General features: G+C 65.7%; 196 protein-coding genes, 7 tRNA genes, 3 rRNA genes, 3 pseudogenes and 4 riboswitches (2 of these 213 running past the window's edge). Of the genes and pseudogenes, 125 read left to right on the forward strand and 84 right to left on the reverse strand.

Going from position 1 to position 227,760, the window contains the following annotated elements:
- Positions 1-148, reverse strand: the beginning of a protein-coding gene (locus tag ACSQ1X_RS03245) for a glycoside hydrolase family 76 protein (RefSeq protein WP_436056639.1). The gene continues 1,031 nt to the left of window position 1, outside the view; only the first 148 of its 1,179 coding nucleotides appear in the window; its start codon is at positions 146-148; its stop codon lies off the left edge, out of view.
- Positions 149-329: 181 nt separating this feature from the next.
- Between ACSQ1X_RS03245 and ACSQ1X_RS03250 the strand changes: the two genes are divergently transcribed.
- Together ACSQ1X_RS03250 and ACSQ1X_RS03255 are read left to right on the forward strand one after the other, a co-directional pair.
- Positions 330-1,166: an SDR family NAD(P)-dependent oxidoreductase gene (locus ACSQ1X_RS03250; protein ID WP_436056640.1), complete on the forward strand. Its 837-nt coding sequence runs from the start codon at positions 330-332 to the stop codon at positions 1,164-1,166.
- On the forward strand, positions 1,166-2,398 hold the full coding sequence (locus ACSQ1X_RS03255) for an acyl-CoA dehydrogenase family protein (RefSeq protein ID WP_436059247.1): 1,233 nt from the start codon (positions 1,166-1,168) through the stop codon (positions 2,396-2,398). Before ACSQ1X_RS03250 ends, ACSQ1X_RS03255 begins: the two co-directional genes overlap by 1 nt.
- Before the next feature lie 107 nt (positions 2,399-2,505).
- Here ACSQ1X_RS03255 and ACSQ1X_RS03260 read toward each other — a convergent pair whose 3' ends face one another.
- From ACSQ1X_RS03260 to ACSQ1X_RS03275, 4 genes are all read right to left on the reverse strand, one after another.
- Positions 2,506-3,330: a DUF1684 domain-containing protein gene (locus ACSQ1X_RS03260; RefSeq protein WP_436056641.1), complete on the reverse strand. Its 825-nt coding sequence runs from the start codon at positions 3,328-3,330 to the stop codon at positions 2,506-2,508.
- Positions 3,331-3,365: 35 nt separating this feature from the next.
- Entirely contained in the window at positions 3,366-3,977 is a 612-nt protein-coding gene (locus ACSQ1X_RS03265) for a TetR/AcrR family transcriptional regulator (protein WP_436056642.1), read from the reverse strand.
- 139 nt (positions 3,978-4,116) lie between these two features.
- The gene (locus tag ACSQ1X_RS03270) at positions 4,117-4,710 is read right to left on the reverse strand and encodes a TetR family transcriptional regulator (protein ID WP_436056643.1); all 594 of its coding nucleotides are present in this window, start codon (positions 4,708-4,710) and stop codon (positions 4,117-4,119) included.
- Positions 4,707-5,723: an aldo/keto reductase gene (locus ACSQ1X_RS03275; protein ID WP_436056644.1), complete on the reverse strand. Its 1,017-nt coding sequence runs from the start codon at positions 5,721-5,723 to the stop codon at positions 4,707-4,709. Before ACSQ1X_RS03275 ends, ACSQ1X_RS03270 begins: the two co-directional genes overlap by 4 nt.
- Before the next feature lie 171 nt (positions 5,724-5,894).
- On the opposite strand from ACSQ1X_RS03275, the gene ACSQ1X_RS03280 reads away from it, so the two are divergent.
- The 4 genes from ACSQ1X_RS03280 (at position 5,895) to ACSQ1X_RS03295 (ending at position 10,351) form a co-directional block, all read left to right on the forward strand.
- On the forward strand, positions 5,895-6,575 hold the full coding sequence (locus tag ACSQ1X_RS03280; protein WP_055800862.1) for an NADPH-dependent F420 reductase: 681 nt from the start codon (positions 5,895-5,897) through the stop codon (positions 6,573-6,575).
- Positions 6,576-6,588: 13 nt separating this feature from the next.
- A complete protein-coding gene (locus ACSQ1X_RS03285) occupies positions 6,589-6,954 on the forward strand; it encodes a hypothetical protein (protein WP_436056645.1) in 366 nt (121 codons plus the stop codon).
- Between the two features lie 115 nt (positions 6,955-7,069).
- Entirely contained in the window at positions 7,070-9,934 is a 2,865-nt protein-coding gene (gene ppc / locus ACSQ1X_RS03290; protein ID WP_436056646.1) for a phosphoenolpyruvate carboxylase, read from the forward strand.
- A 111-nt stretch (positions 9,935-10,045) separates the two neighbouring features.
- Positions 10,046-10,351, forward strand: a complete 306-nt coding sequence (locus ACSQ1X_RS03295; protein WP_055800854.1) for a hypothetical protein — start codon at positions 10,046-10,048, stop codon at positions 10,349-10,351.
- A gap of 13 nt (positions 10,352-10,364) precedes the next feature.
- Here the strand turns inward: ACSQ1X_RS03295 and ACSQ1X_RS03300 are convergent, their stop codons facing one another.
- Together ACSQ1X_RS03300 and ACSQ1X_RS03305 are read right to left on the reverse strand one after the other, a co-directional pair.
- A complete protein-coding gene (locus tag ACSQ1X_RS03300; protein ID WP_235505759.1) occupies positions 10,365-11,024 on the reverse strand; it encodes a DedA family protein in 660 nt (219 codons plus the stop codon).
- A 55-nt stretch (positions 11,025-11,079) separates the two neighbouring features.
- Positions 11,080-12,024, reverse strand: coding sequence for an RluA family pseudouridine synthase (locus tag ACSQ1X_RS03305; protein ID WP_436059248.1), 945 nt, complete (start codon positions 12,022-12,024; stop codon positions 11,080-11,082).
- 268 nt (positions 12,025-12,292) lie between these two features.
- On the opposite strand from ACSQ1X_RS03305, the gene ACSQ1X_RS03310 reads away from it, so the two are divergent.
- Positions 12,293-12,925 (forward strand): helix-turn-helix domain-containing protein, encoded by a 633-nt coding sequence (locus ACSQ1X_RS03310; RefSeq protein ID WP_436056647.1) that lies wholly within the window; start codon positions 12,293-12,295, stop codon positions 12,923-12,925.
- Positions 12,918-13,610, forward strand: coding sequence for an SRPBCC domain-containing protein (locus tag ACSQ1X_RS03315; RefSeq protein ID WP_436056648.1), 693 nt, complete (start codon positions 12,918-12,920; stop codon positions 13,608-13,610). Before ACSQ1X_RS03310 ends, ACSQ1X_RS03315 begins: the two co-directional genes overlap by 8 nt.
- Before the next feature lie 116 nt (positions 13,611-13,726).
- Here ACSQ1X_RS03315 and ACSQ1X_RS03320 read toward each other — a convergent pair whose 3' ends face one another.
- Positions 13,727-15,217, reverse strand: coding sequence for a PLP-dependent aminotransferase family protein (locus tag ACSQ1X_RS03320; RefSeq protein ID WP_436056649.1), 1,491 nt, complete (start codon positions 15,215-15,217; stop codon positions 13,727-13,729).
- Between the two features lie 61 nt (positions 15,218-15,278).
- On the opposite strand from ACSQ1X_RS03320, the gene ACSQ1X_RS03325 reads away from it, so the two are divergent.
- Positions 15,279-15,935 (forward strand): YczE/YyaS/YitT family protein, encoded by a 657-nt coding sequence (locus ACSQ1X_RS03325; protein WP_055802377.1) that lies wholly within the window; start codon positions 15,279-15,281, stop codon positions 15,933-15,935.
- On the opposite strand, the gene ACSQ1X_RS03330 is transcribed toward ACSQ1X_RS03325, so the two are convergent.
- From ACSQ1X_RS03330 to ACSQ1X_RS03340, 3 genes are all read right to left on the reverse strand, one after another.
- Positions 15,890-16,729: an Fpg/Nei family DNA glycosylase gene (locus ACSQ1X_RS03330; RefSeq protein ID WP_055800836.1), complete on the reverse strand. Its 840-nt coding sequence runs from the start codon at positions 16,727-16,729 to the stop codon at positions 15,890-15,892. The two genes, ACSQ1X_RS03325 and ACSQ1X_RS03330, sit on opposite strands and share 46 nt — an antisense overlap.
- Complete coding sequence (locus tag ACSQ1X_RS03335; RefSeq protein WP_436056650.1) at positions 16,722-21,782, reverse strand: DNA glycosylase AlkZ-like family protein; 5,061 nt, start codon at positions 21,780-21,782, stop codon at positions 16,722-16,724. The genes ACSQ1X_RS03330 and ACSQ1X_RS03335 overlap by 8 nt, the downstream gene beginning before the upstream one ends.
- 139 nt (positions 21,783-21,921) lie before the next feature.
- Complete coding sequence (locus ACSQ1X_RS03340) at positions 21,922-23,424, reverse strand: FAD-dependent oxidoreductase (protein WP_436056651.1); 1,503 nt, start codon at positions 23,422-23,424, stop codon at positions 21,922-21,924.
- A gap of 124 nt (positions 23,425-23,548) precedes the next feature.
- On the opposite strand from ACSQ1X_RS03340, the gene ACSQ1X_RS03345 reads away from it, so the two are divergent.
- A complete protein-coding gene (locus ACSQ1X_RS03345; RefSeq protein ID WP_436056652.1) occupies positions 23,549-24,019 on the forward strand; it encodes a DUF4383 domain-containing protein in 471 nt (156 codons plus the stop codon).
- Between the two features lie 22 nt (positions 24,020-24,041).
- Here ACSQ1X_RS03345 and ACSQ1X_RS03350 read toward each other — a convergent pair whose 3' ends face one another.
- From ACSQ1X_RS03350 to ACSQ1X_RS03360, 3 genes are all read right to left on the reverse strand, one after another.
- A complete protein-coding gene (locus ACSQ1X_RS03350) occupies positions 24,042-24,683 on the reverse strand; it encodes a DUF4232 domain-containing protein (protein ID WP_390251199.1) in 642 nt (213 codons plus the stop codon).
- Between the two features lie 100 nt (positions 24,684-24,783).
- Positions 24,784-25,560, reverse strand: a complete 777-nt coding sequence (locus tag ACSQ1X_RS03355) for a YcnI family copper-binding membrane protein (RefSeq protein WP_436059249.1) — start codon at positions 25,558-25,560, stop codon at positions 24,784-24,786.
- Between the two features lie 158 nt (positions 25,561-25,718).
- A complete protein-coding gene (locus ACSQ1X_RS03360) occupies positions 25,719-26,351 on the reverse strand; it encodes a hypothetical protein (RefSeq protein WP_436056653.1) in 633 nt (210 codons plus the stop codon).
- A 408-nt stretch (positions 26,352-26,759) separates the two neighbouring features.
- Here ACSQ1X_RS03360 and ACSQ1X_RS03365 point away from each other — a divergent pair, with 408 nt between their 5' ends.
- Complete coding sequence (locus tag ACSQ1X_RS03365; protein WP_055800810.1) at positions 26,760-27,098, forward strand: hypothetical protein; 339 nt, start codon at positions 26,760-26,762, stop codon at positions 27,096-27,098.
- 46 nt (positions 27,099-27,144) lie between these two features.
- Here the strand turns inward: ACSQ1X_RS03365 and ACSQ1X_RS03370 are convergent, their stop codons facing one another.
- Together ACSQ1X_RS03370 and ACSQ1X_RS03375 are read right to left on the reverse strand one after the other, a co-directional pair.
- Positions 27,145-27,756: an adenylate kinase gene (locus ACSQ1X_RS03370; protein WP_436056654.1), complete on the reverse strand. Its 612-nt coding sequence runs from the start codon at positions 27,754-27,756 to the stop codon at positions 27,145-27,147.
- A gap of 410 nt (positions 27,757-28,166) precedes the next feature.
- A tRNA-Ser gene (locus tag ACSQ1X_RS03375) sits at positions 28,167-28,256 on the reverse strand.
- Between the two features lie 106 nt (positions 28,257-28,362).
- Between ACSQ1X_RS03375 and ACSQ1X_RS03380 the strand changes: the two genes are divergently transcribed.
- Genes ACSQ1X_RS03380 through ACSQ1X_RS03395 form a run of 4 tightly spaced genes read left to right on the forward strand, consistent with a single transcriptional unit; the run spans position 28,363 to position 32,240 of the window.
- Complete coding sequence (locus tag ACSQ1X_RS03380) at positions 28,363-29,379, forward strand: dehydrogenase (protein ID WP_436056655.1); 1,017 nt, start codon at positions 28,363-28,365, stop codon at positions 29,377-29,379.
- A gap of 39 nt (positions 29,380-29,418) precedes the next feature.
- Positions 29,419-29,817 (forward strand): 6-pyruvoyl trahydropterin synthase family protein, encoded by a 399-nt coding sequence (locus ACSQ1X_RS03385; protein ID WP_436056656.1) that lies wholly within the window; start codon positions 29,419-29,421, stop codon positions 29,815-29,817.
- A gap of 6 nt (positions 29,818-29,823) precedes the next feature.
- Positions 29,824-30,951, forward strand: coding sequence for a glycosyltransferase family 4 protein (locus ACSQ1X_RS03390; protein WP_436056657.1), 1,128 nt, complete (start codon positions 29,824-29,826; stop codon positions 30,949-30,951).
- Between the two features lie 50 nt (positions 30,952-31,001).
- A complete protein-coding gene (locus ACSQ1X_RS03395) occupies positions 31,002-32,240 on the forward strand; it encodes a DNA glycosylase AlkZ-like family protein (RefSeq protein ID WP_436056658.1) in 1,239 nt (412 codons plus the stop codon).
- On the opposite strand, the gene tadA is transcribed toward ACSQ1X_RS03395, so the two are convergent.
- Positions 32,173-32,742, reverse strand: a complete 570-nt coding sequence (gene tadA, locus ACSQ1X_RS03400) for a tRNA adenosine(34) deaminase TadA (protein ID WP_436056659.1) — start codon at positions 32,740-32,742, stop codon at positions 32,173-32,175. The genes ACSQ1X_RS03395 and tadA overlap by 68 nt on opposite strands.
- Positions 32,743-32,878: 136 nt before the next feature.
- Here tadA and ACSQ1X_RS03405 point away from each other — a divergent pair, with 136 nt between their 5' ends.
- The 5 genes from ACSQ1X_RS03405 (at position 32,879) to ACSQ1X_RS03425 (ending at position 35,949) form a co-directional block, all read left to right on the forward strand.
- A complete protein-coding gene (locus ACSQ1X_RS03405; RefSeq protein ID WP_436059250.1) occupies positions 32,879-33,646 on the forward strand; it encodes a phosphatase PAP2 family protein in 768 nt (255 codons plus the stop codon).
- A 12-nt stretch (positions 33,647-33,658) separates the two neighbouring features.
- The gene (upp, locus tag ACSQ1X_RS03410) at positions 33,659-34,294 is read left to right on the forward strand and encodes a uracil phosphoribosyltransferase (protein WP_055800753.1); all 636 of its coding nucleotides are present in this window, start codon (positions 33,659-33,661) and stop codon (positions 34,292-34,294) included.
- Between the two features lie 95 nt (positions 34,295-34,389).
- Positions 34,390-34,767: a glyoxalase superfamily protein gene (locus tag ACSQ1X_RS03415; protein WP_055800750.1), complete on the forward strand. Its 378-nt coding sequence runs from the start codon at positions 34,390-34,392 to the stop codon at positions 34,765-34,767.
- Positions 34,768-34,810: 43 nt separating this feature from the next.
- Positions 34,811-35,515: an HAD-IA family hydrolase gene (locus tag ACSQ1X_RS03420; RefSeq protein WP_436056660.1), complete on the forward strand. Its 705-nt coding sequence runs from the start codon at positions 34,811-34,813 to the stop codon at positions 35,513-35,515.
- A 65-nt stretch (positions 35,516-35,580) separates the two neighbouring features.
- Positions 35,581-35,949 carry a DUF7793 family protein gene (locus tag ACSQ1X_RS03425; RefSeq protein ID WP_436056661.1) on the forward strand — a complete coding sequence of 123 codons (369 nt, stop codon included), beginning with the start codon at positions 35,581-35,583 and terminating at the stop codon, positions 35,947-35,949.
- On the opposite strand, the gene ACSQ1X_RS03430 is transcribed toward ACSQ1X_RS03425, so the two are convergent.
- The 5 genes from ACSQ1X_RS03430 to ACSQ1X_RS03450 all read right to left on the reverse strand — a co-directional run bounded on the left by ACSQ1X_RS03430 (position 35,936) and on the right by ACSQ1X_RS03450 (position 41,163).
- Positions 35,936-36,880 (reverse strand): dolichyl-phosphate beta-glucosyltransferase, encoded by a 945-nt coding sequence (locus tag ACSQ1X_RS03430; RefSeq protein WP_436056662.1) that lies wholly within the window; start codon positions 36,878-36,880, stop codon positions 35,936-35,938. The genes ACSQ1X_RS03425 and ACSQ1X_RS03430 overlap by 14 nt on opposite strands.
- 148 nt (positions 36,881-37,028) lie before the next feature.
- A complete protein-coding gene (locus ACSQ1X_RS03435; protein WP_436056663.1) occupies positions 37,029-37,544 on the reverse strand; it encodes a hypothetical protein in 516 nt (171 codons plus the stop codon).
- Between the two features lie 242 nt (positions 37,545-37,786).
- Positions 37,787-38,566, reverse strand: coding sequence for a hypothetical protein (locus ACSQ1X_RS03440; RefSeq protein WP_436056664.1), 780 nt, complete (start codon positions 38,564-38,566; stop codon positions 37,787-37,789).
- A riboswitch (cyclic di-AMP (ydaO/yuaA leader) is annotated at positions 38,566-38,740 on the reverse strand. It overlaps the preceding gene by 1 nt.
- A gap of 148 nt (positions 38,741-38,888) precedes the next feature.
- Positions 38,889-40,421, reverse strand: a complete 1,533-nt coding sequence (locus ACSQ1X_RS03445) for a HAMP domain-containing sensor histidine kinase (protein ID WP_436056665.1) — start codon at positions 40,419-40,421, stop codon at positions 38,889-38,891.
- A 1-nt stretch (position 40,422) separates the two neighbouring features.
- The gene (locus ACSQ1X_RS03450; protein WP_028271072.1) at positions 40,423-41,163 is read right to left on the reverse strand and encodes a response regulator transcription factor; all 741 of its coding nucleotides are present in this window, start codon (positions 41,161-41,163) and stop codon (positions 40,423-40,425) included.
- 249 nt (positions 41,164-41,412) lie between these two features.
- On the opposite strand from ACSQ1X_RS03450, the gene ACSQ1X_RS03455 reads away from it, so the two are divergent.
- The 6 genes from ACSQ1X_RS03455 (at position 41,413) to ACSQ1X_RS03480 (ending at position 46,467) form a co-directional block, all read left to right on the forward strand.
- Positions 41,413-42,249 (forward strand): hypothetical protein, encoded by an 837-nt coding sequence (locus ACSQ1X_RS03455; RefSeq protein ID WP_436056666.1) that lies wholly within the window; start codon positions 41,413-41,415, stop codon positions 42,247-42,249.
- 530 nt (positions 42,250-42,779) lie between these two features.
- Positions 42,780-43,652: a winged helix-turn-helix domain-containing protein gene (locus ACSQ1X_RS03460; protein ID WP_028271071.1), complete on the forward strand. Its 873-nt coding sequence runs from the start codon at positions 42,780-42,782 to the stop codon at positions 43,650-43,652.
- A gap of 222 nt (positions 43,653-43,874) precedes the next feature.
- Positions 43,875-44,078 carry a dodecin family protein gene (locus ACSQ1X_RS03465; protein WP_028271070.1) on the forward strand — a complete coding sequence of 68 codons (204 nt, stop codon included), beginning with the start codon at positions 43,875-43,877 and terminating at the stop codon, positions 44,076-44,078.
- A gap of 57 nt (positions 44,079-44,135) precedes the next feature.
- A complete protein-coding gene (locus tag ACSQ1X_RS03470) occupies positions 44,136-44,663 on the forward strand; it encodes a SixA phosphatase family protein (RefSeq protein ID WP_028271069.1) in 528 nt (175 codons plus the stop codon).
- 97 nt (positions 44,664-44,760) lie between these two features.
- Positions 44,761-45,402 carry a hypothetical protein gene (locus ACSQ1X_RS03475; RefSeq protein WP_436056667.1) on the forward strand — a complete coding sequence of 214 codons (642 nt, stop codon included), beginning with the start codon at positions 44,761-44,763 and terminating at the stop codon, positions 45,400-45,402.
- Between the two features lie 45 nt (positions 45,403-45,447).
- Positions 45,448-46,467 (forward strand): EamA family transporter, encoded by a 1,020-nt coding sequence (locus ACSQ1X_RS03480; protein WP_436056668.1) that lies wholly within the window; start codon positions 45,448-45,450, stop codon positions 46,465-46,467.
- Here the strand turns inward: ACSQ1X_RS03480 and ACSQ1X_RS03485 are convergent.
- The 5 genes from ACSQ1X_RS03485 to ACSQ1X_RS03505 all read right to left on the reverse strand — a co-directional run bounded on the left by ACSQ1X_RS03485 (position 46,350) and on the right by ACSQ1X_RS03505 (position 51,900).
- Positions 46,350-46,973 (reverse strand): hypothetical protein, encoded by a 624-nt coding sequence (locus ACSQ1X_RS03485; RefSeq protein ID WP_436056669.1) that lies wholly within the window; start codon positions 46,971-46,973, stop codon positions 46,350-46,352. The two genes, ACSQ1X_RS03480 and ACSQ1X_RS03485, sit on opposite strands and share 118 nt — an antisense overlap.
- A 24-nt stretch (positions 46,974-46,997) precedes the next feature.
- Positions 46,998-47,615 (reverse strand): TetR/AcrR family transcriptional regulator, encoded by a 618-nt coding sequence (locus ACSQ1X_RS03490; protein WP_055800713.1) that lies wholly within the window; start codon positions 47,613-47,615, stop codon positions 46,998-47,000.
- Positions 47,612-49,648 carry a YhgE/Pip family protein gene (locus ACSQ1X_RS03495; protein ID WP_436056670.1) on the reverse strand — a complete coding sequence of 679 codons (2,037 nt, stop codon included), beginning with the start codon at positions 49,646-49,648 and terminating at the stop codon, positions 47,612-47,614. The genes ACSQ1X_RS03490 and ACSQ1X_RS03495 overlap by 4 nt, the downstream gene beginning before the upstream one ends.
- Entirely contained in the window at positions 49,645-50,313 is a 669-nt protein-coding gene (locus ACSQ1X_RS03500) for an ABC transporter ATP-binding protein (protein ID WP_436056671.1), read from the reverse strand. Before ACSQ1X_RS03500 ends, ACSQ1X_RS03495 begins: the two co-directional genes overlap by 4 nt.
- Before the next feature lie 87 nt (positions 50,314-50,400).
- Entirely contained in the window at positions 50,401-51,900 is a 1,500-nt protein-coding gene (locus tag ACSQ1X_RS03505) for a dihydrolipoyl dehydrogenase family protein (protein WP_436056672.1), read from the reverse strand.
- Between the two features lie 171 nt (positions 51,901-52,071).
- Here ACSQ1X_RS03505 and ACSQ1X_RS03510 point away from each other — a divergent pair, with 171 nt between their 5' ends.
- Entirely contained in the window at positions 52,072-52,800 is a 729-nt protein-coding gene (locus ACSQ1X_RS03510; protein ID WP_055800704.1) for a FadR/GntR family transcriptional regulator, read from the forward strand.
- 127 nt (positions 52,801-52,927) lie between these two features.
- On the opposite strand, the gene ACSQ1X_RS03515 is transcribed toward ACSQ1X_RS03510, so the two are convergent.
- Positions 52,928-53,001 (reverse strand) — tRNA-Arg (locus ACSQ1X_RS03515).
- Between the two features lie 278 nt (positions 53,002-53,279).
- Here ACSQ1X_RS03515 and ACSQ1X_RS03520 point away from each other — a divergent pair.
- Positions 53,280-55,115: a phosphoenolpyruvate carboxykinase (GTP) gene (locus ACSQ1X_RS03520; protein WP_436056673.1), complete on the forward strand. Its 1,836-nt coding sequence runs from the start codon at positions 53,280-53,282 to the stop codon at positions 55,113-55,115.
- A gap of 143 nt (positions 55,116-55,258) precedes the next feature.
- Here ACSQ1X_RS03520 and ACSQ1X_RS03525 read toward each other — a convergent pair whose 3' ends face one another.
- From ACSQ1X_RS03525 to ACSQ1X_RS03540, 4 genes are all read right to left on the reverse strand, one after another.
- Positions 55,259-56,419, reverse strand: a complete 1,161-nt coding sequence (locus ACSQ1X_RS03525) for a globin domain-containing protein (RefSeq protein WP_436056674.1) — start codon at positions 56,417-56,419, stop codon at positions 55,259-55,261.
- A 122-nt stretch (positions 56,420-56,541) separates the two neighbouring features.
- Positions 56,542-56,991, reverse strand: coding sequence for an RrF2 family transcriptional regulator (locus tag ACSQ1X_RS03530; RefSeq protein WP_436056675.1), 450 nt, complete (start codon positions 56,989-56,991; stop codon positions 56,542-56,544).
- A gap of 20 nt (positions 56,992-57,011) precedes the next feature.
- Entirely contained in the window at positions 57,012-57,482 is a 471-nt protein-coding gene (locus tag ACSQ1X_RS03535) for a hypothetical protein (protein ID WP_055800694.1), read from the reverse strand.
- Between the two features lie 9 nt (positions 57,483-57,491).
- Positions 57,492-58,910 (reverse strand): phosphomannomutase/phosphoglucomutase, encoded by a 1,419-nt coding sequence (locus tag ACSQ1X_RS03540; protein WP_436056676.1) that lies wholly within the window; start codon positions 58,908-58,910, stop codon positions 57,492-57,494.
- Positions 58,911-59,034: 124 nt separating this feature from the next.
- On the opposite strand from ACSQ1X_RS03540, the gene ACSQ1X_RS03545 reads away from it, so the two are divergent.
- Positions 59,035-61,224: a RecQ family ATP-dependent DNA helicase gene (locus ACSQ1X_RS03545; protein ID WP_055800689.1), complete on the forward strand. Its 2,190-nt coding sequence runs from the start codon at positions 59,035-59,037 to the stop codon at positions 61,222-61,224.
- A gap of 93 nt (positions 61,225-61,317) precedes the next feature.
- Positions 61,318-62,763, forward strand: coding sequence for an MFS transporter (locus tag ACSQ1X_RS03550; RefSeq protein WP_436056677.1), 1,446 nt, complete (start codon positions 61,318-61,320; stop codon positions 62,761-62,763).
- On the opposite strand, the gene ACSQ1X_RS03555 is transcribed toward ACSQ1X_RS03550, so the two are convergent.
- The 3 genes from ACSQ1X_RS03555 to ACSQ1X_RS03565 form a co-directional block, all read right to left on the reverse strand.
- Positions 62,760-64,430: a phytoene desaturase family protein gene (locus tag ACSQ1X_RS03555; RefSeq protein WP_436056678.1), complete on the reverse strand. Its 1,671-nt coding sequence runs from the start codon at positions 64,428-64,430 to the stop codon at positions 62,760-62,762. The two genes, ACSQ1X_RS03550 and ACSQ1X_RS03555, sit on opposite strands and share 4 nt — an antisense overlap.
- 93 nt (positions 64,431-64,523) lie before the next feature.
- Positions 64,524-64,611 (reverse strand) — tRNA-Ser (locus tag ACSQ1X_RS03560).
- 59 nt (positions 64,612-64,670) lie between these two features.
- Positions 64,671-66,983: a prolyl oligopeptidase family serine peptidase gene (locus ACSQ1X_RS03565; RefSeq protein ID WP_436056679.1), complete on the reverse strand. Its 2,313-nt coding sequence runs from the start codon at positions 66,981-66,983 to the stop codon at positions 64,671-64,673.
- Positions 66,984-67,043: 60 nt separating this feature from the next.
- Here ACSQ1X_RS03565 and ACSQ1X_RS03570 point away from each other — a divergent pair, with 60 nt between their 5' ends.
- Complete coding sequence (locus ACSQ1X_RS03570) at positions 67,044-69,056, forward strand: FAD/NAD(P)-binding protein (RefSeq protein WP_436056680.1); 2,013 nt, start codon at positions 67,044-67,046, stop codon at positions 69,054-69,056.
- 290 nt (positions 69,057-69,346) lie between these two features.
- Here the strand turns inward: ACSQ1X_RS03570 and ACSQ1X_RS03575 are convergent, their stop codons facing one another.
- The 3 genes from ACSQ1X_RS03575 to ACSQ1X_RS03585 form a co-directional block, all read right to left on the reverse strand.
- Positions 69,347-73,939, reverse strand: a complete 4,593-nt coding sequence (locus tag ACSQ1X_RS03575; RefSeq protein ID WP_436056681.1) for an ExeM/NucH family extracellular endonuclease — start codon at positions 73,937-73,939, stop codon at positions 69,347-69,349.
- 375 nt (positions 73,940-74,314) lie between these two features.
- Positions 74,315-75,136 carry a VOC family protein gene (locus tag ACSQ1X_RS03580; RefSeq protein ID WP_436056682.1) on the reverse strand — a complete coding sequence of 274 codons (822 nt, stop codon included), beginning with the start codon at positions 75,134-75,136 and terminating at the stop codon, positions 74,315-74,317.
- A gap of 177 nt (positions 75,137-75,313) precedes the next feature.
- Positions 75,314-75,401 (reverse strand) — tRNA-Ser (locus ACSQ1X_RS03585).
- 123 nt (positions 75,402-75,524) lie between these two features.
- Between ACSQ1X_RS03585 and ACSQ1X_RS03590 the strand changes: the two genes are divergently transcribed.
- From ACSQ1X_RS03590 to ACSQ1X_RS03620, 7 genes are all read left to right on the forward strand, one after another.
- Entirely contained in the window at positions 75,525-76,508 is a 984-nt protein-coding gene (locus ACSQ1X_RS03590) for an NAD(P)H-quinone oxidoreductase (RefSeq protein WP_436056683.1), read from the forward strand.
- 135 nt (positions 76,509-76,643) lie between these two features.
- The gene (locus ACSQ1X_RS03595; RefSeq protein ID WP_436056684.1) at positions 76,644-77,180 is read left to right on the forward strand and encodes a PadR family transcriptional regulator; all 537 of its coding nucleotides are present in this window, start codon (positions 76,644-76,646) and stop codon (positions 77,178-77,180) included.
- Positions 77,181-77,323: 143 nt separating this feature from the next.
- A complete protein-coding gene (locus ACSQ1X_RS03600) occupies positions 77,324-79,624 on the forward strand; it encodes a carbon starvation CstA family protein (RefSeq protein ID WP_436056685.1) in 2,301 nt (766 codons plus the stop codon).
- 13 nt (positions 79,625-79,637) lie between these two features.
- Positions 79,638-79,829: a YbdD/YjiX family protein gene (locus ACSQ1X_RS03605; RefSeq protein WP_055800663.1), complete on the forward strand. Its 192-nt coding sequence runs from the start codon at positions 79,638-79,640 to the stop codon at positions 79,827-79,829.
- Positions 79,830-79,984: 155 nt separating this feature from the next.
- A complete protein-coding gene (locus tag ACSQ1X_RS03610; protein ID WP_055800660.1) occupies positions 79,985-80,608 on the forward strand; it encodes a bacterial proteasome activator family protein in 624 nt (207 codons plus the stop codon).
- Positions 80,609-80,615: 7 nt separating this feature from the next.
- Positions 80,616-81,071, forward strand: coding sequence for a hypothetical protein (locus tag ACSQ1X_RS03615; protein WP_055800657.1), 456 nt, complete (start codon positions 80,616-80,618; stop codon positions 81,069-81,071).
- Positions 81,072-81,147: 76 nt separating this feature from the next.
- Entirely contained in the window at positions 81,148-81,993 is an 846-nt protein-coding gene (locus ACSQ1X_RS03620) for an aldo/keto reductase (RefSeq protein WP_055800655.1), read from the forward strand.
- Positions 81,994-82,092: 99 nt separating this feature from the next.
- Here the strand turns inward: ACSQ1X_RS03620 and ACSQ1X_RS03625 are convergent, their stop codons facing one another.
- Positions 82,093-82,329, reverse strand: a complete 237-nt coding sequence (locus tag ACSQ1X_RS03625) for a hypothetical protein (protein ID WP_436056686.1) — start codon at positions 82,327-82,329, stop codon at positions 82,093-82,095.
- A gap of 39 nt (positions 82,330-82,368) precedes the next feature.
- Positions 82,369-83,373 carry a hypothetical protein gene (locus ACSQ1X_RS03630; RefSeq protein ID WP_436056687.1) on the reverse strand — a complete coding sequence of 335 codons (1,005 nt, stop codon included), beginning with the start codon at positions 83,371-83,373 and terminating at the stop codon, positions 82,369-82,371.
- Positions 83,374-83,459: 86 nt separating this feature from the next.
- Here ACSQ1X_RS03630 and ACSQ1X_RS03635 point away from each other — a divergent pair, with 86 nt between their 5' ends.
- Together ACSQ1X_RS03635 and ACSQ1X_RS03640 are read left to right on the forward strand one after the other, a co-directional pair.
- Complete coding sequence (locus tag ACSQ1X_RS03635; protein WP_436056688.1) at positions 83,460-83,936, forward strand: hypothetical protein; 477 nt, start codon at positions 83,460-83,462, stop codon at positions 83,934-83,936.
- An 81-nt stretch (positions 83,937-84,017) separates the two neighbouring features.
- Positions 84,018-86,897, forward strand: coding sequence for a cation-translocating P-type ATPase (locus tag ACSQ1X_RS03640; protein WP_436056689.1), 2,880 nt, complete (start codon positions 84,018-84,020; stop codon positions 86,895-86,897).
- On the opposite strand, the gene ACSQ1X_RS03645 is transcribed toward ACSQ1X_RS03640, so the two are convergent.
- Positions 86,811-88,136: an MFS transporter gene (locus ACSQ1X_RS03645; RefSeq protein WP_436056690.1), complete on the reverse strand. Its 1,326-nt coding sequence runs from the start codon at positions 88,134-88,136 to the stop codon at positions 86,811-86,813. The genes ACSQ1X_RS03640 and ACSQ1X_RS03645 overlap by 87 nt on opposite strands.
- Positions 88,137-88,228: 92 nt before the next feature.
- Here ACSQ1X_RS03645 and ACSQ1X_RS03650 point away from each other — a divergent pair, with 92 nt between their 5' ends.
- Both ACSQ1X_RS03650 and thyA read left to right on the forward strand, forming a co-directional pair.
- Complete coding sequence (locus ACSQ1X_RS03650) at positions 88,229-88,636, forward strand: hypothetical protein (RefSeq protein ID WP_156372362.1); 408 nt, start codon at positions 88,229-88,231, stop codon at positions 88,634-88,636.
- 95 nt (positions 88,637-88,731) lie between these two features.
- A pseudogene (thyA, locus tag ACSQ1X_RS03655) lies at positions 88,732-89,108 on the forward strand (thymidylate synthase); the annotation flags it as partial.
- Here the strand turns inward: thyA and ACSQ1X_RS03660 are convergent.
- A complete protein-coding gene (locus ACSQ1X_RS03660; RefSeq protein ID WP_436059383.1) occupies positions 89,069-89,656 on the reverse strand; it encodes a hypothetical protein in 588 nt (195 codons plus the stop codon). The pseudogene thyA and the gene ACSQ1X_RS03660 sit on opposite strands and share 40 nt — an antisense overlap.
- Before the next feature lie 361 nt (positions 89,657-90,017).
- Positions 90,018-90,476: a hypothetical protein gene (locus ACSQ1X_RS03665; RefSeq protein ID WP_436056691.1), complete on the reverse strand. Its 459-nt coding sequence runs from the start codon at positions 90,474-90,476 to the stop codon at positions 90,018-90,020.
- A 125-nt stretch (positions 90,477-90,601) separates the two neighbouring features.
- Here ACSQ1X_RS03665 and ACSQ1X_RS03670 point away from each other — a divergent pair.
- Positions 90,602-90,750 (forward strand): annotated as a pseudogene (locus tag ACSQ1X_RS03670) (GatB/YqeY domain-containing protein); the annotation flags it as partial.
- Between the two features lie 303 nt (positions 90,751-91,053).
- Here ACSQ1X_RS03670 and ACSQ1X_RS03675 read toward each other — a convergent pair.
- Positions 91,054-91,126, reverse strand: a tRNA-Thr gene (locus tag ACSQ1X_RS03675).
- A 236-nt stretch (positions 91,127-91,362) separates the two neighbouring features.
- Between ACSQ1X_RS03675 and ACSQ1X_RS03680 the strand changes: the two genes are divergently transcribed.
- Positions 91,363-92,118: an HAD family hydrolase gene (locus ACSQ1X_RS03680; protein ID WP_436056692.1), complete on the forward strand. Its 756-nt coding sequence runs from the start codon at positions 91,363-91,365 to the stop codon at positions 92,116-92,118.
- A 103-nt stretch (positions 92,119-92,221) separates the two neighbouring features.
- On the opposite strand, the gene ACSQ1X_RS03685 is transcribed toward ACSQ1X_RS03680, so the two are convergent.
- The 3 genes from ACSQ1X_RS03685 to tmk form a co-directional block, all read right to left on the reverse strand.
- On the reverse strand, positions 92,222-93,796 hold the full coding sequence (locus ACSQ1X_RS03685; RefSeq protein WP_436056693.1) for an alpha/beta hydrolase: 1,575 nt from the start codon (positions 93,794-93,796) through the stop codon (positions 92,222-92,224).
- A gap of 69 nt (positions 93,797-93,865) precedes the next feature.
- On the reverse strand, positions 93,866-95,008 hold the full coding sequence (locus ACSQ1X_RS03690; protein WP_436056694.1) for a DNA polymerase III subunit delta': 1,143 nt from the start codon (positions 95,006-95,008) through the stop codon (positions 93,866-93,868).
- The gene (gene tmk / locus ACSQ1X_RS03695; RefSeq protein ID WP_436056695.1) at positions 95,005-95,697 is read right to left on the reverse strand and encodes a dTMP kinase; all 693 of its coding nucleotides are present in this window, start codon (positions 95,695-95,697) and stop codon (positions 95,005-95,007) included. The genes ACSQ1X_RS03690 and tmk overlap by 4 nt, the downstream gene beginning before the upstream one ends.
- Before the next feature lie 89 nt (positions 95,698-95,786).
- Between tmk and ACSQ1X_RS03700 the strand changes: the two genes are divergently transcribed.
- Positions 95,787-96,971, forward strand: a complete 1,185-nt coding sequence (locus ACSQ1X_RS03700; RefSeq protein WP_436056696.1) for a trans-sulfuration enzyme family protein — start codon at positions 95,787-95,789, stop codon at positions 96,969-96,971.
- Between the two features lie 9 nt (positions 96,972-96,980).
- Positions 96,981-97,370, forward strand: a complete 390-nt coding sequence (locus ACSQ1X_RS03705; RefSeq protein WP_055800623.1) for a DUF2516 family protein — start codon at positions 96,981-96,983, stop codon at positions 97,368-97,370.
- A 51-nt stretch (positions 97,371-97,421) separates the two neighbouring features.
- Here the strand turns inward: ACSQ1X_RS03705 and ACSQ1X_RS03710 are convergent, their stop codons facing one another.
- The gene (locus ACSQ1X_RS03710) at positions 97,422-98,249 is read right to left on the reverse strand and encodes a class I SAM-dependent methyltransferase (RefSeq protein ID WP_436056697.1); all 828 of its coding nucleotides are present in this window, start codon (positions 98,247-98,249) and stop codon (positions 97,422-97,424) included.
- Positions 98,250-98,364: 115 nt separating this feature from the next.
- On the opposite strand from ACSQ1X_RS03710, the gene ACSQ1X_RS03715 reads away from it, so the two are divergent.
- Positions 98,365-99,111, forward strand: coding sequence for a phosphoglyceromutase (locus ACSQ1X_RS03715; protein ID WP_055800621.1), 747 nt, complete (start codon positions 98,365-98,367; stop codon positions 99,109-99,111).
- Between the two features lie 77 nt (positions 99,112-99,188).
- Here the strand turns inward: ACSQ1X_RS03715 and phoU are convergent, their stop codons facing one another.
- Positions 99,189-99,851, reverse strand: a complete 663-nt coding sequence (gene phoU, locus ACSQ1X_RS03720) for a phosphate signaling complex protein PhoU (RefSeq protein WP_055800618.1) — start codon at positions 99,849-99,851, stop codon at positions 99,189-99,191.
- Between the two features lie 203 nt (positions 99,852-100,054).
- On the opposite strand from phoU, the gene ACSQ1X_RS03725 reads away from it, so the two are divergent.
- Positions 100,055-101,275 (forward strand): sensor histidine kinase, encoded by a 1,221-nt coding sequence (locus ACSQ1X_RS03725; protein ID WP_055800616.1) that lies wholly within the window; start codon positions 100,055-100,057, stop codon positions 101,273-101,275.
- Positions 101,272-101,952 (forward strand): response regulator transcription factor, encoded by a 681-nt coding sequence (locus ACSQ1X_RS03730; protein WP_011690590.1) that lies wholly within the window; start codon positions 101,272-101,274, stop codon positions 101,950-101,952. Before ACSQ1X_RS03725 ends, ACSQ1X_RS03730 begins: the two co-directional genes overlap by 4 nt.
- Positions 101,953-102,072: 120 nt before the next feature.
- Here ACSQ1X_RS03730 and ACSQ1X_RS03735 read toward each other — a convergent pair whose 3' ends face one another.
- On the reverse strand, positions 102,073-102,615 hold the full coding sequence (locus ACSQ1X_RS03735; RefSeq protein WP_055800613.1) for a hypothetical protein: 543 nt from the start codon (positions 102,613-102,615) through the stop codon (positions 102,073-102,075).
- A gap of 351 nt (positions 102,616-102,966) precedes the next feature.
- Here ACSQ1X_RS03735 and ACSQ1X_RS03740 point away from each other — a divergent pair, with 351 nt between their 5' ends.
- From ACSQ1X_RS03740 to rlmB, 6 genes are all read left to right on the forward strand, one after another.
- Entirely contained in the window at positions 102,967-103,449 is a 483-nt protein-coding gene (locus ACSQ1X_RS03740; RefSeq protein WP_011690592.1) for a CarD family transcriptional regulator, read from the forward strand.
- Between the two features lie 112 nt (positions 103,450-103,561).
- The gene (gene ispD / locus ACSQ1X_RS03745) at positions 103,562-104,383 is read left to right on the forward strand and encodes a 2-C-methyl-D-erythritol 4-phosphate cytidylyltransferase (RefSeq protein WP_436056698.1); all 822 of its coding nucleotides are present in this window, start codon (positions 103,562-103,564) and stop codon (positions 104,381-104,383) included.
- A 2-nt stretch (positions 104,384-104,385) separates the two neighbouring features.
- The gene (ispF, locus tag ACSQ1X_RS03750) at positions 104,386-104,880 is read left to right on the forward strand and encodes a 2-C-methyl-D-erythritol 2,4-cyclodiphosphate synthase (RefSeq protein ID WP_436056699.1); all 495 of its coding nucleotides are present in this window, start codon (positions 104,386-104,388) and stop codon (positions 104,878-104,880) included.
- A gap of 68 nt (positions 104,881-104,948) precedes the next feature.
- Positions 104,949-105,275 carry a hypothetical protein gene (locus ACSQ1X_RS03755; protein ID WP_055800605.1) on the forward strand — a complete coding sequence of 109 codons (327 nt, stop codon included), beginning with the start codon at positions 104,949-104,951 and terminating at the stop codon, positions 105,273-105,275.
- A 44-nt stretch (positions 105,276-105,319) separates the two neighbouring features.
- Positions 105,320-106,789 carry a cysteine--tRNA ligase gene (cysS, locus tag ACSQ1X_RS03760; protein WP_436056700.1) on the forward strand — a complete coding sequence of 490 codons (1,470 nt, stop codon included), beginning with the start codon at positions 105,320-105,322 and terminating at the stop codon, positions 106,787-106,789.
- Between the two features lie 112 nt (positions 106,790-106,901).
- Positions 106,902-107,888: a 23S rRNA (guanosine(2251)-2'-O)-methyltransferase RlmB gene (rlmB, locus tag ACSQ1X_RS03765; RefSeq protein WP_055802360.1), complete on the forward strand. Its 987-nt coding sequence runs from the start codon at positions 106,902-106,904 to the stop codon at positions 107,886-107,888.
- Between the two features lie 167 nt (positions 107,889-108,055).
- Here rlmB and ACSQ1X_RS03770 read toward each other — a convergent pair whose 3' ends face one another.
- Positions 108,056-108,874: a carbon-nitrogen hydrolase family protein gene (locus ACSQ1X_RS03770; protein ID WP_436056701.1), complete on the reverse strand. Its 819-nt coding sequence runs from the start codon at positions 108,872-108,874 to the stop codon at positions 108,056-108,058.
- Between the two features lie 128 nt (positions 108,875-109,002).
- Here ACSQ1X_RS03770 and glgX point away from each other — a divergent pair, with 128 nt between their 5' ends.
- From glgX to ACSQ1X_RS03785, 3 genes are read left to right on the forward strand one after another with little or no spacing between them, the layout of a single operon-like run.
- A complete protein-coding gene (gene glgX, locus ACSQ1X_RS03775) occupies positions 109,003-111,117 on the forward strand; it encodes a glycogen debranching protein GlgX (protein ID WP_055800598.1) in 2,115 nt (704 codons plus the stop codon).
- A 21-nt stretch (positions 111,118-111,138) separates the two neighbouring features.
- A complete protein-coding gene (locus ACSQ1X_RS03780; protein WP_436056702.1) occupies positions 111,139-111,630 on the forward strand; it encodes a ribonuclease domain-containing protein in 492 nt (163 codons plus the stop codon).
- 7 nt (positions 111,631-111,637) lie between these two features.
- Positions 111,638-111,994 (forward strand): barstar family protein, encoded by a 357-nt coding sequence (locus tag ACSQ1X_RS03785; RefSeq protein ID WP_436056703.1) that lies wholly within the window; start codon positions 111,638-111,640, stop codon positions 111,992-111,994.
- A gap of 127 nt (positions 111,995-112,121) precedes the next feature.
- On the opposite strand, the gene glgP is transcribed toward ACSQ1X_RS03785, so the two are convergent.
- A complete protein-coding gene (glgP, locus tag ACSQ1X_RS03790; RefSeq protein ID WP_436056704.1) occupies positions 112,122-114,740 on the reverse strand; it encodes an alpha-glucan family phosphorylase in 2,619 nt (872 codons plus the stop codon).
- 131 nt (positions 114,741-114,871) lie between these two features.
- Between glgP and ACSQ1X_RS03795 the strand changes: the two genes are divergently transcribed.
- The 8 genes from ACSQ1X_RS03795 to ACSQ1X_RS03830 all read left to right on the forward strand — a co-directional run bounded on the left by ACSQ1X_RS03795 (position 114,872) and on the right by ACSQ1X_RS03830 (position 129,578).
- Positions 114,872-116,944 carry an alpha-1,4-glucan--maltose-1-phosphate maltosyltransferase gene (locus ACSQ1X_RS03795; RefSeq protein WP_436056705.1) on the forward strand — a complete coding sequence of 691 codons (2,073 nt, stop codon included), beginning with the start codon at positions 114,872-114,874 and terminating at the stop codon, positions 116,942-116,944.
- Between the two features lie 5 nt (positions 116,945-116,949).
- Complete coding sequence (gene treS, locus ACSQ1X_RS03800) at positions 116,950-118,746, forward strand: maltose alpha-D-glucosyltransferase (RefSeq protein ID WP_055800588.1); 1,797 nt, start codon at positions 116,950-116,952, stop codon at positions 118,744-118,746.
- A gap of 1 nt (position 118,747) precedes the next feature.
- Positions 118,748-122,419 carry a 1,4-alpha-glucan branching enzyme gene (locus tag ACSQ1X_RS03805; RefSeq protein WP_436056706.1) on the forward strand — a complete coding sequence of 1,224 codons (3,672 nt, stop codon included), beginning with the start codon at positions 118,748-118,750 and terminating at the stop codon, positions 122,417-122,419.
- Positions 122,420-122,876: 457 nt separating this feature from the next.
- Positions 122,877-124,402: ribosomal RNA gene (locus ACSQ1X_RS03810) — 16S ribosomal RNA — on the forward strand.
- A 537-nt stretch (positions 124,403-124,939) separates the two neighbouring features.
- Positions 124,940-128,065, forward strand: a 23S ribosomal RNA gene (locus ACSQ1X_RS03815).
- A 221-nt stretch (positions 128,066-128,286) separates the two neighbouring features.
- Positions 128,287-128,403 (forward strand): 5S ribosomal RNA (gene rrf / locus ACSQ1X_RS03820).
- Together the 16S, 23S and 5S rRNA genes form the textbook arrangement of a ribosomal RNA operon.
- A 172-nt stretch (positions 128,404-128,575) precedes the next feature.
- Entirely contained in the window at positions 128,576-129,067 is a 492-nt protein-coding gene (locus ACSQ1X_RS03825) for an SRPBCC domain-containing protein (protein ID WP_436056707.1), read from the forward strand.
- A 10-nt stretch (positions 129,068-129,077) separates the two neighbouring features.
- A complete protein-coding gene (locus tag ACSQ1X_RS03830; RefSeq protein ID WP_200939370.1) occupies positions 129,078-129,578 on the forward strand; it encodes a GNAT family N-acetyltransferase in 501 nt (166 codons plus the stop codon).
- 10 nt (positions 129,579-129,588) lie between these two features.
- Here the strand turns inward: ACSQ1X_RS03830 and ACSQ1X_RS03835 are convergent, their stop codons facing one another.
- The gene (locus tag ACSQ1X_RS03835) at positions 129,589-130,620 is read right to left on the reverse strand and encodes a LacI family DNA-binding transcriptional regulator (protein WP_055802913.1); all 1,032 of its coding nucleotides are present in this window, start codon (positions 130,618-130,620) and stop codon (positions 129,589-129,591) included.
- Positions 130,621-130,665: 45 nt separating this feature from the next.
- Positions 130,666-132,420 carry a glycoside hydrolase family 13 protein gene (locus ACSQ1X_RS03840; protein WP_436056708.1) on the reverse strand — a complete coding sequence of 585 codons (1,755 nt, stop codon included), beginning with the start codon at positions 132,418-132,420 and terminating at the stop codon, positions 130,666-130,668.
- 306 nt (positions 132,421-132,726) lie between these two features.
- Here ACSQ1X_RS03840 and ACSQ1X_RS03845 point away from each other — a divergent pair, with 306 nt between their 5' ends.
- From ACSQ1X_RS03845 to ACSQ1X_RS03865, 5 genes are all read left to right on the forward strand, one after another.
- Positions 132,727-134,025 (forward strand): sugar ABC transporter substrate-binding protein, encoded by a 1,299-nt coding sequence (locus ACSQ1X_RS03845; protein ID WP_436059251.1) that lies wholly within the window; start codon positions 132,727-132,729, stop codon positions 134,023-134,025.
- Positions 134,026-134,168: 143 nt separating this feature from the next.
- Positions 134,169-135,824 carry an ABC transporter permease subunit gene (locus ACSQ1X_RS03850; protein WP_436056709.1) on the forward strand — a complete coding sequence of 552 codons (1,656 nt, stop codon included), beginning with the start codon at positions 134,169-134,171 and terminating at the stop codon, positions 135,822-135,824.
- Positions 135,821-136,801: a sugar ABC transporter permease gene (locus tag ACSQ1X_RS03855; protein WP_436056710.1), complete on the forward strand. Its 981-nt coding sequence runs from the start codon at positions 135,821-135,823 to the stop codon at positions 136,799-136,801. The genes ACSQ1X_RS03850 and ACSQ1X_RS03855 overlap by 4 nt, the downstream gene beginning before the upstream one ends.
- Before the next feature lie 2 nt (positions 136,802-136,803).
- A complete protein-coding gene (locus tag ACSQ1X_RS03860) occupies positions 136,804-138,879 on the forward strand; it encodes a glycoside hydrolase family 13 protein (RefSeq protein WP_436056711.1) in 2,076 nt (691 codons plus the stop codon).
- 34 nt (positions 138,880-138,913) lie between these two features.
- Complete coding sequence (locus ACSQ1X_RS03865; protein WP_436056712.1) at positions 138,914-140,287, forward strand: FAD-binding oxidoreductase; 1,374 nt, start codon at positions 138,914-138,916, stop codon at positions 140,285-140,287.
- 12 nt (positions 140,288-140,299) lie between these two features.
- Here the strand turns inward: ACSQ1X_RS03865 and ACSQ1X_RS03870 are convergent, their stop codons facing one another.
- The 4 genes from ACSQ1X_RS03870 to ACSQ1X_RS03885 all read right to left on the reverse strand — a co-directional run bounded on the left by ACSQ1X_RS03870 (position 140,300) and on the right by ACSQ1X_RS03885 (position 145,483).
- On the reverse strand, positions 140,300-141,715 hold the full coding sequence (locus ACSQ1X_RS03870) for a DUF4032 domain-containing protein (RefSeq protein ID WP_055802922.1): 1,416 nt from the start codon (positions 141,713-141,715) through the stop codon (positions 140,300-140,302).
- 117 nt (positions 141,716-141,832) lie between these two features.
- Positions 141,833-142,915, reverse strand: a complete 1,083-nt coding sequence (locus ACSQ1X_RS03875) for an ABC transporter ATP-binding protein (protein WP_028271384.1) — start codon at positions 142,913-142,915, stop codon at positions 141,833-141,835.
- Positions 142,916-143,172: 257 nt separating this feature from the next.
- Positions 143,173-143,991, reverse strand: coding sequence for a trehalose-phosphatase (gene otsB, locus ACSQ1X_RS03880; protein WP_055802924.1), 819 nt, complete (start codon positions 143,989-143,991; stop codon positions 143,173-143,175).
- Positions 143,981-145,483, reverse strand: coding sequence for an alpha,alpha-trehalose-phosphate synthase (UDP-forming) (locus tag ACSQ1X_RS03885; protein WP_436056713.1), 1,503 nt, complete (start codon positions 145,481-145,483; stop codon positions 143,981-143,983). The genes otsB and ACSQ1X_RS03885 overlap by 11 nt, the downstream gene beginning before the upstream one ends.
- Before the next feature lie 180 nt (positions 145,484-145,663).
- Between ACSQ1X_RS03885 and ACSQ1X_RS03890 the strand changes: the two genes are divergently transcribed.
- Positions 145,664-146,554: a DsbA family protein gene (locus tag ACSQ1X_RS03890; protein ID WP_055802928.1), complete on the forward strand. Its 891-nt coding sequence runs from the start codon at positions 145,664-145,666 to the stop codon at positions 146,552-146,554.
- 157 nt (positions 146,555-146,711) lie between these two features.
- Positions 146,712-146,788, forward strand: a tRNA-Thr gene (locus ACSQ1X_RS03895).
- 214 nt (positions 146,789-147,002) lie between these two features.
- Here the strand turns inward: ACSQ1X_RS03895 and ACSQ1X_RS03900 are convergent.
- Positions 147,003-147,437: a hypothetical protein gene (locus ACSQ1X_RS03900; RefSeq protein ID WP_436056714.1), complete on the reverse strand. Its 435-nt coding sequence runs from the start codon at positions 147,435-147,437 to the stop codon at positions 147,003-147,005.
- A 155-nt stretch (positions 147,438-147,592) separates the two neighbouring features.
- Here ACSQ1X_RS03900 and ACSQ1X_RS03905 point away from each other — a divergent pair, with 155 nt between their 5' ends.
- From ACSQ1X_RS03905 to ACSQ1X_RS03925, 5 genes are all read left to right on the forward strand, one after another.
- On the forward strand, positions 147,593-148,285 hold the full coding sequence (locus ACSQ1X_RS03905; RefSeq protein WP_436056715.1) for an ArsR/SmtB family transcription factor: 693 nt from the start codon (positions 147,593-147,595) through the stop codon (positions 148,283-148,285).
- Positions 148,286-148,435: 150 nt separating this feature from the next.
- Positions 148,436-148,906 carry a GyrI-like domain-containing protein gene (locus ACSQ1X_RS03910; protein ID WP_436056716.1) on the forward strand — a complete coding sequence of 157 codons (471 nt, stop codon included), beginning with the start codon at positions 148,436-148,438 and terminating at the stop codon, positions 148,904-148,906.
- 116 nt (positions 148,907-149,022) lie between these two features.
- On the forward strand, positions 149,023-149,256 hold the full coding sequence (locus tag ACSQ1X_RS03915; RefSeq protein ID WP_436056717.1) for a hypothetical protein: 234 nt from the start codon (positions 149,023-149,025) through the stop codon (positions 149,254-149,256).
- 156 nt (positions 149,257-149,412) lie between these two features.
- Complete coding sequence (locus tag ACSQ1X_RS03920) at positions 149,413-149,715, forward strand: DUF4193 domain-containing protein (protein WP_011690622.1); 303 nt, start codon at positions 149,413-149,415, stop codon at positions 149,713-149,715.
- A 278-nt stretch (positions 149,716-149,993) separates the two neighbouring features.
- On the forward strand, positions 149,994-150,536 hold the full coding sequence (locus ACSQ1X_RS03925) for an AMIN-like domain-containing (lipo)protein (RefSeq protein WP_436056718.1): 543 nt from the start codon (positions 149,994-149,996) through the stop codon (positions 150,534-150,536).
- 50 nt (positions 150,537-150,586) lie between these two features.
- Here the strand turns inward: ACSQ1X_RS03925 and ACSQ1X_RS03930 are convergent, their stop codons facing one another.
- From ACSQ1X_RS03930 to ACSQ1X_RS03940, 3 genes are read right to left on the reverse strand one after another with little or no spacing between them, the layout of a single operon-like run.
- Complete coding sequence (locus ACSQ1X_RS03930; protein ID WP_436056719.1) at positions 150,587-152,176, reverse strand: APC family permease; 1,590 nt, start codon at positions 152,174-152,176, stop codon at positions 150,587-150,589.
- Between the two features lie 11 nt (positions 152,177-152,187).
- The gene (locus ACSQ1X_RS03935) at positions 152,188-153,231 is read right to left on the reverse strand and encodes an agmatine deiminase family protein (RefSeq protein ID WP_436056720.1); all 1,044 of its coding nucleotides are present in this window, start codon (positions 153,229-153,231) and stop codon (positions 152,188-152,190) included.
- The gene (locus ACSQ1X_RS03940) at positions 153,228-154,262 is read right to left on the reverse strand and encodes a nitrilase-related carbon-nitrogen hydrolase (protein ID WP_436056721.1); all 1,035 of its coding nucleotides are present in this window, start codon (positions 154,260-154,262) and stop codon (positions 153,228-153,230) included. The genes ACSQ1X_RS03935 and ACSQ1X_RS03940 overlap by 4 nt, the downstream gene beginning before the upstream one ends.
- Before the next feature lie 192 nt (positions 154,263-154,454).
- On the opposite strand from ACSQ1X_RS03940, the gene ACSQ1X_RS03945 reads away from it, so the two are divergent.
- Complete coding sequence (locus ACSQ1X_RS03945) at positions 154,455-154,934, forward strand: Dps family protein (RefSeq protein ID WP_436056722.1); 480 nt, start codon at positions 154,455-154,457, stop codon at positions 154,932-154,934.
- Between the two features lie 107 nt (positions 154,935-155,041).
- Here the strand turns inward: ACSQ1X_RS03945 and ACSQ1X_RS03950 are convergent, their stop codons facing one another.
- A complete protein-coding gene (locus ACSQ1X_RS03950) occupies positions 155,042-156,652 on the reverse strand; it encodes an MFS transporter (RefSeq protein WP_436056723.1) in 1,611 nt (536 codons plus the stop codon).
- Between the two features lie 69 nt (positions 156,653-156,721).
- Here ACSQ1X_RS03950 and ACSQ1X_RS03955 point away from each other — a divergent pair, with 69 nt between their 5' ends.
- The 6 genes from ACSQ1X_RS03955 to ACSQ1X_RS03980 all read left to right on the forward strand — a co-directional run bounded on the left by ACSQ1X_RS03955 (position 156,722) and on the right by ACSQ1X_RS03980 (position 165,310).
- On the forward strand, positions 156,722-157,261 hold the full coding sequence (locus ACSQ1X_RS03955) for a TetR/AcrR family transcriptional regulator (protein WP_055802942.1): 540 nt from the start codon (positions 156,722-156,724) through the stop codon (positions 157,259-157,261).
- Between the two features lie 148 nt (positions 157,262-157,409).
- Positions 157,410-157,508, forward strand: a riboswitch (glycine riboswitch).
- 203 nt (positions 157,509-157,711) lie between these two features.
- Positions 157,712-160,570 carry an aminomethyl-transferring glycine dehydrogenase gene (gcvP, locus tag ACSQ1X_RS03960; protein WP_436056724.1) on the forward strand — a complete coding sequence of 953 codons (2,859 nt, stop codon included), beginning with the start codon at positions 157,712-157,714 and terminating at the stop codon, positions 160,568-160,570.
- Positions 160,571-160,581: 11 nt separating this feature from the next.
- Positions 160,582-161,742, forward strand: a complete 1,161-nt coding sequence (gene gcvT, locus ACSQ1X_RS03965; RefSeq protein WP_436056725.1) for a glycine cleavage system aminomethyltransferase GcvT — start codon at positions 160,582-160,584, stop codon at positions 161,740-161,742.
- 284 nt (positions 161,743-162,026) lie between these two features.
- On the forward strand, positions 162,027-162,410 hold the full coding sequence (gene gcvH / locus ACSQ1X_RS03970; RefSeq protein WP_028271334.1) for a glycine cleavage system protein GcvH: 384 nt from the start codon (positions 162,027-162,029) through the stop codon (positions 162,408-162,410).
- Positions 162,407-163,738, forward strand: a complete 1,332-nt coding sequence (gene glyA, locus ACSQ1X_RS03975) for a serine hydroxymethyltransferase (protein ID WP_436056726.1) — start codon at positions 162,407-162,409, stop codon at positions 163,736-163,738. The genes gcvH and glyA overlap by 4 nt, the downstream gene beginning before the upstream one ends.
- 159 nt (positions 163,739-163,897) lie before the next feature.
- Positions 163,898-165,310 carry an L-serine ammonia-lyase gene (locus ACSQ1X_RS03980; protein ID WP_436056727.1) on the forward strand — a complete coding sequence of 471 codons (1,413 nt, stop codon included), beginning with the start codon at positions 163,898-163,900 and terminating at the stop codon, positions 165,308-165,310.
- 32 nt (positions 165,311-165,342) lie between these two features.
- Here ACSQ1X_RS03980 and ACSQ1X_RS03985 read toward each other — a convergent pair whose 3' ends face one another.
- Positions 165,343-165,900 (reverse strand): TspO/MBR family protein, encoded by a 558-nt coding sequence (locus ACSQ1X_RS03985; protein WP_436056728.1) that lies wholly within the window; start codon positions 165,898-165,900, stop codon positions 165,343-165,345.
- 77 nt (positions 165,901-165,977) lie between these two features.
- Between ACSQ1X_RS03985 and ACSQ1X_RS03990 the strand changes: the two genes are divergently transcribed.
- The 3 genes from ACSQ1X_RS03990 to ACSQ1X_RS04000 all read left to right on the forward strand — a co-directional run bounded on the left by ACSQ1X_RS03990 (position 165,978) and on the right by ACSQ1X_RS04000 (position 169,517).
- The gene (locus ACSQ1X_RS03990) at positions 165,978-166,799 is read left to right on the forward strand and encodes a DNA/RNA non-specific endonuclease (protein WP_055797571.1); all 822 of its coding nucleotides are present in this window, start codon (positions 165,978-165,980) and stop codon (positions 166,797-166,799) included.
- A gap of 119 nt (positions 166,800-166,918) precedes the next feature.
- Positions 166,919-167,992, forward strand: coding sequence for a lipid II:glycine glycyltransferase FemX (locus tag ACSQ1X_RS03995; protein WP_055797574.1), 1,074 nt, complete (start codon positions 166,919-166,921; stop codon positions 167,990-167,992).
- Positions 167,993-168,020: 28 nt separating this feature from the next.
- Positions 168,021-169,517 (forward strand): threonine/serine ThrE exporter family protein, encoded by a 1,497-nt coding sequence (locus ACSQ1X_RS04000; RefSeq protein ID WP_055797576.1) that lies wholly within the window; start codon positions 168,021-168,023, stop codon positions 169,515-169,517.
- Between the two features lie 15 nt (positions 169,518-169,532).
- Here ACSQ1X_RS04000 and ACSQ1X_RS04005 read toward each other — a convergent pair whose 3' ends face one another.
- Together ACSQ1X_RS04005 and ACSQ1X_RS04010 are read right to left on the reverse strand one after the other, a co-directional pair.
- A complete protein-coding gene (locus ACSQ1X_RS04005) occupies positions 169,533-170,372 on the reverse strand; it encodes a siderophore-interacting protein (RefSeq protein WP_055797580.1) in 840 nt (279 codons plus the stop codon).
- 15 nt (positions 170,373-170,387) lie between these two features.
- The gene (locus ACSQ1X_RS04010; protein WP_436056729.1) at positions 170,388-171,155 is read right to left on the reverse strand and encodes a uracil-DNA glycosylase; all 768 of its coding nucleotides are present in this window, start codon (positions 171,153-171,155) and stop codon (positions 170,388-170,390) included.
- 275 nt (positions 171,156-171,430) lie between these two features.
- Here ACSQ1X_RS04010 and ACSQ1X_RS04015 point away from each other — a divergent pair, with 275 nt between their 5' ends.
- From ACSQ1X_RS04015 to ACSQ1X_RS04040, 6 genes are all read left to right on the forward strand, one after another.
- A complete protein-coding gene (locus tag ACSQ1X_RS04015; protein ID WP_436059252.1) occupies positions 171,431-171,703 on the forward strand; it encodes a DUF3263 domain-containing protein in 273 nt (90 codons plus the stop codon).
- Between the two features lie 47 nt (positions 171,704-171,750).
- Entirely contained in the window at positions 171,751-172,401 is a 651-nt protein-coding gene (locus ACSQ1X_RS04020; RefSeq protein ID WP_436056730.1) for a LytR C-terminal domain-containing protein, read from the forward strand.
- Positions 172,402-172,566: 165 nt separating this feature from the next.
- Positions 172,567-172,770 (forward strand): cold-shock protein, encoded by a 204-nt coding sequence (locus tag ACSQ1X_RS04025; RefSeq protein WP_156037126.1) that lies wholly within the window; start codon positions 172,567-172,569, stop codon positions 172,768-172,770.
- Entirely contained in the window at positions 172,770-174,065 is a 1,296-nt protein-coding gene (locus ACSQ1X_RS04030) for an ABC transporter substrate-binding protein (RefSeq protein ID WP_436056731.1), read from the forward strand. The genes ACSQ1X_RS04025 and ACSQ1X_RS04030 overlap by 1 nt, the downstream gene beginning before the upstream one ends.
- A gap of 293 nt (positions 174,066-174,358) precedes the next feature.
- Positions 174,359-175,987, forward strand: a complete 1,629-nt coding sequence (gene groL / locus ACSQ1X_RS04035) for a chaperonin GroEL (RefSeq protein WP_028271321.1) — start codon at positions 174,359-174,361, stop codon at positions 175,985-175,987.
- A gap of 154 nt (positions 175,988-176,141) precedes the next feature.
- On the forward strand, positions 176,142-177,116 hold the full coding sequence (locus ACSQ1X_RS04040; protein ID WP_436056732.1) for an RNase H family protein: 975 nt from the start codon (positions 176,142-176,144) through the stop codon (positions 177,114-177,116).
- Between the two features lie 23 nt (positions 177,117-177,139).
- Here the strand turns inward: ACSQ1X_RS04040 and ACSQ1X_RS04045 are convergent, their stop codons facing one another.
- The 3 genes from ACSQ1X_RS04045 to ACSQ1X_RS04055 form a co-directional block, all read right to left on the reverse strand.
- Complete coding sequence (locus ACSQ1X_RS04045) at positions 177,140-177,427, reverse strand: WXG100 family type VII secretion target (RefSeq protein WP_436056733.1); 288 nt, start codon at positions 177,425-177,427, stop codon at positions 177,140-177,142.
- A 116-nt stretch (positions 177,428-177,543) separates the two neighbouring features.
- On the reverse strand, positions 177,544-179,034 hold the full coding sequence (locus ACSQ1X_RS04050) for a sensor histidine kinase (protein WP_436056734.1): 1,491 nt from the start codon (positions 179,032-179,034) through the stop codon (positions 177,544-177,546).
- A 2-nt stretch (positions 179,035-179,036) separates the two neighbouring features.
- Positions 179,037-179,747, reverse strand: coding sequence for a response regulator transcription factor (locus tag ACSQ1X_RS04055; RefSeq protein WP_028271318.1), 711 nt, complete (start codon positions 179,745-179,747; stop codon positions 179,037-179,039).
- 243 nt (positions 179,748-179,990) lie between these two features.
- Between ACSQ1X_RS04055 and ACSQ1X_RS04060 the strand changes: the two genes are divergently transcribed.
- Both ACSQ1X_RS04060 and ACSQ1X_RS04065 read left to right on the forward strand, forming a co-directional pair.
- Complete coding sequence (locus ACSQ1X_RS04060; protein WP_055797594.1) at positions 179,991-180,248, forward strand: hypothetical protein; 258 nt, start codon at positions 179,991-179,993, stop codon at positions 180,246-180,248.
- 7 nt (positions 180,249-180,255) lie between these two features.
- Positions 180,256-181,122, forward strand: a complete 867-nt coding sequence (locus tag ACSQ1X_RS04065) for an FHA domain-containing protein (protein WP_436056735.1) — start codon at positions 180,256-180,258, stop codon at positions 181,120-181,122.
- 75 nt (positions 181,123-181,197) lie between these two features.
- On the opposite strand, the gene ACSQ1X_RS04070 is transcribed toward ACSQ1X_RS04065, so the two are convergent.
- Genes ACSQ1X_RS04070 through ACSQ1X_RS04080 form a run of 3 tightly spaced genes read right to left on the reverse strand, consistent with a single transcriptional unit; the run spans position 181,198 to position 185,642 of the window.
- Positions 181,198-182,853 (reverse strand): DNA repair helicase XPB, encoded by a 1,656-nt coding sequence (locus tag ACSQ1X_RS04070; protein ID WP_436059253.1) that lies wholly within the window; start codon positions 182,851-182,853, stop codon positions 181,198-181,200.
- A 40-nt stretch (positions 182,854-182,893) separates the two neighbouring features.
- On the reverse strand, positions 182,894-185,398 hold the full coding sequence (locus tag ACSQ1X_RS04075) for a helicase-associated domain-containing protein (RefSeq protein WP_436056736.1): 2,505 nt from the start codon (positions 185,396-185,398) through the stop codon (positions 182,894-182,896).
- Between the two features lie 10 nt (positions 185,399-185,408).
- The gene (locus ACSQ1X_RS04080; protein ID WP_055797600.1) at positions 185,409-185,642 is read right to left on the reverse strand and encodes a hypothetical protein; all 234 of its coding nucleotides are present in this window, start codon (positions 185,640-185,642) and stop codon (positions 185,409-185,411) included.
- A 184-nt stretch (positions 185,643-185,826) separates the two neighbouring features.
- Between ACSQ1X_RS04080 and ACSQ1X_RS04085 the strand changes: the two genes are divergently transcribed.
- A complete protein-coding gene (locus ACSQ1X_RS04085) occupies positions 185,827-186,210 on the forward strand; it encodes a cold-shock protein (protein WP_055797603.1) in 384 nt (127 codons plus the stop codon).
- A gap of 8 nt (positions 186,211-186,218) precedes the next feature.
- A complete protein-coding gene (locus ACSQ1X_RS04090) occupies positions 186,219-186,782 on the forward strand; it encodes a DUF3027 domain-containing protein (RefSeq protein ID WP_436056737.1) in 564 nt (187 codons plus the stop codon).
- Positions 186,783-186,995: 213 nt separating this feature from the next.
- Here the strand turns inward: ACSQ1X_RS04090 and serC are convergent, their stop codons facing one another.
- A complete protein-coding gene (gene serC / locus ACSQ1X_RS04095) occupies positions 186,996-188,126 on the reverse strand; it encodes a phosphoserine transaminase (RefSeq protein WP_436056738.1) in 1,131 nt (376 codons plus the stop codon).
- Between the two features lie 365 nt (positions 188,127-188,491).
- Between serC and ACSQ1X_RS04100 the strand changes: the two genes are divergently transcribed.
- The 10 genes from ACSQ1X_RS04100 to ACSQ1X_RS04145 all read left to right on the forward strand — a co-directional run bounded on the left by ACSQ1X_RS04100 (position 188,492) and on the right by ACSQ1X_RS04145 (position 199,791).
- Positions 188,492-189,187 carry a metal-dependent transcriptional regulator gene (locus ACSQ1X_RS04100; protein ID WP_055797870.1) on the forward strand — a complete coding sequence of 232 codons (696 nt, stop codon included), beginning with the start codon at positions 188,492-188,494 and terminating at the stop codon, positions 189,185-189,187.
- A gap of 139 nt (positions 189,188-189,326) precedes the next feature.
- Positions 189,327-189,538: riboswitch (cyclic di-AMP (ydaO/yuaA leader) on the forward strand.
- A 3-nt stretch (positions 189,539-189,541) separates the two neighbouring features.
- Positions 189,542-190,366 carry a M23 family metallopeptidase gene (locus tag ACSQ1X_RS04105; RefSeq protein WP_436056739.1) on the forward strand — a complete coding sequence of 275 codons (825 nt, stop codon included), beginning with the start codon at positions 189,542-189,544 and terminating at the stop codon, positions 190,364-190,366.
- A 148-nt stretch (positions 190,367-190,514) separates the two neighbouring features.
- Positions 190,515-190,674: riboswitch (cyclic di-AMP (ydaO/yuaA leader) on the forward strand.
- Between the two features lie 70 nt (positions 190,675-190,744).
- Positions 190,745-191,419, forward strand: coding sequence for a C40 family peptidase (locus tag ACSQ1X_RS04110; RefSeq protein WP_436059254.1), 675 nt, complete (start codon positions 190,745-190,747; stop codon positions 191,417-191,419).
- A gap of 160 nt (positions 191,420-191,579) precedes the next feature.
- Complete coding sequence (locus tag ACSQ1X_RS04115; protein WP_055797615.1) at positions 191,580-192,341, forward strand: NlpC/P60 family protein; 762 nt, start codon at positions 191,580-191,582, stop codon at positions 192,339-192,341.
- Between the two features lie 222 nt (positions 192,342-192,563).
- Positions 192,564-193,064 (forward strand): HNH endonuclease, encoded by a 501-nt coding sequence (locus ACSQ1X_RS04120; RefSeq protein ID WP_028271305.1) that lies wholly within the window; start codon positions 192,564-192,566, stop codon positions 193,062-193,064.
- 63 nt (positions 193,065-193,127) lie between these two features.
- Positions 193,128-193,745 carry a molybdenum cofactor guanylyltransferase gene (gene mobA, locus ACSQ1X_RS04125; RefSeq protein WP_436056740.1) on the forward strand — a complete coding sequence of 206 codons (618 nt, stop codon included), beginning with the start codon at positions 193,128-193,130 and terminating at the stop codon, positions 193,743-193,745.
- A gap of 59 nt (positions 193,746-193,804) precedes the next feature.
- Entirely contained in the window at positions 193,805-194,143 is a 339-nt protein-coding gene (locus tag ACSQ1X_RS04130; protein WP_436056741.1) for a DUF6457 domain-containing protein, read from the forward strand.
- Positions 194,140-195,645 carry a molybdopterin molybdotransferase MoeA gene (locus tag ACSQ1X_RS04135; protein WP_436056742.1) on the forward strand — a complete coding sequence of 502 codons (1,506 nt, stop codon included), beginning with the start codon at positions 194,140-194,142 and terminating at the stop codon, positions 195,643-195,645. The genes ACSQ1X_RS04130 and ACSQ1X_RS04135 overlap by 4 nt, the downstream gene beginning before the upstream one ends.
- A 72-nt stretch (positions 195,646-195,717) precedes the next feature.
- Positions 195,718-196,590: a formate dehydrogenase accessory sulfurtransferase FdhD gene (gene fdhD, locus ACSQ1X_RS04140; protein WP_436056743.1), complete on the forward strand. Its 873-nt coding sequence runs from the start codon at positions 195,718-195,720 to the stop codon at positions 196,588-196,590.
- 174 nt (positions 196,591-196,764) lie between these two features.
- The gene (locus ACSQ1X_RS04145; protein WP_436056744.1) at positions 196,765-199,791 is read left to right on the forward strand and encodes an alpha-mannosidase; all 3,027 of its coding nucleotides are present in this window, start codon (positions 196,765-196,767) and stop codon (positions 199,789-199,791) included.
- Between the two features lie 233 nt (positions 199,792-200,024).
- Here ACSQ1X_RS04145 and ACSQ1X_RS04150 read toward each other — a convergent pair whose 3' ends face one another.
- Both ACSQ1X_RS04150 and ACSQ1X_RS04155 read right to left on the reverse strand, forming a co-directional pair.
- Positions 200,025-200,756 carry a hypothetical protein gene (locus tag ACSQ1X_RS04150; protein WP_436056745.1) on the reverse strand — a complete coding sequence of 244 codons (732 nt, stop codon included), beginning with the start codon at positions 200,754-200,756 and terminating at the stop codon, positions 200,025-200,027.
- A complete protein-coding gene (locus ACSQ1X_RS04155; RefSeq protein ID WP_436056746.1) occupies positions 200,753-201,499 on the reverse strand; it encodes a hypothetical protein in 747 nt (248 codons plus the stop codon). Before ACSQ1X_RS04155 ends, ACSQ1X_RS04150 begins: the two co-directional genes overlap by 4 nt.
- Before the next feature lie 182 nt (positions 201,500-201,681).
- Between ACSQ1X_RS04155 and ACSQ1X_RS04160 the strand changes: the two genes are divergently transcribed.
- Both ACSQ1X_RS04160 and ACSQ1X_RS04165 read left to right on the forward strand, forming a co-directional pair.
- On the forward strand, positions 201,682-203,391 hold the full coding sequence (locus ACSQ1X_RS04160; protein ID WP_436056747.1) for an ABC-F family ATP-binding cassette domain-containing protein: 1,710 nt from the start codon (positions 201,682-201,684) through the stop codon (positions 203,389-203,391).
- Positions 203,388-205,301: an ABC transporter ATP-binding protein gene (locus ACSQ1X_RS04165; protein WP_436056748.1), complete on the forward strand. Its 1,914-nt coding sequence runs from the start codon at positions 203,388-203,390 to the stop codon at positions 205,299-205,301. Before ACSQ1X_RS04160 ends, ACSQ1X_RS04165 begins: the two co-directional genes overlap by 4 nt.
- A 9-nt stretch (positions 205,302-205,310) precedes the next feature.
- On the opposite strand, the gene ACSQ1X_RS04170 is transcribed toward ACSQ1X_RS04165, so the two are convergent.
- From ACSQ1X_RS04170 to ACSQ1X_RS04180, 3 genes are all read right to left on the reverse strand, one after another.
- The gene (locus tag ACSQ1X_RS04170) at positions 205,311-205,715 is read right to left on the reverse strand and encodes an NUDIX hydrolase (protein ID WP_436056749.1); all 405 of its coding nucleotides are present in this window, start codon (positions 205,713-205,715) and stop codon (positions 205,311-205,313) included.
- 2 nt (positions 205,716-205,717) lie between these two features.
- Positions 205,718-206,188: a DUF6314 family protein gene (locus ACSQ1X_RS04175; RefSeq protein ID WP_436056750.1), complete on the reverse strand. Its 471-nt coding sequence runs from the start codon at positions 206,186-206,188 to the stop codon at positions 205,718-205,720.
- Between the two features lies 1 nt (position 206,189).
- Positions 206,190-206,262, reverse strand: a tRNA-Arg gene (locus tag ACSQ1X_RS04180).
- Between the two features lie 85 nt (positions 206,263-206,347).
- On the opposite strand from ACSQ1X_RS04180, the gene ACSQ1X_RS04185 reads away from it, so the two are divergent.
- Positions 206,348-207,148, forward strand: coding sequence for a DUF998 domain-containing protein (locus ACSQ1X_RS04185; RefSeq protein ID WP_436056751.1), 801 nt, complete (start codon positions 206,348-206,350; stop codon positions 207,146-207,148).
- Here the strand turns inward: ACSQ1X_RS04185 and ACSQ1X_RS04190 are convergent.
- Complete coding sequence (locus tag ACSQ1X_RS04190) at positions 207,123-207,743, reverse strand: hypothetical protein (protein WP_436056752.1); 621 nt, start codon at positions 207,741-207,743, stop codon at positions 207,123-207,125. The two genes, ACSQ1X_RS04185 and ACSQ1X_RS04190, sit on opposite strands and share 26 nt — an antisense overlap.
- 85 nt (positions 207,744-207,828) lie before the next feature.
- On the opposite strand from ACSQ1X_RS04190, the gene ACSQ1X_RS04195 reads away from it, so the two are divergent.
- Positions 207,829-208,677, forward strand: coding sequence for an inositol monophosphatase family protein (locus ACSQ1X_RS04195; RefSeq protein ID WP_055797656.1), 849 nt, complete (start codon positions 207,829-207,831; stop codon positions 208,675-208,677).
- Between the two features lie 56 nt (positions 208,678-208,733).
- Positions 208,734-211,226 carry a DNA helicase PcrA gene (gene pcrA, locus ACSQ1X_RS04200; protein WP_436056753.1) on the forward strand — a complete coding sequence of 831 codons (2,493 nt, stop codon included), beginning with the start codon at positions 208,734-208,736 and terminating at the stop codon, positions 211,224-211,226.
- 54 nt (positions 211,227-211,280) lie between these two features.
- On the opposite strand, the gene ACSQ1X_RS04205 is transcribed toward pcrA, so the two are convergent.
- Both ACSQ1X_RS04205 and ACSQ1X_RS04210 read right to left on the reverse strand, forming a co-directional pair.
- On the reverse strand, positions 211,281-211,883 hold the full coding sequence (locus tag ACSQ1X_RS04205) for an NUDIX hydrolase (RefSeq protein ID WP_436056754.1): 603 nt from the start codon (positions 211,881-211,883) through the stop codon (positions 211,281-211,283).
- Positions 211,880-213,397 carry a hypothetical protein gene (locus tag ACSQ1X_RS04210; RefSeq protein WP_436056755.1) on the reverse strand — a complete coding sequence of 506 codons (1,518 nt, stop codon included), beginning with the start codon at positions 213,395-213,397 and terminating at the stop codon, positions 211,880-211,882. Before ACSQ1X_RS04210 ends, ACSQ1X_RS04205 begins: the two co-directional genes overlap by 4 nt.
- A gap of 184 nt (positions 213,398-213,581) precedes the next feature.
- Between ACSQ1X_RS04210 and ACSQ1X_RS04215 the strand changes: the two genes are divergently transcribed.
- From ACSQ1X_RS04215 to sucD, 3 genes are all read left to right on the forward strand, one after another.
- A complete protein-coding gene (locus ACSQ1X_RS04215) occupies positions 213,582-214,289 on the forward strand; it encodes a hypothetical protein (protein WP_436059255.1) in 708 nt (235 codons plus the stop codon).
- 224 nt (positions 214,290-214,513) lie between these two features.
- A complete protein-coding gene (gene sucC, locus ACSQ1X_RS04220) occupies positions 214,514-215,683 on the forward strand; it encodes an ADP-forming succinate--CoA ligase subunit beta (RefSeq protein WP_011690680.1) in 1,170 nt (389 codons plus the stop codon).
- A gap of 11 nt (positions 215,684-215,694) precedes the next feature.
- Entirely contained in the window at positions 215,695-216,597 is a 903-nt protein-coding gene (gene sucD / locus ACSQ1X_RS04225; protein WP_055797669.1) for a succinate--CoA ligase subunit alpha, read from the forward strand.
- 173 nt (positions 216,598-216,770) lie between these two features.
- Here sucD and ACSQ1X_RS04230 read toward each other — a convergent pair whose 3' ends face one another.
- The 3 genes and pseudogenes from ACSQ1X_RS04230 to ACSQ1X_RS04240 all read right to left on the reverse strand — a co-directional run bounded on the left by ACSQ1X_RS04230 (position 216,771) and on the right by ACSQ1X_RS04240 (position 218,172).
- Positions 216,771-217,244: an SRPBCC family protein gene (locus ACSQ1X_RS04230; protein WP_436056756.1), complete on the reverse strand. Its 474-nt coding sequence runs from the start codon at positions 217,242-217,244 to the stop codon at positions 216,771-216,773.
- Positions 217,245-217,339: 95 nt separating this feature from the next.
- A pseudogene (locus ACSQ1X_RS04235) lies at positions 217,340-217,813 on the reverse strand (SRPBCC family protein); the annotation flags it as partial.
- Positions 217,813-218,172, reverse strand: a complete 360-nt coding sequence (locus ACSQ1X_RS04240; RefSeq protein ID WP_436056757.1) for an ArsR/SmtB family transcription factor — start codon at positions 218,170-218,172, stop codon at positions 217,813-217,815. The pseudogene ACSQ1X_RS04235 and the gene ACSQ1X_RS04240, both read right to left, overlap by 1 nt.
- 196 nt (positions 218,173-218,368) lie before the next feature.
- On the opposite strand from ACSQ1X_RS04240, the gene ACSQ1X_RS04245 reads away from it, so the two are divergent.
- The 9 genes from ACSQ1X_RS04245 to ACSQ1X_RS04285 all read left to right on the forward strand — a co-directional run.
- Complete coding sequence (locus ACSQ1X_RS04245) at positions 218,369-218,773, forward strand: tautomerase family protein (protein ID WP_436056758.1); 405 nt, start codon at positions 218,369-218,371, stop codon at positions 218,771-218,773.
- Between the two features lie 208 nt (positions 218,774-218,981).
- Positions 218,982-219,983 carry a 5-dehydro-2-deoxygluconokinase gene (iolC, locus tag ACSQ1X_RS04250; RefSeq protein WP_436056759.1) on the forward strand — a complete coding sequence of 334 codons (1,002 nt, stop codon included), beginning with the start codon at positions 218,982-218,984 and terminating at the stop codon, positions 219,981-219,983.
- The gene (locus tag ACSQ1X_RS04255; protein WP_055797682.1) at positions 219,980-220,930 is read left to right on the forward strand and encodes a Cgl0159 family (beta/alpha)8-fold protein; all 951 of its coding nucleotides are present in this window, start codon (positions 219,980-219,982) and stop codon (positions 220,928-220,930) included. The genes iolC and ACSQ1X_RS04255 overlap by 4 nt, the downstream gene beginning before the upstream one ends.
- A gap of 44 nt (positions 220,931-220,974) precedes the next feature.
- Positions 220,975-222,903, forward strand: a complete 1,929-nt coding sequence (gene iolD, locus ACSQ1X_RS04260; RefSeq protein WP_436059256.1) for a 3D-(3,5/4)-trihydroxycyclohexane-1,2-dione acylhydrolase (decyclizing) — start codon at positions 220,975-220,977, stop codon at positions 222,901-222,903.
- A 51-nt stretch (positions 222,904-222,954) separates the two neighbouring features.
- Positions 222,955-224,469 carry a CoA-acylating methylmalonate-semialdehyde dehydrogenase gene (locus ACSQ1X_RS04265; RefSeq protein WP_436056760.1) on the forward strand — a complete coding sequence of 505 codons (1,515 nt, stop codon included), beginning with the start codon at positions 222,955-222,957 and terminating at the stop codon, positions 224,467-224,469.
- A gap of 91 nt (positions 224,470-224,560) precedes the next feature.
- Positions 224,561-225,472: a sugar phosphate isomerase/epimerase family protein gene (locus ACSQ1X_RS04270; protein ID WP_055797692.1), complete on the forward strand. Its 912-nt coding sequence runs from the start codon at positions 224,561-224,563 to the stop codon at positions 225,470-225,472.
- 37 nt (positions 225,473-225,509) lie between these two features.
- Positions 225,510-226,523, forward strand: coding sequence for a Gfo/Idh/MocA family protein (locus ACSQ1X_RS04275; RefSeq protein ID WP_436056761.1), 1,014 nt, complete (start codon positions 225,510-225,512; stop codon positions 226,521-226,523).
- Positions 226,524-226,608: 85 nt separating this feature from the next.
- Entirely contained in the window at positions 226,609-227,481 is an 873-nt protein-coding gene (locus ACSQ1X_RS04280; RefSeq protein ID WP_436056762.1) for a sugar phosphate isomerase/epimerase family protein, read from the forward strand.
- A 106-nt stretch (positions 227,482-227,587) separates the two neighbouring features.
- Positions 227,588-227,760: the beginning of a sugar porter family MFS transporter gene (locus ACSQ1X_RS04285; protein ID WP_436056763.1), read on the forward strand. Its footprint extends 1,210 nt past the window's final position; 173 of the gene's 1,383 nt are visible here — the first part of the coding sequence; the start codon lies at positions 227,588-227,590; its stop codon lies beyond the right edge, outside the window.

Here is a 227,760-nt window from a genome sequence, read left to right on the forward strand (position 1 = left end):
TCAGCCTGCCGGACGGCCGTTCAATGGCCGCGATATGCGTTCCGGGGAGGAAGAACAGCCGTTGCCCGAACATCCTGGTGACGGACCGGGCGGCCTCGTCGGCGCGGACAGACCAGTCCGCGGGGGTGGCGGCGTCCGGGGAGATCATGGTGCCAGCCTAGCCCGGAGTCCGGACAGTGCGCAGCCGGGACGGCCGTACGGTGTGCGTCCGGGGTGGCGGGCGGGTGTGCGTCCGGGGTGCCGGGCGGGTGTGCGGTTTGCTCCTATTCCAGTTAACATTCATTAACTAGCGTTACGCCGGGGTTCCGGTTCCACATCAAGGAGGATGCATGGACATCAAAGGTACTGTCGCGCTCATTACGGGCGGGGCCTCCGGGCTGGGCGCCGCGACGGCACGGCGTCTGTTCGACGCAGGGGCCTCCGTAGTGCTGGTGGACCTGCCGTCCTCGCGGGGCGAGGAGTTCGCGGCCGAGTTGAACGGCCTCGGCGGCGCCGGAACCGATGCCGGTGCGTCGGGTGGTGCCGGGGCCGCTGCCGGCGGAACCGCTGTTTTTGTTCCTGCCGACGTAACCAGCGAGGACCAGGTGCAGGCCGCCGTCGACGCCGCCGTCGCCCTGGGGCCGCTGCGCATAGTGGTGAACTGCGCGGGCATCGCCACGCCGGGGAAGGTCCTGGGCCGCGATGGTGTGCTGCCGCTGGAGACCTTCAACCGCGTCATCCAGATCAACCTGGTGGGCACCTTCAACGTGATCCGCCTGGCTGCCGCTGCCATGGCCGCCACCGAGCCCGTCTCGACCGGACTCGGCGGCCCGGAGCGCGGCGTCATCATCAACACCGCCTCCGTGGCCGCGTTCGACGGCCAGATCGGCCAGCCCGCCTACGCCGCCTCCAAAGGGGCCGTGGCGGCAATGACCCTGCCGATCGCCCGCGAACTGGCCCGTTCCCTGATCCGCGTGGTCACCATCGCGCCGGGCATCTTCGAGACGCCCATGATGGCCGGACTGCCGCAGGACGCCCAGGATTCGCTGGGACAGCAGGTTCCGCACCCCTCACGGCTCGGCCGCCCCGCCGAATACGCCAGCCTGGCCGCGCACATCGTGGACAACGCCATGCTCAACGGCGAGACCATCCGCCTCGACGGCGCCATCCGGATGGGGCCGAAGTGATGCCGGCGGCAAATCCGGGGATACCGGACCCGGCTGCGAACGCTGTGGATTCTCTGCCTACTGCTGATTTCTTCGGGTTCGAATCGCTGCTCAGCGAACGCGAACGGCTAAAACTGCAGGAGCTGCGGGAATTCCTGGCGGCCGAGATCGCGCCGTTCGCCACGGAATGGTGGAACAACGCCGAATTCCCTGCCCATATCCTGCCCAAGCTGGCGGCCCTGGAACTGAGCGCACCGGCCCAGCGCGGCTACAGCCACCTGTTCGCGGGCCTGGTGATCGCCGAGATCACCCGGGTGGACACGTCCATCGCCACATTCTTCCTGGTGCACCATGACCTCTTCGTGGAGTCGCTGTACGGATTCGGCTCCGACGAGCAGAAGTCCCGCCTGCTCGACGACGCCGCCAACCTCCGCACCACCGGCGCCTTCGCACTGACCGAGCCGGAGCACGGCTCCGACGTGGCCGGCGGAATGGAAACACGGGCGCGCCGCGTGTCCGGCTCGACGGGAGCTGCCGACGGCGGCGACGTCTGGGTCCTCAACGGGGCCAAACGCTGGATCGGCAACGGGACGTTCTGCGACTACATGCTCGTCTGGGCGCGGGACGAGGCCGACGGCGCCATCCGGGGATTTATCGTGGACGCGACGCTGCCCGGGGTGGGCCGAAGCCGGATCGAGAACAAGATTGCCCTGCGTACGGTGCAGAACGCGGACATTGTCTTCCGGGATGTGCGGGTGCCGGAGGCAGACCGCTTCGCCGGCATCGGAAGCTTCGAGGACACCAACGAACTGCTCCGGGGGTCCCGGATCATGGTGGCGTGGCAGGCGGTGGGCCAGCAGCTGGCGGCGTTCGACGTTGCCCGGCAGCACGCCGTCGAACGCCAGCAGTTCGGGCGTCCGCTGGCCAAATTCCAGCTGATCCAGCAGCAGCTGGTGACCATGTTGGGCAATGCCGTGGCCAGCATGGGCATGATGGTCCGGATCGCGCAGCTGCAGCAGGAGGGCAAGGCGGACATGGCCCAGGTGGCGCTGGCGAAGTCGTACACGAGTGCCCGGATGCGCGAAACCGTGGCCATGGGGAGGTCCATCCTGGGCGGCAACGGGATTGTGTCGGACTTCCGGATGGCCAAGATCTTCGTCGACGCCGAGGCCATTTACACCTATGAGGGGTCGTTCGAGATCAACACGCTGATCGTGGGCCGCGCCGTAACCGGAGTATCCGCGATCGTCTGAGCCTGGAGCGCGAACGGACACTTGAGGCCCCTCACCCGAGTGTGAGCCTTGAGCGCGAACGGACACTTGAGGCCCCTCACCGTGGGGGCTTAAGTGTCCGTTCGCGCTCAGTCGGCGATCATCGGGTCCTTCTCGCCGGCTTCGATCCGGTAGTCCAGGCTGTTGTTCTTCACCGGCATGGGGCAGGTCCCGTAGGGCGTGAAGGCGCTCGGGTAGTTGATGGCGCGGTTGAAGTCGAGGACCACTGATCCGTCCGGCCTCGGCTTCGCAGTGGACACCTTGCGCCAGTCGTCCGTTGAATCGCCGTTGGTCTCATCGTGGAACGTGACGGTCAGTGCGCCGAGCTTCTCTTCTTCGGCCTGCAGGTGGAACTCGTGGTCCTTGCCGGGCAGCCGGAACACCAGTTCGCCCACGGTCCGGTGCACGCCGTCCACCAGCGGATTCGCTGTGCCGATCGGGACGTCCACGGGCTCCGGATAGGCGCGGAAACTTGCTTCGACCACCAGGTCGGGGCGGTACTCAAAGGTGGGCACGCCGTCGAACTCGGTAAACACCGGCGACTTCGAATCCCTGGTGCGGATGGCGTACTTGTCCGCCCGCATGGCCAGTTCCACCACCACCTGCTTGCCGTCGTCGCCGCCGAACTGAACCCACATCAGCGATTCCTCGTCCGCCAGTACGGCGGAAATGGTGCCGTCCACCGGCTGCCCGGAGTCCACCAGCGTCAGCCCGTCCGCCGCCCCCGCGGTGAGGAACGCCGTCGTGCCGTCCGTTGACCAGAGTCCCGGGGCGAGGTCGACGGCGGCGGGCTGGGTTTCCAGCCACTGGAACGACGTGAGCGTCAACCAGCCGTAGTCACCGGCCAATGCTTTGTTGCGGTTGGCGCGGAACCGGTTCCAGCGTTCCACGATGGCATCAGGGGCAGTGTTCATTGTTCCTCCAAGGTGGCGCGGCCGTCGCGGCAACCTTACTCCGCGGCGCCCAAGCTTGCAGCGATCAGCCGGGAGGCAGCATCCCTGGCTGTCTCGGCGGCCTCCGGGTCACCGTCGAGCACGCCGCTGGCCAGGCCGCCGTCGAGGATCAGCGACAGGCTCCGTGCGAGCCGGTCCGGACGCGCGGCGCCCGCCTCGGCAGCCAGCCCCTGCATCCACGCCAGCACAGCCCTCTTATGCGCAACCGTGCGTTCGTGGACGGGGGTTCCCGACGCCGACTCGGCCGCTGCGTTGATGAAAGCGCAGCCCCGGTAACCGTCACGGCGGCAGGCAGAGGTAAGGGCATCGAACAGCCCAACGAGCTGTGCCGCCGGGTCCGGTCCTGCGGCCTCCGCAGCAGCGTGGAGCTGGCCGGTCCAGATGGCGTCGACCCTGTCCAGGTAGGCCAGGATCAATTCGTCCTTCGCCGGAAAGTACTTGTAGAACGTGGCCTTGGAGATCCCGGACTCGGCGATGATGGTGTCAATGCCGGCGGCGCGCAGGCCGTGCGCGTAGAACAACCTGAAGGCGGTTGCCAGGATCTTCTCCCTGGCGGGGCCGGCGGAAGTTCGGACAGCCTGCGGTGCGGAGGCTGCTCGCGTCGTCATACGTCAATGGTACACAGACAAGTCTGTCTCAGGCGGGGCCCGCACTGCTGGTAGGCCAACCCGCCCGGGGTCTGGGGCGGGTGCCCGCGCAGGTCAGGCCTCCCCGCCCGCGTAGGTCAGGCCTCTTCGCCCGCGCAGGTCAGGGGCGGGCGTCCAGACCGTTCACCAGCAGCTTCCACACTTCCGTCAGATCGTCATGGATCGCCGGATCCGCCCACTCCGCGGCGTGCAGCGGGTGGTGAAACCGGGCAGTGGCATACAGGACGGTGCGGCCGGCAGTGACCGCCTCCGTCCGGGCGAACTCGCCGTTTTCGATGCCGTCCGCGATGATTTCGGTCAGCTGTGCGGCGAGGTGGTTCACATGGGCGGCCACCACTTCCCTGGCCTCAGCGGTCAGTTGGCTGAAGGTCCCGAACAGCTCGGGGTCTTCCAATGCCATGCCTTGTTTGATGGCCGCGAGCCGCTGAAGCCAGCGAAGGAGCCGCTCGGACGCGGGGCCGGCGGTGTCCAGCGACGGATCCAGGGGTTCGATGATCCGGTCAAGCCACCTCCTTGCCACCGCGTCCCGGAGCGCAACTTTCGTGGGGAAGTGCCGGTAGACGCTGCCGTGGCTCACGCGAAGGACCTTGGCAACGTCCACCACTGTGGCCTTTGCCAGGCCGAAGCGGCGAAGGACGTCTTCGGCGGCGTCCAGGATGCGCTCTTCCGTCAATACGACGGCGGCAGGGCTCACTTCCGCTCGCTGTCGAGCATGGCCATCTGGCCCGCGTCGTAGCGTGTACCGGCGGCGGCGTCAGCCGGAACGGCCGCTTCGATGTCGGCGAGATCCTGGCTGGAGAGGGCCAGCGAGGCGGCCCCGAGGGACTCGGCCAGCCGGTCGCGGCGGCGGGCGCCCACCAGGGGGACGATGTCCTCACCGCGCGACAGCACCCAGGCGATGGCCACCTGGGCCACGGTGGCGTCCTTATTGTCGGCAATGAGCCGCAGCCGCTCGACGAGCTCGAGGTTGCGCTGCAGGTTTTCGCCGGAGAACCGGGGGAGATGGGCGCGGAAGTCCCGGCGGTTGCCCTCGGTCTGGGCGGGCCAGTGACCGGAGACGAGGCCGCGGGACAGGACACCGTAGGCGGTGATTCCGACTCCCAGCTCACGGGCTGCGGGCAGGATCTCTTTTTCGAGGCCGCGGGAGATCAGCGAGTATTCGATCTGCAGGTCTGAGATCGGGTGCACGGCGTGCGCTCGGCGCAGCGTTTCAGCCCCCACCTCGGATAGCCCGATGTGGCGGATGAGGCCCTGTTTCACGAGCTCGGCCAGCGCGCCCATGGTTTCTTCGACGGGGACGGCGGGATCGAGGCGGGCCGGCCGGTAGATGTCGACGTAGTCGGTGCCGAGGCGGCGCAGGGAGTAGGCGAGGAAGTTCTTGATGGCTGCCGGCCGGGTGTCGACGCCGTTCCATCCCCCGCGCGCGTCCCGCAGGACGCCGAACTTGACGCTGATCTGCACGTCTTCGCGGCGCCGGCCGCGGATGGCGTCGCGCAGCAGGAGCTCGTTGTGCCCCATGCCGTAAAAGTCGCCCGTGTCCAGCAGGGTGACGCCGGCGTCGAGGGCAGCCTGAATTGTGGCGACGCTCTCCGCGTCGTCCGCGGGTCCATAGAGGTCGGACATGCCCATGAGGCCCAGCCCGATGGGCGCCGTGGCGGGTCCGGCGGAGCCGAGGGTGCGGCGGAAAGCTTGCATGGAAGTGGTCATAAAGCGAGCTTACAAGAATCAGCTGACAGATTTCAATAATTGTCAGTCGTTACCACTTTGCCTTCAGCCGATCCCTTGCGGTGCTCGGGTCGGCCTGATACCGTCAAGCCCACGGGTAGACGAACCTGTCTACCCCAAGAACCTAACCAACGCCCAGAGGATGAGAACGCCATGCAAATTGCTGTACTAGGAACCGGGACCGTTGGCCGGACCATGGCCGGAGCGCTGGCAAGTCTCGGCCATGAAATCGTCATCGGAACCCGCGACCCGAAGGCGACCCTTGCCCGCACGGAGCCGGACGCCATGGGTGCGGCTCCCTTCGGCACGTGGCTCCAGGAGCACCCTCACGTCCACCTGGCCGCGTACGCCGATGTGGCTGCAGGCGCGGAGCTGGTAATCAACGCAACTGAAGGTGCAAGCTCCGTCGCTGCGCTCTCTGCCGCGGGTGCGGAAAATCTTGCCGGCAAGATTCTCTTGGACATCTCGAATCCCCTTGATTTCTCCCATGGCATGCCGCCGACGCTCAACCCGGTCAACACGGACAGCCTGGGGGAGCAGATCCAGCGGAAGTTCCCCGAAGCCAAAGTGGTCAAGACCCTCAACACGATGAACGCAAGTCTGATGGTTGATCCCGGCCGCGCGGCGGGCGGCGACCACTCCGTGTTCGTCTCGGGCAACGATGCGGACGCCAAGCATGAAGTGGTCACGCTCCTCAAGAGCCTTGGGCACCAGGACGTGATTGACCTGGGCGACATCACCACGGCACGCGGCACCGAGATGCTCCTGCCAGTCTGGATCCGGCTCTGGGGCGCGCTGGGGACCGCAAACTTCAATTTCAAGATCGCACGCTGAGCCGGGGCGAGGCATGGACGCGCTGCTCACGGTGGTGGCCTGCCTCGCGCTGATTGCCGGGTTCACCGTGGCGGGGATGTCCGTCTTGAAGCGTCGCGGAAACGCCAAGGGGGCAACGGGATCGCTGGGAAGCGTCCTGGGCATCTTTGACGCCACGGGCGCCCCCACCCGCACGGAATCTGCTGCCGCCAGGGAAGAGCTGAAACAGCGGCGGCACGAGTCCACGCAGTCCGGGAAGGGCCCCGACCACAACGAGGCCTACACCGGGAAAATCACCATCAGGGCTGTACGGCCGCCCGCGGCGGCGCCTAATAAGCCCGCGGCGGCGCCTAATAAAGCAGGGGCCGCCGCGGACGTCAAGGGCACGAACACTATCTGAGACGAATTCCCACGCCGCAACAGTGCCGGGTAACATCCCATAGGAACACGTAACCCGGCTCACAGTATCCAGCGCAGTGTACGAGCCAAGTCCGAACCCTCGAAAGATAGTTTCCATGGCTGACACTGCAGTAAATCCAGGCTCCCATCTCGCAGCAGGCGCTGACCCGGCGGGCCCCGATGCCAGCAGCGATCTTGCGTCCGAACTCCGGGCGGACGTCCGTCGCGTCTCCACCCTGCTGGGCGAATCGCTGGTCCGCCAGCACGGGCCCGAGCTCCTCGACCTCGTGGAGCAGGTCCGCCTCCTGACCAAGGAATCCAAGGAAGCCGCCCGCGGCGGCGCGGATGCCACCGGCCCCTGGAGCTCGCACGACGTCGTCGCCCAGGTCCGCGAACTTCTCGGCTCCCTGCCGATTGACCAGGCCACCGACCTGGTCCGCGCTTTTGCGTTCTACTTCCACCTGGCCAACGCCGCCGAACAGGTCCACCGGGTCCGCGGACTGCGGACCCGGCAGGAAAAGGACGGCTGGCTGGCGAAGGCCGTGGAAGAGATTTCCGGCCAGGCCGGACCTGCAGTGCTCCAGGAAGTGGTCAACGAACTGGATGTCCGTCCCATCTTCACGGCCCACCCCACCGAGGCGTCCCGCCGCTCCGTGCTGGACAAGATCCGCCGGCTTTCCGACGTCCTGGCAGTTTCCACCGAGGAAGGCACTTCGGCCCGCCGCCGCCAGGACCGTCAGCTCGCCGAAGTGATCGACCAGATGTGGCAGACGGACGAGCTCCGCCAGGTCCGGCCCACCCCGGTGGATGAGGCCCGCAACGCCATCTACTACCTCAACAGCATCCTCACCGACGCCATGCCGGAGATGCTCTCGGACCTCTCCGAGCTGCTGGCCGAACACGGAGTCACGCTGCCGTCGCAGAAGGCGCCCCTCCGCTTCGGCTCCTGGATCGGCGGCGACCGCGACGGCAACCCCAACGTCACCGCCGCCGTCACCCGCGAGATCCTCCAGATCCAGAACCAGCACGCTGTCCGCATCAGCATCGCGATGATCGACGAGCTCATCGCCATCCTGTCCAACTCCACGGCACTGGCCGGGGCGGCCCAGGAACTGCTGGACTCGATCGACACTGACCTCAAAAACCTGCCGGGCCTGGACCGCCGGGTGCTGGAACTCAACGCCCAGGAGCCCTACCGGCTGAAGCTCACCTGCATCAAGGCCAAGCTGCTCAACACAGCCAAGCGCGTAGCGGCCGGCTCCTCGCACGAGCCGGGCCGAGATTACACCTCAACCGCGGGCGTCCTCGCCGAGCTTGGACTGCTGGAGGAATCACTCCGCAACCACCACGCCGGACTGGCTGCGGACGGTGCCCTCGCACGGGTGCGCCGCGCCATCGCTTCCTTCGGGCTGCACCTCGCCACCCTGGACATCCGCGAGCACGCCGACCACCACCATGACGCCGTCGGACAGCTCATGGACCGCCTCGGCGGCCCCGGTGTGCGGTATTCCGAACTCAGCCGCACCGAGCGCCTGGAAGTGCTGGGGGCGGAACTGGGATCCCGCCGTCCGCTGTCCGGCCACCCGATAAAGCTCGACGGCGTCGCTGACGGCACGTACGACGTCTTTCGTGAGATCCGCCGCGCCCTGAAGACCTACGGCCCGGACGTCATCGAGACGTACATCATTTCGATGACCCGCGGGGCCGACGACGTCCTGGCCGCTGCGGTGCTGGCCCGCGAAGCAGGACTGGTCAGCCTCTTTGGTGAGGCGCCGTACGCCAAGATCGGTTTCGCGCCGCTGCTGGAAACGGTGGAGGAGCTGCGGGCTTCGGCGGAGATCGTGGACCAGCTGCTGTCCGATCCGTCCTACCGGGAACTCGTCCGGCTGCGCGGCGACGTGCAGGAAATCATGCTTGGCTACTCGGACTCGAACAAGGAATCCGGCGTGATGACCAGCCAGTGGGAGATCCACAAGACCCAGCGGAAGCTGCGCGACGTCGCGGCCAAGCACGGCGTCCGGGTGCGCCTCTTCCATGGCCGCGGCGGTTCCGTGGGCCGCGGCGGCGGACCCACCTACGATGCGATCATGGCCCAGCCGAACGGTGTCCTCGAAGGTGAAATCAAGTTCACCGAGCAGGGCGAAGTCATCTCGGACAAGTACTCGCTGCCCGAGCTGTCACGCGAAAACCTGGAGCTGTCGCTCGCTGCCGTGATGCAGGGTTCCGCACTGCACCGGACCCCGCGCACCTCCGAGGACCAGCGCGAGCGCTACGGCCACGTCATGGAGACCATCTCCGACGCCGCCTTCGCCCGGTACCGCTCGCTCATTGACGATCCGGATCTGCCGGCCTACTTTATGGCCTCCACCCCGGTGGAACAGCTCGGCTCCCTGAACATCGGCTCGCGTCCGTCCAAGCGGCCGGACTCGGGCGCAGGACTGGGCGGGCTGCGCGCCATCCCGTGGGTCTTCGGTTGGACCCAGTCGCGGCAGATTGTGCCGGGCTGGTTCGGCGTCGGTTCCGGTCTGAAGGCCGCCCGCGAAGCCGGCAACACGGATCAGCTTGTGGAAATGATGGAGCGCTGGCACTTCTTCCGCTCAGTGCTGTCCAACGTGGAAATGACACTGGCCAAGACGGACATGGACATTGCCGGCTACTACGTTTCCACGCTGGTCCCGAAAGAGCTGCACCACCTGTTCCGGGCCATCCGTGACGAATACGAACTCACCGTCACGGAGATCCAGAACCTCACCGGCGAGCACGTGCTCCTCGACGCTCAGCCAACCCTCAAACGCTCCCTGGAAATCCGCGACCAGTACCTGGATCCCATCAGCTACCTTCAGGTGGAACTGATGCGCCGCATCCGGGCCGAAGGTTCCGAGGGCGAAAGCATGTCCGGGGGCGAGATCGATGAGCGCCTCCAGCGGGCCATGCTCATCACCGTCAACGGCGTAGCAGCCGGCCTCCGCAACACCGGATAGTCCCACTCGTCCGATGCCCGGGACGGTTAGCGCGAACGGGCAGATAAGGCCCTGCGGACGAGGATCTGCGGGCGTTATCTGCCCGTTCGCGCTGACGCTAGGGTGGATTCCATGCCTTCGTTCCAGACAAGACTTAAGATCACCGGGCTGAAGCCTGGCAACGCTCCCGAGGCCGTGATGGCCGCCGCCGTCGAAGCCCTTGGAACAAGGCACCACGTGGAGTCCAACCAGCTGCAGATCGCCGGCGGAGTGCCGGAACTGAACCTCCGCTTCCTGGTGGAGGCAACCGAGTACACCGGGGAGAACAACCAGGCGCGGGAGTCGGCAGCGATGATGCGCGACGCCGTCGAACGCGTTGCGGTGACCGGTGCACTTCTAGTGCTCCGCCGCAGCCGCGGCCGTTGGGCTCCCGTCTGACCTGGTTTCCCGTTTAGCCCGAAGGCGCTGCGTCCGGGCTTGGATCGTCGGCCGGCTCGTCCACCGGGGACCGGCTGCCGCGGCGGCGGGTGACAATCATGCCCACCACCGCGCCGATCACCAGTCCGACGGCGACGCCGATCAGCGAGCTCGCCCAGAACGGCAGCTTGGTGGCGGAGCCCGTGAAGTAGCCGAGCCCCGTGAGCCAGGTGCCCCAGAGCACTCCGCCCACGGCGGCGCAGAAGCTGAACGCGCGGGTGGTGACGTCGGCGATGCCAGCAGCGGCCGACGTCGCCAGCCGGCCGCCCGGAATGAACCGCACGCCGATGATGGCCCCGTACGTGGTGGACCGGCCCGCCTTGGCGATGGCCGCGTGGATGCCGCGGTGGAATTTACGGCCCCACCGCCACCGGTCCAGGACATGGCTCAGGCGGCGCTTGAACAGCTGGAACACCACAACGTCGCCGATCCACGACGCCAGTGCGGCAAGGAACCCCACCAGCAGAAAGTTGGCGCGGCCCTCGGCGGACAACGCTCCGCCCGTGATCACCACCATTTCGGAGGGCACCGGCGGGAAAATGGCGTCGCCAAGGACGATGGGGATGATCCAGAAATAGATCGCGGCGCCCCAGGTGTCAGCGTTGGCGAGGTCCATGGGCACAAGGTACCTCATTTTTGCGCCTCGGGCGGGCCAGTGATGTCTTACTTACGCCAGTCTCAGGCCGGGGCTACGCAGGAGCTTCGCTGAGCTGGAGCCTGCTGCGGTACTCCACCGGCTGCTGGGTGATGGGGTCCACAAAACGGATCCCGCGGGCCAGGAGCTGGAGCGGCCGGGTGTAGTCGTCCGGCGCCTTGTCCAGCAGCTCGGGGTAGAAGGCGTCGTTCACGATCCCCAGACCGAGGGACGCCATGTGCACCCTGAGCTGGTGCGTCTTTCCCGAGTGCGGCTCAAGCCGGTACAGCGCCCGCCGTTCCGGGGCACCTGCTGGACTGCCGGCGTCGTACGTTTTCATCACGTCGATCCGGGTTTCCGCATTCGGTTCGCCGTCGATGACTTCGGCGAGGAGATAGCTGCGGGACTTGGTCATGCGGTTCCGCACCACCACGGGGAACTCGACGGCGGGATGTCCCGCTGCCGGTTCCGCGGCGGACACGCACTCGTACTCCTTCTGGACCTGGCGCTTCTCGAACAGCACCTGGTACCTGCCGCGGGTCTCCGGGTTGGTGGAGAGCAGGAGGATGCCGGCCGTCATCCGGTCCAGGCGGTGCATGGGGATCAGGTCCGGGAGGTTCAGCTGGTTCCGGAGCCGCACCAGGGCCGACTCCTGGATGTAGGTGCCGCCCGGGGTGGTGGGCAGGAAATGAGGCTTGTCCACTACCAGGATGTGGTCGTCCTGGTGCAGGATGTTCAACTCCACGGGCAGGCGGGTCTCCGGCGGGAGGGTGCGGTAGTACCAGATGAAGGTGTGGTCCTCGAGCCTGGTCCGCCTGTCCAAGGGGATGCCGCCTTCGCCCACAATCTCGCCCGCGTCGAACCGGTCCTCGATGCCCTGCGGGTCGATGTGGCCCCAGCGGTGCATCATGTAGTCCATAGCGGTGTCCCACGGCCCCTCGTCCGGGAGGCGCAGGCGGGTCGCGTTCACGCCGTCGCGCACGGGGAGGGGGGATTGCATCACCGGTCCATTCTACCGGGGTGGCGCCCGGTGTCCCTCGGCCCGGCAGCTCTGCCCCCGCGCGGCTCGGCCTCTCGCGCCTCTCGGCCCCGCGCCGCTCGGCCCCGCGCGCCTCAGCCCCGCGCGGCCCGGCCCCGCGCGCCGAATTCGCCGGAACCATGCCCGGATCGCCGAAAACTTCCGGCGACCCCGCACGGTTCCGGCGAACTCGGCACCGGCGGTAAAAAAGTTCTTGACAAATAAAATTGTCGGTGGCGATACTTAAACCATGTTGGACATCGAAGTGATCGAGGACCCGGCGGCGGCGGAAGCCTCACTGGACCCCATCCGGACCCGCATCCTCCAGGAGCTTGCGGAGCCCGGCTCGGCCACCCAGCTCGCCGCGAAAGTAGGGCTGCCGCGGCAAAAGGTGAACTACCATCTCAAGGCGCTGGAGCGGCACGGCCTGGTGGAGCTGGTGGAGGAGCGCCGCAAGGGCAACGTCACCGAGCGCGTGCTGCAGGCCACGGCCGCTTCCTATCTCATTTCGCCGGCGGCCCTGGCCTCCGTGGCGCCGGATCCGCACCGTTTCGCGGACCGGTTCTCCGCCTTCTGGCTTCTGGCGCTCGCCGGGCGCATGGTCCAGGAAGTGGGGAAGCTGATTGCCGGGGCCGCGGCCGCACGGCAGAAACTCGCCACGTTCGCCATCGACGGCGAAATCACCTTTCGCACCGCCGCGGACCGGGCCGCGTTCGCCGAAGAACTCGGCGTCGCGGTTACCCGGCTCGTGGACAAGTACCACGACGGCGGCGGGACGGGCGGGCGGAAGCACCGGATCGTCGTCGCGCTTCACCCGGCACTCAAAGAACCAAAACAAACCACCCCGTCCGGGGATAAGGAACAGGAGCAGGACAATGACTGACAACCGGAAATTCGAGATTGTTTACGACACCGAGCTGCCCGGCACCCCGGAGCGCGTCTGGGAAGCCGTCACCAACGGGACGTCCGGCTGGATGTTCCCCACGGACCAGTGGCCGGCCGTGAAAACCGTGGAGGAGTATCCGCAGCACCTGGTGTCGCGCATGGACGGACCGGACGGCTGGTTCAACCAGCTGGAGCACGTCCTGGAACCGCTCGACGGCGGCCGGGCCAGGCTGCATTACGTGCACAGCGGCATCTTCGCCGACAACTGGGACGAGCAGTACGACGGTGCCAGCAAGCACACCGAGTTCTACCTGCACACTCTGGGCCAGTACCTGGAATACTTCGACGGCCGGCCCGTGGTGTTCACGGACATCCAGGGTCCCGCGGCCTCGCAGGTCCCGGACGGCTTCGTGCAGCTGAAGAAGGCGCTGGGCGTGGATGCAGCCTCGCAAGGGGACACCTTTGATGTGGAGCTCGACGGCGTCGGGCGGCTGACGGGGCAGGTGGACTTCGCCAACGAGAACTTCCTGGGCCTGCGCACCGCGGACACGATGTACCGCTTCTTCGGCCGCAACGCCTTCGGCGCACCGGTGGGCATGACCGTCCATGACTTCAGCGGCGGCGGGGATTCCGAAGCCACGGCGAAGGCCTGGGGTGACTACCTCGGGAAGGTCTACGCGTAGGCGGCCCGTCAACCCGCAGGACGCGACGCGCAAAATACCTGACGACACGCAAAGTGCCTGGCGCTACCGGAATACCGGCGCGTCAGGCATTTTGCGCGTCATAAATGGATGCCCGCTCAGGCGATGGCGACGGCGGGTGTGTGCCGGAGGCTGCGCCGGAGCTGCGGTGCGGCGTCGAGCTTCTCCTGGGCCGAGCGGAGCGCCCGCACCGCCGTCTCCAATTGCCCGGGCGAAAGAGTGAAGGGGAGGCGCAGGTAGTGCTCGAAAGCCCCGCCAACGCCGAAACGGGGTCCGGCAGCCAGCCTCACGCCGAAATCCGGGCCGATGACCGTCAGCGCCGTGCTGATCGGCGCCGGGAGCCGGCACCACACGCTCAACCCGCCGTCGGGCCGTTCCGGCTGCCAGTCGGGGAGGATGCCGCCGATCAGGTCCAGCAGCGCGGCCCGGTTCTCGCGAAGGTCTGCCAGCCGGGCCGGAAGCGGTTCGTCGAGGGACCGGACCAGGTGAGCCGCGGCCAACTGTTCCACCACAGGTCCGCCCAGGTCCATGGTGGTGCGGGCTGCGGCGAAGCGCCGGATCAGCGAACTTCCGGCCCGTATCCAGCCTGTCCGCAACCCCGCCCAATGCGACTTGCTCAGGGAGCCGATGGTGACCACGTCCGGACTGAAGGCCGCCAGCGGGGCCGTGTCCACGGCGTCGAGGTTCAGTTCGCGCAGTGTCTCGTCCACCACCAGCACCGTCCCCGTAGCGGCTGCGGCCCGGACCAGGCGGCGGCGCTGGGGATCGGACATCAGCCGGCCCGTCGGGTTGTGGAAGTCCGGCACCACGTACGCCATCTTGGGGCGCTGCTGCATCATGGCGGCTTCCATGCCGGACACGTCCCAGCCGCCGCCGTGGGGGAGGGCGACCGGCACGGGCCTGCAGCCGCTGGCCCGGATGGCATCCAGTGCGTGCGGGTACGTGGGGTGGTCAACCAGCACTTTGTCCTGCCGGCCGGCCAGGGTGCGAAGCACGATGTTCAAGGCGTGCTGAGCGCCCGAGGTCACCAGGATCTGGTCAGCCGTGGTGGGGACGCCGGCCTCCATGTATCGGGCAGCGATCGCCTCGCGGAGTGGGGCAATGCCAATCGCGTCGTAGCCAAAACCCGGCAGCAGGGCCGGCAGTTCCGTCAGTGCGGCGGCGAAGGCGCGGTGCACCACTTCGCCGCTGGCCGGCAGGGACGCGTACGCGAGATCGAGCAGGCCCGGCGGGGCTGCCAGTCCCGGCGCGCCGGCCAGGGCGTTGGGGCTGATCAGCTCGGTTGCTCCCGGACCGCCTGCGCCTGCGGGCATCTGGCGGGGGATGCAGGTCCGGCCGCGGCTGCCCTGGCGGCTGCTCAGGAATCCCTGCTCGCGGAGGCTCGCATAGGCGGCCGTCACCGTGGTCCGGCTCACTCCCAGCGTTTCGGCCAGGGCGCGCTCGCTGGGCAGCGCCATATCCAAGGGGACGCGCCCATCCAGAACCAGGAGGCGTACGACGTCGGCCAGCTCGCGGTATGCCGGGGCGGCGCCGCGGTTCCATCCGCCCAGGAGGCGCATCAAGGCAGTGGGGTTCAGGGAGCCGGACATGTAGCCAGTATCTCAAACTGGATATGGATTGCAAGGCCAGTTCTGACGGAGGATGGACGTCATGATGACACGCAGACTCCTCCAACTGTTCACCGGCCTGGCCATGTACGGCATCTCGCTGGCCATGTTCATCCGCGCCGGCCTGGGCCTGGACCCGTGGGATGTTTTCCACCAGGGTCTTGCGGGAAAGACGGGCCTCTCCATTGGGGCGGTGGTGGTCATCGTGAGCTTCCTCGTCCTGCTCCTGTGGATTCCGCTCCGCCAGTGGCCCGGGTTCGGCACCTTGTGCAACGCCGTGCTGGTGGGGGTCTTTGCTGATGTCGGGCTGGCTCTGATTCCGGAGTTCTCACATCTGGGCGGCCAGATCGGCATGCTGGCGGGGGCGGTCCTGCTCAACGGGATCGCGTCGGCCTGTTATATTGGCGCACGTTTCGGCCCCGGCGCCCGCGACGGCCTCATGACCGGCCTGGCGCGGCGGACCGGGTGGTCGGTGCGGACGTCCCGGACGGGCATCGAAATCGTTGTCCTCGCAACCGGCTGGCTGCTGGGCGGATCCGTCGGAGTGGGCACGGTGGTCTACGCATTGGCCATCGGTCCCCTGGTGCAGTTGCTGTTGCCGCGGTTCACGGTGCCGGTGGCTTCCCGCCCGCTGCCGCCCGGGTCAGGCCCGGATCAGTCGGTTCCTGCCGGCGGCGGCTGGCAACTCGGGCACCAATAGATGTCCCGCTCTTCGGTGCCGGCCTGTGTGGCGAGCACCCCGTGGCGGATGGGCGTACCGCATTTCAGGCACGGCTGGTGCTCGCGGCGGTATACCCAGTATCCAGGCCGGCCGGCCATCCGGCCCACCGGCATTCCGCGCGGGTTAAGGACTGTGGTGCGCCGCCCCGGTCCGAGGTTGGCTTCCAGCAACTGTTTGGCGGTTGCCATCATGGCGGGCAGGTCGGTGACATCGGAGACCGGCGCGGCGGGGTGGATGCCGGACAGGAAACAGGCCTCGCAGCGGTAGATGTTGCCGATGCCGGCGAGGTTGCGCTGGTCCAGCAGGGCCACGCCGATGGGAACCTCCGGCGCCGCGCGCAGCCGCCGTTCAGCCTCCTCCATGTCCCAGTCCGGCCCGAGCAGGTCCGGCCCGAGGTGTCCGACGACGGAGTCCTCGTCAGCCGTACGGACCACTTCCAGGATGCCGAGGGAAAACCCGACGGCGTCCGCGGTGGCTGTGCGGAGCACGCACCGGGCAGTGAACCCCGGTTTCCGCCAGCGTCCGCCGGGCGGGTAGACCTGCCATGCGCCTTCCATCTTCAGGTGCGAATGGATGGTCAGGCGTTCCTCAGCGGGACTTCGAAGGCGCATGAGGAGGTGCTTGCCGCGGGGCACCACCTCGTCCACGGTCCAGCCTGCCAGCTTCAGGGTGGCGAACCGGGGCACACGGAAATCGGAGGCTGTGAGCTGGTGTCCGGCCAGGGCCGCGTGAAGCTGCGCGGCCGCCCGCCAGACGGAGTCGCCTTCAGGCACGGATTCTCAGTCCTTTCGGGGTGGAATAAGCGCCGGCGTGGGTCAGGGCTGCGGCCACGGGCGTGTCCAGGATGCCGTGGCCGTTGACCTTCTCCATGATGAGCTTGTCCACGGCTCCGCGCCGGACTACCCCGACAAGCGCCGCCGCGGCGGCGGCCAGCACCTCCGGGTCGTCGTCGAAGGCGAGCAGCGTCTTGCCGCCGCGTTCCACGTAAAGCGCCAACGCGCCGTCGACCATCACCACCAGGGCTCCGGCCTTCCGGCCCGGGCGATGCCCGCTTCCGGCTTCGACGTTGAGCGCGGGCCACGGGAGGGCGGCGCCGTAGGGGTTGGCGGGGTCCGTCGCGGCAAGCGCCAGGGCAACGGGCTCCGGCTTCGCCAGCTGCGAGTCCTCCGAGTACGACCGCAGCCGGTCCACCGTGGCAGGAACCGCAAACTGGGCGGCGCCGAGGTGTTCAATGAAGTAGCCCCGGCGGCAGCGCCCGGCCTCTTCCAGCCTGGCGAGGACTTTGTACATCAGGCCGAATCCACCCAGAATGTTCTCCGCCATGACGGAACCGCGCGTCACGACGCCGTACCGGTCCAGCAGCAGTTCGGCCGTGGCGCGGGCGTGGATGGTGGGGTCCAGTTCCGGCGACGGGAGGGCCGACCACCGTCCGGCCGCCAGCGGCGGGGTGGGAGCGGCGCCGGTCACGGACCCATAGCGTCCGCCGGTCAGCCCGGCAGATCCCATGAGGCCCGTGCCGTGGGCGCGTCCCAGCCTGCTCATGCGCGGTGCGCGAGCCCGCGGGGCCCGGGCTACCTGCCGGTGCGCTGTGTGGCCGCCGGCGATCATGGCACGGACCGGAGCGAAGGTATCGCCGGTGATGCGGCCTGCCCACGCGAGGTCCCAGAGGGCTGCCACCACATCCTGGTCGCTGAGCACGGAGTCCATACCGCCGGCAATGTCCTTCAGCTGGCGGAAGAAATAGCCGCCACCGTTGTTCTGCAGGTGCTCCAGCAGCCGCTGCTGCGCGTCCCCGGGCTCGTAGTCCGGTGAAGGGTTGAGGGTGAGTTCGGCCGAGTCCGCGAGGTGCAGGCTCACCCAGCCGTCATTGCCGGGCAGCGCACCGGCGCCGGACCAGAGGACTTCTCCGGCGGCCATCAGTTCATCCAGCATGGCGGGCTGGTAGTCACTGATGCGGCCGGCGAGGACAAGCGGTTCCCACGCGGAGGCCGGAACCGGCACGCCGGAGAGCTGATCGACGGCGGTAATGATGCCGTCCAGACCCCGCAGGGCGGACTGACCCCTGCCGCGTCCGGGGATCCGGACGTTTTGCCAGGCAGGGAGGAACCGTCCGTAGGCGGCGCCGTCCACCGGCTCCACTTCGGCCCGCAGCGCGGCCAGCGAGCGGCGGCGCAGTTTCCGCAGCACCTCGGCATCGCACCATTCACTGGTGCCGGCCAGCGTCGTGACCGAAGCGACCGGCGCAGCCGGGGCCGCAGCATCACCCGGTAGTTCGGTTTCGAGGGCGGGTGCGGGCTGGTGTTCCGGCTGCGGGGCATGCGGCCGGAACTCGCCCTCCACCGCACGGCCGTCCGCGGCGAGCCGCTTGAGCGCGGTGCTGACGACGGCGACGCCGAGTCCCAGCCGGGCCGCCGCTTCCGCTGCAGTGAACGGCCCGTGGGTGCGGGCGTAGCGGGAGACGAGGTCGCCGAGCGGATCGGCCACCGGCTCGATGAACGCCAGCGGCACCCCCATGGGCAGGGGCACTCCGATGGCGTCCCGCAGGCGGGCGGCGTCTTCCACGGCCGCAAAGCGTTCGACGCCGCCGATGTTCACCCTGAGTGCGCGGTTGGCCCGCTGCAGGGCGGTGAGGTGGGCGACGGCGTCCGCCACCGGGGCGGGCTCAACCACCGCGGCAGGCCCAGCCACCGGTTCCAGCCGGGCGGCAACCTCCTCGGGCGTCAGCGGTCCGAGGAGGCGCAACAGGTCCGCGACTCCCTCCATGCCCCGCACCCGGCGGTCCGGGGCCAGCCGCTGCAGTTCACGCTCGGTGGCTTCTATTACCTTGGCGTCCAGCAGTTCGCGCAGCTCCACCCGGCCCAGGAGCTCGTTGAGCAGGGTTGAATCCAGGGCCAGCGCGGCAGCCCGGCGCTCCGCAAGGGGCGAATCGCCCTCGTAAAGGAACTGGGCCACGTAGCCGAACAGCAGGGACTTCGCGAACGGGGAGGGCTGCTGGGTGGTGGTCTGGAGGATCCGCAGTTCGCGCCGCTCAATGGACGCCGCGATGTCCTTCAGTGCCGGGAGATCGTAGACGTCCTGCAGGCATTCGCGCACGGTTTCCAGCACGATCGGGAACGTCGGATACTTCCGGGCCACGTCCAGCAACTGCGCGGACCGCTGGCGCTGCTGCCACAGGGGCTGCCGCTTCCCAGGGTTCTGCCGGGGCAGCAGCAGCGCCCGGGCAGCGCACTCGCGGAAGCGCGAGGCAAAGAGGGCGCTGCCGCCCACTTCCGCTGTGACGATCTGCTCCAGCTCGTCGGGTTCGAAGAGGAACAGCTCGGCGCCCGGCGGCTCGTCCTCCATCATGGGCACCCGCAGCACAATGCCGTCGTCCGCGGCCATGGCGGAGCCGTCCATCCCGTAGCGCTGGTGCAGCCGCTGGCCCACGGCGAGGGCCCAGGGCGCGTGTACAGGCATGCCGAACGGGCTGTGCAGCACCACTCGCCAGTCGCCCAGCTCGTCATGGAACCGCTCCACCACCAGCGTGGTGTCGCTGGGGACCACTTCGGTGGCGAGCTTCTGTTCGGCGAGGTACTGGATCAGGTTGTTGGCGGCGAAGTCGTCCAGGCCGCTGGCTTTGCAGCGCTCGGTGGCGGGGCCGACGTCGGACGCGGACAGTTCGCGGACGAACGCGCCGAGGGCGCGGCCCAGGTCAACCGGCCGGCCCAGCGAATCGCCCTTCCAGAAGGGGAGCTTGCCCGGCTGGCCGAAGGCCGGGGAAACAAGGACGCGGTCGTGCGTGATGTCCTCGATCTTCCAGCTGGTGGCGCCCAGGGCAAAGATATCTCCCACCCGGGATTCGTAGACCATTTCCTCGTCGAGTTCGCCCACGCGCCGTCCGCCCTTGGCGGCGGATGCACCCGGGCTGGCAGCTTTGCCCTCGGTGGACGGCGACGAGGAGCCTTCCACCTCGGTGCCGATGATGTAGACGCCGAACAGTCCGCGGTCCGGAATGGTGCCGCCGGATGTCACGGCCAGTCGCTGCGCCCCTGGCCGGCCTTCGATGGTGCCGGCATTGCGGTCCCAGATGATCCTCGGCCTGAGCTCGGCGAATTCGTCGGACGGGTAGCGGCCGGCCAGCAGGTCCAGGGTGGCCTCGAACGCCGAGCGGGGGAGGGACGCGAACGGGGCCGAGCGGCGGACAGTGGAGAACCATTCCTCCACGTCGATGGAGCCCAGCGCGGTGGCGGCCACTGTCTGCTGCGCCAGGATGTCCAGCGGGTTGGCGGGAACGCTGAGCCGTTCGATCTTGCCGCCCAGCATGCGTTCCACGGTGATGGCGGTGTGCACGAGGTCGGCGCGGTGCTTGGGGAACAGGACGCCCTGCGAGACTTCACCCACCTGGTGACCTGCGCGGCCCACCCGCTGCAGCCCGCTGGCCACGGACGGCGGCGACTCCACCTGGACCACCAGGTCCACGGCGCCCATGTCGATTCCAAGCTCAAGGGAGGACGTGGCAACAACGCACCGCAGCCGGCCCGACTTGAGGTCGTCCTCGATCAGCGCACGCTGGTCCTTGGAGACGGAGCCGTGGTGCGCCCGGGCCAGGACGGGGTCGGCGCCCGCGGTGCTGCCTGCCTGTGCCATCATGTGCGCGGGGGTTGCCGTGGACGTCGGAGTGCCGGCCCCCGCTGCCGGCACTCCGGCCGGTCCATCAGCTGGCGCTCGGCCTGGTCCATCCGCCGGCCCGCCGGCTGGCACCGCTTCGAAATCCGGTGCCTCGGCGCCGAATTCTCCCCAGCCGCCCGCCGCCACCAGCTGGCGTTCGGCATAGATCTCGTTGAGCCGTGCCGTCAGCCGTTCAGCCAGGCGGCGCGAGTTGGCGAACACGATAGTCGACTGGTTGGCCATCACCAGGTCCACAATCTTTTCCTCAACATGCGGCCAGATGGATGCCTGCGGCTGCAGCCCGGAGGCGGGCCCGGAATCAAAGGCGCCGGCGGCCCCCTGCAGATCAGACATGTCCTCCACCGGCACGGAAACCGTCAGGTCCCAGTTCTTCTTCGACGGCGGTGCCACGATTTCCACCGGTGCGGAACCGGCCAGGAACTGGGCCACGAGTTCGCGGGGCTCCACGGTGGCCGAAAGGCCGATCCGCTGCGCGGGCTTGGGCAGAAGTGCGTCCAGGCGTTCCAGCGAGACGGCCAAGTGCGCGCCGCGCTTGGTGCCGGCAACGGCGTGGACCTCGTCCACGATGATGGTGTCCACCTCGGCCAGTGTTTCCCGGGCCCTGGACGTGAGCATCAGGAACAGTGATTCCGGGGTGGTGATGAGGATGTCCGGCGGGTGGCTGAGCAGCGCTCGGCGGTCCGCCGTCGTCGTATCTCCCGAACGAACGCCCACGGTGATCAGCGGGGCTGGCAGGCCCAGCCTTTTGGCGGTCTGGGTGATCCCAATGAGCGGCGCGCGGAGGTTGCGTTCGACGTCGACGCCAAGCGCCTTCAGCGGCGAAATGTACAGGACGCGTGTTTTACGCTTGGGCGCCTTCGGCTTCCTGCCTTTGGCCGCGGGGTCGAGACCCGGCAGGGCTTCCGGCTCGGCGGGAGCGGATGACTGGAGGCGGTCGAGCGCCCAGAGGAATGCCGCGAGGGTTTTGCCGGATCCTGTCGGGGCGACCACCAGCGCATGCGAACCGGACGAGATGGCCTGCCAGGCGCCGATTTGTGCAGGCGTCGGTGCCGAAAAAGCGCCGAGGAACCACTCCCTGGTGGACTCGCTGAACCTGTCCATGGTCCGCGCGGACGGTGTCTCACCTAATGCGCCGCCGGCGGGCTCCTTCCCCTGCATTCCTCCATCATGCCTTACAGCACTGACACTATTGGCGGCACCCTCCAGGGCACCCTTCACCGCACCCTTCACGGCACGTTTCGCTGCGCCGGGGAGGTTGCCGTCCGGCGGCACCGGCAGCGGGGCCGGTTCCGCCGGGTCAGTCAATCTGGCGGAGGTTCCGGGTGGCTGGTCCTTCCAGCACCGTCCCGTCGCTGCTGAAGCGGGAGCCGTGCAGCGGGCAGTCCCAGGACTTTTCGCTGTCGTTCCAGCGCACGATTCCGCCCAGATGCGTGCAGGCGGCGGACAGTTGGCATCGGACGCCGTCGACGGTGGACACGGCTACGGGTTTCCGGCCGCGACGGGTCACTCGGCCTGCCCCCTCAGGCGGTGGCTCGCGCGACTCATCCAGGCGCTTGAGTCCCACCTGCCCCCAGTCCCGTGCCACGCTGGCCGCAACGGCAGCATTAAGGGAGACCGCGGAGGCGGCCCCGGCCGGGGACGTGACCCGGTGGTGGATGATGCTGGCCCAGGGGAGCCGCGTGCCGAGGATGTCGGCGGTGATGTCCAGTGCCGCACCCACGGCGTTGGTCATGCCCCATTTGTTGTAGCCAGTGGCGAAATAGACCCGGCCCTGCCCCCGCGGGAGCTTGCCGAAGAACGGCATCAGGTTGGTGGCCTGGTAGTCCTGCGCGGACCAGGAGTGGGTGAGGCTGGCCCCCGGGAACTGGGCCGTTGTCCATTCAACCAGGGTGTCGAGGTAGGCCTGCGCTGACCTGGCGCGGCCCACAGGGTGACCGTTGCCGCCCACCAGGATCAGCCGGCGGCCGTCGCCGGGGTAGTCGCGCAGGGAACGGACCGGCTGCTCAACCGAAAGGAACATGCCGTCCGGCACGGCGGTTGTCCCAGGCAGTTCGAATGACGCCGCATAGGACCGCAGGGCCTTGAGCTTGGCGAAATAGAGCCCGCGGTCCAGGACCGGCGTGCCGGTGGCGAGCACCACCTCCCGGGCGTGAACGGGGCCGTGATCGGTCTGGACTACCGCCGGCCCCGGCCCCGTCAGTCCCCGGAGCCCGTTCAGCCGCACGCCGGAGACGATTTGTCCGCCATGCGAGCGGACGTCGTCCACGAGGGCGTCGATGACTTCCAGGGGATGAATCTGGGCCTGTCCGCGAAGACGGACGGCACCTTTGACAAGGAAAGGCAGTCCGGGATCGGTGACGTACTCGGCCTCAATCCCGGCGGCCCGGGCAGCGGCCAATTCGAGGCGGAGGGTTTCGGTTCCGTCCGTGGAGGTGGCGTAGGTGTAGGCATCGCGATGCTGGAACGGCACACTCCGCTCTGCCAGGTACCGGAGCAGCCATGCCTGGCCTTCGCGGTTCATCTCGACGTAGGCACCCACCACTTTCTCTGAATACTGCTGGCGCAATGCCGACAGCACGGTTCCCTGCAGCAGGGAAACCTTCGCCGTGGTGTTGCCGGTGGTGACGGCGCCCGGGCTCCGGGCTTCGACAACCAGCACTTTCTTGCCGGACCGGGCCAGCAGCAAAGCGGCCACCAGCCCGGTCAGCCCGGCCCCTGCCACCACGGTGTCAACCGTGCTGCGAGGATGGAACTGGTCGCTGCGGAAGGAGTGGTCACGGTCCAACCAAAGCGAGGTCACAGTCCTGCCTGCCTTTCCCGGTCCCCGAAGACCCATGCCGTGGCGCTAGCGGGGGACTCCGAAGGGGTTCATAAGTAGACTTATCATGTCATGAGCAGCGTGACCGGGGAACAGGAGCGGCACCATGAAAACATCCGAAGCCGCCAGGGCCCGATTCGGTTTGCGGAAGAACGTCCAGAAGTCATCACTTATCGCGGGGGTGACGGTATTTGTGCTGGGCGTGCTGGGTTTCATCCCGGGCATCACCGCAAACTACGGCACGCTGGCGTTTGCCGGACACGGCTCGGAGGCCATGCTCCTTGGCGTCTTCCAAGTGTCCGTCCTCCACAACCTCATCCACTTGCTGTCAGGAGCGGCAGGTGTGCTGATGTCACGGCGTCCGTTGCCGGCCCGGAATTTCCTCATCGGCGCGGGGGTCGCCTACATGGTCCTTTGGACCGTCGGGCAGTTCCTGGCAATGGACTCGCCCGTCAACATCCTCCCCGTGAACAGCGCAGACAACTGGCTGCACCTCCTTCTGGGCATGGCGCTGATCGGGTTCGGGGTTGCGTTCTCCCGCGATGCGCCCGCAAAGCTGCGGGAATCCCGGGCGTAGGTTCGGGGAGTCCCGGCAGGCCCTACCGGGCGTGGAATGCCCCGATGGTCAGCAGCTCGATCGCATCGTTGCTGCACGCGGTCCGGGGTTCGGCGAGGAACAGCGAGGCGGTCTCCTCCGGCGGATAGATCCGGTAGCCGGCAGCTTCCGTAGGCGTGCAGTCGGTGTAATTTCCTGCCTGCGTGTAGCGCATGTCCGCGGCTCCGGCCTGCCCCGGAGCAAGCAGGACGTCCGCAACGGGCGAGGACCCGTCCTGCCGGGCGGGGGCACCGATGGGGGCGCCGTTGGCGTCTGCGGTGAGGGACACTCCCGGGAAGCCCCGCAGAAGGCAGGGTTCGGTCCCGGAGTTGGTAAGGATGAGCTTGGAATAGACGCTGCCGGCGGCGCCGCCACCTGAGGAATCCGATGAAACCGTCAGGTTGGCTGCCTTGCACCGCGACGGTCCCGCGGACGACGGCGACGTCGCGGACGAGGACGACGCCGGAGTGCTGGCCGCCTGGCTGCCGGCCGGGGTGGACGTGGCGGGCGGGGCGCTGGAAGTGGAAGCGCCCGCGGAGGTTCCCTGGGGCTGCGGCTGGCTGGGCCCGCATGCGGTGAGCAGGAAGGCGGCGGCCGCAACCGCCGTCGCGATGGCAAGTCCGTTTTTGATTGGCTGAGACCTCATGGGTCACACTTTATGCCCGCCGTTGCCTGAGTCAACGATGCCACGACCGCTGCAGCGGATTGATGCCCGGATTGTGATTTCCGGGCACCAATCCGGTGCGCTACTTTCCGGGTTCCGAGGGGGTTCCTGAAGCAGCGGCTGCGGCGGGTTTCCGGCTGCGCATCAGCGCCACCCCGCCCAGGGCGAGTCCTCCGACGCCGGCCACCAGGCCCGCCCAGCTGCGTGCCTGGGATCCGTCGTCCGCGCCGGAGCCCGTCACCGAGGAGGCCTGGGCGGTGTCTGCCGCGGTGTCTGTCGACGCCGACGCATGGCTGCCGTGTCCGTCCGCCGCGTCCGCCGCGGCGGCCGTGACGGTGAGCGAGGGCGCAGGCGCCTTGAGCGAGTGCGGGTCCTGGCCGTCCTTGGCGATCTCGGACCAGTCCGTCTGCCCCTGCTCGCAGTTCTGCAGGGTGGGGAAATGGAGGGTCTTGCCGGCGGCGTCGGGGAGCTTGACCGAGAGCACCAGGGCGTCCCGCAGCTCGGGGTTCAGCGGAGTCTTGGCGGTGTAGACAATCTTGCTGGTCCGCTTGGTGATGGTGGCGCCGTCGGCCAGCTTTTTCGGTTCGGGCAGCTGCTCCACCACTTTCTCCACGGTCCAGTTCGGGTTCACCGTGGGCTGGGCGTCGTTGAGCTCGTCGGGCAGCGTGATGGTCACCTTGGTGGTGCCCGATTCGTCGCAGCCGTGCGGGATCCCGAAGGTGAGCAGTGCGTAAGAGTTGGCGTCGGTCTTGTCAGGCGTGACGCCGACGTGTGCGGAGGCAGCCGTGACTCCCGCCAGCATGAGGGCTGCGGTGCCGCCGGCCGCAGCCGTAACGGAGAGGGTGCGGCGGAAGGACATGGGTTTGGACTTTTTCAAAGGGGGGCCTTTCAAGGGTGCACGTCGCACTAACAGCGGTGCACAAAACTATGGATTGGGCGTCCGGGCGACTGTCGGACACCGCCCGGAAACGGGCGGATCAGCAGGCAGGGCGGAGCCGGGAAAGTGTGTCAGGAAGGTTAAAGCACGACGACGGCGGGCGGGCCCCGCGGGCAGTCAGCCCTGAGGTTTCGCCAGGGGAGGGGAGCCGAACCGGACGGCCAGCCGGCGTCGGCAGGTGTCGCGACGACGTCTGGCATGGCCGCTTCGGGAAGTTGAATGAGTGGCCGGAGCCACGCCGCGAGCGACCACAGGGCAGCTTCGCCCTTGGCCAGCAGGAGGGCGCAGGCGAGCGTGGCCATGGCGTGTCCGCCGAGCATGATGCCGGCAGTCCAGGCGGAATCGAACTGGTGCAGGTGGCTGGCGGTGCTGCCGGCGGTGTCCAGCGTGATGCCTGGCGGCCATGCAGTGGCGTGGTGTCCCGGGGCGGCGGGCTGTCGGGTGCCGCCCGGAGAGCTGAAGGCGCTGAACGCCTCATGGAGGACCAGTTGCCCGGCTCCCAGGAGCGAAGCCATCGCGGGGAAGTTCAGTTTGAGCCGGGTGGCCGCGGTGGCCGCCAATCCGGTGAGGGCCAGGACGGCTGCCATGATGCCGGGTGCCGGCAGTTCGCCGCCGCCAAGGACGTGGGCTGCAGCTGCGAGGGTAACTATCGTCGCCGCGACCATGGCCGCGCGGAGGGAATGGAAAGGAGTCCGGGCGTGGTGAGTGCGCACGGAGTCCTCCCTCGGTTCGGTTCGTTGCCTGTAATTCTAGCGGGGGAAAGGTGACAGCCCGGCTAGTCTGTTTCGGGGCCCGAGCAATAGTGGCAGTCGTCGTCGCAGTGCGTGGTGCCGGAGGTGGCCTGCTGCGCGGCGTCCGAGCCTGTAGTGCTGCTCACCGAATTGTCCTGCAAAGTCACGATGGTCCCCGATGCCGTTTCTGAAGCCTGGTTGATTCCCGGTGCCGTCAACTGGTGGTCAGCGCCGACCGATCCATCTAAGCCGCCGGCAGCGGGGCCACTCAATGGATGAAGTGCCGAGGCGGGGCGGAGCGAATTGTGCAGGCGCCCAGCAACCCCCTATGCCGCACCCGGAGCCCGGCCTAGACTGCTGGCATACGCAGCCAACCTCAAGGAGACAACCATGGACTATGCAGGTACGGGCAACGAGAAAGCGGTTGCGGCGGGCGAGCTTAACCGGACGCACGTCGGGCACACGGTCAGCTTCCAGCCGGACGAGTTCACGCTGGTGTTCGGCCGGATCGGGGCCATTGCGCGCAAAGAGGGCGGGGTGACCATCGCGCTGGACGGCGTTGACGGCGCGGGCGGCCTGCAGTCCCATTACAGCCTGCCTCCGACGCAGGATGTCTACGTCCAGCCGGACATGCTTACGAATACGGAGTCCACCATCAAGGATCTCTTCGGCAAGGTCCAAGACAACCTGCGCGGCCACAAGGGAGACCAGCGCCCCGACGCTCCGTAGCCTGGACGCTCCGTAGCCGCCGGGGCTCGGTAACAGCCGGCGCCGCTTAGTGCGGGGTAGCCGGGGCCGCTTCGGCGACGGCGGCGGGGAACGAGGCGCGGAGGGCCGCCAGCAACTGGCCGAAGACCTCGTCTTCGCTGCCCATGCCGTCCACGCTCAGGAGGATCCCGCGCTCGGAATACATCTCTGCCACCGGCTCCGTCTCCCGGTAGTACAGCTTCAGGCGGTGCCGGATGACCTCCTCGGTATCGTCGCTGCGTCCGGTAACGGTGGCGCGTTGGAGGACCCGGCGGACCAGCTCGGTGTCGTCGGCCGTCAATTGCAGTGCGACGTCCAAGGACTGCCCGGCGGCGGTAAGAATCGTGTCCAGTTCAGCCAGCTGGGCTGTGTTGCGGGGATATCCGTCCAGCAGGAATCCATCCCGCACGTCGGCCTGCTCCAGGCGGTCCCGCACCATGCGGTTTGTCAGGCCGTCCGGCACGAGGTCGCCCCCGTCCAGATGCTCCTTGACCTCCTGACCCAGCGGCGTCAGGTTCTTCACATGCTCACGGAACACATCGCCGGTGGACACACCCGGGATGCCGAGGTGCCGCGATAAGCGGTCCGCCTGGGTACCTTTTCCGCAGCCCGGAGGACCAATTATCAGCATTCGCAACATTGAGACCGCTCCCTGGTGCCGTTGAAAGGTGTCCCACCATGGTGTCCGCCCGGTGGCGGCAGCACAAGGGACCGAGGCGGGACGCGCCGCCTGTTCCGTGTCCCAATTGTGAGCAAATCTTTCGGCGATCCTGCGCCTCGCGGACGTTTGCATGGGTAGCTTCGATACACCACTAGATGGAAGGTGTACCGAAATGACGATCACTGACTACTTCTCAGGCGTAGCCATCATGCTTGGATCCCTGATAGCGGCTGCAGGGCTATCAGCCGGGATCATCCGAGCCAGGTCCCACCATTAGGAGTCCTTCCCCGTCCGTCGCCATCGGGCAGGGGGCGACACCTACCGAAGGGTAGTCCGGGCAAAGCAAAAGCCCCGGGTTTTCATCGAAGAAGACCCGGGGCTTCGCTACTTGGCGGTGACGGTGGGATTTGAACCCACGTTGGCTTTGACACCAAACAACATTTCGAGTGTTGCACCTTCGGCCGCTCGGACACGTCACCAACCTGAATAGGTTACCGGAGCAAGGCGCCCTTCCCCAAAACGAGGGCGCGCCGGGCAGTGAACGTCTTCCCCACGCACGCGCCGGGGACTAGATTCATAAGCAAGATGATCAACTCCCAGCCGCACTCCCGATCCCGGTCACAAGCCGGTTCACAGGCCCGGTCCTACTGGACCGTCGGCCACGAAAAAGGCGAGCTCCGCTCCGAGGACCTACCCGCACCTGGCCCCGGTGAAGCCCTCGTCCGTGCCCTGTATTCGGGAATCAGCAAAGGCACCGAAACGGTGGTTCACTGCGGCCACGTGCCGCCGAGGGTTGCCGAACAAATGCGGGCGCCGCTTCAGGAGGGCTCCTTCCCTTCGCCGGTGAAGTTCGGCTACCTCTCCGTGGGGATCGTGGAAGCAGGCCCCGACGAATGGGTTGGCCGCACGGTGTTCTGCCTGCACCCGCACCAGGACCGCTACGTTGTTCCCGTCGAGTCCCTGACCGTGGTCCCGGAGAATGTCCCGGCCCGCCGTGCCGTGCTCACCGGAACTGTGGAAACCGCCGTCAACGCCCTCTGGGAAGCCGGGCCTCGTCTGGGCGACCGCGTTGCCGTCGTTGGCGCCGGCCTGGTGGGCGGCATGGTGGCCACGCTCTTGCGTACCTTCCCGCTGCAACGGCTCCAACTCATCGACGTCGATCCCGGGAAGCGTGCCTTCGCCGACGCCCTCGGCGTCGAATTCAGCCACCCCGACGACGCCCTGGCCGACTGCGACATCGTCATCCACTGTTCAGCATCGCAGGAAGGGCTCGAACGGAGCCTGCAGCTGGTGGGCGACGAAGGGGACGTCATCGAGATGTCCTGGTACGCCGACCGCAAAGTCACCATTCCGCTGGGGGAGGACTTTCACGCCCGCCGGCTTTCCATCCGCGCCAGCCAGGTGGGCGTGGTGGCCCGCGCCCGCCGCCACCGCCGGACCAACGCAGACCGCCTCGCGCTCGCCGTGTCCCTGCTCAGCGATCCCGTCTACGACACGTTCCTGACGGGGACGTCACCCTTTGCGGAACTTCCCGCCGTCGTCCACGAACTCGCCGACGGGCGCTTGGACGCACTCTGCCACGTGATCGAATACCCTGCCTAATACCCTGCCGAACATCCCGACGAAGACACGAGGTAGCCCTTGTTCAGCCTGACCGTCCGCCGCCACTTCATGATTGCCCACAGCCTTCCCCGAGAGGTCTTCGGACCTGCCCAGGGCCTGCACGGGGCCACCTTCGTTGCGGAGGTGACCTTCCGCCGTCGGGCGCTGAACGACGATTCAATCGTCCTGGACATCGGGGCGGCCGGCGGGCTCATTGAAGAAGTGCTGGCCGGCCTGAACTACAAGAATCTGGACGAGCACCCTGACTTTGCGGGGAAGCTGACCACCACCGAGGCGCTGGCGCAATACATTGCCGAGGCTGTGGCGGCCAAGGTCCGCGGCAACGAGGACGGGCGGGAGCTGGCCGGCCTGGCCGTCACCCTGCGCGAGAACCCGGACGCCTGGGCGTCGTTCTCCCTTGACTTCGACGCCGAATAGCGGCTGATGACTGCGTCCGGCGCTAGCAGGGCGGCGATCCGGCTGATCGTTCCGGGCAATGTGCGGCACAACTCAGGGGGCAACGCCTACAACTCCGCACTGACCCGCGGGCTCACCGCCCTCGGAACGGACGTAGAAAACTGCCCCGTTGACGGCCACTGGCCGGTGGGCCGCGAGGAAGAACGACGGCGGCTGGCCGGACTGCTGCTCGGCGACGGCGGTGCCACGTCCCCGGCGCCTTCCACCGCGCGGGTCACCATCGTGGATGGACTCGTTGCGCTGGGTGCGCCGGAGGCACTGGAAGCGGCCGCCGCCGCCGGAAGACCGGCCTGGATCCTCGTGCACATGACGTTGCCCGGGCACGCGGACCGGGAGGGGAGGGCCTTGGCTGCCGCGGCGGGCGTCTTCTGCGCGAGTTCGACGGCCGCCGCCGAGCTCCGGGGCCGGCACAGCTCGGCTGAGCGAAGCCCGGCCCGGATCCACGTAGCGCTTCCGGGAACGTCCGCCGCTCCCCTGGCCGCCGGTTCCAGCCCGCCGCACCTCATAGCCGTGGCAGCCCTCCTGCCGAACAAGGACCAGCTCCTGCTGCTGGAGGCGCTCGCGGGGATCAGGGACCTGCCCTGGACCGCGTCCCTGGTGGGATCCGATTCGGCAGATCCCGCGTATGCGGAGTCCGTCCGGGGTGCCGTCATCAGGCTGGGGCTGGCGGAGCGGGTCTCAGTCCCGGGGGAGCTCAGCGGGCCGACCCTCGATGCCGAGTGGGGCCGGGCGGATCTCAGCCTGCTCATTTCACGGGCAGAAGCGTTCGGGATGGTGGTCACTGAATCCCTGGCCCGCGGGATCCCGGTAGTGGTCAGGGACGGCACCGGCGCGGTCGAGGCGCTCGCGGCCGGGTCGCCTGGCGGATCGGAAGCCCCCGACGACGGCGGGCCGCCCAATCTGCCGGGCGCCGCCGTCGTGCTCGGCGCGGACCCTGCCCCGCTGGAAGCGGCACTGCGCACCTGGCTAACAGATCCAGGGCTTCGCTCCCGCTGGCGTGACGCAGCGCTGGCTGCGCGGACCCGGCTGCCGGGCTGGGACGTCACAGCCAGGACCGTGCTGGACGCCATTGCCGCAAGCGGACCCGGGAACTGAATGGTCCCGCCTCATTCCGTTGACGCGCCGGCTGATGGACAATGGCCGCTATGACCAGCGAGCCGCTCACCGTCGAGACTCCGCCTGCAGGGACTCTCACCGCCGAACGCCTCCGTGCCTGGGCTTGGCACCGGCAAGGACTCGACGGTAGCCTCGCCGGCCAGAGCTCTGCCGAGGTGCTGGCCAGCGCCGGCTGGGCACGTTCCCTGGGCGGCGCCAACCCCTACCTCACGCTGTTCGCCCGCGCCGGAATCCGGCGCGAACAGGTTGATGCCGACGTCCGTGCGCTGCGGATCTCCGAACTCCCCAGCGCACGCGGGTGCACTTACATCCTGGGCGCGGAGGACTTCGCGTGGGCGTTGATGCTGGGCAAGGATTCCGCCGAAGTCTTCAAAGTGCTTGGCAGGCTGGGGGTGGACCGCGGTGAACTCACGCTGCTTGAGGAGCAGGTGCTGCATGCCCTGGCCGAGGCTGGCCGCCCGCTGGATCCGAAACAGCTCAAGGACGAGCTGGGTGATTCCGTCCGGAGCCTGGGCGAGGAAGGGAAGAGGCAAGGCGTATCCACCACCCTCCCCACCGCCCTTGGCCTGCTGCAGCGCGACGGCCGGATCCGCCGCGTCCCCGCCAACGGTCGTCTCGACCAGCAGCGCTACGCCTACACACTGTGGGACCTGCCGCCGAGCCCGTTGGGCATTGATGCCGCCCGCACAGAGCTGATCCGCAAGTACTTGGGCTGGACAGGCGGCGCCACGCTCAGGCAGTCGCAGTGGTTCTCCGGGTTCACGGTCGCCCAGAGCAAAGCAGCACTGGCCGCCGTCGGGGCAGTCGAGCTGCCCACCGTCCACCCTGCGGTCAAAGGCGAAGCGCTGTGGATGCTGCCCGAGGACGTCGAGCGCCTCGCCGCTTTCGAAGTGCCGGCCGTGGAACAGATCCAGCTCCTTGCCGGGACGGACTCGCTCGTGATGCAGCGGCGGAACGCCGCGGACTTGTTCGGAGACCGGGACGGGGACGCGGAGCTGCTCGGCGCAACCCTGGCGCAGCAGGCCGACCTGCCGGACCACCCGATCCTGGACCGCGGCCGGATCATTGGGCTCTGGCAGTACGATCCCGAGGGGCAGCGGATAGCCCACTGGCTGTTCGCCGGCCCCACACCCGGGGTGCTGCAACGGATCGATGAGGTGGAGTCTTGGATCCGTGCGGACCTGGGTGATTTCCGTGCCTTCAGCCTCGACTCGCCGGCGTCGCGGCAGGAGCGGATTGACGCCCTGGACGCGGCAAATGCCAGCTAGTGACCTGCCGTTGTCCGGCGAAGAAATCCCGGAGCAGGGTGGCGCACTCCTGCTCGCGGACTCCGGCGTAGACCTCCACCCAGTGGTTGAGGCGGCGTTCGCGAAGGATGTCGAACACGGATCCCGCAGCCCCCGCCTTCTCGTCCCATGCCCCGAACACCACCCGTGGAATCCGGGCAAGGACGATGGCGCCGGCGCACATCGCGCAGGGCTCCAGGGTCACCACGAGCGTGCAGTCCGCGAGCCGCCAGCCGTCGCCTCGGCCGCCGTTTGCCTGTCCCAGCGCCTGGAGCCGGGCGGCCGCCTCGCGGATAGCCACCATCTCGGCGTGCGCCGTGGGATCACCGTGCGCTTCCCGTTCGTTCCTCCCTGTACCCAGGACTCCGCCGTCGGGCCCGATGACGACGGCGCCGATGGGCACGTCTTCGGTGCCCAGCGCCCGCCGTGCCTCGGCGAGGGCAAGGCCCATCCATTGGGCATGGCGCGGCTCCGGGGAAGTCATGGCTCAATGATAGTTTCGAAGGTACGGCAGGCGCAGACGACGGATGAGCTCGGGAGACGCAGTGAAAACCTTGACTGACCGCATTACCGACCGGTGGGGGCGGTGGGTTGTGCCGTACGCCGCCCTCTGGATCACCATGCTGATTGGCGGCGTGATCGTGGTGGCGCTGGCAGTGATGGGCGCCGAAGTCTACGACAACGTGGTGGATGAGGCCGGCCTGGCCAACCTGGACAAGCCTGCGCTGGCGCTGTCTGAGGACCTCCGGACCCCCTGGCTCAATTCCGCCGTCACTGCCTTCACCAATGTCGGCGGCGGGATCGGCATGCCGATCGTCGGCAGCATCCTGACGGCCTGGCTGACGTGGGCCGGGCGCACCTGGCGGCCCCTCATCCTGGTGGGCGGCGCCGCGGCTGTTTCGGTCTCCGCAACCACCTTTGGCAAGAAGCTCTTTGGCCGCACCCGGCCGGATCATGCAGACGCTGTTCCGCCCTATGAGTCCTCGCCCTCGTTCCCCAGCGGGCACACGCTCAACACCACCGTGGTGATCGGACTGGTGGTGTATCTGGCCTGCCTGCAGATCCAGCGGACCGTTGCGCGGGTGTCCATCATCACGGCTGGTTCGATCTTCATCATTGCCATGGGTCTGAGCCGGGTATTCCTCGGCCATCACTGGCTGACCGATGTCATCGCCGGGTGGCTCCTGGGCCTCGCCTGGGTGGGAATCGTGATCCTGGCCCACAGGCTCTTCCATGTGATGCGGCACCGCGAGCATGCCGGGCCCGCCCCGACGTTCGACCACCCGGTGCTCCGGGAGGAACTTGGCGCCCGCCATGGCGCCCACAGGGGCGAGGGCCACCCGGAGGAGCCCCACGGATCACGGGGCCGGGACACCACCTCCGGGTGATAGTTTTGACCCATGCGCACACTCGTCGTGGACCACCCGCTGGTCGCTCACAAGCTCACCGTTCTGCGGGACAAGAACACCCCTTCTCCGGTCTTCCGGCAGCTCACCGAGGAACTCGTCACCCTTCTCGCCTATGAGGCAACCCGGGACGTCCGCACCGAGCCCGTCACGATCGAAACGCCCGTCAGCACCACCATCGGCACCGCGTTCACCAAGCCCACGCCCCTCGTGGTCCCTATCCTCCGCGCAGGCCTCGGCATGCTCGAGGGCATGACCAAGCTTGTGCCCACGGCCGAGGTCGGTTTCCTGGGCATGGCCCGTGACGAGGAAACCCTAGACATCATCACGTATGCGGAGCGCCTGCCGGAGAACCTGACGGACCGGCAGATCTTTGTCCTGGACCCCATGCTCGCCACTGGCGGCACGCTGCGCGAAGCCATCAAGTTCCTCTTCAAGCGCGGTGCCTCGGACGTGACCTGCATCTGCCTCCTGGCAGCGCCGGAGGGCCTTGCCAAGCTGGAAGAAGAACTCGCGGACGCGAACGTGACCATCGTCCTGGCATCCATTGACGAGAAACTCAACGAGAAGTCCTACATCGTGCCCGGACTCGGGGACGCCGGCGACCGCCTCTACGGCATCGCCGGCTAACGAGGCAGCGGGCCGGGTCTACGGTGAAGGGGAGCCGGGGCAGCGAGGCGCTTGCCCCCTTCCGGTTTTCGGCGGCCGCCGCTAGCCTGTGGCCCATGGACTGGAAACTTGAACTGGTGTTTGTCCCTGTGTCCGACGTGGACCGTGCCAAGGATTTTTACGTCAATAAGGTGGGCTTCAACGCCGACTACGACGAACGGCCCATGGAGGGCATCCGTTTCGTCCAACTGACTCCGCCGGGCTCCGGCTGCTCGATCGCCATCGGCGAAGGCTTGAACGATGCCCCGCCCGGCACCGCTCCAAGCCTGCAGTTGGTGGTCAGCGACATCCAGGCAGCGCACAAGCAGCTCAAGGACAACGGCGTTGACGTCAGCGACATCGACATTCAGGCTTGGGGTCATTTCGTGCATTTCGCTGACCCGGACGGCAACAAATGGGCCGTCCAATACATCCCCCACCGCCCGAACGGATAAGTCACAGAATCCGGCTTCGCCCCGGGTGGGGCAGGATGGAAGCATGAGCTTCCGCCCAAAAGCCGCCGTACCGCGCATCGCCGCATCGCCTGTCGCCACGATCTCCGCCAAGGCCGTGCTGTTCGACATGGACGGCACCCTGGTCGACTCCACAGCCGTCGTGGAGCAGGTATGGGGCGAGTTTGCGGCCCGTTACGGCCTGGACATCGCCGAGATCCTCCACACCTCCCATGGCGTCCAGGCAGGGGACACCGTTCGGCGGTTTGCACCTGTCGGCGCCGATGTTGTGGCCCTGACCGCCGAGCTCGGCGCCATGGAACGGGTTCGGACCGAGGGCATCGTTGCGCTGCCCGGAGCCGCCGATCTGCTGCGCAGCCTCCCAGCAGATGCCGTGGCGCTGGTGACTTCCGCCGACCGGATCCTTGCCGACATCCGGATGGGCGCCGCGGGACTGGCCATGCCGGCCACCGCAGTCACGGCCGACCTCGTCACCCGGGGCAAGCCGCACCCGGAAGGCTACCTCCGGGCCGCCGAACTGCTCGGTGTGGACCCGGCCGACGCGCTTGTCTTTGAGGATGCCCCCGCGGGCATTGCGGCCGGACTGGCCGCCGGAATCCGGACCGTGGCCATCGGTCCCAATACCGGCCCCCTGCCGGACGGTGTTCTGCACCTTGCGGACTACTCCGGCGTGTCCGTGACCACGGACATGGACGATTCCGGTGCCAGGAGGATTTCCTTCCGGTTCTGACCCCAAACCGGTTTTCGGTCCAGTAGTCTCGGGAGGGACGTCTGAAACTATCTTGGGGGGATAGGATGACCGAGATCCCGATTGCCGGCGACAGAGGCATTGTTCAGCTGCGCACCGGCGTTTTGCATGTGCAATGGATTCCAGGCCTGGCTATCTGCGAGGAAGCTGCCTTGGCTGTCATGGCAGCCGTCAATGACCTGAGCCGCGGGCGTTCGTTTCCGATGCTGGTGGATATGGCTGCGACGGCGTCCATGAGCCGGGGGGCCCGGCGCGTCTTTGCCCGCCCCAGCACCGTAGCGAGGGTGGCGCTCCTCGGATCGTCCCCGGTGGACCGGGCCATGGCCAATTTCTTCCTCAGCATCAACGCTCCTGCCGCACCAACGCGCTATTTCACCTGTCCGACGGCAGCCATGGCGTGGCTCAGGGAAGCGTAGCCGCCGTAGCGACGGGGGCGTAAACCCGGGCGAGTTCGGAACGAAGCTCCCGCACCGGAATGCGGTCCGCCGCCAAGTCCCGGATAAGGCGGCCCATCCCGCGGAGGTCTGCGAGGGCCGTGTGCAGCAGGTCCACGCCCGCGTCGGCACCGCATGTCCAGTCAACCGGAACCTCGTGCACGCGGAGTCCGCATTTTTCCGCCACGATCAGCAGCTCGGTGTCGAAAAACCACTCGTTGTCCGCCGTGTGCGGAAGGATGCGGCGGGCAACATCTGCGCGAATTGCCTTGAATCCGCACTGCGCATCGCTGAAATGTGCACCCATCAGCGCGTGCAGCAGAAGGTTGTAGCCGCGTGAAATGAAACCACGCCAAGGGCTGCGGACCACATGGGAAGCGCGCGCCAGCCGGGTTCCGATGGCCAGATCGGAGTGCCCGGAAATGAGTGGCGCCACCAAAGGGGCGAGCGCTGCCAGATCGGTGGAAAGATCCACGTCCATGTAGGCCAGCACGGGTGAGGGCGAAGCCAGCCAAACGGTGCGAAGGGCGTTGCCACGCCCTTTTGCGGCAAGCCGCACCACGCTGACTTCGCGGAGTTCACGCGCGATGCGCTCAGCCACCTTAAGAGTGCTGTCGGTGCTGGCGTTGTCGGCCACGGTAATCCGGAACGGGTGCGGGAAGGTGCCGAGCAGATAGTTGTGCAGTCGCCGCAGGGACCGCTCCAGGTCCCGTTCCTCGTTGTAGACCGGGAGGACAACATCAAGGACGGGGATGGCGGTTCCTGAATCCCCCGCGGTCCTGGTGTCGATCGGGGCACGGCGGGTGTTCCCCGTTGCGGGCGGCGAAACGCTGCCGGGCGGGACGTCGACGGCGGCCCGCGGCTGCGATGGCAGTTGGAGCAGTGTTCCCGCGGACTGGTCTGTGAGCGTCATGGTTCCACTATGGGACCGGCGCATATGAAGGATTTAGGCCAAAGCTGTGCAGCTGCTGTGGGATTTGCCGGGTGCGGAAGCGTGCAAGGAAACGGCGGCGGTGCGCCCACCGCCATTGGTGGACGCACCGCCGCCGCGGTTGGGTTCGTTAGGGGGCCAGTACGGCGCAGACGTCGATGACCGTGCCAGGTCCCGAGTACCTCCGGATTTCCGTTTGGAAGTCCCCGGTGACGGCGAAGTTGAAGTTGCCCGATACGAGCACCACACCGGAAACGTCCTCGCCAGCCTGGTCCGTATCGGCGAATGAAAGGAGGTTCCGGCCGGTCGACTTGAATTCGACGCTGTCGGGATCCGTGGCGGTGGGCACGAATTGGATGTGGGACGCGCCCGTGATGACATAACTAACCGTCTCACCGGCATCGTTAGTCAGGGTCACGTTGAGGTTCGGGGCTACGGAAATGACTCTGTCCCCCGGGATAACGATGTCCTTGACCCGCCCGGTCACGGTGGCTTCGATGTCGAAGCCACCTGCGGCTTGGCCGCAGTGAAAGATGTACTCAGTTTGAAGCGGTGGATGCGGCGGGCCGGAAGGCGCAGCCGCGGCCGGAGCGGCGGCTGCGAAAATTGAGGCCAGGACGGCCGTCGGAACTAACCATTTTTTCATTGTTGTGCTCCCTGCATCTTGACGACGGCCCTGGGGCCGGCAGCCGCTTGGAAGACGATTGAAAGCGGCGGCGACCCAGAGTCACTCCACAACCTTGTGAAAACCTTGTGGCTCCAGGAATGAGGGTAGGGACACGGGCGAACCAGCGGGAGAAATGTGCTGTCAGACAGCCGGAGGCCCCGAACCACGTGGATTCGGGGCCTCCGGCTCATGCAGACCAAGCCTGGCGAAGATGCGCCGGCTTAGTACCAGTTGTTGGCGTAGTGGAAGTTCAGGGCGCCGCAGGGGGAGCCGTACCGTTCCTTGACGTAGTTCAGGCCCCAATTGATCTGGGTGCGGAAGTTGGTCAGGTAGTCGGACCCGGCGCTGGCCATCTTCTCGGCCGGCAGGGACTGGACAATGCCGTAGGCGCCACTGCTGGCATTCGTGGCAGTGGTCTTCCAATCCGATTCCTTGGTCCACAGCGTGGTCAGGCACTGCATCTGGTCAGCCGCCCAGCCGTAAGTACCGAGCTGCGATGCGGCATACGCCTGGGCAGCTGCGGGATCGTCGACGGCTACAGGCGGTGCCGGGGCAGGAGCCGGTGCGGGGGCCGCAGCCGGTGCAGGTGCAGGCGCGGGTGCCGGTGCTTCCGGTGCGGACTTCTCCTCGGATGCCGGTTGCGCGTCGGACGACTGCGCTGTCAGGCTGACAGAGGCCGGGGCGGGCATGGCGGAGACCAGGATCTTTTCGAACGCGAGCTTCGACTCGGCGTTTGCGGTAGCGGCGCTGGCTTCGCCCGTTGCAGATGTTGCCGGGGCTGCAGGTTCTGAGGCCTGGCCGGCGGCGCCGACGCCGATCAGGACGGCGCAGGCCGTGGCTACTACTGCGGCCCGCCGGCCTGAGCCCTGCAATCCGGCAGCAATCCGGGACATTGGCGACGCGGTGGTGGCTGGTTCGGCGCGGTGGCGTGAGCGTTCGGCAGGCGCCTTGGACTCGTCGGAAGCGCGCTCCGGACGTACTTCTAGCGTGGATTTAGTCATGGTTGCCTCTCGATGCCGGCGGAGTTAGCTGTCGGGTTCGGATGAGGTCATCCGGCCGCACGGAACTTCACGTGTCGGCTTCACCCCGAGGGCGGCTATGCAAAATGCCCGGAGACCTGGGTCCCCCGCCTCTGCCTAATCATGAGGAAATCCGGGTAGCGGCAGAGTTTGGCGTCCATCCGGATATGCGGCTATAACGGTTGCCGCACTCTAAAAACGCTACAGGACTCTTGCGCTTAAGTCACATTTAGGTAACGAGGGTCACGACGACGGCGCGTTGACTTGCGCCGGAACAGCTGGCTTGCCAGTGATGCGCCCGGAGCTAAGCTGCCGGCGGTTCGCACGGCAGGCGGAGGGCGAATTCGGTGCGTCCCGGGCGGGAATTCACTTCGACGGTTCCGCCGTGCGCTTCCACAATGGACTGCACAATCGAGAGGCCCAGGCCGCTGGTCCCTTCGGACGCAGCGGCCCCGGTGGCTCCCGAGCCCGAAGCGGAGCGGGCCGGACTCGTGCGGGCGGCGTCCGCCCGGGCAAAGCGGGCAAAGACCCGGCCGACGAACTCCGGCGGAATCCCTGCACCATTGTCCGTTACGGTCACCACGACACTGCCGTCGGCCGACCGCATCACGCCGGTGACCACGGTGGTTCCGGGGTCCGTATGCTTGCGGGCATTGGAAAGCAGGTTGGCCAGCACCTGGTGCAGCTGCTTGGCGTCGCCGCGGACCACAACGGGCTCGTCGGGTAATTCGAGCTGCCAGATGCGGTCCGGCGCCATGACCTTCTCGTCGCTGACGGTTTCCACCACCAGCTGGGTCAGGTCCACGTCGCTGATTTTGAGCGGCTGGCCTTCATCCAACCGGGCCAGCAGCAGGAGATCCTCCACCAGGGTGGTCATCCGTTCCGACTGGCTCTGTACCCTGGCGAGGGATTTCTTGCCGTCCGGCGTAAAGTCCTCGGTCATCCGCATCAGTTCTGTGTAGCCGCGGATGGCGGTGAGCGGCGTGCGCAGCTCGTGCGAGGCGTCGGCAACGAACTGGCGCACCTTCGTTTCGCTCTGCTGCCGGGCCTCGAGTGCCTGGGACACGTTGTCCAGCATGAGGTTGAGGGCGTAGCCCACGCTGCCCACTTCAGTTCCAGGATGCGCGTTCGACGACGGCACCCGGACTGCGAGGGCCACCTCACCGGCGTCGAGAGGCAGTTGGGAAACCTGCGTCGCAACTTCGGACAGCTGCTCAAGGGGTTTCATGGTGCGGCGGATCAGCACAGTTCCGGCAAGGCCGATCAGGGCGAGCCCGCCCATCGACACGATCACCATGGTCCACACCAAGGAGCTGAGGGTGTTCTGTTTTTCATCGAGGGGGAGTCCGGTGATGATCACGTCCCCGTATGGAGCCTCCACTGCCACCAGCCGGTAGGAGCCGGTGGACAGGGTCCGGTCAACCGGCGTTGCGTCGTGTTGGAGCGCCAGGAGGATCTGGTCATCCTCGGGGGACAGGGAAGACGGCGTGGCATCGCTCGCGAGGAACCCGGCGCTGCTGACAGTGCCATTGTCGATGCGGGCGATCAAGGTCCCCACACCTTGGCCCCTGCCCTCCAGCGGATCAGGCCTGCCGGCGGGGTTGCCGAGCCGTGGCCGTCCGGCCTCGTTAGAGAGCCTTGAGGCCTGGCTCAGGCGATCATCGAGCTGCTTGGTCAGGAAGGAATCCATGGACGCGTAACTGAACAGGCCAATTGCGCCGCAGATGGCCACGAGCAATGCCATGGCCACCAGAACCAGCCGCGTGCGGAGGTGCCAGGTGGAAGGATCGAGCAAGCGGCGGCGGTCCTTGCGGATCTCGCCGGAAAGCGTGGGCACCTCAATCCGCCGGTTTAATGACGTAGCCTGCGCCGCGCACCGTGTGGATCATGGGCGGGTGCGTGGCATCCACCTTCTTGCGCAGGTAGGAAATGTAGAGCTCCACGATGTTGGCCTGGCCGCCGAAGTCGTAGTCCCACACGCGGTCCAGGATCTGGGCCTTGCTGACCACGCGCTTGGGGTTTTCCATGAGGTAACGGAGGAGTTCAAACTGGGTTGCCGTCAACTGCAGTTCCTCGCCGGCGCGGGTCACTTCACGTGTGTCGATGTTGAGGACGAGGTCGCCCACTACAAGTTCGGCGGTGTCCATGGCTGCCACTCCGGAGCGCTGGACCAGCCGGTGCAGGCGAAGGAGCACCTCCTCCATGCTGAAGGGCTTGGTGACGTAATCATCGCCGCCGGCCGCCAGCCCGAGGATGCGGTCCTGTACAGCGTCCTTCGCCGTCAGGAAGAGCGCAGGCACCTCCGGCGCGAAGGCGCGGATCCTGGTGAGCAGCTCAACGCCGTCGAACCCCGGGAGCATCACGTCCAGCACCAGGACATCCGGCCGGAACTCCTTGGCCAGTTTCACGGCTTCGGGACCGTCTCCTGCGACAGCCACGGACCAGCCTGCCATCCGCAGGCCCATGCTCATGAGCTCGGAGAGGCTGGGTTCGTCGTCAACCACCAGGGCGCGGATGGGGGAGCCGTCCGGGTGGGTGAGCTGGGGAAGGTTGTTAGTCATGGAGTGCGAAGTGGCCATGGGACAACTCTCCGATCTGCGGTTTAGCCGACGCTATGGGGATCCTGTGGGCCAGCTGTGAATCCCAGCCTAGCGAGCTGGACGCGCGGAGGGGCCCTTCGTCTGCCAACCGGCGCGGATCCGCTGCCTTCCCGCGGCGGGAACGGGCGCATCAAAGGTCACAGCTTGACCCCTTGTCCCGCACAGGCTCCGCACAGGAACCCTCCGGAGTCTGGAGTGGACCAAGCCCCCCTGCCCCAGGAGTACGCCATGAACAACGACCACACCACCCCGGTACCGGAGAGCGAAGCTGACCAGGTGCCGGAGGGCAAGGCGCCGGAGGGCAGGACTCCGGCGGCCAGCTCTGTCAGTAGGCCCGCGGGTGGCGGGCAGAACGCCGGGTGGGGAACACCGCCGTCGGCCGCTGGCTCCGCTTTCCCGCCCGCAGCAGGATGGGGCTCGCCCCGACAGCACGGCGGCTGGGATGCCCCGGCTGGACGTTCGAAGCCATGGACCATGAAGCGGGGAGTGGTGGTCGCCGGAGCTGCGGCTGTCCTTGCGGGCGGAGCCGGCGTCGGAATCTATGCCCTGACGACCAGTTCCGCGGCGGCCGACGGCACCGACGGCACGGCCGATGCAGGCGCGTTGCAGGAAACGTTGCCAGGCTCCCGCGGCGGCGCGCAGGGTGGTTTTGCCGACGGCGGGATGCCGCCCCAGGGCGGCCCCGGAAATTTCGCCCCGGAAGGCCTGGGTGGAATGGGCAGCGGAGTATCCGCCGCCGTTCACTCCGAGTACGTCATCCTCCAGGACGGTGCCTACGTCACCAAAGTTGAACAGCAGGGGACGGTCACTGAGGTCAGTTCCGGCGCCGTGACCGTCAAGAGCACCGACGGGTTCAGCCGCACCTATTCACTGGATTCGGACGTGGCGGTGAGCAATCAGCAACAAAGGCGTCAACAGGCTGGCGGGACGTCCGCCAGCACACTGACTGTGGCCGATATCGTGTCCGGAGCCATGGTAAGGATCGTTGCTGCAAAGGATGGTGACAGCTTCCCTGCGGAGTCCGTCCAGCTCGTGGCCGCGACGCTCACCGGGCAGTCAAACTGAGCTGGCGTGCTGCGGGGGCAGGAATTTTTCTGCGCGGCCCGGCCAAGGGCTGGACATGTGCCACAAGGCAGCGTTGGCATTTCAGCAATACGGTACGGGCTGAATTTTCGCACCGAAAGGCTTCGTTTTGAAGAAGAAAATTCGGATTTTCGTGAATTCTGATCGATCGTTCTGAAAAACACCTGTTATTTTATTGGCATTTCAGAATCGTGATTTGGGCCACATTGTGTGATTTTGTCTCACGATGCGGACGATTCCGTCCATTGTTACTTGCAAGTTTTCATTGTTACGTTGCACACTTCAATTGTGAACAAGAACTCAACAGCACCTGCAGCCGCAGAATCCTGGACCAGCCCACCCGCTGGCGAAGACATGCGCTGTTGTCGAATGCACGCCTAACTTTCCCACCCCGAGAAGTTTTTAGGCATTCGCCCCAAGCCCAGCGTCGGGCGCCCCTCCCCAGATCTCATTGCGGGGAAAGCCAGCATTCGAGCCGCGATGACGGCCATTCACATTGAGGTAAGCATTCCATGTCAGTTGCATCTGGATACGTCCACATCTCCGTCCGAAACGCCAACAAAGGCGGCCAGCCTTCCGGCCTCCGCCAGGGATTCGGGGCCCGTCCTGCGTTCGCCCCGGCAGCGCCCGGCAACAGCTTCCCGGCCCCCGGCTATGCGCCGCAGGGCTACAACCCGAACTCGTACGGCCAGCTCCGCGCTGTTCCCGCCGCCGAGTCCGCTCCGCAGACGGCGCCCACCCCCGTGATCGCCCCGGCCAACGGCAGCGCCGTCCGCCCCGTCGCCAATGAAAATGTTGCCCGTGGATTTGTGCTCTACATGGGAATCGATGAGGAAACCGCTGCAGCTGCCGGCACCTCAATTGCCAAGCTTGCCCAGGAAATCCGCGCCTACGCCCAGTCCCTCGTCTCCGGCGCGGAGAGCTACGCCGCGGTGGCGGTGGCCCCGGCCAGCGCCCCGGGTTCCGCGCTCGACGTCGTACGGTCCACCTTTGGTGACCCCACCGTCAACTCCCGACAGCGCACCGAAACCACCCGGCTGCCGCAGCCGCAGGATCCCCGTCCGTCCGGTGTCCTCATCGACCTGGCCCGCCGCGAGGTCCACCTCGACGGAGAATCCCTGAACCTCACGTTCAAGGAGTTCGAGCTCCTGAACTACCTCGTGGAAAACGGCACCCGCACCGTGGGCCGCGACGAACTCCTCGAGGGCCTGTGGCGCAATGCCGAAGAGGTTCCCAACGAGCGGACAATCGACGTCCACATCCGCCGCCTCCGCTCCAAGCTTGGCCGCCTCGCCAACACCGTGCGCACCGTCCGCGGCCAGGGCTACCGGTTCTACGAGCACCCTGAAGTTGTGGTCTGGGCCGCTCCGGAATACTCCATCTAGTCTTCAACGACGCGCGAAAGCGGCATTCTGCCGTGCCTTAGACACCTCCTTCGTTCCTCAGTCGGCGATGCGGCACTACGCAGAATGCCGCTTTCGCGCGTTCTGACCTTGGCGTATGTGCCTCCGCGGCTTAGTTCCTATGGCCCTATGGCCCTATGGCCCTGTTGGCTTGGGGTGGGGCGGCGTAGGCTCTGATCGTCCATCCGACCATCAGGAGGAACTATGTCTGTAGCACGCATCACCACCCTGAGCGCAAATTCCAAAACGTCGTTTGATGCCGCCATCAAAGAGGGCATCGAACGCGCCAACAAGACACTTCGGGGTGTCACGGGAGCATGGGTCAAGGAACAGAAAGTCGAAATCGCTGACGGCGCCGTCGTCGCCTGGCACGTCGTGCTGGAAGTGACCTTCGTCCTGGACGACTAAACCCAGTGCAGGGCGGCCGTGCCCTGCGGGGCAGGGCCGCCGCACTAGGATTGATGCATGAGCGAGCATCACATCAGGCGTTTGATCCTCATGCGGCACTCCAAGGCAGACTGGCCCGGAGGCGTGCCGGACCACGAACGTCCGCTGGAAGAGCGCGGACACCGCGAGGCTCCCCTGGCCGGCAAGTGGCTGCGCAAGCATGGAGTGATCCCCGATTTCATCCTCTGCTCCAGCGCGCTCCGGACCAGGCAGACGTGCACATGGGTGTGCGCTGAACTGGGGGACCAAGCCCCGACGCCGAAACTTGAGGACGGCCTCTACGGAGCCTCCGCTTTGCGCATGCTGAAGGTCATCAACCATGTCCCGGACACCGTGACCACGCTGATGGTGATCTCCCACATGCCCGGGGTGCAGGACCTTGCCATGCACCTGGCGTCACGCGATTCCAACCACGATGCCTATATGGACGCCGCCACCCGGTTTCCCACCAGCGGCCTGACCGTGCTGGAAACGGAAAAGACCTGGGCTGAGCTGGACGGCCAGGACGCCCGGCTTACTCGCTTCAAGGTGCCCCGGGCGCACTAGGCAACCTCTGCTCACTGCCACGGCGTTCATGGTCAGGGCGGGGTTTGTGATGTTTACTGGAGATATTCGTCAGTGCCCCGGTTAAGAGGAGAACATCGTGGACTCAGGACAGCTTGTGGGGATCATTATCGGTGTTGTGGTGGTGGTTGCGATCATTGCCGCGGTGCTGTTCTTCAACCGGAAGCGCAAGGTTGAGGCGGACCGAAACCGGGCCGCCGAGATGCGTGAAAAGGCCAAGGCCGACGAGCTTGGAGCGCGGGAACGCGAGGCCAAAGCAGCACGTGCCGAGGCCGATGCCAAGCAGGCCGAAGTCGAGGCAGAGCGCCTGCGCCGCGACGCTCGCGAGAAGCAAGCAGAAGCCGAACGAGTGCGGGCCTCGTCGCAGGAGCAGCTCCGTAAAGCCGACGAGGTTGATCCGGACGTAGTCACCGCCGAGCAGCGCGATGCCGACCGGCACGATGCCGACCGGCACGTTACGGACCGGCACGTTGAGACCACTCCTGCCGAGCCACAGACGCGCGCCGAGGCCGGAACCCGCGGGCGCGGGGACGCCGTTCCAGGGCCAGCCGTACCGGGCACAACTGAACCGGGCACACCTCGCCAGCACGACGCTGCTGACCGCGATGCTGCCGACCGCGATGCTGCTGACCGCGACGCCGACAGCGACGCGGCGCGGCACGACGCCGTGCCTGACCGCCGCGAGGACGGGGCTCCCGGAGAGCGGCCCCGGAACCTTTGAGTCCGTATCCGGTGACGCGGATTTCCTGAACCGGCAGCCCGCAGCGTGAACCTTCGACATTCCGCCCTGGCTGTCCTCGTGGCAGTCCTGTGGGGCGCCAATTTCGTTGCCATCGACCTTGGCCTGCACGCCGACGGCATGGAAGTGCCGCCCCTGCTCTTTGTAGCCATGCGCTTCGTCCTGGTTGTCTTTCCGTGGATCTTCTTCATCCGCAGGCCCGCTGTCAGTTGGCGGGCCATCCTCGGCGTCGGCCTCTTCATGAGCGCCGGACAATTCGGACTCCTCTACCTGGCCATGGCGCTGGGCATGCCCGCAGGGCTCGCCTCGCTGGTACTCCAGGCGCAGGTGCTGCTTACCGTTCTGCTGGCTGCCGGAATCCTCGGCGAACGTCCCAGTGGCAGGCAGTTCGCCGGCGTCGTCCTCGGGGTGGCCGGCCTCGCGGTGGTGGCAGTAGGCCGCAGCATGGTGGCACCGGTCCTTCCCTTGCTCATCGTGCTGGCGGCTGCGCTGTCCTGGGCTGCGGGCAACATCATCGCCCGGCAGGCCAGGGCCTCCTCCGGCCTGGGGCTCGTTGTGTGGTCCGGCGCGGTGGTTCCGCTGCCCCTGATCGGACTGTCACTGCTGATCGACGGCCCGGCCGCCGTGGGCGGGACCCTGGCTGGCCTGCAATTGGTCACCATCCTGAGCGCCATCTACACGGCTGTCCTGGGGTCCCTGGTGGGCTACGGAATATGGAACTGGCTGCTGGGCATGTATCCGTCGTCCGCGGTGGTTCCCTTCACCCTGCTTGTCCCGGTGGTGGGAATGACGACGGCGTGGCTGATCCTGGGCGAGGTCCCCTCACCGGCCGAGGTAGCCGGCGGACTTCTGCTGCTGGCCGGGGTTGCCATCGCCGTACTCCGGCCGGGCCGGAACGGGGCCACCCCGGGCCAGCGACGATGGCACGCTCAACGCCGTGATGTAGCTTTTGCCGGGGACTTGGGCGACTTGGCCGCCGCCGACGAGGGCCGCTTGGCCGCCGGAGCGCGGACGGCACCTGACCTGGACACGGGAACGCGACCGTAAGTGGTGCCCGCGGCCGGACGGGGTGCCTGCCTGACCGCCGGCCGCCGGGCGGCAGTTGCGGGCTTGCGGCGTCCGGGCTGCATGCGTCTGGACTGATCGCGGCCGGACCTAAGCCGTTTGCCGGCCGGCCACACAGCGCCGGCGAAGAGCACCAGGAGCGTTCCCACGCCGGAAACTGCGGCGAGGTAGAAGTAGATATCGGAGTCCTGGGTGGTGGCAGCCGCTCCCAGGGAGTCCGGCTCCGCCGTAAACGCCAGGCCCCACATGCGCAGGAATGCGATGGCGAAGCCGATGAACAGGCTGGTGCCAACGCCTCCCGCCAGGAGGGCCAGATTGCGTCCTCGGGCCGCCACCTGGATGACGGAGGCGAGGTATCCCACAGCGACGGCTCCGAGGAACGTGAACAGCACGGCCTCTTCCAGCGTGATCGCGGTAAGAACCAGAAGGACCGCGGCGGCGAACGCCGCAACGATGGCTACCCTTCCGCTGTTACCCATGTGGCGCATGTGACTAATCTTCCCCGATGCGGGCTATTTCCGGACGTAGCCACGCATGATTGCCATAATGGCCGCAACACTTTGTTCGCGGGTGCGTTCGGGGTTGTAGGTCTGGCGGTCCAGGCCCACCACGAAGCAGGCACCGAAGATGGCAGTCTCCAGGCTGCCCCTGGAGATGGATTCATCAACGGGGTACTGCGCGGCTACGCCCTCGATCGCGGCGCCGATCACTGCGAGGAGGCGGCCGCGGAGCTCGGCAAAGGTGTCCTGCCATTCACTGGGAGTCCGCCAGTTCTCACTGACCCAGAGCCGGGCAAAGGACGGGTACTCAGCCATGAAGTCCATCGCCTGGCCGATCATCCCGTCCATGGCCGCCAGCGGGTCGGCGGAGGAGCCCTGCACGCTTAGCAGCCGGGCATGCAGGATGTCCACGCCGTGGCGCAGCAGCTGCGCGATCAGATCGGACTTGCTGCCGAAGTTGTAGTACACGGTCCCCTTGGAGACGCCGGCTGCCGCCGCGATCTCGTCCACGGTGACCCCGGCCGCGCCGCGCTCGCCGATCAGCTCCATGGAGGCATCGAAGAGCTTCTGCTTGGTGGCATTTGTACGGGCGGGCCGGAGCTTCTTTTCGCCGGCTTCCTGCGTGCTCATACGGCGATCTCCGGTTTCAGGGACTTCAGGGTCCAGAACTTGTGCTTGTGGACGGCCAGCGTTGACAGCGCGGCCCCCAGCGCAGTGTAGCCAAACAGGCCCGCCACGGTAGGCAGGATCATGGACAGGTCCGCGCCATAGATCAGGTGCCGCATCCCGGTCACCACATAGCCCATGGGGAGGATCTCGTGCACCACGTGCAGGGGCGGGGGAGTGGTCTGCCAGGGGAATGTGCCGCCAGATGACACCAGCTGGAGCACCAGCAGGATCAGCACCACAAGCTTCCCCGGGGACCCAAGCAGCGCGACGACGCCCTGGATGATGGCACTGAACGCCATCGCGGCCGCCAGCATGAACAGCCACATCAGCACCGGGTGGGCGGGGTTGAGGCCCAGCGCCAGGTCCACCACCAGGGTGAGCAGGCTCGCCTGGACGACCGAGACGGCCAGGAACGGCAGCCAGCCGCCCAAGGCGATCTTCCATGACGGCGCGTTGGACGCCAGCGCCCGCTGCGTGATGGGCCGCATGGCCTGGATCAGCATAAAGATGCCGATCCAGAGGGCCAGGGTGAGGAAGAACGGCGCCAGGCCGGCCCCGTAGGACCCGGCTTTCGCCTGCGAGATGTTGCTGACGGCCACGGGATCGGCCATCACCTTGGAGAGGCTGCTCTTCTGCGCGTCATCGGGGTTGGGCACCCGGCCGGCACCCTTGGCGAGTTCCGATGCCAGGGTGCCTGCCCCGCTGGCGGCCGTGGCGGCGCCGTCCTCAAGCTGCGCCGCACCGCCGTCGAGCGCGCCGGCACCTTCGGCGAGTTTCCCGGTGCCGTCAACGGCACTTTGCTCGCCGGCCGCCAAAGCGGAGGTCCCGGCATGGAGCTGGTCCGCGCCGGCGGACGCCTGGGCGATGGCGCCGGTCAAGGCGGGCGTGGCCGCTGCCAGCTTGGCGGCACCGTTGCTCACGGCGGCGGAGCCGTCCGCGAGCTGCTGGATCTGCGCGGCGTCGGACTGGATCTTTGCCTTGGCGCCAGCCACTGGTCCGGAGGCTGCCGCGGCGTCGAAGTCCGCCAGGATGCTGTCCGCCTGCGCCTGGGTGATGATTCCGGCGGCCAGCAGCCTGCCGTTCGACTCCACCACGCGGTTCCTCAGCCCCTGGTCAGCGGCGTTCAATTGCCCGACGACGTCCTGGACTTTGGTGTTCAACGTGGCGTTTCCGGCCGCGACCTGCGCGGCGCCGTCGGCCAGCTTTTGCGAGTCCGCAGGGAGGGAGGCTGTCTTGTCCCTCAGCTGCCCGAGTCCGTCGCTTAGCTGGGCCGCGCCGGCATCCAGCTGGTTGGCACCGTCGCGCAGCTTGACCTGTCCGGCATAGAGCTCGCCGACGCCGGCGCTCAACTGCGTGGTGCCGTCATGCAGGGTGACCGTGCCGTCGTGGAGCTTGGTCACGCCGTCGGAAAGCTGACCTGCGCCGTCGGCAGCTTTGACCATCTGGGTGTGGATGGTGCCGAAGCCCGTCAGCAGCTGGTTGGCGGTTTCCTCGCCCACTTCCCTGGCCACGCTCGAGTGGACCGCTGTGGTCAGCTTGTCCACGATGGTGCTTAGGAGGTAGTTGTTGGCGTCGTTGGTGGTCACGTTCAGCATGGCCTGGTTGGCGGAGTCAAAGCTGCCAGGTGAGACGAGGCTGGCGGAGAAATCCTTCGGAATCTTGAGGGCGAAGGCGTACTTGCCGCTGCTGACGCCTTGATCTGCCTGCTGGGCGGAGTCCACGGACTGCCAGTTGAACACGTGCCCTTCCACCAGGCTGTCCGCCACGGTCCGGCCTGCCTGCAGCTGCGTTCCGTCGCTGGAGGTGGCGCCGGTGTCTTCCACCACCAAGGCCGCATCGATTTGGTCCAGGTTGCTGTAGGGATCCCAGTTGGCATACAGATACACCGCGCCGTAAAGGAGCGGAACCATGGTCAGCGCAAGGATGGTCAGCTTGGGCAGCAGCCCTCCGGTCATGCGCTTGAGTTCGGAGCGGGCTAACCGCAGCACAGTCACTTGGCATCCTCTGTTTCGTTTTCGGGACTGGGGTCTGTGTCCGGCACGGCGTTGCCGATCACCGCGGCGGGGCCCGTCCAGGTCTCCGGGAGGGCAGCCACGGTGGCGACGACGGCGAGCGGCCGGCCGCCGTTGTACGCCAGCTCCTGGAGCCGCGGCAGCCAGTCCGCGGGATCCGCGCTGTGGCGATCAGGGGAGTCCACCACCAGAAGGTCCGTGTGCGGGTTGGCGAGCGCGAGGGCGGTGAGCAGTTCGATGCGCTTGGCCGGGGCCAGCTGTTCCGTCCAGAGGCCGGCGATGTCCTCGAACCGGTTGACCTTGAGCCACGGCTTGCTGAGGAGTGCGCCGCGATAGCGCCGCGGGATCAGTGCAAGGTCTTCCGTGACGAGATCCCGCACGCTCAGGTGCTGTTCCGGCTCGTTGACACCCGGGGCGTCCACGAGCGAGCTGGCCGCCCGGAGGTGCTTCGTCTTCGCCCGGCCGTCCCACAGGAGCACGCCGGAAGACAGTTTCATCCGCCCGCTCAGGGTGAGTGCCAGCGCGGTCCGCTGGTCCTGTCTGGTGCCGGAGACCAGAAGCAGCTCGCCCCGCCGTGCCTGGAGTGACGTAGGAGGGAGCAGATCGTCCCGCCGGCCATTCACGTGAAGCTGTCGAACCGAGAGCATGGAAGCCTTTCGCAGTGTTTGTCTGCTATAAGGCTAACTAAACTGACCAGTCAGTTCAAATAGATTGGCTGAGTTGTGACCAACCAGTCAGAGTCCGTACTCCTCGAGCAGGCGCAGCCACACTTCGCTGACCGTGGGATAGGACGGCACGGCGTGCCACAGCCGGTCCAGCGGCACCTCGCCCACCACCGCGATGGTGGCGGCATGCAGGAGTTCAGCCACGTCCGGGCCTGCGAAGGTGGCGCCGAGGAGCACCTTCCTGTCCTCGTCCACCACCAGCTGGGCCCAGCCTTCGTAGTGTTCCGAATGCAGCGACGACCCCGCGACGCTGATGGGGAGCTCCACTGAGGAGACACTGTAGCCGTCCGTTTGTGCCTGCTTCACGGACCGGCCCACGCTGGCCAGCTCAGGGTCTGTGAACACGACATTGGGCACGGCATGCTCGTTGGCTGTCTGCGCGAAGCGGCTCCACGGCTCCGGCGTCCCCTTCAGCTCGCCTTTGGCCCGCGCAGCGATGGCATCCCCCGTGGCCCGCGCCGAGTATTTGCCCTGGTGCGTCAGCATGACCCGGCCGGCTGCGTCCCCCACCGCGTAGAGCCAGCCGCCGCCGTCGTCCGTACCAGTGCCGCCGCCGGCGTCGCCAACGGCGTCGGCGCCCTCGATGATCCCCTCGACCAGGCCCGTGGTGTCCGTGCGGAGCGGCGGCACTTTGCCGTCCGTGGAACCAAGCCCCACCGTTTCCAGCCCCAACCCGTCCAGCGCCGGGTGTCGGCCGGTGGCAACGAGGAGGCGTTCAGCCGTGATGCTGTCGCCGTCGGCCAAGTCAACGGTGAAATAGCCGCCCCCGCTTCTGGTGACGCGCTCCGTGCCGGTGTTGAGGCGGACGTCCACGCCGTCGGCCCGCAGGCCGGCCAGCACCAGGTCTGCGGCATCTTTCGGATACATGCTGAGCAGGCCGCCGCGTGCCACCAGCGTCACCGCCGAGCCCAGCCGGGCGAATGCCTGCGCCAGCTCGGTCCCGGCCACCCCGCCGCCGAGGACCGCCAGGCTGCGCGGAACGCTCCGGGCGGAAGTGGCCTCGCGGGTGGTCCAATACCCAAGCCCCGCCAGGCCGTCCACTGGCGGTGCAGTGGGGGCCGATCCGGTGGAAAGCACGACGGCGTGCCTCGCCGAGAGCTGGTAGCTGACACCGTCGCGCCCGGCTACTTCGACGGCTCGCGGGCCGGTGAGACGCCCGCGGCCCCGGATCAGTTCGATCCCCGTATCTTCCAGCCATTTGACTTGGCCATCATCCTGCCAGTTCGACGTGAAATAGTCCCGGCGCTTGAGGACGGCGGAGGCGTCCAGGGTGCGGGTGACGGCCTCCTCGGCACCGGGGACGGTCTGTGCGCCATGGAGGGCCGTCCCCGGGCGCAGGAGTGCCTTGGACGGCATGCAGGCCCAGTAGGAGCATTCGCCGCCCACCAGCTCCGCCTCGATAATGACCGCGGTCAGTCCGCCCTGGACCACGCGGTCCGCGACGTTTTCCCCCACGGCTCCGGCGCCGATCACAATGACATCGAATTCTCGTTCAACTCTGGCCGTCATGGCACCAGACTACGCCCGGCGGCGGTACCGATCCGCGGGATGAAGCGCAGGGGATGGGCGCAGGGAACCGGGTCCGTGTTTGGCGGGGGAACTTAACAGAAGGTGGGACATCCAATATTGTTTGCTGTGACCCACTCAGCACAGTGGTTCGGACACTCGGTTAGGGGAACCATGACAACATCAGGCGTCGCTTCGAAGGCGCGGTTCAGCGCCCAGGCCCGGCTCCGCGCTCTGCAGGCGGACATCATGGACCTCATCCTGGAGCGCGAGCTTGAGGCGGGTGACCCGCTTCCCACCGAAAACGAACTGGCCCTCGCGCTGGGTGTAGGCCGCAATACCCTTCGTGAATCCCTTAAGGTCCTGCAGGCGCTCGGCGTTGTGGAAATCCGCCACGGATTCGGCATGTTCGTGGCGCCCAGCAACTTTGATGCCCTGGCGGACGGCATGACATTCCGCGGCAGGCTGTCGCTGCGCCACAAGGGTGATGAGGCGCTGGAGCTGGTGGATGTGCGGCAGGCGCTGGAATCAGGCCTGATCGGCAGTGCGATGGACAAGATGACCGCCGGCCAGCTCGCAGCCGTTGAGGAATCCGTGACCCGGATGGAGGAACTTGCCGCCGCCGGGGAGCCGTTCGTGGAAGCGGACGCGGAGTTTCACCGGCGTTTGTTCGAGCCGCTGAACAACGCGCTCCTGATCAGCCTGCTCGCCGTCTTCTGGAAGGTGTACCGGCAGATCCATCTTGAGGTCGGTACCGGTGCCGAGAACCTCAGCGAGTCGGCGGCAGTGCACCGTCGCATCTACGAGGCCGTGGCAGGCGGGGACAAGGCCCTGGCTGCTGAACGGCTAAACCATCATTTCGACGGCATCCGCCATCGCATCTACGAGGTCATAGAGAAGTAGGCGGCCCGCGGGCCCAGTAGCCCTCCGGGTGCAACCCTCAGGGGCAGGCGCACCCGCCCGCGGGCTGAAACAAACGGCAATAAAAAAGATCCGCACCGGCGAACCGGTGCGGATCTTTCTTCATCTGTGCGCCCAAAGGGATTCGAACCCCTGACCTTCTGTTCCGTAGACAGACGCTCTATCCAGCTGAGCTATGGGCGCATTCTCGGCTCCGGGAGTTTTTCGTTCACCCCCGAACCTCGAATTACTTTACGCGAGTTGCCGCCGAGTTCCAAATCGAACCGCCTGTAATATGGGCAACTAGACCGGTCTATGTGACCTTACTCACAAAAAGTGCCGATTTGTTGTATCCAGTTCCTTGATTTTCCGCGGTTTTTGGTTTTTAGGCCCCGGGACATCCCACGTCTGACCCAAAAATTGCAGTGGTCTAGAGCCCTAGCATTTAGGACACACCACTGAACCCGAGGAAGGGAACCGCAATGGGCGATCTCGCACGACTGCCGCTGCTTGAGAAAGCACCCACAACACATGCTGGCCTGCTGGCATGGGTCGAAGAGGTTGCAGAACTTACCCAGCCGGACCGGATCCACTGGGTTGACGGTACGGAAGAGGAATACACCCGCCTCACGGACGAACTTGTCGACGCCGGAACGCTGACCAGGCTGAACCCGGAGCTGTTCCCGAACTCCTTCGCTGCATTTTCCGATCCCGCAGACGTAGCTCGCGTTGAAGAGCAGACCTTCATCTGCTCCGAGAACGAGCGCGATGCGGGCTTCACCAACAACTGGATGGCACCGGCCGAAATGAAGCAGAAGCTTCGCGGCCTGTTTGCCGGCTCCATGCGCGGCCGCACCATGTACGTCATTCCGTTCGTCATGGGCCACCTCGACGCAGAAGATCCCAAGTTCGGCGTGGAGATCACCGACAGCGCCTACGTTGTCGCCTCCATGCGCATCATGGCCAATATCGGCACTGAGGTGCTGGACAAGATCACCGCGACGAACGCGTTCTTCGTTCCCGCCCTGCACTCCCTGGGCGCCCCGCTGGCCCCCGGCCAGGCCGACGTCGCGTGGCCCTGCAACCCGGATAAGTGGATCGTGCACTTCCCTGAAGAGCGGTCCATCTGGTCCTTCGGCTCCGGCTACGGCGGAAACGCCCTCCTGGGCAAGAAGTGCTACGCCCTGCGCATTGCCTCGGTGATGGCCCGCGACGAGGGCTGGCTCGCGGAGCACATGCTCATCCTCAAGCTCACCTCGCCGGAGAAGAAGTCGTACTACATGTCCGCGGCCTTCCCCTCGGCCTGCGGCAAGACCAACCTCGCCTTGCTCGATCCGACGATCGAGGGCTGGGAAGTCGAAACCCTCGGCGACGACATCACCTGGATGCGGATCGGCAAGGAGGGCGAGTTGCGCGCCACCAACCCGGAGGCCGGCCTGTTCGGCGTAGCTCCGGGCACCGGCTGGGGCACCAACCCCAACGCCATGCGCGCCATCGCCAAGGGCCACAGCATCTTCACCAACGTCGCCCTGACGGACGATGGCGGTGTCTGGTGGGAGGGTATGACCGACGACGTTCCGGCGCACCTGACCGACTGGGAGGGCAACTCCTGGACTCCGGATTCGGACAAGCCGGCCGCCCACCCGAACTCCCGCTTCTGCACGCCGATCTCACAGATCGACATGCTGGCCGAGGAGTACTACAGCCCCGACGGTGTTGAGCTCTCCGCCATCCTCTTCGGCGGCCGCCGCAAGACCACGGTGCCCCTGGTGACCCAGGCCCGCAGCTGGACCAACGGCATCTTCATGGGCTCCACGCTCTCCTCGGAGACCACGGCTGCCGCAGCCGGACAGGTCGGCGTGCTCCGCCGCGACCCGATGGCCATGCTGCCGTTCATCGGCTACGACGCCGGCGACTACCTGAAGCACTGGATCAGTGTCTCAGGCAAGGCCAACCCGGAGCGCCTGCCGCACATCTTCCTGGTCAACTGGTTCCGCCGCACCGCCGACGGCGATTTCGCCTGGCCCGGCTTCGGCGACAACGCCCGTGTCCTCAAGTGGGCCATCGAGCGCCTCGAAGGCAAGGCTGACGCCATTGAGACCCCGATCGGCTTCGTGCCGGCGGGCCACGCGCTGGATCTCACCGGCCTGGACCTGACCCACGCCCACGTGGAAGACGCTGTCCGCGTCGACCGCGAGGAGTGGGACGCCGAGCTGGCCTCCATCGAAGAGTGGTACGCGAAGTTCGGTGACTCCCTGCCCGAGGCCCTGCGCTCCGAGCTGGAAGCCCTGAAGGAACGCATGGCGGACCACAGCTAGTCAGCTGGGGACAAACAGGCACAACGACGGCGGCGCCGCACCTTTTCCGAAAGGTGCGGCGCCGCCGTCGTGCGTTAGCAAGCGAAGAAGCGCGAAAGGACACTTAAGCCCCGGGGCTTAAGTGTCCGTTCGCGCTAGTGACTTTAAGAAGCCAGCCAGATGTCCGGGCCGAAGACTTCGTAGTGGATCTTCGTCGCGGGGATGCCGGCGTTGATGGCCTCGTTGCGGATGTGCTTCATGAAGGGAAGCGGGCCGCAGAGGTACAGCGACGCATTGGCGGGCAGGTCCACTTCGCGCAGCGACATGAAGCCGGCATTCGCACCGGCCTGCGGCTCTTCCAGCCAGAGCTGGAGGTCGGCACTCTCGAGGCGCTCGACGTCGTCCGTCATCTGCCCGCGGAGGGCCCAGCTTTCCAGCGTGCTTTCCGCGTGGAGTACCAGCACCCGGCGGTCGGACCCGGCCTCGGCCAGCGACCGCAGGATGGACGCAGTGGGGGTGCAGCCGATGCCTGCCGAAGCCAGGACCACGGGGCCGTCACCCTCCTTGAGCGTGATCTCGCCGTACGGGTTGGAGATCTCCAGGATGTCGCCAACCTCGACGCCGTTGTGCAGCACCGGGGAGACCTCGCCGCCGTCGTCGAGCTTGGTGGTGAACGTCCGGCTGGTGCCCGCATCGTCGGAGAGGGAGTACTGGCGGACCTGGCGGAGGCCGTCCGGGAGCTGGACCCTGACGCTGACGTACTGGCCGGGAAGGGCGGGGGTGATCGGGGTGTCGTCGGCCGGTTCCAGGGTGAAGGTCATGGCGCCGGTGCCGGCGGGCGTCTTTGCGGCAACGCGCCAGGGGGTCCACATCTTGTCGTTGGCCTGGATGGCGTAGAGGCCCTTTTCGATCTTGATGAGGGCGTCGGCCATGAGCCAGTAGACCTCGGTCCAGGCTTCGGCGATTTCCGGGGTGATGACCTCGGCGAGGTCCTCGGCGATGGCGGCGAAGAGGTGCTCGTAGACAACCTGGTACTGGGGCTCGGTGATGCCCAGGGAGGCGTGCTTGTGGGCGATCCGGGAAAGGACGGTTTCCGGGAGGGTTCCGGGGTTGTTCACCAGGTGCGTGGCGAAAGCGGCGATGCTTCCGGCCAGGGCCTGCTGCTGGTTGCCGGAGCGCTGGTTGGAACGGCTGAACAGTCCGTCCAACAGCTCCGGGTGGGCGCCGAAGAGCCGTGCGTAGAACTTGGGGGTGATGTCGCCGATCCGGGATCCGACCAGCGGCAGGGTGGCCTCGATGACAGGGCGGGATTTGTCCGAGAGCATGTGTACTCCTGAGGTAGGGGCCCGGGTTTCGTACGGACCGCGATCAATACATGTATTTGAAATACGAGTATTTATACCTAAGTTCTACACGGCGTAGAAAAGAATTCAAAATCGGCGGGGGATCAGAGCCCGGGGCGGAGCCCGATTGCCTGGAAGACCGGCGCCATCTGGCGCGTGCCGGGGAGGGTGGACACCACGATGTCGTCGAGCTCGCGGTAGAAAGCCTCGCGTGCCCGAGCCAGGGCTCCGCGGAGCTTGCATTCGTTGATGAGCGGGCAGTCGCCGTTCACGGAATGGCAGTCGGCCGGATCCGTTCGGGTGTTGAGCTGCCGCAGGAGCTGGCCGACGGTGGCGCGGCGTCCGGCGTCATTCAGCCTGGACCCGCCGTTGCGCCCCCGCTCGACGTCGATGACGCCAAGTTCGCGGAGCTTCGCCATGGCCTTGCTGACATGGTTGTAGGGCGTTCCTACGGCATCGGCGATGCTCTGCGTGGTCAGCAGGCTGCCGTGCGGTGCCGACGCGAGCACCATCATGGCGCGCAGGCTCACGTCCGCGAACGCATTGATCTTCATCTCAGCAACCCACTGGAGGTCTAGTCCACCCAGATGGCGGGTTCGCTGGAATCAGCTGCAAGCTGTCCGAACTCCCACTCGCGGGACTCGGCGTTGGGCTCGTACGGCAGCACCGCGGCAAAAACGGATCCGTCACGGTGCTCGGCCGCCACGTGGATGGCGTCGGTGGCCTCTTCCAGCAGCGTGATGTCACACACCACCGCCGCGGCCCGGAAATCGTCCCGGTTCTGCCGGAGCAGCTCCGTGAGGTCACTGATCATCGCGTCGGCGTCGAAGTCGCCCTCAGAGCCGTCCTCCGCATCAGCCGGGGTGACGGCGACAAGGCGGACCTCGCCGTCGTTCTCCACCACCAGGGCGAACGGCAGGAAACCGCCGTTGCGCCCGAGCTGCTCCTGGGCAGCACCGACGCCGGTGCCCAGCAGGTTTTCAAGGTCGGTGGCCGTAGCCTCGGGCACAGAGTCCCGCCAGGACGTTCCGGAAAGTTCAGCCATGCGGGCGGCCTAGCCGTTGACCAGGGCCAGCACGCGGTCGCGGATGCGTTCCATGGTGGGACGGTCCGTGGCCTCGGCGTTAAGGCGGAGGAACGGTTCGGTGTTGGACGGGCGCAGGTTGAACCACCAGCTGCCGTCGCGGGAACTGAAGGTGCTGCCGTCCAGCATGTCGATCTCGACGTCTTCGCCGGCAAAATCGGCGCGGACCCGCTCCACGGCGCCTGCTTTGTCCTCGATTTCGGAGTTGATTTCCCCGGAGGAGATGTAGGGCTCGTACTCGTGGCCGAGTTCGGACAACGGGCGGTCCTGCTCACCGAGGGCGGCCAGGACATGCATCGCGGCGAGCATGCCGGTGTCTGCATTCCAGAAATCGCGGAAGTAGAAGTGCGCGGAGTGCTCGCCGCCGAAAACGGCGCCTTCCTCGGCCATGACTGCCTTGATGAACGAGTGGCCAACACGCGTGCGGACCGCGCGGCCGCCGTCGTGCGCCACCAGTTCCGGGACGGCCTTGGAGGTCAGCAGGTTATGGATGATGGTGGGCGTTTCCTCGCCCTGCGCCTTGGCGCGGGCGATTTCGCGGCGGGCCACCATGCCGGTGATGGCCGACGGCGACACGGGGTTGCCCTTCTCGTCGATGACGAAGCAGCGGTCGGCGTCGCCGTCGAAGGCCAGCCCGATGTCCGCGCCGTGTTCGACGACCGCGGCCTGCAGGTCCAGCAGGTTTTCCGGCTCGAGCGGGTTGGCCGGGTGGTTCGGGAAGGACCCGTCCAGCTCGAAGTAGAGGGGAATGATGTCGAACGGCAGCTTGGGCAGCAGGGCGTCGCCGAGGACCGCGGGGGTGGTCAGGCCGGCCATGCCGTTGCCGGCGTCGACGACCACCTTCAGGGGGCGGGATCCCTTGAGGTCCACCAGCTTGCGGAGGTATTCGGAGTAATCCTTCAGGACATCGTGGACTCCGATGAGGCCGCGCTTGCCGGCGGCGGGGATGGATCCGGCGTGGAGGTAGTCCTCCGCACGGGCCTGGATTTCCTTCAGGCCGGATTCCGAGGAGATGGGCTGGGCGCCGGCCTTGGACATCTTGATGCCGTTGTACTCGGCTGGATTGTGGCTGGCGGTGAACGTGGCGCCGGCAGCGTTGAGCGCACCGCAGGCGTAGTAGAGCTCGTCGGTGGAGATGAGGTCCAGCAGCTGGACGTTGGCTCCGCGGGTGGCGGCGCCGTTGGCGAATGCCTTGCTGAACTCCGGGGAGGAGGGGCGCATGTCGCCGCCCACCAGGACCGTCTGGCCCTCGAGCTTCAGGACATCCACGAATGCGGCGCCTACGGCTTCGACGATTTCGGCGGTAATGGACTCGCCCACAATGCCACGCACGTCGTAGGCCTTGAACGATGCCGAAAGGTCAAAAGTCTTTGTCTGGTCGCTAGTCACGCGTTCCATCTTACGGTGAAGCGCAAAATGGCTGTGGAGGAGTAGTTGCATTACGCGGGCGCGCCGTCCACATGGCCCGATACCCGGCTTCGCGCGTGTCGGAGGGGGCTGGGATACTGAATCAATGGCCAATAACCAGAATGCTGCTGTCCTTTCCGCTTCCGCCGATCTCCCCGCAGGTGGAGAGGGGACCCATGCGCAGGCCCTGGAAGTTCTTCGCGGCCTCGTGGGACATCCCGAGGCCAGCTTCCATGACGGCCAGTTTGAGGCGATTGAAGCATTGGTCGACGGCGGGCGCCGCGCCCTTGTAGTCCAGCGCACCGGCTGGGGAAAATCGGCCGTCTATTTTGTGGCTTCGCTGCTACTCCGGCGCCGTGGCGCCGGTCCCACGCTGATCGTTTCGCCGCTGTTGGCCCTGATGCGGGACCAAGTGGCGGCAGCCGCGAGGGCAGGAGTCCGTGCGGTTGCCATCAACTCCGCCAACCAGCTCGAATGGGACACCGTACGCGAGCAGCTCGCGGCGGACGAAGTGGACGTGCTGCTCGTGTCCCCGGAGCGGCTCACGAACCCGTCGTTCCGGGAAAACCAGCTGCCGGAACTGATCCGCCGCACCGGGCTCCTGGTGATTGACGAAGCACACTGCATCTCCGACTGGGGCCATGACTTCCGTCCCGACTACCGGCGCATCGCGGACCTCATCACGCAGTTGCCGGACACCGTGCCCGTGCTGGCCACCACAGCCACCGCCAACTCCCGCGTGGTCCATGACATCGAGGAGCAGTTAGGCGACGGCGTGCTCACCATCCGCGGCGCCCTGGGCCGTGAATCGCTCCGGCTCGGTGTGCTGCAGCTGGCGGATTCCCGCGACCGGCTGGGCTGGCTGCTGACCCATCTGGCGGACCTGCCCGGCAGCGGCATCATCTACACCCTCACGGTCTCCGCGGCGGAGGACACCGCCCGGCTGCTCGCCGAAGCCGGCCATGAGGTGCTCGCCTATACCGGCCGTACCGATCCCGCGGACCGGGAACGGGCGGAACAGCTCCTCAAGGACAACCAGGTCAAGGCGCTGGTGGCCACTTCGGCCCTGGGCATGGGTTTCGACAAACCGGACCTGGGCTTCGTGGTGCACCTCGGCGCCCCGTCGTCGCCGGTGGCCTACTACCAGCAGGTGGGCCGCGCGGGGCGTGGCGCTGCCAACGCCGACGTCCTGCTGCTGCCCGGCTCCGAGGACCGCGACATCTGGCAGTACTTTGCTACCGCTTCCATGCCGTCTGAGGAAAAGGCGGCGGCCGTCCTGACCGCCCTCGCCGAGGCCGGGGCCGCCGTGTCCACCGTGGCCCTCGAAGCCCGCGTGGACCTGCGGCGCACACCTTTGGAACTGCTGCTCAAGGTCCTGTCCGTGGACGGTGCCGTGGAACGGGTGGGTGGCGGCTGGCGCTCCACCGGCCAGCCCTGGAGCTACGACGCCGACCGGTACACCCGCATCGCCGAGGCCCGCGTGGATGAGCAGGACTCCATGGTGATCTACCAGGACACGGCCGGCTGCCGGATGGAGTACATCACCTCGGTCCTGGACGATGAAACAGCCCGCGCCTGCGGCCGCTGCGACAACTGCGCCGGACGCTGGTTCCCGTCCGACATCGCATCCTCGGCCACAGAAGCGGCCGGCCAGACGCTCAGCCGTGCCGGCATGGCACTGGAACCGCGGCTGCAGTGGCCCAGCGGCATGGACCGGCTCGGCGTTACCGTCAAGGGCAAGATCAAGCCGGATGAAAGCCTCGCCGAAGGCCGGGTGCTGGCCCGCCTGACCGACCTCGGCTGGGGCGGTGCCCTCCGGGAGATCTTTGCCTCCGGCGCCCCGGACCGCGAGGTGGACCCCGCAATGCTGCAGGCCTGCGTGCAGGTGCTCCGCGAATGGGGCGCCGGGAACGGACGCAGCCCAGGCTGGAGCGGCGTCGGACGTCCGGCAGCCATCGTCAGCATCCCGTCACGCAGCAAGCCGGCCTTGGTCGATTCCCTGGCGCGCGGAATTTCCGGGATTGGCCGCATACCGTACCTGGGCCAGCTGCAGCTGGAACACGGCGGACCCACCGGCGGACGCGGGGGCAACAGCGCCTACCGGCTGGCCGGAGTCTGGGACCGGCTTGTTGTGGGACCGGAGCTGGAGGCAGCCATGGCCGGCATCCAGGGTCAGAGCATCATGTTGGTGGATGACCTCACGGACAGCCGTTGGACGGTCACGGTTGCAGGACGGGCACTGCGCCGTGCCGGGGCCGGGGCCGTCCTTCCCCTCGTGCTGGGACAGGCCGGGTAGGAGCCCCCAGCCGGTGTGCGTAAGGGGCGGACTTATTCTGGCACCGTGCCTGGCACGCCTATAGGATCGGCGAATGAGTCCAGGCCAGGAGCCATGAGCGAATCCCAGAGCAGCGCCGCGTCGGCTGTCCGCCAGGAGTGGCAGCCGCGGCTGGCCCTGCTGGTGGCGGCTACCTTCTTCATGGAGTTCCTGGACGGCACCGTGCTGACCACGGCCATCCCCAGCATCGCGGCAGACTTCGCCGTGGCTCCGGCCGACGTCAACATCACCATGACGGCCTACCTGATGACCGTGGCCATGGGCATTCCGGTCAGCGGCTGGCTGGCCGAGCGCGTGGGTGCCCGCCGCGTTTTCTGCGCCGCCATCGCCGTGTTCACCATCGCCTCGCTCCTGTGCGCCCTGAGCCAGGACCTCACCATGCTCACCGTCAGCCGAGTCCTGCAGGGCGCGGGCGGGGCCATGATGGTGCCGGTGGGGACGCTCGTGGTGCTGCGCAGGACACCCAAGGAGGACCTGCTCCGGGCCACGGCCTATCTTGTGTGGCCCGGGCTGCTGGCGCCGGTCCTGGCGCCGCTGGTGGGCGGGGCGCTAACCACCTTCCTGTCCTGGCACTGGATCTTCCTGATCAACATCCCGCTGGGCCTTGCCGCGTTTATTGCTGCCCTTCGCCTGGTTCCGCAGGGAGCCGGAGACCAGTCCCGCCGCCTCGACTGGGTGGGGCTGCTGCTGACGACGGCCGGTGTAGGCGCCCTGGTGGTGGGGCTCGAACTGGCCACGGCGCACCCCTCGGGACCGTTCGGGGCGATCAGCATCGCTGCGGGCGTGGTGTCCATCGCAGGGGCAGTCCTGTGGTTGCGGCGAACCACCAATCCGCTGTTCCAGCTGACTGTCTTCGGCACACGGACGTTCCGCGCAACATCGACGGGCGGGTTCATCTACCGCCTGACCATCAGCGCGGTTCCGTTCCTGCTGCCGCTGATGTTCCAGGACGGGTTCGGGTGGGATCCGCTGCATGCCGGCGTGATGGTGGCGGCGGTCTTCATCGGCAACATCGGCATCAAACCGGCAACCACGCCGCTGATCCGCAGGTTCGGCTTCAAGCCCGTCCTCGTCTTCGCGTCCCTTGCCTCTGCCCTCACTTTTGGCCTGTGCGCGCTGCTGGACGCCGGGACCCCGGAGCCGCTGATCTTCGCCTTGCTGGTCTGCAGCGGCGCGTTCCGCTCCATCGGGTTCTCGGCCTACGCCTCCATCCAGTACGCAGACATCGTTCCCGGACAGCTGCCGTCCGCCAACGCCATTTCGGCCACCCTGGTCCAGCTGGCGGCCGGTGCGGGCATCGCCGTCGGCGCCTTGTTCCTCCGGCTCTTCGCCGCCCCCGCCGCCTTCGGAGCGGACCCCGTTGCGCCCTACCGGGGCGCGTTCCTGGCCATCGCCGTGCTGATGCTGCTGAGCACCGCGGATAGCCTAACGCTGCACCGGCAGGCGGGCGCCGACGTCAGCCGCGGGCGCTCCGCGGCGCCGAAGGCCGCGAACCCTTAGGACTCAGAACCCTGGGGCTTCCGGCCCTGGGACTCCAGCGCCAGGGACTCCAGCACGGCCATGGCAGCATTGTGGCCGCCGATGGCGCTCACCGCCCCTCCGCGCCGGGCTCCGGAGCCGCACAGCAGGATGCGGGGATCGTCGGTCGATACACCCCAGCGCCGGGCGGGAGTGTCCAGCGGGGCCTCGTCCTCCGCGAACGGCCAGTCGAGTCCGCCGTGGAAGATGTTGCCGCGCGGCATGCCCACTGCGCGCTGGATATCCAGCGTGGTCTTGGTTTCGATGCACGGCGTTCCGTCTGCGCCGGTCAGCAGCAGTTCCTCAATCGGCTCCGCAAGTACCGAGTTGAGCGATTTTACGACGGCGGCCTGCAACGCCGTCCGCATCGCCTCGTTGTTCTCCGCAGTGATAAGCCTGTCCGGCACGTGGAGTCCGAAGACCGTCAGGGTGTGGGCTCCGGAAGCCTGCAGCTCCGCGGAGAGGATGCTGGGATCGGTCAACGAATGGCAGTAGATTTCGCAGGGCAGCGGGTCCGGGACTGTTCCCTGTTCGGCGGCCCGGTAGGCGTCATCCAGCTGGGTCCAGGTTTCGTTGATGTGGAAGGTGCCGCCGAAGGCCGCCTCCGGGCTGACGCTGCGGTCCAGCAGCTGAGGAAGGCGCGTCAGCAGGAGGTTTACTTTGACCTGTGAACCCTCGCGGAGGTGGTTGGGGTTCATAGGCTGCGCCGCGACGGCGCCCTGCAGCCCGTCTGGCACCCGGAGCCCGTCTGGCGCCCGGAGCCGGTCCAGCACCACGGGCGCCACATTGGAGAGCACCCAATCGGCGGAGGCAGAGCGTTCCTGGCCGTCGTGGCGGTAGTCCACTGTGCCGCCGGGCCGGATGCGCGTGACCTCGGCGGTTGTCAGGATGGTGGCGCCGGCCTCGCGGGCGGCGCGCTCCAGTTCACCGGAGACAGTCCCCATGCCGCCAATGGGAACATCCCAGTCCCCGGTTCCGCCGCCCAGGAGGTGGTACAGGAAGCAGATGTTCTGCTGCAGGTCCGCGCTGTCAGCCCGGGCAAACGTACCGATCAGGGCATCCGTCAGCACCACGCCGCGCACCAGGTCACTCTGCAGACTGCGGGTGATGGCTTCGCCGATGGGCCGCTCGATGACTGACTCCCACACATCACCGGCACCGGCGGCTTCGGCGAGTTGCCGGGCCTCGGAACGCGTAGGCATGGGCGACGTCATGGTGGGCCACAGCGCCCCGGTGAGCTTCCGGCACTCCGCATAGAAGCGCTCAAAGGCTGCGGCTTCGGCGGCCGGGGCACCCACTGAGGCAAAGGACGCCGCCGTGGCTGCCGCGTCCCCGTTGTCGATCAGGAGGCCACGGCCGGGGCTGCCCGGGTCCGGCGTGTAGGACGAGTAGCGGCGCCGCGCCAGCCTGATGCGAAGGCCCAGGTCGTCAATGATTTCCTGCGGCAGCAGGCTCACCAGGTAGGAATATCGCGAAAGGCGGGCGTCGACGCCGTCGAACGCCTGGGCGGATACGGCCGCTCCGCCGGCGTGGTCCAGTTTCTCGAGCAGCAGGACGTCCCGTCCGGCCCTGGCCAGATAGGCGGCCGCCGCCAGGCCGTTGTGTCCGCCTCCGATAATGACCACGTCGTGATTGCTGTTCTCCGCCATGGGCCCATCCTGCCACCCCGGCCGGCGCGCAGGCGGACACGCAACCTGCCGAAGAAACGCAAAAGGCCCCGGTCCAGGGACCGGGGCCAAACGCGGAGACGGGGGGATTTGAACCCCCGGTGGAGTTGTGCCCCACACTTCATTAGCAGTGAAGCCCATTCGGCCGCTCTGGCACGTCTCCAATTGCTATTCCTAGCCCACCAAGGATACGCAGAACGGGCCATCCAGTGCAAAACGGTGCTAGTTGTCGGAACGGCCTGCCAGGGAACGCCACAGGAAATGCTGGCTCCGGCTCTGCAGCGCGGCCGCCTGCCGGTTGTCGGAGGCACCGGCGTGTCCGCCCTCCAGCGCCTCGTGGAACCAGACATTGGGGATGCCCATGGCCTGCATGCGGGCCGCCATCTTGCGGGCCTGCACGGGACCCACCCGGTCATCGGACGTTGCGGTCCAGATGAAGGTCTCCGGGTAGTCCACGCCGTCGCGAAGGAGGTGGTACGGCGAGAACGTCCGGATGAACTCCCAGTCCCCGGGCACGTCGGGGTCCCCGTATTCGGCGATCCACGAGTAGCCGGCAGACAGCTTGGTGTAGCGGCGCATGTCCAGCAGGGGCACACCGCAGGATACTGCGCCGAACAGTTCCGGGTACCGGGTCAGCATGTTGCCCACCAGCAGCCCGCCGTTGGAGCCGCCCACACAGCCCAGCCGCTCCTTGGAGGTGACTCCACGGGAGATCAGGTCCCTGGCCACGGCAGCGAAGTCCTCGAACGCGCGGTGGCGCTTTTTCTGCAGCGCGGCGCGGTGCCACGAGGGTCCGTATTCGCCACCGCCGCGGATGTTCGCCACCACGTAGACGCCGCCACGGGTGTGCGTCGGGCCGGCTGCGCCGTCGGCTCCTGCGGCCGGGACCCCGGCGTCCGTCCGGCGTTCCAGCCAGGCCCGGCCGATCGTACCGCTGTAGGCAGGCGTCCGGGAAACCTCGAACCCGCCGTAACCGGACAGCTGCGTGGGGTTCTGGCCGTCAAGCACCAGGTCCTTGGACGCCACCTGGAAGTACGGGACCCGGGTGCCGTCGTCGGACACGGCGAAGTGCTGCTGGACTTCGTAGGCGGAGTCGTCAAAGTAGGACGGCGAGGTGCGGATCACCTCGTGCTCGCTCACCACCTCCCCGGTGCTGCCGCGCCGCAGCGTCCCCCGGGTCAGCGTGCTGGGCGTGGTGAAGCCGGTGGCCACGAGCCAGAAGTCGTTCCCTGCGCCGGGGGCTTCCCCTTCCGGTACCGGCACATTGCCGCTGGTACCGTCGTCGTCCGTCCCGTCGTCGTCCATGCCTGCCTCGTCCTCGTCGTCGACGGCGAAGGCGTTGACGTCATGCAGCGGCGGGCAGGCATCCAGCAGCGTGGAGGCCCATGCCGACTCAATCCCGCTCTCGCTCCCCGTGCGTTCCGGATCCAGGACGCGGATCTCCGAAGACACATCCCGCAGGAGGTTGAGCAGGAGGAAGTTTCGCGTCCAGCTCCAGGACTGCAGCGACGTGTGCGCGTCCGGGGTGAACAGGACCGCCAGCTCGCGGCTGCCGGCAAGGTAATCCTCGAACCTGGCGGCGAGCAGCGAACCGGCGGCGTACGTGGTTCCGGCGACGTCCCAGTCGCCCTGCGGACGGAACAGCAGCCACTCCCGGTGCACGCTCAGGTTCACGTCGGTCGGGGCGTCGATGACCACCCACGATCCGTCCCGCAGGACCGACGTGCTCTTGTTGAAGAAGCTGATCCAGTCCATGGCGAAGGTCCGCTCGAACCCCGGCGTGGAGTCGTGCGCCACCAGCGCCATCATGTGGTCTTCGGGGATTTCAAACAGCCGTTCGGCTGCCGGGAGCGATCCCCCGCGGGCAAGCCGGACGGCGGTGCGCGCGTAGGACGAGGTGGTGCTGGGCATGCCTTCCGCGGTGGTGGACACCAGCAGCGTGTCCCGGTCCAGCCAGGAAGCGTTGCCTTTGGCCGTGGGCAGGTCGAAGCCGCCGGACTCCGGGTCCACGAACGTCCGGGCCTCGACGTCGAACTCGCGGTAGCGGTTGGCGTCGCCGCCGTCGGGGGAGAGGGCCAGCAGTGCCAGCCGGTGCGGTTCGCCGGGCGCGGGGCGGAGGAAATTGGCGCCGTGGAAAACCCACTCTTCGCCTTCCGCGGCGGCCAGCGCGTCGACGTCCAGCAGCACATCCCATTCGGGCTGCCCGCTCCGGTAGCTCTCCCAGGACGTCCGGCGCCACAGCCCCTTCGGGTTCTGGCCGTCCCGCCAGAAGTTGTAATACCAGTCGCCGTGCTTGCCCACCATGGCGATCTTGTCCGTGGAGTCCAGCACCTCCAGGATGCGGCTTTCGAGCGCGGCATAGTCGGCGTCTTCGAGCAGGTCCTCGGTGCGGGCGTTCTGTTCGCGGACCCAGGCCAGCGGCTCCTCGCCGTAGATCTCCTCAAGCCAGATGTTTTCGTCGGTCGGTTCGGGCGCTTTCCCGGCGGGGGAAGAGGCACCGGACACGGGCTGGTGATCAGCTGCTGTGGTGGTCATGGCCCTACGAAACAGCATCGGGGCGCGGCTAGCAAGTCACATGCAGATACTCTGGAGGGCGTGGGCACATCGCAAAGCATCCGGACGGCACTAATAGGCGCCGGACCCCGCGGTACCAGTGTCCTGGAGCGGCTCCTCGCCAACTGGCAGCTCAGGAACCCCTCCGCTTCCGGGACTTCCGGACCCCGGAGCACCGCGAGCCTCCCCACATCCAGCCTCCATATCGACGTGGTGGACCCGTACCCGGCCGGCCCGGGCCACGTGTGGCAGCCAGGACAGTCGCGGCTGTACCTGATGAACACGCAGTCGTTCTATCCCACCGTCATTCCCGAGGACCCTGAGCTGGCGGCACCCGTGGCTGGCAGCACGTTCGAAAAATGGCGGGCAGCGCAGCAGGACAGCGCGCACCCCTCGCTGACAGAGGACGAACGCCACGAACTGGCCAGCCTCGGATCCCGCGATTTTCCGAGCCGCGCCCTGTACGGCTGCTACCTCCGCTCCACCCTTGACGAGCTGCTCGCGCACCTTCCGGAGGGCGTCACCGTCCAGTTCCACCGCACCACCGCCACCGCTGTGCGGCCGGCAGGAAACGGAACGTTCGACGTCGAACTCGAGGACGGCGGGCCGCTCGCCGTCGGTTCCGTGGTGCTGGCTCTGGGCCATCTTGAGTCCAGGCTCAACGCCGAACAGCGCGAGCTCCAGGCAGGCGCCGCGCAGCTGGGGCTCCTGTACCTGCCCCCGGCGGTTCCTGCCGACGTCGACTGGTCAGTGGTGCCGGCGGGCCAGCCCGTGCTGGTCCGCGGCATGGGCCTTAACTTCTTTGACGTTATGGGCCAGCTGACCGAGGTCCGGGGCGGGAAGTTCGTGGCAGCAGAGGGCGGCGGCAATGAGGACGGCGTTCCCGGGCAGGGGAGGGCCGGTCTGGAGTATGTCCCGTCCGGCGACGAGCCGCTGATTGTCGCGGCGTCCCGGCGCGGGACCCCTTACCGGGCCAAGGCGGACCTTGCGGGGTACTACCCGTCCGGCGTGACGCTGCGGTACTGCACCGAAGCCGCCGTCGGAAGGTTCGCCGCGGCGGGAATCACCCCCGCCTTCGACCACGACCTGTGGCCCCTCCTGCAGCGCGACGCACTCTGGGCCTACTACTCCACCCTGGTGCGGACCCGTCCGGACGCCGTCACCGAGCCGGAGGCATTCCTGGCCCTGCTCCAGGAGACGATGCGGCCGCACGCCCACAGCGTCTCCCACTGGGCGGCCGAAGTGGATGACCTGGTGGCCGAGCACGTGGCGCCGGACCAGCGGCTGAACCTTCCGGGCCTGGCAGCTCCCCTGGCCGGACGGAACTTCGCGTCGCAGGCTGAGGTGGATGCCGCCGTCGTCGACTACCTGCTCGATGACGCCCGGCGTTCGGCGCTGGGGGAGGACGACCCCGTGAAAATGACCATCGGGGCGCTGCACCACGGGCGGGCGGTGCTGAAATCAGTGGTGGCCGACGGCGGCATCACCGATGAGTCCTGGGTCGCCGGCCTGCGTGGCTGGTTCGAGTCGTTCGTCGAAGGGCTGGCCAGCGGCCCGCCGGCCATCCGGGCGGAGCAGCTCGCAGCGCTCGCCCGGGCAGGCGTGGTCAGTTTTGTGGGCCCGGACCCTAAATTTTCGCTGGACCGCACGGCCGGTTCCTTCAAGGCCGTGTCGCCGTGGGTCAAAGGCGGGGCCATCCACGCCCGCGCCATGATCGAGGCGCTCGCTCCGGCCAACAGGGTTTCCGTCAACGTGTCGCCTGTGCTGGAACAGCTGCTCTCCGACGGCCTGGTCCGCCCCCGGCTGATGATGACCGTGGAGGGCGCACCGGTGGAGACCTCCGGGCTGGATGTCAGCCCGCACCCCTACCGGCCTCTGGGCGCCAACGGATCCGTCTCGGAAGGACTGTACGTGCTGGGATTGCAGCTGTCCGCCGCGCAGTGGGGGACGGCCATCGCCGCCGAGGCGCGGCCGCAGGAGGGGCCGGTGTACCGCAGCGGCCAGCGGACCCTCCGCGACGCCGACGAGATAGCCCGCCACATCCTCGACCGCTGACCCGCACCCCCGACCCGACCCGACCCTCTCTCACTTTCTGAGCCTTTTTTGGCGACCCTCTCTCACTTTCTGCGCCTTTCTTGGCGACGCTTTCTCACTTTCTTCGAGGAAGTGAGAGAGCGTTGCGGGAGGAGCGGCAGGAAGTGAGAGAGGGTCGCGGGAGGAGCGGCAGGAAGTGAGAGAGCGTTGCAGGTTCCCGGACATGAAAATGCCCCGCGTCCGGGGCCGGGATCCGAATGGATTCCCGGGCCGCGGGGCGGGGCAAGTTCAGTGGCTGTCAGGCCGGGAAACTAGCCTTTCAGGCACTTCTGGTACTGGATCCAGGCCAGGCCGTACTTGATCCAGCCCGCAAAGTCGTACCACTTGGCGGGCGGCACGGGCGCTGTGCAGACCGGCGGCACCGGTCCGCTGGCAGCAACCTGGACCGCCGCCTTGACCACGGTGCCCGATTCGGCAGCGGTCAGCACCAGGGTGCCGGGGCCTGCGGCCGCACCGGCCGGAACCTTCACGTCCACTGCGGCAGCTCCGGCGGACACCGGGATGGTGCCGAGCTGGGTCACCGTGCCCGCGGCGTCCGTGAAGGAGGCCGCCAGCGAGGTGTTGACCGGGCTGCCCAGCGACGTGAGATCCAGCTTGGAGACTGCCAGCGTGATGGAGTCGCCGGCCTTGACCTCGGCCGCCGTGGTGTTCACCACGGCAACAGTGCGGCGGGCAAAGTCCGGCGATGCCGGATTGTGCTCCTGCAGGTACTTGATCCAGGCGTCGCGGTCCACGAGGCCAGAATCCTCAGTGCCAGTTCCTTCCTTGAAAATCCGGAAGTTGTCGCCGCCGGTTGCAAGGAAGCTGAAGGTGCCGACGCGGTAGGACTTGGCCGGATCGATGAGCGAACCGTTGACCCGGATGGACGTGATGCGGTCACCCGCGGCGCGCGCGGCGTCGTAGGTGTAGTTGACGTTCTTGGACAATCCGAGCTGCTGGTAGGCGCGGCTCGGGACCGTGCCGTCCGGGTTGGTCTGCCACTGCTGTTCAAGGAGCGCTTTGAACTGTGCCCCGGTCAGAGACGTGGTCCAGAGGTTGTTCACGAACGGAAGCACGGCGTTCGCTTCCGCGTAGGTGATGGTTCCGTCCGGCGCGAAGTACAGTTCGTTGCGCAGGCCGCCGGGATTCACGACGCCGATTTCGGCGGCACCGAGGTCCGGTGCCTTGAGTGCGTCCACCAGTGAATCCGCCACAAGGTTGCCCAGGGTGGATTCGCTGGCGCGGTCGTCACGGGATGCCGGGCTTGTTGCCGTGGCGGGCGTGAAGGCCGTGGTGATATCAGCGGTGACTTTGCCCACCGGCTGGTTGCCGATGACTGCGGCGTCGGCCACTGCCTTGTCAACGATCGCCTTGACGGCTGCCACGCGCGGGTACTTGGTCACGAGGTCCGCGGCCGTCTCGGTCGTGGTGGGGACTGTGCGCTTGACGTTGCCCGCTTTGTAGCCGGTCACCTGCATCGTCCTGGTGTCGATCGTCAGCTGGATCTGGCCGATGAACTCGCCGTAGCTGCCAGTCTGGACGATGGGACGCGTCCTGCCTGTTGGCTGCCCGTTGGCATCCTGGACCGGAGCATCCCAGGCGTACTGCTTGTGGGTGTGGCCGGTGAAGATGGCGTCCACCTCGGGAGAGGTTTCGTTGACGAGCTTGGCGAAGGGGCCGCCGGCTGCGATTTCCTGCCCCAAAGTGGAGCCGTCGGGGGTACCGGACCCGGCGCCGTCGTGGTTTTCCACGATGATGACGTCGGCGAGCTTGTCGGCGGTGATTTTCGCCGTCACGCGGTTGATCGCTTCCACGGCATCGCCGAACTCCAGTTCGGTGATTCCGGCGGGCGTGACCAACGAGGGCACTTCCTGGGTGACGGTACCGATCACGGCCACCTTCACGCCGTTCATCTCCAGCACCGTGTACTCCGGCAGGGCCGGCTCCGTGGTGCCCTTCTTGTAGACGTTGGCGCCGAGGTACGGGAATTTGGCGTTCGTTCCGCCCGCGACGACGCGGTCCCGCAAGTCCGTCCAGCCGCCGTCGAACTCGTGGTTGCCCACGGCGGACGTCTGCAGCTCGAGGGCGTTCAGCACATCGATGGTGGGCTGGTCCTTGGCGACGGCGGAAGCGAACAGCGAGGCGCCGATGTTGTCTCCCGCGGACAGGAAGGCCGTGGCACCCGGAGCGGCCGCTTCGCGGAGCTTTTCGATGGTGGCGGCAAACAGGACCGTGTTGGAGTCGATGCGGCCGTGGAAATCGTTGATGCCCAGGAAGTTCAGGTCAACGCTCGGCGGCAGGACTGGTGCGGCCGGCAAATCAAGGCCCACCACCACGGGATCGTGGTCGCTTGCCCTGAACTGGTCCGGCGCATAGTAGTTGGTCACATTGTTGTTATACCGGCTGTACTCCAGCGCCACGGACTCAACGGAGTTGATGTTCCAGATGTCGGCGCCCGTGACCACGGCGTTTGCGCCCGGCGAGGCAAGGACGTGGTCCAGCGAACCCACCAGGCCGCCGAACAGGTAGGAGTGCTTGGCGGAGCCGTCAGCGTTCTTGGCCTTCTCGTCCTGGTTGACGTAGCCGGCGGCGGTGAGGACGTTGAGGGGGTCTTCCTTGGCGTAGGAATTGAAGTCGCCCAGCAGGAAGACCTTGTCCGTGCCCTTCGAAGCCTGAAGGTCGTTCGAGAAGGCAAGGAGTGACTTGGCCTGCTCGGTGCGGGCAAGGTTCGAGGCGCCCTGGCCCTGGTCGGTGTCCTCCGGAGTGGCGGCAGAGCCCTTGGACTTGAAGTGGTTGGCGATGGCGATGAACTTCTTGTCCTCGGACGCGCCAACCGGCTTGAACACCTGGGCCAGCGGTTTGCGGGCGCTGGCGAAGGCCACGGTGTCGTTGTGGATGATGGATTCGCCCACCGGTTCCGCGGCGGCCTTCTTGTAGATGAATGCCGTCCGGATCATGTCCTCGTCAGCCAGTGGGGGAGCATTGGCGGGCGTACGGACGTAGTCCCAGATCCCCGGTGTGGAAATGTTCAGAGCCTCCACGAGCTTTGCCAGGGCGTCGTCGCGGTCCTTACCGAACTGCGCGGAGTTCTCAACTTCCATCAAGGACACGACGTCGGCGCCGGACTTGCCGATAGCGGCCACGATCTTGTCCTGCTGGCGTTTGAGGTTCTCGGCGTTTGCGGCACCGCGGGCGTCGCACCCGCCGCGGACCGTGATGGGGTTGCCGTCACGGTCGGTGTAGAACGTGCAACCGGTCAGGGTGTCCCCGGTGGTGGGGAAGTAGTTCAGCACGTTGAAGGAGGCAATCTTGAGGTTGCCTCCGACGGCGGCGGGGGCCTCGGCACGGGTGGCGCCAAAGGTGGCCGGCTGGATGAGGCCGGCGTTTTCCGGCGTCAGGCGGGTCAGCGGCTGGAACTTCCAGGAGTTGTTGGCGTAGCTGAGCACCACGTCGGTCTGGAACGTCACGGGTGATCCGACGCGGACGGGATCCGATGTGGTCAGGTACGGCAGCACCTGCGCCTTGGTGGCGGCGTCCTTGAGGAAGTTGGTGGTGGCGCCGTCGTCCAGCTTTATGCCGCGGGCTGCGTTGGCGGCAACGGTTGCGGTGTACTCGGCCGAACCGTACGGGGCCACTGCGGTGGGCTGCTCCAGCGGTGTGGTGCCGCCGGCCAGGCCGATTTCGCCGTACTGGTTCAGGGAGTAGTTGTCAGTGACAGTCACGGGTCCCTGCGGTGCCAGCAGCATGCCTTCCAGGGATTCACGGAAGGCTTCATCCGCCGGGAGGGAGAAGCCGGTGGACTTCACCTCCGGAGCCGCCTCGGCGAGCTTCTTAAGCCCTGCCGCGTCGGCAACATTCACCTGGGTCATGCCAAAGAACTCGCTGACGGGGCCGGTGATTTCGACGTAATCACCGATGGTGACCGAGCCCACCGTTGCGGGGGAGTAGACGAAGACAGCGTCCGACGCCGTGTGGTTGGCCGGCGTCAGATCGCCGCCGGTCCCGGGGGTCTGGACGTAGAAGCCGGAGAAGCCGCCGGTGGGAAACGCCGCGGTCACCTTGCCCCGCGTCGTAACGCTGGCGCCGACGAACGGACTGGCCGCACCGGAGCCCTGGATTTCAGCGATGGTCTTTGCGCTGGGCGCAGGCGCCGGATCTACGGGACCGGGATCGACGGGACCGGGGTCCACGGTGCCGCCGGCCGCCGTCGGGGTGATGGTGGCGCTGAGGGTGAAGTCGGCCGCGTTGCTGTTGGAGTCCGCTCCGTTGGTGCGGTTCAGGCTCTTGACATCGGTGTTGCTGGCGGGCGCGGTGGCAGCCTGCGTTTCGAACGTATTGGACGTGCCGTACCCCAGCAGGTCAGCCACGTTGGCGGGCTCGATCACCGAACCGGTGGCCAGCGGAGTGAGGGCAGTGGCCTGCCTGGCCAGGACCAGGGTGCCTGTGGTTCCGGACGGGTTCAAGCCGGTGGCCACCAGGTCCGGAGTGGGCAGGTCGGCGCCGGCGGGGCTGGGCGCTCCGTTGGCTCCACCCTGGACCAGGTAGTAACCCTTCGCAGGGATGCTGCCCGTGAGGGCCGCCACTCCATTGGGGGCGGCCGTTCCCGTGCCCGAGCGGTACTGAAGGGACCAGCCATCCAGCGAAATCGGCGCATCGGACGCGTTGTACAGCTCTACGAATTTGTTCTTGTAGGCCGCTCCGGAGCTGCCTCCGCTGAGGTACGCCTCATTGATGACCACTGGTGACGTGCCCGCAGCGGCCGGTGAGACCTCCACTGCGAACGCCGGGACGGCTGTCAGCGGGGCTGCGATAAGCCCCGCTGACAACGCCGTGCCCAGCGTAATTTTCCATGGTGTGCGTTTCATCCGCTCTAACTCTCATTAGGGTGCCCCGGGTAAGGGCTCGGTGGAATGTGTCCGGCTTTGTGGCGCGGACAAAAGGGCCCGGACTTTACTCCTGGTCAAGCAGTTTCCGGCACAGCAAAACAGAGTCGAATGAACGTGTGATTGATTCAGCGTGCATTCTGCGAGACGTCCCCCAGCGAAACGGTCACCGCCGGCCACAGGGCAGCATCGGCCCTGTCCCGGCAACAGTGTTCTGCGGCAGTGCTTTGGTTTCGTGCAGGTGCCGGCCCGCCCCATGTGCCGGACATGGCAAAAGAATACCGGCCAGTAGCTCCGATGGAAGCGGCTGGCCGGTATTTCTTAGATCAATTTTCTTAAATGGAACGCGGCGGCTCGTTAGGCCCCGGTGGTGTCTCCTGAGTCGGCCGGATCGGCGGCGCCCTGCCGGGTGTCCGCAACGATCTTGAACATTGCCCCGGTGGGGTCGGCCAGGGATGCCAACCGGCCGAACGGGGTGTCGTCCGGTCCGTCGATCACCCGCGCGCCAAGGCTGACGGCCTTTTCAATGGACGCGTCGGCATCCTCCACGGCGAAGTAGACCTGCCAGTTGGACGGGACTTCCGCCGGCAGGTAGGCCGAGGCGTCCATGATTCCCGCCTTGGCAGAGTCTCCCTTGCCCAGCGTGGTGTAGCGGAATTCGGGGGTGTCGCTCATGACGTCCGTGTCCCAGCCGAAGACGTCCTGGTAGAACTTGACGGCGGTGGCGTAGTCCTTGGTGTGGAGTTCGTGCCAGGCCGCGGCGCCGGGCTCGGCCACGAGTTCGAAGCCGGTCATTTCGCGGGGCTGCCAGATGCCGATGGCCGCGCCGGTGGCGTCGCCGAACATGGCCATGTGGCCCTGCTCCGGGACGTCCATCGGCCCCATGAAGACCTGTCCGCCGTGCGCCGTGACCGCTTCGGCTGTGGCGGCGGCGTCGTCCGAACGCAGGTAGGTGGACCAGGCGTCAGGGAAGCCGGCCATCGTTTCATCCTTTTGCATGAGTCCTGCCACGGACTTCCCGTTTTTCGAGGCCGTGATGTAGCCGCCGTATTTTTCCTCATCGCCGGTCTGGAAGTCCCACCCGAACAGTTCTCCATAGAACTGCTTGGCTTTGGCGGCATCCGATGTCATGAGGTCGATCCAGCAGGGTGCGCCGGGCGTGATGTCAGGGCTGGGCATTGTGGCTCCTGTCGGTGGCCGCGGCAACGGACCGCGGCGGAGGGATGGTCAGTGAAGACAAACCAGACACTATTCCGGAGCACCGACACTTTCAATGGTTCCGGCACAACCAAGCCCTTAACCGGGATTAACGGAAAATGTCCGGATCCTGATTGCTCGGGACCCGGACATTGTTCGCGGAAGGTAAGAGATTCGAACTCTTGGTACGGGGTTACCGCACACTGGTTTTCAAGACCAGCTCCTTCGGCCGCTCGGACAACCTTCCTTACCGAGTAGTGTTTCATAGGCAGTTGGCTGCGACAAAAACCGTCCGGAGTGTTTGCGGGCTCGCGCGGCCGCTGCACACTATTTTTTGTGGCAGGAAGCAGCTAGGAATCGGGAGTTTTCCATGAAGACCGTCTACGTTAGCGAGGCCGGCGGGCCTGAGGTGCTCGAAGTGCGCGAGGTCCCGGCTCCGGTTCCCGGCCCCGGCGAGGTGCTGATCGACGTCGTCGCCGCGGGACTCAACCGGGCAGATGTCCAGCAGCGCAGGGGGTTCTACCCGCCGCCGCCCGGGGCGTCGGACATCCTTGGCCTGGAAGTTTCCGGCCGGATAGCGGGCTTCGGCTCCGGCGTGTCCAAACCGTTTTCGGTGGGGGACAAGGTGGTGGCACTGCTCTCGGGCGGCGGTTACGCCCAGCAGGTGGCGGTCCCGGCCGAACAGGTGCTGAGGATTCCCGACGGCGTGGATCTGGTCACTGCCGCGTCCCTCCCCGAAGTGGCGGCCACCGTCTATTCGAACCTGATCATGACGGCGCAGCTCCAGCCGGGTGAGACCGTGCTGATCCACGGAGCCACCGGCGGAATCGGCACCATGGCCATCCAGCTGGCCAAGGCCTTTGGTGCCACGGTGGCCACCACGGCCGGAACGGCTGAGAAGGTGGGCACCGCCAAAGCCTTCCTCCATGCGGACATCGCCATCAATTACACGGAGGAGGACTTTCCCGAATCCCTCCGTGCGCAAAACGGCGGACACGGGGCCGACGTCATCCTGGACGTTGTAGGCGCCAAGTATCTCGGGCAGAATATTGACGCCCTCGCGGATTACGGCCGGCTGATCGTGATCGGACTCCAGGGCGGCACCAAGGCGGAACTGGACCTTGGAAAGCTCCTCAGCAAGCGGGCCGCCATCATCGGCACGGCGCTCCGCCCGCGCCCGGTGGCGGAGAAGGGCGTGATCATGAACGCCGTCCGGGATGCGGTGTGGCCGCTCCTGTCGGACGGCCGCATCCGGCCCCTGGTAGCCAAGACGTTTCCGCTGGAACAGGTGCGGGCGGCGCACGAATACTTCGACTCCGGCGACCATGTGGGGAAAGTCCTGCTCGTCATGTAGCCGAACGCCAGGCCCGCAAATGAATACCCGGTATTGCCTCGACGTCGAAATCACGCTACTGTAGTTCCATACGCGGTATGCACGCGTCTTTGGGGGCGCGTGTATGCCGTCGTCTTTGCGACATCAGGGGGCAGTATGTCCATTCGCCATAGTCTCCTCGCCCTGCTTCAGGACAAGCCCCGTTACGGGTACCAGTTGAGGGTCGAGTTCGAGGACCGCACCGGCTCTGCCTGGCCGCTGAACATCGGGCAGGTCTACACCACCTTGGACCGGCTGGAACGGGACGGGCTGGTCACGAACGACGGCGGCGACGGCGAAGGCCACGTCATCTACAGCATCACCGACGCAGGCCGCGGCGAAGTCACGGGCTGGTTCCAGGCCCCGGTGGCCCGCAGCAATCCTCCCCGGAACGAACTCGCCATCAAGCTCGCCCTCGCCGTGACCATTCCCGGCGTGGACGTCCCGGCCGTCATCCAGGCCCAGCGCACCGCTTCAGTGAAGGCGCTCCAGGACTACACCAAGACCCGTCGCGAGGCCTCCGCCAGCCTGCGCCGGGCGGACACCGCGTGGCTGCTGGTGCTGGACTCACTGATTTTCCAGACCGAAGCAGAGGTCCGGTGGCTGGATCTTTGCGAGGCGCGGATGGCGCAGTTGAACACGCCCGCACCCTAGTCTGCTAACCGCTCAACGCTCCCGTCCGACCGTTCAGCGAGAGCCTCAAGAGCGCCACCCCAAAAGCAGTATCCCTGCGTCCGGGGCGTTGATATGGTGCGAAGGGGAGATCACTTTTCAGCTGGGGTTCTCGAGGAGGAGACATGGGCAAAATGCCGGATGGCAAGGCGCGGACAGCATTATCGGAGGACGCTTTGGTGCATGATCCAAAGCTTCCACCAACATCGGTGGACGAGGCGGTCCGGGAGGCCGAAGAACGCAAATGGACACCGACGAAGATCGCCATCTGGGCCGCGATCTCGCTGCTGGGCGGCGTCTCCTGGTTCATGCTGGCCATCGTCCGAGGCGAGACGGTCAACGCGATCTGGTTCGTGTTCGCCTCCGTCTGCACGTACCTGATCGGCTACCGCTTCTACTCCAAGGTGATCGAACGGTACATCACCAGGCCTAACGACCGCCGGGCCACCCCTGCCGAGTACAAGGCGGACGGCAAGGACTACGTCCGCACCGACCGCAACGTCCTGTTCGGCCACCACTTTGCCGCCATCGCCGGCGCAGGCCCCCTGGTCGGCCCAGTTATTGCGGCCCAAATGGGGTACCTGCCCGGCACCATCTGGATCATCATCGGCGTCGTACTGGCCGGAGCGGTGCAGGACTACCTCGTCCTGTTCTTCTCCATGCGCCGTGGCGGCCGCTCGCTGGGCCAGATGGCCCGTGAGGAACTCGGTGTGATCGGCGGCACCGCCGCCTTGATCGCCACCCTGCTCATCATGGTGATCATCGTCGCGATCCTGGCCCTCGTCGTCGTGAACGCGCTGGGGGAAAGCCCCTGGGGCGTGTTCTCCGTGGGAATGACCATCCCTATTGCCCTCTTCATGGGCGTCTACCTCCGCTTCATCCGCCCAGGCAAAGTCATGGAGGTGTCGCTGATCGGCTTCGTGCTGCTGATGGCCGCCATCATCGGCGGCGGCGCAGTGGCCGGGACCGAGTGGGGCGCGGCGTTCTTCCACCTGGACAAGGTCACCATCGCCTGGGGCCTCATCGTCTACGGCTTCATCGCCGCCATCCTCCCGGTCTGGCTCCTGCTGGCTCCCCGGGACTACCTCTCCACGTTCATGAAAATCGGCGTGATCGTCATGCTTGCGCTGGCCATCATCGTGGTCCGTCCCGAAATCACTGTGCCCGCCTTCAGTGAATTTGCCAGCAGGGAAAACGGGCCGGTGTTCCCCGGGGCGCTCTTCCCGTTCCTGTTCGTCACCATCGCCTGCGGCGCCCTATCCGGCTTCCACGCACTGATCTCTTCCGGCACCACCCCGAAGCTGATCGAAAAGGAACGCCAGGCCCGCCTGATCGGCTACGGCGGCATGCTGATGGAATCCTTCGTGGCCATCATGGCCCTCGTGGCAGCCATCTCCATCGACCGCGGCCTGTACTTCGCCATGAACTCGCCGGCCGCCCTGACCGGCGGCACCGTGGAAACGGCAGCCACCTGGGTCAACAGCCTGGGCCTGTCCGGGGTGAACATCACTCCGGATCTCCTGTCGGAGACCGCCAGAAACGTCGGCGAGCAAAGCATTGTGTCCCGCACCGGCGGTGCGCCCACGCTGGCCGTCGGCCTTGCCCACATCATGCAGCAGTTCATCGGCGGGACGGCCATGATGGCGTTCTGGTACCACTTCGCCATCATGTTCGAAGCACTGTTCATCCTCACCGCCGTGGACGCCGGCACCCGCGTGGCACGCTTCATGCTGCAGGATTCCATCGGCAACTTCATCCCGAAGTTCAAGGAGCACTCCTGGCGGCCGGGAGCCTGGCTCTGCACGGCTGTGATGGTCGGCGCCTGGGGCGCTGTGTTGCTGATGGGCGTCACGGACCCGCTGGGCGGCATCAACACGCTGTTCCCGCTGTTCGGAATCGCCAACCAGTTGCTGGCAGCCATTGCGCTGTCCGTCTGCCTGGCCATCGCGGCACGGCGGGCCTCGTTCAAGTACCTCTGGATTGTGGCCCTTCCGCTTGCTTTCGCAGCCGTCGTCACCATCACTGCCAGCTTCCAGAAGATCTTCTCGCCGGTTCCGGCAGTGGGCTACTTCGCCAACAACGCCGCGTTCTCCAAGGCCCTGGCCGACGGCAAGACGGAATTCGGCACGGCCAAGACGGTTGCGGCCATGGAGGCCGTGGTCCGCAACACCATGATCCAGGGGTGGTTGTCGGTGATCTTCGTAGTGCTGAGCATCATCGTGATCATCACGGCGATGGTGGCCACAGTGAAGGCGTTCCGGGATGCGAAGCAGGGCGTTGCCCACGTAGACCACGAGGACCCGGCCGTGCCGTCCCGCGCCTACGCGCCGGCGGGATTCATTCCCACGGCTGCTGAGCGGGAACTGGTGGACGAGTGGAACAAACTCCCCGCCGACCTGCGCCTCGAAAAGGCCGCACACCACTGATGCGGGGCTGGTCATGAACGCGATACTCGAAGGGTTCCGTGGCTTCGCCCGTTATTTCGGCGGAGTAATGGGAGCGGATGCCTATGCGAAGTACCTGGAGCACCACGAGGCCTCAGGGCATACGGAAGCGCCCATGACCGAGCGCGAGTTCTGGCGGGACCGCACGGACCGCCAGGACAACAATCCCCAGGGCCGCTGCTGCTGACCGGCCGCTGCTGATGGGAACACCTGCGCCGGGGCGCCGTCGGATCTTAGGGTCCGACGGCGCCCCTGGCCTTTTCGGGGCACCGTCGGTTCCAGCCGGGTCAATTGGCTTCACGGACGCGCGCCTGCGCTCGCGGCTCGTGAGAGTATGAAGCCATGAGCGATCCGAACGACACTCAGCCTGCTGTTGAGGACCCCGTAGAGGGCACCACCCTGGACGACGCTGCATCTTCCCGCCCGGCGTTTGGCCCTCAAACCGGCCCCCGGCCGAGGGGGAGCAACCTCCAGGACCTGGTGGATGAGCCCGCCAAGGTGATGCGGATCGGCACCATGATCAAACAACTGCTGGATGAAGTGAAATCGGCACCCCTGGACGAAGCCGCGCGCGGGCGCCTGGCAGCAATCCACGAACGCTCCATCAAGGAACTCGAGGACGGGTTGGCGCCTGAACTCGTCCAAGAGCTGGAACGGATCAGCCTGCCCTTTCCGGAACAAGCGACTCCTTCGGAGGCGGAATTGCGAATTGCCCAGGCCCAGCTCGTCGGCTGGCTGGAAGGGCTGTTCCACGGCATCCAGACCGCCATCGCCGCCCAGCACGCCGCGCGTGAACACGCCGCGGCGCAGAGGCAACTGCGCCAGCTGCCGCCAGGAACCGTTATTGCTCCGGGTGTGGTGATCGGTGAGGACGGCGAGCCACAGCGTGCCCGGCTGCCGCATCCAGGAGGGGAGCGGGCCGGCACACCGGAAGATCCGGACCACGGTCCCGGCCAGTATCTCTAGGGTCGGCGTGGCATTCTTCGCAGCTGCCCGCCAGGGGCGCAAAGACGACGCCGAGCTCGGCAAAGGGCTGTGGCGGCGCGCCCACGACCGTTTCCTTCGCGGGCTTGACCGGTTCCACCAAGTCCTGGAAGGCGTGGAGGACGATGTGCTGTACGCCGAGCTCGTGGAGATCGCCAACGATCTCGCCGGCCTCGCCATCAGGGTCCGGCAGGTGTGCGTCGAAGCCCAGCGGCGCTCACCCAGTGACGGCCTGGACATCCCGGGCGCATTGGCCGGCGTCCACCGATCACTGTCCAAGGCGGGCAACTCCCTGGCGACCACCGCGGAGGCGGCAGCGATGCTGCGCCTCGCCGTCGGGCCGGTGCCGGTAGGCGCTGCCTCGGTCCGCCGACGGGCCGAGTCGGTCTTTGAACAGATCGCCGACGCCGAACGCCGCCTTGCCGAACAGCCGCAGGATTCGTAGCTATTCCCGGTTAAGCGCCTAGCTTAGCCGGGCGTTTTTGCTCGCCGGGCGCTGCTCCCGTTGGCAGTATGAAGTAATGACTTTTTCTCCTGAACTGACTTTCAACGACGGCAACACCATTCCCCAGCTCGGCTACGGAGTGTGGCAGGTTGAGGACGACGTAGCGGAAAAGGTAGTGGTCCAGGCCTTCGAGGCCGGGTTCCGCCACATCGACACCGCCAAGATCTACGGGAACGAAGCAGGCGTGGGCCGCGCCATTGAGCGCTCCGGGTTGAAGCCTGAGGACATCTTCATCACCACCAAGCTGTGGAACGCGGACCAGGGGTACGAGTCCACCCTTGCGGCCTTTGAAGCGTCCATGGAGCGTCTGGGCCTCGAAACCCTGGACCTGTACCTGATCCACTGGCAGCAGCCGCAGCAGGACAAGTACGTGGACACCTGGAAGGCCCTGATCGAGCTGCAGAAGCGCGGCCGGGTCAAGTCCATCGGTGTCTCCAACTTCACCACCGAGGGACTGCAGCAGATCATCGATGAGACCGGTGTTGTTCCGGCCATCAACCAGGTGGAGCTGCACCCGTTCTTCAACCAGGCCGAACTGCGCGAATTCAATGCATCCAAGGGCATCCTCACCCAGGCGTGGTCGCCGTTGGGCCAGGGCGGCGAGCTCCTGGAGCACCCTGCCATCGCGGAGATCGCGGCCAAGCACAGTGCCACGCCTGCGCAGGTGGTCATTGCCTGGCACCTGGCTCTCGGCAACGTGGTGATTCCGAAGTCCGTCACCGAGTCCCGGATCCGCGAAAATTACGCGGCCCTCGACGTGACGCTGGATGAGGCCGACATCGCAACCATCAACGGGCTGGACCGGACTGCCGAAGGCACCGGCCGCATCGGACCGGACCCCGCTGTCTCCGATTTCGCCTAGAGGGCTTCAGCGCTTCCGGCTTAGCTCCACGGAATAGCGTCGAAGACTAGGCCGGTCAGAAGGCCCCGCACTTGCACAGTGCGGGGCCTCTGGCGTTCTTCAGGCCGCCAGCCGTCCCTGTTCCGCGGGCACAGCGTCGATAACGGCCCAGCCCTGCTCGTCGGAAATGTTCCGGTTGGCGAATCGCTCCGCCTCCGGCAGTGAGTCGAACGTTTCCCTGCGGATCAGGCCGCAGTCGGTATCAAAATAAGTGACGTGGAATTCCCGGGGCTCCGGTGCGTCGCCGCCGAGGTTTCCCCGCGTAGTCGCCTGGCTGGTGCTGAGGTTCTTGTCCATGAATCCAGTGTGCAGCCGGCCTCTGACAGTAAAGGCGACTCAGTCCGGCGTGTTGCGAAGCCGGAGCACCCTCTCCCTCGCGAGCACCTGCGCCCGTTGTCCTTTTTCCGCTGCGCGGCCGGCCAGTTGCATCTGAGCAGCAGCGGACTCCCGCCGCCGCCTCGCCAGCTCGAACTCCTCGTCGACCTTCTTGAGGCGCGCGCGAAGGCTCCGGGCCTCGTCGCCCAGCCGGGTCAGGGCTGCCTCGGCTTCGTCGAAATCCGCAGTGCGTTGCTCCGCCTCCTCCGCCGCTGACCGGGCGGCTTCTTCCGCCTCGGCCAGGCGGGCCTCGGCGCGCTCGACCGCCGAGGGCGCGGGAGTCGGCCGTTTCGTCCCGACCGCCTTCAACCGCGGTTTTTCGGCGGACCTTTCGGCAGACGGGCTGTCCGGTGGTGCGGGCTCCGGGACGCCGCGTGTCGGTGTCGCGGAGGCCCGCCGCGTCCCCGCGGGCGGGCCGCCATCCGGCGTCGGCACTACCGGCTGCGCGGGGGCGCCGGGGACCGCCACGGCATCCCGAAGGTCCACCCGGTCCACGCCGTCGGCTGACAGTACCCGGAGCAGGCGGCCGCTCCGCACGGCTGCCGCCGCGCTTTCGTCCACGGTGGCGGCCCGCAACGTCGCTTCAACCTCGGCTGCGACGGCGGCACTCACCTTCCGCCCCTGCTGTTCCGCCACCTCGCGTGCCGTCCCCATTACGCGGGTGAGCAGCTGCCGGCGCTCCTGCGAGAGCGCGCGGAGGGCACCGGCGTCGAGGTCTTCCTGGGCGCCGCGCATGGCGGCTCCAAGCTTCTCCAGCTCCCCGAGCGAGTCCGGCCGGTGGACGGCCAACATGTTCACCGCCCAAGCCGCCGCTGAGGGCTTGGGCAGGGCACGGACGGCATCAGCGAGATCCCGCCCGGCGTCCGCAGCTGCGGCTTTCGCCGCCGCGGTCCTGGCGGCCACGAATCCTTCGAGCGGCAACCGATAGAGTGCGGAGGCAATATCAGCCAATTGTTGCTCTCCCATGCGAGCATCATAGGTGCCCGGTTCACGCGCCGGCGCGACGACGTGTCAATCCATCGGGGACCCGATGCTGTAGTGGAGGAAATCGAATGATCGAAATTGCCGGGCTGCCTGCCCACATTCTGCTGATCCACGGCGTCGTCGTGCTGTCTCCGCTGGCGGGGATCGCGGCCATCGTCTACGGCGTATGGCGTGCCGCGCGGGAATATCTGGTGTGGCCCCTGGGCGTGCTCTCCCTCGCCTTGGTCCCGTTGACGCTTATCACCGCCCAAGCCGGTGAACAGTTGGAGAAAACACGCCCGGCGTCGCAGCTCCTCCACGAGCACGTTGAACAGGGCGACCTGTTGAAGTACCTTGCCGTGGCGTTCTTTGTGGTCATGTCGGCGATGCTGGCTGTCACCCACGAACCCTTTGCGCGGCGGCTGGGCACCATCGGGCGGTTGCAGGACAATCGCGCGGTGCGGATCGCCGCGTTGACGGTGGGCGCCCTGGCAGGCGCAGCCCTGATCTACCAGAGCATCATCACCGGCCACTCCGGGGCCGCGTCAGTGTGGGCAGGCCGCTGATTCGACGCCGGACGGGGGCCGTAGGCCCCTTGCGCCACCCCGCCCGGTGGGCAAGGGTTGGGGCATGTGGGTGACAGAGCCATGACGGATGCCCCTCGGCAGGCGGCATCCATCGACGCTGTCCCCTGGTACCTCTGCGAGGCTGCCGAAGCGGTGGCCGCCGGCGGTGTTGACCCCGCGACCGGCCTCTCCTCGGCGGAAGCCGCCCGCAGGCTTGAGCGCGACGGACCCAACGAAATCGAGTCCGCGCCGCCAGCACCCTGGTGGCGACGGGTCGTATCCCAGTTCCAAGATCCGCTGATTTACCTGTTGCTGGCTGCGATCGCCATCTCAGTCGTCGCCTGGGCAGCGGAGGGTGCCCGCGGAGTTCCGGTCGATGCCGTCGTGATCAGCGCCGTGGTCCTGTTCAATGCGGTGCTGGGCTTCGTCCAGGAAAACAAAGCCGAGACAGCCGTGGCGGCCCTGCAGGTCATGACGGCGGCCAACTCCACCGTCCTGCGCGACGGCGAACTTAGGACGGTGCCCTCAGCGGGGCTTGTCCGCGGTGACATCCTTGTCCTGGGCGAAGGCGATGCCGTGGGCGCGGATGCCCGCCTGGTCACCGCCACGTCGCTCCGTGTCAGCGAAGCCTCCCTGACCGGAGAGAGCGAGCCGGTCTTCAAGAACCCGGGAACGCTGTCCGGAAATGTTCCGCTGGGCGACCGGGTGAACATGGTGTTCAAGGGCACGGCCGTCGCCCAGGGCGTGGGACGGGCGGTGGTGACCGGAACGGCCATGGACACGGAAGTTGGCGCCATCGCCGGGATGCTTGAGCGGACGGTCGCCGAGCCGACGCCGCTGCAGAAGGAAATTGCGGGCGTGAGCCGGCTGCTGGGCACTACGGTGATCGTCATCGCCGTCGTCGTAATGGTCACCGTGGTGGCGGTTAACGGCGTCAGTTCACTGAGCGATCTTGTGACTGTGCTGCTGCTCGGCGTGTCGCTCGCAGTGGCGGCTGTCCCGGAGGGGCTGCCCGCCATCCTGTCTGTTGTGCTGGCGTTGGGCGTGCAGCGCATGGCCCGGCGCAACGCCGTCGTGAAGCAGTTGCACTCGGTGGAAACGCTCGGCTCCGCAACGGTGATCGCCTCGGACAAGACCGGAACGCTGACCCGTAACGAGATGACCGTGGGCCGGATTGTCACGGCCTCGGGCGAGGTGGAACTAACGGGCGTGGGCTACCGGCCCGAGGGCCGTGCCCGCCAGGAGGGCAGGGAGGATATCGATCCGGCCGTGCTGCTCGAGGCCGGCCTTGTGCTGGCCGGCGGCACCTTCGCGAACAACGCCCAGCTGACAGAGCACGACGGCGAGTGGGAGATCCAGGGGGATCCCACCGAGGCAGCCTTCCTCGTCGCAGCCCGCAAGCTTGAGGGGGTCACGGAGCGCGTCGGCGAATATGAACGTCACGGTGAAGTGCCGTTCACCTCGGAGCGGAAGCTGATGTCAGCGGTGGCGCACCACAAGGAACTGGGCACGCTGTCCCTGGTCACCAAGGGCGCACCCGACGTGCTGCTCGGACGCTGCACCGGGCTGCAGGTGGGTGAAAGCATCGTCCCGCTGGACAGTGCGCGCCGTGACCAGGCGCTTGCAGCGGTTGATGCTTTGTCCGCGCAGGCCTTCCGGACGCTCGGCGTCGCCTACCGCCGGTACGGGGACGCGGACAGGCACGAACTTGAGGTGCTGGACGAAGCTGATGAAAGCACACTGGTATACCTCGGAGTGGTGGGGATTATCGACCCGCCCCGGGCGGAAGCCGCCGCTGCGGTGGCGGCAGCCCAGCACGCCGGCATACGGGTGCTGATGATTACCGGCGACCATCCGCTCAGCGCGGCCCGGATTGCCGGCGACCTGGGGATAGCAGCGGCGGGGGAGCGGGCGGTCACGGGGGCGGAGCTCGATGCGATGGATGAGGCAGGGCTGCACGCCGTCACGGCTGCCACCTCGGTCTACGCGCGGGTGGCACCGCAGAACAAACTGCAGATCATTGATGCGCTCCAGGCGCAGGGCAACGTGGTGGCCATGACGGGGGACGGAGTCAACGACGCGCCGGCGCTGAAGTCTGCGGATATCGGCATTGCCATGGGCGTCGCCGGGACGGAAGTGACTAAGGAGGCGTCCAAGATGATTCTGGCTGATGACAACTTCGCCACGATTGTTGCGGCCGTCCGCCAGGGCCGCATCATCTTCGAGAACATCGAAAAATTCCTCCGCTACCTCCTGTCCTCCAATATGGGTGAGGTCTTCACGGTTTTCCTCGGGGTCGTTTTTGCCGGAGCGCTGGGCCTGGCCGGTGCCCCGGGCGAGGCTGTCGCACTGCCCTTGCTCGCCACCCAGATCCTCTGGATCAACCTGGTGACGGATTCCGGCCCGGCGCTCGCCATGGGGGTGGACCCTGAGATCGACGACGTCATGGCGCGCCAGCCACGCAGGACCACCGAGCGGATCATCGGCCGGCGGATGTGGTCCGGCATCCTGTCGGTGGGCCTTGTCATGGGGCTCGCGTCCCTGCTCGCCATTGACATCTTCCTGCCGGGCGGGCTGGTGGAAGGTGCCGATTCCCTGGACGTGGCGCGTACCGCCGGGTTCACCACCCTCGTGTTCGCCCAGTTGTTCAACGCATTCAACTCCCGTTCCGAGACTTCCAGCGCGTTCCACCGCCTGTTCGTCAACAAATGGCTGTGGGGCGCTGTGGCGCTGGCTGCGGTTCTCCAGGTCGCCGTGGTTGAGGTGCCATTGCTGCAGCGGGCTTTCGGGACGGCATCCATGGATGCCTACCACTGGGGAGCATGCGTGCTCCTGGCATCCGCAGTCCTGGCTTTCGGTGAGCTCCGTAAATTGTCATTCAAGCTCCGGACCAGGGGTGGACTCCGGGGCGGGGCCGGTCCCCGGGAAGGGTCCGGGCCCCGGGCCGGGTCGGCGGAATGAACGGACCACGGTTGCCAGCAGCAGGACCATCGAAACCGCCTGTAGGGCCGCCACGGCGGCAATAAGGGCAGGCTGGGAGCCGTAGAGCGCGCCGTAAAGGGCGCCGCCGGCGAGTGCGCCGCCTCCTTCGAAACCGGCGAAGATTCCGTAAGCGGTTCCCTGCCTCGCCGGAACCACAAGATCGGCCACCAGTGCCTTCACCGTGGAGTCCTGGATGCCTGTGGCGGCGCCCCATACGAACACTCCGGCCAGCACCGGTCCCGCGCCCGAGGAGAACGCCAGCACCGGGATCAAGGTAACCAGGGCCGGCAGGACCAGAAGCACGGCGCCGCCGGCGCGATCGTAGGCGTAGCCGCTGGCGAGGGCTCCCAGGGCGGCGGCTGCCATGCCGGCGGCGTAAACCAGCGGAACGGCGGCGACGGGAACGCCAACAGTGGACGTCAGATGGAACGCGATGACTCCGAAGGCCACCAGGCCGGCGCTCCAGAAGAAGGCGGAGACGGCGAAGAGGACGAACACCGCAGAAAGGTGCTCCCTCTGATGTGCGGCAGATGCCCGGTCGTCCGAGGCTTTCTGCACGTCCCGTGCCCCCGGCACAGGTGGTCCGTGTGGATCGGGCATGCGGCGCCGCATCCGGAACAGGAGTGCCATGGCAAACGCGGCGGGAATCGCCAGGACCGCGAACGCCGGCCACAGTGCACCGGTTGCCGCAATGACAGCGGAGGCGATCAGCGGCCCGGCAAATGCGCCGGCAAGATCCAGTGACTTGTGCACCGCGAAACCGCGTCCACGCCCGATTGGCTCGGCAACGGCGGCCAGCAGGACGGTCTTGGCGGGGCTCCGGACCGCCTTGCCCACGCGATCGCCAATGATGAGGGCAGAGGCCAGCATGAGCCCGGCGACACCGAGAGCGGGCGTCACGGCAAGCAGCGGGATGCACAGGGCAGTGAGGGCATAGCCGGCCAGCGTGAACGTCCAGTATTTCCCGGTGCGGTCCGCCCACGGCCCGAAGACCAGCCGAAGCCCCTGGGCTGCAGCCTCGGCGCCGCCGGTGACCAGCCCGATCACCAAAGCGGAGGCACCTAACTGGGCAAGGAGCGGTCCGGCGAGCGGGCGTGCGCCGTCGGACACGGCATCAACGGCCAGGCTGACCAGCCCGAACCTGAGCACCATGCCCCACGGTGAGGCCGGAGGTGCCCCGCGCTGGGGAGCTGGCCGGTCCGACGGGCGCTGTTCCACAGCTCAAGAGTTTCGGACGGCGTGCCGGAATTCAATAGCGCCGGCCTTCGCGGTACGGGTGCCTTGCAGCAGCCAGCGGATAAGATCGCAGAGTGACGAACTCACCGGGAGACGAGCGCTACGTTGTCCGCCGGTGGTGGAGGGGGCGGGCCCTGCCTTGGGCAGGGTTGGTCGGCGTTTCCATCATCCTGACAGGCATTTCCTTGGAGCGGACAATGTTGTTCGCCTACGAGCCGGTCCCGGAGTTTGTGGAGCGGCTGCGTGTGGGCCGGCTGTTCATGCTCGCCGGCTCGGCTGCTTCCATTGCAGCGGCGGTCTGGTCCCAGATCCGTCAGTATCCGCTGTGGGTGACGCTCTGCGTTGCGGCGCCGGTTGCACTGGTGGGCCTGGCCACGATGATCACCACGCCGCCGTCGTTGATGCCGCAGATCTTTGGTTTGTTCGCCCTGCCGGCCGCGCTCGTAGGGCTCATCGGGGGCGTTACCTTCAAGCGGCGTTGACCGGGGCGCCTCCCACAGCGTCGTCAGGAAACCCCGGTCACCGGCCTGCTGTCATACGGCCGTGTAGCCGCCGTCCACCAAGTAATAGCCGCACGCCGTGCCACACGATGTTCCAGTTCCACGTCACCCCGGACAGTGACGGCAAGCCCTGGAAGCTGAACTGTCAGCTCTACCAGCGCTCCGGCGACCTCTTCCTGGGCGTCCCCTTCAACATCGCCTCTTATGCCTGCTGACCCACATGGTTGCCGAGCAGACAGGGCTCGAGGTGGGGGAGTTCATCCACACCTTCAGTGACGCACTCGTGTATTCCAACCACCTCGACCAGGTGAAGGAGCAGCTCTCCCGCGAGCCCCGTCCCTACCCGCAGTTGAAGATCACTCGGAAGCCGGAGTCCATTTTCAACTACGAGGTCGGGGACTTCGAGATCATCGGCTACGATCCGCACCCTGTCATCAAAGGCGCCGTGGCCGTCCAAGACTGCTGCTTGGCCAGGGCCCTCATCCCGGTCCGGTACATCATCTCGGTGTCCGGATCGGTGATGGGGGCTTCCGCATGTTCGAACTCGGCCGTGAAGTCGAACCCGTCGATGGTCTCCACTGTGCTGATCTTCGTCAGCGCTCCGAGGAGTGTGCCCTCGGCCAAGCGGAACTCGGTGCCGAAGTGCTTGGAGTTGAGGCTGCGAGCCCGCAGGTACGTCCAGCTGTTGGCTCCGAACCGCTTTTCAGGCGCGACCGGCATCGGGGCGCAGAGGGGCCAAGGCGTGCACGAGGGCAGGCTCTCGATCTGCGCGCGGGTTCTCAGGATCGGCCAGATGGGGATGGGGTCGGCGTCGGGCCCCTCCCCTAAGAGCCGCTCCGGGAAGCGGAAGTTCAAACCCCAGGCGGAGTCACGGTCTACGAACCGACCCATGCTGTCACACGTAGGCAGGTGGACTTTTCCGGCCAGTGAGATGATGTAGCAGTCGCCGGAGTCCAGCCACTCCTTGATGGCCGCCTTCTCCAGATCCGCCGTTACCCGCATGTGTTCGCGAAGCTCCTAATCGCTGAGTCCATCCAGGCTTCGGAGGAAGTCCTCTTGCTTGTACAGCGCCCTGGCAGCCACCGCGGTCCGCTCCGCCCGCGAATCGGTCATGCTCGTCGTTCCCGTCATGCCGTGAGCCTATCCGAGCCGACAGTGGCGGTGGGTTAGGGCCAGCCGCTGTAGGGGTCCGCGTTGTGATTGGTGGGCGGCGAGTCCTTTTAGATCCGGCCTCGCTGGGATTGAGGCTCGCCCTGGTGCTGCGGCGGTCGGGTGCGGCCATGCTTTCGCTGCCAGTAAGCGTTCAGACCCCGCAGTATGGCCATGGCCGCGAGAACGCAGCCTAAACCAACCAGATACTCCATCAGGGTTGCTCGTCCCGGTGCTTCTGGCCCAACTCAAGGAGATTGATGTCGACCCTTCCGCTGGTGCCCGGCTTGGGCGAACCGCGCCGCTTGCGCAGCTGGGAAGCACGGTACTCGTCGCGGGACAACGCAAATGCATACAGGAAACCGAAAGCTCCCAGGAGGATGGGAAACAGTGCACCCCATTCTCCGTGCCCTTGCAGCAGGGTCACGATCAACATGACCAATGACCCGAGAAACATCAATCCCATGAAGGTACAGATGATGGCCATGCCCCACCAGGTGCTGACCTGGGCCTGGCCGCGGCCGGGCGTGAAGCCGATCTCCTCGCCTGGGTAGCTGTGTAGCTCGCCGGTGCTGGTCGTCCGCAAGACCCGCTTCTCGCCGGCTGCGACAGCCCTCTTGTGTTCGGCATACACGGCGTCATTGCGCCGCTCCTGCTCACTGGTATAGAACACGCGTCCCCCTTTTCCGTTCAGACTCTATGTGTGCGGGTCAGTTCACTCCGGTCGCAGGCTCCCGGTGAACCGCCACGATGCTGCCGCACACATGGGCCTCACCCTAACAAGAATGAGGCAGAACCATGTCCCTGAAGGAAAAGCTAAAGGGCGACGTCGTCGTCCACATGAAGGCTGGCAACACATTGCCCTGACAACCGTCCGCAATGTCCTGGGCGAGATCGAAACCAAGGAGAAGTTCGGCAAAACCCCGGTCGAGCTCGACGATCTCCAGGCTGCCCCGCGCGAAAACGGAGCCGAAATCCGGAACAAGCAGCTCACAATCGATTCGCCCAGGGTTTTTCTCATCGACCCCGTGTAACGGTTCCGGCCACGACGTCAGCATCCCCACGACGATCGTGAAAGTCCTCGGCCAGCCCACGTATTCTGATCCGCGGCTAGAATCGCCTCATGTTTGCAGCTGAACATTGAACGGAGGGAGACCAAAGTGTGCCCTGCCCCTAAGCGAGGGTTCGGGCTTAACCAGTAAAAAACCCCGCAAACCCCTAGAACTAGGGGTCATACGGGGTTCTTCCCGAGCTTCCTATCAGAATCGAACTGATGACCTTTTCATTACGAGTGAAACGCTCTACCGACTGAGCTAAGGAAGCACCGCACGACAAAACCCGGAAGAACCGGGCGGATCATGCAAGAGACAACTGTAATAGAGTCCCCTGCCCGGGTCAAAATGAGCAGATCGAACGTCCGCAGAATGGCCGTGGCGGACGTTGTCTGGATGTTCACCCTGCGGTCGGTGCGGGTTCAGCGCGGGGCCCCGGAGCGCTTGCACTGTGGAACGACCAAAGCGGCCGCGTCGGCGGCCGCATGTCAGCGAAGGGGCTTGGCCATGACTCCGGACACAGCAGACGCATCCGCACCGGAAGCCGCACCCGCACTCCGCGGCACGCTTCCCGGCGCCGCCCACGAGGTACGGCTGGCCGTGCTCGCGATGGTGGGAACAACAGTATTCGACGGCGGCCTGCTGGAACGCGCCATGACCCGCACCCTGGCGGACCAAGGCGTGGGGGAAGGATCGGCCCAGTTCGAGCGCATGCTTCGCTACGCCAAGGACACGGCGGGCATGTCGAAACTCGCTGTCTTCAGCCAGCTGTTCGAGGACCGGCACCGGGCCGCCGCAGCCAACACCTTTTTCGAACGGAGCTGCGACGAGCTGATAGCGGACGGCGTCATCCAGGCTGTTCCGGGCGCGGAGGACGCCATTGCGTGGCTCCGCGAAGCCGGCATCATGGTCTGCCTTGCCACCGGCTTCGGCCGCCACACGCAAAACATGGTGCTGGAGAGCCTCGGCTGGATGGGGCTGGCGGACCTGAGCCTCTGTCCGGCGGATGCCGGGCGGGGCAGGCCCTATCCGGACATGATCCTGACGGCCGTCCTGGCACTGGACCTGGATGACGTCCGCAAGGTCGCCGTGGTGGGGGACAGCTGCGCCGACATCCAGTCGGGCCTGCGGGCAGGCGCGAGCACAGTGGCGGGTGTCCTCACCGGAGCGCACGGGGAACCGGCGCTGCGCGCGGCCGGCGCCACCGCCGTCGTACAGTCCATCCGGGACCTGCCGGTGCTGCTGGAGCCCCGGTCCGAGTAGTCCGGTCCAACTGATCCGGTCTCGTAGTCCGGTTCGTGCAGGCATTACGCCGGGGCTCGCCTATGCAGGGGCTCGCCAGGGCTAGATCAGGCCGCGGGCCGTCCTAGCACTCCGTGTTGTCCGCGGGCGGCTCTCCGGTCAGGAGGTAGCCGTCCACGGCATCGGTGACGCAGCTGTTCGAGCGGCCGTAGGCGGTGTGGCCCTCGCCCTTCCAGGTCACCAGGGAGGCGTTGCCCAGCTGCTTGCGCAGGGCGCCGGCCCATTCCACGGGGGTCGCGGGATCGCCGGTGGTGCCCACCACCACGATCGGGGCCGAGCCCGGGTACTCCACGGGTGCCGGTGTGCGGGTGCTCTTGTAGGGCCAGTCCTGGCAGTTCGTGCCGCCGTAGGCGAAGAAGTAGCCCAAGGTGGGGGAGTCCTGCCGCAGCTTCTGCTCTTCGGCCCGCATGGCAGCCGGGTCACTGACCATGGGGTAGTCCAGGCAGTTGATGGCGTTGAAGGCGAACGCGCTGTTGGACGTGTACTTGCCGCTCGGGTCGCGGTCGGCGCCGAAGTCTGCCAGCCGCAGCATCGGGGAGGCGTCGCCCTTGAGGGCGGCGTCCAGGGCCTGGGTCAGCAACGGCCAGTTGTCGTCGTTGTACAAAGGCAGGATCAGGCCGCTGACGAAGGCCGAGCCGGTCACCATCCTGCCGTCCTGGGCTCGCCGCGGGTTGGCGTCCACGGACTGCACGACGTCGCGGATCTGCTGGACGCCGCTGTCCACGGTTCCGCTCAGGGGGCAGCCGTTGTCACCGAGGCACTTCTCCACGTACGCGCGGATGGCCTTCTCAAAGGCGCGGGCCTGGCCGCTGGTGAGCTCCTCGTTGCTGAGGGACGGGTCCAGGGCGCCGTCGAGCACCATGCGGCCCACGTTGTCCGGAAACAGCGAGGCATAGGTGGATCCCAGGAAGGTGCCGTAGGAGTAGCCGAGGTAGTTCAGTTTGGCGTCGTTGACCACGGCACGCAGGATGTCCAGGTCCCTGGCGGCGCTGACGGTGTCCACGTGTCCCAGCACGGGGCCGGTCTTTTCGGCGCACTTGGCCGCCGTTGCCTTGTTGTCCGCGACAGCGGCCGCCAGTCCGGCGTCCGAGCTGAGGTCATAGTTCTTTGCCCGGGACTCGTCGCGTTCCTGGTCCGTGAGGCAGGTGACGGGGGAGGACCGCTTCACCCCGCGGGGGTCGAAGCCCACCAGGTCGTAGCTGGCGCGCACTTCACTGGAAATGTTCGTGGCGCCGGCGTCCTTGACGAAGTCGTAGCCGGAACCGCCCGGGCCACCGGGGTTAACCAGCAGGCTGCCAGTCTTCTTGCCCGTTGCCTTCATTTTGAGGGCTGCGATCTCGATGCTGTCGCCGTCGGGCTTGCTGTAATCCAGGGGCACCTTGATTTTGGCGCATTCGAGCTTGTCCTCGCAGGACGTCCAGGAAACTTCCTGCGAGTAGAAGTTCCGAAGCTCTTCGGGAGCCGCTTCGGCGATCGAAGGGTCAGCCTTGGCGGTGCTCCCGCGGCCCGATCCGCCGTCGGGCTGGCCGAACACCGTGCAGCCCGTAAGCGCGAGCAATACGGCCAGGGAGCCAGCAGCTGCCTTGGCCGCGGTCGATCCGGACCGTAACCGCAGGGGCAGACGTCGGGCAGGCTTCATGCAGGACTCCTTGAAGGACTTGGCGTGGGCTCGGGCGAACATACGGCGGCGGGACTGGGCGGGGCGGTACTAGATCAGGCTTGCTGCCATGGATTCGATGGCCAGCAGGGGTGCAACATTGGTGGTGGTGATTCGCTGGCGGGCCTTGTTGATCGCATCCATCCGGGCGAGCGTTGCCTCCGCGCTGGACCGCCCGGCAAACTCGGCCAGCTCGCTCCTGAGTTCAACGTTTACCAATTCTACGGCGTTCCCCATCTGGATGATGAGGACGTCCCGGTAAAACGAGAGAAGGTCCGTGAGCGTCCGGTCAAGGGAGTCGGTGATAGAGCGTTTGGCGCGCCTCTTCTGGTCGTCCTCGAGCTGCTTGAGCTGGCTTCTCATGGCGGGCGGCAGCGTGCCGCTTTCCGGCGCGCCAAGGGTGGCCAGCAGGGCTGCCTTTTCCTCGGCGTCGCGCACTTCGTTGGAACTGTTGGCTTCCTCGGTGGCGATCTTCACCAGCTTTTCGGCCATCAGGACCGCTGCGGTAATGCCCCGCAGCCCCAGCGGGAAGCGGACTGTTTCCATGCGCCGTTCGCGGGCATCGGCGTCCCGGGCAAGCCTGCGGGCAATGCCGACGTGGCTCTGTGCCGCGCGGGCCGCGCGTTCGGCGAGGGCCGGATCCACGCCGTCGCGCCTCACCAGGAGAGCTGCGACGTCGGCGGCCGGTGGAAGCCGCAGCGCCACCGGGCGGCAGCGGGACCGGATGGTAACCAGGACGTCCGCCGGTGACGGTGCGCACAGCATCCACACGGTGCGGGGAGTGGGCTCTTCGATGGCCTTGAGCAACACGTTCGTGGTCCGTTCCGCCATGCGGTCGGCGTCTTCGACAACGATGATCCGCCACCGTCCGGAGGAGGGACGGTTTCCGGCGGTCGAGACCAGGTCCCGTGCTTCATCAATGGTGATGGTGACTTTTTCGGTACGGACGAACGCCACGTCCGAGTGTGTTTCGCCCAGGATGGTCAGGCAGGCTGCGCATTCGCCGCAGCCGCGCCTGGAGACGTCCTCCTGGTCGCAGTTGAGGGCGGCGGCAAAGGCTTTCGCGGCGTTGGACCGGCCGGATCCGGGCGGGCCGGTGAACAGCCAGGCGTGCGTCAGGCCTTCGCCCTGGGCGGCCTGGCGGAGCTGGGCGACGACGGCGGGCTGACCCTGAAGATCGTCCCAGACGGTCACGGGGCCACGCCTTCCCTGGCACCCTGGCGGGACACATGACTCGAACCCTGCCTGGACAGGACCAGCGCGTCCACCCGCGCCAGGATGAGACCCGCCAGTTCGGCGACGGGCAGGTGGGCGGCAAGCACCAGGTAATGGTCCGGACGGTCCGCGGCGAGGTCCAGGAACGCGGTACGGATCTTCGCGTGGAATTCGTCTGCTTCGGATTCCATCCGGTCTTCGGCAGCGTCACCCGCGGTCCGGCGAAGGCGGCCGACGGCGGGGTCGACGTCGAGCAGCACCGTGAGGTCCGGCTGCAGGCCCGCTGTTGCCCACTCGTTCAGGTCACGCACGGCAGCGGTTCCGAGCCCCCGTCCGGCACCCTGGTAGGCCACCGAGGAATCGATGTAGCGGTCCGTCAGCACGATGTCGCCGCGTTCCAGTGCAGGCAGGATGACCTGGTCCGCATGGGCCGCGCGGGACGCGGCAAAGATGAGGGCTTCGGTGCGGGCATCGATATGGCCGTGCCCGTGGTCCAGGACCAGGGACCGCAGTTTTTCGCCAATGGGCGTGCCGCCCGGTTCCCGTGTGCGCAGCACCGTGAAGCCGCGCGAATCAAGGGCCCCGGCCAGCGCCGCGGCCTGCGTGGACTTGCCTGCGCCGTCGCCGCCTTCGAAGGCGATGAACAGTCCGGGGTTCTGGGTACTCACTTAACCAGCCTACCGACAATCACCGACACCGCAGGTGCCGGACCGTAACCGCTTTCCTGCGCTGCGGGCCTCCCACGTAGTCTTTGACCATGAGTCTTTCCGAACAGCAGGCCGCCGCGCTGTCGGCTGAAACGGTGGTTGTGGCCGCCGGCCGCCCGCCCCGCAAACGCGATGCGCCAGTCAACCAGCCCATCGTCCTGTCCTCCACCTATTTCGGGACCGGTCCGCTCGCAGACGGCGACCGTGGCTACGGCCGCTACTCCAACCCCACCTGGGACCCGTTTGAAGAAGCGCTTGGCCAGCTTGAGGGCGCGTCCCTTCCCGGCCTGCTGTACGCCTCCGGCCTGGCCGCCGTCAGTTCAGCGCTGTCCCTCATCCCGGCCGGGGGAGTGCTGGTCATGCCCTCGCACAGCTATGCAGGTTCCCTGGTGATGGCCACCGAACTCGCGGAGAAGGGGCTGTTCGAACTCCGCACCGTGGACATCGCGGACACCGACGCCGTGAAGGCGCTACTGGCTCCGGCGGAGGGCAAACCCGCAAGCATGCTCTGGCTGGAAAGCCCCACCAACCCGATGCTCGGGATCGCGGACATCCGCGCCCTCACCGCTGCCGCCCACGAAGCCGGAGCGATCGTTGTCACCGACAACACCTTTTCCACGCCCCTGGTCCAGCAGCCGCTGAGCCTCGGGTCCGACGTCGTCCTGCACTCGGTCACCAAATACCTGGCCGGGCATTCCGACGTCGTCCTCGGCGCCCTGGTCACCTCGGACGCAGCGATCCGTGCAGCGCTGCTTCACCACCGCATCATCCACGGCGGCATTGCCGGACCGTTCGAGGCCTGGCTTGCACTCCGCGGGCTGCGGACGCTGGCACTGCGCATCGAACGCTCCCAGGCGTCGGCGGCCGTCCTTGCCGACCGGCTGAGCAATCACCCCCGGATCGAGAGCATCCGGTTCCCCGGACTGGAAACCGATCCCGGCCACGAACGCGCCAAGTCACAGATGAAGAGCTTCGGCTCGGTGCTGTGCATCCAGATCGCCCCGGCCGGCGGACTCAGCGGTGCCGATGCGGCCGACAAGCTGGTCCGCGCCCTGCAGCTGTGGCTTCCCGCCACGTCTTTGGGCGGGGTTGAGTCCCTGATTGAACGACGACGGCGCCACGCGGCTGAGCCGGTCAGCGTGCCGGACAATCTGGTCCGCCTGAGCGTGGGGATTGAAAATGTCGAAGACCTTTGGGCCGATTTGGACCAGGCACTGGACGCTCTGGGCGGCTAGGCTGGGGACGTGGACGGAAAAGTGTTGATTAACTACGTCGAGACCGGGGTCTATTTCCTCATGGCGCTCGTGGCGTTTGGTCTTGAAGCGTGGGCATTGTTTGATTGCCTTCGCCACAAGGCGAACGCCTTTGAAGCTGTTTCCAAGCGGACCAAGACGTTCTGGCTGGCACTGACCGGCGGCGCCGTGTTCATTGGCGCCCTGTCACTGTATGGCGGCGCCCAGGCCATGGGCGCCCTGTCACCCAATGGCGGTGGCGGCGGCGGTTTCGGCACGTTCGGCCTGTTCGGTCTCGCGGCAGTGACCGCAGCCTCCGTGTACCTGGCCGACGTCCGGCCCGCCGTGAAGGACGCCGGCCGCGGCGGCAGCCGCAACATGGGCCCGTACGGCCCCTGGTAACCGGGAAACACCCCATTTGCAGGGCGGCGCGAGCTAAAGCGGCCGCGCTACTCAGGCGGCCGGCGCGACAGCGTCCCAGCCCACCGTCAACTCGCCCAGCCGCCATCGTGCCGGTCCGTCCTGGACCGGCCAGCCGTCGTCGAGCATGGACCGGCACATGGCCGTCCACCGTTGTTTGTTGCCGAAAGCGGCCAGTGGCGCTGCATCCAGCCAGGCCTTGTCCAGTGCCTGCAGGAAGCCGTGGATCCTCTCGCCGGGCACGTTCCGGTGGATCAGGGCCTTAGGCAGCCGTTCGGCGATTTCCGAGGGCAGTGCAAAGCCGCCGAAGCGCATGGAGATGCTCAGGCTCAGCGGGCCGCCGGCGTCGAGCGCCACCCACGTGACGCGCCGTCCGATTTCGTCGCAGGTGCCGTCGATGAACAGTCCGTTGGGGCCGAGCCGGCCCCGGACCAGGGCCCAGATGGCCTCCACGTCCGCTTCCTCGTACTGCCGCAGGACGTTGAACGCGCGGACGATCACCGGCTGCCCGGGCACCGGAAGCTCGAAGCCGCCCACATGGAAACTCAGCCCGGCCTGTTCCAGTGCCTTGGCTGCCCGGACGCGTTCGGGTTCGATTTCTATCCCGGCCACCCGGACATCCGGGCGCACTGCAGACAGGCGGTGGAAGAGTTCGACGGCGGTGGCCGGTGAGGCGCCGTATCCGAGGTCGATGACGAGGGGGTTGGATGCCCGGCGCAGCCGCCACGCCTGTGTCCCGGTGAGCCACCGGTCCAGCCGCCGCATCCGGTTGGGGTTGGTGGTGCCGCGGGTCACGTTGCCCACCGGCCGGCCGCTTCTGCCCGCGCCGGCCGCGCCCACCCGTTCAGCTTTTTGCACCACGGGACAAGCTTAACGGAGCAGCTCCGTCGCCGAGCACCGGCGGTCGGGTTAGAGGGAGCTGCAGTGTGATGTAACGCTCGGCGGCACAGCCACCTGCTCGGCTAGGATGAAAACCATGACTTACAAGCTGATTCTGCTGCGCCACGGCCACAGCGAATGGAACGCCAAGAACCTGTTCACCGGCTGGGTGGATGTCGATCTCAACGACCAGGGCCGCGAGGAAGCGGCACGCGGCGGCGAGCTCCTGGTTGAGAACAATGTTCTCCCGGACGTCCTGTACACCTCCCTCCTGAAGCGGGCCATCAACACGGCCAACATCGCCCTGGACAAGGCCGACCGCGGCTGGATCCCGGTCAAGCGTGACTGGCGCCTGAACGAACGCCACTACGGCGCCCTGCAGGGCAAGGACAAGGCGCAGACGCTGGCCGAATACGGTGAAGAGCAGTTCATGGAGTGGCGCCGTTCGTACGACACCCCGCCGCCGGCCCTCGACGACAACAGCGAGTTCTCCCAGGCACACGACCCCCGCTACGCAGACCTGGGTGACGCCCTCCCGCGCACCGAGTGCCTCAAGGACGTCCTGATCCGCCTGATGCCCTACTGGGAATCGGACATCAAGGAAGACCTCAAGGCGGGCAAGACCGTGCTGGTCACCGCCCACGGCAACTCCCTGCGCGCGCTCGTCAAGCACCTTGACGGCATCAGCGACGAAGCCATCGCCGGCCTGAACATCCCCACCGGCATCCCGCTGGTCTACGATCTCGACGAGGACTTCAAGCCGCTGAACCCGGGCGGCACGTACCTCGACCCCGAGGCTGCTGCCGAGTCCATCAAGGCTGTTGCCAACCAGGGCAAAAAGTAAGGCAACGCCTTAACGAACGACGGCGGGCTGGTCACCAATGGTGACCAGCCCGCCGTCGTTCTTCCTACTCCCGGAAGTCAGCTGATTTCGGTGCTGTGCGGGTGCCACGCGCCGGTGACCAGGTAGGTGACCTTCTGGGCCACTGAAACGCCGTGGTCCGCGAAGCGTTCGAAGTAGCGGCTGGCCAGGGCAACGTCCACCGTGGTGGCCGGCGACTCGTTCCAGTCGCTGCGGGCGATGGCCTTGAAGACGCTCAGGTGGAGGTCGTTGACGGTCGCATTCGCCTTGAGGATGTCGCGGGCAACTTCCAGGTCGCGCGTTTCCAAGAGCTCGGTGAGCTTGTCCGCGATCAGCTGGTCCTGCTCGGCGAAGCTCTTGAACGTATCTGCGAGCTGCGGCGGAATTACGTTGGCCGGGTAGCGGAGCCGCGCCAGTTGGGCGATGTGCCGGGCGAGGTCTCCCATGCGCTCCAGCGAGGCGCTCATCCGCAGCGAACCCACGATCATCCGAAGGTCGCTGGCCACGGGCCCCTGCAGGGCCAGGATGTCGATGGCCCGCTCGTCCAGGCTGTTCTGCAGGAAGTCGATCCTTGCATCAGCGGCGATGACGTCCTGGGCGAGGTCGACGTCGGCCCCTTCGAAGGCCGTCGTGGCCTTGTTGATAGCCTCGCTGACGAGCTTTGAAATCTCGACGAGCTGCTCGCCCACCTGTGTGAGCTCCTCCTGAAAAACCTTGCGCACTACGCGTCCTTTCCTTGGAAACCTGGCCCCACCGGGTGGCGGCCGGATTTCGTGTCACCGCTCTGCAGTCCAACCAATAACTCTGTCAGTGGCCGGTGAACTGTTACGCACCTATAGGTGAACGTTAGCTGAACCCCGCGGTGAATCGCATCAGATTCGCTTCCGGCGCCCGGGCCAGAGCATAAGCTGGAGCCGTGGATCCTATGCTCATCGGTGTCATCGCAGGTCTCGTCGGCCTGTCATTCGGCATCTTTGGCGTGCTCGCGTTCCGGGTCAGCGAACAGCAGCGCAAGCTGGTGGATGTTGAGTTCGACGAACCGGCACTGCCACCGGGCGCCGCGGAGGTGCTCGCCGTCGTCGGACGGGCTTTCGTTGTGGTTGACGCGATAGACGGCGTCGTGAGGGCGAGCCCTGCGGCCTACGCTTTCGGCCTGGTCCGGGGACACACCGTGGTCCACAAACAGCTGCTGGACATGACCGCGAAGGTGCGGCGCGACGGCGTGATCCTCGAGAAGCAGTTTGAACTGCCCCGCGGGCCGCTGGGGCAGGGGACCATCATCGTCCAGGTCCGGGCAGCCATGCTCGGTGAGGAATACATCCTGCTGCTGGCGGACGACCGGACCGAAATCACCCGTACCGAGGAAATCCGCAACGACTTCGTGGCCAACGTTTCCCACGAACTCAAGACGCCGGTGGGTGCCATTTCCCTGCTGGCTGAGGCGCTCGAATCGTCGGCGGACGACGAAGTGGCGGTCCGCCGCTTTGCCCAGCGCATGCAGAAGGAATCGAAGCGGCTCGCGGCGCTCGTGCAGGACATCATTGAGCTGTCCCGGCTGCAGGGCGCCAGCGTCGCGCAGCAAGCGCACCCGGTGGACATCAACTCCGTGGTCACCGAAGCCGTTGACCGTTCGCAGCTGCCCGCCGAAAGCAAGAACATCTCCATTGTGGTGGGCGGCCGCGTGAACGCCATGGTCTACGGCGACCAGGACCTGCTGGTGACGGCGCTGAGAAACCTGATCGACAACGCCATCCGCTACTCCCCGGAGAACACCCGCGTGGGGATCGGCATGCGCTCCAAAGAGGGCCTGGTCTCCATCTCCGTCACGGACCAGGGGGAGGGCATGAGTCCGGAGGACCAGGAACGGGTTTTTGAACGCTTCTACCGCGTGGACGCCGCCCGGTCCCGGCAAACCGGCGGCACCGGCCTGGGCCTGAGCATCGTGAAACACGTCATCTCCAACCACGGCGGGGAAGTGACGCTGTGGTCGCAGCCCGGCCAGGGGTCCACCTTCACCATTCGGCTTCCAGAGATGGAGGGGCAGGACGACGGCGACGCACCCGCTGCGCCGTCAACGGCCGCCCCCAGCAACTCACCACACAGTAGCGACGCCACCGGCGTCCATGAGCAAGGAGCCAGCGCTTGAGCAGGATTCTCATAGTCGAGGATGAGGAGTCGTTCAGCGACCCTCTGTCCTACCTTCTGGGCAAGGAAGGATTCGAGGTGGAAGTCGTGGACAACGGCCTGGACGCCATCACGGAATTCGACCGGAACGGCGCCGACCTGGTGCTCCTGGACCTCCAGCTGCCCGGCCAATCCGGCACTGAGGTCTGCCGGCAGCTGCGCCAGCGCTCCTCTGTGCCTGTCATTATGCTGACGGCCAAGGACGCTGAAATCGACAAGGTGGTGGGGCTGGAACTCGGCGCCGACGATTACGTCACCAAACCCTATTCGTCCAGGGAACTCGTTGCCCGCGTCAGGGCGGTCCTCCGCCGGCAGGGCGAGCCCGAGGAGCTCATCACCAACACCGTCCAGGCCGGCCCCGTCAGGATGGACGTCGAACGCCACGTGGTGAGCGTCGACGGCGAACAGGTGTCGCTGCCCCTGAAAGAATTCGAACTGCTGGAGATGCTGCTGCGCAATTCAGGCAGGGTATTGACCCGGGGCCAGCTCATCGACCGTGTGTGGGGATCGGACTACGTGGGCGATACCAAGACCTTGGACGTCCACGTCAAGAGGCTCCGCAGCAAGATCGAGCCGGACCCGTCCGCCCCGAGGTACCTTGTGACCGTCCGGGGCCTGGGCTACAAGTTCGAGCCGTAGGCGCACGCCCGCCAACAAAACCGGGACAACAAGCCCCGGCAACAAAACCGCAGATGCAAATAAGGAGGGCCCCCGCGTGGCGGGAGCCCTCCTTATTGCTGTGGTGGTCTGTTGTGCCGGTTAGTGGCCCGCGCTGGTCGAAGGCGTGGGGGTCGGCGTGGCCGACTCCGAGCCGGTGGGCTCACTGCCTTCCGGCAGGTACTCCTTGTACTCGGGGAGGGTGGCGTCCAGGACGGGGACCTTGACCTTGGCAGTCTGGTTGGTGCCGTCCTCGGAGATAGTGACCTCGGACAGGGAACCGGGGTTTGCGCCCGTGCTGCTGAGGATAGCCGGATCCGTGGACTCGTTGAGGAGCGCGTACGAATTCTGCTTCACGGACACCTCCGTCTGCGAGCCGCGCGCACCCTTGATGGTCAGCTTGACGTCGCTGGAGGAGGAGTTGTAAACGGCGCCGACCACGCGGCCCTGCTTGTCCTCGCCAGCGGAAACGATCATGAAGTTACGGAGCTGGAGGGGACCGAGGTCTTCCCGGGTTCCGTCCGACGCAGAGTACTGCTCAGAGGTCTGCTGCGGGTTGATGTAGCCGCAGCCGGTCACGGACAGCAGGCCGATGGCAAGTGCTGCCGTTGCCATTGCCAGCTTGCCGCGCTGGCCCCGGTTCATCGCAGTGAAACGCACGTCACGCACTCCTTGAGAGTCTTGAAACATTATTCAGCCATAGCCTATCCTCTTGCGGTCTCAAACAAGGATTCGGGCAGTACACATTCACGTCCGGAAAGCAGTCTCCTCCCGGCCGTTCACTGCATGGCCGGCTGTGCCGGAACCCGGCCGGCGACCGGCCGGACCCGCCCTTGGCGCAGACTCCTTGATGCACTAATATCCGCATCCGTCAAGGGGTTGGAGGGGGTCGATTGGCCCCATTTTCCTTGTATTTCCGCGGTTCGCGGCCCCGATCCGTGCCAGTTGTATGCCTGAATCGTGATAAACTGGTCTGCGGGAAAGGGGAAAGTCCACATGGTTTTTGAGGTCGGCGAGACAGTAGTTTACCCTCACCACGGTGCAGCAAAAATTGAAGAAATCAAGATGCGCACCATCAAGGGCGAAGAGAAGATGTATCTCAAGCTCAAGGTGGCTCAGGGTGATCTGACCATTGAAGTTCCAGCAGAGAACGTTGACCTTGTTGGTGTTCGTGACGTAGTGGGCAAAGAAGGTTTGGAGCATGTCTTTGACGTGCTGCGGGCCGAGTTCACTGAAGAGCCTACCAACTGGTCGCGTCGTTACAAGGCAAATCTGGAGAAGCTTGCTTCCGGGGACGTCATCAAGGTGGCAGAGGTCGTTCGTGACCTGTGGCGCCGTGATCACGACCGCGGCCTTTCCGCAGGTGAGAAGCGTATGCTGGCCAAGGCCCGCCAGATTCTGATTTCAGAATTGGCGCTGGCTGAAAAGACGGATGAAGAGAAGGCTGCAAGCGTTCTCGACGAAGTCTTGGCTTCCTAAGAATTGAACCCCGGTGGCTCACCAGCCGCCGGGGTTTCTTTTTGCCCTTTTTTAGGAGAATCCCGGGATTTTGCCGGGCGTCGGGTGCGCGCAGGCACGTAGTGTTGTGCCCATGAGTGCAACAGAATTTTCGGCCGGGTCCGGGCCGGATGCCGCGGCCCGCGCTGTCAGCCCCGTCGTCGCCGTCGTGCTGGTGGCGGCCGGATCAGGGCAGCGGCTTGGTTACGGCATGCCCAAGGCCAGGGTTCCCCTCGGCGGAGAGCCCATCCTGATCCATGCCCTTCGCGGGATAGTGGCGTCCGGCGTCGCCCAGCAGGTCTGCATAGCGTTGCCGGCCGGCGACGGCGCACTGCGGCGGATGTGCGATGACTTCAAGGCCGAACTCGTCGACGGCGGGCCGCTGCTGACAATCGTCGACGGCGGCGCGACGCGGGCCGACTCCGTGCGGTCCGCATTGGAGGCATTGGAAGACGGCACCCAGGCGGTGCTGGTCCACGACGCCGCGCGTGCCCTGACCCCGGAGTCCGTCTTCCACCGTGTGGTGGACTCCCTGGCGGCAGGAGCCCTGGCAGTCATCCCGGTGATACCCGTGGTGGACACCGTCAAGACCGTTGAAGCGACGAAAGCCGAAGACGCCCGTATCGCGCCGGAGGTGGTGGTGGGCACGGCGCCGCGGGAGAAGCTCCGGGCCGTGCAGACGCCGCAGGGATTCGACCTTGCCACGCTCCTGAAGGCGCACCGGGAGGTGGCAGGATTCGACGAAGCCCAGGCCGCCGCCATCACCGATGACGCCATGCTGGTGGAACGCCTGGGTGTTCCTGTCCATGCTGTCCGCGGAGCCAGCCAGTCACTCAAGATCACCACTCCCTTGGACCTCATCATCGCGGAGGGCCTGCTGGAAGGTCCCCTGGGCGCACGCTGGGTGGAGGGCTGAGTATGGCGGCTCCCATCATTCCCAGAACCGGAATCGGCATTGATGTCCACGCTTTCGCGTCCCCTGACAGCCCTCGGGAGTTGTGGCTCGGCGGTCTCCTATGGGAGGGCCAGCAGGGCCTGGCCGGCCACTCCGACGGCGACCCCGTAGCCCACGCGGCAGCTGATGCACTCTTCTCGGCAGCCGGGATCGGGGATCTCGGCACGCATTTCGGCACGGACCGGCCGGAATTCGCAGGTGCCTCCGGAGTGACCCTCCTGGCCGAGGCCGCCCGCATTGTCCGGACGGAAGGCTTCGAGATCGGCAACATCGCAGTGCAGTTCGTAGGCAACAGACCCAAATTCGGTCCCCGCCGGGAGGAGTCCCAGGCGGTCCTCACGGCGGCGGCGGGTGCGCCCGTCAGCGTCAGCGCCACCACCAGCGACGGCCTCGGCTTCACGGGCCGCGGCGAAGGCATCTCGGCCCTCGCCACAGCACTGGTGTACCGGGCGGGCTGAGGCGAAGGGCGCCTTTCGCCTAGGCTTAAGGGAGCCCTTCCTTTGCCGAACACCCCAGGAGACCCCTCGTGAACAAGCCGCTTGCCGCCGTCGTACTCGTTGCAGGGATGCTGCTGAGCGGATGCGGCACTCCGAAGATGAGCGTCGAGGAGAGCTGCAAATTCCTCAACGGGGACACGTTCGTGCCAACTGGAAACCAGCAGCAGCAGGCTGACCAGATCGCCAAGCATTACCAGGAAGTGGCGGACAAGGTAGCCCCCGAGGTTGCCGGGCCCATCCAGAAAATGGCCGACATCATGAAGAAGGTCGCGAGCACTTCACTGGGTACCAAGAGCGCCGAACAGACCGCGCAGCTGAGCGAGCAGAACAATAAGATCGGCGAAGTCTGCAAATAGCCCGGATGGGCCCCGGTGCAAAGGCCATCGGCTAATCTGGAGCGGTGACCCTGCGCTTTTACGACACAGCATCCGCCGAAGTCCGCGACTTCGTCCCTCTGATCCCGGGCAGGGTGAGCCTGTACTACTGCGGTGCGACGGTGCAGGGCCTGCCGCACGTGGGGCACATCCGGTCCGCCATCGCCTTTGACCAGCTCACCCGCTGGCTGGAGTACCGTGGTTTCCGCGTGACGGTGGTCCGCAATGTCACCGACATCGACGACAAGATCCTCGCCAAGTCCGCCCTCTCGTTTGAACCGGACTTCGAAGAAAGCCCGGATGATATCCGCGAAGAGGAGTGGTGGGCTCTGGCCTACCGCTATGAGCAGGCGTTCCTCAAGGCCTACGACACCCTGGGTGTGTCCCGTCCTACCTACGAGCCGCGCGCCACCGGTCACATTCCGGAGATGCATGCGCTGATCCAGCAACTCATCGACCGCGGCCACGCCTACCCCGCCCTCGACGATTCCGGCGACGTCTATTTCGACGTCCGCTCCTGGAACCGCTACGGGTCGCTCACGCGCCAAAAGATCGATGACATGCAGGGAGCTCCCGACGCCGACCCCCGGGGAAAGAAGGACCCGAGGGACTTTGCGCTGTGGAAGGGACACAAGGAAGGCGAGCCGACGACCGCGAGTTGGGTTTCGCCCTGGGGCACCGGACGTCCGGGCTGGCACCTGGAGTGCTCGGCCATGGTCACCAAATACCTCGGCACCGAGTTCGACATCCACGGCGGCGGACTGGACCTCCGGTTCCCGCACCATGAGAACGAGATGGCCCAGTCCCAGGCGGCAGGCCACGCCTTCGCCAACTTCTGGATGCACAACGGCATGGTGACCTACCAGGGCGAAAAGATGTCCAAGTCCATCGGCAACACGGTCAGCCCCGCGGAAATGCTGGAGCTCGCTTCGCCGCGGGTGGTCCGGTACTACCTCGGCCAGGCGCAGTACCGGTCTGTCCTGGACTACCAGCCAACGTCGCTGCAGGAAGCAGCTGCCGCGGTGGAGCGGATTGACGGGTTTGTCGCCCGTGCAGTGCGTACTTTGTCCGACAGTGTTGTTTCCGGCGCGGCCGAACTCCTGTTCGGCACCCATGGCCAAGTACCTGATGCCTTCGCCGCGGCCATGGACGACGACCTCAACGTTCCGCAGGCGCTGGCTGCCCTGCACGACACCGTGCGGGCCGGGAACACAGCCCTCACTGCCGGCGACAACGCAGCCGCCAGGGCAGCCCTGGATTCCGTCACCGATATGCTGCACGTCCTGGGCCTCAACGACGTAGCGGCCCCCGCCCGGGACAACCAGGCGGACGCAGCCCTGGGCGTCCTCGTCGAAGCCCAGCTTGGTGCCCGGGCACAGGCGCGGGCCACCAAGGACTGGGCGGCTTCCGACGCCATCCGGGATACCCTGACAGCGGCCGGCGTCATTGTCGAGGACGGCCCGGACGGTGCCAGCTGGAGCCTCAAGCGCGGCTGAGCCGTGGCAGGCAGGATGCCCGACAGGGCGACCACAGGGCGCTGGGCGGGCGATTTAACCTGAGTAAGTAGACTGGAGGTCAGACTTACTCAACAAAGCAAGGGTGAAACTCATGGCCAACAACGGTCGCCGGTCGGTCAAAGCAAAGAAGGGCCCCACTATCGGAACGGGTGGCCACGGCCGCAAAGCCCTCGAGGGCAAGGGCCCCACTCCCAAGGCGGAGGACCGCCCGTACCACAAGGCCCACAAGAACAAGCAGCTCGCCGAGCGGTCCGCCGCCAAGCGTCCGGGCGCACCCCGCGGCGCAGGTGCCCGTTCGGGCCCGAAGGGCCGTGCCACGGAGGAAGTCGTCACGGGACGCAACTCCGTCGTTGAAGCGCTGCGCGCCGGAATCCCCGCCAAGGCCCTCCACGTTGCCATCCGCATCGAAATGGACGACCGCGTCAAGGAGTCCCTCAAGCTTGCGGCCGAACGCGGCATTCCGCTGATGGAAACGGGCAAGCCTGAGCTGGACCGGATGACGGACGACGCCATCCACCAGGGACTTGTGCTGCAGATTCCGCCGTACGAGTACCAGGACGCGTACGAGCTCGCCGAGGAAACCGTCGAGAGCTGGAAGAAGGGCCACGTGTCCAACGCGCCGCTCTTCGTCGCCCTGGACGGCATCACGGACCCGCGCAACCTCGGCGCGATCATCCGGTCCGTGTCGGCATTCAGCGGCCACGGCGTCATCGTCCCGGAACGCCGCTCGGTCGGCGTCACTGCCTCAGCCTGGAAGACCAGCGCCGGCGCAGCCGTCCGGGTTCCCGTGGCGCGCGCCGCCAACCTGAACAACACCCTCAAGGCGTTCAAGAACATGGGCATCTACGTGCTCGGCCTGGACGGCGACGGCGACGTGTCGCTGCCGGACCTCAGCCTGGCCAAGGAACCCGTATGCATCGTGGTCGGCTCCGAAGGCAAGGGCCTGAGCCGCCTGGTCCGCGAAAACTGCGACCAGATCGTCTCCATCCCGATCGACTCCGCCATGGAATCGCTCAACGCCTCCATGGCAGTCGGCATCTCCCTGTACGAAGTCTCCAGGCAGCGCGCAGTTAAGTAGCAGGCGCGGTGCGGAGTGGGCGGCACGGCCGCCATCCTCCGCGTGCTGCTCCTTCGTCGCTTTGACGCACGCTTCCGGATGCCAGCAGTGCCGCCCAACGCTCCATCACTTCCTGCAACATAACCAGAAATGCTCTCTCGCCTTCGGTGAGGGAGCATTTCTGGTTATTAGAACGCGTGGCGGTTGGCGAGGACCGGGAGCTTTGTCCGGGCATCCTTGACGACGGCGGGGTCCAGGTCAGCGAACAGCAGCCCGGTCCCGCCGTCGAGCTCTGCCAGGACCTCACCGAGCGGCGAAACGACGGCGGAGTGCCCCACGCCGGTGGGCGCGGATCCCTTGGTTTCGATGCCTTCGGTGGCGGGATCGCCCTGGCCGCAGGCCAGCACATACGTAGTGGTGTCCACGGCGCGGGCGCGAGCCAGGAGGCGCCACTGGTCGACTTTCCCGGGCCCGGACCCCCAGGAAGCACACACAATATTGGCCTCGGCGCCGCGGTCTGCATTGGCTGTGAACAGCGCCGGGAAACGGATGTCGTAGCAGGTGGCAAGGCCGAAACTGATGCCGCCGAGCTCAAAGGTCACCGCCCGGGTACCTGCCTCCACAGTGTCTGATTCGGCGAATCCAAAGGCATCGAAGAGGTGGATCTTGTCGTAGCTCGCCTCCACGCCCGGACCGGTGGCAACCAAGGTATTGCGCACTTTCCTCGGGCTGTCGCCGGAGCCATCACCTGACTGCCCCGGGGTGAACATGCCCGCCACGATCACGATGCCGATTTCGCCGGCAATGCCGCGCACCCGGGCAGCCCAGGGGCCGTCCAGCGGCTCGGCAATGTCCACGAGCGAATTCCCGAAGGCGCGCATGGTGGCTTCGGGGAAGACCACCAATTCCGCGCCGCCTTCTTTCGCTTTGCGGGCGAATTTTTCCAAAATGTCCAGATTCGCGGAAATATCGCGGCCTGTAACTACCTGAGCAAGTGCAACTCGCACAATTACCTCCAACGTGGCGTCTCACTTCAGTATGCAACCCAGGATGGGACGCTGAACAAGGCCAGCCCTTTTCCCGACACATTGCGGAGAATATCGGACATTTGTGTGGCACAGCTAATATTTAAGCAATGGTCATGCCACTCCTAGACACAGCCTCAACCGTGGACGCCTCCCGGCCGTTTCCACTGGGTATCAGCGTTCCGCGCACGGGCTCTCCGGCAACGGACGATCCTCAGAGTGCCTGCGCCAACGTCGCGGTTTACGCGCCCGGGGTGGCCACGCTGGAAATCGCCTACTGTGCGCCCGGCGGAACGTGGCAGCTGAAGACCCTGCCGAACATCACCAACGATGTCCACCACGGCATTGTGGACGGCTTCCCGGTGGGTTCGCGCTACGGCTTCCGCTCCTCGTCCGAGGATGATGCCCTGCCGGTGTCAGTGCCAACCGTGGCTTTCGACGACGACGGCGAGCAGCCGCTGCTGCTGGACCCGTACGGCCGGGCAGTGGATCAGCGCGACGGGTTCCTCAGTAACGTGCGCATGTCCGGAGGATTCGACTGGGGCGGGGACCGGAACCCGCATGTCTCGTGGCGGAACACCATCATTTATGAAGCCCACGTCCGTGGCCAAAGCATGCTGCACCCGGACATCCCCGAGGAACTCCGGGGCACGTACGCCGGCATGGCGCACCCGGCAATGATTGAGCACCTTACCGGCCTGGGGATCACCTCGGTCCAGCTGTTGCCTGTCCATTTCCATCTGGACGAACCCCATCTCCAGAACCTGGGCATGACCAATTACTGGGGCTACAACACGGCGGCCTTTTTTGCCCCTCACCCGGCCTACGCCACCCAGGCCGCCCAGGCGGCCGGTCCGCAGGCGGTGCAGGATGAATTCAAGGGCATGGTCAAACTCCTGCACGCAGCGGGGCTGGAAGTCATCCTGGACGTTGTGTACAACCACACCGCCGAGGGCGGTCCCGACGGCCAGACGCTCAGCTTCCGCGGGCTGGGGGAGAAGCAGTACTACCGGAACGACGGCCACGGCCGGTACATCGACACCACCGGATGCGGCAACAGCCTGAACTTCGGCCACCCCCGCGTGGTCCAGCTGGTCCTCGACTCGCTGAGGTACTGGGTGGAGGAGTTCCACATCGATGGTTTCCGCTTCGACCTTGCGGTCACGCTCTGCCGCAATGCCGCGAACGACTTCGATCCGCACCACCCCTTCCTCGTGGCCATTGCCGCTGATCCGCTGCTGTCCTCCGTCAAACTGATTGCCGAGCCGTGGGATGTGGGTTACGGCGGCTGGCAGACCGGACGCTTCCCGCCCGGCTGGGTGGACTGGAACGACCACTACCGTGACGCGCTGCGCTCCTTCTGGGTCGGGGACCGGGCCGCGATCGACGCAGGCGGCCAGGGCGGTTCCGTTGCGCGCCTCGCAGATTCCATTTCCGGCTCAGCCGGCCTTTTTGCGGAATCGGGACGGTCCCGCATGGCCTCCCTCAACTTCTTCACGTCGCACGACGGTTTTACCTTGGCTGACCTCGTGTCCTATGACCGCAAACACAATGAGGCCAACGGCGAGCAGAACCGGGACGGCCACGGCGACAACCGCAGCTACAACCACGGCTTCGAGGGACCGACTGAAGATGAGGAAATCCTGGCGCTCCGGGCCCAGACCAGCCGCAACCTGATGGCCACCCTGATGGTGTCCATGGGCATCCCCATGATCACCGCGGGCGACGAGATCGGCCGCACGCAGCAGGGCAACAACAACGCTTACTGCCAGGACAACCCCATCACCTGGCTGGACTGGACCAGCACACCGGAGTCCCATGCCATGCTCCGGAGCACCAAGCGGGTCATCCGTCTGCGTAAGGAGTTCCTGGCGGGCCAGCCGCACCACTATCCCTCGCGGGACAAGCAGGCCTACCTGCACTGGTTCGACGAACACGGCAAGCCCATGTCCATGGATCGCTGGAATGATCCGCAACACCGTGTGGTCCAGCTGCTGCTGGGCTCGGACGACGGCCAGGTGGACGGACTCGTGGTGGTCAACGGCAGCGCCCACGACATCAAGATCACCCTGCCCGACATCAGCAACGACGACGGCACGGGCAAGCGGCTGTTCGAACTCCGGTTGACCACGTCGGAACTCCACGACCGCCGTCAAGGAGTCCGAGTAGCCGCCGGCGAACGCGACGTGGCGCAGTCCAACACCATCAGCATCTACCGCACGTAGGGTTCTGCAGATGGGGACGTCATGAGGGGGATGGGGAGGCTCCTGACGCTGGCTGCGGTCCTGGTGCTGGTGGTCGGTTTGGGCATGATGCTGTCCAGCACGCAGGAGAGCCCGGTCAGCCCGGGCGCTCCCACGGGTTCGACGGCGGCACCCGCTCCCACGGGTTCGACGGCGGCACCCGCTCCCACGGGTTCGACGGCGGCGTCCGCGCCCGCCGTCGACGGTTCCGGCCTGGAAGCCGTGGCCGCGTCCAGCCTGCCGCGGGAGGCACGGGAGACGCTGGACCTGATTGCCCGCGGCGGGCCCTACCCGTATTCCCGTGACGGCGCGGTTTTCAGCAACTTTGAGCGCCTGCTGCCGCGGAAGCCGAGCGGCTACTACAAGGAATTCACGGTCAGGACCCCCGGCGAATCGGACCGGGGTGCCCGCCGGATTGTCGTGGGTGAAACCGGCGAGAAATACTACACACCTGACCACTACGAATCGTTTCTTCAAATTCTGGAAGGCAAATAGAGCACGAATGAAGATTTACTCCGCTGACACCTGGACCATCGATGAGCTCCGCGAGCAGGCGTCCGACGCCGGCCGCCGGGTCCTGGTGATCCCCGCCGCCGATACGAAGAAAGCAGTGCTCCAGACATTCGGGGAAATCCTGGATTTCCCCGAACACTACGGAGTTAACCTTGATGCCCTCAACGATTCGCTGCACGACTTCGCCGACACGGTCACGGACGATGGCAAGGAACCGCTGACGTTCATCTGGCAGGTGCCGGCCGTCTTCCGTTCGGACCGGTCGTTCGGCATCATCTGCGAAATCCTGCAGGATGCGGAGAGCTATGCGGGCAAGAGCCTGTCCGTGATCACCGTCTGCCTCTAACCGGATAACCGGACCCTCTCTCACTTCCGGTCGCCTAAAACCGGGTCGCTCCCTCACGTTTCGCGGTTAAAGACGTAACGCTCCCTCACTGTGAACCGAGTGAGGGAGCGTTACAGCCGACGGCGGATCAGGCGTTGACGATGAGTCCAAGTTCCGCCCGCGAGGCGAGGGCCGGATGCTTGGGCAGCACGCGCACGGTGTAGCCGAAGGACCCGGACCGGTCGATCAGCAGCGAGCCGCTGAAGAGGTAGCGTCCCTTGCCGAGGTCCTCCTTGGGCACCAGGTCCGCCACCGTGACGTCGGCCAGTTCGTCGCTTTCCTCGGCGCGGCCGAACGCAACCTCCACGGCGACGTCGTCCGGGTCGAGGTTGTGAAGCGCGATGTAGGCGTTCACCTGCAGGGTGTCACCGATCTGGGGGTCCTCGGACACGCCAACCGAGTCGACGTGCTCCACCTGGATCTGGGGCCACGCAGCGCGGATCTGTGATGTCCAGGCCGCCAGGGACTTCGACTGGGCGAAATTGTCCGCGCCGGCCCGGCGCCCGGCGATCGCCGCGGGGCGGTAGAGGGTGTTCACGTAGTCCTGCAGCATCCGCTCAGCGGAGACCGCCGGGCCCAGATGCGCCATGGTGTGCTTGATCATCGATACCCAGTGTGTGGGCACCTTCTGCGGTCCGGGCTCCGAAGGTCCTGCCGCTCCGGCGCCGTCGGACACGGTGAGCCCGTAAAAGCGCGGAGCCACCTGCGTTTCGAGCAGCTCATACAACGCCGCAGCTTCAATGTCGTCCCGTTCCTCGGGTGACGCGTTGTTGTTGGCCGTGGGGATGGCCCAGCCGTTTTCGCCGTCGTACATCTCGTCCCACCAGCCGTCCAGCACCGAAAGGTTCAGCGAACCGTTGATGGCCGCCTTCATGCCGGACGTGCCGCAGGCTTCCAGCGGGCGCAGCGGATTGTTCAGCCAGACGTCGCAGCCGGGAAAGAGCGTGCGAGCCATGGCGATGTCGTAGTTGGGCAGGAACGCGATCCGGTGGCGCACCTCGGGATCGTCGGTGAACCGGACCAGGTCCTGGATCATCTTCTTGCCTGCATCATCCGCCGGGTGGGACTTGCCGGCAATGACGATCTGGATCGGGTGCGTCTCGTGCAGCAGCAGGGCTTTGAGCCGGGCTGGTTCCCGGAGCATCAGGGTAAGCCGCTTGTACGTGGGCACACGCCGGGCGAAGCCGATGGTGAGGATGTCCGGGTCCAGCACCGAATCGGTCCAGCCGAGCTCGGCGTCTGCCGCCCCGCGCTTCTTCCACGCCGCGCGAAGCCGCTTGCGGACGTCCTCCACGAGCGAGACACGCATTTCACGGCGGAGGGCCCAGACGTCCTCGTCACTGACGTTGTAGGCGAGGTCCCAGCGGCCCGTGGCTTCCGCTTCGGCGCCGAACTGGTCACGGGCCAGCTTGGAAACACGGCTGTCCACCCAGGTGGGGACGTGGACTCCGTTGGTCACGGAGGTGATGGGAACCTCCGAGTGGTCGAATCCCGGCCAGAGGGCCGAGAACATCCCGCGGGACACCACGCCGTGGAGCTTCGCCACCCCGTTGGCGCGCTGTGCCAGCCGCAACCCCATCACGGCCATGTTGAACACCGCGGGATTGCCGTCTGCAAAGTTTTCGCGGCCCAAATCCAGGATCCGGGACACCGGAACGTCGGGAGCCAGTCCGGCCTCGAAGAAGTGCTGGATCTGGGACACCTCGAACCGGTCGATGCCTGCCGGGACCGGCGTGTGCGTGGTGAAGACGGTGGAGGCACGACCCGCCGCGAGGGCTTCCTCCCAGGTCAGCGGGCTGTCCGACGACATGAGCTCCTGGATGCGCTCAACGCCAAGGAATCCGGCGTGGCCCTCGTTGGTGTGGAACACCTCCGGTGCCGCGCAGCCCGTGAGGCGCTGGTAGACGCGCAGCGCCTTCACTCCGCCCATGCCCAGCAGAAGTTCCTGCTGGAGGCGGTGGTCACCGCCGCCACCGTACAGGCGGTCGGTGATGCCGCGGGCGGCGTCGTCGTTGCCCGGCACGTTCGAATCGAGCAACAGCAGCGGGACACGCCCGACGTCGGCACGCCAGATGTGTGCCAGCAGCCGGCGGCCGTGGGGGAGCGGCAGCGAGATCTGGATGGGTTTGCCGTTGCCGTCGGGGGCGTCCTCCCGAAGGAGTGTCAGCGGGAGGCCGTCCGGGTCGAGGACCGGATACGTTTCCTGCTGCCAGGCGTCCCTGGACAGGGACTGCTTGAAATAGCCGGCCTGGTAAAGCAGGCCGACGCCGATGAGCGGCACGCCGAGGTCAGATGCAGCCTTAAGGTGGTCGCCCGCCAGGATTCCCAGGCCGCCGGAATACTGCGGCAAAACTTCGGTGATTCCGAATTCCGGTGAGAAGTAGGCGATACAGGACGGGGCGTCGTCACCCAGGCTCTGGTACCAGCGGGGCTGATCCAAGTAGCGGTCCAGGTCTTCAGCGGCAGCATGTACGCGCCGGACGACGTCCTGGTCCGCGGCCAGCCGCTGCAGCTCCTCGCGGCTCACCAAGCCGAGGAAACTTACGGGATCATGGGCGCTCTCATCCCAAATTGCGGGGTTCAGTCCCTCAAAAAGCTCCCTGGTAGGGCGGTGCCACGACCACCGCAGGTTAGTGGCCAATCTGGCCAGCGGCCGGATAGATTCCGGAAGTACGGTTCGGACAGTAAATCTGCGGATAGCCTTCACCTGCGTCACACTAACGGACAAGATGAGCCGCAGGAACAGGTTTTGGTTTCTTTTAGGTAAATGACGGATTGCTCGGAGAAAAACGGAAGTTCCCTTAGCAAAATGGGGGATTTCTCGATAACGTCGAGTTTGTGACGACTAATACGCGAACCAGTGCCGGATCCAGCAAAAAGCCTAAGGCCCTGATCACGGAAGGCCTCCGTTTTGGCCGGTTCCCGATCACTGCCGTGCAGCCCGCCGTGGACGGAGGTACGTTTCCAGCGAAGGCGCTCCCGGGTGAGGGGCTCGTCGTCGGAGCGACGGTATTCCGCGAAGGACACGACCAGCTCGGAGTCAGCGCGGTGCTGTTCGATCCCAAAGGCAAGGAACGCCAGCGCGTCAGGCTGGCCCCGCCGCGCGGTGACCGCGGAAAGGGCACGGACCGCTGGGAAGGCATCATCACGCCCACCGGCACGGGCAACTGGTCGTTCGCCATTGAAGCCTGGCATGACCGGTACGGGACCTGGCACCACAACGCCGAGGTCAAGGTCGAGGCAGGCATCGACGTCGAACTGATGCTGGCCGAAGGCGCGGCACTGCTTTCCCAGGCCGCAGAAGACCCGGCCCGGCCCTCCGCCGACAGGCGTACGCTGCGGACCGCCGTCGTCGTACTGTCCGACACCTCGCTCTCCCCTGAGGAGCGGCTCGCCGCCGGGTTCGGAGCAGACGTGACCGACGTCGTCGCGCGCCAGCCCATCCGTGAACTCGTCACGGTTTCGGAGCGCTTCCCGCTCCTAGTGGAACGCGATCTGGCCGGCCGCGGTGCCTGGTATGAATTCTTCCCCCGTTCGGAGGGAGCCGTCCGCAACCACGAAACCGGAGAATGGCAGTCCGGCACCTTCCAGACGGCAGCCAAGCGGCTCGACGCCGTCGCGGAAATGGGCTTCGACGTCATCTACATGCCGCCCATCCACCCGATCGGCATCCAGCACCGCAAGGGGCCCAACAACACACTCATTGCCGGACCGCACGATCCCGGATCGCCCTGGGCCATCGGCGCCAAGGAAGGCGGACATGACGCCATCCATCCGGACCTCGGCACGTTCGAGGACTTCGACGCGTTCGTGGCGCGGGCCCGGGATCTCGGCCTCGAGGTTGCCCTGGACCTGGCGCTTCAGGCGGCTCCGGACCACCCCTGGGTGACAACGAACCCGGAATGGTTCACGACCCGCGTGGACGGCAGCATTGCCTACGCGGAGAATCCGCCGAAGAAGTACCAGGACATCTTCCCGCTGAACTTCGACAACGATCCCGAAGGCCTGTCCAAGGAAATCCTCCGTATCGTGCTGCTCTGGGTCAGCCACGGCGTCAAGATCTTCCGGGTGGACAACCCGCACACCAAGCCCGTGTGGTTCTGGGAGTGGCTGATCGCCAAGGTCAACAAGAAACACCCCGACGTCGTTTTCCTCGCCGAGGCCTTCACCCGACCGGCCATGATGCACGCCCTGGGACGTGCCGGTTTCCAGCAGTCCTACACGTACTTCACCTGGCGGAACACCAAGAAGGAACTGGAGGAGTACTTCGCCGAGGTCAGCCAGAAGTCCCCGGCCTATTTCCGTCCGAACTTCTTCGTGAACACCCCGGACATCCTTACCGAATACCTTCAGTTCGGCGGTCCCGCCGCGTTCAAGATCCGTGCCGCGCTCGCAGCGACGGCCAGCCCGCTGTGGGGCGTCTATGCCGGTTACGAACTTTACGAGCATGTGGCCCGGCCCGGCGCCGAGGAATACATCGACAACGAAAAGTTCGAATACAAGGCACGGGACTGGGACGCCGCTGCCGAATCCGGCCGGACCCTCGCTCCGTACCTGACCAGGCTCAATGAAATCCGCCATACCCACCCCGCCTTGGGCGATCTCCAGAACCTGACGCTGCACCACAGCACCGACGACGCCACGATTGTCTACTCGAAGCACAAGACGCTGCCCGACGGCACCAAGGACACCCTGATCATCGTGGTGAACGTGGATCCGCACAGCACCCGGGAGAGCACCGTTTCCCTGGATCTGGCTGCACTCGAACTCGACCCGGCTGACCTGACGCACAACGGTGGCTTCAGGGTGGATGATTTGCTGACCGGCGAGAGCTGGGAATGGGGCGAATACAACTACGTGCGGCTTGACGCCCACGTGGAGCCGGCACACATCCTGAACATCCGGAGGTAGCATACGTGAGTTTCAGTCCGCAGAACCCGAGCCAGCATTTCACCCCCAAGGGCACGTTCGAGCTCAACGCCCCTGGCCTGCAACACGATCCCCTGTGGTACCGCAAAGCAGTGTTCTACGAAGTCCTGGTCCGTGGCTTTGCTGACGGAAACGGTGACGGTTCCGGCGACTTCCACGGGCTCATCGAGAAACTGGACTACCTCCAGTGGCTCGGCGTCGACTGCCTGTGGCTGCCGCCGTTCTTCCAGTCCCCGCTCCGCGACGGCGGCTATGACATCTCGGACTACAACTCGGTCCTGGACGAGTTCGGCACCATCAGCGACTTCAAGCGCCTCGTTGCCGAGGCCCACGCCCGGGGCGTGCGTGTCATCATCGACCTGCCGCTGAACCACACATCGGACCAGCACCCGTGGTTCCAGGAGTCCCGCAAGGACCCAGACGGTCCGTTCGGCGACTTCTATGTCTGGAGCGACACGGACGAGAAGTACCAAGATGCCCGCATCATCTTCGTGGACACGGAGGAATCCAACTGGACGTTCGATCCCATCCGGCGGCAGTTCTTCTGGCACCGGTTCTTCAGCCACCAGCCTGACCTGAACTTTGAGAACCCCAAGGTCATCGACGCCCTTTTCGACGTCGTCCGGTTCTGGCTGGACCAGGGCATTGACGGTTTCCGCGCGGACGCCATCCCGTACCTCTTCGAGGAAGAGGGAACCAACTGCGAAAACCTGCCCGCCACCCACGATTTCCTGCGTGCACTGCGGAAAATGGTGGACGAGAACTATCCCGGCAGGGTCATCATCGCCGAGGCCAACCAGCCGCCGGTCGAGGTGGTGGAGTACTTCGGGACCGAAGAGGAACCCGAATGCCACATGGCCTTCCACTTCCCCATCATGCCTCGGCTCTACTATGCGCTGAGGGACCAGAAGGCGGCACCCATCATCGAGACGATGAAGGAAACGCCGGATATTCCGGAAGGGGCCCAATGGGGCACTTTCCTGCGGAACCACGATGAACTCACCCTGGAAATGGTCACCGCCGACGAGCGCGCGGCCATGCTGGGCTGGTATGCGCCGGACCCCCGCATGCGTGCCAACATCGGCATCCGCCGCAGGCTGGCACCGCTGCTGGACAATTCCCGGTCCGAGATTGAGCTGATCAACGCCCTGCTGCTTTCGCTACCCGGAAGCCCGTTCCTGTACTACGGGGATGAAATCGGCATGGGCGACAACATCTGGCTGGAAGACCGCGACGCCGTCCGCACACCCATGCAGTGGAACCCGGACCGCAACGCGGGCTTCTCGCACGCTGATCCGGGCAAGCTCTACCTGCCGGTCATCCAGTCGCTCGTGTACAACTACGGCATGGCCAACGTGGAAGCGGAGGCCGCGCATTCCGGGTCACTGCTGAGATGGACCCGGCAGATCCTCAGCGTCCGGAAGAACCACCCCGCATTCGGGCTGGGCGCCTTCAAGCACGTGGAAGCAGATCACGACGTCGTCCTTGCCTACCTGCGGGAGCTGTCCCCTGACAACTCGGCGGGAGAGGACGCCGAGTCGATACTCTGCGCCTTCAACCTGTCGCAGCACCCCGTGGCCACCACATTGCGACTTCCGCAGTATGCCGGCCGCGGCCTCCGCGACGTTTTCGGCGGCCAGCCGTTCCCGGCCATCGGCGACGACGGCCGGCTCACGCTGACGCTGGGGAGCCACGATTTCTTCTGGCTGCGGATTCGTTCGGCCGCGTCCAACCCGGCGTCGCCGTTTACCCAGGCCCTCCCGGTCCTGTCCATCGAAGGCTGAAATGACCCAATCCACACTCAATCCCTCCCTCTCTGAACTGCTCCGGGCCTGGCTCCCGCGCCAGCGCTGGTTCCCGGTCAAGACAGGCGACTTCACGCTGTCTCCTGCCGGTGGTGTGCGCCTGGACGACGGCAGCGGCGAGGTGGGCATTGAGGTGTTCCTCGCGGCGGTCACGTACCCCACGGCCGACGGCGGCAGCCGCACCGACGTCGTGCAGGTCCCGCTCAGCTACCGGGTTGAGCCACTGCCCGGCAAGGAAGCGGCCTTGGTGGGCGAGGGTGGCGACGCCGCCCGGGGGCGCCGGTGGATCTACGATGGCGTCCATGACCCGGTATTTGTGTCGGCCTGGCTGGAATTGATGCGAAGCGGAGGTACTTCGGCGGAAGGGAACGCCGTTGGCCACCTGGTGCCTTCCGACTATCCGCTGCCGACGGCCACCGGGACCGTAAAGGTCCTCTCCGGTGAGCAGTCAAACAGTTCGGTGATAGTGGACGACGGCGGCTCTGCAGCGATCGTCAAATTCTTCCGCGTGCTGTCCGAGGGACGGAACCCGGAAGTGGAAATCGGCGCTGCCCTCACGCAGGCAAGGACGTCGGAGGTTCCGGCCACTCTCGGCTGGGTCACGGGGGAGTGGCAAGCCCCGCAAGGCGGTGCCGAAGACAAGCCGCGGACTGTTCAGGGTGAACTCGCGGTAGCGCATGAGTTCCTGGCTGGCGGCCGTGACGCCTGGCGGCTGGCCGTTGATGCCGCAAGTTCCGGCACGGACTTCTCTGCCGAGGCCCATGCCTTGGGCGTGGCGACTGCGACTGTGCACCGGCGCCTGGCCGAGGCGCTGGGCCTTGCCGCGGAATCCGCACCGGGAGAGGACATCGCCCCCGGAGTAGCCCAGCGCGTCCGGCAGTCCTGGACGGAAGCAGGTCCCGCCGTCGGGCAGTATGACGACGCCCTGGCCGGCCTGCTCAATCAGCTTGAAGGCAGCAACGCCGGTGCGCTGCAGCGGATCCATGGCGACCTTCACCTGGGACAGATCCTGCAGGTGCCGGGCCGTCCGGGGGAGCAGGAACGCTGGGCCATCCTGGACTTCGAAGGCGAACCTCTAAGGCCCATCGCGGAACGCAACTTCCCGGACGTGCCGCTGCGGGACGTCGTCGGCATGCTGCGGTCCTTCGACTACGCCGCCGGCGCCGCCGAACGCGAGCGGGAGGGCATCCATGTCCCCGCTTCGTGGGTGGACGACTGCGCCGAAGCGTTCCTGGCGGGGTACGGCGAAATTACGCCCGGGACCATTGACCGCGGCTCGCCCTTGTTTGTGGCATTGTGGCTGGACAAGGCGTTGTATGAAGTTGTCTATGAGTTGCGCAACAGGCCCGGATGGCTGGACATTCCGGTAAATGCTTCACGGCGTCTCCTCAGCAGTACAGGCTCCGGCGCTTCAGCCGCAGCCGCAGCGGAAGGTAACAAAATGACAGGCTCAGCACGTACAGATCGGCCCGCGCCTCTTCAGGTGGACCCGGAGACGCTTTCGAGGGTGGCATCAGGCGAATACCACGCCCCGCACTCCGTCCTGGGCGCACACCTTGACGACCACGGCCATGTCACCGTCCGCACCGTCAAGCACCTGGCATCGGCTGTGTCGGTTGTGACCGCCGCCGGCTCGGTGCCCATGACGCATGAATCCAATGGCGTGTGGGCCGCCGTGCTCGAACCCCTTCAGCCGGGCCATGTCCCCGACTACCGTCTGGAAGTCACCTACGAGGGAGTGCCCCCGCAGGCCACGGACGATCCGTACCACTACCTGCCCACAGTCGGGGAGGTAGACCTGCACCTGATCGGCGAAGGCCGCCACGAGAAACTGTGGGAAGTACTGGGCGCGCACGTCCAGCACTACAAGTCGGCCCTCGGCGACGTGGACGGCGTCTCGTTCGCGGTATGGGCACCCAATGCACAGGCCGTCAGGATCAAGGGCGACTTCAACGCCTGGGACGGTCGGGAGAACTCGATGCGTTCGCTGGGCTCATCAGGGGTCTGGGAACTCTTTATCCCGGGTGTTTTAGCAGGGGCGTGCTACAAGTTCGAAATCAAGACCAAAGCGGGCCACTGGGTGGAGAAAGCCGATCCCCTGGCATTCGGAACCGAAGTCCCGCCGCTCACCGCGTCACGCGTGGTTGAGTCGGCATACGCCTTCAAGGACGAGGAGTGGATGGCGGCCCGCGCTGCGCGGGATCCGCACAATTCGCCCATGAGCGTATACGAGGTCCACCTTGGCTCCTGGCGCCTCGGACTGGGCTACCGCGAACTGGCCAAGGAGCTGGTGGAGTACGTCAAGTGGCTCGGTTTCACCCACGTGGAGTTCATGCCCGTGGCCGAACACCCCTTCGGCGGCTCGTGGGGCTACCAAGTCACGTCCTACTTCGCGCCCACGTCAAGGTTCGGCCACCCGGACGAATTCAGGTTCCTCGTGGACGCGCTGCACCAGGCGGGCATTGGCGTCCTGCTTGACTGGGTGCCGGCGCACTTCCCCAAGGACGCCTGGGCCCTTGCCCAGTTCGACGGTGAGGCCCTGTACGAGCATGCCGACCCGAACCTCGGCGAGCACCCGGACTGGGGCACGCTGATCTTCGACTTCGGCCGGACGGAAGTCCGCAACTTCCTGGTCTCCAACGCGCTTTACTGGCTCGACGAGTTCCACATTGACGGCCTGCGCGTGGACGCCGTGGCGTCGATGTTGTACCTCGACTACTCCCGTGAGGAAGGGCAGTGGCAGCCCAACAGGTATGGCGGCCGCGAGAACCTTGAAGCGATCTCCTTCCTGCAGGAGGCTAACGCCACGGTGTACAAGACCCACCCGGGTGCCGTGATGATCGCGGAGGAATCAACGGCGTTCCCCGGGGTGACAGCCCCGACAAGTGTTGGCGGCCTGGGCTTCGGCCTGAAGTGGAACATGGGCTGGATGCATGACTCGCTCAAGTACGCCTCCGAGGACCCGGTAAACCGCAAGTGGCACCACGGAACCGTCACTTTCTCGATGGTCTACGCCTTCACTGAGAACTTCCTCCTGCCCATCAGCCACGACGAGGTTGTGCACGGCAAGGGCTCCATGCTCCGGAAGATGCCCGGTGACCGCTGGCAGCAGCTGGCCAACCTCCGCGCATTCCTCGCGTACCAGTGGGCCCACCCCGGCAAGCAGCTGATCTTTATGGGTACTGAATTCGGCCAAGAGGCTGAATGGTCCGAACAGCACGGCCTGGACTGGTACCTGGCGGACATCCCGGCACACCGTGGCGTCCAATTGCTCACCAAGGAACTGAACGAGCTCTACGCGTCGACCCCCGCACTTTATGAGCGGGACAACGAACCGGGCGGCTTCCAGTGGATCAACGGCGGCGACGCCGACCGCAACGTCCTGTCGTTCATCCGGTGGGACAAGGATGGCAACCCGCTGGTGTGCGCCATCAACTTCTCCGGCGGCCCGCACCAGGGCTACACCCTGGGGGTTCCTGTGACCGGCGCCTGGCAGGAGGTCCTCAACACCGACGACTCCAGCTACGGCGGATCCGGCGTCCTGAACCAGGGTGCGCTCGCTGCCACGACCGAGGGGCAGGACGGCCAGCCGGCGACGCTGACCGTCACGTTGCCTCCGTTGGGTGCTGCATTCTTCAAGCCAGCCGGCTAACGCTGACGGCAGGTGCTTCCGAAAGCCCCGGATCCTTGGGATCCGGGGCTTTTTCGGCCCTCAATTCGGGCCGCTTTGTATCCTCGCAAAAGTGGTGGTAGAGTTTATTTCCGCGCTGCTCCCCGGAGTTGGCCAGCAAAGACTACACGGAATGCCACAGGCAAAGTGAGTCGGGATGGCCGATTTGACTCGGGTGAAGCAAGCGGGTAAGTTTGGAAAGTTGCTCCGGAGCGATCCGCGACCAGAAGTTGGTTGTGGTGGTGCCGGGTGTGTCTGTTGTTTGAGAACTCAATAGTGTGCCAAGTTTGTTGATACCAATTTATTTATATGGATTGGTTGAATTGACCGGGCCCGCCACCCCGTGGTGTGGTCTGGTTTTTACAGCTGGTTTCAAATTTTGCAGCTTTTTTCTTCCGTTTTCCCGGGGGTTTTGAGTTGTGTTCGTTTTTGTTTTACTTCAACGGAGAGTTTGATCCTGGCTCAGGATGAACGCTGGCGGCGTGCTTAACACATGCAAGTCGAACGATGACCTCCAGCTTGCTGGGGTGATTAGTGGCGAACGGGTGAGTAACACGTGAGTAACCTGCCCTTAACTCTGGGATAAGCCTGGGAAACTGGGTCTAATACCGGATATGACTCCTCATCGCATGGTGGGGGGTGGAAAGCTTTTTGTGGTTTTGGATGGACTCGCGGCCTATCAGCTTGTTGGTGAGGTAATGGCTCACCAAGGCGACGACGGGTAGCCGGCCTGAGAGGGTGACCGGCCACACTGGGACTGAGACACGGCCCAGACTCCTACGGGAGGCAGCAGTGGGGAATATTGCACAATGGGCGAAAGCCTGATGCAGCGACGCCGCGTGAGGGATGACGGCCTTCGGGTTGTAAACCTCTTTCAGTAGGGAAGAAGCGAAAGTGACGGTACCTGCAGAAGAAGCGCCGGCTAACTACGTGCCAGCAGCCGCGGTAATACGTAGGGCGCAAGCGTTATCCGGAATTATTGGGCGTAAAGAGCTCGTAGGCGGTTTGTCGCGTCTGCCGTGAAAGTCCGGGGCTCAACTCCGGATCTGCGGTGGGTACGGGCAGACTAGAGTGATGTAGGGGAGACTGGAATTCCTGGTGTAGCGGTGAAATGCGCAGATATCAGGAGGAACACCGATGGCGAAGGCAGGTCTCTGGGCATTAACTGACGCTGAGGAGCGAAAGCATGGGGAGCGAACAGGATTAGATACCCTGGTAGTCCATGCCGTAAACGTTGGGCACTAGGTGTGGGGGACATTCCACGTTTTCCGCGCCGTAGCTAACGCATTAAGTGCCCCGCCTGGGGAGTACGGCCGCAAGGCTAAAACTCAAAGGAATTGACGGGGGCCCGCACAAGCGGCGGAGCATGCGGATTAATTCGATGCAACGCGAAGAACCTTACCAAGGCTTGACATGGGCCGGACCGGGCTGGAAACAGTCCTTCCCCTTTGGGGCCGGTTCACAGGTGGTGCATGGTTGTCGTCAGCTCGTGTCGTGAGATGTTGGGTTAAGTCCCGCAACGAGCGCAACCCTCGTTCCATGTTGCCAGCGCGTAATGGCGGGGACTCATGGGAGACTGCCGGGGTCAACTCGGAGGAAGGTGGGGACGACGTCAAATCATCATGCCCCTTATGTCTTGGGCTTCACGCATGCTACAATGGCCGGTACAAAGGGTTGCGATACTGTGAGGTGGAGCTAATCCCAAAAAGCCGGTCTCAGTTCGGATTGGGGTCTGCAACTCGACCCCATGAAGTCGGAGTCGCTAGTAATCGCAGATCAGCAACGCTGCGGTGAATACGTTCCCGGGCCTTGTACACACCGCCCGTCAAGTCACGAAAGTTGGTAACACCCGAAGCCGGTGGCCTAACCCCTTGTGGGAGGGAGCTGTCGAAGGTGGGACTGGCGATTGGGACTAAGTCGTAACAAGGTAGCCGTACCGGAAGGTGCGGCTGGATCACCTCCTTTCTAAGGAGCACCTACAGCCACCGTGCCCCGTGTATGCGGGTGTGGCGGGGTTGTCAGGAGTATATGCCCGTTGCGCAGACGAAAGTTCTGCGGCGGGTGCTCACGGGTGGAATATCAACAAATAGCGGCCGCCGGTTTTTTCCCTGCGCCTAGTACGGACCCTTGCTGTGAGTAATTGCGGCGGGTGTGTCCTGGAACGGTGCGGGGATGGGAGTGGTGGTTTAGTGTTTGGCACACTGTTGGGTCCTGAGGCAACAGGGCCGGGTGCTGCGGCTTTTTGGCTGTGGTGGTTCGGTACTTGTTTGTTTCTGGTTTCCTGGCTGCATCGATCGCATGGTTGCTTTGTCCTTTTTGTGGGGGCGGGTGTGTGTGGGGTGTGTGGTACGGGGTTGTTGTTTGAGAACTACATAGTGGACGCGAGCATCTTTTATAAGAAGCAATTTCCAAGAATATGAACCTGGATCTGTTGTGCTGTCTTTCGGGATGGTGCAGTGGTTTCTGTGGTTCTCTCGAAAATTAGTTTTTTTGATCTTTTGTGGTCAAGTTTTTAAGAGCACACGGTGGATGCCTTGGCATTAGGAGCCGAAGAAGGACGTAGGAATCTGCGATAAGCCTGGGGGAGTCGATAACCGGACTGTGATCCCAGGGTGTCCGAATGGGGAAACCCCGCCAGGGGCGCGAGCTGCCTGGTGACCCGCATCTGAACACATAGGGTGCGTGGAGGGAACGCGGGGAAGTGAAACATCTCAGTACCCGCAGGAAGAGAAAACAATAGTGATTCCGTTAGTAGTGGCGAGCGAACGCGGATCAGGCTAAACCGTTCCATGTGTGATAGCCGGCGGGCGTTGCATGGTCGGGGTTGCGGGACTTCCCGTGCTGGTTCTGCCGGACCAGCGAGGTGTGATGTGCAGGCATAGGTGAACGGTCTTGAAAGGCCGGCCAGAGAGGGTGTGAGCCCCGTAACCGTAATGTTGTGTACCGCCTGGGAAGTATCCCAAGTAGCACGGGGCCCGAGAAATCCCGTGCGAATCTGTCAGGACCACCTGATAAGCCTAAATACTCCCTAATGACCGATAGCGGACCAGTACCGTGAGGGAAAGGTGAAAAGTACCCCGGGAGGGGAGTGAAACAGTACCTGAAACCGTGTGCTTACAATCCGTCGGAGCCAGTCTGATTCTGGTGACGGCGTGCCTTTTGAAGAATGAGCCTGCGAGTTAGTGTTACGTCGCGAGGTTAACCCGTGTGGGGCAGCCGTAGCGAAAGCGAGTCTGAATAGGGCGTTGCAGTGGCGTGATCTAGACCCGAAGCGAAGTGATCTACCCATGGCCAGGTTGAAGCGACGGTAAGACGTCGTGGAGGACCGAACCCACTTCAGTTGAAAATGGAGGGGATGAGCTGTGGGTAGGGGTGAAAGGCCAATCAAACTTCGTGATAGCTGGTTCTCCCCGAAATGCATTTAGGTGCAGCGTTGCGTGTTTCTTACCGGAGGTAGAGCTACTGGATGGCTAATGGGCCCTACAAGGTTACTGACGTCAGCCAAACTCCGAATGCCGGTAAGTGAGAGCGCAGCAGTGAGACTGTGGGGGATAAGCTTCATAGTCGAGAGGGAAACAGCCCAGACCACCAACTAAGGCCCCTAAGCGTGTGCTAAGTGGGAAAGGATGTGGAGTTGCGAAGACAACCAGGAGGTTGGCTTAGAAGCAGCCATCCTTAAAAGAGTGCGTAATAGCTCACTGGTCAAGTGATTCCGCGCCGACAATGTAGCGGGGCTCAAGTACACCGCCGAAGTTGTGGCATTCACATTTTATCCAAGCCTTTGTGGTTCAGGAGTGTGGATGGGTAGGGGAGCGTCGTGTGGGCAGTGAAGTCGCGGTGTAAACCAGCGGTGGAGCCTACACGAGTGAGAATGCAGGCATGAGTAGCGAAAGACGGGTGAGAAACCCGTCCGCCGAATGATCAAGGGTTCCAGGGTCAAGCTAATCTGCCCTGGGTAAGTCGGGACCTAAGGCGAGGCCGACAGGCGTAGTCGATGGACAACGGGTTGATATTCCCGTACCGGCGAAAAACCGCCCATGCTGAACAGGGGATACTAACTGCCCGAAGCCTGCCCGATCGCCCTTGTGGTGTGAGGGTTTTGGTGGAGCGCGGGACCTGATCCTGGGAGGTAAGCGTATTAACAGGTGTGACGCAGGAAGGTAGCCGAGCCGGGCGATGGTTGTCCCGGTCCAAGGATGTAGGGCGAACGGTAGGCAAATCCGCCGTTCATGATGCCTGAGACCTGACGGGACCCCCGTATGGGGGGATTCGGTGATCCTATGCTGCCTAGAAAAGCATCGACGCGAGGTTTTAGCCGCCCGTACCCCAAACCGACACAGGTGATCAGGTAGAGAATACTAAGGCGATCGAGAGAATTATGGTTAAGGAACTCGGCAAAATGCCCCCGTAACTTCGGGAGAAGGGGGGCCCCAACCTTGAACACCACTTGCTGGTGGGAGGGGATCGGGGCCGCAGAGACCAGGGGGAAGCGACTGTTTACTAAAAACACAGGTCCGTGCGAAGTCGCAAGACGATGTATACGGACTGACTCCTGCCCGGTGCTGGAAGGTTAAGAGGACCGGTTAGCCGCAAGGCGAAGCTGAGAATTTAAGCCCCAGTAAACGGCGGTGGTAACTATAACCATCCTAAGGTAGCGAAATTCCTTGTCGGGTAAGTTCCGACCTGCACGAATGGAGTAACGACTTCCCCGCTGTCTCAACCATAAACTCGGCGAAATTGCAGTACGAGTAAAGATGCTCGTTACGCGCAGCAGGACGGAAAGACCCCGAGACCTTTACTATAGTTTGGTATTGGTGTTCGGAGTGGCTTGTGTAGGATAGGTGGGAGACGTTGAAGCCCGGACGCCAGTTCGGGTGGAGTCATCGTTGAAATACCACTCTGGTCACTTTGGACATCTAACTTCGGCCCGTAATCCGGGTCAGGGACAGTGCCTGATGGGTAGTTTAACTGGGGCGGTTGCCTCCTAAAAAGTAACGGAGGCGCCCAAAGGTTCCCTCAGCCTGGTTGGCAATCAGGTGTCGAGTGTAAGTGCACAAGGGAGCTTGACTGTGAGAGAGACATCTCGAGCAGGGACGAAAGTCGGGACTAGTGATCCGGCGGTACATTGTGGAATGGCCGTCGCTCAACGGATAAAAGGTACCTCGGGGATAACAGGCTGATCTTGCCCAAGAGTCCATATCGACGGCATGGTTTGGCACCTCGATGTCGGCTCGTCGCATCCTGGGGCTGGAGTAGGTCCCAAGGGTTGGGCTGTTCGCCCATTAAAGCGGTACGCGAGCTGGGTTTAGAACGTCGTGAGACAGTTCGGTCCCTATCCGCTGCGCGCGCAGGAAATTTGAGAAGGGCTGTCCTTAGTACGAGAGGACCGGGACGGACGAACCTCTGGTGTGTCAGTTGTACTGCCAAGTGCACCGCTGATTAGCTACGTTCGGATGGGATAACCGCTGAAAGCATCTAAGCGGGAAGCTCGCTTCGAGATGAGATTTCCATACACCTTGTGTGTGAGAGGCCCCCAGCCAGACCACTGGGTTGATAGGCCGGATGTGGAAGCGAGGACTAACGACTCGTGAAGCTGACCGGTACTAATAGGCCGATAACTTACACCACACACCATTGGTGAACCCGATTCAAAAGGGGTTCACACCAAACAATGGTACGAAGATAACAAGACTGCTTGCGTCCACTATGTGGTTCCCAACCAACAAACCCGTTGCGTTCAGGAATCAACAATAAAATAACAACACCACAACTGCCTTAACCGGCAGAACACATGTTGTAACCACAGATTTCCCGCCCCGGACCACACGTCCAGGGCGCGGAGCAAGGGTTACGGCGGTCATAGCGTGGGGGAAACGCCCGGTCCCATTCCGAACCCGGAAGCTAAGACCCACAGCGCCGATGGTACTGCACCCGGGAGGGTGTGGGAGAGTAGGTCACCGCCGGAACACCATTCAGGTCGAGAGCCCCAACCACACGGTTGGGGCTCTCCCGCATTTAAACCACCAAAACCCGCCTTCTGACAGAGGCCGACAGGCTCCCGACCCGGAACCACACACCTCCCCCCAGGGCCCTCCCGCAGAACCTGGGTGGGACAGCGTCCGGGTAAAGTTGTTGACCATGGACAACCTCTTTAGCCACGCTTCCCCGGCCGACGAAGCATCGGATCCCGTGGATGCCCTCGGCGCCATCGTGCACATCGTGGTGGTGCCCGGGCCGGTCTCCAAAGTGTTCATCGGGTTCACCGAACACACCCACCTATGGTGGCCCCTCGAGGATCACAGCGTGTTCGGCGCGGGCTCCTACGTTGAATTCGAAGAGAACCTGGTGTTGGAAACCGCCGACGATGGCCGCACCGCGGTCTGGGGCACCATAGACGACTGGCAGCCACCGCTGTCTTTCCACGCCAGCTGGCACCCCGGGACCACGGCGTTGTGGTCCACTGAGCTTCGCGTTGCGTTTAGGGCCGTGGAAGGGGGCACCGAGCTCCGGCTGGTGCACGACGGTTGGGAAGGCGCCGAAGACCCAGCCAGGGCTCGGGCGGAATACGATGCAGGTTGGCCGGGCGTACTTGCCCGCTTTGTTCGGTTCATGGGTGGTGCCGTTGGTTAGGGTCCGCCGCATGACCGAGGGCGAATGGCAGTCGCTACGGGCCGTACGGCTGGAGATGCTGTCAGACACGCCCACTGCGTATGTCGAATCGCTGGTGTCGGCCCAGGCGCAGACTGAAGGTCAATGGCGGAGCCGCGCCGCTGCGATGACTGCCCCGGGCAGTGTGACGTTCGTGGCTGAGGACGACTCAGGGGCCAACGGTTTTTGCGCGCTGATGCGTGTGGTGGTCAAACATCCCCAAGACATCGACCGGCCGCGTCAGGCCATGCTGATCAGTGTCTATGTGGCTGCGGCATACCGAGGCAGCGGGCTTGCGGACAAGCTTCTGGGCCATTCGGTTGAAGCTGCAGCTAGCGAGCTGGGTGCCGGGCTGTTGCAGCTCGGGGTACACGAGGACAACACCCGTGCCCTTCGCTTCTATACACGCCACAGCTTTCATGACACAGGCCGCAGGGAAGCCTACGCACTGGATCCTGCCAAGAAGGAATTCGTCATGGAGCGGGAGTTGTAGGAGGAAGAACTTAGCACTTTGGCCCTACATCTGCCGGTGGGACGGAGGTACTGGACCTGACCACGAACTTGGTGGGGAACTCAGTGTCCGTTGCGCCGCCGTCGGCAGCGTTCTCAAGCCCGGCGAGCAGCAGCCGGACCGCCAATGCCCCTTGGCCACGGGCGTCCTGGTCGATAGTGGTCAGCCCGAACACCTCACCAAGCTCATGGCCATCAATACCGATGACGGACAAGTCGTACGGAATCCGCAGGCCGAAGTCACGTGCGGCCAGGATGGTTCCGATGGCCATCTCATCCGACGCCGCGAACACCGCCGTGGGCCGTTCGGAAGCTCCGCCAAGCAGTTGCCGGGCACTCGCATAGGCCCCCTGGATGGTGAAGTCGGCGGAGACCTGCCATTCAGGGCGGACTGCAACGCCGGCAGACGCCATGGCTTTTTCAAAGCCGCCCTGTCGCGTGCCGGGGAGCCGGAAGTCCTGCTGATAGGAGGCGTCGCCGGTCATATGGGCGATCCGGGTGTGTCCCAGCCGGAGGAGGTGGTTGGTTGCGGCCTCGGCAATGCCGGAGTCGTTGATCCGAATGGTGGAGGCACCAGGCAACGGTCCGCCGATTCCCACGATCGGGCGATGGATGGCGAGCAGCTGCTGTATTTCAGCTTCACTGAGTTCGAGCGACACAGCGATGACCGCATCCACCCGTTTTCGCAGGAGAAAATCGTTCAGAACACTGTGCCGGCGGTCGGGCCCTTCACTGACGTTGTACAAGGTCAGGTCGTAGCCGGCGTCGAGCAGTGTCGCGGACACTCCCTCCACCACCGACGAGAAAAACCAGCGGTGGACCGAAGGAACAACCACTCCCACATTGTGGTTCCGGCCTGAAGCCAGGCTGGAGGCATGGTACGACAACACGAAACCGAGCTCCGCCGCCGCTGTCTGCGCGCGTTCGCGGCTGCGGGGCGAGACGTTGCCTTTGCCGCTCAGCGCCCGCGACACGGTGGCGATGGATAGGCCCGCACGCTCAGCTACGTCCTTGATGCCGGGCATGTTCAGTTCTCCGTGTTCCTCACTGCTAATTCAACGACAGCCGGATCACCCAATTGGAAGGTTCAACCAGACCGTCTCACCCGAGCCTAGCTGATGACCGCCGTCGTACGTTTCCGGTGACGCCGAATGCTCAGCTGACTCCGGGGAGCTGCGCAGCAGCACACGCCCCGGCGGGAGGTCCATAGGATCCTGCCCCGCGTTCATTACCACCAGCGTGGTGCCGTTGACGTAGGCAAGCGACGTATCGCTGCACCAGCTTTCCAGCCAGGCCAGCGAGCCCCGGCCCAGGTCCAACTGCCTCCGTATCGCCAACATCCGGCGGTAGAGGTTCAGATGCGACGTCGGCTGTGCAGTCTGCACGTCGCGTGCCAGTTCGGCGAAGCTTGCCGGCTGCGGCAGCCAAGGGTCCTGGCCGGACCCGAAACCGGTGTGGAGCTCCGCGGCGCGCCATGGAAGTGGCACCCTGCAGCCGTCGCGGCCCAGCCGCTCTCCACCGGTGCGCGCGAAGGTGGGGTCCTGGCGCTGGCTGTCCGGGATGTCGATGCCGTCCGGAAGGCCAAGTTCCTCGCCCTGATAGAGGTACGCCCCGCCGGGAAGCCCCAGCATAAACATGGAGGCGGCCGCCGCCCGCTTCCGGCCCAGCGCAAAGTCGGGCTGACGGTCAAAGGTGCCGATCCCGTCGCCGTCGCGCGGTGCCGGGCCGTCGTAGCCGAAACGGGTGGCGTGGCGGACGACGTCGTGGTTGGACAGCACCCACGTGCTGGGCGCACCGACGGCGTCCAGCGCCACCAGCGAGTCCGTGATCACGCCGCGCAGGCGGTGGACGTCAAGACCCGCATGGAGGTAGGGAAAATTGAACGCCTGATGCATTTCGTCCGGGCGGACCCAGTCGGCCAGACGTGGCAGCGGGTCCACGTTGGCTTCGGCGCACAGGATGCGGTCCGGACCGTACTCCGCCAGGATGCGGCGCCATGCCCGGTAGATGTCATGCAGGGCAGGCTGGCCGAACATCGGGGCATCGTGGCCAGGGTAGCCGTCACAGCTGTTGCCATCTGCCCGGCCACCCCATTCAGGCAGCCCGGGAGCCTTCACCAAGGCATGTGCAACGTCCACGCGGAATCCGGCGACACCACGGTCCAGCCAGAAACGCAGCACCCGTTCGAACTCATCGTGGACTGCCTGGTTGTCCCAGTTGAAGTCCGGCTGGGAAGTATCGAAGAGGTGCAGATACCACTGCCCCGGCCGGCCGTCCGGTTCAGCGATACGTGTCCAGGCCGGTCCGCCAAAGTGGGATTCCCAGTTGTTGGGAGGCTCTTCGCCAAAGGGTCCGCGGCCGTCCCGGAAGATGAACATGTCCCGCTCCGGACTGCCCGCGGGGGCGCCGAGGGCGGCTTGGAAAGCGGCGTGCTGGTCCGAACAGTGATTGGGAACGAGGTCCACGATCACGCGCAGGTTCAGGCGGGCTGCCTGCGCCATCATGGCGTCGAAGTCGGCCAGAGTGCCGAAAAGCGGATCCACGTCGCAGTAATCGCTGACGTCGTATCCGGCATCCTTCTGCGGTGAGCGGTAGAACGGCGACAGCCAGACGGCATCCACATCAAGCCGGGCCAGCTGGGGGAGTTCGGCGGTGATGCCGGCCAGATCGCCGATTCCGTCCCCGTTCAGGTCCCGGAAAGACCGCGGATAAACCTGATAAATCACCGCGGAGCGCCACCAGCCGGCAGCTTCATCTGCAGTGTGGACCAGGGTCAGCGGCCCGGCCGCTACGGCGGGGGCTTTGAGCATTGAGTCAACGGACATGCCGGTAATCGTAGAACGGAACCGCGCCAAATTGAAAACGCTTCCAATTGTGACGTGCGCCTCACTGCGCTGGGGAGGCCTTCCGCTTCAGTCCTTAATTATCGGCGTTTCGGCGCGTCAGCTTGGGGCCGTGGCCGGCGGCGCTCCATTTTGCCCAAACAGCTACTGCCGAGTAGGGTGACTTTCCAACATGGGTCATTCCGTGTACTTTGGAAGCGCTTGCAGCTGTGAGCCACATCACCGACGATGCCACAGGGCCCCAGGGGCCGCCGCGTGGATGCAGGATTTTTTATGAAAGGGACACCAATGAAGGTGCAGAACACCCTCACGAGCGGGACCAGCCGCCGCGTCTTTACGGCAGGCGCGCTCTCCGTCGTGGCAGCCCTGGCGCTCAGCGCCTGCGGGGGCGCGGCCGCCACGTCGCCGGCCACCACCACCACCAAGCCGGATCTGAAATCCGCCGGCGCCGGCACCATCACCATGTGGGTCGACGCCGAACGGTCACCGGCACTCAAGGACATCACCGCCAAGTTCCAGGCCGATACCGGCATCGAAGTGAAGCTGGTTGTCAAAGACTTCGCCGCTGTCCGCGATGACTTCATCACCCAGGTCCCCACGGGCAAGGGTCCGGACCTGATCGTGGGCCCGCACGACTGGGTGGGCAAGTTCGTCCAGAACGGCGTGATCGCTCCGATCGAACTCGGCGACAAGTCCTCGGCCTTCCAGGACTCCTCCGTCAAGGCCATGACGTTCAACGGTTCCGTCTATGGCGTCCCGTACGCCATCGAGAACATTGCCCTGGTGCGCAACACCGACCTCGTGGCCGAGAGCGCGGCAACCTTGGATGAAGTGGTAGCCAACGGCAAGAAGGCCGTGGCGGACGGCAAAGCCAAGTTCCCGTTCCTCGTGGGCATGGATCCCAAACAGGGTGACCCGTACCACCTCTACCCGCTGCAGGCCTCCATGGGTTCGCAGGTCTTCGGCCAGGCAGCCGACGGCGGCTACGACCCCAAGCAGCTCCTGATCGGCGACGCGGCCGGCGTCGAGTTCGCCAAGAAGCTTGTGGCCTGGGGCGATACCGGTGAGAAGATCATCAACTCCAACATCACCGGAGACATCGCCAAGGAGAAATTCCTGGCCGGCGAATCACCGTACTTCCTGACGGGCCCCTGGAATGTTCCGGACGTCCAGAAGAAGGGCATCAAGTTTGCCGTGGACGCCCTGCCGACCGCCGGTGACAAGCCTGCCCAGCCGTTTATCGGCGTCAATGGCTTCTTCATCAGCGCCAAGAGCGCCAACGCCCTGGCCACCAACGAGTTCGTGACCAACTACCTCACCTCGGAAGCGGCCCAGGACTCCATGTACAAGGCCGGCGGCCGCCCGCCGGCGCTGAAGGCGTCCTTCGAGAAGGCTGCCAGCGACCCCGTCGTGGAAGCATTCGGCAAGATCGGTGCCACCGGTGTGCCCATGCCGGCCATCCCGGAAATGAGTGCGGTCTGGGCCGACTGGGGAGCCACCGAACTGGCCCTCATCAAGGGCCAGGGCGATCCTGCTGCCGACTGGGCCAAGATGGCGGCCAGCATCAAGGCGAAAATCGCCGGCTGACCCCTTTCCGGTCTACTCCCGACAGCACCGGCCGGGCAGCTTCATGCTGCCCGGCCGGCTGCTGCAGCCCCCGCTTTGCTGCAGTGCCCTCGCTGCGCCCGCAATTTCCACGGCCCCGCTTCTCCCAAGGACCATAGACAGCCATGCCCAAAACCGATCTTTTCCAGGATTCCCCGCAGCCCCCGTCGCCAGCAGCTTCGCCAACCTGGGAGGGCAACACGCCAGACCAGCCGGGCGGGGCCCGTAGCAGCCGCTCCCGCCAGGATTCCACCAAGGGAATCGTGGCCAAGATCGTGCTCCTGGGCCTGGTGGACGCCCTGGCCGTCTATGTCCTGATGATGCTTTTCCTCAGCCAGTCCTGGGGTGCGCTGGCGGTCTCTTCCGCCGTCGTACTGGCCATTAACTGGATCTACCTCCGCAAGGGGGGACTGCCCGCCAAATACCTGGCGCCGGGCGTGCTGTTCCTGCTGGTGTTCCAGGTCTTCGTGGTGCTCTTCAGCGGCTACATCGCCTTCACCAACTACGGCGACGGGCACAACAGCACCAAGGATGACGCCATCGCGGCCATCCAGCTCACCGCCCAGAAACGCGTTCCGGACTCGCCGGCCTACAAGGCGGCGGTGCTCACCAAGGGCAACGACTTCTACCTGTTGTTCACCGATCCGGATGGCAAGGCCACGATCGGCAGCACCGGCACGCCCCTGCAGGAAGTGCCCGACGCCGGTACCGATTCCACGGGTAAGGCCAACTCCGTCGACGGCTACCAGACGCTGACCTTCCAGGAAATCGTCGCCAACCAGCAGGAGATCCTGGCCATCACCGTGCCCGTCTCGGACAATCCGGCTGACGGCACCCTGCGCACGGCAGACGGAAGCAACGCCTACGAGTTCAAGCCGGCGCTGACGTATGACGCCGCGGCCGATACCTTCACCGACACCGATACGGGGGCCGTCTACCGCGACAACGGCAGGGGCGCCTTCGCCGACGGCAGCGGCGAAACCCTCACCACGGGCTGGAAGATCGACGTCGGCATGGAAAACTTCGCCCGTGCCTTCACCGATCCCAGCCTCCGAGGACCTTTGCTGGGCGTCATCCTGTGGACGTTCACCTTCGCCGTCACGTCGGTGGCACTGACTTTTGCGCTGGGACTGTTCCTGGCAGTCACGTTCAACCGCGAGGACCTGCGCGGCAAGAAGGTGTACCGGATCCTGATGATCCTGCCCTATGCGTTCCCCGCGTTCCTGTCCGGCCTGGTCTGGTCCGGCATCCTCAACCCGCAGTTCGGCTGGCTCAACCAGACGCTTCTGGGCGGGGCCACGATCGGCTGGCTCACCGACCCTTTGCTGGCCAAGGTCAGTGTCCTGGTGGTCAACCTGTGGCTCGGCTTCCCGTACATGTTCCTGGTCTGCACCGGTGCCCTCCAGTCGCTGCCCACCGAACTCGACGAAGCTGCCCGGATGGACGGAGCCGGCCCGTGGCGGGTGTTCCGGTCCATCAAGCTGCCGCTCTTGCTGGTCTCCATTGCACCGCTGCTGATTTCCTCGTTCGCCTTCAATTTCAACAACTTCAATGTGATCTACATGCTCACCGGTGGCGGACCGCGCTTCGCCGACACCGACCGGGACATTGGAGCCACCGACATCCTGATCACCCTCGTATACAAGGTTGCCTTCGGGCAGGGCACCGGCCGTGACTACGGCCTCGCCAGCGCCCTGGCGATCATCATCTTCATCATCGTGGCCACTGTTTCGGCCATCAGCTTCAAGCAGACCAAAGCACTCGAGGACGTGAACTCATGAACGGGTCAACGGCACGCACCCGCACGACGGCGGCTCCCGCCCCAGGCTCCACCCTCACCGCAGCAGGCACCGCAGCCGGGACCACCGATGTCGATCAGCTGAGGCTGTTGCACCGGCGGCGCACGTTCGGTGTCTGGTTCAAGGACAAAGGGTGGCGTCATCTCGTAGGAATCGCAGTGACCATCTTCGCGATCTTCCCGCTGCTGTATGTACTGTCTGCCGCGTTCAACTCCACCGGTACCCTCGTGGGCTCGAATGCGCTTTTCAGCAAACTCGACCTCGGCAACTTCACCGCCTTGTTCAACGACCCGTCCCGGCCCTTCGGCCGCTGGTTCGTGAACACCATGGTGGTTGGTGTGGTGACTTCCGCGGCGACGGTGTTCCTGGGCGCCATGGCCGCCTACGCATTTTCCCGCATGCGCTTCAAGGGGCGCCGGATAGGACTACTGAGCCTGCTGCTGCTCCAGATGTTCCCGCAACTGTTGGCCGTGGTGGCCATCTTCCTGTTGCTCAGCGGGATCTCCGAGGTCATTCCGGCCCTGGGCCTGGGCAGCCAGCTCGGCCTGATCATGGTGTACCTCGGCGGCGCACTCGGGGTGAACACATACCTCATGTACGGCTTCTTCAACACCGTTCCGCAGTCCCTGGACGAGGCGGCAAAGATTGACGGCGCCAGCCACGTGCAGATCTTCTTCGGCATCATCCTGCGCCTGGTCACGCCGATCCTCGCAGTGGTGGGGCTGCTTGCCTTCATCGGCATCTCCAGCGAATTCGTGATCGCCAGCGTAGTGCTGACGGACCCGGACAGCCAGACGCTCGCCGTCGGACTCTACTCCTTTGTCGCCCAGCAGCGCTCGGAGAACTGGGGGGTCTTCGCCGCCGGCGCCGTGCTCGCCGCCGTCCCGGTGATGGCACTGTTCCTGTTCCTGCAGCGCTACATCGTCAGCGGCCTCACCCAGGGCTCGGTCAAGGGCTGAGCATGGCGGCATTCCTCCAGCCCGGTCCGGTCCCACCCGGCCCCCTCCCGCACCACGACGGTTCGCCGCTGCATGCGCCCCGGCGCACTGCACTGGGCGATACTGCCCGGCTCCGCATGAGGGTCCCCGCAGCGTGGGGGCATGCCGCCCGGGTCTGGGTGCGGTCGGTCCAGGACGGCGAGCCGCGGTACGACGCCGCCCGCAGCCTGGGGGAGTCGGACGGCTGGACCTGGTGGGAAACGGAAATGACGGTCACCAACCCGGTGGCGCGGTACCGCTTCCTGCTGGAAGTCGCGGCCGGCGAGTACGACGGCGGGACGCCTGGCACCGGGACGCTCGGCACCGGGACTTTCGGCAGCGGAACAGCGGCCGGCAGCCCGGGGTACTGGAGCCTCAACGCGCAGGGACTGTTCCGCCGCGACGTCTCCGACTACGCGGACTTCCGGCTGACCTCGTTCCCCGCCGCTCCCCAGTGGCTGCGCCGGGGAACGATGTACCAGGTGTTTCCGGACCGCTTCGCGCGCTCCGCGGACGCCGACTCGCATCCGGCGCCTGACTGGGCCATCCCGTCCGGCTGGGACCGCACGCCCGTGGAGGGAACCGGGCCGGCCACGCCGTTCCAGTTCTACGGCGGCGACCTCACGGGGGTGGCCGAAAAGCTGGACCATATCCAGGGACTCGGCGCCGACATCATCTACCTGACGCCGTTCTTCCCGGCGCGTTCCAACCACCGTTACGACGCCTCCACCTTCAACGCGGTGGATCCGCTGCTCGGCGGGGAGAGCGCCCTCGTGAAACTGGTGGAAGCAGCACACGTCCGCGGTATCAAAGTGTTGGGCGACCTCACCGCCAACCATTCCGGCGATGCCCACGAGTGGTTCCGGCGGGCGCTGGCCGATCCGGCATCCGCTGAAACCGGCTACTACTATTTCACGGAGTCCAAGGGGCCGGAGTCCAAGGAGCCGGGCACCAAGCCGGGCACCGGGGAGCAGGGCGTCCGGAACTACGAGGCCTGGTACGGTGTTGCGTCGCTGCCCAAGCTCAACTGGTCCTCCGAGGAGCTAAAACACAAGTTCGTCCTGGACGATGACTCCCCGGTGGCGCGCTGGCTCAGGCCCCCGTTCAACCTGGACGGCTGGCGGATCGACGTCGGCAACATGACCGGCAGGCTGGGCGCCACGGACCTCAACCGGGAGGTGGCGCGGCTTATCGCGGACCGGGTCCGGGATATCAACCCCGAAGCCGCGTTGCTGGCCGAAGCCACCAACGATGCCGCACCGGACTTCACCGGCGAACACTGGCACGGCGCTATGACCTACGCCAACTTCACCCGTCCGCTGTGGTCCTGGCTGGCAGGGGACGCCGCGCACGTCAATTTCTTCGGCACCCCCCTTGCCGGGCCCAACCGGATGGGTGCCGAGGATTTCCTCGCCACCCACCTGGACCTGGCGGCAGCCTTCAGCTGGGACCTCCGGCTCCAGAACATGAACGCCCTGAACAGCCACGACACCGCCCGTGCAGCCACGGTGATGATTGACGGCGGGCAGCTGCTCGGGGCCGTCATGATGTTCACCCTTCCGGGTGTTCCGGTGGTCTTTGCGGGAGACGAGTTCGGACTTAAAGGGCACAATGGCGAAGACGCCAGGACGCCGATGCCGTGGGACGACCCCCGCCGGGTCGAGGCGGACCTCCGCCCCAGCTATTCGTCCCTGGCATCCCTGCGCCGTGGGCAGCCGGCGCTCACGGAGGGCGGCATCCGCTGGCTGTATGCCGACGGCGACGCGCTCGCCTACGTACGGGAGACGGCAGAGAGTGCTGTCCTGGTGTTCGTGGCTCGCGCCGCCGCGAGGGCGGACCTCGCCGCCGGCGCACTGTCTCCGGCCCAGTTCGCCGCGCTCGCCGCCGATCCGGCCTTCAGCACAGGTGACGTCACCGCGTATACGGGTGCATGGGCTACCGGAACCCGGATCAGCGCGGGCGAGGCCGCGGCGGCGGTCTGGGTGCTTCCCGGTACCCGGGCACCGGGAGCTGAAGCTGCTGCGGGCTCAGCAGCAGGGATGAAGGGTCCGCCCGTTTAGACTGGAGGCCGGATTCGACGGACCTGGAGGCCGCATGAGCAACATTGTTGACGAGCTCAAAACCATCCTGGAGCCCGGCAAGCTGGCCGTGGACGAAACGACCTTGGCCAGTTACGCCGCGGACCAGGCACCGGTTGTCGACTACCAGTTGCCACTGGCCGTCGTCTGGGCCGAAACAGTCGCGGACGTCCAGGCCGTGGTCAGTGCCTGCGCCAAGCACAGTGCGCCCATTGTTGCCCGCGGGGCCGGTACCGGGGTTTCCGGCGGTGCCCACGCCAGCCCGGGGTGCATCGTGCTGAGCCTTGAACGCATGAACCGCATCCTCGCCCTGAGCCCGGACGACGAGACCGCCGTCGTCGAACCCGGCGTGATCAACGCGGCCCTCAACGACGCAGCAGCGGTGCACGGGCTGATGTATGCCCCGGATCCCGCGAGCTTCCGCACGTCCACTCTCGGCGGCAATGTTGCCACCAACGCCGGTGGCCTGCGCTGCGCCAAGTACGGCGTCACCCGCGATTCCGTGCTGGCCCTCGACGTTGTCCTGGCAGACGGTTCCCTCATTCACACCGGGCACCAGACGTTCAAGGGTGTTGCCGGCTACGACCTGACCGGGCTGTTCGTTGGCTCGGAAGGAACGCTCGGCATTGTGGTCGGGGCGACGCTGCGGCTGAAGTACCTTCCCCGTGAAGTGCACACCATTGCCGCGTTCTACCCGGACTTCCGCAGTGCCGCGGCGGGTGTCCTGGCCGTGGGGAAAGCGCGCGTGCAGCCCGCCATCATGGAGCTGCTCGACGGCGGTTCGCTGCGTCAGCTCGATGAGATCCATGGCTCGGACCTCAGCACCCGTGGAGCCTCGCTCCTGCTGATCCAGACGGACGGCTTCGGGGCGGCGGCGGCGGAAGCCGATGTGGTCCGCGAGGTTCTTGCCGCCACCGGAGCCACAGTGACCACTGAGGCCAGCGCGGAAGCCGAACAGCTGGTGGAACTCCGGCGGAACAGCCGCGGCGTTGAAGTGGACGACGAATACCGGGTGGGGGAGGACGTGGCCGTGCCGCGCTCGCGGCTTGTGGACTACATCGGCGAACTTGAAGCCATGGCTGTGGCCCACGGCGTGCAGCTCAAAGTGGTGGCGCACGCCGGCGACGGCAACCTGCACCCGACCTTCTGGGTGGACCGCGTGGACCACCAGGTGGACGCCGACGCCATGCAGCGGCTGGGCGAATGCCTGGACAGATCAATCACGGTGGCCCTGGCCATGGGCGGAACCATCACCGGCGAGCACGGGATCGGGCAGTACAAACTGCGGTGGCTTGGCCTGGAACAGCCGGAACCCGTCAGGGAACTGCAGCGCCGGATCAAACATCTCTTTGATCCGGCCGGCATCCTGAACCCCGGGAAAGCGATCTAGGGACCGGCGACGTTAGTCGTCGGAGTCGGGGTATTCGTCGATGTCCTCGTCGCCGTACCGGGACTGCTCGGTTTCCACTTCGAGGATCTTGAGCAGCTCGGTGTCCGGGTTGAGCATGATCGCTGCTTCGTCGCGGCGGTGCCGGAGGATGGAATCGATGTAGGACTGCACGGCCTCCGCCAGCGGAATGTGCCGTTCCTGCTTCTCGGACATGTACCAGCGGTGTTCCAGCACTTCGTGGACGGCTTCGGCGGGTTCGAGCTTGCCGGAGAGGTCGCGGGGAATCGAACGGACGATGGGTTCGAAGATTTGGCTGACCCACAAGTGGGCGCTGTATTCCTCATCCATGGAGGGGTTGTTGTCCGCGCGGAACGAGTCCATGTCGTTGAGCAGGCGGCGGGCCTGGTTCTCCTGGGCGTCCAGCCCGGTCAGCCGCAGCAGGCGGCGCTGGTGGTGGCCGGCGTCCACCACCTTGGGCTGGAGCTGGATGGTGGAGCCGTTCTGGGTGGTCTTGATCGCGTATTCCTCAACGTCGAACCCCAGCTCGTTGAGTTTCCGGATCCGGGCTGCCACGCGCCAGCGTTCGCCGATCTCGAAGGATTCCTTCTCGGTAAGCTCGGTCCAGAGCCTCCGGTAGCTGTCCATGATGAGTTCGCTGGTGGCCACCGGGTCCACTTTTTCTTCGATCAAACCGCCGTCCAGCAGGTCCATCAGCTCGCCGGCGATGTTGACCCGGGCGATCTCGAGATCGTACTCGCGCTGGCCTGTGGACAGGTCCGGGTACAGCTCGCCTGTCTCGGCGTCCACGAGGTAGGCGGCGAAAGCGCCGGCGTCGCGCCGGAAGAGCGTGTTGGAGAGCGAAACGTCGCCCCAGTAGAAGCCGATCAGGTGAAGGCGAACCATCAGCAGCGCCTGGGCATCGATCAGCCGGGTGAGCGTGTCCTTGCGGAGCATCTGTGAGAAAAGCGCGCGGTAGGGCATGGAGAACTTCAGGTGCCGCGTGACCAGCACCGGATTCAGTGGCCGGCCGTCCGGTGTGGTGCGGCCGGTGATTACGGCTACAGGCTCGACGCAGGGTACGTCCAGACGCGCCAGCTTGCGGAGCATGTGGTACTCGTGGCGGGCCACGTGTTCGGATGTTTCCTTGATCGCGATCACCGAGCCGCCCAGGTGCGCGAAGCGCACGATGTGCCGGGATATGCCTCGGGGAAGGGCAGCGAGGTATTCCGCGGGCCAGTCCTCCAGGGCGATGTGCCATGGCAGATCCAGGAGTTCGGGATCAGCGGAGGCGGCGGTGATGCTCAGGTTGCTGGAGACGTTGGAACTCTTGTCGTCGTTGGCGCTGGCCGCTTCAAACCGAGGTAGTTTGCCGATCTGGCCGTAGTCGGTGGGTTCGTCGTGCCATTGGGCGTTGCTTTCCTCGGTCATGTGCCAATTCTTCCGTACGTAGGGGCAGGCGGCCTAAACAAACGTCAGGAAACCGCGCTTAAATCACGACGGCGGCCCGTCCAGTGAGGAGGGGCCGCCGCCGTTCAGTGCTAAAGGCTAGTCGCCGAGGCGCAGGCCGGTCTTGGTGTCGAACAGGTGCACGTGTCCGGACTGCGGGCGAACGTAGATGGATTCGCCCTTCATCGGGGGACGGCGGCCGTCGACGCGTGCCACGATGTCGTGGCTCTTGCCGTCCAGCGTGGTGTGGCCGTAGACGTAGGCGTCGGCGCCGAGTTCTTCGACGACGTCAACCTCAACCTGAAGGCCTTCACCGGCGGCGACCTGCTCCAGGTCCTCCGGGCGTGAACCGAGGGTGACGGTGGCGCCGTGGGCTTCTTCGAGGATGTTGCGCGGTACCGGGTACACGGTTCCGCCGAACTGGACGCCGCCGTCGACGACGGGGAGTTCCAGCAGGTTCATGGCAGGGGAGCCGATGAAGCCGGCAACGAAGACGTTCTTGGGCTTGTCGTAGAGGTTGCGCGGGGTGTCAACCTGCATCAGCAGGCCGTCCTTCAGCACAGCCACGCGGTCACCCATGGTCATGGCCTCGACCTGGTCGTGGGTCACGTAGACGGTGGTGACGCCCAGGCGGCGGGTCAGGGATGCGATCTGCGTACGGGTCTGGACGCGGAGCTTGGCGTCGAGGTTTGAGAGCGGCTCATCCATGAGGAAGACCTGCGGGTTACGCACGATTGCGCGGCCCATGGCGACACGCTGGCGCTGACCGCCGGAGAGTGCCTTCGGCTTGCGGTCCAGGTACGGCTCCAGGTCAAGAAGCTTGGCTGCTTCGCGGACACGCTCGGCGCGCTCTTCCTTGCTGACGCCGGCGATCTTCAGCGCGAAGCCCATGTTGTCCGCAACGGTCATGTGCGGGTACAGGGCGTAGTTCTGGAAGACCATCGCGATGTCGCGGTCCTTCGGCGGAACGTCCGTGACGTCGCGGTCTCCAATGAGGATGCGGCCTGCGTTGACGTCCTCAAGACCTGCGAGCATGCGCAGGGAGGTGGACTTGCCGCAGCCGGAGGGTCCAACGAGGACCAGGAATTCGCCATCGGCGATGTCGATGTTGAGCTTATCGACGGCGGGCTTATCGGTGCCCGGGTACAGACGTGTTGCGTTATCAAAAGTAACTGTAGCCACAGTTATCAATCCCTTCACCGGCAGGTACGTGCCGGACGATCCGTTGTGAATGGTTCATGTTTATTCAGTTGTCCACGGTCTTTCAGCCGTGTACTCCCCGGCCGAAGCCGAGGAGTATCGCGTGACGCCGCACGGTGTCTGTGCGCCACATCACAAACAGAGTATGTCAGATTTTATGCATTTGGGTGCAAATGTTACGGGCGTCACATGTGAGATTGGTGACGGTGTCCGTCCGGAGCGTGGATTTACGCGGGCGGCTACGCGGATTCCGCCAGGGCCAGGGTGCGCTCACGGAGCAGTGTTTCCAGCAGCTCGGCAATGTGCACGGGCGCCTCCACGCGGAACTGCGCCTGCGTGAAATCGAGCCCCACCTTCACGCCCACGTCGCCCGGATACAGCCGGCCCAAGGCGTCTTCATCGGTGGTGTCGTCTCCGGCGAACACCACCGCTGTGGCGTCGGTCGCCTGGCGCAGGAAGGCCATGCCCTCACCCTTGGAAGCGTGAACGACGGACGTCTCCAGCACGCGGTTGCCGTTCTTCAGGTGCACGTCCGGCCGGTCCTGCAGGGCTGCGCGGGCTGCGGCGACGGCGTCTTCGGCCACGTCGTCGGCGGCCAGGCGGGTGTGGAGCACGACGCCGGCCGGCTTGTCCTCCAGCAGGGTGCCCGGCGCCTGTTCCACGATCTCTTCAAGGACGCGGCGGACTTCTGCCAACAGCGTCAGCTGGTCCGGGTCCAGGGTGAGTTCGGAAGAACCCGGTCCCAGCCAGGCTTCGGCCCCGTGGCTGCCGATGAGGAGCGTCTCGGGCGGCGGCGAAGCGACCGCCCGGAGGCTGGCGAGGGCCCGGCCCGAGATGAGTGCCGTCGTCGTTCGCGGGAGGACCGCAAGGGCGGCGAAGGCGGCGGCGGACCGGGGGAGGGGACGGGCATCAGCCGCGTGGTCAACCAGCGGGGAGATTGTTCCGTCAAAATCCATGGCCACCAGGAGGTGCTCGGTGGCGGCCACCTTTTTGAGGGCCGCCAGGAGTTCCGGCTGAAGCGTGAGGGGCGTCTTGCCCGGGGCTGCATCAGGTGTCATCGCGGACCACTTTCTCTTTGAGCGCTGCAAGGAAGTCGGCTGACCAGTGATCGACGTCGTGGTCCAGGATCTGCTTGCGCATGGACCGCATCCGGCGGGCCGCCTCGGCGGGCTGCATGTTGACGGCCCGCATGATGGTGTCCTTGAGGCCGTCGATGTCGTGCGGGTTCATCAGTAAGGCCTGCTTGAGCTGGTCCGAGGCCCCGGCGAATTCGCTGAGCACCAGGGCGCCGTCGTTGTTGGTGCGGGCGGTCACGTATTCCTTGGCAACCAGGTTCATGCCGTCACGCAGTGCCGTGACCAGCATGACGTCGGCCGCCAGGTACAGTGCCACCATCTCATCGATGGGGTAGCTGTGGTGCAGGTAGCGCACTGCGGTGTTCTGCATGGTGTCATAGGTGCCGTTGATGTGGCCCACGGTGCCCTCCACCTCTTCACGCAGCAGCCGGTATTGCTCCACCCGCTCCCGGCTGGGGCTTGCCACCTGGATCAGGGCCGCGTCCTCCACCGTGACCTTGCCGTCGGCCAGCAGTTCCTCGTAGGCCTTGAGCCGGTGCCGGATGCCCTTGGTGTAGTCGAGGCGGTCGACGCCGAGGAGGATGGTCTTCGGATTGCCGAGGTCCCGGCGGATCTGGTGGGCGCGCTCGATGATCTCCGGCTTGCGGGCCAGTTCGCTGATCTGCTTGACGTCGATGGAGATGGGGAACGCCTGCGCCCGGGCAATGTGGGTTGTTGCCCCGTCCGGTCCCTTGACGTGCACCTGCTGCTGCTTGACGCTGGCACCGAGGAAGCGGCGGGCTGAACGCATGAAGTTGCCGGCATCGCTGGGGCGCTGGAAGCCCACCAGGTCGGCGCCGAGGAGGCCGTCAATAATGGCCCGGCGCCAGGGAAGCTGGGCGAAGATTTCCGGCGGAGGGAAAGGGATGTGGTTGAAGAACCCGATCTTGAGGTCCGGGCGCGCTTCGCGGAGCATCTTGGGGACCAGCTGTAGCTGGTAGTCCTGCACCCAGACGGTGGCCCCCTGGTCGGCGTGCCGCACGACGGCGTCAGCGAACCGCCGGTTTACCTTACGGTATGAATCCCACCAGGTCCGGTGGAATTCCGGCGGCGCAATCACATCGTGATACAGCGGCCAGAGCGTGGCGTTGGAAAAGCCCTCATAGAAGAGCTCGACGTCGTCCGTGCTCAGCTGCACCGGGACCAGGTCCATTCCGCCGTGGCTGAAGGGCTTGACGGTCTCATCCGGGGCGCCATGCCAGCCCACCCACGCGCCGTCGGTCTTGGTCATCATCGGGGCCAGTGCGGTCACCAAGCCGCCGGGAGACCTGCGCCAGCCGTCCTCGCAACCCCTGTCCTCCGGTGCGCAGCGGTCAACCGGGAGCCGGTTGGACACCACCATGAAGTCGTACAGCGCGGCAGCCTCGTGGCCGCCGCCGCGCGCGGGTTTTCCTTCAGCGGTTGCTTCGGATTTGTCACGGTGCGTAGTGTGCATTGGTGCCCCTTGGGTTGCTAATGGCTCGAAGTCAACCCTAGTCGGCTGGAATCTTCCGTGCTATCCATCCGTTGGGCAGACGGACGGAAAGTTGAAGGCGCAAGCTCTCAGGTTTCTCCCCTAAACTGACAAAGTTGCCACTGATGTGGTCCGCACCTGGCCGATCGACCCGAGGAACTGATGAGCGCCGCAAACGAACCCCGCAAGTCCAAAGCAGAACGCACTGCCGAGGCCCGCGAGAAAGCCCGTGAAATCCGTGAGGCGCAGCTGAAGAAGGACAAGCGCAATAAACTCCTCATCGGCTGGGGCATTGTGGTGGCCGTCGTAGCCATCCTCGCAATCGTTGCACTGGTAGTCAGTTCCAACATCAGGAACAACGCTCCCGTGGCAGACGAAGGCCCCACTCCGGCCAACGGCAACATCCACGGCGGCGTGACGCTGCTGGCAAACTCCGAGGTAGTGAAGTCCGATCCCGCTGCGGTGAACGTGAAGGACGTCCCGTCTAAGCCGGAAACGCCGCCTGCAGAGGTGAAGGCACCCGGTGCTGAGGCGGAAGCCGGCAAGCCTGTGAAGGTGGTCGTCTATATCGACTTCATCTGCCCCGTCTGCAAGCGGTTTGAAACCACCTACAACGAACAGTTGACCAGCCTCCGCAACGAAGGGAAGATCTCGCTGGAGTACAGGCCGCTCGGCTTCCTGGACCTGCAGTCCACCACCAACTACTCCTCCCGCGCGGCCAACGCTGCGGCCTGCGTAGTCAACGAATCGCCCGAAAAGTACTCCGACTTCGTCAACGCTCTCTTCGAGAAGCAGCCCGCGGAAGGCAGTGCCGGCCTTTCGGACGACGATCTGAAGAAGATGGCCACGGACGTGGGCGCCAAGAGCATCGACACGTGTGTGGAAGAGAAGAAATACCGGCCCTACGTAAAGGTGGCCACGCAGGAGGCTGCTGCCATCGGTGTGACCGGCACTCCGACTGCCTTCGTGGACGGCAAGCAGTGGGGCAAGGGCGACTCCGCCAATACCGACCTGATCCCGTTCATCCAGGCCGCAATCGACGCCAAGGGCTAACAACCACCCTCGCGCATCAGGCCAGTGGCCCGGTTTCGGAACCATCCGGCACCGGGCCACTGCCGTTTTTACCAGCGGGGCGTCCTTGGGCTAACCTTATCTAGCACTGCATCCAGTGCCGCTCGTTGCGCCTGATCCGTCGGGCAGAAACAGGCACGCCTCCTTAGCTCAGTTGGCCAGAGCACCGCTCTTGTAAAGCGGGGGTCGTCGGTTCGAATCCGACAGGGGGCTCCACTGTGGCTTGACCTGTGGTTGTAGCGCCGCAGGGCAGGGGCCTTTTGCTTTTTTCAGGTCGTGGACCCACCCTTTACTCACCCGTATCGGCGCCGGACTTAACCTGCGTCGGCGATTGCGCTTCCGGGCTGGCTGCATCGAAGGCGCTGAGCACCGCGGTCGTGTCGAAGGCCTCCTTATATTCCCCGACGGACTGTTTCCGGGTCATCGAGTGTCAGTGGCGTGTCATCGTGGAGCTTCGCATTCCGCTGTAGGCTGCCACGACCCCTACCAGGAAAATGAGAACGGCGAGGTAGATCAGGCCGAGGTGACCAAGCGTGGCCAGACCCCATGGGTAGTGCGCGGGGAGGGCAACGGCGAGTCCGACGACCGGGACGATAACGGCTGTGGCAAAGGCCCACCGTTCTCCGCGGCGCACTCCATACCAGGACAGGCCTGCGACGGCCAGCACGGTCGCAGCGATGAAGCCGCTGACCGCGATGTGCAGATGGCTGATGTAGTGATACAGCTGGGGGCTGAACGCCTCGATTTCCGCCTTCCCCTTGTCCACTTGTTCGGGGCCGATGCCCAGCTCGAGGAAGGCGTCCGTGAAGTTGAGTACAAGGAAGATTACGGCGTAACCCACGAAGGCCAACCCGGCCAGCGTCATGAGAGCGGCTCCTGTCCGGAGACGGGACTTTTCTCCTTTGGGAGCTTGGATGGTGGACACGGCCACCACCCCCTTTCTTAATTTAAGTAGGTACTTGAATAAGAATCCTCTGACGGTAGGCTTGTCAAGAGAACTCTTGAATAGGAGGAGGGTGAGTGGGCAACCAGCAGGAAAAGGATGCGCTCTTCGACGCCCTCGTCGAAGCTGCAAAGGCGTTGGGGAACGGCAGAAGGGCGCAGCTGATCGATATCCTGGGGCAAGGCGAACGGTCGGTTGAGGAGCTGGCCGCAGAGATCCACCAGAGTATGGCCAACACATCCCAGCACTTGCAGCGCCTGCTGCGTGCCGGCATCGTCTACTCCCGACGGTCGGGGACGAGGATCTATTACTCGCTTGCCAGCCCCGCAGTGGAGCGGCTATGGCGAGCACTTCGGGAGGCAGCCGAAGCGCATTCGGGGGAGCTGGGCGATCTCGTCCGTGCCTACGTCGGCAACCGCGCCGACCTGAGCATGATCACGCGTGACGAACTGCTGCTATGGCTGCGGCAGGGCGACGTCGTTGTGCTGGACGTGCGGCCGCAGGCAGAGTACGAAGCCGGACATATCCCGGGGGCGCTTTCCGTGCCCTTCTCGGACGTTAAGTCTCGACTGCGCGAGGTTCCCCAGGGGAGCGAAATCGTCGCCTACTGCCGCGGACCATACTGCCTATATGCGGACGAGGCCGTGCGGCTGCTCACGGACGAAGGGCGCCTCGCCACAAGGCTTGAGGACGGCTTCCCCGAGTGGAAGGCGGCAGGGCTCCCGATAGAACAGTCGGCTACGGTCCGGAATGCACCGCCGCGGCCCTGATCGGAGAAATATGAACACCACGGCCGAAGCGAAATATTTGGCCGACGTGTCAGCGGTGGTCGAAAACTGACAAGACCCAGGAAGTCCCAGCGCCGGGCCCCGGGCCGTTTGGCCCTACGCTGTTCCATTCACACCGCGGAACCTTGGCGTATGAGCCAAGAGAAAACCGGCATCCGGCTGGTCCAACGCCCCGAGCAGCCCACCGCCGTCGTCCGCGAAAAAGTGCCCATGGGCGAGCTACCCCCGTTCTTTGGACGCGCCTTTGGCGCCGTCATGGCCGCAGCCCAGAACCAGGCCGTGCAGATTGCCGGGCCGCCCTTCGGCCTGTACCGGGGCATGCCCACCGACACGGTTGACGTCGAGGCGGGATTTCCGGTGGCAGCGCCCTTCACCGGGTCAGAAGGAGTGGCGGCCGGAATCCTGCCGGCGTGCCAGGCCTTCGAAGCCACCCACACCGGTCCGTACGACACGCTGAGTGCCACGTACGACGCCATCCAGGCGCGGATGAAGGAAGAGGGATTCAGCCCGGCCGACTCAATGTGGGAATACTACTTGAGCGACCCCGCCACGGAGCCCGATCCGGCCACCTGGAAGACCCTGGTTGTGTGGCCAGTGGCGTAGGGTCCAGGCCCAGGTCCACGGGCCGCCAGCACCTGCCATCCGCGAATCCCGGAAATGTAACTCCGCGGAGACTCCGGCGAAACGTGCCCACAACACGGGGCGCCTACTTTGGGGCTATGACATCACGCCTGTTCACCAGAATGGCTTCATGGTTCGAAGCCCGGACCTTGCCTGCTGCCTCCCCGTCGGGCGACGGCGCCTGGGAACAAGGTGCGTGGGAACAGGGCAATGCCGCGATCGCCGACGTCACCAGGTGGGGCTGGCTGCCGGCGCTCAGCGGCGTGTCCATTGCGGCCGATCATGCGGCGATCGCGCACCGGGAGAAGGCTGCCGCGGCAAGCGAGGGATAGCCGCTGGCCTGCCTTTCCAGGGAGCTTGGAACCGGCCGGTAACGGTCCGATTTGTCGGGTTCAACACACTTTTCTTCAACAACCGGCATAATGTCCTAAACTGCTTCACTGAGGTGCCTGAAATGGCGCTGCGCAGCAACGAAAGTGAACCACGCAATGGCTACCGATTACGACGCCCCACGCAAGACAGAAGAAGAGTCTCCCGCTGAATCACTGGAGGCCCTTCAGGCGTCCCGCGGCGGCGGAGCCCAGACCGCCGTCATCGACGTTGATGAGAACGATACGGCTGAGGGAATTGACCTTCCCGGGGCGGACCTTTCCGGCGAAGAACTCACGGTCACCGTTGTCCCCGAGCAGTCCGACGAATTCACCTGCTCCTCGTGCTTCCTCGTCCGTCACCGGTCCCAGGTTGCCCGCGAAAAGAACGGCATGAAGTACTGCCGCGACTGCGAAGGCTAGGCAGCTTCCAGCACCCGCCCCAATTTCAGAAGCACGGCATCGAAGGCGCCGGCGAGCCGTGAGGCCCGCCGGCGCCTCGTCGTTATGCGGCATTACGGAAGCGTGTCCAATGACCTTCCGGAATGCCCCTGAGTGCCGCCAAATGCGCCGCTGAATAACCGTCCCGTAATCTGCACAACCGCAATTTAACAGTTGGGCGCCGAAGGGATTTCGGCCCTCGTTTTAGCCTGTCACGGCTCCTACGCTTGAGTTATCTCATCACTTCCGAGGTGGCTGAAATGAAGAAATTCCAAGTATGGCTGGCGGCGATCCTGATGGCTGCCGGGCTCGGCCTGGTGGCCCCGGCGCCGGCATCGGCGTCCTACTGCGGTCTGGTGTGGGGGTCGCTGGCGAAATCCGAAGCCACTATGGGAACCGGGAAGGTCACCAACGTGCGGACCGGGCAGCACTACTGCTTCGACCGCCTGGTGGTTGACCTCAACGGTCCGGTGAAGGGCTACACGGTGCGGTACGTCCCCACTGTTGTGCAGGACGGTTCGGGGTTGCCGGTTCCCCTCCGGGGGCGGGCATTCCTCCAGGTCACCGTCAATTCACCGGCATATGACGACGGCGGCAAGTCCACATACAGCCCGGCCGACAAGAAAGAACTGACCAACGTTGGCGGCTACCAGACGTTCCGGCAAGTGGCTTGGGCCGGCAGCTTCGAGGGTTACTCGACCATGGGTCTGGGTGTCCGCGGACGGCTGCCGTTCAGGGTGTTCACCCTGGACGGACCCGGAGCGGGCTCCCGGTTCGTGGTTGACGTTGCCCACTACTGGTGACCTGCCCGCCCGCTGGGCCCTGGCACTGATGCCCCTTGGTGGTCCCGGAGTTACTCCGGGACCACCAAGGCAGGAGTGTCCTTGCGGATGGTTTCGCCGCGGAAGAACCCGGGACGCAGCCTGGCCATGATGAGCATGAACACGGCGCCCAGGGCGAGGATTCCCACGCCGAGGACGAAGACCAGCCCCACGCCGAAGATCTCTGATCCGCTGCCGAACTCCGGCGCCCAGCTGTCCGCGGCCGTCTGTAGGAAGACCACCAGCAGCCCCAGTCCGCCCAGGAGCGGGCAGAGCAGCCGCAGGACGAAGTGGCGGACACTGCTGAAGACGCTGTTCCGGAAGTACCAGGCGCACGCGAATGCCGTCAGCCCGTAGTAGAAGCAGATCATCAGCCCCAGGGCCAGGATGGTGTCGTTCAGGACGTTTTCGCTGACCACGTGCATCACCGCATAGAACCCCGCGGAGAGGACGCCTGCGGCAACCGTGGCGAAGCCCGGCGTCGCAAACTTCTTGCTCATGTGGCTGAACGGTTTCGGCAGGGCGCCGTAGTGCGCCATGGCCAGCAGGCTTCGGGACGGCGAGGTGAAGGTGGACTGCAGGGACGCCGCCGAGCTGGACAGGACCGCCAAGGACATGAGGATGGCAAACGGGCCCATGATGGGGGACGCCAGCGCGGTGAAAATGTTCGCGTGGTTCTCTTCGTTGTTCAGCCCGACGCCCTCGGTGCCCACGCCCGCGAACATCATGGTGGCGATAGTGACCAGCAGGTAGATGCCCAGGACAATGACGGCGGTGAGGGTGCCGGCGATGCCCGCGGTCTTCTTGCCGTTGGCCGTTTCCTCGTTCACGGTGAGGCAGACATCCCAGCCCCAGTACACAAAGATGGACAACGAAATTCCGGCGGCAATCTGCCCGAACGTCTCGATCTTTGTGACGTCAAACCATTCCCAGCTGAACGGGATGGAGGTTTCCGAGGACGACCAGTTGGCGAAGGCCATGGCCACGAACAGTCCCAGCACGAGCAGCTGGAACCCCACCAGGCCGTACTGGACGATCTTGGTGGTGTGCAGGCCGCGGTAGCTGACCCAGACAGCCAGGGCCACGAACACGAAGCAGGTGGCGACGTTCAAGGGCTTGTTGGCGGCGAGGTCGGCAAGCTCCGGTGCGCCCGTGAGCTGGGCGAGAAACAGGTAGAAGAAGTCCACTGCCACAGCTGCCAGGTTGGACAGCACGATGATGTTCGCGGCGAGGAGTCCCCACCCGCCCATCCAGCCCACCCACGGGCCGAAGGCCTTGGTAACCCATGTGAAGGTAGTGCCGCTGTCCGGCGAGTCGGCGTTGAGTTCCCTGTAGGCCAGGGACACCAGGATCATGGGGATGAAACCGATGAGGAAAATGACGGGCAGCTGCAGCCCGGCTTCGTTCACGGTGGGGCCAAGGGCGCTGGTGAGCGTATAGGCCGGTGCGATGGTGGAAATGCCAAGGACGACGACGGCGAGGAGGCCCAGCTGCCCGCCCTTCAGTCCCTTTCCGGTGATGCCGTGCGGGGTGCCGGGCGCGTCGGTGACGGACGCCGCTGTGCCGGCTGCTTCTGTGCCGGCGGCGCTGGCCTGGGAGCCCTGGCGGATGGTTTGGGTCATGTCCGGACCTTTCACGAAGTCAATACTTTAGGGGAAGCAGCAGGCTGCTGCTGGGTGATGCAGTGGATGCCTCCGCCCCTGGCGAACAGTTCGCGGGCGTCGATGCCCACGATCCGGCGGCCGGGGTAGGCATCGGCAAGGATCCGACGTGCCTTTTCGTCGTTGGGGTCGGCGAACGTGCAGGCAATCACGCCGCCGTTGACCACCAGGTGGTTGATGTAGCTGTAGTCCACGAAACCCTCGTGGTCCCTGAGGGTGGCGGGAGCGGGGACCTCGATGATGTTCCACTCGCGGCCTGCGGCGTCCCTGGTGGTGGACAGGAAGCTGATGATTTCGCGGCTGACCTCGAAATCCGGATGCTCCGGGTCCTGCTGGGAATGGACCAGCAGAGTGCCGGGGGAGGGGATGGCGGCCACGATGTCCACATGGCCGCGGGTGCCGAACCGCTCCGAGTCCCTGGTCAGGCCGCGCGGCAGCCAGACGGCGTGGGTGGCCCCGATGGTCCGGGCGAGTTCTGCTTCCACCTCGGCGTTGGTGAGACCCGGGTTGCGGCCCGGATCCAGCTGCACGGTTTCGGTCAGCAGCACTGTCCCCTCGCCGTCCACGTGAATTCCGCCGCCTTCATTGACGAGACCGGAGGCGATGTGCCGCGCTCCGGAGCGGCCGGCCACCTCCGCGCCGATCAGCGAGTCCTTGTCCCAGCGGGCCCAGTCCTGCCCGCCCCAGCCGTTGAAGACCCAGTCGACGGCGCCGAGGCGGCCGTCGTCGTCGAGGACGAAGGTGGGGCCGATGTCCCGCATCCACGCATCGTTGAGATCGGCGGTGAGCACCTCGACGGCGGGGTCCAGGTAGCGGGCGGCAATCCCGACGTCGTCGGGCGCCACCACCACGGTGACCGGCTCAAATTCGACGGCGGCATTGGCGACCGCCGCCCAGACGGTCCGGGCGGCGTGCGCCTCTTCCGCGGTGTCGCCAAGGGTGTAGCCGCCCGTTGGGAAGGCCATCCAGATGCGTTCCTGCGGGGCCGTCTCGGCGGGCATGCGCCAGCTGCTCACGCGGTCACCTCCAGGTAGACGGGGGCCGGACCGCCGAGCGGCTGGTCACCCCGGACGGGTTCGGTGAGCCGTGCATAGGTGTCCGGGCGGCGGGTGGCCAGGAACGGGAACAGCGTCAGCCAGTCCCTGCGCTGGTCCAGGTCCAGGTCGGCGACGAGGACAGCGGATTCGTCGCGGGGCGCCTGGGCGAGGATCCGGCCGTATGGGTCCGAGATGAACGAGGAACCGTAGAAGTTCAACGTGCCTTCGTTTCCCCAGCGGTTGGGGGCCACCATGAACAGGCCGTTGGCGATGCCGTTCCCCACGATGACCTGCTGCCAGAGCGGCTGGGTGTCGAAGTCCGGGTGGTCCGGTTCGGAGCCGATGGCAGTGGGGTAGACCAGGAGTTCGGCTCCGCCCAGGGAGTACAGCCGGGCGAGTTCCGGGAACCATTCGTCCCAGCAGGTGGGCATCCCCAGCCTGGCGCCACCGAGTTCGGCGGGGGAGTGGACCTCGTGGGCATCCGTGGACGCCGGGCCCTGACGGAAGAATTTGTCCTCGTAGTAGCCGGCGGTCACGGGGATGTGCAGTTTGTGCGTGCGGGCCAGCAGTTCGCCTTCGGGAGACACCAGGATCGCAGTGTTCAAGCCGAGGCCATCGTCGGTGCCCTCAGGATTGTCCGCGCGCTGGTACAGCGACGCATGGACGGAGATGCCGTGGCGGCGGGCGGCGTCGGCGGCGAAGCGGAACGTGGGCCCGGTCAGCAGGTCCTCAGCGAGGTCCGACGGGCGGGGACGCGCGGCCCAGGAGCGTGACGTGTCGTTTTCCGGGAGCGTATCCGCCGGGTAACGGGAGAGCGTCAGTTCCGGCAGGAAGACAACGGTGGCCCCCAGCCGGGCCGCGCGCCGGATGCCCTCGTCCAGTTCTGCGCGAAGGCGCGCAGGGTCGGCGTGCCAGCGGTGCTGGACCACGCCGACCCGCAGTGCAGGGCGGGCGGAAGGCTGCGTCCGGGCCAGGGAAGCGGGTGGTTCAAGGCAGGTAATTTCAATCATGGCGAATACTCCAGTGAGACGGCGGTCACTAAATGAATGACGTTCATTTAGTATCCACGTCACGCCGCCGCATGGCAAGGAAAAAATGAACAATCATCATTTTGTTAAGCCCGGGGAGAGAATCGGTGGCGCCGTTGTGGCGGCTGGGATAGTTTCGAACTACCCGAGAAACCGCTGAAACCAGGAGGATCAATGAAGGCATCACCGACGCTGACCAATAATCTGCAGGCTGTGCTCGCGGACCTGATTGAACTGCACATCCAGGGCAAGCAGGCCCACTGGAACATTGTGGGAACCAACTTCCGCGACCTCCACCTGCAACTGGATGAAATTATCGACGCTGCCCGGAACTTCGCCGACGACATGGCGGAGCGCATGCGTGCACTCCACGCCCTGCCGGACGGCCGCAGCGCCACCGTTGCGGAAACCACCAGCCTGGCGCAGTTCCCGCAGGGGCTCATCAACACCAAGGACGCCGTCGACCGCATCGTCGCGGCGCTCGAAGCGGCTGTGGGCACCATGCGCAAAGTCCATGATGAAGTGGACGAGGAAGATCCCACAACGGCTGACCTGCTTCATGAGTTCATTTCGAAGCTCGAGCAGTACGCCTGGATGGTGGGCGCGGAGAACATGAAGGCCTCGGCCAGCGTGACCATTCCCGACAGCAAGTAAGCCACACTCCTAGTCACCAGAAAGCCCGGCGCCGGATGATCTCCGACGCCGGGCTTTCTGCTGCTGCGGAGTGGTGCCGCCTGCAGGCGACGGCGGCGGGCTGCGCGCTACGCCGCTTTCGGCACTCCGCGGAGTACGACGGCGACCAGGACTGCCGCCCCCGCCATCAGCACCAGCCCGATGGACGCCGTCACGTGGACTCCCGACTCAAACGCAATCCGGGCGGCGGACGTCAGGGCGTCCGCCAGCGGTCCGGGGAGCGACTGCGCGAGCTCCATGGACCCGGCGAGGGTCTCCCGGGCATGGGTGATCCCCTCTGCTGCACCTCCCGGGCCGGACGCTGCGAGCCCCTCCGGCAGGACCAGGTTCCGCTGGTACGACGCGGTCAGGATCGAGCCGAGTACGGCCGTGCCAAGCAGTGAGCCAATCTCGTAGCCGGTCTCTGAGATAGCGGCAGCCGCCCCTGATTTCTCCGGTGGTACGGACCCCAGGATCATGTCGTTGGAGATCGTTTCGGCTGCCCCCACGCCCAGGGCCAGGACCAGGAGGGCGCCCAGCAGGAGGGCCGGACCGCCTGAGTGGTCGCCGAACGCCACCATGAAGTAGCCGGTGGCGCTCAGGCAAAGGCCGCCGGCCACCACGAAGCCGGGCCGGACTTTCCGCACCAGCGGCACCACCAGCAGGCCGGCAACCACGGTGGCAACCAGGGCCGGGATCATGGCGATTCCGGCCTCCGTAGGCCGCTGGCCCTCCAGGAGCTGGAGGTGCTGGGCCAGGAACAGGATGAAGCCGTTGAACGAAAATAGGGCCAGGACGTTGGCGGTGATGGCCGTGCTGAAAATCCTGTTCCCGAAGAGGCTCATGTCCAGCAGCGGGCTGGGCAACGTCTTTTGGCGCCGGACGAAGGCGCAGCCAATCAGGAGTCCGAAGCCGATGGCCGCGGCTGACGCGGGGCCGAAACCTTCCGTAGCCAATGACTTGATGCCGTAGACCAGCGGAACCATCGTCAGCAGCGAGAGGGCGATGCTGGCACCATCCACCGTTCCGGGCCGGGGATCCCTGGACTCGGGAATGAGGACAGGGCCGAGTGCGAGGATAGGCAGCATGATGGGCACTGCCACCAGCAGGATCGCTCCCCACCAGTAGTGCTCCACGAGCCAGCCGCCGAAGATCGGTCCCAGCGCGGCGCCGCCGGAGAACCCTGCCGCCCAGATGGCGATCGCCAGCCGGCGCCGGTTGGCGTCCGGAAAGATGTTGCGGATCAGGGACAAGGTGGAAGGCATAAGCATCGCCCCGAAAAATCCCAGGGCCGCGCGGCCGGCGATCAACCATTCCGCGCTGGGGGCGAACGCAGTGGCAGCGGACACCGCGGCAAAGCCGGTGCTGCCGATCAGCAGGAGCCGGCGGCGGCCGATCCTGTCACCGAAACTCCCCATGGCAACCAGGAGGCCGGCCAGGACTAGCGGGTAGGCATCAACAATCCACAGCAGCTGAACGCCGGTGGGCTCGAGGCTGCGGGCGATGGCGGGCAACGCGAAGGTCAGCGCAGTGTTGTCCACTGCCACCAGCAATACCGGGAACATCAGTAGCGCCAGGGCCAGCCAGTCGCGCCCCGGCTTCGGGGCGGGTGTCCGGCTGCCGGCAGCGGCAGGGGGCCGGGCCGGACGCGCTGTAAGGTGCCGGGTTGCCGGCGTCGAGGTTGAAGGTGAGTTTCCCATGGCAGTAACTGTACCGTCCGGACGGTATAGTTAAGAAATGAGCCCGGGTCACCGGGCATGATAGGAACCATGGCCAGAAAACCCGTCGCACGCGAAGCCGTGCTCGACGCCTTTGAATCCCTCCTGATCGAGGTGGGCGAGCGTGCCGCCACGCTGGATGCCGTCGCCAGGCGGGCCGGCGTTTCCAAGGGGGGACTGCTGTACCACTTCCCGAACAAGGAGGCCATGATTTCGGCCCTGCTTGAGCGCATGGACGTGCTGGTTGCACTGGATTTGGGCGCCATGGCGAAGGCTCCGGAGGGAGCGGCGGTCTACTTCATCAGGTCCTCGCTCTGGGCTGATACTCCGCTGGACCGGGTCTTTGTGGCTGCCACGCGGCTCGCCGAAGTGGCGCACAAGGAAACGCTGCACCGTTTTGCGGCTGTCCAGGGGAGCTGGCTGGAGCTGCTGGCCGGGGACGTCGGCCCGGCCATGGCCAAGGCCGTGCTGTACATGGGTGACGGCCTCTATTTCAACGCCATGCTGGCCAGCGGTCCCGGTGCCGCCCCGCCCGAAATGAGCGGCGACGTCGACAGCCTGCTGGCCGCCGTCGAGCGGCTCCGGGGCTGACTGCAACGGTGTCCGCGGTCCGCCGCCCGGCAGAGTCGCAACCGGAGCCGTAACGCGGCGTCGGGCTGGGTGGCGGAGTTTGCAGACTGGACTTGCACGTAGGACAATTGCAGCTGTGACTGTTGTCACCGCTAACTAAATATGCCTTTGATCTGCGGCGGGAGAGTTCTGCAAGTAGGTACAAGCAGGCGCCGTAGGAGCAAATCCTCCCCAGGAATCTCTCAGGCCCATGTACCGCCGCGGCAAGGCAACTCTGGAAAGCAGCAGGCTGTCCGTTTGTGACCCAACCCAGTTGGAGCAACAACGCCGGACACGCCCTGCTCACCGACGGTGCAAGCGGAGCTGTGCGAAAGTACGGCAACGCGGAAACTCTCAGGTCCAATACAGAGCGGGGAGGAACCCGGACCACTGCGGCGTACCCTGCGCCGCCATTAGTAATGGAGTTCCTTCGTGACGGTTAGTTCAGCCTCCACCACCTTCGTCGATCGGCACATTGGCGCCCGCCGCCAGGCCGACATCGACACCATGCTCAAGTCTGTCGGCTACGACACCGTCGACTCACTGGTAGACACCGCGGTTCCCAACGACATCCGCCAGGACGTCGCCCTCCGCCTTCAGGACGCCCTCAGTGAGGTTGAAGTCCTCGGCGAGCTGCGCAAGCTGGCTGCCAAGAACAAGACGGCCGTGCAGATGATCGGCCAGGGCTACTACGACACCGTGACCCCGCCGGTGATCCGCCGCAACGTCCTGGAATCCCCGGCCTGGTACACCGCCTACACTCCGTACCAGCCGGAAATCTCCCAGGGCCGCCTCGAGGCGCTCCTGAACTTCCAGACCATGGTTCAGGACCTCGTGGGACTGCCCATCGCGAACGCCTCCCTGCTGGACGAAGCCACCGCTGTTGCCGAAGCCGTGCTGATGATGCGCCGCGCCAACAAGAACAAGACCGCCCACGACGGCAAGACCGTCCTCGACGCCGATGTCCTGCCCCAGACCATCGCCATCGTCAAGGGCCGCGCCGAGGCACTCGGCTTCGAGGTTGAGGTTGCGGACCTGTCCCAGGGCCTGCCCGACGGCGATATCAACGGCATCGTGCTGCAGCAGCCGGGCGTTTCCGGCCGGGTGTTCGACCACTCCGCCGTCATCGCAGCCGCCAAGCAACGCGGCGCCCTGGTCACCGTTGCGGCCGACCTGCTCTCGCTGACGCTGATCACGCCTCCGGGCGAGCAGGGCGCGGACATCGCCGTCGGCTCCACGCAGCGACTCGGCGTCCCGCTGTTCTTTGGTGGCCCGCACGCTGCCTACATGGCGGTCCAAAAGGGCCTCGAACGCTCCATGCCCGGCCGCCTGGTGGGCGTGTCCAAGGACAACGCCGGCACCCCGGCATACCGCCTGGCCCTGCAGACCCGCGAGCAGCACATCCGCCGCGAAAAGGCCACGTCCAATATCTGCACCGCGCAGGCACTGCTGGCCATCGTCTCCTCGATGTACGCCGTCTACCACGGCCCCGACGGCCTGAAAGCCATCGCCGAGGCAGTCCACAACAGCGCCCGCACCCTGGCAGCGTCCCTGCAGGGTGCCGGCCTCGAGGTGCTGCACGGCAGCTTCTTCGACACCGTCACCGTCCGCGTTCCGGGCAAGGCCGTTGAAATCGTTGCCGCGGCGGAGGCCAAGGGCATCAACCTGCGCGGCATCGACGCCGACACGGTGGGCATCTCTACTGACGAAACCACGACGCCGGAAATCGTCGCCGCTGTTGCCGCCGTCTTCGGCGCCGAGGTTGCCGGCACCGACGCCGACGCAGGCTTCGCCCTCGAGGCCGCCGTCGAACGTTCCTCGGACTACCTGCAGCACCCGGTCTTCAACACCCACCGCTCCGAAACCCAGCTGCTGCGCTACATCCGCAAGCTTTCGGACCGCGACCTCGCACTGGACCGCACCATGATCCCGCTGGGTTCCTGCACCATGAAGCTGAACGCCACCGCCGAGATGGAAGCCATTTCCTGGCCGGAGTTCGCCTCCATCCACCCGTTCGCCCCGGATTCCCAGACCGAGGGCTGGCGTGAACTGATCGAGGGCCTGGAAGCGGACCTCGCCGAGATCACCGGCTACGACCAGGTCTCCATTCAGCCGAACGCCGGCTCGCAGGGCGAACTCGCGGGCCTGCTCGCGATCCGCGGGTACCACCTGTCACGGGGCGATGACCAGCGCAACGTCTGCCTGATCCCGGCGTCGGCGCACGGCACCAACGCCGCCTCGGCCGTACTGGCCGGCATGAAGGTTGTTGTCGTGGCCACCGCTGCAGACGGCACGATCGACCACGCCGACTTCCAGGCGAAGATCGAAACCCACAAGGACGTCCTGTCCGCGATCATGATCACCTACCCGTCCACCCACGGCGTATACGACGCCGACGTGCGCGAAATCTGTGACACGGTGCACGCGGCCGGCGGCCAGGTCTACGTTGACGGCGCCAACCTGAACGCGCTGGTGGGCCTTGCCCAGCCCGGCAAGTTCGGCGGCGACGTCTCCCACCTGAACCTGCACAAGACCTTCTGCATCCCGCACGGCGGCGGCGGCCCCGGCGTAGGCCCGGTGGCAGCCAAGGCACACCTGGCGCCGTTCATGCCGGGCGATGCCAACAAGGCCGCACACGAAGCCGGCCACGGAGTTGCGATCTCCGCTTCGCGCTTCGGCTCTGCCGGTGTGTTGCCCATTTCCTGGGCCTACGTGAAGCTCATGGGCGGCTCCGGCCTGACCGAGGCCACCAAGTCCGCGCTGCTGGCGGCGAACTACATCGCCTCCCGCCTGAACGAGTTCTTCCCGGTGCTGTACACCGGCGAAGGCGGACTCGTGGCGCACGAGTGCATCCTGGACCTGCGCGCCCTGACGGCCAAGACCGGCGTCACCGCGGAAGACGTGGCCAAGCGCCTCATCGACTTCGGCTTCCACGCCCCCACACTGGCGTTCCCGGTTGCCGGCACGCTCATGGTGGAGCCCACCGAGTCCGAGGACCTGGTGGAGATCGACCGCTTCATCGACGCGATGATCACCATCCGCCAGGAAATCGACCAGGTGGCCAACGGAGACTTCACTGTGGAGAACTCCCCGCTGCGCAACGCACCGCACACCGCGGCCGCCGTCGTCTCCTCCGACTGGAACCGCGAGTACCCGCGCGAGCAGGCCGCCTTCCCGGTCCACCACCTCAAGCAGGACAAGTACTTCCCGCCGGTAGGCCGGATCGACGGCGCCGCCGGTGACCGCAACCTGATCTGCTCCTGCCCTCCCATCGAAGACTTCGAAAACTAAGGATTCCCCCGATGACTGAGAATTACACCGCGCTCTACGAGGAGCACAAGAAACTGGGCGCATCCTTCACCGATTTCGGTGGCTGGCAGATGCCCCTGAAGTACTCCTCCGAACTGGCCGAGCACCACGCTGTCCGCAACGCCGCCGGCCTGTTCGACCTCTCCCACATGGGCGAAGTCTGGGTGACCGGCCCGGACGCCGCAGCCTTCCTCGACTATGCCCTGGTCGGAAAGATCTCCGCCATGTCCGTGGGCAAGGCCAAGTACTCGCTGATCTGCCAGGAGGACGGCGGCATCATCGACGACCTGATCACGTACCGGCGTCCTGCAGTTGCGGATGCCGCAGGAAACAGCACGGACAAGTTCCTGGTAGTGCCCAACGCCGGCAACGCCGTGGTGGTTGCCGCAGCACTTGCCGAACGGGCAGCGAACTTCGACGTCGTCGTCCAGGACGCCTCCGCGGCGACCTCGCTGATCGCCGTCCAGGGTCCCAAGGCCGAAGCCATCCTGCTCCGCCTGGTCCCGGCGGCACAGCACGAGCTGCTCACCGGCCTGAAGTACTACGCCGCCGTGGAAGTTCCCTTCCTGGTGGCCGGCAGCAGCAAGGACCTCCTGCTGGCACGCACCGGGTACACCGGCGAAGACGGCTTCGAGATCTTCGTGGACAACGACGACGCAGCCGCCCTGTGGCAGGCCATCGAAGCCGTCGCCGAGGAAGGCGAGCTGGTTCCCGCCGGACTGGCATGCCGCGACTCGCTGCGCCTGGAAGCCGGCATGCCGCTCTACGGCAACGAGCTCTCCCGAGAAGGCAACCCTTACGCAGCAGGCCTCGGCCCGGTTGTCTCGCTCGCCAAGGAAAGCGACTTCGTGGGCCGTGCGGCACTGGAAGCACTCAAGGCCGGCGGCGCCGGTTCCACGAGCGGGCGCAAGCTCGTGGGCCTTAAGGGTCTTGGTCGGCGTGCCGGCCGCGGCCACTACCCGGTCCTCAAGGACGGCAACGTGGTTGGCGAAGTGACCTCCGGCCAGCCGAGCCCCACCCTTGGTTACCCTGTAGCGCTTGCCTATGTCGACGTCGAGCACTCCGAGGTGGGCACCGCCCTGGACATCGACCTCCGCGGCAAGGCAGAGCCTTTCGAAGTCGTCGCACTGCCTTTCTACAAGCGCCAAAAGTAGCCCATAGGCTGGCTCCGTCGGGGCCCGCCCGGCTCTGTTTGGCCCCGTCGGGGCTGACATCCTCCGCGTGCTCGGTCGCGTAGACGCCCGCTGGGCGGACGTGACGCTCCCTTAGACGCACGCTTCCGGATGCCAGCCCCGAAAGGGGCCGGCAACCGTCGTGCCCCCAACCCGGCAAGCTCGATCATTGGGGGTTGAGCTTGTCGAAACCCGGCAGCACGCGGAGGAATTCGGTCACCCGCCTCCCCACCAGACCACAAAAAGTAACGAGATTAAGGAACACCATGGCAAAAGTAGCCGCTGAACTGCAGTACTCCGACGAACACGAGTGGGTTGCCCGCGAGGCCGGCAACCTTGTGTCCATCGGCATTTCCGCCGTGGCCACGGACGCCCTCGGCGACATCGTGTACGTAGACCTGCCCGAGGTCGGCTCCACCGTGACCGCAGGGGAGACCTGCGGCGAGGTCGAGTCCACCAAGTCCGTCTCGGACCTGTACTCCCCGGTCACCGGCGAGGTCACGGAAACCAACTCCGCCGTCGTCGACGACCCCGCGCTGATCAACAGCGACCCGTACGGTGCCGGCTGGCTCTTCAAGGTCGCCGCCGACTCCGACGGCCCGCTGCTTTCCGCAGAGGAATACGCTGCCAAGAACGGCGGCGAACTGTGAGCGGCGCAACCGCGGGCGCAGGCACTGTGGCGTTCGAGCAGGTAGTCTCCCCGTCCCTGGACGCGGACCTGTCCTCGCTTGACCCGGAGATCGCGGCAAAGATCGACGACGAGCTGGGCCGCCAGCGTACCGGCCTGGAAATGATCGCCTCGGAGAACCACACCGCCAAGGCCGTCATGCAGGCGCAGGGCTCCGTGCTCACCAACAAGTACGCCGAGGGCTACCCGGGCAAGCGCTACTACGGGGGCTGCGAGCACGTTGACGTCGTCGAGCAGCTGGCCATCGACCGGGTGAAGGCCCTGTTCGGTGCCGAGTACGCGAACGTGCAGCCGCACTCCGGTGCGCAGGCCAACGCCTCGGTGATGCATGCGCTGATCAAGCCGGGCGACACCATCATGGGCCTGAACCTGGCACATGGCGGGCACCTGACCCACGGCATGCGGATCAACTTCTCCGGCCGCCTGTACAACGTCATCCCGTACCAGGTCCGCGAAGAGGACCACCGGATCGACATGGCCGAGGTGGAGCGCCTGGCGCAGGAGCACAAGCCGCAGCTGATCGTCGCGGGCTGGTCCGCCTACGCCCGGCAGCTGGACTTTGCCGAGTTCCGCCGGATCGCCGACTCCGTGGGCGCCTACCTGATGGTGGACATGGCGCACTTCGCCGGGCTCGTTGCAGCCGGGCTGCACCCCTCCCCGGTGCCGCACGCCCACGTCACCACCTCCACCACGCACAAGACCCTCGCCGGTCCGCGCGGCGGCATCATCCTCTCCAACGACGCCGACATCGCCAAGAAGATCAACTCGGCAGTGTTCCCCGGCCAGCAGGGCGGCCCGCTGGAGCACGTCATTGCCGGCAAGGCCGTGGCGTTCAAGATCGCAGCGTCCCCGGAGTTCAAGGAACGCCAGGAGCGCGTCCTTGCCGGTGCCCGGATCCTGGCTGACCGCCTGGTCCAGCCGGACGTGACCGCCAAGGGGATTAACGTGATCTCCGGCGGCACCGACGTGCACCTGGTCCTCGTGGACCTCCGCAACTGCGAACTCGACGGCCAGCAGGCAGAGGACCGCCTCGCGGAAATCGACATCACCGTCAACCGCAACGCCGTGCCGTTCGATCCGAGGCCGCCGATGGTCACCTCGGGACTGCGCATCGGCACCCCGGCCCTCGCGACCCGTGGCTTCGGCGAAGCAGCCTTCGCCGAGGTGGCGGACATCATCGCGGAGGCCCTCATCGCCGACGCCGGCGCGGACCTTTCCGGTCTGCGCTCACGGGTGGAGGCCCTCGCCGCCGCCCACCCGCTCTACCCCTCGGTTGCGAACCTCGCCTAGAGGCCGTATTACAGAAGTAGAGATCACGACGCCGGGCGGCCGCCATAAGCTGCCGCCCGTCGTCGTGTATCCGGCAGCGCGCCGCCGACCGGTTGGTGCGCGGCCTTCCGGCAGGACCATCTGCCGGACCACTGTTAGACCTAGTTAGGAACCCCGGCCATGGCTGTTGGTGTCTTTGATCTTTTTTCCATCGGGATTGGGCCGTCGAGTTCGCATACGGTGGGTCCGATGCGTGCTGCGGCGGTGTTCGCGGAGGAGTTGCGGGCGTCCGGTGACCTTGAGAGGGTGGCGGGGTTGCGGGTGGATCTGTATGGGTCGCTCGCGGCGACTGGTCACGGTCATGGGACGATGACGGCGATCCTGCTGGGGTTGGAGGGTTTTCATCCGGAGAAGATTCTGCCGGCGGAGGTGGAGGAGCGGCTGGCGGCGATCGCGGAGTCCGGGAAGCTGCAGCTGGCCGGGTCGGTGCAGCTCCCGTATGGGGTGAAGGACATGGTGTTGCGGCCGTTGACGGTCCTGCCGCGGCACACGAACGGGATGACGTTTACGGTCTCGGACGGCGCCGGTGAGGTGCTGCGTGCGGCGACGTTTTTCTCGGTGGGCGGCGGTTTCATTGTCCGTGAGGGCGGGGAGGACGCGGCGCAGCAGGAGCTGGAGGAGTCCAGGAAGGAACTGCCGTTGCCGTTCCGTACTGCGGCGGAGCTGCTGGGCCGGTGCCAGTCCAAGGGCCTGTCGATCGGGGAGATCATGTTCGTGAATGAACGCGCGTCCCGGTCGGAGGAGGAGATCCGGGCGGGCCTGCTGCACATTTATGCGGTGATGGAGGAGTGCGTGGCGGTGTCCTTGAAGCGTGAGGGTTTGTTGCCGGGCGGGTTGAAGGTCCGCCGCCGGGCCCCGGACTGGCATGAGCGGTTGCTGAAGGAGACCCGGGATCATGATCCGGAGTACCGGGATCCGAAGTACTGGCAGGAGTGGGTGAACCTGATCGCGCTGGCGGTGAATGAGGAGAACGCCTCGGGCGGGAGGGTGGTGACGGCGCCGACGAACGGGGCGGCCGGGATCATTCCGGCGGTGCTGTATTACGCGCTGCATTTCGCGCCGGGGATGGATAAGGCCACGCAGGCGGACCGGGATGATGTGGTGGTGAAGTTCCTGCTGGCCGCGGCCGCGGTCGGGGTGCTGTACAAGGAGCAGGCCTCGATTTCCGGTGCGGAGGTGGGCTGCCAGGGTGAGGTGGGTTCGGCGTCCTCGATGGCCGCTGCCGGGTTGGCGGAGGTCATGGGCGGCACACCCCAACAGGTGGAGAACGCGGCGGAGATCGCGATGGAGCACAATCTGGGGCTGACGTGTGATCCGATCGGCGGTTTGGTGCAGATCCCGTGCATTGAGCGGAACGCGATCGCGGCCGCGAAGGCGATCAACGCCGCGAAGATGGCGCTCTGGGGCGACGGGACGCACCGGGTGTCCCTGGACGAGGTCATCGTGACCATGCGCGAGACCGGCAAGGACATGTCCTCCAAATACAAGGAAACCGCGATGGGCGGCCTCGCCGTCAACGTCGTCGAATGCTGACTCCGTAGTCCGGTGGGCAAACCCGTCGATAGCTAGTTGTGCAGGGCCGCCCACCAGTTAAGGCTCGTGGCGAAAACCAGCCAGGAGATATAAGGCAACAGCAGTAAGCCTGCGGTCCTGCTGATGGGGCCGAAGTACAGGACCGTCACTGTTACAGCGATGACCAGGGCGATGATGATGGCGAGCCCCAGCCAGAGCGCCGCTGTACCCATCACCGGATAGAGGCCGAAGAACACCGGCGTCCACGACAGATTGAGCCCCAGCTGGACCCCGTAAGCCGCCAAGGCTGGTCCGGTGCGTCGGGCGCGGCGCCGCCAGACGAGCCAGGCGGCAACGGCCATGGCGGTGTAGAGCAGCGTCCAGACGGGGCCGAACACCCAATTGGGCGGTGACCACGGGGCCTTGTCAGCTGTGGCATACCAGCCGTCCACGTTGTTCAGGGTGGCAAAGGCGCCCAACCAGGCGACCAGGGCGGAAGCACCAAGGAAGACGGCCAGCCCCAGCAGTTGCGCCCGGGTGCTCCGGCGCTCGGCTCCGGCGGCCGGCCCGCCGCCGGGCCTTGGTGTGGGCTGTTCGTAAGCTGCCTGCATGCTCCAACCCTTGCCAGTACGGCATTCCTAGTCAAGCTGGTCTGTTCACCCGTCGGGAGCAGTGCCACTATGGAGCTATGACTGGGGGATATGACCGGGACTTTTTGCGGGCACGCCTTGAGCTGCCCAGTCCGCCGGCAGCAACGGTCTTGCTTGACTACATTCACTTTTCCGTCCGGCTGCGCCCGTCACGGAAGCTGGCCGCCGTCGTCGGCGTGAACATCCACGGACGCGAGCTGGTCCCCTTGGCCCGCGAAGGAACCTGGCATTTCGATCCCAGGGTCCCGAAGGAACAGCAGGCGGGCCCGGACGTCTACAAGAACAACGCCTTCGACCGGGGGCATCTGGTCCGGCGGCTGGATCCGGTGTGGGGCGATCCGGCAACGGCCAAGGCCGCCAACCAGGACACTTTCGCCTTCACCAATGCCGCGCCCCAGGTTGACGACTTCAACCAGGGCAAGGAACTCTGGGTGGGGCTGGAGAACCACGTCCTTAACCACGCGGACCTCAACGACGCCAAGCTCAGCGTGTTCACCGGGCCTGTCCTGGCAGACGACGACCTGCCGTACAGGGGCGTCCAGATACCGCGGAAGTTCTGGAAGGTCGCAGCCTGGACCACGGACGGAAAGCTCGCGGCGGCGGGATTCGTGCTGGACCAGTCCCCGCTGCTGGGGAAGGTGGACCTCAAGAAGGCCATCCGTGAACGTCTCCTTGCCGATGAACCGCCGCCGCTGGGCCCTTTTCGAACCTTCCAGGTCCCGATTGCCCAAATCGCTGAATTGACCGGACTGAGCCTGTCCCGGCTGGAAAATGCGGACCGACTGGTCAAAAGCCAACGCTCCCTGGGCAAGGAACCCCTGGCCGTGCGGCTCGAGTCCCTGGAACAGATCCGGCTCTGAGCGCGGATGCCGCGACGCGGTGACCGGTCAGCGTCCCCCTAGGGAGGGCCGATAGACTTGTGGCTTGCATGCCCGGCATGCCACCGAAGCACAGACCGCAAAGATTGGACACCGCGCACTTGCGAGAATTTACTGCCCGCTTTGCCTCCGCCGAGGAGGTCGCCAACTGGGACAACCACGTCACTGCGAACCCGAACGGCGGAAACCTGCTTCAGTCCGAGGCTTTCGCCGAGGTCAAACAACACTTTGGCTGGAAGCCCCTCCACCTCGTCTACGAAACCGCGGACTACACGAGCTACAACCTGGTGCTGGAGAAATCCTTCCCGGTCCTGGGCAAGCTCTGGTACCTCATCAAGGGACCGGACGTCGCAGCAGTCGAGGATATCCCGGGCATCGCCGCCGCAAACGCCGAATTCGTGAAACGCGCAAAGCTGGGCGTCTTTGCCATCAAGATCGAGCCGGACATCATCCTTTCCGAGGACGCAAAGCGGGTGATTGAGGGCGCAGGACTGGTCAAGACGCACAACCTGCAGCCCAACGACTCCACCGCTCTGCTGGACATCGCACCGGAGGAAAACCAACTGCTGCGGAACCTGCACTCCAGGGGACGCAACGCTGTCCGCAGGGCGATCCGCGAGGGAGTGGAAGTCCGCAACGTGGAGCCCACGGAGGAGAACTTCCGGGCCATGTACGCGCTGATGACCACCACGGTGGAAGCGAAGTCGCAGGTCAGGGTCCGCGAGTATGAGTATTACCGGCAGTTCTGGACCAACTTCATCAGCCGCGGCCAGGGCCGGCTCCTGTTCGTCTACGAGGACGGGGTGCCCTCGGTGGGCGCCTTTGTGATCAACTACGGACGCAAAGGGACGTACAAGGACGGCGGCTCACTCCAGAAGCGCAGCCAGTACGGCGACTCCCACCTGGTGCAATGGACCGCCATCAACCAGGTCAAGGAACTCGGCTGCACCGAGTACGACTTCTGCGGCACCCCGCCGAGCGACAAACTCAAGGACACCTCCAACCCGTTCCACGGCTTGGGGCTGTTCAAGACCAGTTTCAGCAAAACGGTCACCGACTTCGTGGGCTGCTATGACCAGGTTCTCAGCCCGCTGAAGTACAAGGCCTGGATGGCCGCCGGCGAACGCGTGGCGCGCCAGCTTTACACCAGGCGAACCGGCCAGCAATTCTACTAAGCCTTGTGAAGCCCTAGAGGAGGCCGCAATGACCAAAGCACCCGACGGTCGCCGCAGGCCGCCCACGGCGGCGCTGCCCCCGACCCAACCACTCACCGCATCCCAGGTGCGGCAGAACGCTGCCGCCAAGCGCATGCTGCGTAGGCTCGTGCAGGGCGAAAATCCGCCCACCGCGCCCATGAGCATCGTGGACAGGCTCGCGGGAAGTCCCTATGCCAACCCCATGATCCAGGTGGGGGGAGTGGACACCTCCGCCCGCAAGACCATTGACTTCGCGCTCCACCTGGCCGAGTCAATGTTCCGGTACGGCGCCGGCGCCCTGGAAGTGGAAACCAGCATCATCGCCATCACTGCTGCCCTGGGCCTGAAACATATCGAAGTGGACATCACTAACCAGTCGGTGGCCATCAACTACGCACCCAAGGACCAGACCCCCATTTCGTTGCTCCGGGTGGTGCGGTCGTGGACCAACAACTACGCGGGCCTGGCCCAGGTGCACCAGCTGGTCACGGACATCGTGGCCGGCGGCGTCGGCCGTGATGAGGCGGTCCGCCGGCTGGATGAAATCATCCGAAGCTCCAAGCCGTTTCCGCGCTGGATGGTCACCGTTGCCTTCGCGGTGTTCGCCGCGGTTTTCGTCGGTGTGCTGGGCGGCGGCCCGGGCGCTTCGGCCGTGGCGTTCGGCTCGAACATCCTGGTGAGCCTGCTCGCCCGGCAGTTGGGCCGCTGGCGGGTTCCGGACTTCTTCACCACGGCGTCATGCGCTTTCCTGGTCACGTTCATCGCCCTGCTCCTGTGGCGGTTCGGCAGTCCCGTGGGAATCCAGATCGCGCCCGCGATCGTGGTGGTAGGCGGAATCCTGCTGCTCCTGCCCACCGGCCGCCTCGTTTCGTCCGTACAGGACGCCATCAACGGCTTCCCGGTGACGGCGGCGGGCCGGTTCCTGTCCACCATGCTGACCTTCGGCGCGCTGGTGTCCGGCATCTCCGTCGCTTTCGTGCTGGGCACGAAGATGGGTATGGAGGAAATCGACGTCACGGAAACATTCCCGCCGGCGTATCCGTTGTGGGCGCTCATCATCCTGGTGGCAGTAGCTGTTGTCGCCATTGGCATCACGGAACAGACCGCCTGGAAGCTGCTGCTGCCCACCGCGGCGGTGGGCGTTGTTGGCCATCTCGTGCTGCTCGGCGCCGACCTGATCGGCATGGGGGCCAGGTTTTCCCCGGCCGTGGCCGCGGTGGTCATCGGCCTCCTGGCCAGGGTTGTCGCCTTGAAGATGGGTGCGCCACAGCTGGTGGTGGCCGTCCCAGCGGCCCTCATCCTTTTGCCTGGCCTGACTATATTCCGGTCCATGTATGTTTTGACCATTGAAGAGTCGCAGATTCTGATGGGCGCAGGGGGCATGCTGAACGCCGGGGCGATCGTGCTGGGAGTGGCCGCCGGAATCGTCCTCGGCGACACTTTGGCCCGCCCGCTCACGCGGAGCCTGGCCAGTAACGAACGCCGCCGAGCCCGGCGCCGCTAACCGGGGAAGGCTTCCCTAGATCTGGCCGATCGGGAGCTTTTTCTCGGCCTGGAAGTCGTCCTCCACGCGTCCCGTGGCCCAGTAGCCCGAAAGCGATACCTGCGCCCGTTCAAGGCCGCGCTCACGGAAGAAGACTTCGCGAAGGGACTTCATGTTGCCCCGCTCACCGTGGGCGAAGACCTGCACCCTGCCCTCCGGCCACTCGGCATCGCGCACAGCGCTGACCAGGAGCCCGCTGCCGCCGGCAGGCGTGCCGTTGCGCGGCAGCCACTGGATCTGCAGGCCGGCCGGGGCGGTGATGGGCTGCATCTCTGCGTCGCTGTCCACTTCCAGGAACGCGAGTCCGCGCGCCTCAGGCGGAAGCGACTCAATCGCGGCGGCGATGGCCGGAAGGGCCGCCTCATCACCGGCGAAAAGGTGCCAGTCGGCGGCCGGGTCCGGGTTGTAGCCGCCCCCCGGCCCGGTGAGTACCAGGCTGTCGCCGGGCCGGGCATTGGCCGCCCAAGGGCCGGCCAGGCCTTCGTCACCGTGAATCACGAAGTCGATGGCCAGTTCACGGGCTGCCACGTCCACCCAGCGGACAGTGTAGGTCCGCGTGTGCGGCCATTGTTCGCGGGGCATCGACTCACGGATGGCCCACAGGTCAAGGGGGATCGGGTACTCAACGCCAGGCTGCGGGAAGGCGATCTTCACGTAACGGTCTACGTAATCGTTGTTCACATAGCTGGAAAAGCCTTCGCCGCCGGCCACGATCCGCACCATGTGCGGCGAGAGTTCCTCGCGCCGGAGGACCGTAAGGTTCGTCTGGGGGCGCGATTTTCGGCTGGCTGACGTGGCGGCAGGGAGGGAAGTCATGGAAGTAAGCCTAGGCTAAGAGACCGGCGGGAGTTCCCAGTCGACGGGCTCCGATCCCTGCGAACGGAGCAGCTCGTTGGCCTTGCTGAACGGGCGGGACCCAAAGAATCCGCGCGCGGCCGACAACGGGCTGGGATGGGCACTGGCAAGCACGGGAGCATCCCCAAGCAAGGGGCGGACGCCCTCGGCATCCTTGCCCCACAGCACAGCCACGATGGGCGCCCGGCTGCCATCAGCAGCGCGGCGCCCGGCGACGGCGGCGATTGCCGCCGTCGTAATCGGTTCCCAGCCTTTACCCCGGTGGGACCCGGCCGCTCCGGCACGGACTGTCAGGACACGGTTCAGGAGGAGGACGCCCTGGTCCGCCCAGCGCGTGAGGTCCCCGTGGACGCGGGCGGGAAGGCCGAGGTCGGATTCCATTTCCTTATAGATGTTCGCAAGACTCCGCGGAATGGGCCGGGTGTGCCCCTCCACTGCGAAGGACAAGCCGATGGGGTGGCCGGGGGTCGGGTACGGATCCTGGCCCACAATGAGGACCTTGACGCCGGCCAGCGGCTGTTGGAAGGCGCGCAGCACGTTCGACGGCGACGGCAGCACCTGGTGCCCGTCGGCCACTTCAGTAGCGAGGTACTCCAGGACGCTGCGCAACCCGGCCTCGACCGGCGCCAGCGATGCCGCCCAGTCCGCGGCCATCAGGCGGTCCAGCGGCAACTGCGCCATCTCAGCGAAACCCAAAGCCTCCACGGCAGGCTCCAGCTCGAACAAAGCTTCAGAATCAAACACGAGTCCATTCTCGCAGTGCTGCCCGGAGCAGAGGCGGCGGACGACAACACTCACCTAGGATCCCGGAAAATCCGTCGCCGGGAGCCAGCACCAGTCAAAGGCCCCGCCTCCGCGCCGCCACGTCATACTGCGTAAATGACAGGCGTGTTATTCGCCCGTACCATGGAAAAAGACTTTGACCGGATCGAGTGAAGGAGTTTGCCGTGGCCGAACCCGTGCACGACGACGTCTCACTTGCGGCCGCCGGCAGCCCAGGCGCGGCAGCGAACGGCTTCGTGCCCGCTCCGCAGCAGGGCTCACGGCTGAGCGAGCGGGACCAGCAGATGCTGGCCCTCGAGCGGCAGTGGTGGAAGTACGCAGGGGCCAAGGAGCAGGCCATTCGTGAGCTGTTCGACCTCTCGGCCACGCACTACTACCAGATCCTCAACACGCTGATTGATACCGAGGACGCCCTGGCCCACGACCCCATGCTCGTGAAGAGATTGCGTAGACTACGTACGTCACGCCAACGGGCGCGCACGGCGCGCCGTTTGGGCTCTGACGCATAACAGTCGGGGCTGGGCAATCAGCAAACCACCAAGGACATCGTTTTACCATGACCAAATACGCTCGGGATGAATTCGACAGGGTCCCGGAGGCCTCTTCACGACAGGGTGTCCACCGGGTCGCCTCCGATGCTCCCCGGCGCCGTCTGGGACCCATCCTGGCCGTCGGCGTTGTGGCGCTCGCCATCGGCCTGGTTGCCTTCCTGTTCCTGCCCAAGCTGGGATTCGTTCCCACCGGCACCCCGCTGCTGGCGGCAGGGTCCGCCTTGGAGAGCCCCTCGGCTTCCCCTTCCACCGAGGCGTCGCAAACCTCCCAATCCCCGAGCGCCGAGCCTAGCGCGGAGCCAAGCGCGACCCCCTCCGCCAGCGAGTCGCTCGCGAACAGCGGCACTTCCTCCGCAGTGCCCTCCGCCGACGCGCAGGCTGTTGACAAGACCCAGGCCGTGGCCGTCTACAACGGGACCACCACAGCCGGGCTGGCCGGCCGCGTCAGCGCCACCGTGGCCGGGGACGGGTGGGCTTTGGGACCGGTTGGTAACTGGGGCGGAATGCCCCAGAAGTCGTCTGTGATCTACTACAGCGGGGCTGAGCAAAAAGCGAACGCCGAGGCGCTCGGCGAGCTTCTGAACATCACCACACTGGTGGACTCCGCCGAGTTCCAGATGCCGCTGGTCGTGGTCCTCGGACCCGGTTTCGAGTAAGGAATTTCGGTTACGCCTGAATAACTATTAGGGGCTCGCAGGACGGGGTCCTGCCCCCGGCAAACGGCTATGGCTAAAGTGATTCCGGGCGCCGCGTTTGGATGCGGACCGTACCGATGGCGCACAGTGACGTGGGCCGAACAGAAGCAACCGAAAGTGGGCACCATGGCATTGGGAACCGTCAAATGGTTCAACGCCGAAAAAGGCTACGGCTTCATCACCGTTGACGACTCCGGAGACGATGTCTTCGTCCACTGGTCGGCCATCGAGGGTGAGGGCTACCGCGCCCTGGATGAAGGGCAGCGGGTGCAGTTCGAAGTCGGCGAAGGCGAGAAGGGTCCCCAGGCAGAGAACGTCCGGCCGGCCTGATGCTGCCCGCGGCAGTGCATGGCCCAGGCATTCCTGCCCGCTCCGGTCGGGCGCGGCCGCGGCTGGTTTCGGCGGCGGTCCTTGCCGCAGCAACGGCGTTCGCCTTGGCCGGCTGCTCCGGCCAGAGCGGCAACGTACGGGTTGATACGGTCGACGCCAATGGCGACGGCACACTGCGCATAGGCCTGATCCTGGACAACACCGGAAAACAGTCCTTCCTGAACTCCTCCCAGCTGGCCGCCGCAAAACTTGCGGTCCAGGAGATTAACGCCGCAGGGGGCCACAAGGGGCGGCCGGTGGAACTGCTTCCCGAAAAAATCAGTGAGGACACCTCCTCGCAGGCCAAGGAACTCGTGGCGGCCAAGGCGGACGTGGTCATCGGTCCCACTGACTCGAGCCGCGCCCCGGGGGCAATCGATGTCCTGTCGCGGGCCAAAGTGGCCATTATCTCGCCGGCGAACGCCGCGCACGGGCTCACGCGGTACAGGAGTGGCGGATACTACTTCCGCACTTCGGCAGCCGACGTGGCCCAGGCGCCAGTGCTGGTCAAGCTGGCCAAGGACAGCGGCGCCCGGACAATAGCGGTCCTTCACGAGGACGGCCTTTACGGCAAGGACGTCTCCGTGGCCGTCGCCGCCGCAGCGAAGGCAGCAGGCATCGGCACGGTGGCGGAGGCGGGATTCACGGCCGGCCAGGCACAGCAGGCGGCCGCAGCCGCCAAGGCCGCCGGCCCGGACGCCGTCATCCTCGTGGCCCGCGCCGGCGCCCAGGGCGCAATAGCGGAACTCAACAACGCGGGTCTCGCGGGCAACAAACTGATCCTCAGTGACGGCGCCATCAACCAGTACGGCTCCGCCCTGGGGTCAAAGGCTCTTGATGGTGCCCGCGGAATTCTGCCGGGAGTCTTCCCCTCGGCGCACTTCCAGGGGGAACTTGTGGCGGTTGATCCCGGCCTCAAGGACATGACGTTCGCCGCGGAAACCTACGACGCCGTCAACCTGGCCGCCATCGCGGCTGCCGCGGCGCAGGACGACGCCGGCTCCTCCATCGCTGCCAAGCTGATTGCGGTCTCCGGGCAGCAGGACGCGGGCACGGTTGAACCGTGCAGGAGCTACAAAGAATGTGCCGACGCACTCAAGGCCGGTAAGCCTGCGGATTACGACGGCGAATCCGGGCGGATCGGCTTCGATGCCACCGGGGACGTCACCAGCGCCAACTACATGGTGTTCACCTACGCCGCAGATAACAGGGCCCGGATGAGCGGAAGCGAAACCGCCGCCCGTGCCGGCGGCTGATCGCTCCTAGCGTAGCGGGGGCTGCAGCAGGGCCTTTCTGCGCAATACCTGCTTGCACTCTCCCCGGGGGAGTGCTAATTATTGACTTAGCACTCCCACGGACTGACTGCTAATTCGACGCCCGGTTCCGGCCGGCCGCGGACAGCGGGAAGGACAAGGAGCGAAAGAAATACCTTGCTGGGGTGAGATCCCATCCGCGCGGCATACAGAGGCCGCCGGTGAAGGGTCGTCCGTCGCGGGCACCGCAGTGAAGGTTCATTCTTAACGACTGTCCCGAAAGGACTACTGCCGTTATGGCCAAGATCATTGCATTTGATGAAGAGGCACGCCGCGGTCTTGAGCGGGGCCTGAATATCCTCGCCGACGCCGTCAAGGTCACCCTCGGCCCGCGTGGACGCAACGTCGTCCTCGAAAAGAAGTGGGGCGCCCCCACGATCACCAACGATGGTGTTTCCATCGCCAAGGAGATCGAGCTGGACGATCCTTACGAAAAAATCGGCGCCGAGCTGGTCAAGGAAGTTGCCAAGAAGACGGATGACGTCGCTGGCGACGGCACCACCACGGCCACCGTGCTCGCACAGGCCCTGGTCAAGGAAGGCCTGCGCAACGTCGCGGCCGGCGCTGACCCGCTGTCCCTGAAGCGCGGCATCGAGAAGGCTGTTGAAGCCGTCACCACCGAGCTGCTCGCTTCCGCCAAGGAAATCGAAACCAAGGAAGAGATCGCCGCCACGGCTTCCATCTCTGCAGGTGACGACGAAATCGGCGCGCTGATCGCTGAAGCACTGGACAAGGTCGGCAAGGAAGGTGTTATCACCGTCGAGGAGTCCAACACCTTCGGCCTCGAGCTTGAGCTCACCGAAGGCATGCGCTTCGACAAGGGCTACATCTCCGCTTACTTCGTCACCGACGCTGAGCGCCAGGAAACGGTCCTCGAGGATCCGTACATCCTGATCGTCAACTCCAAGATCTCCAACGTCAAGGAACTGGTTGCTGTCCTCGAAAAGGTCATGCAGTCTTCCAAGCCGCTGCTGATCATTGCCGAAGACATCGAGGGCGAGGCCCTGGCCACCCTGATCGTCAACAAGATCCGTGGCACCTTCAAGTCCGTTGCCGTCAAGGCTCCGGGCTTCGGCGACCGCCGCAAGGCGCAGCTCGCGGACATCGCCATCCTCACCGGTGGCCAGGTCATCTCCGAGGAAGTCGGCCTCAAGCTTGAGACCGCCGGCCTCGAACTCCTGGGCAAGGCACGCAAGGTTGTTGTCACCAAGGACGAGACCACCATCGTCGAAGGTGCCGGCGACGCCGACCAGATCGCCGGCCGCGTTTCCCAGATCCGCGCCGAGATCGAGAACTCCGATTCGGACTACGACCGCGAGAAGCTGCAGGAACGCCTGGCCAAGCTGGCCGGCGGCGTTGCAGTCATCAAGGCCGGTGCCGCTACCGAAGTTGAGCTCAAGGAACGCAAGCACCGCATTGAGGACGCTGTCCGCAACGCGAAGGCTGCCGTTGAAGAAGGCATCGTTGCCGGTGGTGGCGTTGCCCTCATCCAGGCCGGCGCCAAGGCATTCGCCAACCTGCAGCTCGAAGGCGACGAAGCAACGGGCGCCAACATCGTCCGCGTTGCCATCGACGCACCGTTGAAGCAGATCGCCTTCAACGCCGGCCTGGAGCCGGGCGTTGTTGTCGACAAGGTCCGCGGCCTGCCCGCCGGTCACGGTCTGAACGCCGCAACCGGACAGTACGTTGACCTGCTGGCTGCCGGGATCAACGACCCCGTCAAGGTAACGCGCTCTGCCCTGCAGAACGCTGCTTCCATCGCGGGCCTCTTCCTCACCACCGAGGCCGTTGTGGCCGACAAGCCGGAGAAGAACGCTCCGGCCATGGGTGGCGGCGACGAGATGGGCGGCATGGGCGGTTTCTAACCTGCCCAACCGCGCCTAGCGCACCTGAGTGCGGCCCCCTCATGTCGAGGGGGCCGCACTTTTGCGTTCGGAGGAACATTGGCGAAGGCCCCGCCCGCCGCGGCCGTGAATCGCCGGAAACCACAATGTCGGGCGGGTCTGGCAGGATAGTGCGGTGACGATTACTGCAGCAGCCGACGGTTCGGCTTTAGGAAACCCCGGTCCGGCCGGATGGGCCTGGTACGTGAACGATGACTGCTGGCGGGCCGGCGGCTGGCCGCACGGCACGAATAACCAGGGCGAGCTGATGGCCGTGCTGGATCTTTTCCGTTGCACCGCGCACCTCCCCGAGGAGGAGCTGCATATTCTTTGCGACAGCCAGTACGTCATCAACTCGGTCACCAAGTGGATGCCCGGCTGGAAGCGCAAGGGCTGGCGGAAGGCTGACGGCAAGCCGGTCCTGAACGTGGAGATCCTGCGGGAAATCGACCAGGCACTGAACGGACGCAAGTACCGCTTTGAATGGGTCCGCGGCCACGCCGGGCACGATCTCAACGAGGCCGCCGACGACCGCGCGCGGGCTGCGGCAACCTCCTATCAGCAGGGCATCGCAGTGCGGTCGGGGCCGGGGTTTGTCCGCGCCGGGCTTGTCCGCGAAGGAGGCGCCTCCACGCAGGCCGCGCCCAGGGTGCCGCAGCGCCAGGAGTCCCTCACCCTGGCCGGAAGCCGCAATCAGCCGGACCTTTTCACCGAACCTGACCTATTCAGTGAGCTGGAGACGGATCCGTTCGCGCAGCCCGGGCCGGAAGCAGCTCCCGAAGCCGTCGTCGAGGCACTGGAGCGGGAACTGCTCAGCCCCGACACGCGTGCCGACATCGGGCGGACCGGGGTGCTGCTGCATCCGGACTTTACGGAAATCGGCAGCTCAGGCCGGTTCTGGACACGGGATGCCATGATGATGGCTCTCGAGGAGAGCCCTGGCGCTGCTGCTGAACTGGAGATCATCGGCGCTGACCGGGTAGGACCCCAAGCGGTCCTTCTGACCTACCGAAGCAAGGACCGGGCGGGATCGTCGCTCCGCAGTTCGCTCTGGGTCCTGGACGGCACCCAGTGGCGCCTGCGCTTCCACCAGGGAACCCCGGAGGCCTAACCCGGATCAGCTGAACGGCTGCTTCAGCTGAAGCGTTGCGTATTGCCCTGCTCCGCCTGGGCGTACGTGGCGGCCGCTGAAGTCAGGGCCATGTTGATCGAGGCGAGCGAGGCCTCCACCTTGCCCTGCGTGATGGTCCACTCGGTGATCAGCGCCTGGAAGTTGGAGGCCGCCGATCCGCGCCACGTGCCCTGCAGCTCATCCAGCCCCCGCTTCATGGCCTGGACGTCCGCGCTGATGCGGTCAACCGTGGCCTTCACGTTGGCTGATTTGAGCTGGAGCAGCTCGGTATCTACAGAAATGATGCTCATGGTCATTGCCCTTCGACGCTGTTCGCAAGCTTGGTCAAGCTTGCGGACGGCCCTGGGTGTTAGGACCGCTACGCCGAGCCTAGGAAGCGGGCGGAAAGCCGCGCCACATCCGCAGCCTATATGTGGACAACTTCGCCGGCTTCGCCGCCGTCGTTCTTAATGCCTGGATAGTCTGCGGCCTCGTCCCGGAACGGAAGACTGACCACCATGGTGGCGCCCCCGCCGTCTGTGGGGATCATGCGGACAGACCCCGAGTGCGAGCCCACGATGGCAGCAACGATGGCCAGGCCGAGACCGCTGCCGCCCGTTTCCCGGGTCCGCGAGGTGTCCGCCCGGTAGAAGCGCTCAAAAATCCGCGACGCCTCGTCCTCCGGGATCCCGGCGCCGTGGTCGCGCACCTCGATGACGGAAAACCGTTGGCCCGCCTCGCCGGTGCGTACTCCTACGGCGAGCTCGATGGGCGTCCCGGGCGGGGTGTAGCGCAAGGCGTTTCCCATCAGGTTGCCCACCACCTGGCGCAGCTTTGCCTCGTCACCCAGCATCGGCGCGGGGGACGGCGGTCCGCCGTCGAGGCCTGTCAGTGAAATCGACCGGTCCCGGTCGCTGGCCTGGGTGTCCACGACGGCGTCGTTGGCGAGAAGCAGCAGATCCACAGGCTTCTGCTGCAGGGGGCGCTGCTCGTCCAGCCGGGCGAGCAGCAGAAGGTCCTCCACCATGGAGCCCATCCGCTTGGCCTCGCTCTCTATCCGACCCATGGCCGTGGCCACGTCCTCCTCCTTGGTGAGGGCGCCCTGGCGGTAGAGCTCGGAGAACCCCCGGATCGTCACCAGCGGGGTGCGGAGTTCGTGGGAAGCGTCAGCGGCAAAGCGGCGCATCCGCTCTTCCGAAGCCAGCCTGGCCGCGAAGGCGGATTCAATATGGCTGAGCATCGCGTTCAGGGAGCCGCCCAGCCGGCCCACTTCCGTGGCCGGGTTCTCCACATCGACGCGGCGGGAAAGATCACCGGCCGCGATGGCCGCCGCGGTCCTTTCCACACGGGCCAGGGGACGGAAGGACCTGGACACGGTCCAGGTGGCAATGAAGAAGGCCAATACCAGGGTCAGGAAGCCTACTCCGATGACCACCAGTGACGCGTGTTCCACGACCGAGTCCACCGGGGCCAGCGGCAGGCCGATGATGACGACGGCGTTGCGCTGGTTGCCGTCAACTACAGGCAGTGCCACGACGCGCCAGTTCCGCCCGTCAGTGCCGCGCACTTGGAACGGGGCGAGGTCGAGCCTGTTGGCTTCGGCCGGGGAGAGGCTTTCGATGTCCGGGTGCGAGTCTTTGTTGCCGCCGAACGGGAACGGTTCCTGGTCCTGCCGCAGGAGCATGAGGGAGTAGTCGGTGGGGATGTTCGGGTTCTGTTGCAGCAGCTGGTTGAAGGACTGCTGCTGCTTTACCGAATTGACGGCGACTTTGAGCTTGTCGTCCACCTGGCCCTGCAGGTAGCTGTGCAGGAGTGTCAGTGTTCCGGAACCGGTCACGGCGAGTGCCACCAGCATGAGCGCCATCATGATGGCCACCAGCTGGGAACGCAGCGAAGCCGACTTCCAACGGTGCAGCAAGGTCAGCGCTTTTCGGCTGTCCGAAGTACGTAGCCCACTCCGCGCTTGGTCTGGATGAGCGCCGGGGCGTCGGGGTCGATATCCACTTTGCGCCGCAGGTAGGAGATATAGGACTCCACGATGGACGCGTCTCCGTTGAAGTCGTATTCCCAGACGTGGTCCAGGATCTGGGACTTGGACAGGACCCGGTTAGGATTCAGCATCAGGTAGCGCAAAAGCTTGAACTCCGTGGGGGAGAGCTCAATGACCGTGCCGCCGCGGCGCACCTCGTGGGCGTCGTCGTCGAGCTCGAGGTCGTCCACCCGGATGACGGCGTCGTCGTCAAGCAGCGGCTGGGTGCGCCGGAGCACGGCGCGGATCCGGGCCACTACCTCGTCCAGGCTAAAGGGCTTGGTGACGTAGTCGTCGCCGCCGACGGTGAGCCCGGTGACCTTGTCCTCGGTGTCGTCCTTGGCCGTGAGGAACAGGACGGGGAAGTGCTTGCCTGAGGCGCGCAGCCTGCGGGTCACTGTGAAGCCGTCCATGTCCGGGAGCATGACGTCGAGCACCGCGAGGTCGGGGGCGTGGAGCTCGGCGGCGGCGAGGGCGTCGCGTCCGTTGCCGGCCGAGACGACCTCGAAGCCTGCGAACCTCAAGGACGTGGAGAGCAGCTCGCGGATGTTTGGTTCATCATCGACGACGAGCAACTTGGCTTCGGGACCGTTCTTTTTCATACCTCCCATGATGCTCCCAGAATCTGGGAGTTTTCTGAATGAATGTTGAGTGTCCCATGTGTGGAACCCGGCACTAGGCTGCCCCTGGCGGCCGCGGACTACGGGGAACCCTTTTTGCGGGTAATTCGTTCGGGCGGCGGAGGGTTTCCCCTGCTACCGGCCAGTACTAGAGTGGGCCCACTGAGTCCATGAGGATTCGGGACCAATCGTTCATGCGGCACCCAATGAAGGGGAACTACCACCATGACGGAAATACATGCGCCCGAGAGTACCCGTACGGCTGACCGCAGTATCCGCGACTGGGCTGACCTGGCTGAGGAAATGTGGTCCTACTTGACCGGCAAGGGCGCCGCGATCAACTACAACTTCATCGACATGACGGTCGAGGTTCCGCGCGACATCGGCCCGGACGCCCCGCGTGCCACCTGGAAGCTCAACGGCAGCCTCCGGGTGACCACCAGCGACAACGACGCCTCGGGGTCAGACGAGAACCGGAGCTGATCCGGACGTGAACGGATTCCGCCTCGACATGGATCTGGACTTCTCCTATACCGATGAGTCCGGAACTGTAACGCGGGGAACAGCAGAGGCCGGCGGCAGCCAAGTGCGAATTGCCGTGGACAGCCTTGAGTCGTTCAGTTCCGGCGGCATGCCGTCGCTGGATGACATCCGGCCACTGGCCAAGACCCTCGCGGACCGGGGGCTTTCAGTGGTGATTGACGGCCCGGACGGTCACATCGTGAGCCTCGGCGCCGTCGCAAGCCCGGCATCGCAGCGGCTCATTACGCGCTCACCCCACATCAAGTTGGGGAAGCTCGGCGCGCTGGCGCCACTCATGAAACGCGGGCGGCGCCCGCCGAGATTCTCGCTGCTGCCCCCGCAGACTCCGCTGCCGCTGATGCCGACAGTCAGGCGGAGCATCGTCCGCCGTGCCACCACCACCCACCACAGCCGGGGGAGCGGCCGGCCCAGGCTGATCTTCGTCCAGGACTCGGCCACATGGAACGGACAGGTGCCGCGCGAATACACCCTGAGCAGGGAAATAGTCAGGATCGGCAGTGACGGGTCCTCGGACGTCCAGCTGGACGGACTGGACGGCCTCCATGCGGAAATAGTCCACAACGCGGACGACGAGTACGTACTCGTGCCGCACGGGAAGGTGACGGGAAGTGTCGCATCCACGGGTGAGTCCGTGCTTCGAACGGGCGCCCGGATCCAGATGGGTCAGTGGTGCCTGGCCTATTTCCGGGAGGAGTTCGCGGACCACGGACGTCCGTTCGGCGGCCGCAGCGGCGGCGAACTCGCCTATCAGGCACCGCAGCTTGACCCGCGGACAGGAACCACGGAACGGGACGGATCGTGGGGGATCAGCTGACTACCGGCGGCGGGCGGACGTTTGGCCTGGGATTCAGCGGGAACGGGATCCTGCGGGGAGCCGGCGGCCGCCGAATCAGGTGGCCGAAGGATTCCGTCCCACGTCCTTGGCGTCCATGATCCGGTAGGCATAGCCCTGCTCGGCCAGGAACCGCTGGCGCTTCGCCGCGAAGTCCTGGTCGAGCGTGTCCCGCGCCACCAGTGAGTAGAACCGCGCTGCGCGGCCGTCCTGCTTGGGGCGCAGCAGCCGGCCCAGTCGCTGGGCTTCCTCCTGCCGGGAACCGAACGAGCCGGACACCTGGATGGCTACCGAAGCTTCCGGAAGGTCAATGGAGAAGTTCGCAACCTTGGAAACCACCAAGGTCTGCACTTCGCCCGCCCGGAAGGCTTCGAACAGCTTCTGGCGCTCCTTTACGGACGTGTCGCCCTTGATCACGGGGGCCTGGAGCCGTTCACCCAGATCGTCCAGCTGGTCGATGTACTGGCCGATGACCAGGAGTTGCTCACCCCGGTGCTGTTCCACCAGTTGCTCCACCACCATGGTCTTCGTTTCGGACGTGGCACAAAGCCGGTACTTGTCGGCGTCCTCGGCCATGGCGTACGCAACACGTTCGTCATGGGGAAGATCCACCCTGACTTCCACGCAGTCCGCCGGAGCGATGTAGCCCTGGGCCTCGATGTCCTTCCACGGCGCGTCGTAGCGTTTCGGGCCGATCAGGCTGAAGACTTCGCCTTCGCGGCCGTCCTCGCGTACCAGGGTTGCGGTCAATCCGAGCCTGCGCCGGGCCTGCAGGTCCGCCGTCATCCGGAAGATGGGTGCCGGCAACAGGTGGACCTCGTCGTAGATGATCAGGCCCCAGTCGTGGCCGTCCACCAGTTCCAGGTGGGGGTAGAGCCCGCCGCGTTTCGTGGTCAGGACCTGGTAGGTCGCTATGGTGACCGGGCGGACTTCCTTGACCGAGCCGGAGTACTCACCGATCTCGTCCGCCGTCAGCGAGGTCCGCTTGACGAGCTCGTCCTTCCACTGCCGGGCGGACACGGTGTTGGTCACCAGGATCAGCGTTGTGGTGGAGCTTGTGGACATGGCCGCCGCACCCACAAGCGTTTTGCCGGCGCCGCAGGGGAGCACGACGACGCCGCTGCCGCCGGCCCAGAAGTTCTCCGTGGCCAGTTTCTGGTAGGGCCGGAGCTTCCAGCCGGACTCGTTGAGCATAATGGGGTGCGGCGTACCGTCCACGTAGCCGGCCAGGTCTTCGGCGGGCCAGCCGATCTTGAGGAGCAGCTGCTTCAGCTGCCCGCGCTGCGAGGAATGGACCACCACGGTCTCGCCGTCGATGCGCGGGCCCAGCAGGGGCTGGATCTTCTTGGCACGGCAGACTTCCTCGAGCACGGGGTAATCGCTGGTCCGCATCACCAGCCCGTGCTGCGGGTCTTTTTCCAGCCGCAGCCGGCCATAGCGGGACATCGTTTCTTCGATATCGATCAGCAGGGAATGCGGCACCGGGAAGCGCGAGTACTTCAACAAGGTGTCCAGGACGCGTTCGGCGTCCAGCCCGGCAGCGCGGGCGTTCCACAGCCCTAACGGAGTCAGGCGGTAGCTGTGCACGTGTTCCGGTGCGCGCTCCAGCTCGGCGAAGGCGGCGATGGCGTGCCTGGCTTCCGTGGCCTGCTCATGGTCCACTTCGAGCAGGATGGTTTTGTCGCTCTGGACGATCAGGGGCCCGTCGTTCACGGTGCCCAAGCCCTGATGCCGCTGGTTCGTGGGGTGCTGGTCACTGCTGGGATCCCTCTTCCGCCTCAATGTCGATGATCCGGTGGATCGAGAGCACGCGTTCGGTTTCGCGTGCGGGGTCGAAGACCCTCACCCGTCCGCCGTTTACAGACACCGGAACAACCGTTTCCCTGCTGGAATTCCCTTGGCTGTCCACCACGTTCATCACCACTGCCTGCCGGAGCCGGATGGCCTTCTGCAGGGTTTCGAGCCCGAGCTGCGTTGCTTCCTCGCCCGTTGCCCCTGGCGCCGTGCGGTGGCTTCCGTTGCCGTTCGGTCCATGAGCGGCTCCGTGGCTGCGGAGAATCGCCAACTGGGCGTCGACGTCGGCCTCCGCCGGTGCCGTCCGCGGCGCACTGTACACGGGACGCCCGCTGCCCGGCACGGCAGTGGTCCGGCGCAGCCGGATCAGCGCCGACTCAGCCTCCTCCACGGCCGGTGACAAACCCAGCGCACGCAGTACCTGGGCGGTTTCCTTCGGGCCCGCGCGGGAGATCAGGACTGTGGGCGCAATGCGGACCAGCCCCAGCCCTGCCGCGCTGGATTCCTTGACGAGTTCGAGCAGGGCGTCTTCGTCGTCGCTTTGGATGAAGCTGGACGCCACGCCCACGCGCAGCCTGCCGTGCCTGGCCGCGGTGTCCTCCACGAGGTATTCGAGTGGCTGCGGTACCGCGGTGGCCGAGTGCTCGCGCAGGAAACGCAACAGGCTGCCGGCGTCGTGGCCGGCATCGAGGGCGCGGCGGACGGACGCCACGGAGAACCGGTAGATCGTAGCGGGACCCTGGCCTTCGGCGTCGGCCATCACCTGGAGCTTTTCGCTCAACTCGGGCGCCAGGTACCCAGGCGCCACGGCAGTGAGGTCAGCCTGCAGCAAAACGTGGTTGAGGGCGGCCGGCAGATGCTCTCCCAGGATATCCAGCGCTTCATCAGGACGTTCCGCGGCGATCGCGGAGCCCAACTGGCTAAGCGCGCCCGAACCGATGAGGCCGAGCATCTCCGCTTCCGCCAGGACGCCGCGGATCAGCGAACTAAAGCGCCGGGCCATCCGGGGCTGGGTCCATTCTGCCCGTTGCAGCACCGCGGCCGCGTCCAGCACCGGCGCCTTGCCGTCGGCCTCGGCGGCCTCGTCCGTAAGTTCGTTGAGGATCTCCAGGATCCTCTTCCGGATGACAGGCGCGTCCGGCCGCTGGGCCTCAGCCGACAGTGCGTTGATGGTGGTGCCGGCCGCCGCACGGTGCGGGGCAGAGCCAGCGCCCGGACCGGTGACTGGCTGGCCCACTAGCGACGGGGCGCGTTCGCTGGCCAGCCAGGCATTCACGAGCCAGAGCCACTGTTCCTGGCGCGGCAGCGTAAGCCACTCAAGCTGTTCCGGCTGGACCCAGGCGGAGCTGTCAACGTCCAGCCGGAGAAGTCCGGCCAGAGCACAATGCTCAACCAGCAGGCCGGCGGGGTGGAGGTCGATCCGGAGTGCGTCCGCCAGGCGCTTCATCTCGCGTACGCCGACGCCCCCGCTCCGCAACGTGACGAGGGGCTGCTCGCGCACGTTGTACAGGAGCTCTCCTGTCAGACGGAGGGTTTCGGCAATGGCGCCCAAAGCGGCATTTCGCCGGAGCGCCGCCGTGGTCTGTCCTAGCCTGGGTACCGGGGGAGTCAGCGTGAAGTCCTCGATCACGGCCCCGCCGCGGAGGGCGATCCCGACGCTGTGCGGCAGCTCCACGTGGGCGGCGTCCAGCGGTACCAGCAGGCCCCTCGCCAGGAGCCAGTCAACCGGCCCGACGTCGGGGCCTTCGTTAACGACGGAGGCCCGCCGCTGGGCCTGGGGCACCGCGCCCATGGCCCAGTTCCCGAAACGGGCCAGGAGCGCCGTAGTGCGGTCCGGGGCCGTGGCGAGGAGTCGTTCCAGGGCATCGGGCGTGGCTGTCCAATGCTGCAGTGACAGGGCGGCTTCCATGGGCGTTGTGGCCGGATGGATGGAAGCGCCGCTGTGGTGTAGTTCGCCCACCAGTTGCACCACGCGCTGGGCGAAGGCCGGCTGCAGCCGGACAAGTTCCGTGTAGCTCCTGCCCAGTCCTGCCGGATATATCCCTACGACGTCGCGGAGGCTTCCGACCGGAAGGTAGAAGCGCTGGCGGGCACCTGCCGGCAGCGCAGCACCGTGCGGGGGCTCGGCGCGGTGCACGAGGGCCAGTTCTTCAAGGGAGTGCAGGATCCGTTCGATGGCGGACAGCGAGGCGCCGCGGATGAGTTTCTTGAGTCCCGCGGCCGAGGCGCTGTGGGCGGTGTCCGTGTTGGTGCAGAGGTGGAGGGTCTCCAGAACCTGCATCTGCGGCCGGTTCAGCCGCTCCAGTGCCCGCTGCACGCTGACCCTGGCACTGGCCCGCGCCGCGAGGGCCGCAAAGTCCGGAACGTTGGGTGAGACCAGGTCCGGCCGCGCGGAGAACAGGGCCCGCAACGAGTCGTCGCTGCGGGCCTCCAGTTCCTTGCTGAGCGCGCGAATAAAGGACATCAGTCCAACGTTACCGCCCGCCGGACTTTCCTGCCCGGCGGCGGGCGGCGACGCCGTCGATCACCAGGAATATCATCAGGAGGAACGCCAGCGGCAGGCCGTACAGGGCCAGGGATGTTACCCACACCGGAGCGGCACTGCCGCCAAAGGCGATGGCCATGACCGCGCCCACGGCAGCCAGCGAGAGGACAGCAATAACCGCCGCAACTATCATCAGAGGCCGCCGGTAGCGGGAGGGTGTCATGGAAGTAACGCTAACAGCCCGGCTGTGCCCGTGCCGCAAAGCGGGAATCCGGGTCTCGGCAGGATAACCTTGAAGATACAGACCAACATGGTCCGGGCAGCCATACCCTGAACCCGCATATCAATGCGGATGCGGTGGCCGCCGGCCGTGTCACAGGAAGTCCAGAACGAAGAAGGTTGATTACGTGCCTACCGGCAAGGTCAAGTGGTATGACAAGGAAAAAGGCTTCGGATTCCTCGCAGGTGAGGACGGCCAGGAAGTATTCCTGCCCAAATCCGCCCTGCCCGAGGGCGTAACGGACCTCAAGGCCGGCACGCGCGTTGAGTTCGGTGTGGCTGACGGCCGCAAGGGAGCCCAGGCCCTCGGGCTGCGCGTGCTGGACAAGACCCCGTCCATCGCGAAGGCTAAGCGTCCCAGCGCCAAGGACCTGGCACCCCTCGTCCAGGACCTGGTAAGCGTGCTGGACAACCTGTCCGGAACGCTGTCCGCCGGAAAGTACCCGGAAGGCAACAAGGCCAAGGCGATTGCAGCTGCCCTCCGTAAGGTCGCCGACGAGCTGGACGCCTAGGCATCCGCATGACTTCCCAACCTGACCAGGGCACCCCCAAACCGGCGTCAAAGCCCCGCGCCGGCGTCCCCGTGTGGCGCGTCGGCAAACCGGACGCGGTGCTTGCTGCAGCCGTGGACTTTGCCCGGGCTGCAGTGGAGGGCATCGCCCCGGCCGAGCAGATCGGACAGCACCTCGGTGCCAAGAGCGAAGGGGACCGCGTTGTCACGCATCTCTTCGAGTCCCGGCTGGCCGGGTACCAGGGATGGCAGTGGTACGCGGTGCTCACCCGCAATTCCCGTTCCAAGGTCATCACGGTGAACGAACTTGGCCTGCTGCCTTCGGAGGATTCCATCCTCGCACCGGAGTGGGTGCCCTGGGCTGAACGGGTGCGCCCCGAGGACGCCCAGGAAAATGAACAGGACGCGGAGGCGCCCGTTGTGGACGCCGACGCCCAGGGCACTGTCCTGGCCGGTTCCGACGACGGCGCCGCCGTTTCGGACGACGGCGACGCTTCCGACGACGATGAAGACTCCGACGACGACAGTGACGCACCGGAGGAACCATCCGGCTCCGCCCGCGAGGTCGACTAGCCTGTTATTCCCCCGCGCTGCCCCCGGCAAGGTGAGGCTCCGTGAGGGGCTGCGCTACTTCCGGGTGGTGTTGCGGGAGAGCCAGCCGCTCCAGCTGGGCAGACGCTGCTCCAGCAGGGCTGACAGCGGAGCACTTAACGAAGAAGGCGCCGTCCGGGACCAAAACCCCGGACGACGCCGTCGGACGCTAAAGCGTCAGCAGCCGCTGATTCCCTACTCCCGCAGTTCTCCCACGACGTAGTCGATGCTGGACAGGAGAGCCGAGACGTCGTCCGGGTCGATCGCCACGAACGTGGCGATGCGCAGCTGGTTGCGGCCCAGCTTGCGGTACGGTTCGGTGTCCACAATGCCGTTGGCGCGAAGGACCTTGGCGATTGCGGCCGCATCAATCGAGTCGTCGAAGTCGATGGTGGCGATCACGTTGGAACGGTCTTCGGCCCTGGCAACGAACGGCGTGGCGTACTCGGAGGCCTCTGCCCAGTCATAGATGCGCCCGGCCGAATCGGCGGTGCGTGCAGCGGCAAAATCAAGGCCGCCGCTGGCGTTCAGCCACTGCACCTGCGCGTCCAGGGTTACCAGTGTGGCCAGCGCAGGGGTGTTGTACGTCTGGTTGAGCCGTGAGTTGTCGATGGCGGTCTGCAGGTCAAGGAAATCGGGGATCCACCGGCCGCTCGCCTTGATCCGGGCAGCGCGCTCCAGCGCCGCCGGAGAGAAGAGCCCCAGCCACAGGCCGCCGTCGGACGCGAAGTTCTTCTGCGGGGCGAAGTAGTAGACGTCGGCTTCCGAGACGTCGACGTCCAGGCCGCCGGCAGCCGAGGTGGCGTCCACCAGGACAAGCGAGCCTTCATCCGCGCCGGCAACCCGCTTGACCGGAGCTGCCACGCCCGTGGACGTTTCGTTCTGCGGCCAGGCGTAGACGTCCACGCCCGCTTCCGCGGTGGCTTCCGGCCGTGTGCCGGGCTCGGCTTTGATGATGGAGGAGGCGTCCAGGAACGGAGCCTTGTTGGTGGCGGAGGCGAATTTGGAGCCGAATTCTCCGAATGAGAGGTGCTGGGCCTTGCTGTCCACAAGTCCGAACGCCGCGATGTCCCAGAACGCCGTTGAGCCGCCCACGCCGAGGATGACTTCGTATCCTTCGGGGGCGCGGAAAAATTCGCTGAGGCCGCTGCGGACAGACCCGACCAGGTTCTTCACCGGGGTCTGGCGGTGCGACGTGCCCAAAAGCGTGGCAGAAGCGGCGGACAGCGCCTCGATCTGCTCGGGGCGGACCTTTGATGGCCCGGCGCCGAACCGTCCGTCCTTGGGCAGGAGGTTGGCGGGGATAGTGATGCTGGTGTCGCTCACAATGGCTCCAATTTATCGGCGTGGACGTGTTTCCGGTGTGGACGGGGGCCCGGCAGTACAGGGGAATCCCCTATATTCTGCCTGACGTGCCTGCAGGGGAGGGAACGGCATCCGTCATAGTCCAGTCACTGAGACATCCCGGCCGCAGGTCAGCGCAGTGCGCGGAAGATTATCCGGAGTAATTCAAAATAGGCTAAACTGGTTGCTGTCGTACAGCGGGCCGCGTAGCCGGTCTGGCTGATCCCGCGGGGCTTTTCCCAGCGGCTGGTCGGTGGATGCAGGTCCACCCCGCCGAGGCCAACGTGGAGGCTTTTGCGCGGTACGGTGGGACTGACGCAAGGACTGTGCTCGAGGAGCTGAGCTGGATGACCGATCTGATCGACACCACGGAGATGTATCTTCGGACAATCTTGGAGCTTGAGGAAGAGAACATCGTGGCTCTCCGCGCCCGGATTGCCGAACGGCTGCGCCACTCCGGGCCCACCGTTTCGCAGACCATCGGGCGCATGGAGCGTGACGGACTGGTGGTTGTTTCGGGGGACCGGCACCTTGAGCTCACCGAAACCGGCCGGAAACGCGCCACCGAAGTCATGCGCAAACACCGCCTCGCGGAACGGCTGCTAGCCGATGTCATCGGACTCGACTGGGCGTACGTCCACGACGAAGCGTGCCGCTGGGAACACGTCATGAGCGAGCGGGTGGAGCGTCGCATCTTCGAACTCCTGAACCACCCCACGGTATCCCCCTATGGCAATCCCATTCCAGGCCTGGCGGCGCTCGGTGGTCAGCCAACTCCCGCGTTCACCGACGGTGTGGTGAACCTCCTTGAGGCCATGACCGGGTACGGAGCCGACTCGCGCATCACGGTGAGCAGGCTGGCCGAGCCCATCCAGGTTGAGCCGGAGTTGCTGGTGCAGCTGGATGAAGGCGGAATCCGGCCGGGGGCGTCCCTCGCACTGGAGCGCGTGGGGGAGTACATCTCCGTGCGTGTGCCCGAGATCGAAGGCGCCCTGGAGTTGCCGCCCGAGGTTGCGGCCCACGTGTTTGTTACGGTCAGCTAACTGCGCCCTTGTAGGACCACCTACAACGTACTGAGACCCAGATAACGGAATTATTACCGCGCTGATTAATCGCCTATAGTTGAGCACTAGCGCCGATACAAAAGCGTTACCTGATCCGAAGCCGAGCTCTGCCAGCGGATCAGTGTGCGAACCACCTCCTGGCAGAGGCGGAGGAACCACAACCGGCCGTTGAAATACGGCCTTGGGGTGAAGTCCGTCAGCAGCAAGCCACTTCCGACGAAGGATTCCCTAGGGAGACCTGTGTCGGACGCCTTGCATTGGCGGACCGGGTCTTTGCACTCTCTGACCCGAATCCGACAGCTAACTTCGCAGGCTCTCCAGAGAGGATATTTCTTGACCACGCAGACCGTCAGGGGCCGCCGCAGGGCGACCGGTCCCGCTTCGGAGTACCCTGTGGCCGAAGCCGTAATGACGGTCAGGCCGCGCGATGCACACCGTGATGCACGCCGGCGCCGCAGCCTGTTCAGCCAGGTAACGGACTTCGCTTCGGCGAGCGGCGTGGGTCAGAAGGCCGGCATTGCCCTTGCCGCCACCGGACTTGTCCTCACCGTGACCGTCCCGTCGACCGGTCCCATGATGTCCACTGCGGACACCGGGAATGCCGGTGTCGCCGCCTCAGTTGCCGCGCAGCCGGAGGTTTCCGCTGCTGCCGGCGCCAAAATTGACTTCAACCGCACTTATGTCGCCACCAAGGGCGATCCCGACGGCAAGCTCAAGCAGCTCCTGAGCGCGCAGTCCGCGGGCACCATCACCCGCGCTGCTTCCGCCGGGAGCCTCGGGGCGCCGCTCGAACACTTGGTTTCCGCTTCGCCCTTCGGTTTCCGGGTCAGCCCGATAACCGGCGGAGCCGGTGAGTTCCACCGGGGCCAGGACTACGCGGCACAGTGCGGCACCAGCGTCCTGGCTGCCGCCAGCGGAACGGTCACGTTCTCCGGCTGGCACCCCTACGGCGGCGGAAACCGGGTGGTGATTGACCACGGCAACGGCCTCGAAACCACGTATAACCACCTTTCGTCTTCAAGCGTCCAGGTCGGCCAGAAGGTCAGCCGCGGCGACGTTGTGGCCCTGAGCGGGACCACCGGCGCTTCCACCGGCTGCCACCTCCATTTCGAAGTGATGGTCAACGGCGAAGTCGTTGACCCCACCGGCTGGCTCTGACCCAAGCGATGGGTCACTCTCGCATTCCTGTGACATGCCGTGACCTGAATGTGACATTCGTTCGGAATTCCTGTACCGTTTAGAGCACGCCAACTTTTCCGAAGTTGGCGCTCTTGAGTGGATTGCCTAACTCTGCCACCGCTCAAGGTCCGTTCGCATGACATCGTCTGGCAGAGGCGGGGGAACCAATTTTGGTCTTCGCAAGAAGACCTTGGGGTTAAGTCGCAAAAGCTTCCCAGGAAGCCGAGCGGCCGGGTGACTCCCATCCGAATCCGACAGCTCACCTCGTAGGCATTGGGAGAGGCTACCTTCGTGTCTACACGCAACACTTCTGCGCGCCACCGTGCGCAAACGGTTCGTACGAACCCGTTGAACTCCGTGTCCAGGGCTGTTACTGCCAACGCCGGGACCGTAGGTCGCCAGGCGGCTGTGATCGCAGCTGCGTCCGGACTGATCCTCAGCGTTGGAATGCCGGCAAATGCCGCCGATACCAACCTGGGTGTTTCCGCTTCGACGGAGTCCGACTCTCAGTCAGCCCAGCTGGCCGTAACCGCTGAACCGACAGCGACTGTTTCCTTCGAGCGTCCGTCAGTCACCACGACGGCAGCGCCCAAGATTGAAACCGTCCGGGCACAGTCCACCGGTACCGACGCCAGCGAGACCTCCACTGGTGCTGACGGGGAAGCCAAGGCCGGCAAGCTTGCCGACGCCGCCTCCTCTGCAGCAGCATCGGGCCTCGCCGCCATCGCGTACACCGGTATTGGCAGCGCCTACGTCTGGGGCGGCACCACTCCCAGCGGCTGGGACTGCTCAGGCTTCACCCAGTGGGTCTACGCCCAGGCTGGCATCAGCATCCCCCGCACCAATGCATGGACCGCCATGACACCCACCGCCACCCCGGCGCCGGGCGACCTGGTCATGCAAAACGGCGGTGCGCACGTTGGCATCTACGTCGGCAACGGCATGATGATCAGCGCGCTGAACCCGTCGCAGGGCACGATCCTGCACGCTGTGTCCGCCACGGGCACTTCTGCGTTCTACACGCTTCGCTAGAACACGCGGCGCTTCGCTACATCCCGGGTTTCCCGTCGCTGAAGCGCGCGTTCTTCGCTAAATAAACCTGTTCGGGCCGTTCCGGCGTACCCCCAAGATGCCGGAGCGTCCAAAAACCGCGGCCTGCCACGCAGTCTGAGGAAAACGAAAGAGAGAAATAATGACTACTCGTGCGATCGCACGGCACCGCGCCGAGGTTACCAAAACCAACTCGCTTGCTGTCATTGCCAAGGCTGTCGGCGACAACGCCGGCGGCATGGGCCGTCAGGCTGCGGTTATCGCTGCAGCTTCCGGCCTGGTCCTGACCAGCGGTATCGCAGCCAACGCTGCCGACACCAACGTTCAGCGCGAAGCAACCTCTGCTTCCACCCTGGAAGTGCAGTCCTCTGCTCCGGCCAACATCTCGGCCGCTTCCAGCATCGCCATCTCCTTCGAGAAGCCGGCGGTCTCCACCTCCCCGGCTCCGGTCGTCGAGGCTCCCAAGCCTGTCGTCGAGGTCCAGGAAGCTGCTCCCGAGGCTGCTCCGGTTGCCGCTGCCGCGACCGTGTCGGCCCCGGCCGTCCCTGCAGCTGCAGCACCCGCCGCCGCCAGCGGAAACGGCGCAGCGATTGCTGCCGCCGCCTACGCCCAGCTGGGTGTCGCGCAGGACTGCACCGCCCTCGCCACCAACGCGCTTGCAGCAGTCGGCGTCAACTACCACGGCTGGCCGGCAGGTTACCTGTCCCTGGGCCGCACCGTGAGCGCCGCCGAGGCACAGCCGGGCGACCTCGCGTACTACGAGAACGGCGGCATGGGCATGGCCCACATCGCTGTCTACGTCGGCAACGGCCAGGCCGTTCACGGCGGCTGGAACGGCGGAACCACCTCGCTGTTCAGCGTCAACGTTGGTTCCGGTCCGGTCTTCATCCGCGTCGGCGGCTAATACCCCGGTTCACGCGTAACAGAAGGACCCCTGCCCTCGGGCAGGGGTCCTTCTGCGTTTCCGGCAGGTGAATTTTTGCCGACACGGAGTCTATGGTAAAGAGCCGATTCGGCGATAGGGCACTTGAGTGTTTACTCTTGTGTTGTCGATCCATAGCCCGGACAAGCAGAGGGCAGCCGGCCCTCGAGCCCCTGACGGGTGCGGCCGTGAAGAGGTATGTGCATGCGCACACTCGTTCTTAATGCTGGATATGAACCGCTGGCGGTTGTGACCTTCCGCCGGGCGCTGGTTCTTGTGCTGACCGGAAAAGCTAGCGTGGTGGCCGAAGGCGACGATCCTGTCGTCGGGCCGCAGGAGATCCTGGGCCGTCCGTCCGTGATACTCCTAAACCGCTACATCCGGCCCCGGTACAACACCATCACGGCTGTGAGCCGCCGGGGCGTGCTGCGCCGTGACGGCCACCGCTGCGCCTATTGCGGTAAGGCAGCACACACCATTGACCACGTCCACCCGAAATCGAGGGGCGGTGCCGATTCCTGGGAGAACCTGGTGGCCGCCTGCCTTCGATGCAACAACGTGAAGGGCGACCACACGCCTGCCGAGATGGGCTGGAAACTCAGGTTCGTGCCCGCGCCTCCGCACGGCACGATCTGGCAGATCAAGGAACTGGAAAAGCCCACGCCCGCGTGGGACCCTTTCCTCCTGCCCGAATCAGCCGCCTAAGGCTCCACGGTTTCTAAGGCTTCACGGTTCCATGGTCCCAGCCCGCATCGCTAGGCTGGCACTGTGGAGTTTGATGCCTTAATCCTGGCCGGCGGGCGGTCATCCCGCTTGGGCGGCGTGCCCAAGTCCCAGTTGGTGTTCGACGGCGCCACCCTCCTTTCGCGGTCGCTAACGGCAGCCACGGGGGCGGGAGCGGTGGTGGTGGTGGGACCTGATCCCGGCGGACTGCCCGCCGGTGTCCTGTCGTGCCGGGAGGAGCCAGCGTTTGCCGGCCCGGCGGCAGCCATAGGCGCTGGCCTGGCCGCCTTGGAGCGCGCACGCGGTCCGTTGCGCGCAGCGATGACCCTGGTCCTGGCTTGCGACATGCCCAAAGCCGACCAGGCCGTTGCCGCGCTTCAGCTCACCATGGCCGAGGCCGGTAGCGGCGCGGCCGGCTACGACGGAGTCATGTCCGCCTCGCCTGATGGCCGCAAACAGCCGCTTGCGGGCTTTTATGGCACAGCTGCGCTACAACGCGCCGTGAGCGAACTGGGGGAGAGCGGAGGCCTCACGGGGGCATCAGTCTTCGCCCTCCTTGCTAGGCTTGACGTGCGGACAGTTACCGTCCCCTCCGGTGCCACCGATGACGTGGATACCTGGGACGATGCCACCGCGCTAGGGGTGTCCCGCCAGGGGTCATAAGCCACCGTGGGTGGGACCGGGCGTTGGCACCGCAACTGAATTTGAGTTTGGAGGCAACGGTGAAAAGCCAGGACGAAACGCTGGAGGACTGGTGCCGGGCGTTGCTGCAAGCCTTCGAGCTGGAGGACGTCGAGGTGGACGTCGATGAAGTATTGGCTCTGGCCGGGGTCGCGGCCCACTCTGTGGTGCGGCCGGCGGCGCCGCTGACCACGTTCATCGCCGGCTTCGCAGCGGGTATGGCGTCGGGTTCGGGGCAGGCTCCGGACTCGGTTTCCATGCAGGCTGCCATGGGCGTGGCGCGGGCGCTGGCAATGGACTATGCAGCAGCGGATTCCGCCGAGGCCGCGCCGCAGCCGGATTCCGGACCGGCCGTCAGCAGCGGGAACCCCGGCGCATGACGGCTGCGCCGCCGGGCGGCGGTGACGCCGCCAGCGACGTGCCTGAACGCGGGGAACCCTCCGATGGTCCCGGCGCTGCCGATGCCGCAGGCACTGACGATGCCGGTTCCGCTGATGTGAGCACTCCCGAAACGGCTGCCGCCGAGACCGGCGCTGCCGAGACGGGCGCTGCCGAGACGGGTACTGCCGAAGCCGGCCACACCCATTTGGCGCACACCTGGCAGGAAGCCCGGCAGGCGTCATTCGACTGCGCAACACCCATCCCGCCGGGGCCGGTGCCGCTCAGGACTGCGCTCGGCCGGACGCTTGCGGCTGACGTCACCGCGCTCCAGGACATGCCGCACTACGCTTCATCCGCCATGGACGGCTGGGCGGTCAACGGAAGCGGGCCGTGGATCCTGGCAGAGCCCGGCCACCGGCTGGCACCCCACCAAGCCAGTCCCATCGTCACCGGCGGCCTGATTCCCCCTGGCGCCAAGGCTGTGCTCCGCAGCGAAAGCGGCACCATGTCAACTGATGAGGAGGGGCTCCCCGTGCTGGTCCTTGGCGGCGCGGCACGGCCCGGTGAACCGAGGAACGGCCAGCACATCCGGAAAGCCGGCGAGGAAGCAGCAGCCGGAGACATCCTCATCGCAAACGGAACTTTACTCAATCCGGCCCATCTGGCCCTCGCGGCGCTTGCCGGCCACGACTCCCTCCACGTGCAGGGAAAACCTGTGGTAAGAATTCTGCTCACGGGCTCCGAGGTGGTCACCTCAGGCCTTCCGGCACCGGGTAAGGTACGCGACACTTTCGGGCCGCAGCTTGGCGCCGTCGTCGAGATGCTGGGCGGCATCAGCGGCGGGCAGGACAAGATCGGCGACGGCTACGACGAATGGCTCACCGCCCTGGAAGACGACGCCGCGGAGGAGGCGCCTGCCGACGTCGTCATCACCACCGGCGGCACCGGCCGGTCCGGAACAGACCACCTCCGCCGTGCAGTCGCGGAACTCGGCGGCCGCCTGTTGATCGACGGCATCGCCATGCGGCCGGGGCACCCGGCCGTCCTCGCCGAACTGCCGGACGGCCGCTTCATCCTAGGACTGCCCGGCAATCCCCTTGCCGCGATGATGGCGCTCTGCACAGTGGGGGCTCCGCTGCTGGCCGCGCTGGGCCACGGGCCGCTGCCACCGGTCAGCGAGGTTCCCTGCGGGACGATGATCGACGCTGAACCGGGAAGGACCCGGCTGATGCCTTTCAGGCTCCTCTACGGCATGGCATCACCCGCCCAGCACGCGGGATCCGGGATGATGCGCGGCCTTGCGGCAGCCGACGGCGTCCTGGTCGTGCCGCCGCACGGTATCCAGCTGGGGGAGCCCGTGCCCGCCTTCGCCTTGCCGTGGGGTGCCCCGATCCACGCGGCGGAGCCGGCCGCAGCGAAGGCCAAGGCTGCTCCCCGCAAGACCCAGCGAAAGCCCGCCGCATCAGACGGTCCGGTGGACTGGAGTGCTTTGCTCGGCTAAAACGGTCCCGGCTGGTGAAGGCCGTCCGGGCTTGCAATGATGGTCATATCACGCACTAAAGAGGAGCTCATCGTGGCCCGCATGACGCAACGCCGCAAAATTCACAAGTTCGTCCTGGACGGTTCGCCGCAGTCCCTCGCATATCCTGTGCGGCACCGGGAAGACGTACTGGCCGTGGAGGAACCACTGGAAGTACGGCTGGGATCCCTCCCGTTTACCGTCACCATGCGGACGCCAGGGGACGATTTTGACCTCGTGGCGGGGTTCCTGGTGTCCGAGGGCATCATCTGGGACCCCGATCAACTCATCTCGCTGCGGTTTTGCGCGGGTGAGGACGAGGACGGCGTTCAGACCTTCAATGTTGTGGAAGCGCAGCTGCGGCCGGACGTCGTCCTGCCTGAGAGGGGCCGCAATATCTTCACTTCCAGTTCATGCGGCATCTGCGGCACCGATTCCATCGACGCCGTCCGCAAGTCCTCGCATTTCAGCCCTGCCGGGGATCCGCTGACCGTCCCGGTCGAGACGCTGGCCGGGCTCCCGGACGAGCTTCGTAAGGCGCAGGCCGTTTTCGACGCCACCGGAGGGGTCCATGCGGCCGGCCTCTTCCGGATCACTGACGACGGCGGCACTGAGCTGCTGTGCCTGCGCGAGGATGTGGGACGCCACAACGCCGTGGACAAGGTGGTGGGCTGGGCGCTGCGCGAACGGCTGCTGCCGCTGGCGGGCACAGTCCTGCAGGTGTCCGGCCGAGCCTCCTTCGAACTGGTTCAGAAGGCGGCGCTCGCGGGGATTCCGGTGCTTGCTGCCGTCAGCGCGCCGTCCAGCCTCGCCGTTGAACTTGCTCACGCCAGCGGCATGACGCTGGCTGGCTTCAGCAGGGGCGCCACGCTCAACGTTTACGCCGGGCAACACCGGATCAAGGCACCCGCTCCCATCCCCGGATAAGGCAAAATGCTTGGCTTATCGGGCCCGGCACAGTAGATTTTATCCATCGATTGGACGCGCCGATCCGCTCCTTCGGCAGTGTTCAAGGGCTTGCGCATAAGCTGAAGCCAACGCCAAGGCGAATACCGCGAACCAGCCGTCAGCTTCCAGACCACAGGTATAAAGAGGACCACATTGCACGACGACCGCCGCATCACGGAAGTCCGTCTTGACCGCTTCATGCGTGAACGGGTGGACCCCGCCGTGTACACCCGCAGCGTCCCGCTGAGCCTGACCGGCTGGGACGTTCCGGACGAGCCTGTTTCCGTCATGGAAGCCCTCCGCCACGACTTCGCCCCGTTGGAACACGGAACTGCCTGGGGGAGGCCCTGGAGCACGAAGTGGCTGAGGCTGCAGGGCGAAGTGCCCGATTCCTGGGGTACTGCTCCGGATACCGCGGTGGAGATCGTGGTGGACCTCGGCTTCACCCGCGAACTGCCGGGATTCCAGTGCGAGGGAATTGCGTGGCGGCCGGACGGCACCATCATCAAGGCCATCTCGCCGCGGAACCAGTACATCCCCCTGAAGCTCCTCGGAAGCGGGATGGCAGTGGACTTCTACGTGGAAGCAGCCGCCAACCCCGACGTCGCGCAGGGATGGACGTTCGCAGCGATGCCCTACGGCGACAAGGAAACAGCGGGAAGCGAACCCAAGTACCGGCTGGGCACCATCGCCATCGCCGAACTCAACCAGACCGTCTGGGAACTCCAGCAGGATGTCTGGACGCTCAGCGGGCTCATGCACGAGCTGCCGATGGAACTGCCGCGCCGCCACGAGATCCTGCGTGCCCTTGAGCGGATGCTGAACATCATGGACCCGGACGATGTCAGCGGCACAGCGTCAGCGGGCCGTGCTGCCTTGGCTGAGGTGCTCTCGCGCCCGGCGTACGCCTCGGCCCATCAGCTGGTGGCCACGGGCCATGCGCACATAGACTCGGCCTGGCTGTGGCCCGTCCGTGAAACCATCCGCAAATGTGCACGCACTTTTTCCAACGTCGTGGCACTGATGGACGAGTCTCCTGACTTCGTGTTCTCCTGTTCGTCCGCGCAGCAGCTCGCCTGGATGAAGGAGTTCTACCCGGAGCTGTTCGGCCGCATCCGCGAAAAGGTCAAAGCCGGCCAATTCGTTCCGGTCGGCGGCATGTGGGTGGAATCGGACACGAACATGCCCGGCGGAGAGGCCATGGCCCGGCAGTTCATCGAAGGCAAGCAGTTTTTCCTGGATGAGTTTGGGGTGGAGTGCCGGGAAGCCTGGCTGCCTGATTCCTTCGGCTACTCCGCCGCGCTGCCGCAGATCGTCAAGGCCGCCGGCAGCAAGTGGTTCCTGACCCAGAAGATCTCCTGGAACCAGGTCAACAGGATGCCGCACCACACGTTCAACTGGGAAGGCATCGACGGCACGCGGCTGTTCACACACTTCCCGCCGGTGGACACCTACAACTCCGAGCTGAGCGGGCGGGAGCTGGCGCATGCGGAACGGAACTACCGGGACCACGGCCGCGGCACTGTTTCCCTGGTTCCGTTCGGCTATGGCGACGGCGGCGGAGGCCCCACCCGGGAGATGATCGCCGCGGCCCACCGCACGGCCGACCTCGAAGGGTCCCCGAAAGTGCGGATCGGAACCGCCGCGAACTTCTTCAGCCAGGCGCAGGCCGAATATTCGTCCCTGCCCGTGTGGGTGGGGGAGATGTACCTGGAGTTGCACCGCGGAACATATACCAGCCAGGCCAAGACGAAACGGGGCAACCGGCGAAGCGAGCACCTGCTCCGGGAGGCCGAACTATGGTGCGCCACGGCGTCCGTCCGCACTGCCGGCAGCTTCACCTACCCGGCGGCGGAGCTGAAGCGCCTTTGGCGGCTGGTCCTGCTGCAACAGTTCCACGACATCCTGCCGGGCAGTTCGATTGCTTGGGTCCACCAGGACGCGGAGCGGAACTACGAGGCCATCTCGAGTGCCCTGGACTCCATCATTGCCGGCGCGGCCCGTGCCGTGCTCGGCGAGGGCAGCCGCGAGTTCCTGCTTAACGCCGCCCCGCACGAACGCAGCGGCGTGCCTGCGCTGGCTGCTGCCGAGCCGGTCCGCAGTGACCACCCGGTGACGGTCACCGAATCCGGCGGGGGATACATCCTGGATAACGGCGTGATCCGGGCCGTACTGGACTCCAACGGACTCCTAACGTCGTTGATCGACCACGCCAGCGGCCGCGAAGCGATTGCCCCCGGCCAGTTCGGGAACCACCTGGAACTCCACCGCGACACACCCAACGAATGGGACGCATGGGACATTGACGAGTTCTACCGCCGCAACGTCACCTCACTGACCGAAGCGCGTTCGGTGACGCTGGAGCGGGGCGGCTGGGACGCCGTCGTGGTCGTGGAACGGCTGGCCGGATCGTCGGCGATCACCCAGCGGATTTCGCTGGAGGCCGGTTCCGGCTCACTGGGCATCCTGACCTCCGTTGACTGGCAGGAACGCGAAAAGCTGCTCAAGATCGGCTTCCCCTTGGACGTCCGCGCGGACCGATCAGCGTCGGAGACGCAGTTCGGGCATGTCTTCCGGGCAACCCACACCAACACGTCCTGGGAAGCGGCCAAGTTCGAAATCTGCGCGCACCGCTGGATCCACGTGGCCGAGCCGGGCTACGGCGTAGCAGTCTCCAACGCCTCCAGTTACGGGCACGACGTAACCCGCAGCGTAAGGGACGACGGCGGCACCACCACGACCGTTCGCACCTCCCTGCTGCGCGCACCCAAGTATCCGGACCCCGGCGCCGACCGCGGGCGGCACGAGCTCCTGGTGACCATCAGGCCCGGGGCGGCCATCGCCGACGCCGTGGAAGAGGGCTACCGGACCAACCTCACCCCTCGCATCATGAGGGGCGCCAATGCCGTCAGCCCGCTGTTTACGGTGTTCAACCAGGGAATCGTAGTGGAGGCGGTGAAGCTGGCGGAGGACGGGTCCGGCGACGTCATTGTGCGTCTTTATGAGTCGCTGGGCGAGCGGTCCGAGGGGTTGGTGACAGCCAACTTTGAGACGAGGGAAGTGCAGGCAGTGGATCTGCTGGAGCGTCCGGTTAAGGACCCGGGCGTTGCCGCGGGCAGGGACTCCGCAAAGCTGGCGCTGCGGCCGTTCCAGCTGGTCACCCTGCGTTTTGCCCGCTAAGTCACGAGCCCGTTAAGTCACGAGCCCGCCAGGGCACTGGCCCGCTGCCATCCAGCCGTTAAACAGGCTGAGTGGGGGCGGTCCCCAACGGCCCGCCACCACTCATCCCCCCAATAGCGCTCAGTGGCCGACCGGCGCCGAACGGATTATCCCCATTCACGACCCCGGCCCGCACCCACTTTCACACTTTCATGATTCTCTCACGTTCTAATGATTTTGTGAAAGCACTAAGTCTACTTTGCAGTAGATGACTTGCGCGCTACTGCTTGAGTCCGTACCCGGCAGATCCAAATCGCTATCAGCCCCATGATGAAAGCGATCGCGCCTGTGTAGTTCACCACCGCTTCCAAATGCCCCAACCCGACAGGGAGGAGCGGGTAGAAAGTGCCAAGAACCAACGCTGCGAAGCCGAGCGTCAGCAGCCCTGCGCCTATGCGGACGCCCCCGGGCAGCCTTGACGATATTGCAGCGTAAGTGGCAGGCAGCAAGCACGCTGCAATATAGGCAGGGTACAGTCGGCCCGCACCAGCGTAGAGCCTGATCAATTGTGCGTTCTGGGGGCTTCTCGACGGCAGCGTGGTGAGCCCTGTGACACTGCCGGCCGTGTCAGCCAGAAGGAAGAGAACAATGGTAGCCGCGGCAATCACGGCAAGGATACTTAGTCCGACAGGGCCCAGAATTAGACGGATACTCGCCGGGGCACCGAACGCCTTGGCGATGCGGTACCCGACCAGGAGGATGACTCCGAAGATGACGAACCGGAGAATGAGGTTGGCAAAGTTGGTGCCGCCGAGCAGCCGGTCGATGGCGATGTACGGGCCATCAATGCTCAGGAGGATCGCCAGGGTGGCCAGTACGAAAATATAGAAGAGCGACCTGTTCTCACCCCTGACGGCACTTGGAATTCGGGCCACCGCGGCGGCACAGCAAATTGCCAGCGTGGACCATTGCAGGATCTCGATCATCCGAGGTTCTCCCAGATCGTCTTGGTTTGTTCGTGGTCTTGTTCCTGGCGCTTGAGGGTCTTCCCCAGCGACTGCAGCCGGTCACCTGCCAGGGCGGCGAGCTCGCCATCGGACAAAGCGTCCAGAGCAGCCTGCCGCGCGCCACGCGGCCACCCGGCCTCCGCCTCGGTAATCATGCCGCTGGCTACCAGGCCGCCGGTCAGGCCGGTGCCGGCCGCCTTGGCCGTGGCGATGGCCAGTTCGGGCGTCAGCCGGTTGGCGGTCAGCTGCGCGGAGTAGTTTTGCGGGGCGATTCCCGTGGCCGCCGACACCCGGTGCCGCAGCTCGCCGTCGTCGATTGCGTCCACCCAGTTCTTCACCGATGTCGCATGTGGAACGGGAGTCAGCGGCGGAGCCGGCTGTGGCTGGTCCGCGTCGCCCGCACGCGACGCCTCGGCGGAGCGGGCAATGACTGCCTTCAGCAAATCCATGGTGGCGATCTGGCTGACCAGCTCCGCAGCGGTGGGAAGCAGCGGGCTTCCACCGAGCTCACCGTAGTTTTCAAAGGTGGCCAGTGCCGCCACGGGGTTGATGTTGAAGGCCCGGCTGATGCTGACAACCGTGCTTTCCGCCACCTTTCCGCGGACCAGCTGCTGCGCCAACGTGGTCCGCTTGACCCCGGAAATCCTGCAGATATCGGCAGTGCTCGCCTGGGGTGCAATTCCGTGAAGCCAGCGTTGGAACGCCTTGGCGGGGAGTGGCATGGATGGCTTCCTGCGGGGTGGGGCGGGCTGGATTCGTCGGTCGATTTTACGGCGGGGGGTATATGAACTATGCTAGATGGTCGAACCCGTTGGTCCGTACACCCCCCAAGTCCGGACCAGCGGGTTCCTCCATGCCCGGCGGGATTTCAGGCCGTTTTGGGCCGCAGTGAGAGGATGGACTAATGACTGCAACCCTAGTTGCCAAAGACCTTTCGGGCGGTCACGACCACCGCACACTCTTCTCAAAACTTTCCCTCACAGTGGCGCCCGGCGACGTCGTGGGCGTCGTTGGAGCGAACGGTGCCGGCAAATCCACCCTGCTGCGGCTGCTGGCCGGTGTGGACCAACCCCTCGCGGGCTCGGTGAGCCTGGCCCCGGCCGATGCCTTCGTGGGCTGGCTGCCGCAGGAGCACGAACGCGTGGACGGGGAAACCGTGGCGGACTACGTTGCACGCCGAACCGGCTGCGCCCAGGCAACGGCGGACATGGAATCCACCGCCGAGGCCCTGGGGTCCGGCGCCCCCGGCGCCGATGACGCCTACTCCCTGGCATTCGACCGCTGGATGGCCTCCGGCGCGGCCGACCTTGACGAACGGATTGCGCCGGTCCTGGCCGACCTTGGCCTGGACGTGGGGTCGGAAGCCCTGATGACCGGACTTTCCGGCGGACAGGCCGCACGGGTGGCGCTGGCCGCCCTGCTGCTGAGCCGCTTCGACGTGGTCCTGCTCGATGAGCCCACCAACGACCTGGACCTCAATGGGCTGGCCAAGCTGGAAGCATTCGTGCAGGGCCTCCGCGGCGGTGTGGTCCTGGTGTCCCACGACCGTGAATTCCTGGCACGGTGTGTCACCACCATCGTCGAACTGGACCTGGCCCAGAACTCCGTGGCGGTCTACGACGGCGGCTACGAGGCGTTCCTGGAGGAACGCGCCGTCGCGAGGCGCCATGCCCGCGAGCGCTACGAAGAGTTCGCTTCCACGAAGGCGGATCTCGTCTCCCGCGCCAGGACCCAGCGCGAGTGGAGCTCCCAAGGCGTGCGCAACGCCATGAAGAAAAGCCCTGACAATGACAAGATCCGCCGTGCGGCCTCCACCGAATCATCGGAGAAGCAGGCCCAGAAGGTGCGCCAGATGGAGTCCCGTATTGCCCGGCTCGATGAGGTGGAGGAACCCCGCAAGGAGTGGCAGCTGCAGTTCAGCATTGGCCAGGCGCCGCGGTCCAGCGCGGTAGTGGCCACCTTGAGGGACGCCGTCGTACACCAGGGCGACTTCACCCTGGGACCGGTGAACCTGCAGCTCAACGCCGGCGAACGCATCGGCATCACGGGCCCCAACGGGGCCGGCAAGTCGACGCTTCTCCGGCTCCTGCTTGGAATCCGGGAGCCCGATTCCGGCAATGCCGCCATGGGCGCCTCGGTGGCCATTGGCGAGATCGACCAGGCCCGCGGCCTGCTGGCCGGGCACCTCAACCTGGGTAACGCCGTCGAAGCTGTCCTGGCGGACCTGACCCCGGCCGAAGTCCGCACTCTGCTCGCCAAATTCGGCCTCAAAGCGGATCACACCTCGCGCCCGGTCGACTCGCTTTCCCCGGGCGAGCGGACCCGCGCGGCGCTGGCGCTCCTGCAGGCGCGCGGCGTGAACCTGCTGGTCCTGGACGAGCCCACCAACCACCTGGACCTGCCCGCGATCGAACAGCTCGAAGAAGCGTTGGAAAGTTACGACGGCGCCCTGCTCCTGGTGACCCATGACCGGCGGCTGCTGGAAAACGTGCGCCTGGACGTCCGCTGGAACGTCGAGGACGGTGTGGTGACCGAACAGCTTGCCGGCGCGGGATCGCCGCACCGCGACGCAGGCCGCGCCAATGAACGTGCCACGAAAGGCCAGTCACGATGAGCATGGACCGGGTAGCGTGGAGCTCCCTTTACAACATCACACGCGCCTCGAGCGGATCGAAGCCGTTCTCGAAGGCAACGCTGAAACGGGTGTTCGGCTTCGCCCGTCCGCACAAGGGCAAGCTGATCGCCTTCGTGCTACTGTCCATCGCCATGGCAGTCCTTGCCGTGGCCACCCCTGTCCTTGCCGGGCAGGTGGTGGATGCCATCATCGCCGGCGCGGGTGCCGACGTCGTGATCCGGCTGGCCGTACTCATCGCACTGGTGGCGGTGGCCGAGGCCGGCCTGGGGCTGGTCACCCGCTGGCTGTCCTCCACCATCGGTGAGGGTGTGATCGTGGACCTGCGCACCAAGGTGTTCGACCACGTGCAGAAAATGCCGATCGCCTTCTTCACCCGCACCAGGACCGGCGCCCTGGTCAGCCGCCTCAACAACGACGTGATTGGCGCGCAGTCCGCCTTCGCCGGAACCCTGTCCGGCGTCGTGAGCAACGTGGTGGCCCTCGCCCTGACCCTCGTGGTGATGCTGGGCAAGTCCTGGCTCGTGACCGTGCTCGCCATGATCCTGCTGCCGATCTTCCTCATCCCCGCCCGCCGGATGGGCTCCAAGCTGGCCGACCTGCGCCGGGAAGCCGCGGAGCACAACGCCTCCATGGGCACCCAGATGACGGAACGCTTCTCTGCCCCCGGCGCCACCCTGGTGAAGCTCTTCGGCCGCCCGGATGAGGAGTCCCGGGAATTCGCCGCCCGCGCGGGACGCGTCCGGGATATCGGCGTACGGACGGCGATGCTGCAGTTCACGTTCGTGACCGCCCTGACGCTCGTCTCGGCGCTGGCTCTTGCCCTGGTCTACGGGCTGGGCGGCTTCCTGGCGCTGCAGGGGCAGCTGGCCGCGGGCGACGTCGTGGTGCTGGCACTGCTTCTCACCCGCCTTTATGCGCCGCTCACCGCCCTCTCCAACGCCCGGGTCGAGATCATGAGCGCCCTGGTCAGTTTTGAACGGGTCTTCGAGATCCTGGACCTCAAGCCGCTCATCCAGCAGAAGCCCGATGCGGTGTCATCGCCCGCCGGGCCGCTGTCCGTGGAGTTCGACGACGTCCGCTTCTCCTACCCCTCCGCAGACAAGGTCTCGCTCGCCTCGCTGGAGGACGTGTCCACGCTCGACACCCGCGGCGGCGAAGAGGTGCTGCATGGCATCAGCTTCCGGGTGGAACCCGGCCAGACGGTCGCCCTCGTGGGCTCCTCGGGCGCCGGAAAGTCCACCATCGCCCAGCTGCTCTCGCGCCTGTACGACGTCGATTCCGGCGCCGTCCGCTTCGGCGGAACCACCCCGGGGACCGGGGTGGACGTCCGCGATCTCACCTTCGATTCGATGCGGCACACGCTCGGCATGGTGACGCAGGACGGGCACCTGTTCCACGAGAGCATCGCGTCCAACCTGCGCCTTGCACGGCCGGAGGCCAGCGACGAGCTCATGTGGGACGTGCTGCGCCAGGCCCGGCTCGAGGACATGATCCGGTCGCTCCCGGACGGCCTGGACACGGTGGTGGGGGAGCGCGGCTACCGGCTCTCCGGTGGCGAACGCCAGCGCCTCACCATAGCCCGCCTGCTCATTGCCCAGCCGCGCGTCGTGATCCTGGACGAGGCCACTGCGGCCCTGGATTCCACCAACGAAGCCGCGGTCCAGGAGGCCCTGGGCGCCGCCCTCGAGGGCCGCACCGCCGTCGTCATCGCGCACCGGTTGTCCACCATCCGCGCGGCCGACATGATCCTGGTGGTGGAGGACGGCACCATCGTGGAGCGCGGTACCCACAGCGAACTGCTCGCGGCGGAAGGCCGGTACGCGGAGCTGTACCGCACGCAGTTTGCCGAAGCGAGCGCCGTGGTGGAAGAGGCTGTGCCGGAGTTCTAGCGCTGGAAACTACCTGCGGCCGGCGGCGAGGGCAGGCAGGATGTGGTCCGTCAACAGGGGTGCAAGGTCGGCCGGCAGCTCGCCGGCCAGGTCCAGCCAGCGGATTTCGGCTATCTCCGCGGACGGGTGGGCGTGCCAGGTTCCGGGGGCGGTGAAAACCGTGGCCTCGATGTCCGTGGCGGCCTCGTTGGCGGCATCGGCCAGCCACACTCCCATGAGCTGGAGATCTTCCGGCGCCACCGCGATGCCCACTTCTTCCAGCAGTTCACGGGAGGCGGCCTGGGCTGCCGTTTCGCCGGGTTCGGGCTTGCCGCCCGGGTGCATGAACTTGTCCGTGCCGCGCTTGCGGACGGTCAGCAGGCGGCCGGTGCGGTCGTAGACGCAAACGGCGGACACAACAATGCGGTCTTTCACGGCTACGACCCTAGCCCATCCGTGCCCGGCCCGAGCCGCCGCAGGACCGATTCCAGGAGCAGGTCCTTCCGCGGCCCCTGGACATCCCAGGAATAGCTGAATTCGTCGGGTCCGCGGAGGGCGTACGTCACGCGGTAGGTGTCCGGATCACACCAATGGTTGTCCTGGCTGGCCGCTTCCTGGAAGCTCATGCGGTGGAACGGCCGTCCGTCGGGGAACGTCATGTCCATCGCGTCGGGGGAATCCGCAGGCTGCAGGATGTAGTTCCGGCTTGCCGGACCCGTGAACGCACCGCCGTCCGGAGTAGGCCAGCGAACGGTGCCTTCTTCGTGGAAGTCAAGGCCGCCGTCGTCGTCGGTGGGGGAAAACCGGGCGACGCCGGTGAAGGTACCGCGGGTGCCGGAACTGCGGTCCCACAGGGTGCGCTCCACGGACCAGCGGCCCAGCAGGTACGCGCGCAGGTGGAAGTTCAAGTGCCCTCGATTGGAATCGAACCAACGACACCGGCTTTAGGAGAGCCGTGCTCTATCCACTGAGCTACGAGGGCGGGCGTCCGAAGCGGTTGGCACAGGCCGTCCTGTTCGGGCACGGATACAAGCATACAAGGTGCGGGCCCGTACTACGCTCTTGGCATGACTGCAGCAACACCAGCAACGTCCTACCGGGCCGGGTTCCTCCCGGACATCGCCTCCGCCCGGGAGTATTTCGGGGCGTGGGCCAAGCTGAGCGTGCTGCAATACTTCGTGGCGGAGTCGGCCGTGATCGCGGCGTGGGCCGGGCCGGAACCCTACGACCGGCGGATCGGCTACATCAGTGACCTTGGGGCCACGCATTGCGGGATCTACGAAGACCGGGACGTCTGCTCGCCCTTGCACGCGCTGATGAATGCCTCGTTCGTGGTGCAGGGGCTGGGCATGCTGGCGGGGGCACTGCTCCTCAGTTCCGCGCTCCTGTGCGTGGCGGCCCGTCCCGGTGTCCGGCTCGCTTTCGGCCCGGGCCACCGCGTTCCCTGGCTCACCGCCCTCGCTGCCAAGGTCCTGACCTTCACCGCCGGAACCGGGACAATCATTGTGGGCCTGGTGCCCGAGGACGCAGGCTGGTTTGCCGTGCATCTGACCGGTGCCCTGATGTATTTCATCGGAGGCGCGCTGGCACTGCTGCTGTTGGGGGTGCTGTGGCTGAGGCAGTCACCCCTGGGCTGGTTAATCCTCGCCTGCGGGGCTGTTTCCTTCGGCGCGCTGGTGATCGGCTGCGCCACCGGCATGGCCGTGCCCGAGCCGGGCACGCTGGAGCGCTTCATGGGCTACCCGGTGACGATCGGCCTGGCCACGGCGGGGCTGGTGATAGCCCAGCGGGTGCGGCAGGAACTGACGGCGCGGAAAGCTGCGCGTGCCGCGGCCGCGGGACCTACTTCCGCGGCTTCCGGCCGATAAACACCGCGGCCCCGCCGGCCAGCAGGCTCAGCACGAGCAGTACCCAGCCGGAAACGGTGAGCACGGATGCGAGCGCTACCTGTCCGGCGTCGAGCGTTGACGCGGACATCATCGAATCAATGGCAGCGTTTCCCCACAACCGGACGGCCGCGAACAGCAGGGGGAGCGCCCAGAGCGCCCAGCGAAGGGGTTTGCGCGCCACGTTGGTCCCGATCAGCAGCAGCCAGGTGAACGCGAAGATCAGCGGAAACAGCGTGCCCGCCGTCTTGTGGAGGTAGTTGAGCTGGCCGCGGGCGTCCTCGTTCATGGCCGCCCTCAGCTGGTCCACGAAGCCCTGGTCAAAGCCGCCGATCAGGGAATCGGGCATGGGCAGGCCGCCGGAGAGCTGGGTGAGCTGGTTCAGGGTCAGCAAGTGCAGGTACCAGAACAGGAAGAGGCTGGCCACCACGCCCGCGATGAGGATCAGGCTGCTGTTGCTCTGCGCCTTCTCCGGGGTCCGCCGGGTGGTCGGGTTGATCACCGGCGGCAGATGATGCTGGGGAACGGACGCCTTGGCGCCGTGTTTCTTGATCCGCTGTGCTGGTGTCTTGGCCATGCGTTCATTATCGCCGGTTCTGTTCCTGTTGCTGTTCCTCCCCAGTTCCTGTCCCTTGCGGGTGGCCCCGGATAGGCTGGGACGCGTGACGGAACTAGGAAGACACAAACTTGGCAGGCACAGCGCGGCTGAACTGAACGCGGGCCTGGACGACTACCAGCTGGCCGAAGCCCTGGTCAGGGAAGCCGGGATGCTGGCCCTCATGATGCGCCAGGGCGGCCTGGAAGGGCAGCAAAAAACGTCGGTTTCCGATGTTGTCACCGCCGCCGACCACGCCGCCGAAGCCTACGTCCTCGAACAGCTGCGCCGCTGCCGGCCGGACGACGGCATCCTGGGGGAGGAAGGGGCCTCCGTCAAGGGCAGCAGCGGACGGACCTGGGTGATCGACCCCGTGGACGGTACCTACAACTTCCTGCACGGCTCCACGTACTGGTGCTCCGCGCTCGCCCTCAAGGACCCCGCCGGCACGGTGCTTGGTGCCATTTTCCAGCCCGAAGAGGACAAGCTGTGGCTGGGCGGAACCACCCGGCCCGCGACCCTGAACGGTGAACGGCTCACGTCCTTCCAGGAAGACGGCGGGGCCAGGACCCAGAGGCCGCTGGCCGAGCAGGGTGCCGCAACCTACATCCACCCGTCCTGGCTCGCGGACCCGCTGTGCGCCATGCCCTGGCACGCCGCGGCCACCGCGGCAGCGGCGCTGCGGATGTTCGGCTCGGGGTCGTGCGACCTGGGCCGGGTGGCCGACGGCGAACTGGACTGCTGGTTCCAGCACAGCTGCCCCGAATGGGACTGGCTCCCCGGCCAGGCAATCGTGATCGCCGCCGGCGGCGCCGCCGAGACAGTCCGTGTGAACGGGCTGGAATGGTTCATGGCAGGCGGAACGACGGCGGTCCGGCAGCTCCGTTCCGCCCTCGAGGCCGGCTCGGTGGAGTGAGCACGCCGGCCGGCCCGGAAGATAGTGTCGGCCCCACCGCCTAGACTTATAGCACCATGGATATGTTGTTTGACCCCTACGCTGACGGACCGTTCAAGGCTGCCCCGCGAGCGGCAGCGCTCACCAAGTCGCGCCCCGGGGGCGGGGAAGAGCCGGCACTCTATGGGAACGGCGGGCAGGAATCCGACCGGGAACGGGCGCACCCGCGCCTGCCCGGGGCGGATGAACTCCTGCAGGGCCTCAACCCCCAGCAGGAGGAAGCGGTCAAGCATTCCGGCACCGCACTGCTCATCGTGGCCGGAGCCGGATCCGGCAAGACCCGGGTTCTCAGCAACCGGATCGCGTACCTCATCGCCACCCGGCAGGCGCATCACGGTGAGATCCTGGCCATCACCTTCACCAACAAGGCGGCCGCGGAAATGCGGGAGCGAATCCAGGCGCTGGTCGGCGGCAAGGCCAAGATCATGTGGATCTCCACGTTCCACTCGTCCTGCGTGCGCATCCTCCGGCAGGAGGCCGCGAACGTCGGGCTGAAGTCCAACTTCTCCATCTATGACTCCGCGGACTCCCTCCGCCTTGTTACGCAGGTGTCCAAGAGCCTGGACCTCGATCCCAAGAAATTCGCGCCCAAGGCCATCCAGCACAAGATCTCGGCGCTCAAGAACGAACTCATCGACGCCGACTCCTACGCCTTGTCTGCGAACCACAACGATCCCTTCGAATCAGCCGTGGCCGACGTCTTCAAGGGCTACACCCAGCGGTTGCGCCAGGCCAACGCCATGGACTTTGACGACCTCATTGCCGAGACCGTCTACATGTTCCGCGCCTTCCCGGCGCTCGCCGAGTCCTACCGGCGGCGCTTCCGTCACGTCCTGGTGGACGAATACCAGGACACCAACCACGCCCAGTACGCGCTGGTCCGCGAAATTGTGGGCGAGGGACCCGGGGCGTCCGAGCTGACCGTGGTGGGCGACTCGGATCAGTCCATCTACGCCTTCCGCGGCGCCGATATCCGCAACATTGTGGAGTTCGAAAAGGACTACCCGAACGCCCGCACCATCAAGCTGGAACAGAACTACCGCTCCACCCAGAACATCCTGTCCGCCGCCAACTCGGTGATTTCCCGCAACCCCAACCGGCCGGAGAAGCGGCTCTGGACCGCCGAGGGCGAAGGCCACAAGATCATCGGCTACGTGGGCGAAAACGAACACGACGAAGCCCAGTTCATCGCCAAGGAAATCGACCGGCTGCAGGACGAGGACAACCTCCGTCCCGGGGACGTCGCCATCTTCTACCGCACCAACGCCCAGTCGCGCTCGATTGAAGATGTGCTGGTGCGCGTCGGGCTGCCGTACAAGGTGGTGGGCGGCACGCGCTTCTACGAGCGCAAGGAAATCAAGGACGCCCTCGCGTATCTGCGCGTCCTGGTCAACCCCGACGACGACGTCAACCTCCGGCGGGTGCTCAACGAGCCCAAGCGCGGCATCGGCGACCGCGCCGAGGGTGCGGTGGCGGCCCTTGCCGAACGCGAACGCACGTCGTTCATGGCCGCCGCCCGCCGCGCCGACCACGCGCCCGGGATGGCAACGCGCTCGGTCAACGCCGTGCTGGGCTTCGTGAAACTGCTGGACGACCTCGCGGAGGTGGCCACCGGCTCCGGCGCGGCGGCAGCCCTGGAAGCCGTCCTGGAGCAGACCGGCTACCTTGCCGGCCTGCGGTCCAGCACGGATCCCCAGGACGAGTCGCGCGTGGAGAACCTCGCCGAACTCGTCGCCGTCGTGCGCGAATACGAACAGGAAAACCCCGAAGGATCCCTGGGCGCCTTCCTGGAGCAGGTCTCGCTCGTTGCGGACGCGGACCAGATCCCGGACGCCCCCGGCGCGGATATTGATGCCGCCGTCGCGGAAGCCAAACGGCTGGGCGTTGTCACGCTCATGACCCTCCACACGGCGAAGGGACTTGAGTTCCCGGTGGTGTTCCTGACCGGCATGGAGCACGGCCTCTTCCCGCACCAGCGGTCCGCCACGGATCCCAAGGAACTCGCGGAAGAGCGCCGGCTTGCCTACGTGGGCCTGACCCGTGCGCGGAAGCGACTGTACGTCACCCGCTCGGAGGTCCGCAGCATGTGGGGCCAGAGCCAGTACAACCCGGCCAGCCAGTTCATCGAGGAGATCCCGGCAGAACTGGTGGAATGGCGGCGCGAAGGCACCAGCCGCCAGGTCGGCGGCTGGGGGAGCGGCGCAGCCATCGGGTCCAGCCGGTACAGCGGCTCGTTCTGGGGCGCCGGCACAGCCCGAGGCAACGCTGCGAGCCCTTCCGCCGGCTTCAACGCCGACGTGCCCGCCGCCGTCGCGAAGAACCGCGTGCAGCCGCAAAAGGAAGTGGTGGCCGTTAGCGTGGGGGACAAGGTCAACCACACAAGTTTCGGCAACGGCACGGTCCTGGCCGTTGAAGGCGCCGGCGACAAGACGGTCGCGAAGGTGAAGTTCAGCGTTGGCGAAAAGCGGCTATTGCTAAGGTACGCGCCGCTGACCAAACTGGACGCCTAGCGGCGCAACGCAGGCAACGCTCCTGGCGCCGGAAATCACCTACCCCACGGAAAGTCAATGAAGGCTGGTGTGAGGCTGCTGCGACTCTGGCTCCGGCGGCATGGAGTTTTCGTGTGTCCGGGGTGACTCGAGCAGGCGGGAAAGCGCGTACGCCGCGATTGTGAAGCTGTCCTCGACCTCGCCGCTACGTATCATGTCTTCAAGTTGTGCTGTCTCGACCCACTGGACCCGTTCCACTTCCACCGAGTCGTCCGGGCCACGGCCCATATCGGCAACCCTCGCCGACATCACGGCCACTCGAGCGCTCTGGAGACCGGAATCCGGTGTGATGAATCCAAGGATCTTGAAGTCGGCCACATCGATGCCGAGTTCTTCCCTGAGTTCGTTCTCCGCCGTTTCACCTAAATCTGTGCCGTGTGAAAGGCCGCGCGGCAGTTCCCAAACCAGCTTGCCCAAGGCGTACCGAAAAGTACGGACTAGTCCGATCTTGGTCCCGTGCATGGGCAACAACACGACGGCGTTTCCTGGAAGAGCGGCTTCCAGCCGGAGATAGCGACCAGGTGCACCGTTCGGAAACCGGACGTCATCGTCATACAACCTCACGAATCCGTTCTCATAAACTAGCCGCTCGGTCACCTTCGTAATTTCGTGGCTCATCGCTCAGACCTAGGCGTTCCGACCATGTCACCGAGCGCTGCCCGGGCCTTCTTGTATTTTCCGTGCTGAGAAAAACCCTCCTGAATTCGCGGAGCGGCCGCAGCGAATGCGGCCGCGGCAACCGGGAGCCACATGTTGAAAGTCCCTGTCAGAACCTGCGCAGCTTCCGACACGGCTGCCGCTCCCACGCTTTGAACGGCCAGCCGAATGGTACCGCCGCTGGTTTTGTCCAGGACGCACTTCCCGGAGAGGGCACGCGCGACTAAGTCGACATGGCTGTCTACGGCATCATCGATGGCTGCCTGGTCTCCCTTATGCCGAGCCGCGTCTATCAGCTCGATGCCGGATTTCCACCGTTGATCCTCACGAATCTCGAGGACTGCCCGGAACGCCTCGGTGGCCCTATTTCCTTCGAAGAGCTCCATGACCGAAGCCCGCGGGCCTTCCTCCGCACCGCTGATACGAACCTGGGTGGGGCTCAATGTGTTGCCGCCTTGGCGCTGAGCTCCCCCGCGGCGGTCCCGGGTGGCGTAGCCGTAGGCCTCAAGGGCCAGCTGTTGAGCCGTAAATTCGCTGCTCACATCTCTTGGGTCGCCCATGGCAGTTGAATAGGACGCCGAGGCTATGCCGATGGAGTTGACGATCACCCTGTTGTACATAGTATTTATGACCTCACGAACAAGGGTGAGAGACTCCAGGCCGACTATGTCCTCCGCCGTGTTGCCCCCTTCATCCCATGGCCAAGAGCCATAGAGCCTACTCCGATGAGCAAATGCCTCCTTGCCCGTAGCCAGCTTGTCGAGTTGGCGCAGTGCCGGGATGAGAGTCTTAGAAGTCGGGTTGGAGGTGTATGCGTCGCCCTCCGGTCGTCGGAATAAATCCGAACCCGGATCGAGGATCGGCGCGAGCATCTCCGGAATGCTGACGTAAGGAGCCGGCAGCGCCCGGATGACCTTCTCCAGCCTGTCAGGGCCATTTCTGCGGACGGAGCCGAACCAATCCCACACGCCTTCGAAGAGACTGGCTCGCTCAGATCCGATGAGATTCATGAAACCGCTGACCGAACCGGAACGGATTTCTTGTGCTATTGAGTGGAGCCGCATGTCGCCGCTGAGATCGGCGTACATGGAGCTTTCAAATGGCATTGCCTGAGCGGAAACGGGTCGATCGGTGTCGGTGGCCGGCGCCATACTGCTCAAAATTTTGGCCACAGATTCGGTGAAGGAGTCGGCATTGAAGAGATGAATCATCACCGGAGCGGGCCCCCTGCCGCTAAATCCGGGCCGGGACCCGGCCACCTGATCATGTGCCCGCTTAAAATCTAGGAGCACTTGCTGGAACGCATAGGAATCCAGTGCGGCCGACTGGTGAACGACGATGCTGCGGCCAAACGCAAGGCTCATCAAGGTCTCGACGAACACGTGCGAGTACGTTTCGGCAACAATCTCGTCCGGCGACTCCCAGGTTGCCCTGATGGGGTCCATAGATTCCAAGAAATGAAAATGCTGGTTCAAGATATCGCTCGTTTCTGTTCTGCGCCGGTTCTGCCGCGTCGAACTTGCCCGTTCGAGCCGAATCTACACCGCCCGCACGCTACAAAGTGCCTGGTCCGTAGCGCCGTGCCTTTGTCGCGCGGGGATGAACCAGCAGTTTCTGGCCGGGGTCCGCTGCCGCCGGCTCCTAGCCGGTGACGGCATAATGGAGCCCATGCGACGGACTGTACCGGGGATCCTGGCCGCCCTCATCCTGCTGGCCTGCACTTCGTGCACCATCACCCGGGAGGACCCGGACTACGTCCCGCCGCCGCCGCTTCCCGCGCTGGAACAGCTCAAGCAGGCCCCGGTGGCGGACGCCGCCCCGTTCTCCGCGGGCGAAGGTGTGCTGAGTTTCGTCACTGCCGATCACAGCGCCGTCTGCTCGCTGACTTCGCAACGCGGCGAGCACATCAACCTGCCGTACGAGCAGAACGCCTATGGCGACGCCGCCAACAACAAGCTGGCAATCGTCCCGGTGGCCCACTGTGAACTCGCCGCGTACCCCAAACCCGAGGCCGCCGACGTGACGGACGACTGTGCCGGCACCGGCCTGGGCTACCTCGGCGGCGCCGCGCTGCTCACCCCGGACAAAGCGACCTACGGGGAATGCCGCTCCGGCGTGACCCGGATGGAGGCGGAATTCGGGCCCAAGGGCACCAAAGCCGGCCCCATCTCCCAGCTGCCCGTCCTGGCGGACGGACAGAACCTTGAGCGGAACGGCCTGCGCTGCTCGGCCTACAACGACGGCGTGGCCTGCGGAAACGTGTCTGCGGGCGTTGCTTTCTTCATTTCGCGGGACCATTACGAACTAGTTTCCGGAGAGGGTGCGGACCCCACCGTAACGCCGTCAGGGGCGCCAAAATCCCCGTAATCTAGGGGTTTTTCTACGCTCCATAGAATAGTGTCCTTACTCACATAACGGGTACTCTGGAACGGGCCGGTCCGAAGAAAGGACTAGAGTTCCGAGAGGAGCATTGCGCCGTGTGGCTCGTTTCCTAACCTGTCGCAGGGTGCGTTTATTCCGCAGCCCGGTAACCACGATTACGTGGGGTCCGGCTGTACAGAAACTACTTCGACGTAGAAGGACACTAAACCGTGGACCTGTTTGAATATCAGGCGCGCGATATGTTCGAGGCGCACGGTGTACCCGTGCTTGCTGGCATCGTGGCGCACACCCCTGAAGAAGCAAAGGCAGCTGCCGAGAAGATCGGCGGCGTAACTGTCGTCAAGGCACAGGTTAAGGTCGGTGGCCGCGGCAAGGCCGGCGGCGTTAAGGTCGCAAAGACCGCCGATGAGGCGCTGGAGCACTCCACCAACATCCTGGGCATGGACATCAAGGGCCACACGGTCAACAAGGTCATGATTGCCCAGGGCGCGGACATCGCCGAAGAATACTACTTCTCCGTCCTTCTGGACCGGGCCAACCGCAACTACCTGGCCATGTGCTCGGTTGAAGGCGGCATGGAAATCGAACAGCTCGCCGTCGAACGCCCCGACGCCCTGGCCAAGGTCGCCATCGATCCCGCAGTGGGCATCGACCAGGCCAAGGCCGACGAAATCGTTGCCGCTGCCGGCTTCGCTGAGGAACTGCGCGGCAAAGTCGCCGACGTCATCCTGAAGCTCTGGGACGTTTTCAAGAAGGAAGACGCCACCCTGGTGGAGGTCAACCCGCTGGTCAAGACCGGCGCCGGCGACATCGTTGCCCTTGACGGCAAGGTGACCCTGGACGAGAACGCCGATTTCCGGCACGCCAAGCACGCACTCCTGGAAGACAAGGACGCTGCTGACCCGCTCGAGGCCAAGGCCAAGGCGCAGGACCTGAACTACGTCAAGCTGGACGGCGAAGTCGGCATCATCGGCAACGGCGCCGGTCTGGTTATGTCCACCCTGGACGTCGTTGCCTACGCCGGTGAAAACCACGGCAACGTCAAGCCGGCCAACTTCCTGGACATCGGCGGCGGAGCCTCCGCCGAGGTCATGGCAGCCGGCCTGGACGTCATCCTGGGCGATGAGCAGGTCAAGTCCGTGTTCGTGAACGTCTTCGGCGGAATCACCGCCTGTGACGCCGTGGCCAAGGGCATCGTCGGAGCACTGGCCGAGCTGGGCCACTCCGCGAACAAGCCGCTGGTCGTCCGCCTCGACGGAAACAACGTCGAGGAAGGCCGCCGCATCCTGGCCGAGGCCAACCACCCGCTGGTTACCCTGGCCGCCACCATGGACGAGGGCGCCGACAAGGCCGCCGAGCTCGCCAACGCAGCTAAGTAAAGGGACGCACCATGTCTATCTATCTGAACAAGGACTCCAAGGTCATCGTCCAGGGCATCACCGGCGGCGAAGGCACCAAGCACACCGCCCTGATGCTCAAGGCCGGCACCAACGTTGTTGGCGGCGTCAACGCCCGCAAGGCCGGCACCACGGTCCTGCATGGCGATAACGAAATCACCGTTTTCGGCACCGTCAAGGAAGCCATGGCCGAGACCGGCGCCGACGTCTCCATCGTCTTCGTCCCCCCGGCATTCACCAAGGACGCTGTCGTTGAAGCCATCGAGGCCGGCATCGGCCTGGTTGTTGTCATCACCGAAGGCGTGCCGGTCCAGGACTCCGCCGAGTTCTGGGCACTGGCTCAGTCCACGGTTGATGCCAACGGCAAGCAGGTCACCCGCATCATCGGACCGAACTGCCCCGGCATCATCACCCCGGGCGAGGCCCTCGTGGGCATCACCCCGGCAAACATCACGGGCAAGGGCCCCATCGGCCTGGTCTCCAAGTCCGGTACCTTGACCTACCAGATGATGTACGAACTGCGCGACCTGGGCTTCTCCACCGCCATCGGCATCGGCGGCGACCCCGTCATCGGCACCACGCACATCGATGCACTGGAAGCCTTCGAAGCCGACCCCGAGACCAAGGCGATCGTCATGATCGGCGAGATCGGCGGCGACGCCGAAGAGCGTGCCGCTGACTACATCAAGGCTCACGTCACCAAGCCCGTTGTTGGCTACGTGGCAGGCTTCACCGCTCCGGAAGGCAAGACAATGGGCCACGCAGGCGCCATCGTCTCCGGTTCCGCGGGCACCGCACAGGCCAAGAAGGAAGCCCTCGAGGCTGCCGGCGTCAAGGTCGGCAAGACGCCGTCCGAGACCGCCAAGCTCCTGCGCGAGGTCTTCGCGACCCTCTAGGTCACGCCCCTCCACGCAGAAACGTTTTAGAGTACGACGGCGTCCGGCCGCCTTCCCCAGGAAGGCAACCGGACGCCGTCGTGCTTTAACCGGCAGTTCCAGCGCCCAGATCCGGGGCAGCGCGAACGGACAGTTGGGCCCCCCGAACGGACGGCCCCAAGTGTCCGTTCGCGCTATTTGCCGAGCAGTTCGTCCAGTTGGTCGTAGCCGGCGGCGATGCCGGACTCCATGCCGTCGGTGAGGAACTTCTCCCGGGCCTCGACGCTGGGGTAGACGGACCGGCCGGTGAGCCTGGAGCGTCCCCCCGGCAGGTCCTGGAATGTTGAGAATTCCAGCGTGACGGTGTCCGGGTAGCCTTCGTACTCGAAGGTCTGCAGCACGAAGGCGTTCTCGCGGACCGTGTGGAAGACGCCCCGGAAGGCGTGCTGGCGGCCGTCCCGCCCCTCCTGCACGAAGCGGTACGTTCCGCCCGGCCGGCAGTCGAAAACGTCGATCCTCGTGCTCAGTTCCCGCGGTCCGATCCATTGCCGGAAGGCCTCCGCATCGGAGTGGGCGCGGAAGACGGCTGCCGCCGGGTAATCAAACTCCCGCTCAGAGTCCACAAACGGCACATTCTCCGGGGCCACGAGCTTCAGTGCGTTGCTCATGCCGTCACCTTTCCGGCCTCCGTCTGGCCCGTGGCGGAGGTGCCCGTGGCGGAGGTGCCCATGGTGGAGGTGCCCTCGGCGCCGCCGCCCGCGTCGGCGCCGCTGAGGAGCTCGTCGAGCCGCTCGTAGCCCTCCTTCATGCCGCCCTCCATGCCGGACTGCGCCATACCGTCGCGGGCCTCCTGGCTGGGGTAGACGGAGTGGCCTGTCAGACGGCACCGGCCGCCGCCCAGGTCCTCGAAGGTGAGGTACTCGATGCTGACCACGTCCGGGTAACCGTCGAACTCGAAGGTTTGGACGGCGAACTCGTTCTCGCGGACAGTGTGGAAGATGCCGTTGAAGCCGTAGCTTTGACCGTCGGGGGCGGTGTGCGTGTAGCGGTAGCTTCCGCCGGTCCGGAAATCGTAGTGGTCGATGTCCATCCGGAGGCCGCGGGGGCCAAGCCACTGCGCGATCAGCTCGGGCTCCTTGTGGGCACGGAAGACGTCAGCCACCGGGAAATCGAACTCCCGCTCGTACTCGATGAAAGGCTGCCCCTCCGGAACAGTGAGTTTCAGGGAATTGCTCATCACGAATCCTTTGCCTGAGTGCCGCGTGGGGCGGCATTTGCTTGAAGCACGGCGTCAAGGCTGCGGAACTGCCCCTCGCGGACCAGCCGGTACTGGTCGATCCATGCGGTGAGCGCCTCCAGCCGTGCGGGGTTCAGGTGGACGGGCCGGCGCTGGGCCTCACGCGTGCGCGTGACCAGCTGTGCCTGCTCGAGGACCTGGATGTGCTTCGAGACCGCCTGCTTGGTGATCGCGAAGGGTTCCGCCAGTTCGTTTACGGTGGCCGGGCCCCGGCTGAGCCGGGAGATGATGCGGCGTCGGACCGGGTCGGCAAGGGCCAGGAAGGCTGCATCGAGCAGTTCGTCGTCGCCGGTGTCCATGGCCTGCCAATCACCCCGCCCCGTTGCCCGGTGTCAAAACAGCGAATACGTAATCAATCAACTGCTTTATCAACCTCCTGGTTGTTTAAGGCTATACCCGAAGAGGGATCGCCGGCAAGAGGTCATTTCCAGCAGGTCTTGTTCTTCGTGGATGTACTTTGTTAGTATGTCAGGACAAACTAATGAAGGAGCTAATGTGCCGCTGGTACGAATTGATGTGAACCAGGGGCGCAGCCCCGAGGATCTGCGCCGCCTCAGTCGGGGGATCCATGATGCGATCCTGGCCGAGTACGGGATTCCGGAGCGCGACTATTTCCACGTCCTCACCGAACACTCCCGCGGTCAGATCTTCGCCCAGGATGCCGGACTCGGCTTTGAGCGCACGCCGGATGTGGTGATGATCCAGATCTTTACCCAGGGCGGCCGGAGCCAGGGGGCGAAGCAGTCCCTCTTTGCAGCCATCGCCGGGAGGTTGGCGGAGTTGGGAGTGGCCGGTGAGGATGTGTTCATCGGGTACGTGGAGAACACTGCCGGCGACTGGTCGTTCGGCTTCGGGCGGGCCCAGTATGTCACCGGCGAGCTGGCCGTTCCGCGGAAATAAGCCCCGCCCTGAGCCTGCGATGCGTGGCCCTAAGGCTGCCATTTCGGTGCGCTATGCCAAGTTGTAAATATGTCAGTACAAACCTTTGACAGGACAATAATTCTAGGGCAAAGTAGTGGTTGTGGCCCCGCTCACGGGGGTCCGCCAGGAACCGGAGCTCTATCTGTTCAGAGGTACAGAGTTCAAACCAGAAAGGTCCGCGATTACCGTGACCCACGAACTGCTCACGATCGGGCGCATCAGCGTTGATATCTACCCGAACGACATCGGGGTTGATCTGGAGGATGTCACGTCCTTCGGAAAGTACCTCGGTGGATCGCCTTCCAACGTGGCTGTGGCAGCCGCCCGGCACGGCCGCCGAACCGGAGTGATCACCCACACCGGCGACGACGCCTTCGGTAAGTACCTGCACCGTGAACTGCGCAAGTTCAACGTGGACGACACTTTCGTTACACCGGTGAAGGAATGGCCTACCGCAGTGACGTTCTGCGCAATCAAGCCGCCGGAAGACTTCCCTCTTTACTTCTACGGGCGCTTCCCCACGGCACCGGACCTGCAGATCAAGGCCGAAGAGTTGGATCTGGACGCCATCCGGGACGCACGGATCTTCTGGTCCACCGTGACCGGACTGTGCCAGGAGCCCAGCCGTGAAGCGCACATCAAGGCCCACGAGGCCCGCCCTCAGGCCGGCCTCAAGGAAGGTCAGTACACCGTCCTCGACCTGGACTACCGCCCCATGTTCTGGGCGTCGGAAGAGGAAGCCCGGGCACAGGTTGCCAGGATCCTGCCGCATGTCACGGTGGCGATCGGCAACGACAAGGAGTGCGCCGTGGCTGTGGGTGAGGGAACCCCGGACGAGCAGGCAGACCGCCTCCTGGCCGCAGGCGTCGAAATCGCCGTCGTCAAGCTCGGCCCCGAAGGCGTGATGGCCAAGACCCGCACCGAGCGTGTGGTGTCCGCCCCCGTTCCGGTGGAGACCGTCAACGGCCTTGGTGCCGGTGACTCGTTCGGCGGAGCGTTCTGCCACGGGCTGCTGTCCGGCTGGAGCCTTGCCGAGGTCCTCGACTACGCGAACGCCGCTGGCGCGATCGTCGCCTCCCGCCTGTCCTGCGCCGACGCCATGCCGACGCCGGGCGAGGTCACCTCGCTGCTGGCCGAGCGCGGCCGCCTGGTTCCCGGTCAGTTCGCCACTGAAGGAGCAGCACTGTGACTCTCACACCCATCGCCTCGAACAATGCCCTGGACGACGATCCCCGCCGCTACGCGCACCTGAGCACCATCCGCTTGGAGGACCCGGACGCTGTTGCCCGCGCCGCCAAGGCCCGGCGCCGGCACCCCGGCCTGAAGTACGGCCGGCAGAACTTCATCGTCGCAGCCGACCACCCGGCCCGCGGCGCCCTCGCCGTCGGCAATGATCCGGTGGCCATGGCGGACCGCCGCCAGTTGCTGGACCGGTTGCAGATCGCGCTGGCCAACCCGGATGTGGACGGCGTGCTCGCCTCCCCGGACATCATGGACGACCTGCTGCTGCTCGGTGCGCTCGACGGCAAACTGATTTTCGGTTCGATGAACCGCGGCGGACTGTCCGGCCTGGTCAATGAGTTCGATGACCGCTTCACCGGCCACACCGCCGCTGCACTGGAGGCCCTGGGGGCCGACGGCGGCAAGATGCTCACCCGCATCTGCCTCGGCGACCCCGACACGGTGGCCCTGCTGGAGGCGACGGCCAAGGCCATCGACTCCCTCGCCGAACGCAAGCTGATCGCCATGGTGGAGCCCTTCCTGTCCGTCCGCGAAAACGGCAAGGTCCGCAACGACCTCTCCACCAACGCCGTCATCAAGTCCATCGCCATCGCCGAAGGCCTCGGCTCCACCAGCGCGTACACCTGGATGAAACTCCCCGTGGTGGCCGAGATGGAGCGCGTGATGGCCGCCACCACCATGCCCACCGTGCTGCTGGGCGGCGACCCGGAGGGCACCCAGGACGAAGTCTTCGCCACGTGGGAAGCCGCCCTGGCACTCCCCGGCGTGCAGGGCCTCACCGTCGGCCGGACCCTCCTGTACCCGCAGGACGGTGATGTTGCCGGCGCCGTGGCCACCGCAGCCTCCCTCCTTCACCACACCGCATCAGCCCACACCGCAGAAGTATCGGAGTAATTCCCATGGGGATCAGAACTGGCAACGCAGCCGGAACCCGTCGAATGACCGTGGCCCAGGCCGTGGTGGAGTACCTTTCCAAGCAGTACACCGTTGATTCCGTCGGCGGGCTGGACTACCGGGAACGCCTGATCCCCGGAACGTTCGGCATCTTTGGCCACGGCAACGTTGCCGGCGTCGGCCAGGCCCTCAAGCAGTACCAGGCCGCCGACCCGACGATCATGCCGTACTACCAGGGCCGCAACGAGCAGGCGCAGTCCCACCAGGCCGTGGGCTACGCCCGCCACACCCGCCGCCGCCAGACGTTCGCCATCAGCACGTCGATCGGCCCCGGCTCCTCCAACCTGCTGACGGGCGCGGCACTGGCCACCACCAACCGCCTGCCGGTGCTGCTGCTGCCCAGCGACACCTTCGCCACCCGCGCCGCGGACCCGGTGCTGCAGCAGCTCGAGCAGCCCTACGCCTACGACATCACGGTCAACGACGCCTTCCGGCCGCTGTCCAAGTTCTTCGACCGCGTCAACCGGCCCGAACAGCTGTTCTCCGCGTTCCACCACGGCCTCCGCGTCCTGACGGATCCGGCCGAAACCGGCGCCGTCACCATCTCGTTGCCACAGGACGTCCAGGCCGAAGCCTTCGACGTGCCCGAGGAATTCCTGGCCGAACGGGAGTGGCGCATCCGCCGCCCCGACGCCGACGACGAGGACATCCGCCGCGCCGCCGAAGCGATCCGGGCCGCAAAGCGCCCGCTGATCATCGCCGGCGGTGGCGTCCTCTACGCCTTCGCCAACGACGAACTCGCGAAGTTCGCGGAACTCACCGGGATTCCGGTGGGGAACACCCAGGCCGGCGTCGGCGTCCTGCCATGGGACCACCGGTTCTCCCTCGGAGCCATCGGCTCCACCGGCACAACGGCGGCAAACGCCATCGCTGCGGAGGCAGACCTGATCATCGGGATCGGCACCCGCTACGAGGACTTCACCACCGCGTCCCGGACCGCGTTCCAGAACCCGGACGTGAAGTTCATCAACATCAACGTGGCTGCCATCGATGCCTACAAGCACGGCACCACGCTGCCGATCGTGGCCGACGCCCGCAAGGCCCTGATCAAGCTGAACCAGGCGCTGGGCGGCTACCGCGTCGGCGCCGACCTGGAACAGCAGGTCGCTGCCGAGAAGAAGCGCTGGGACGCCACCGTTGACGAAGCGTTCGACACCCGGTTCACGCCGCTGCCGGCCCAGAACGAAATCATCGGGGCCACCAGCCGGGCCATGGACGCCCAGGACGTCGTCATTTGCGCCGCCGGTTCCCTGCCCGGTGACCTGCACAAGATGTGGCGCGTCCGGGACGCCTTCGGCTACCACGTCGAATACGCCTACTCCTGCATGGGCTACGAAATTCCCGGCGGGCTCGGCGTCAAGCGCGCAGCGCTGGCCGAAGCCGCCGCGGGCGGTGCCCAGCGCGACGTCGTCGTCATGGTGGGGGACGGTTCCTACCTGATGATGCACACCGAACTGGTCACCGCCGTCGCCGAGCGCATCAAGCTGATCGTGGTCCTGATCCAGAACCACGGCTACGCCTCCATCGGATCCCTCTCCGAATCCCTCGGTTCCCAGCGCTTCGGCACCCAGTACCGCGCCCTGAACGAGGAACAGCACAGCTTCGACGAAGGCGAAACCCTCCCGGTGGACCTCGCCCTGAACGCCGAAAGCCTCGGCGTGAAGGTGATCCGGATCGAACCGGGGGAGAAGGTCATCGCCGAACTCGAGCAGGCCATCCGCGATGCGAAGGCGGCACCGGAGCGCGGCGGACCTATCCTGATCCACGTCGAATCCGACCCCCTGCTGGATGCCCCGAGTTCCGAGTCGTGGTGGGACGTTCCCGTCTCCCAGGTCTCCGACCTCGACTCCACGCAACAGGCCTTCAAGACCTACACCGACCACAAGAACCGCCAGCGCAAGCTGCTCGGCTGAATCTCTAGGCACACAGCCCTCTTTCCCCACAGACCAAGGAAGTCCCACACCATGTCAACGACGACCGTCACCACCACCACCATCAACCACTTCATCAACGGGGCCGAAACCGCCGGCGACGGCACCCGCACCCAGCCTGTCTACAACCCCGCCACGGGTGCTGTGTCAGCAGAGCTGCGGCTGGCCAACCGGGCGGACCTGGATGCCACCGTGGCCGCGGCCCGCAAGGCTGCCGATTCCTGGGGTGACATCTCCCTGGCCAAGCGCACCGCGGTGCTGTTCAAGTTCCGCGAACTCGTCGCCGCCCACGTGGACGACCTCGCCGCACTGATCACCGCCGAGCACGGTAAGGTTCTCTCCGACGCCAAGGGCGAGATCGGCCGCGGCCTGGAAGTCATCGAGTTCGCCTGCGGCATCCCGCAGCTGCTCAAGGGCGATTACTCGGACCAGGTCTCCACCGGCATCGACGTGTTCTCCTTCCGCGAACCGCTCGGCGTCGTCGCCGGTATCACCCCGTTCAACTTCCCGGTCATGGTGCCGCTGTGGATGGCTCCGATGGCCATCGCCACGGGCAACGCCTTCATCCTCAAGCCCTCCGAGCGCGACCCCTCGGCCTCCATGCTGCTGGCCAAGCTGTGGAAGCAGGCCGGCCTGCCCGATGGCGTCTTCCAGGTCCTGCACGGCGACAAGGAAACGGTTGAGGGCCTGCTGACCCACCCCGACGTGGACGGCATCTCCTTCGTTGGCTCCACTCCGATCGCCCAGTACGTCCACGAGACCGCCACCAAGCACGGGAAGCGCGTCCAGGCGCTGGGCGGCGCAAAGAACCACGCCATCGTGATGCCCGACGCCGACCTCGACAACGCCGCCGACCACCTCGCCGCAGCCGCTTTCGGTTCCGCCGGCGAACGCTGCATGGCCATCTCCGTTGCCGTGGCCGTCGGCGACGCCGCCGAACTGCTGGTGAAGAAGGTCGAAGAGCGCGCCCTCGCCGTCAAGGTCAACAACGGCACCGCGCCCGGCGCCGAAATGGGCCCGGTCATCACGCCCGCCTCCAAGGAACGCATCGTCAAGATCGTCACTGAAGCGGAAGCCGCCGGCGCCGCCATGGTGGTGGACGGCCGCGACCTGGTGGTCCCCGGCCACGAGGAAGGCTTCTGGGTCGGTCCCACCGTCCTGGACCACGTCAAGACCGAAATGACCGCCTACACCGAGGAAATCTTCGGACCGGTCCTCGTCGTGGTCCGCGTCGAGGACCTGGACGCCGGCATCGCGCTGATCAACTCCAACCCCTACGGCAACGGCACCGCCATCTTCACCTCCTCCGGCGCGAACGCCCGCAAGTTCCAGCGCTCCGTGACCGTGGGCATGATCGGCATCAACGTGCCGCTCCCCGTCCCCGTGGCCTACCACTCCTTCGGCGGCTGGAAGGCCTCACTCTTCGGTGACAAGCACATCTATGGCCCCGAAGGCGTCTCCTTCTACACGCGTGGCAAGGTAGTTACCTCACGCTGGCCCGAGCCCACCCACGCCTCGGGTGCCTCCTACAACTTCCCGTCCAACTAGCGACCCGACTACCCACCATCGACTGCTCCGCAACCGCCGTTTTGAGCGTCCAAAACGGCACCTGTGGAGCAACGGATGAGAAGGAATGGCAATGACTGAGAACAAACTGATTATCGGCACCGCACCGGACTCCTGGGGCGTCTGGTTCCCGGATGACCCCAAGCAGACCCCCTGGGAGCGCTTCCTCGACGAAGTGGCCGAGTCCGGCTACAAATGGATCGAGCTCGGCCCCTACGGCTACCTGCCGACCGACCCCGCCCGGCTTGCCGAGGAGCTCAAGCAGCGCGACCTGAAGGTCACGGCCGGAACGGTCTTCACCGCATTCCATCGCGGCCTGGACCAGTGGGAGACCGCCTGGGAGCCTGCCCGCAAGGTCGCCGAGCTCACGGCTGCCATGGGCGGCGAACACATCGTGGTCATCCCGGCCATGTGGCGCGATGACGTCACCGGTGAAGCAGTGGAAAGCGGCCAGCTCACCGAGAAGGCCTGGAGCGACCTGTTCGCCGGGCACAACCGGCTGGGCAAGACCCTGCTGGAGGACTTCGGCCTGAAGCAGCAGTTCCACTCCCACGCCGATTCCCACGTCGGAGCCCAGGAGGACATTGAAACCCTCCTGGCCGCAACGGACTCCAAGTACCTGAACCTGTGCCTGGACACCGGCCACGCCGAATACTGCGGGGCCTCCAGCCTGGAGCTCATCAAGAACTACCCGGACCGCATCGGCTACCTGCACCTGAAGCAGATCAACCCGGACATCCTCAAGAAGGTCAACGAGGAAAACATGACCTGGGCCGCGGCCAACCTTGCCGGCGTCATGACCGAGCCGCCGAACGGGCTGCCGGACCTGCGCGCCGTCATCGAAGCAGTGGAGGCACTGAACCGCCCCATCTTCGGCATCGTGGAGCAGGACATGTACCCGGTTGCCTTCGACGTCCCTATGCCGATCGCCAAGCGCACCCGCAACTACCTGCTGTCCTGCGGCTCCCGCACGGCCGTCAACTAACAGCCGCCCAGGCACCCGAAACGTAAGGAAGAGAACAATGACTGAAACCCTTCGCGTCGCCGTCATCGGCGCCGGCCGCATGGGCGCGGACCACATCCAGCGCCTCAGCAAGCGCATCCACGGCGCTGAAGTTGCCGCCGTCGTCGACGTCGACCTCGCCCGTGCACAGGCCGCCATCGAAGGCATCCCGGGCGCAGTGGCCCTGGCCGATGCCGACGAAGCCCTCAACAACGGGGACGTCAACGCCGTCCTGATCGCCACGCCGGGCTTCCTGCACGAGGACATCCTGCTGAAGGCACTCGCCAGGGACATCCCGATCCTCTGCGAGAAGCCCCTCACCCCGGACGCCGAATCCTCCTGGAAGATTGTCGAGGCAGAGCAGAAGCTTGGCCACAAGCGCATCCAGGTGGGCTTCATGCGCCGCTTTGACGCCGAGTACGCAGCCCTGGGCCAGGTCATCCGCGACCACGAACTGGGCGAACTGCTGATGCTGCACCACCAGCACCGCAACCCCACCACTCCGGCGGGCTTCACCAACGAGATGCTGATCAACGACTCGGTGGTGCACGAGTTCGACGCCATCCGGTTCTTTACCGGCGAGGAAATCACCAGCGTGCAGGTCCGCCTGGGCAAGGCCACGAAGAACGCCCCGGCCGGCCAGCACGATCCCCAGCACGTCCTGGTGGAAACCGAGTCCGGTGTCCTGGCCGACGTCGAAATCTACGTCAACGCCAAGTTCGGCTACGAAGTGGCCACGCAGGCTTCCTTCGAAGACGGCATCGTCAGCATCGGTGGCGATAAGGGACCCTACACCCGCAGCGCCGGCCGCTGGGGCGGCAACGTGACCCCCGGATTCGAAGAGCGCTTCGGCGCGGCATACGACGTCGAAATCCAGTCCTGGGTGGACGCGGCCCTCCGCGGCGAAATCGGCGGCCCCACCGCCTGGGACGGCTACGCCACCGCAGCCTGCTGCGAGGCCGGCGTCGAGGCACAGAAGAACGGCGAAAAGGTCGCCGTGAAGCTGAACGCCAAGCCTTCCCTTTACAGCTAGGCGGAAAGGGAAGGGGGCCGAGGCTCCCTTCCCTTTTCGTCCCGTCCCTCGCACAACATGACTCATCCACAATGGAGTGTTCCACGTGAAAATCGCACTTGATCCAACGCCGTTCCACCATTCGCACAGCCTGCTCGAATTCCCCCGGGTGGTGGCGGACCTCGGCTACAAGTACATGCAGATGACCCCGCACGCCGACTTCATCCCCTTCTACAACCACCCCAAGGCCGACGACGAACTGGTGGGCAAGCTCAGCAAGGCCTGCAAGGATGTGGGAGTCGAGATCGCCTCGGTCCTGCCGGTGCTCCGTTGGTCCGGTCCGGACGAGGACGCCCGTGAAGCCGCGGTCCGTTACTGGAAGCGCGTCATCCAGATCACCGTGGACCTCGGGGTCGGCACCATCAACACGGAATTCAGCGGACGCCCGGAGAAGGCCGAAGAATCAGAGCGCGCCTTCTACCGCTCCATGGAAGAGCTGCTGCCCATCATCGAACGCGAAGGCCTTGACCTCCTGATTGATCCGCACCCGGACGACTTCGTGGAGGAAGGCCTGGCCGCCATCCGCGTCATCCGCGGCCTGAACTCCAAGAACGTGGGCCTGGTCTACGTGGCGTCGCACAGCTTCCACATGAAGAACGCGCCCCTGGACATCATGCGCGCCGCGGGGGACAAACTCCGCCTGGTCCACGTGGCAGACACCATGAACCACCACGCCTCCCACGGCCTGCGCTACATCACCAACCCGCCCGGCAACGCGGTCCGCGTGCACCAGCACCTGAAAATCGGCGACGGCGACGTGAACTGGGAAGAATTCTTCGGCGGGCTGCAGGAGATCGGCTTCCTGGACCGCGAAGACACCGTGATGGTGTCCAGCGTCTTCGCCGAAGACGAAAATGCCGCAGAAGTTTCCCGCTACCAGCTGGACACGATGAACAACTACATCGCGAAAGCCCGGTAGCGGCCGCCCTATGAAGCAAACGGAAAATACACTTCCCAGCACTACGACCCGGTCGCCGGCAGGCCAGGCAGGTTCTGCCGCAGCAGCTCCCAATCCCAAGGGATTCATGCGGCGGGTGGCCCTGTTTTCGACATTCGGCGGCCTGCTCTTCGGTTACGACACCGGCGTCATCAACGGTGCACTGCCCTTCATGCAGCGGGACCTCGGGCTGACGCCGCTGACCGAGGGGCTCGTCACCTCGACCCTGCTGTTCGGTGCGGCGTTCGGCGCCATCACCGC

Origin of the sequence: Arthrobacter sp. LjRoot78, assembly GCF_964254335.1 — a bacterium.
In the GTDB taxonomy this organism is placed as follows: Bacteria; Actinomycetota; Actinomycetes; order Actinomycetales; family Micrococcaceae; genus Arthrobacter.

Excerpts from the sequence above, each read along its gene's own strand:
- ACSQ1X_RS03250 (WP_436056640.1), top strand. The coding sequence starts at position 330 with ATGGACATCAAAGGTACTGTCGCGCTCATTACGGGCGGGGCCTCCGGG.
- ACSQ1X_RS03255 (WP_436059247.1), top strand. The coding sequence starts at position 1,166 with ATGCCGGCGGCAAATCCGGGGATACCGGACCCGGCTGCGAACGCTGTG.
- ACSQ1X_RS03260 (WP_436056641.1), bottom strand. The coding sequence starts at position 3,330 with ATGAACACTGCCCCTGATGCCATCGTGGAACGCTGGAACCGGTTCCGC.
- ACSQ1X_RS03265 (WP_436056642.1), bottom strand. The coding sequence starts at position 3,977 with ATGACGACGCGAGCAGCCTCCGCACCGCAGGCTGTCCGAACTTCCGCC.
- ACSQ1X_RS03275 (WP_436056644.1), bottom strand. The coding sequence starts at position 5,723 with ATGACCACTTCCATGCAAGCTTTCCGCCGCACCCTCGGCTCCGCCGGA.
- ACSQ1X_RS03280 (WP_055800862.1), top strand. The coding sequence starts at position 5,895 with ATGCAAATTGCTGTACTAGGAACCGGGACCGTTGGCCGGACCATGGCC.
- ACSQ1X_RS03285 (WP_436056645.1), top strand. The coding sequence starts at position 6,589 with ATGGACGCGCTGCTCACGGTGGTGGCCTGCCTCGCGCTGATTGCCGGG.
- ppc (WP_436056646.1), top strand. The coding sequence starts at position 7,070 with ATGGCTGACACTGCAGTAAATCCAGGCTCCCATCTCGCAGCAGGCGCT.
- ACSQ1X_RS03295 (WP_055800854.1), top strand. The coding sequence starts at position 10,046 with ATGCCTTCGTTCCAGACAAGACTTAAGATCACCGGGCTGAAGCCTGGC.
- ACSQ1X_RS03300 (WP_235505759.1), bottom strand. The coding sequence starts at position 11,024 with ATGAGGTACCTTGTGCCCATGGACCTCGCCAACGCTGACACCTGGGGC.
- ACSQ1X_RS03305 (WP_436059248.1), bottom strand. The coding sequence starts at position 12,024 with ATGCAATCCCCCCTCCCCGTGCGCGACGGCGTGAACGCGACCCGCCTG.
- ACSQ1X_RS03310 (WP_436056647.1), top strand. The coding sequence starts at position 12,293 with ATGTTGGACATCGAAGTGATCGAGGACCCGGCGGCGGCGGAAGCCTCA.
- ACSQ1X_RS03315 (WP_436056648.1), top strand. The coding sequence starts at position 12,918 with ATGACTGACAACCGGAAATTCGAGATTGTTTACGACACCGAGCTGCCC.
- ACSQ1X_RS03320 (WP_436056649.1), bottom strand. The coding sequence starts at position 15,217 with ATGTCCGGCTCCCTGAACCCCACTGCCTTGATGCGCCTCCTGGGCGGA.
- ACSQ1X_RS03325 (WP_055802377.1), top strand. The coding sequence starts at position 15,279 with ATGATGACACGCAGACTCCTCCAACTGTTCACCGGCCTGGCCATGTAC.
- ACSQ1X_RS03335 (WP_436056650.1), bottom strand. The coding sequence starts at position 21,782 with ATGCAGGGGAAGGAGCCCGCCGGCGGCGCATTAGGTGAGACACCGTCC.
- ACSQ1X_RS03345 (WP_436056652.1), top strand. The coding sequence starts at position 23,549 with ATGAAAACATCCGAAGCCGCCAGGGCCCGATTCGGTTTGCGGAAGAAC.
- ACSQ1X_RS03350 (WP_390251199.1), bottom strand. The coding sequence starts at position 24,683 with ATGAGGTCTCAGCCAATCAAAAACGGACTTGCCATCGCGACGGCGGTT.
- ACSQ1X_RS03355 (WP_436059249.1), bottom strand. The coding sequence starts at position 25,560 with ATGTCCTTCCGCCGCACCCTCTCCGTTACGGCTGCGGCCGGCGGCACC.
- ACSQ1X_RS03365 (WP_055800810.1), top strand. The coding sequence starts at position 26,760 with ATGGACTATGCAGGTACGGGCAACGAGAAAGCGGTTGCGGCGGGCGAG.
- ACSQ1X_RS03370 (WP_436056654.1), bottom strand. The coding sequence starts at position 27,756 with ATGTTGCGAATGCTGATAATTGGTCCTCCGGGCTGCGGAAAAGGTACC.
- ACSQ1X_RS03380 (WP_436056655.1), top strand. The coding sequence starts at position 28,363 with ATGATCAACTCCCAGCCGCACTCCCGATCCCGGTCACAAGCCGGTTCA.
- ACSQ1X_RS03390 (WP_436056657.1), top strand. The coding sequence starts at position 29,824 with ATGACTGCGTCCGGCGCTAGCAGGGCGGCGATCCGGCTGATCGTTCCG.
- ACSQ1X_RS03395 (WP_436056658.1), top strand. The coding sequence starts at position 31,002 with ATGACCAGCGAGCCGCTCACCGTCGAGACTCCGCCTGCAGGGACTCTC.
- tadA (WP_436056659.1), bottom strand. The coding sequence starts at position 32,742 with ATGACTTCCCCGGAGCCGCGCCATGCCCAATGGATGGGCCTTGCCCTC.
- ACSQ1X_RS03405 (WP_436059250.1), top strand. The coding sequence starts at position 32,879 with ATGCTGATTGGCGGCGTGATCGTGGTGGCGCTGGCAGTGATGGGCGCC.
- upp (WP_055800753.1), top strand. The coding sequence starts at position 33,659 with ATGCGCACACTCGTCGTGGACCACCCGCTGGTCGCTCACAAGCTCACC.
- ACSQ1X_RS03415 (WP_055800750.1), top strand. The coding sequence starts at position 34,390 with ATGGACTGGAAACTTGAACTGGTGTTTGTCCCTGTGTCCGACGTGGAC.
- ACSQ1X_RS03420 (WP_436056660.1), top strand. The coding sequence starts at position 34,811 with ATGAGCTTCCGCCCAAAAGCCGCCGTACCGCGCATCGCCGCATCGCCT.
- ACSQ1X_RS03425 (WP_436056661.1), top strand. The coding sequence starts at position 35,581 with ATGACCGAGATCCCGATTGCCGGCGACAGAGGCATTGTTCAGCTGCGC.
- ACSQ1X_RS03430 (WP_436056662.1), bottom strand. The coding sequence starts at position 36,880 with ATGACGCTCACAGACCAGTCCGCGGGAACACTGCTCCAACTGCCATCG.
- ACSQ1X_RS03435 (WP_436056663.1), bottom strand. The coding sequence starts at position 37,544 with ATGAAAAAATGGTTAGTTCCGACGGCCGTCCTGGCCTCAATTTTCGCA.
- ACSQ1X_RS03440 (WP_436056664.1), bottom strand. The coding sequence starts at position 38,566 with ATGACTAAATCCACGCTAGAAGTACGTCCGGAGCGCGCTTCCGACGAG.
- ACSQ1X_RS03450 (WP_028271072.1), bottom strand. The coding sequence starts at position 41,163 with ATGGCCACTTCGCACTCCATGACTAACAACCTTCCCCAGCTCACCCAC.
- ACSQ1X_RS03455 (WP_436056666.1), top strand. The coding sequence starts at position 41,413 with ATGAACAACGACCACACCACCCCGGTACCGGAGAGCGAAGCTGACCAG.
- ACSQ1X_RS03460 (WP_028271071.1), top strand. The coding sequence starts at position 42,780 with ATGTCAGTTGCATCTGGATACGTCCACATCTCCGTCCGAAACGCCAAC.
- ACSQ1X_RS03465 (WP_028271070.1), top strand. The coding sequence starts at position 43,875 with ATGTCTGTAGCACGCATCACCACCCTGAGCGCAAATTCCAAAACGTCG.
- ACSQ1X_RS03470 (WP_028271069.1), top strand. The coding sequence starts at position 44,136 with ATGAGCGAGCATCACATCAGGCGTTTGATCCTCATGCGGCACTCCAAG.
- ACSQ1X_RS03485 (WP_436056669.1), bottom strand. The coding sequence starts at position 46,973 with ATGCGCCACATGGGTAACAGCGGAAGGGTAGCCATCGTTGCGGCGTTC.
- ACSQ1X_RS03490 (WP_055800713.1), bottom strand. The coding sequence starts at position 47,615 with ATGAGCACGCAGGAAGCCGGCGAAAAGAAGCTCCGGCCCGCCCGTACA.
- ACSQ1X_RS03500 (WP_436056671.1), bottom strand. The coding sequence starts at position 50,313 with ATGCTCTCGGTTCGACAGCTTCACGTGAATGGCCGGCGGGACGATCTG.
- ACSQ1X_RS03505 (WP_436056672.1), bottom strand. The coding sequence starts at position 51,900 with ATGACGGCCAGAGTTGAACGAGAATTCGATGTCATTGTGATCGGCGCC.
- ACSQ1X_RS03510 (WP_055800704.1), top strand. The coding sequence starts at position 52,072 with ATGACAACATCAGGCGTCGCTTCGAAGGCGCGGTTCAGCGCCCAGGCC.
- ACSQ1X_RS03520 (WP_436056673.1), top strand. The coding sequence starts at position 53,280 with ATGGGCGATCTCGCACGACTGCCGCTGCTTGAGAAAGCACCCACAACA.
- ACSQ1X_RS03525 (WP_436056674.1), bottom strand. The coding sequence starts at position 56,419 with ATGCTCTCGGACAAATCCCGCCCTGTCATCGAGGCCACCCTGCCGCTG.
- ACSQ1X_RS03530 (WP_436056675.1), bottom strand. The coding sequence starts at position 56,991 with ATGAAGATCAATGCGTTCGCGGACGTGAGCCTGCGCGCCATGATGGTG.
- ACSQ1X_RS03535 (WP_055800694.1), bottom strand. The coding sequence starts at position 57,482 with ATGGCTGAACTTTCCGGAACGTCCTGGCGGGACTCTGTGCCCGAGGCT.
- ACSQ1X_RS03545 (WP_055800689.1), top strand. The coding sequence starts at position 59,035 with ATGGCCAATAACCAGAATGCTGCTGTCCTTTCCGCTTCCGCCGATCTC.
- ACSQ1X_RS03550 (WP_436056677.1), top strand. The coding sequence starts at position 61,318 with ATGAGCGAATCCCAGAGCAGCGCCGCGTCGGCTGTCCGCCAGGAGTGG.
- ACSQ1X_RS03555 (WP_436056678.1), bottom strand. The coding sequence starts at position 64,430 with ATGGCGGAGAACAGCAATCACGACGTGGTCATTATCGGAGGCGGACAC.
- ACSQ1X_RS03565 (WP_436056679.1), bottom strand. The coding sequence starts at position 66,983 with ATGACCACCACAGCAGCTGATCACCAGCCCGTGTCCGGTGCCTCTTCC.
- ACSQ1X_RS03575 (WP_436056681.1), bottom strand. The coding sequence starts at position 73,939 with ATGAAACGCACACCATGGAAAATTACGCTGGGCACGGCGTTGTCAGCG.
- ACSQ1X_RS03580 (WP_436056682.1), bottom strand. The coding sequence starts at position 75,136 with ATGCCCAGCCCTGACATCACGCCCGGCGCACCCTGCTGGATCGACCTC.
- ACSQ1X_RS03590 (WP_436056683.1), top strand. The coding sequence starts at position 75,525 with ATGAAGACCGTCTACGTTAGCGAGGCCGGCGGGCCTGAGGTGCTCGAA.
- ACSQ1X_RS03595 (WP_436056684.1), top strand. The coding sequence starts at position 76,644 with ATGTCCATTCGCCATAGTCTCCTCGCCCTGCTTCAGGACAAGCCCCGT.
- ACSQ1X_RS03600 (WP_436056685.1), top strand. The coding sequence starts at position 77,324 with ATGGGCAAAATGCCGGATGGCAAGGCGCGGACAGCATTATCGGAGGAC.
- ACSQ1X_RS03605 (WP_055800663.1), top strand. The coding sequence starts at position 79,638 with ATGAACGCGATACTCGAAGGGTTCCGTGGCTTCGCCCGTTATTTCGGC.
- ACSQ1X_RS03610 (WP_055800660.1), top strand. The coding sequence starts at position 79,985 with ATGAGCGATCCGAACGACACTCAGCCTGCTGTTGAGGACCCCGTAGAG.
- ACSQ1X_RS03620 (WP_055800655.1), top strand. The coding sequence starts at position 81,148 with ATGACTTTTTCTCCTGAACTGACTTTCAACGACGGCAACACCATTCCC.
- ACSQ1X_RS03625 (WP_436056686.1), bottom strand. The coding sequence starts at position 82,329 with ATGGACAAGAACCTCAGCACCAGCCAGGCGACTACGCGGGGAAACCTC.
- ACSQ1X_RS03630 (WP_436056687.1), bottom strand. The coding sequence starts at position 83,373 with ATGGGAGAGCAACAATTGGCTGATATTGCCTCCGCACTCTATCGGTTG.
- ACSQ1X_RS03635 (WP_436056688.1), top strand. The coding sequence starts at position 83,460 with ATGATCGAAATTGCCGGGCTGCCTGCCCACATTCTGCTGATCCACGGC.
- ACSQ1X_RS03640 (WP_436056689.1), top strand. The coding sequence starts at position 84,018 with ATGACGGATGCCCCTCGGCAGGCGGCATCCATCGACGCTGTCCCCTGG.
- ACSQ1X_RS03660 (WP_436059383.1), bottom strand. The coding sequence starts at position 89,656 with ATGCGGGTAACGGCGGATCTGGAGAAGGCGGCCATCAAGGAGTGGCTG.
- ACSQ1X_RS03680 (WP_436056692.1), top strand. The coding sequence starts at position 91,363 with ATGACTCCGGACACAGCAGACGCATCCGCACCGGAAGCCGCACCCGCA.
- ACSQ1X_RS03685 (WP_436056693.1), bottom strand. The coding sequence starts at position 93,796 with ATGAAGCCTGCCCGACGTCTGCCCCTGCGGTTACGGTCCGGATCGACC.
- ACSQ1X_RS03700 (WP_436056696.1), top strand. The coding sequence starts at position 95,787 with ATGAGTCTTTCCGAACAGCAGGCCGCCGCGCTGTCGGCTGAAACGGTG.
- ACSQ1X_RS03715 (WP_055800621.1), top strand. The coding sequence starts at position 98,365 with ATGACTTACAAGCTGATTCTGCTGCGCCACGGCCACAGCGAATGGAAC.
- ACSQ1X_RS03725 (WP_055800616.1), top strand. The coding sequence starts at position 100,055 with ATGCTCATCGGTGTCATCGCAGGTCTCGTCGGCCTGTCATTCGGCATC.
- ACSQ1X_RS03735 (WP_055800613.1), bottom strand. The coding sequence starts at position 102,615 with ATGAACCGGGGCCAGCGCGGCAAGCTGGCAATGGCAACGGCAGCACTT.
- ACSQ1X_RS03740 (WP_011690592.1), top strand. The coding sequence starts at position 102,967 with ATGGTTTTTGAGGTCGGCGAGACAGTAGTTTACCCTCACCACGGTGCA.
- ispD (WP_436056698.1), top strand. The coding sequence starts at position 103,562 with ATGAGTGCAACAGAATTTTCGGCCGGGTCCGGGCCGGATGCCGCGGCC.
- ispF (WP_436056699.1), top strand. The coding sequence starts at position 104,386 with ATGGCGGCTCCCATCATTCCCAGAACCGGAATCGGCATTGATGTCCAC.
- rlmB (WP_055802360.1), top strand. The coding sequence starts at position 106,902 with ATGGCCAACAACGGTCGCCGGTCGGTCAAAGCAAAGAAGGGCCCCACT.
- glgX (WP_055800598.1), top strand. The coding sequence starts at position 109,003 with ATGGTCATGCCACTCCTAGACACAGCCTCAACCGTGGACGCCTCCCGG.
- ACSQ1X_RS03780 (WP_436056702.1), top strand. The coding sequence starts at position 111,139 with ATGAGGGGGATGGGGAGGCTCCTGACGCTGGCTGCGGTCCTGGTGCTG.
- ACSQ1X_RS03785 (WP_436056703.1), top strand. The coding sequence starts at position 111,638 with ATGAAGATTTACTCCGCTGACACCTGGACCATCGATGAGCTCCGCGAG.
- ACSQ1X_RS03805 (WP_436056706.1), top strand. The coding sequence starts at position 118,748 with ATGACCCAATCCACACTCAATCCCTCCCTCTCTGAACTGCTCCGGGCC.
- ACSQ1X_RS03825 (WP_436056707.1), top strand. The coding sequence starts at position 128,576 with ATGGACAACCTCTTTAGCCACGCTTCCCCGGCCGACGAAGCATCGGAT.
- ACSQ1X_RS03830 (WP_200939370.1), top strand. The coding sequence starts at position 129,078 with ATGACCGAGGGCGAATGGCAGTCGCTACGGGCCGTACGGCTGGAGATG.
- ACSQ1X_RS03835 (WP_055802913.1), bottom strand. The coding sequence starts at position 130,620 with ATGCCCGGCATCAAGGACGTAGCTGAGCGTGCGGGCCTATCCATCGCC.
- ACSQ1X_RS03840 (WP_436056708.1), bottom strand. The coding sequence starts at position 132,420 with ATGTCCGTTGACTCAATGCTCAAAGCCCCCGCCGTAGCGGCCGGGCCG.
- ACSQ1X_RS03845 (WP_436059251.1), top strand. The coding sequence starts at position 132,727 with ATGAAGGTGCAGAACACCCTCACGAGCGGGACCAGCCGCCGCGTCTTT.
- ACSQ1X_RS03850 (WP_436056709.1), top strand. The coding sequence starts at position 134,169 with ATGCCCAAAACCGATCTTTTCCAGGATTCCCCGCAGCCCCCGTCGCCA.
- ACSQ1X_RS03855 (WP_436056710.1), top strand. The coding sequence starts at position 135,821 with ATGAACGGGTCAACGGCACGCACCCGCACGACGGCGGCTCCCGCCCCA.
- ACSQ1X_RS03860 (WP_436056711.1), top strand. The coding sequence starts at position 136,804 with ATGGCGGCATTCCTCCAGCCCGGTCCGGTCCCACCCGGCCCCCTCCCG.
- ACSQ1X_RS03865 (WP_436056712.1), top strand. The coding sequence starts at position 138,914 with ATGAGCAACATTGTTGACGAGCTCAAAACCATCCTGGAGCCCGGCAAG.
- ACSQ1X_RS03870 (WP_055802922.1), bottom strand. The coding sequence starts at position 141,715 with ATGACCGAGGAAAGCAACGCCCAATGGCACGACGAACCCACCGACTAC.
- otsB (WP_055802924.1), bottom strand. The coding sequence starts at position 143,991 with ATGACACCTGATGCAGCCCCGGGCAAGACGCCCCTCACGCTTCAGCCG.
- ACSQ1X_RS03885 (WP_436056713.1), bottom strand. The coding sequence starts at position 145,483 with ATGCACACTACGCACCGTGACAAATCCGAAGCAACCGCTGAAGGAAAA.
- ACSQ1X_RS03890 (WP_055802928.1), top strand. The coding sequence starts at position 145,664 with ATGAGCGCCGCAAACGAACCCCGCAAGTCCAAAGCAGAACGCACTGCC.
- ACSQ1X_RS03900 (WP_436056714.1), bottom strand. The coding sequence starts at position 147,437 with ATGACGCTGGCCGGGTTGGCCTTCGTGGGTTACGCCGTAATCTTCCTT.
- ACSQ1X_RS03910 (WP_436056716.1), top strand. The coding sequence starts at position 148,436 with ATGAGCCAAGAGAAAACCGGCATCCGGCTGGTCCAACGCCCCGAGCAG.
- ACSQ1X_RS03915 (WP_436056717.1), top strand. The coding sequence starts at position 149,023 with ATGACATCACGCCTGTTCACCAGAATGGCTTCATGGTTCGAAGCCCGG.
- ACSQ1X_RS03920 (WP_011690622.1), top strand. The coding sequence starts at position 149,413 with ATGGCTACCGATTACGACGCCCCACGCAAGACAGAAGAAGAGTCTCCC.
- ACSQ1X_RS03925 (WP_436056718.1), top strand. The coding sequence starts at position 149,994 with ATGAAGAAATTCCAAGTATGGCTGGCGGCGATCCTGATGGCTGCCGGG.
- ACSQ1X_RS03930 (WP_436056719.1), bottom strand. The coding sequence starts at position 152,176 with ATGACCCAAACCATCCGCCAGGGCTCCCAGGCCAGCGCCGCCGGCACA.
- ACSQ1X_RS03940 (WP_436056721.1), bottom strand. The coding sequence starts at position 154,262 with ATGATTGAAATTACCTGCCTTGAACCACCCGCTTCCCTGGCCCGGACG.
- ACSQ1X_RS03945 (WP_436056722.1), top strand. The coding sequence starts at position 154,455 with ATGAAGGCATCACCGACGCTGACCAATAATCTGCAGGCTGTGCTCGCG.
- ACSQ1X_RS03950 (WP_436056723.1), bottom strand. The coding sequence starts at position 156,652 with ATGGGAAACTCACCTTCAACCTCGACGCCGGCAACCCGGCACCTTACA.
- ACSQ1X_RS03955 (WP_055802942.1), top strand. The coding sequence starts at position 156,722 with ATGGCCAGAAAACCCGTCGCACGCGAAGCCGTGCTCGACGCCTTTGAA.
- gcvT (WP_436056725.1), top strand. The coding sequence starts at position 160,582 with ATGACTGAGAATTACACCGCGCTCTACGAGGAGCACAAGAAACTGGGC.
- gcvH (WP_028271334.1), top strand. The coding sequence starts at position 162,027 with ATGGCAAAAGTAGCCGCTGAACTGCAGTACTCCGACGAACACGAGTGG.
- ACSQ1X_RS03980 (WP_436056727.1), top strand. The coding sequence starts at position 163,898 with ATGGCTGTTGGTGTCTTTGATCTTTTTTCCATCGGGATTGGGCCGTCG.
- ACSQ1X_RS03985 (WP_436056728.1), bottom strand. The coding sequence starts at position 165,900 with ATGCAGGCAGCTTACGAACAGCCCACACCAAGGCCCGGCGGCGGGCCG.
- ACSQ1X_RS03990 (WP_055797571.1), top strand. The coding sequence starts at position 165,978 with ATGACTGGGGGATATGACCGGGACTTTTTGCGGGCACGCCTTGAGCTG.
- ACSQ1X_RS04000 (WP_055797576.1), top strand. The coding sequence starts at position 168,021 with ATGACCAAAGCACCCGACGGTCGCCGCAGGCCGCCCACGGCGGCGCTG.
- ACSQ1X_RS04005 (WP_055797580.1), bottom strand. The coding sequence starts at position 170,372 with ATGACTTCCCTCCCTGCCGCCACGTCAGCCAGCCGAAAATCGCGCCCC.
- ACSQ1X_RS04020 (WP_436056730.1), top strand. The coding sequence starts at position 171,751 with ATGACCAAATACGCTCGGGATGAATTCGACAGGGTCCCGGAGGCCTCT.
- ACSQ1X_RS04025 (WP_156037126.1), top strand. The coding sequence starts at position 172,567 with ATGGCATTGGGAACCGTCAAATGGTTCAACGCCGAAAAAGGCTACGGC.
- ACSQ1X_RS04030 (WP_436056731.1), top strand. The coding sequence starts at position 172,770 with ATGCTGCCCGCGGCAGTGCATGGCCCAGGCATTCCTGCCCGCTCCGGT.
- groL (WP_028271321.1), top strand. The coding sequence starts at position 174,359 with ATGGCCAAGATCATTGCATTTGATGAAGAGGCACGCCGCGGTCTTGAG.
- ACSQ1X_RS04045 (WP_436056733.1), bottom strand. The coding sequence starts at position 177,427 with ATGAGCATCATTTCTGTAGATACCGAGCTGCTCCAGCTCAAATCAGCC.
- ACSQ1X_RS04055 (WP_028271318.1), bottom strand. The coding sequence starts at position 179,747 with ATGAAAAAGAACGGTCCCGAAGCCAAGTTGCTCGTCGTCGATGATGAA.
- ACSQ1X_RS04060 (WP_055797594.1), top strand. The coding sequence starts at position 179,991 with ATGACGGAAATACATGCGCCCGAGAGTACCCGTACGGCTGACCGCAGT.
- ACSQ1X_RS04075 (WP_436056736.1), bottom strand. The coding sequence starts at position 185,398 with ATGTCCTTTATTCGCGCGCTCAGCAAGGAACTGGAGGCCCGCAGCGAC.
- ACSQ1X_RS04080 (WP_055797600.1), bottom strand. The coding sequence starts at position 185,642 with ATGACACCCTCCCGCTACCGGCGGCCTCTGATGATAGTTGCGGCGGTT.
- ACSQ1X_RS04090 (WP_436056737.1), top strand. The coding sequence starts at position 186,219 with ATGACTTCCCAACCTGACCAGGGCACCCCCAAACCGGCGTCAAAGCCC.
- ACSQ1X_RS04100 (WP_055797870.1), top strand. The coding sequence starts at position 188,492 with ATGACCGATCTGATCGACACCACGGAGATGTATCTTCGGACAATCTTG.
- ACSQ1X_RS04115 (WP_055797615.1), top strand. The coding sequence starts at position 191,580 with ATGACTACTCGTGCGATCGCACGGCACCGCGCCGAGGTTACCAAAACC.
- ACSQ1X_RS04120 (WP_028271305.1), top strand. The coding sequence starts at position 192,564 with ATGCGCACACTCGTTCTTAATGCTGGATATGAACCGCTGGCGGTTGTG.
- ACSQ1X_RS04135 (WP_436056742.1), top strand. The coding sequence starts at position 194,140 with ATGACGGCTGCGCCGCCGGGCGGCGGTGACGCCGCCAGCGACGTGCCT.
- ACSQ1X_RS04150 (WP_436056745.1), bottom strand. The coding sequence starts at position 200,756 with ATGATCGAGATCCTGCAATGGTCCACGCTGGCAATTTGCTGTGCCGCC.
- ACSQ1X_RS04155 (WP_436056746.1), bottom strand. The coding sequence starts at position 201,499 with ATGCCACTCCCCGCCAAGGCGTTCCAACGCTGGCTTCACGGAATTGCA.
- ACSQ1X_RS04160 (WP_436056747.1), top strand. The coding sequence starts at position 201,682 with ATGACTGCAACCCTAGTTGCCAAAGACCTTTCGGGCGGTCACGACCAC.
- ACSQ1X_RS04165 (WP_436056748.1), top strand. The coding sequence starts at position 203,388 with ATGAGCATGGACCGGGTAGCGTGGAGCTCCCTTTACAACATCACACGC.
- ACSQ1X_RS04185 (WP_436056751.1), top strand. The coding sequence starts at position 206,348 with ATGACTGCAGCAACACCAGCAACGTCCTACCGGGCCGGGTTCCTCCCG.
- ACSQ1X_RS04190 (WP_436056752.1), bottom strand. The coding sequence starts at position 207,743 with ATGGCCAAGACACCAGCACAGCGGATCAAGAAACACGGCGCCAAGGCG.
- pcrA (WP_436056753.1), top strand. The coding sequence starts at position 208,734 with ATGGATATGTTGTTTGACCCCTACGCTGACGGACCGTTCAAGGCTGCC.
- ACSQ1X_RS04205 (WP_436056754.1), bottom strand. The coding sequence starts at position 211,883 with ATGAGCCACGAAATTACGAAGGTGACCGAGCGGCTAGTTTATGAGAAC.
- ACSQ1X_RS04215 (WP_436059255.1), top strand. The coding sequence starts at position 213,582 with ATGGAGCCCATGCGACGGACTGTACCGGGGATCCTGGCCGCCCTCATC.
- sucD (WP_055797669.1), top strand. The coding sequence starts at position 215,695 with ATGTCTATCTATCTGAACAAGGACTCCAAGGTCATCGTCCAGGGCATC.
- ACSQ1X_RS04230 (WP_436056756.1), bottom strand. The coding sequence starts at position 217,244 with ATGAGCAACGCACTGAAGCTCGTGGCCCCGGAGAATGTGCCGTTTGTG.
- ACSQ1X_RS04240 (WP_436056757.1), bottom strand. The coding sequence starts at position 218,172 with ATGGACACCGGCGACGACGAACTGCTCGATGCAGCCTTCCTGGCCCTT.
- iolD (WP_436059256.1), top strand. The coding sequence starts at position 220,975 with ATGACCGTGGCCCAGGCCGTGGTGGAGTACCTTTCCAAGCAGTACACC.
- ACSQ1X_RS04265 (WP_436056760.1), top strand. The coding sequence starts at position 222,955 with ATGTCAACGACGACCGTCACCACCACCACCATCAACCACTTCATCAAC.
- ACSQ1X_RS04270 (WP_055797692.1), top strand. The coding sequence starts at position 224,561 with ATGACTGAGAACAAACTGATTATCGGCACCGCACCGGACTCCTGGGGC.
- ACSQ1X_RS04275 (WP_436056761.1), top strand. The coding sequence starts at position 225,510 with ATGACTGAAACCCTTCGCGTCGCCGTCATCGGCGCCGGCCGCATGGGC.